Genomic DNA, 230,686 nt, shown 5'->3' on the forward strand with positions numbered 1-230,686 from the left:
GGTATCAACTGGGAAGTTTTTCAAATAACTTAATGAACTGAAACCTGTACCAAAATCATCAATACTTACACGGACACCAATCTTTTTAAGTTGTTGTAACATTAAAATTGTACGGTCAATATCGGCTGTCATAGTTTCAGTGATCTCAATTTCTAAAAAGAGTGGTTCTAATCCTGTTTTTTGAAGAATGGATTCAATGGTATCAATTATATTAGTCTGATTAAATTGAATAGCTGATAAATTGACGGAAACAACTGTTGAAAAACCTTGTTGCTGCCAAGTTTTATTTTGTTTACAGGCAGCATTCAAAGCCCATTCTCCAATAGGTAAAATTAATCCTGTCTCTTCAGCAATAGGTATAAATGTTCCTGGTGATACCATTCCCCATTCTGGATGGTCCCAACGAAGTAATGCTTCAACACCCACAATTTTCCCCGTATTTAAATTGATTTTAGGTTGATAGTGAAGTAATAACTGATTATTTTCTATGGCCTTATGGAGCTCTATCTCTAATTTTAAAGCGTCTACTCTTCCTTCATTTTCATCAAAGGCGTAGAACTTATATTTATTTCTACCCTCTTTTTTTGCATGATACATTGCATTTTCTGAATGTTTTATTAATAATTCTTCACTTTGTCCATCCTTAGGAAACTGGCTAACTCCAACACAGATTGAAATTTTTATGTCAAACCCATTTATACAAAATGGACTTGAAAATGATTCAATTATTCGTTCAATCACAGATGAAATTTCATTATCATCAAGGTTTTCCAGTGTTAGAAGAAATTCATCTCCAGAGTATCGAGCTATGAAACCAAATTGAATTATTTTTTTCTCAATTTGTCTTGATATTTGTTTTAATACCAAATCACCTACTTCATGACCATATGTATCATTAACATTTTTAAAATTATTAATATCTATAAATAAAACAGCAAATGAACCACCAATAGATTGTGATTGTAACTTGCGTTTTAAGTATTTATTAAAGTAAAAACGGTTCGGTATTTCTGTTATAACATCGTAATTAGCTAGAAAATTAATTTTTTGATACTCTTTCTTTTGTTCTGTAATATCTCTAAAAAATACAGACAAGCCTTCCTCAGAAGGAAATGCCCTTATTTCATACCATCTATTATTAAAAAACTCTTCAAATTCTGCAGGTACTTGTTCCGACAATGCCCTTTTATATCGTGATACAAATTTATGCAAGTCACTGTGTGGTAATACATCATAAATATATTGGCCAATCACATTTTCACGTTTAATTTGTAAAAGTTTTTCTGTAACATTATTTATATATTCAAATTTCAATTCATTATTTAACGAATAAAATGCATCGGATACTCGCTCCAAAATATCCTTAGTATTGTTTATAGCACTCAATGGTGATCTCCTTTCATTTGGACTAAAAAAGGAATTGAATTAAATATTAAAATATTCCCTAATATATTATATAGTTATTTTCCATTGCAAGGACATACTTTAATTACCCCGTTGATATTCTTAAAAAACCATTGAGCCTTCATCCATTATTAATCCCTTTTTGAACAGAGTACCTAGCATCATGGCTTTTTTCCTCCTTCAACTGCTAAACCAACCAGTTAGTTCATTAAGAAAAAGGTTGCCGCAACAACCTACTTTATTAGCACCTTGTTAAAGAAAGACATACCTAATGAATGATTCCTGGCCAATGTCAAAGATAGGACTTAGACCTCCATGCTATGCCTATCCAAATTAACAGTTGAATTATCCATCATCTAAAAATTACAGACAAAAAGACTTCTATACACACAGTATGAAGTCTTTTTGGAAAGAGAAGAGTATTACGGTTTTAAAACGACTTTTATACTTTCATCCTCACGATTATTAAAAATTCGATAACCTTGACTTGCTTCTTCAAGGGACATTTTGTGTGTGATAATATCTCTTGGGTCAAATTCGTTATTTGTTATTTTTTTAAACAATTCTGGCATAAAATGAATGACTGGAGCCTGTCCCACTCTAAGATTAATATTTCTAACCCAAAATGCACCTAATGGAAATAGATTATAGTTACCCCCGTAAACACCAGTCATTTGCACTGTCCCATACTTTCGGACAGCTTTAGTAGAAATTTGAATAGGTCCAAGTTTTTGTTCCAGAAACTCTAGGGGTGGTTTCTTTCCGTCCATACCTACACAATCGATGACGACATCTGCCCCACCATGTGTGATCTCTTTTAAATGTTCGCCCATATCAGGGTATTTTGTGAACTCAAATACCTCAACATTGTTCATCTTTTTCGCATGATTGATTCGGTAATCCAAGTAATCAACTGCTATTACACGCTTTGCACCTTCCATCCAGGCAATTTTTTGTACCATCAACCCAACAGGTCCACATCCAAGAACAATAACTGTATCGCCTGATTTTACACCTGCATTTATTACACTCCAATAAGCTGTTGGCAGAACATCCGATAAAAAGAGCAGTGACTCATCCTCCAATTCGCATGACTCCGGGATAACAAAGGGAGTGAAGTTTCCAAAAGGGACTTTTAAATATTCAGCCTGACCACCTGGATGGTTACCGAACTTCTCAGTATAACCAAAGTATCCGCCAGAATCATAATGAGGGTTTGAGTTATCGCATTGGCTTTCCATTTCATGTTGGCAATAAAAGCAATGTCCGCATGAAACATTAAAGGGAACGACAACACGGTCAACCTTTTTTACTTTTGTTACTTCAGGTCCAACTTCTTCTACAATACCCATTGGTTCGTGGCCAATAATATATCCTGGGGGTAATGGCATGTTACTTTGATATAAATGCAAATCAGATTCGCAAATAGCAGTAGAAGTAATCTTAACTATAATATCGTCTTTTCTGATGCTTAATTTGAATAAGGTAAATGTAGCTCTCAAGACAGGGGTGTTCACTTTTCTTAAATCTTCTTCTATGCGTATTTCATCCAGAAGTAAAAATTACCTCCAAAAAGTTAAAAAAAGGGTTTGATCCCTTCCCTTCTTACTCATAGTCCATATCCATAGTTGTACAATCTATTTTTCCAAATGAAAACAACCATCTTTATGGCTTAAGGACCACTTTAATACATCCATCTGTCCTTGTATCAAATACTTCATACCCATGCTTTGCTTGGTCAATTGGAAGTACATGGGTTACAACATCGCCAGGATCTACTTTTCCTTCTGATATTAGTTTATAAAGGTACGGCATATAAGGAATAACAGGAGCCTGTCCGGTTTTAATTTCCACGTTTCTTTGGAAAATATCTCCTAGGGGGAATCCATTATAACGGCCGCCATAAACGCCTGTTATTTGTATGGTTCCCGCCTTACGCACGGCTTGGGACGCAATTACAATCCCTCCCATGGCTCCCCCATGTAATTTAAGACCCGATGCAAGATATTCCATCGGAGTCATTTTGCCACTCATCCCGGAACAGTCAATAACGATATCTGCACCACCTTTAGTGATTTCTTTAAGGTATTCGCCAGTGTTTTCATATTGTGCAAAATTTACGGTTTCGACTTTATTCGTCCTTTTTGCATGCTCTAAACGATAATCGAGATGGTCGACAGCAATCACTCTTTTCGCCCCTTTTAACCAAGCGAATTTTTGAGTAAGTAAACCTACAGGACCACAGCCTAAAACGATAACCGTATCGCCAGATTTAACACCTGCGTGATCTACACTCCAGAATGCCGTGGATGCTGCATCAGCGAGCAACACCAATTTTTCATCTTCTACCTCGCAGTCTTCTGGGATTTTGAAAGGGGTAAAGTTTCCATAAGGAACACGCATATATTCAGCTTGCCCGCCCGCATACCCACCAGTTGTTTCTGAGTATCCAAAAAAACCACCCATTTCCCCATGAGGATTTGAATTATCGCACTGACTTGTAAGGTCGTGGTCGCAATACCAGCAGCTCCCGCAGCTAACGTTAAAGGGGATAATGACCCGGTCTCCCTTCTTTAACTTAGTTACCCCTGGTCCAACTTCCTCAACAACCCCCATCGGCTCATGACCAATGACATAATCTGTAGGCATATTGGGAATTAATTGATGAATTAAGTGCAAATCGGAGCCGCAAATCGCTGAAGTAGTGACTTTTACAATAATATCATCCGAATTTTTGATGTTAGGGTCTTTAACTTCTTTAACCTGTACATTTTTATTGCCCTGGTAAGTTACGGCTTTCATGATGCTTTTCCTCCTTTATTTATTCGGCGTTGCGAACATGCCGAGTCTGTCAGTATCATTCGGGAAAAGATTCATCCCAGCGATACTAACCGCCATATCGGCTGATTTCAAATCTAATTCCACCTGTTTACCTACATCGTTCGGATAAAGCCAGCCCTTACTGATCATTAAATCGGATAACTCACCATGTAAATCAATAGATTGCTCCATTTGCTGGTACAATGCTTTTCTCAATGCGGGATTCGCTGTTTCAGATAATGCAATACCATAAGTATGAATCCCACTTTTGATAGAGAGTAGAAAATCTAACGCGAAAGAGGAATCAGCCATTTCCGGCATATGTTCAGCGCCTTGAGGATCTAAAAAATCCATTTCCATTTAAATTTCACCTCATTTTTCATAGTTTGTTCGGGCTTCTTTATAAAAACCCTTTAGCTCGTTTATAGCAGCTATAGATTGTTGTACGTCTTTTTCCATTAATGCTTTTAAGTCATTGTCAAAGCAAATTCCTTGCATTAATTTAGATCTCATTAAACCTATTGTTTTAAAATTTAAAATTTCATGCGTTTCCATGGTTTCATGAAATGCCAAGCTTTCATTTTCCATACGTTAACCTCCCTAATCTATATAACAAAAATACCTTTCCCAGTTCATCTGTTTGTTATACGGAATATTGACCGATAGGTAGTTTTTTTCGCAAAATATACGTTACCTTTGCAAATGATGATGTATAAAAACTTTTGTATTACGAAAGATATGTAAGTGAATTCTCAAAGAAATGGAGCGAAAAATCATGACCAAAAATTTAGGACTGCATGAAACTTTAGAGGCGCACGAAATTTTAACTTTCAAGAGTCTTTGTCTAACAAAGTCCTCTTCAATGAGCAGTTTAGTGCAGGATACAGAACTACAAAATATTCTATTAAAAGACATGAGCACTGGGACTCAAGATATTCATAAACTGCAGGAAATTCTGACAAATCGAGGGGAACAGTAATGACAAATTTTTTGCAAAATATGGCGGGGATGGGTGGCATGACTGATCAGGTGATTGCAACGGACTTCTTAATATCCGCAAAATCAGGAATTAGAAATATTGCATTTGCCATTACAGAAACAAAAACACCTGAATTGAAAGCAGCCTTAAGAGAACAGCTTCGTGTAGCTGTAGAAAGACACGGAGAGATAAGTAACTATATGATTTCAAAAGGTTACTATCATCCACATGATTTAAGTGAACAATTACAAGTTGATATAAATACAGCAAATACAGCCCTAAACCTTCCTCAACAATAAAGTCAACTCATGGATGTGAAAACAGACAGATTACACAGAGGTACGGGCAAATGGAAAAAGAGCAATGAATTTCTCGAACTTGAGATACATTGCTTTTTTTAGGGGGGGATATTATAGCAAGTTCTTAGCTAAACGGGGGAATAATCGTAATGTAGATGATCCAATCTATAAGACCGGGGTCTTTCACTCCGATTTGTTCAGTAGGGGAATAAACTTTTATTTGAATGGCATTGATAGCAATAATTTGATTAGTGGAAAGATAGATAATATCCAACGTCATACTATCTATCCACCAATCCCTTGAATGCTTCGTCATGTTCTTTAATAACATCTGATAACATTTCCATAAATTCTGCATCTACCCCTTTTGGTAATTTCACATTTTTATTTTTCCTTAAAATGATTTCTTCACCCTTGAACTCAACCTCTAATTCGTCTCCAAAGGCTAAATTTGCAGTTTTCAACATTTCAACCGGAAACGTTATACCCAAGCTATTTCCGACTTTAGTTAATTTCCTAATAGCCATTATTCATTCCTCCTTAAATAGAAGTTATAATTGTTATTACTATTATTACATTAGTCTTTATGGTTTATACTACTTTTAACTTGAATCTGTTATTTTTGATCACAAAAAAAAACTTGCAAATCCAGACCCTAAAAGGGACCTTATTCAACAAGCTGAACATCCTCCATTATCCTACCAATTCTTTAGTATAAAATGGTATAGCAAATATTATCTTATGAGCACGTTAAGGTTCAAGAACACTATGCCATTATCCCGACAAAAACCATTCCTTCTAGTTCCACTCTGCAAGGCTTAACGCTCGAAGAACGGAACATCTATTTTGAGGTGCTTAACACAACCCTTGCTATGTTCCATGAAGATTATGTGTATGAAGAAACGAAAGTCATAACAGATGTAAATCAACTTGATTTTGAGACTACTTGAAAGACCGAAAATAGTAAAGGATGGAAGGAGCTCATTAATATTCCAATGAGCGATGAAAAAGAGTCGAAGAATGACGACACACAAGCCCTCATTCCAATGATGAAAATATGCGGAAAAACCGTTGAAAATGAAGAAGAAAAATATTGAAATCATTAAGAAACAGCAATATATCGAGGTAAAGAAAAATATAGTCAATATCACCGAAAAAGGAAAGATTCTTTGTCAGTCCATCGAAGGAAATTTATTGTCCAGTCCTTCCATGACAGCTAAATGGGAAACATACTTAAAGAAAATATGAAATGGCACCGGTTCACAAGAAGCCTTCCTGGGGAACATTGCAAAATTCATTCATAAATAATTGGCAGAAGTGCCAGAACAATTAAAGACAGAAAGCATTACACAAAGTATTGAAACAGTTCAGCAATCGGATATCATTGCTCCATGCCCTGCCTGTAAAAAAGGGAATATCAGTTTCAAACGTTCCTTCTATGGATGCTCGGAATATGCAAGTGGGTGTAAACAGACATTCCCATCTCAAATGCTTGGAAAGAAAGTGACAGAAAAACAGGATTTATGCACCAAGAAGAAAACAAGTGTGATCAAAGGGATGAAACCGAAGGCAAAAGAAAAGAAGCCTTTTGATGCTTCTCTTGTTTTGAAAGATGATGGATCGATTGGATTTGAATTTGCAAACTCTATCACAATTGATAGGGATTTTACTATGAAAGAGTATATGCCGAATGATTCGCTGAATGAATCTACTTACTGCTATAACCTTTTCTGATTTTGATCTCCGAAGAAAAGAAAGAGTATATGTGATAAATCCAAACGAAAAAAAGTAAAAAATAACAAAAACCCTATAACTAATTTGCCCCTTATAGTTTTTGTAGGTCGTGGGTTTTACTTAATGAAAAAAAAGATAGCTTAGAGCACCAAAAAAAAACGATTTTCCCTTAACGTGGGCAAAATCGTCTTTTCTGGTGCTTAATTTGAATAAGGTAAATGTAGCTCCCAAGACAGGGGTGTTCACTTTTCTTAAATCTTCTTCTATGCGTATTTGATCCAGAAGTAAAAATTACCTCCAAAAAGTTAAATAAAGGGTTTGATACCTTCCCTTCTTACTCATAGTCCATATCCATAGTTGTAAAATCTATTTTTCCAAATGAAAACAACCATCTTTATGGCTTAAGGACCACTTTAATACATCCATCTGTCCTTGTATCAAATACTTCATGCCTATGGTGCTTTATTTATATTTTTAAATCTAAGATGAAGCAGGCTTTTCAATTTGAGTTAAGTCACTTCTTTATTATAGGACAGTTGCGGGAATATCTGACAAAAAAGGCAGCTCCCTGATAGGGGATAGCTACCTTCATTTACGATTACTATGAAAAGGTAGGAGCAGGGAATTCATCAATTCTCATACGAAGTAAACTATATGGTTTTTCCCGCAGGTCTCTTCCATAATGAAATCTCGCCTGCCGATGTAATTGATTCACAATGACATATAAGTATTGATCAGGGCCAATCGAAAAAGTATCCGGCCATAAAATTCTCGGGTCATGTGCGATGGTTTCCATTGCGCCATTCGGCAATATCTTCCGGATACTATTGTTTTCATAGTCTCCCGCATAAACGGTTCCTTTTGCGCCGGTGATCATTCCATCAGACGCACCTTTTTCCCCAAAATACTGCACATATTGGGATAAATTCAGGTCCTGTATCCTTCTGTCTCTTAGGGCTTCTGTTGAGATCGAGAACAACTGACGGCTGGTTAGCGGAGCATAAAATAAAACCTTTCCATCAGGAGAAATCGCTAAACTATCGGAAGCCAATCTAAATGGGAAAGTCGAGCCGTCCGGGTTTCGATTCATCAAAATTTCACCTTCTACTTTCGGTAAAAAATAGGGATCAGGTGAAGTTGATATTGCCCCATTTAACCGTCTAAACGCGTTCCCATTTTCTAAATCTACGACGATAATAGCCCCTTGCCCTCTGGAAGAAGAATCCGTTATATATGCATAGCCTGCTCTTCCAACCCGAAAATCCAAACGGACATCATTCAGATAAGTTGTTGGCAAGACAACATCTTCTGTAAAGATATATACTCTCCTTATTGTATTCGTGCTTAAATCAACAGCAACTAATTTTGCTCCCCCTTGAATAGGTTCAGAAAAATTTGGTGCCCCTGTATCTAGTACCCAAAGTGTTCCTCTTCCATCAGCAACGATACTTTGGACACTGACGAAAGACATCGTAATATTCCCAGTATTAACTAAATTGGTTTCTACACTGGGATAAGGCTGCAATTCACCCTCAACAATTTCCGCCACAGTAAATTGAACGTCGTCTCCCCATTTCGGAAAGCATACAAAAATACGACCGGTTTCGGAAACGCTGACACCTGTGGGCATAGCCCCATAAAAAGCATGCACCAGTTCAAACTGCCCAAAATATTTTTCCATAGGTAACATAGGTTGCATGATATCCTCCTCATCAAATCCGAACGGATATCACCTATATATGATGAAAATTTTTTGTAGTGCCTGGTTCTTGATAAATTTTCTATCGTGATGGATGGGATGCTGTGGGTTTATTAGTCCAGGAGAAACATGGGAGTTTCGATAAAGTGATTCAAACTTCCATGTTTCTCCAAAGACGGGGAATGAGAGCATCTGAATTTACGTTTGCAGTCAATTTTAGAACTAACATAAAAACTATTATGATTTGCTCCCGTCCAGCAGCCTGGTTAGAAAATAAATCTGTCTCCTTTAAAGGGGAGTATTTTTAAGTTTAGTGTAACTTTTTCATCCTGAGCATAAGTAAGAATTTTTAGAAGCCTAAGCAATATTCATTTAATATAGATTATTTAAGAACCTCATTTACTTATGATACGGTTCCCCGTAACGAATCTAAATGAGGTTATAAAACCATGGATATATTTTATTTTTCATTTAAAGATCTACTTTACCACAGTCAAAACTAATACCTGTTTCATTTTATTTGCCATTTTTCAACGTTGAAGTCTTTTACTTTTGAGTAAATAATTTTGGTGTCTAAAAAAGTTTTAAAAATTCTTTTGCTGCTTTTGATAAATAACTATTCTTCCTCCAAATTACTTTGGGTTCAGATATTAAGGTCTGATCCTTTAGCTGAATGACTCTCAATCCTCCCAATGAATGGAGGGATAATAACGAGAGCGGTAAGATCGTTGCACCAAACCCCGATGAAACGAGACCAAGTAACATAATTAAATCCTGACATTCGCACAGTATATTTGGTTCTAAATTTAACCGTTGAAATTCATTGACAATTTGTCCATACGCACCTAAACCATAGTTTGGTCGCAACAGAATCAATGGCAAATCGATGATTTCCTCTAACCTGCATTGTTCTGATCCACTCCACGTCCATTTTTCAGGCAAAACAAGCACATATGGGTCACTTTCCAATGTCATTTGAGAGATACTTTTTTCTGTTATTGGACTATTTGTTATCGCAATCTCAATCTGACGTTTAGATAACATTTTTATGAGATGAATCGTTTCACCTTCCCATACTTTGAAAGTAAGACCAGGATTTTTCTCACGAATATCTACCACCTTGGAAAGAATTAAAGATGCACAATAAAGATTGGATCCAACAGATAAAATCCCACTGGCGTCTTTCCTCAATTCTTGAACTTCTACCATTGTTTCATCAAGTTTATTTAAAAGTTCTTTTGCTCGAAGAAGTAATCTTTCCCCCTCCAAGGTTAAATTAAGACTTTTGTTATCTCGATCAAATAAAATGACGCCTAGCTCTTCTTCCATTTGTTTGAGTTGTCTGCTCAAAGGGGGTTGAGCAATATTTAATTTCTTTGCAGCTGTCGTGATCTTACCTTCTTCTGCTATAGTGACAAAGTATTTTAACTGTCGAATATCCAAGATGAAACCTCCATCATACCTAAAAGATATAGTAAAAAGATAAAACAGATATTTTAAGTATTGATAAATCAAGTATACACTAAGATGTAGTGTAATTCATAAGTTGAAGGGGAGTGACTTTGTTGTTCAAAAAAAATATCATACAATTTCCAAAGCTTTTATCAGTTGGGAATATATCGAATGGATTTGTGGCCTGGCTTTTTGGTTCAGCAGGACCATTATTAATTGTTTTACAAGCTGCTGCAAAAGGTAATTTGTCTGGTAGCATAACCAGCTCATGGATTTTCGCCATTTATGGAATGGGGGGACTCCTAACGCTCATCGTCTCCTTATATTATGGGCAACCCATAGGCTATGCCTTTTCAATACCTGGAGCCATTCTTGTCGGCTCAAGCTTAACCCATTATTCTTTCAACCAAGTGGTTGGTGCCTATATTATAACCGGGATCCTTATTTTTCTTTTAGGATTATCTGGCCTTGTTACAAAATTGATGAAGGTTTTGCCTATGCCAGTTATGATGGGGATGGTGTCAGGCGTCTTACTCCCTTTCGGAACTGAAATGATCGGCTCGGTTGTAAAAAATCCTTTACTCAACGGAATCCCTTTACTTGTCTTTCTTGCTCTTTCTTTTTTCTTACGATTTTCAAAAAAGTTTCCGCCTATATTAGGGGCGATCATTGCAGCAATTCTTTGTCTTAAATTTTTGCCGAACGTTTCTGTACAGCCTATCCATATAACAATGGGCATTCCCCATTTTATCATTCCATCATTTAGTTTTTCCGTTGTAGGGGAACTTGTCATTCCATTACTCTTAACGGTTATTGCCATTCAAAATGCCCAAGGGATTGCTATGTTAGAGACCCATGGCTATCGTCCACCGATCAATGCCATGACCAATTGGAGCGGAATCGGTACCATTATAAATGCTTTTTTTGGGGGTCACCCAGCCTGTATTGCAGGTCCCATGACGGGCTTACTTGTTAATAAAGAATCAGGCAAACTTGAACATAGGTATGTCGCTGCTATTGTATTAGGAGTATTATCCTGTCTATTAGCTCTTTTCTCTCCAATAGCTTCGCAAATTCCATATGTCATTCCTACCTCATTAATTCAATTACTAGGTGGCGTTGCCATGATTAGTGTACTGGTTGACTCTTTGAAAATGAGTTTCTCTGGTCCATTCAAATCAGGCGCCCTCTTTTCCTTTATAATCACAATCTCTGGGATCTCTATTCTCCATATTGGAGCACCATTCTGGGGTCTGGTTGGGGGTACCTTGGCCACCGTATTCTTGGATAAACAAGATTTTTATAAATCCAAATCAAGTGACCAAAACAATGAAACTAACTTGAGTGAAGCTCTTTACAAGGACAAAATTTCCTAACACCGTTTCTTTAGACCTCGGATACATCTCATGACAAAATAAATGACACCTAGACATAGTGCAGTCTAGGTGTCATTTATTTCTTTGTATAGAATAAAAACCTCATATACTTATGATACGATTCACCGCACATATTCAAGCTGTGATTTTTTAAAAACTGTCAGCCTTTTTATTTTACACTCCTACTTTAAATCGACGCTGCTGATGAAGCAGCTGCTTGATCAGCCTTCACACAATCAATTGCAACAACGAGTGCAATAATAATGGTTTCCATCTCTTCATCTATTATTTGAACCTGTAGCTATCGCCCCAAGTGAACCACTCCTTGCCCACTTCACCTCGATTTTACCATGCTGTAAAACTTGAAAATCCATATCCAACCAATTACCATGTACTTCAATGTCTGCCGCATCAATTGTATATCGTGCTTTTAAGAAGAAATTCCTTCTTTATTGTTAATACCTCTCGACCATTCACCTCAACCAAAAACTTTGGTAAAATGCTGAACACCCTTTTCGTAATGAGTGCTACTTCATCTCTTGCTGTATTCATAATGGAGAAAGTCTTTGGAACTTGCATAAAACTTCCCTCCATGTAATATTTAAGTCTTTTACATTACTTACGTTTGAAATGGGCATTGGTTCCAATCTTATGCATTAAATTCCAAATAATAGTTTCACTTAAAAGCGCCTTCTTTTCGGTTCACCACTATTTATCCTTACTAATTTACCTTTTGTAAAGTCAGCAATTCTTCCTTCGCAATCTGGCCCAATTGTTGAATAACTCCTTATGTACTCTTCAACTAGCTGCCCCGATGGTTCCATAAGAAAAAGCTGCCTTAAAGACAGCTCTGATCTTCAGCTAACTAAGATAAGCGTTGTTTACTTCTTGAAAAAGGTTAAATGTTTTTTAATATTTAATAATTGTTCTTCCCAAATGGTGACCATTTTTAATCGCTTCAATCGTTTGAGGTAATTCTTCAAGTGAAATTTCACTTATTAGAGTAGTTTGAGAAATATTCCATTCATTCGCTATTTTCTCCCAAATATAACCACGGTCTTTGATTGGTACATTTACAGAATCAATTCCCAAAAGGTTAATTCCTCTAAGTATAAACGGCAATACTGTTGATGTTAGTTTTATACCACCTGCATTCCCACACATACTCATACTTCCACCATAAGAAATTTGAGGAATTAATACAGAAGCAATTTCCCCACCAACAGTATCTAGGACAAAGTCAAACTTTTGCTTATTTAATGGTTTATTTTGCACTCCTAATTCATTTACAAAAATGACATCGGTAGCTCCTAAAGATATAGCTACCTCTATTTGGTGTTCTTTTCGAACTAAAGCAGCAATATTTTTGTAACCAATTTTAGATAAAATTTGTAAAGCAATACTACCTACTCCACCAGTTGAACCAGTGACTAGAATCCTAGGGTTTTTAATTATATCCATACCTTTCTCCTCTAAAGCTATGATAGAAAGGGCAGCCGTAAACCCTGCTGTTCCAAAAACCATAGCATCTTTTAAGGATAAGTTGACTGGCATAGGAACAATCCAATCTCCAGGGACTCTAGCATATTCTGCAAATCCTCCTGTATGGCTCATCCCCATAGCAAAACCTGTAACAACAACTTTCTGTCCCTCTGTGTAACGATTATCTGTTGTATGAACAATGGTTCCACTTAAATCAATTCCGGGGATCATTGGATAATTCCGAATAACTCCTCCATTTTTTTGAACAGCTAACATATCCTTATAGTTTATTGAAGAATATGACACCTTAATTAAAACCTCGCCGTCCGAAAGACTGTCAAGATTAACATCTTCCAAACCATAAATTACTTGATCATGTTTTTCTTTTACAATAATTGCCTTGAATGTATTCATAGATATCTACCTCCTTTTTGATACAAAACATTTTTGCAGCAAAAATGTTTCATTACAAAAACTAACATGATATTATAGGTAATGTCAATATGGAGGAGATACTATGGAATTAAAAGATTGCATGAACTTTTTACTAAGTGCTAGTCAGAATAAAGTTTTTAAATATTTCAGCAAGCTTTTGGAGGAATATGGAGTAACACCAGCTCAATATGGTGTGTTGAATTGTTTGTGGAGAGAAGGACAATTATCTCCTAAACAAATTGGAGAAATGGTATATTTAGAAGCTCCTACTGTCTCGGGAATATTAGATAAAATGCAAAAAGCTGAATTAATAGAACGTTCGGTAGATCCAAAAAATCGTAGAAATGTTTTAGTGATGGCTACTCAAAAATCTAAAGAAATCAGAGATGAAGTAGAAGCTGCAACAATTAAGTTGAATAATAAGGTTCTTCAAAACTTGTCGGATAATGATAAAGTAGTACTAAAAAAAGCATTAAATACAATAATAAAGTCTGATTTTTAACGATATGTAGCCAATATAATAACACTTATTTTCTTAACCTACGGTTGGAACAGTACTTGGTTGGAGTGTAAATTTGCAGATTAGCTCTACCTAGTTTGTTAATATAAAAAAATTAAATTAGCCCCCCTCATAATGGTTGATGGGGGGGCCTGACTACGTTGTAAAATGTAAGACTTATAAATCCCATTGTTAAACTAACCTGCCCCTTTCGTATTATAAGGTCAGCCAGAAAATATTTCTGGTTGACCATTTTTTATATCGATATATGATAACGGTAGCCGGGGTAGAACGTACCTGCCCGTGGGGCTTAAGATCCCGTCAACTAAACAGTTCGCCCCCTACTTGCTTAAACATGATTTGGCTGGTTGGGACCAAGATCTCGTATAACAAGCGAAGCTATGATACTGCAAGAAGGATTAGGGGTTACCGGCAAATATTATGTTTTTGGAGGAGATAAAAAATGAATCCAGTGGTTGGTCTGGATGTAGCTAAAGGTGAAAGTCAGGTTCAAGCATTCTTGGATAAGAAGAAGCCTTATAAAAGAAGTTTTAAAGTAGCACATACCATTGAAGGGCTAGAGAGCTTACACCAATATCTTAGAGAGATAGAAAACTTAGCAGGAATTCGACCTCCGGTCGTTTTAGAGTCTACTGGGCATTATCATACTCCAGTTGTTCAGTATTTCGAGGAAAGAGGTTATTTACTAATTATCATTAACCCACTTGTCTCCTATCGAGCAAAGAGCTCATCTCTACGAAAAGTAAAAACAGATGTGATTGATGCTTACCATCTCTGCGAGCTGTATTATAAAGAAGATTTGGAACCAAATAAAAAACGAGGAATTCAACTCTTAAACCTTCGTAATCTTACAAGACAACACGAAAATGTAACGGGTATATATGTACAAACGAAACTTCAATTTCAAGCAGTTCTTGATCAGGTTTTCCCTGAGTATCATGGGGTTTTTGGGGACTTATATTCAGTTGTCTCTTTACTAACCTTATTAGAATTTCCTACATCTAAAGATGTTTTGGTAGTCGATGAAGAAGCATTAGGTAATAAAATCGATGAATTATGTACAAGTCGTTCAAGAAAGTGGGCAAATACAAAGGCAAAGAAACTTATAGCTGCAGCAGCTAAAAATCCCTTTCAGACAACACTGTATCAAAGTCACATAATGAGCTTAGAAATGTATATCAAAATGCTTATGGAATACCAAAAGCACCTATCAAAGTTGGATGAAGAGATAGGTGCTTTGGCTAAAGAAATTGAAGAATATAAGATAATCCAATCAATCCCTGGTATCGGTGAAAAAATCGCGGCAACGATTATTTCTGAAATTGGTGAGATTGATCGGTTTAATCACCCTAAAAAACTCGTAGCATTTGCAGGAATTGATCCTAGTATCTTTGAATCTGGTAGATTCAAGGGATCCGTAAACAAAATAACCAAAAGAGGTTCGAGTAGATTACGGCATGCCCTATATATGGCTGTTCGATGTGCCATTCGTGATTGTCGCAAAAAGAAAACGACTGATGAAGTCATCCCTCGTAATAAGAGATTACGTGAGTTCTATGATAAGAAACGGAAAGAAGGAAAGCCCTATAAAGTAGCTGTTATAGCATGTGCTAATAAGCTTCTACAATGGATTTATGCACTATTACAAAACAACTCGACTTTCCAAGATCTAGACTAGTTTGAAAGTGCAACTAAATATCACAAAACTTTCCAAACGCTATTCGTAGGGGGGCTATTTGGTATGCATATTTTTAGTATAGCATGAAATATTTTTAGTTTTTATTGATAAATGTTGACAAACTATTAGCTGGTTTAGTTCATTAAGCAAAAAGGCCACCAAATGGCAGCCCCGGTTCTCAACTAACGCACCCGATAGTTCAACAACATACTCTTTCGTAAAAGAAAAATGAATCGGGCGGCTTTTTGGGGTTCGATTTCCCAAAAGGGTGCCCTAAAGCTTCTGTCCCACTAGCTTTATTCAGCCCTAACTACGCTTTCGAAATTACTTTTGTGGGATCCGTCACAAAAAGGTTTATTATCGGAAAGTCCACATCTGCATAGGGAAAAGGCTTCTTTTGTTTCAATTTTATTCCCTTCACCATCGACTAGCTCTACATTCCCTGATACACGTAGTGAACCATTATCATTAACTTTAATAGTAGCTATAATAAATCACCTCTTTTTTAAAACATTTTTGCCATGGGGGAATAACTTTAAACGATAAATAAGTTCTACTTCCTCAATATTATTTGATTGACATCCTGCAATTACCAAAAGAAGAAGTGTTATACCAATAAAAACACACCACATTTTATCGCCCTCCCCCTTATTTTTAGAGGATATTACTTTAAAAAGTTCCAAAAACCTTATTCTACTAACCTGATCCTTTAGCTGCATAAGAAAAAGCAATCCTTCTTAATGAAGAATCGCACCCGTTAGTTTAAGTATTATTCTTCACATACTTAGTTTTATTTAAGTAATCTGATGCATTGAACTGCAATTGTAATACAAATTTTTTTCACTGCAAAAATCTAAATTAGTCTCTCTTAACTCTTTTGGACTTTCAACGTAGGGATAGTGGATACTATCTAACACACTAACACACGAACTTTTCAGATTTAGTCATATGTTCAATAGTAGACACTTATTTCCAAATAGAATTATCAGCTTTGTTAAATCGTTAGATTTTTTAGCATTTCAATATATGCTTTCAATTCTGAATCCGTTAAACCTGAAATACGTTCGAAAAAAATAGATTCTTTTTCTTTTAAAGCTTTTATTGTTTTGTCATGACCAAGCTCGGTTAAAGATAGCATTATCCCTCGACGATCTTTAGGGTGGGGTTCACTCTTTACATATCCCAGACCTTTCAATTGCCCTATAAGTCTACTGATAGAGCTACGGTCCATTGCTGTTGATTCAGCTAAAGTCGTTGCGTTAGTAGGACCATGTGAAAATAACCAGCGAACAATCAAAAAGGCTGCTGGCTGCAAAGTTGTATCAAATGTAGCTGCAGTTCTGACATTAAGTGCATGTGCCTCACTAATCAACGAATTGAGCTGTTCACCAAGAGCTAACTCCAGTTTTTCTCTCAAATCAGAATTATTAATATCCATAGTTCTCCCTTCTCAACGCAACTAAATATATTTGACATATATCAAACAATTAAATATGATTGATATATGTCAAATATATTTAATTGTTAATACTGTGTCAAGTTTATAAAAGGAGGATGTATAATGCCTGAGTATCCAATAATTGTAATGACTGGTGCTACCAGTGGTATTGGTCAGATTGCTGCAATTGAAATCGCAAAACGTGGTGCCCATTTAGTGCTGACTGCTCGTAACAAAGAACGGGCTAAAGCAACTGAGAAATTAATTAAAGAAGCTTCACCAAATACGGAGGTTGATTTCTATTTTGGTGATTTATCGTTAATGCATGATGTTCGCCGTATAGGACTTGAGATAAAACAAAACTTTTTAAAAATTGATATAATCATCCACAATGCTGGGCTTCATGGGTTCGAGCAACGTGTTACCTCTGAAGGATTTGCCGAGATGATTGTGGTAAACTATCTAACGCCTTGGCTACTAACAAATCTGTTAAAGGACTCTTTGGTAAAAGCAAAAAATGCAAAAATTATTAATGTCGCTTCAGAAGCCTCACGAAATCATGGAGAACTAAAATTACCATATGATTTGACGGACACATCTCCATTTACAGTGAGGGGTTCATCTAAAATTTATGGAAAAACAAAGCTTCTAAATATCATGTTCACTGGTGAGTTAGTGCGTCAGTTTTCAGGTACTTTGGTAACTGCCAACGCTCTAAATCCTGGTTTCAATAATACTGGACTGGGAAGAGACCTTCGTATATCTTCTGTATTGGGAAAAGTCTTAGAATTCCTTAATATCGGAGATCCAAAAAGAGGGGCTGACATCATTGTTCGTTTAGCACTTGATTCCGAATATGAAAGAGTGACAGGAGGATACTTTAATGTTGGAACTGGAGATAAAATTGATCCGATATATCCAGGAAAAGATGTTTCTATGCAGCAACGTTTGTGGAATGATACAAAAGAATTATTGTTAGAGTATATAAAATGATTATCTATAAGTTTATTAAAATGGATTGTCCAATAATTCTTCAATGAAGTTACATTTTCCTAAACGGAAATGTATATTGGAATTGGTTAATTTGATTCCAATTTAGACAAATAATCTATTATTACACATCTAGTGCTGAAACTTTAGTAAATTCAAGTTCAAGTTCAATTTCACTTCCCGTATTTCTCATTTCCAAACTTTTATAATACGTTTGTTATTGAACTAATCTGCCCCTTTAGTTGCATAAAAAAAAGCTGCCTTAAAGACAACTCCTTGTTCAACTAACGCACCCTTTAGTTGAAGAAGAAGTCATCATTTTAATAACTCAATCTTATACCTATATCGTACATTTTCAGGAATTTGGTTAAAAATATGCAAAGGGATTCCTACTTTATCTTTAATTTCTATTTCTTTTCCCGAATCAAAGTATGTAAGGAATCCCCAATAAGAAATGAAAAAGTTATAAGTTGGTTCGTAAATAAACTCCATCCAGCCCTCTGCAATATGTTTATCTCTTTCATTGAATATATTAATTCCTGAGAAGTTTTCCACTACCCCATCTAAATAAATAGCATCATCTCCTTCTATACAACTTTCAGACCAGTCAAACTTAACCTTATTTGCCATTATTCCATAGATTTTTAGGTCATCACATAGTTGTTTTTCTACTAACATTCTTAATTTAGGCCCCATTTTGTCTGAGTATCCTAAGTCAGTGTAATTTGGTTTCAAATTTTCCCACTCCATATATATGTGCTTTGTTCATTATAACACTGCTTACTTTACTTATTAAAACCTTCTTCAACTAATCTGCCCCAGTACCATAAGAAAAAGAGCCGCCAAAGCAACTCTCTTCATAAGTAGACTCCTAAAAAAATATATTGAGCCAATAAATGCCTGAAGATCCATCTTCATTAATTTATCTTCTTTTTGTCTTTGCTTTTTACTATAATTTCATAAGATTCCTCACCTAATATTTTCGATATTTCCTCGGATTTCAGAAATTCAACAATCATTGATTCGATTTCAGTTCCAAGTGCTTTAGCTTCTGAATCAGAACTTGGGATGGAGGTACTTATTATGAAGCTCAACGGTTTTTCTTTATAACCTACACCTGTAACCTTAAACTCTTTTATTGACATAAGCCCTTCAGCAATCGCAGGTGTAATTAATGCTCCTGTATCTGCTTTTGCTATCTTCACAGTAGGTCTATTTACATCAATACTATAATCTTTATAGTTATTCAATTCTGTAACGTCTAGTGCCGTTTTCTCAACATCATCTTTAACGGCATCGTAGTATTTCTTGGATCCGTCTATATCTATATAAATAATTTTTTCCTTAGGATCAGTTTGTACCAAATCAAATTTATAGTCCAATTGTTTTAGTTTTTTTGTAACCTCATTATCAAGTATTGTTTTTTCTTTCAGCTCTTCTTCATTAAGGACATAATCATTTTGTGCTAGTTCTTTACTAACTTTTACGGAATAGGCATCATAGCCTTTTGATTTTAAAATTCCTTTCACGGTCTTTTCTATCTCATCTTTTACTTCATTAAAATAATCATCTGAACCCTCTACTCTTACTTCTAATTCCTTTTTAGGCTTGTAACTGATTCCTGTTCCACTAATTTTGTAACCTTTTTCCTCTAATTCATCAATAATTAAGCTACTTATTGATTCCGATTGAAAAATTGAGCCTAAATATGGAATGTTCGAAATCACTTTTGCCATTGCAGGAGAAACAAAGGCAGAACTTATTAACAATCCAAGTAATAATACAGCAACACTGCTGAAAAACATTATTTTTTTTCTAAGACTCCATCTTTTTCTATCACTCTTGCTTTCAGGTTTAAGTTGATTATGCCTTTCATAATCTTTTTTTGCATTCTCCATCCCTAATATAACCCTAATATTTAATTCCTTTGGGATCTCTATTTTATCCATCTCTTGTCTTATTTTATTGTCCATACATATCTGACCTCCTAGTTTTTTTTCGAAGGTTTTGTAATGCTCGATATAAAACGGATTTCACCGTGCTTAATGGTGTATTTATAATCTCTGAAATCTCACTAAAAGTGTATCCTTGAAAGTATTTTAGTAATAGAACAGTTTTTTCATCTTCATTTAGTTCTTCTAATAAATCTTGTAGGGTTAGTGACAAAGGAATATCATCCGTGCTGTTAGAAATAAATTCAACAACTTCTTTGTTTAAAAGAATCACTTTCTTTTTTTTCCTTAATAAATCAATTGCACAATTTATCGTAATTTTAATGATCCAAGTTTTAAAAAGTTTCAAGTCATTCAAAGTATTAAATTTTAAGAAGGACTGATATGCTGTTTCCTGAACAATGTCTAGTGCATCATCTTTATTTTTTACGTAAACATACGCCATCTTGTAAATATCCTGTTCGTATTGCCGAAAGAGCCCTAAAAAAGCTTTATCGTTATCTTCTGGATTTCTGTAATTAGACTCAATTATGTTGATCACCTTCTTTTGTTTTTTTGTGTATACCTATTAGACGTAAAACTTACAATTTTAGCCGAATGTTTTTAAAAAATCCCTAAAATACTTAGTCATTTTTGATAAAAAATAATTTAAAAGCAGAAAAGTAGTTCTACTATCAGTCAGTACCTTAGCAAAAATAGTGAGCTAGTCTACATTTAAGCGACCTTTTAGGCAATGAAAAAAGAATCTTCGATTGGAAGATCCTTTTATACATCTTATTAAACTAAAGCACCCGTTAGCTCAATAAGAGGTACCTCCGACACTTTATCCTATGAGCAGAGATGGAGACTATTGTGTCATTTTCCTATTTAGAGCATAAGGTGATATAACCCAAAATAAGTTCCTCCTTAATACAATAAGGAGATGTTTCAATATGTCAGATGGCGGTTTTGGATTTGGTGGCGGTGGCGGTTTCGCCTTTATAGTCGTTTTGTTTATACTCTTAATCATTGTTGGAGCCAGCTTTGTTGGTGGCTGCTAAAAATAGTATGAAAAATAGCCGACCTTTATTGGTCGGTTCTTCAACTACTCTGCCCCGTTAGTTGAACAAGAAAAATCAAAAGCATTGTTTAATAGAGTCTATTTTAAAGAAGTAACAATCAAAAAAATTTCGTAAAAGTGTACTTTTACGAACGGGGTATAGTGATAACGTGCAAACAGATTTCACTTTCGTAAATTTAGATTTCCCGAAAACAAAAAGCATTGTCCAATATCTTTATTCGACAATGCTTTAATGCTCTTAAACTCTCGACTTCAAAAACTCTTCTACTTCCTCCGTAGTTGGATATGAAGACTGTGTTCCTCGTTTAATGACACTTAATGCCGCAAAAGCTGTAGCCATTTTTATTGCATGAAGCACGTCGCCATTTTTCACAATGAAATGAGCAAAGCATCCAATAAATGCATCACCTGCCCCCGTAGTATCAATCGCTGCAACTTTATGTGATTCGACAGTTTGAGTTTTTTCCTTCGTTACCCACATGACGCCGCGGCTTCCCATTGTCACAATGACATTTGTAACACCTTTTTCATTTAAAACAGACGCTGCTGCTCTAATTTGCTCATCAGACTCAACAGGCATTCCTGTTAAAATCTCCAGCTCGCTTTCATTCGGAACAAAAAAGTCACTGTTGCACACATAATCAAAATCAAGGTCTTTTGATGCCGGTGCCGGATTCAAAATGACAGGAATGCCATGCTCGTTGCAGAACTCAATCGCGCGGTAAACGGTTGGAAGCGGAATTTCGAGCTGAAGAACAATTAACGAGCATGCCTTAAGCTTCTCGGCAGCTCGGTCTACATCTTCTGGCATCAGGTGCTGGTTCGCTCCCTTAATAATCAGGATGCGGTTTTTTGACTCTGGGTCCACAAAAATCGGTGCAACACCGCTTGATGTGCCGGAAACTTTACTTGTAAACTCTGTATCGATTCCGAAGCTTTCAAGGTTTTGGATGGTGTTATCTGCAAAGAGGTCATCTCCAACCTTCGTTACCATCATCACCTTTGAGCCCATTTTGGCAGCTGCTACTGCCTGGTTTGCCCCTTTGCCCCCGCAACCAATTTCAAAGTCCGGCGCCTCAAGCGTTTCTCCTTCTTTAGGAATTTTATCAATGTATGAGATAAGATCCACCATGTTCGATCCAATTACTGCTATATCCATGTCTTTTTCCTCCTTATTTCTTTCCGGTTACAATCGTGAATGATCTCTCTTCCCCTACTCCAAGCGTAATCAATGTACCTGCTTTTTCTGCAGCATTGAAGCCTTCTGGGCGGCATGTTGCAGGCAGTACAAATGCTCCTACCCTCTGATCCGTATTATGTAATAACCACCTTGTCGCATAATTCAATTCCGCTGTTGAAAATCTAGTAAAGAAAGTAACTCCATCGGGCGAAGCCATTTCAAACTCGGCTTCTTCCTGATAAAGATTCAGCCCATCTGCAAAAAACACAATCTCCGGATCATACATTTCCGGATTGTTTAATACTGTGAGCATTTCCTCGCCATTTAGTAGCTTCTTATTATTATCCAGCCATTTTTCTGTCGGCTTTACATGACCTGGAATCGATTCCCTTAGCTTGAAAGCACTGTTTGGCATGTTCTGCTTCATTACTGCATTTTCTAAATATGCATAATTTGTGTGGCACATATACTGAAGCGGCATTTCTGCACCCGATCGATTTCTCACATTCATATTCATTTCAATAAAACCTTCTCCATTGAACATTTGAACGCTCGGAGTGGCAAAATAATGGTGACCGAACCCTTTGACATACTCTGTCTGACCACAGACTTTTATGCCCATATCCGTAATTTCAAGCCAAGCCCTGTCCATCTCGGCACATGGCATTTCTCCGTGCAATTCATGGTTATCATTAGGTCCCGGACACCCATTGCGAATTAAGCCTGAATGAAAAGCAAAGCATCCATATGTATCTATAATTTTATCTGCCTTTTTAGGTTGAGAGAACATACTCTTCATTTTAAGATTTACACCGTCAAATTCCAAATCCCAAATCATCTGGCCCATATATGGAAGAACAACCATTCTTCCTCTTGAATTTGTTAGCTCAATCGCTTCAATACCTGATGGGTAGAGGAATAATTTCACAATGAATTCACCGTTTGTAAAAATCACTTTGCTGCTTTCTTTAAAAAACTCCCGTTGCAGTTCAATTGTACCTGTCATACTTGCCATCCCTTTCCTGTTTCATACAAACAGGGCAGCACGTTTAGCGACTGCCCTTGTCAGATAAAATTTTTTATTAAGCCGATGCTATTGGTTTTTCTGCAGGCTTCTCGGATGTTTTTTGTTTTTTCATTTCACCGAAGAAATAGAAACCGACGTAGATAAAGCATGCCATCGATACAAGGAAAGCCGTTTGCATGGAACCGAAGAGGTCAGATGCAAACCCTTGTACTGCAGGGACAAATGCTCCGCCGACAATAGCCATAACGAGGATTGCTCCTGCCGTTTCTGTATATTTCTTATCTTTTACAACTTCAAGTGTTTCTGCATAAATCGTCGGCCAGCACGGTCCAAACAGCATGCTTACAGCAACCGCTGCGTACACAGCTGTCATGTTCGGCACGAATGACACATATGCAAGAAGGGCTGAACCGATGACTGAGTAGCTAACCAATACCTTAGAAGGTGAGAAGCGAGTCATCAAGAAATTCGCAATGAACTTCCCAACAAAGAAAGCAATAAAGCTATATACCATAAAGTTTGAAGCTGTACGCTCATTGATGTCAGGATTAAGGTCGAGCGCAAGACGAATGGTAAATGACCAAACTGTTACCTGCATACCCACATATAAAAATTGGGCAGCGATTCCTTTGCGGAAACGTTTGTTTCCACCTAAGTATTTCAGAGTTTGAATAATTCCAGGTGATTTCTCTGAAGCGTTGCTGCTTTTTACTTCCGGTTTACATGATGGGAACTTAGTAAGCACAAACAGAACCAGTACACCAACAAGGACGAAAATAATATATTTATAAGGTTCTAGAGTATGTTCGAGCATATTCAATCCAAAAGCCTGTGCCTCCGCCGGAGACATAGTCGCCATCTGCGCCTCAAGGCTTGCTCCTTTCTGGAACACCAGGTATTTTCCAAGCAAAATCCCTGAAATCGCACCAATAGGATAAAATGTTTGGCTGATATTCAATCGAAGGATGGCATACTTGCTCGGGCCAATCATTGAACTATATGTATTCGCAGCCGTTTCAAGAAATCCTAAGCCAATCGCAATGGAAAAGATCGCAAATAAAAACATTGTGTAGGTAGCCATATGTGAAGCTGGGTAAAATAACGAGCAGCCTACAATATAGAAAAGCAATCCTGTAATAATAGCAAACTTATAATTTGTTTTCTTAATCACCATTGAAGCAGGTATAGCTATCAGAAAATATCCGCCATAAAATGCGCTCTGTACTAAAGCGCTTGCAAAATCACTTAGTTCAAACACATGCTTGAACTGTGTAATCAGAATATCATTCAAACTGGCCGCTACCGCCCATAATGGGAACAGCAGAGACAACAGAATAAACTGAAAAATAGGTGTACGATTCAAATAACCATCTGGCAGCTGAATTATGTTTTGTGTTTTCATTTCTAACATCCCCTTGTGTCCATTAGTTTTTCAAACCTCTTAAACTATTTAATCAGTATCCATCCTCAACTGCTTCACCGTTCATAATCTTCACGCCGGAGCTTGCACCAACTCGGTTCCCACCAGCCTCAGCCATCGCCTTCAAATCCTTCAGATCATGAATTCCTCCCGATGCCTTTACGCCAGCATTGTCCCCAACAACATTGCGTATTAATGCCACATCCTCAACCGTTGCTCCCCCTGTTGAAAAACCAGTAGACGTTTTCACAAAATCAGCACCGGCGCGAAGTGAAAGTTCGCAAGCACGCACCTTTTCTTCCTCAGTAAGCAGAGATGTTTCGATAATCACTTTAACAAGCGCCTTTGTTTTAGCAGCATCAACAACCGCACGAATGTCATCTTCAACCGCCTCATCTGCGCCTGATTTTAATAGACCAATCGCTAAGACCATGTCCACTTCTTCGGCGCCATTCTGAATTGCATCCTCTGATTCAATCGCTTTAACAGCAGCCGTTGAAGCCCCAAGCGGAAAGCCGATGACTGTACAAACCTTCACATCGCTTCCTTTAAGCTCCTCTGCCGCCGTTTTCACCCAAACTGGGTTTACACACACAGAAGCAAAACCGTATTCTCTTGCTTCTTCACAAAGCTTCACTATCTGTTCTTTTGTTGCCTCTGCCTTTAACAACGTATGGTCAATCATTTTTGCTGTGTTCATTTCGATATCTCCTCTTTCTTAAGTTAAAATAAAGCGCTTTCAATATATGGAAAGGTAGCGGGCGCCTAGACGAATATGATCTCCTAGTGCCCTTTTCATATAATCAGAATGTATGATTTAGTAACCGGCAAGACTCCCTGATTTTCAGCTCTGGAGACAATAAATACTCCCTCTTCGGAAGGGCTCCTTTAAAAGAAATCCGCTCATGCAAGAGCTGAAAAGCAATCTCTCCTATAGCATTCATTGGCCTTGCAACTACACTTAGCTTCGGATTCAAAAATGTCGCAATATCCACTTCATCAAAACCAATAAACGACACCTCACTGCCAAGCCTCCAGTTCAAATCCTCCAGCGCTTTCATACAGCCGATAGTCATCAAGTTGTTGGAAGAAAAAATAGCAGTTGGCTTATCATCCAGCTCATAAATCTTCTCTGTACTCTGATAACCGCTTTGCTCCCCGAAATCTCCATGAATTACATAACGCTCATCTAATTCAATGTTGTAATCCTCAAGTGCCTTTTTATACCCCAAGAACCTCTCTAGTCCAGGGGTCGTGTTCTGTGGACCGCAAATAATAGCAATCTTTTCATGACCTTGAAGAATTAAGTGCTGAACCGCTTGGTAAGACCCCTTCTTGTTATCAACAAGAACCGTATCAACTTCAAACTTTTTGATGCTGCGGTCAACCGCTACAACAGGTATCCCCTGCTCTTGAAGCAGCTTCAGGTGGTCACCATTTTCATTGGCCGTTGTGATAATCACACCATCCACACCGCGCTCAATAAAATTCTTCACAATCTCTTCTTCGACCTTTGGGGATTCATTTGTACTGCTTAAGATAGTAAAGTATTCTTTTTCACGTGCTTTTTGTTCAATCCCTGCCATTACAAGAGGAAAGAACGGGTTCTTGATATCAGGAACAATCACGCCAATTGTATTCGTTTCTTTTCGCTTCATGGTCCTGGCTGCTGCACTGCGGATATAGCCCAGTTCCTCAATCGCCTTAAGGATCCGCTCCTCTGTTACTCTGCGAACACCACCTTGGTTATTAATGACCCGGGAGACAGTTGCAATAGAAACGTCTGCAAGCTTTGCAACATCCTGAATATTTGGTTTCGACTCCATCTTTCAACACTCTCCAAAAATGTAAACGTTTAGATTTTTTTTAAAAAAAATAGATTAAACAAGGAAAACAGTATTAAATGGCTTATGTAATAAATGTAAACGTTTAGATTTTGTTCTTGGAATTAGATTAGCATGTTTGTGGTATCATAGCAAGATTTTTTTGTATACGGTTACATAAATTAAAATTGTAGCAGTAAATTTAAAAAAGTCCACAAATCATATTGTGAAATTTTTTAAGCCGCAGGTACCAAGAATCTCTAAATCTGCCTTTTCTTCGATACCGCCTTAAAAAAACGTGTCATACATACTCTCAACACCAGTGTTTGAAGCTTCAAATTTATTTGCATTTTCCTTTCTAATTCCAATACTATCCGCCTCTTGAGCAGCATCAATATTCGCACCCATGAAAATAAACTCCCAACTATACTTCTCTTGCTGGTGTTCAATCATTTCTTTCACTTTTTCATAGCTGAACTCTTGGCTAGCATTTTCCATACCATCTGTTGTGATAACAACTATTACAATACAAGGCCTCTGCTCTTCATCCATCTGATAGAAGTGAGTCTATGGCGGGGGTAGAAAGCGTAGTCGGTGTTTAGAACTATACATGGAGGCTTTAACAGAACAGTTTATTTGTTCGACCTCTACACGATTATCCGACTTAAGCTAAAGGGTGCTTCGTATCATAAGGTCGACCAGTAAAAATTACTGGTTGACCTTTTTTTATTAGAATCTATTATATCAGTAGCCAGGGTAGGACGTACGTGTTAGTTTAATAAAGACTATTTTTGTTTGGTTGGATAATAAATTGAATTAACGATTTTAACTAATATTTCAGGAGTAACTTTATACGAAACTCTTTTATCAACACTAAGCATATATTGCCATTATCTCTCAAAAACAAGAATATTAATGATTCAATTCATAAGACCAAAAGAAGATATCAATCTTCTTGCACTTTTTCTATTACTTAACGGGATATTGATTGATTTATACCTTATAATAGAATTAGGCATATAATTGCAGTAAGAGGTGAATTGTAATATGGGAAATATACAAAATACTTTTGGATTAAACAATTTCAAAACGATGAAAGAAACATCAAAAGCTGTTGAATTTAAAAATATTGTAAACGATGAAGTAATTTATTTACTTCCGAATAAAGAGATTACTATTGTTTTAAATCCAAAAACAGTTGAAGAAAATAAAGAACTAGAAGAAAAATCTACGGGGTTAAATCATAATACATCTTTCCTAGAATTCTCCAAGAGAGAGCACACTGGTAATGGACCGATTTGCTATGGGTATGCTTATAAATTTCAATCAGATGATGAATTAGATTTTTTTTTACGTGAGTTATATAATAAATAACACCAGAGTTGTTCCACTAAAAATGAAGAAAAAAGCACTCATTTTATGGTGCTTTTTTCTGTAGCTAAGTAGGGGCATTCACTCTCAAGCAATATACGACCATAACCTTCCTCTTCTTTAAACCATTCCACTATTCCTTCTCGTTTCAAAACCAATACCCCTTTTCATTTTTTCTTCAACTAACCTCCCTCAATCCCTCCAAATCCCTTTTAGAAGGATTTTTCTTTGTTTCACAAACCGTTAATTAAGCTAAATCAAGGAACGTTTCTTTTCTTTTTAATAAAGCATAAATCCACTGAAGTAGTAATGACTTAGGGGATGCTTGGTTTTCATTCCTTTATGATGAGGGATTAGGAGCCTAATGCATATAATAAACTTCAAAAAACAGAGATTGAGGATGACTAAATTAAAATTAATATAGGTCATGTAGAATAAGTTAGCTTTTTATATAAATAGGGATAGCCCAATCACTATCCCTAACATTACATATGATTTCGATTAATTAGTTCTTCCACCTAATTGTTGTTCAGCCATTTGCACTAAACGTTTTGTAATTTCTCCACCAACTGATCCGTTTGCACGAGATGTTGTATCAGCGCCAAGTGTTACACCGAATTCACTAGCGATTTCGTATTTCATTTGTTCTAGAGCTTGCTTTGCACCATTAACTAATAATTGATTACTGTTGTTATTTCTAGCCATGTTGTCAGCTCCTATGAATGTATTGTGTTACTAGTCATAGGTTTTGATATTGTTAAGAGTTATATACATAGAATTTAAAATTTAAAATAAATTAAGGCAGTGATTAAGTGAAATTAACATTCACATGTCCAAGTTAGAGATTACAATCATCTAACTTGGAACGACTTCTTTACTTCTCTTACCATATGTGCTTTTAAATGAGGAATTCAGTATCTTGGAAGTATCAAGATTATCCATTCCCTTTATAATAATATTAGGGATTGTTAACACTGGTATTGGATTTTGGTTATTTTTCTCGGGTATGCAAAAGTTAAAGGGACAGAGTATAGCTATGCTAAGCTATGTAGATCCATTTGTAGCTATACTGATTTCTGCTGTTATCTTGCAAGAGCAAATGACATTTGTTCAAATGCTTGTTGGTACATTGCCAAACACCAGCTAAATAACTTAAAAAACAGAGGGAAGCATTCGTTTCCCTCTGTTTTTTATTTTTAGAGTGTTTTTAGAGTGTTTTTAGATTAAAGGTTTAATTTTTATGGAATTTACAATATTATTTTCTAAATCCCTTTTCCCCCCTAAAAAACTTCCTTGTTCAACTCCCTCAGTTAATATGAAAGATTCCATTTGTATCATTTGCAAAGGAATCCCGCAATGTTGTTTTTAATATTTTCCCGAACGGGTTGCGTGGGAGTTCATGGACAAATTCTACCGATTTTGGTTTCTTATATCCGGCTAATTTTCCTTCGAAGTAACCAATGATATCTTCTACTATTAGATTAGCCCCTTCTCTTTGTACAACACTGGCTTTAACCGATTCCCCCCACACGGCATCCGGTACACCGATCACCGCAATATCGAGAATCCCGGGATGTGAATAAAGGACTTCCTCAATTTCACGCGGATAAATATTAACGCCGCCGCTAATTAGCATGTATTTTTTTCGGTCTACAATATAGTAAAATCCATCTTCATCCTGCAGCGCCATATCTCCCACTGTAAAAAAAACCATGATAAAACGAAGCGGCGTCAGCATCCGGATTGTTATAATAGCCGTCTATGTTGTACGATTATTTAAAATACAGCTCCCCTACTTCACCGTTAGAAATCGGGTTCTTCTCGTCATCCAAAATTACACATTCCACAAGCGGGAAAGGATGTCCCACTGAACGTTCCTTCCGGCGAATGTCACCAGGTTTAATGTTCAGTGTAATCGCACTTTCTGTCGAGCCGTAAAATTCGTTCAAATCGGCCTTTTTGAAAAAGTCCAGAATATCCAGTTTAGTTTGTGTCGGCAGCGGCGAGTCTGCTGAAATCAACACAGGCATAGAAGAGATGTCATGCTTTGCTTTTGTTTCTTCCTTCGTGTTGATCAAGAAATTGTACATCGTTGGTGCAAGGAACGTGTTTGTGATCTGGTATCGCTCAATGTCTTCAAGCACTTTGTTCTGCATTAAATGATTCATGAATGACCAGGGTGCCGCCATTCCTGTCAGTATTCGGGATCGATGGGACCAGGGTGCCCCATACCATACATGGCAATATCATACCCGTCAAAAGAAATGGCATAAAAACACCAAGAAAATCAAGTAAATGAATGCGGTTAAATTCACTTGCAGCAACAATATCTAAAGCTACTCCACTACGCATTTTTCGCCCTAAAAAAATCTCGGTTTTGAATGTGTTTCCAGAATATCTGTAAATTAATTAGATAATTCACTCAACATTGAAAAATCAGTTAATTTAGATTGCAGATCACATTAAGAATAAGATAAGATTCTTGCTTCAATTTTATTGATCGTTTATTAGCAAACTAGCTATTTAGGTAAATTACTTTCTTTTGGTTTTTTCAATGACAAGGGTTAAACCCCATAAATTGTAATAGCTTTTGAATAAGTCAAAGCCAATATATTAAGGGATTTAACCCTTTTCTTCGACAATCATTTCATGCCCAATTGTTTGAATGATTAATTTTTCACGACAGCTTTATTGAAAACGGGTTTATCTTGTAGTCTAAGTTCAAAATCTAAATGAGCTGTATAATAATCATTTTTCAATCCTTTTTCTGCACCCGAATGTTTATCTAACTTCGTAATTAAGCTTCCGCGAACACCTTGTGCAACATCATCTTCTAAATATTCATCGCCTTCAAAATAAATTTGTGTTACTAATCTATCACCATTTTCCGGTTGGAATAACAGGTGCAAATGAGCTGGACGATATGAATGATGATCAATCCACTTTAAGAACTGACCTGAAGGTCCATCTGTTGGAATTGAATAATTACCCGGTACAATTGTTATAATTTCAAAATTACCATTTTCATCTGTGTAAAATACACCACGTAAATTATTATCTGGAATACCTTCAGCGAAGTATGAGTATTCACCATTTGTATCCGCCTGCCACATATCGATTTTTGAATTTGCCAACGGATTTCCATTTACATCTTTCACAGTTCCTGAAAAGTAAAGAGTGTCACCTGGTTCATTTTCACGTTGTGGCAACACTCCTGGATTTTGAACGACTGGCGTATTTTCAATATAATAAGGTCCTAGAATAGTAGGTTCAGTTCCTTTTACACTTTTATACATTTCTTGAAGTGCATGAGTTTCAAAGAAAACATCCATAAACAACGGAATTTCTCCTGCTTTACCTAGTTGATCCATCCAATCAACAAGGGCTTGATAGTCATTATGATCAATTTCGTATTCACTAACTAATTCCTTAAATTTCACTACCAATCCATTATAAACATCGATTACTTTTTGATTCTTCATATATACTTCCTCCAATTTTTATAAGTTTTTATATAAATGTTAGTTTATATCTGAGTATTTTGAATAATTGTTGTGATTCCTAACCCACCTGCGATGCATAAAGTGATTAGCCCATATCTTTTTCCCGTTCGTTCTAGCTCGTGTATCGCTTTCGTTGCTAAAATCGCACCTGTGGCACCAATCGGATGCCCCATCGCAATAGCACCACCGTTAGGATTCACCTTATTCATATCAAGCTTCAATTCTTTGATTACTGCCAAAGCTTGAGCAGAAAAGGCTTCGTTCAATTCGATCAAATCAATATCATCCAATTTCAAGCCTGACATTTGAAGCGCTTTCAAGGTAGAGTTCACTGGTCCTATCCCCATGAAATTCGGTGATACACCTGCTGCTGCTTGTGCTACTACTCTTGCTTTTGGTTCTTTCCCAAGTCTCATGGCTTCTTCTTCCGACATAAGTAAGAGAGCAGATGCACCATCATTTCTTCCACTACTATTTCCAGCGGTTACCGTTCCATTTTTTTTGAAAACCGGTTTTAACTGAGCTAATTTTTCTAGACTGGTTTCCCTTGGGTGCTCATCCACTTTAAACTCTGTTACACCCTTTTTCGTTTTAAGTTGATAGGGAACGATTTCTTGTGAGAATTTCTCAGTAGAAATTGCTCGCTTTGCATTTTCTTGACTTCTTAAGGCAAATTCGTCCTGTTCCGTTCTTGAAATAGAATACTTTTCCGCTAAATTTTCTGCTGTCATTCCCATTGTTAACATTCCGTAGTCTTCAATGGGCTGTGAACCTGGCTGGCTTTCTGTATTTGGGTCTAATAACTGCCCATTGCCTGATTTCAACCCAAAACGAATATTTCTCATATAATACGGAGCTGTACTCATTGATTCTGCTCCACCTGCAATGATTACATTTCCTAAACCACATTGAATTTGTTGACTAGCTGAATTTATTGCTTGAATACCAGATCCACATTGTCGATGAACGGTAAAACCTGGTACTTCCACCGGAAAACCTGCACGGAGTGAAGCAATTCTTGCTAAATTTGATGCGTCAGAACTTTGTTTCGCTTGTCCCATTATTACTTCATCAATAATCTCTTTTGGAATATCCGCTCTCTTTACAACTTCATCAAGGACAGCTGCTGCTAGAAAATCAGCAGGAACATTTTCTAATGATCCCCCTAATTTCCCAATGGCGGTGCGAACCGAGTCAATAATAACGACATTGGTCAATTTTCTTCCCCCCGGGTATTAGCTTTATTTACTTCTAAACTATCTTTATATCTTTGATGTGCTATTTTTAAAGCAACAATCACTGACTGCTGTGATGGCGCTAAAAAGTCGGTTTTAATATTTTCTATTAACGGATCAATATCTTTACTAAAATTAAATCCAACTATCATTCTCTTAAAAAAGTCCTGTGCCAAAGTGGTTAAAAAAGTGAATTCTGCATTAATAATAATGTGACTTTCTTTATGGATTTCAAGTACCATACCAGCGTATTTATAATTTTCGTACATACTCGTATTCTGTGGTGCCTTTGCATACGCCGTAATTAATAATGTTGGTTGTCCCATAAAACTACATCCTCTCAAGATTACTTGCATTAACTAGTCAGGGTTCCATATTCCCACTTCTAGTTTATATTACAAACAAAGCTCTTGAAAAATGTTTTACTTTTTCTTTATCTATCTCCATACCAAATCCTGGTCCATCCGGAATGATTATTTCAAAATTCTCATATTCAATTTGGTTTACCGTTATATTATCTTTGAATAGTAACGGTCCAAATAATTCAGTACCGAATTCAAACTTGGGAATGGTTGAATAAAGTTGTGCACAAATGGCTGTTCCTAATGAGGATTCAATCATCGTTCCGCCATACAAACCAAAACCTACACCTTCAGCAATGGCAGCCACTTTTTTCGTTTGAGTCATTCCACCATGTTTACATACTTTCAAAGCAAATGAATTACCTGCTCTATGTTTAGCTATTTGGAAAGAATCTTGAACCGTATTTAGGGATTCATCAGCCATGATCGGAACCTTAAAACGATTGGTCAACCTTGCCATCCCCTCATTATTCCAAGCGGGCAACGGTTGTTCGATCATTGAAACTCCACCTTCTTGTAAAGCTTCTATGCAATACGTAGCTGTTGTTTCATCCCATGCTTGATTAACATCAACCGTAATACGGGCTTGATCTCCTACTTCTGCTATAATTTTCAATACATGCTCCACATTCTTAAATGGATTACCTTTACCAATTTTTAATTTAAAAATATTATGGCGTTTTTGGTGTAAGAATTCTTTGGCTTCTTCGATATCTTTATTCGTATCTCCACTTGCTAATGTCCAAGCTACCGGTAATGATTTATGAATCTTCCCTCCGAATAATTCATAGGCAGGGATGTTTCTCCTTCTAGCCACTAAATCTACCATTGCTGATTCAACAACAGCCTTTGCGAAGTTATTTCCTCTAACGTGTAAAGAAACTTCATGCATGATTTTGTCAAAATGGACTGGATTTTTCCCAATAATAAGGGGCGTAATATATTTATCAATATTCACTTTTATCGCCTCAGGAGTTCCCTCACCATATGAAGCACCACCTATTGTTGCCACCTCTGCCCATCCTTCCGCACCCTCTTCATCTTTGACACGAGCAAGAATGATTGTTTGTTCAACAATCGTATGCATGGCAAGCTGATGAGGACGAATTGTGGGTAAATCTATAATATATACATCAACTGAACGTATTTTCATTTAATCCACCTTTTTAACATTTAATAGATAAAATTCGCTTCTGTTTTTCCTCTTACTTCTTCGATACTTACACCTGGCATTAATTCAATTAGTTTCAACTGTTTTTCAACAACTTCAAAGACAGCTAACTCCGTGATAATCATGTCAACACTTCTAGTAGATGTGATGGGATAGGTGCATTCTCTTAAAATTTTACTTTTACCTTCCTTATTAGTATGTGTCATTGTAACAATCACTTTTTTGGCACCCACCAACAGGTCCATCGCTCCTCCAACACCCATAATATTTTTTCCAGGTACGGCCCAATTTGCAATTTCCCCTGATTGATCTACCTGCAAAACACCCAGGATAGCAACATCAATGTGCCCTCCACGAATCATTGCAAACGATTCTGCGCTATTAAAGAATGATGCACCAATGGATTCTCCTACTGGTAACTTGCCTGCATTTACTAAATTCGGATCCATTTTATCTTCCTCTACATCAGCAACTCCTAACAATCCATTTTCCGTATGAAAAAAAACTTTTTCATCATCAATGAATTTTGAAACCAAAGTCGGAATGCCTATTCCAAGGTTCACTATACAAGGACCCTTTAATTCTTGAGCCGCGCGTCTTGCTATCAAATTTTGCATTTGTTCTTTGTCACTCATAATCTTTGACACCTTCCTTCGTCAGGATTTTCGTTGCCTTAATAATTCCATCGACGAATAAATGCGGTGTTACAATCTCCTCTGGTGATAGTTCACCGGGTTCAACAATCTCATCTACTTCTACAATAACGACATCTGCTGCTGTTGCCATAACCGGATTAAAGTTACGAGCTGTTTTGTAATAAACCAGATTGCCAAGTGTATCTGCCTTCCAGGCCCTGATCAAAGCAACATTTGCTCTTATTGCCGGTTCAAAAATATATGTCGCCCCATTTATTTCCCTTTCTTCTTTGCCTTTTGCTAAATCGGTCCCGACACTGGTTTTCGTATAATAACCGCCTATGCCAGCACCGCCAGCACGCATAGATTCGGCTAATGTCCCCTGTGGTAATAGCTCTAATTCAATTTCACCTCTTTGATAAAATTCCCCAACTTCGCGATTGCTTGTAAAATACGAACCGATTGCTTTTTTTATTTTCTTTTGGCTTAGGAGAACACCCAATCCTTTCCCTTTTTCGCCTAAGTTGTTACTGATGACTGTTAAACCTGCTACATCCTTTTTGGTCAACCCATCAATTAATGTTAGTGGGGCACCAATCAATCCAAACCCTCCTACCATTAACATATGGTTATTTTTCACACAAGATAAAGCTGCTTCTATATCTTGATGTACTTTCGTCATGTTTTTCTCCACCAATCCTGTTACTTATTTTCAATTAATGAATCACTTGCTTCAAACCAAGCAGGGATTCCAGCAGTTAATAAGCAAATAAATCCCACATCCGCTAATTGTTCTTCTGAAGCTCCATTTTCTCTTGCCGCTTCCATCCATTCTTCTACTTGATTCCCTTTTAATTCAGTTATGAATATTCCTGCCATTAGGATATGTTTTAGCCTTTTTGAAACGACTGAATCACTCAATATATAATCTTTAAGAGAGTTTTGGTCTTCAGATTTAACTAGTTTCAATACATTCGATACATATGCCGTGTCCTCATTGCCTAAAAGCTCAAACATATAAAGAAGGATCTCTTCTGCTGTTTCATAATCCCCTCTTTTTTCCTGAAATTCAATACCTTTAAGTGCAAGGGCATATTCTAAAGATTTTACCCCTGTTTTTAATGCTTGAACTCCGTTATATAAATATGGAACAATTAGGTATTCAACAAGTTCCGGTAAAGTTGCTCCACCATCTATTGCCCCTTTTGTATGGTAGATCATACTGCGTTCATATAACCTCGCAGCATTCATACCTACTAGTAATATATCTTTCTCCTTTTTCGTTAAGGCCCCTTCTTGCATGATGTTACTCCGTAAGCTTGTATAGTGATCAAGTGCATTTGGGCTATAATCGTGCATTTTTTGTACCCATCCTGGTACAACATCATACACTTCTTTAAAATACGATAAACCTTTGCTCATTTGTCTACACCTCTTTAGATTAATTGAGAGTCAAGTATGGATAGTGCTCTTATAGGTGAGGCCGTTGCATTTTTTAGTTTTAAAGGAATCCCGAAAAAAAGAAAGCGAGAATGCTTAGGTAATTTTTCAAGATTCACTAAGTTTTCCACAATATATATTTCATTACTTAGTAATTTCTGATGAATTCTACTTTCTGTATTATGGTTCAAATCAGCATTTGGCAAATCTAACCCAACAATATGTATTTGCTTTTCAATAAACCAATTGGCCGCACTGTCATCTAAAGCCTGTGCTTCAAAAAAACCCTCTTCTCCCCACGTTCTTTCCCACGTTCTAATGAGGACAATATCGTCTTTTTCAACATATACTCCTTGCCTACGTTCAGCTTCTTCAAGTAACTCTTTCGTAACAGGCTCATGCGGTACTTTTAACATACTTACATCTAGAATTAGGGCATCTCCAAACATTTTCTTCAGATTGATGTTTTCAACCGACTCCTCATTTTCCAAGAAATGTGACGGCGCATCAACATGTGTCCCGCTATGATCCGAAAAAGAAATCATCTTAGAATGGAATCCTTTAGGAAGTGGATTAGATGTATCCTTTTGTTCAAAAGAATTATTATTTTTAATGCCTACTTCTGGTAATTCATTACTTGTAACTAGACCATCGTAAAGTTCCAATGTTAAATCAATTATTTTCAACGATAAAACCCCCAAATTAATTTAAGCGTTTACATTATCACGACAAAAATGGCTACCCTAAACATTACTATCAAAAATTGACAGCAATTGTTAAAGGTAGCCAGTTGTTCACTAGTTGTCATTAAAAAAGGTTATTTTTTAAAAGCTAATGAATAGGCAATAATTAATTTTATATTCTAATTTTACACTATTTTCTGTTAATTTCAACATTTTTTAAAAATATTTTCAAAAAAATCAAATTCCTGCTAAAAATATTTTTATTCCTTCGTTAATTTCCTCTCTATTTTCAAACACCATTGTATAGTGATTGCACTTTGAAACAATGGTTTCAATATCCGCAGTATATTTCTTCGTATCTTCATAAGCTTCTTCATAAAATAATGGGGGAAATTCTCCAATTTTACCACTAGCATAGACTAATAAGGTTTTGCAGTTAATTTGTGTACATACTTCTTTAGGGACAAATGAATAAAAACTATTGAAATCTGCAAGAATACTATATTCAGATGACTTATTCTCCCAGCCACCATCTACTTCATGAACCTCATACTCTACCACACTTTGCAGATGGTCCGTCCATTTAACACCCAACCGATTATAGATTTCTTTAATTTCTACGACATAACTTTTTTGGGATTCATATTTTTTGCTTAACCTTCCAAGTGATGGTTGCACTATGTCCCTTTGTTGTTGAGTTGAAGTAGCTGCACCATCCAGTAAAATTAAGCCTTTTACTGGATTATTTAATTTACTAGCTACAACCGCTGCTATGAATGCTCCCATTGAATACCCCATTAAAATTGGATTTTCAATGTCTAATTCTTGGATTAACGCTATAATATCTTCTGCATGTTTGAAAAGAGAAGTCTGCTCATCTGTTTCTGAACTATTCCCCCTTCCTCTCAAGTCAATCGAAATGACTCGGTACTCTCCTTTTAACATTTCTGCATAATAATGCATTTGCTTATGATTTCCCGTTAAGCCATGTATAGCAATGATTGTTCCTTTCGTTCCTGGGTAATCTGCAATTTGGATTCTTCGATTTCCCAGCTCTTTTACATACATTTTCATAGTTACACTCTCCTCATAGTACCTATCATCGTTTGTTTATTTACAAACTTATTTGCTTGTAAGCAACATTTTTCAACTAATTAACCAAATTTTCACAGCTTTCATTTATTTATCTGGAGACAAGGATTTTTCTAACTCTTTCTACAGAGTATTTTCACCCCTTTCATAAATACGCTTACAATTTTAATAAAAAAAGCTACCTTAACTTCACCATCAAGTAACTGATCGTGAAATTAAGATAGCCGGTCACTTCATTAATTTCATTAAAAAAGGGCGTTTTTTAATAGTTAATGAATAGGCAAGATTTATATCATGTAATAATTCCATATTACATGAAATTTTAATAATATCAAATTTTTTTCGTTAATTTGGATTTTTCATTACTCTTTAACAAATTTCCATTCCTTAAGATCGATTCCGTGAAAGTTGCTGAACTTTACCGACGTATATCCTCAATAGTCTGGCCCCATCGTTCAACGACTTCTTTAGAATTTTTCAACTTAATTTTAATGCCAGAGGTGATATCTGCATACTTAGCAACATCCTCACGTGCCGAGACAACTCTAGCTAAAAATCGTTCTCTTTGGTATCGTGCAGTTGGCAACTCTTTTAGTCTCTCAATAGAAAGTCGAATATAATGCGCTTTCCCTCTCCAAAACAGAACCAATGTAGCTTTATTGGTATGAATGATATTGGCTGTAGTCGATGTATCTGGCCATAATCCAATTCGTAGTTCCTTACCGCTTATGGCTACGATTTCTCCAACGCTTATCATCGCTGTATGTGGCCACCCATCTTCACTTACCGTTAACAACATCATGGCTTCATGCTGTTTGTCAGTAAGGTCTTCGCCATTTAACAAGTCGACTACCTCTGTTGACATTTCTATTCTATTCATTTTTTTCACCTTTTTCTTCATTTTGAACCAAGGGCCTATATAAAAAGTAATGAAAAAATATCATATAGGTTAATGATTTCAGAAAATTCACCATCATCCATCTATGTTTTGCTGCTATATTTCATTCCGTCCCACCGTTTCGCACCGAAAACATCTAACTCAAATTGATCTAATGCTCTGTATGCCAGATGGTCAATGACATCGTCAACGTTTTCTGGATGATTATAGAAGGCTGGCATCGGAGGGAATATAATAGTTCCCATTTTTGAGAGTGCTGTCATATTCTCTAAATGAATCGTATTTAGAGGGGTTTCTCTTGTCATCAATAATAATTTTTTTCGTTCTTTTAACATTACGTCAGCAGATCGTGTTATTAAATTATCAGCTAATCCCATTCGAATCGAGGCAAGGGTTTTCATACTGCAAGGAGCTACAATCATCCCATCAACTCGAAAGGATCCACTGGATATTCTAGCAGCTTGATCTTTGTATGAATAGGAATAATCAGCTAACTCTTCCACGTCTTTAACAGAATAAGAGGTTTCGTGTTGAATAGTAGCATGAGCCCAAGGAGACATTACTAAATGAGTCTCCACTTCACTATTTTTAAGCATTTGAAGGATCCTAATCCCAAAAACGGCTCCAGTTGCTCCCGTTATTCCAACAATGATTTTCATCCAATTCTCCCTCCTTTTTCATTTTTTATGTGTTTTATACAGTGGAACTTCCATCAATGATCCCCATCGATGGTCAGTTTCACCATACACGAAGTAAAGTTTAATTATTTATTAAATAATTCTGGAGCAAAACGACTTGGATCTACCTCTTTAAATTCTGATCTTTTAAATTCACCTTTTAAATGATAAGGCACTGTACAGTCAAAAATTGTCTTACAGGAAACCCCTTTTTCCTGAATAGACGGACTGTAAGCCGGATCTTGTGAAGGATCTAACGGATGACAACGTACTCCAGGAATGAAAACTGTATCAACATCCCCTTGAAAACGTGTATTAAGTGCCCATAATACATCATTACTATCAAATGGATCCACATCTTCATCCACTATAAAGACATGCTTAAGCTCAGAAAATGCAGAGAATGCTAACAAGGCAGCTTGTCTTTGACGTCCTTCATCACTTGGCTGACTTTTCTTAAATTGTAAAACAGCCATGTATTTACCGCCGCCTGATGTATGGGCATAAACATTTAATAATTTGCCTGGCATTGCTCTTTCCACCATTTGAAGTATGCTTGCTTCTGTAGGAATACCAGCCATATTCACATGTTCTTCACTTGGACCAATAACTGTTTGCATAATTGGATTGACACGATGCGTAACAGCTTTTACTTTGATTAAAGGCAGTTCCGCAACAGCCGAACCCGTATAACCTGGGAACTCCGGCATTGCTTTTCCGGTATTGGTGTTTTGATCTTCTCGCACACGTACTCCAGGAACCAATTCCCCTTCTATTACATATTCAGCATTTGCGATAGCTTTTTCATCAATGGTCAAGCATTGAACTAGTTCAACAGCTTCATTTCTAATCGCTCCTGCAACACTCAATTCATTAAAGCCTAGCGGTGTCGTTGGTGCTTCAAAACAAGCAGCGACTTCAATAGCAGGGTCAACGCCGATACTAATGGAAATAGGTAATGGTTTTCCGGCTTTTTCTGCCTTTTCACGAAAAACTTCTAAATGGCGGCCTGGAACAAAGTACATAGACATCTCATCTTTACTTTGTAAACATAAACGATGTATCGTAATATCTGATTCACCAGTTTCTGAATCAGAGGCATAGCACATACCTATCGTAATATATGGACCCGCATCTTCCTCTGTATTCGTAGGTGCAGGAATTAGTTTTCTAATATCGAAATCTGGATCTTCTGCATAGTGAACCACTTCTTGAGCTTTCGCTTTATCGTTTGAAATGGTAATGGGATTAATTGGATTTTTAACCGCTTCATTTAACAGGAACCCTAGTCGCTCTGGTTTTGTATCAAGCATGAGGCCAACTCTTTCACGACTAGCTAAAAGCCCGATCAGTACGCTTGCATCTTCATGCCCCAATACATTATTAAAAACCATGGCAGGTCCAATTTTTGTTGGACGCATTACTGTTCCGCCAGCCCCTACATGACGATAAACCCCTGATAATTCAGCATGTGGATTGACTGGTTCATTGGTTTCAATTAATTGTCCTGAAATTGTTTGTAGAAGTTCTAAAGCAGAACGTAAATCAGTTACTTTTTTCTTTTTTGTAGACATTAAAAATTCCCCCTAGCATTCATATAATCAGTGCCCTATGTACTATTCGGTTTCAACGAAACTATATGATAACGGTTACAAGGAATATATTAATGTGTATTTCTACTATACAGTCAATAGATATTTGAAAATTCAAGTAATTTTTTCTACAGGGATTTGTAACTGACAAAAATCTACACTATTATCATTCTCGTAAAAAGTCGTATCTAATAAACAAGCGTCTATAACATCCCCTACAATTCTATAATGGTTTTCACTGATCCATTGAACCAGTTTATTTAAAATCTCTATATTATAGGGCATTCCATATTTATAAACGCATGCATATTGCCCAGCAGGCAAAGTCATCATATTATCCATATCAGGGTCTGTAAAAGGTAATGAAGTATAGATTCCCGCACCCTCGAAAATATCATCCGTTCCTAGCTTATCCTTTAAGATAACAGTGCCAAACCCCTCGGAAGGAAGCATTTCATGTTTACTTAAGACAATCCAAGCTTTCATCAGCGTTAAATGTAATTCTTCTCGGCACAATTCATTTTCAAATGGTATAAACAAGACATTCCTTTCTGGAAATTCTTCTATAATAGGTTTATCCAATTCACATTTAATATTTTTGGCTTCTGAATATTTCATTAATCTCTGTTGAATAAATGTACGTATATTCATCAAGGAGTTAATTTCTTTATCTATGAATTCTTGATGAAATTCCAAAAGTGACATGGCAGTAGATAAATTCCTATTTCCTATATGGTGCTTAATATCATTCAGTTTGATGCCAATAGACTTTAAAAAGCAAATTTCCCTTAGAAATGGAATCTGAACTGCACTGTAATATCGATAACCATGTTCATCAATATGTACAGGTTTAAACAATTCGATCTTATCGTAATAAATGAGTGTTTGCCTTGAGATACTATGAACGGATGCCATTTCACTGATTGATAAGTAATCTCCCACATGTGTTCCTCCTCTGCAAAGCCTTTTATATATTTTTCTTAGTCTTACTTTTACTGTTTCTTCTATCATTCATTTATTAATCCTCCCTATACAAATAGAATCTATTTCCTTATGGCAGAGGGTCAGTTTTATGATAAATCTATTCCTTCCCTAACTTATCTTTTTTCATTTCTATTGAGTGGAATTTCAAAGACTCTGACACTCGAAAAATATGAATCATATCAACCTCTTAATAATAGGCAACAAATGAGAAAATGAAATGAACAAGTGTTAAATTTCAAATAGAGAAAAACATGCCCTCACTGTGAACCAGGGGTTTCCGCCGATAGAGGAAAAATTAGAGCATCTATACTCAAAAAAAGGCAAGCCATCACCTTTGCAACAAATTGTTATCTATCATGTATCTTAAATAAAATCCATCATCAAACGAACCATCGCAGCACAGTGCTATTGAGATCCATGGTGAATAGACCATAATCAATGACTCCATTTCTTTATTCTCAGAAAATCAGACATTAGCTAAACTCAAATATATTGGAAGAATGCCGTATCTTAGAAATTTTAATTCCATCAAGATAAGTTTCGCAAATTCCATTTTTGGATATCGCACTTTAGTGTCCACTTTCTTCATTATAATCCAACCAGACCCAAACTCCTTAACAGGACATATATACTTTCGAACTTCCTCATTGCAGTTATTATAAATGTTGCTTCATTTGCGTTGCCTATTAATCCAACTTCAGTGCAACTTTTAATATATAGCCATTATTAAGATCATAGACGATTCGGTTATAGCCATGCCCATTCATTTTATACTTGAATTCAGTGTATTTTAGCAGTAGCCATTTTTTGTGTTGCCGTTTCAAAAAAATAGTATTTTCCCATTTGAGCTATCCAGGACTCAATGGCTTTAATCTCTTACCGGGACAACATAGAACTATTCTTCGACTGTTGTATCCTTTCATTAATTGGCCACATTCCCTTAACGTCTCCTTTTTTAAAAATTAGTGCCTATAGAGATGACTTTTTCCAGGGATATGAAAAAGAGTGAAGGATACTGGAGGTAATTGAATAGGAAAATAAATAGTAAAGTACGGTTAAAATGCTTATTCTATCTTGTAAAGCTTGATGTACTGAAGTGTATCCAATTTCAAAAAGCGATTTACTAACTGTGCAATGACTCTGGCATCATTCACATTATTTTTAGTCGGTGAATTGTAGTCGAGTTCCTTGCTTTTCTTTACGTGTAACGGATTGACTCGACAAACTTAATCTCATCTTCTTTTAGAATGTGAGCTAAGTTCAGCCAATAATGACCCATAGGCTCCATGCCTACCATCACTTTTTCCATGCTCTGTTCTTGCTTTAATTGATAGATCCATTCCAGGAAATATTGAAATTCTGCGCCCGTACGACAGGCTTGAACTTAGCAATATCGACATCTATAATTAGAGTCTAAGAAGTAATTTGAGCAATCTTTCCATTTTGGTTATAATTCATGGTAATGCCTCATGGTATTTGAGTAATGTCCTTTTCGCTGGCCCGCTTCAGGACTCTCTCATTCTACCAAGAGGTTATTTTTTTGCTCAAATCTCATTTTCAAACATGGATGTTATTTCTTTTGTGCCCATTAAACCTTGTGGACGATAGTTATTACAGGAATGCTGTCCAGATAGTTAGTTCGCTAGTCCTGTCACTAACATAATTGCCCCCATGAACATCATACTATACGGCATCAACTCCAAATTCTCAGTAATTAGCTGATAGGCTGATAGGCTGATAAAGCAAGAACAATTAGCGCTAAGATAATACTAACTATTTTCAAGAATATATTTCCCCCTGAACAAAAGGTGACTGTTTTTCCTTGTGATATTATTCATTCGATAGATAGTCGATACGCCTTCACAATGATTCCGTCATCAGCAGGTTGAAAGTCGAATTGTGGCATTCGTACAAAGCCCATACGTTCATACAATCGCATAGCAGTTTTCATAAAATCTGCGGTATGTAAGCCGATGTGCTGTGAACCTTTTACTTTTGTTCGACGAATACATTCTTTTATTAATGCCTCAGCAACACCTTTGTGTCGTGACTGTGGTGTGACTGCAAGCATTCTTATCTCAGGATAATCTAACATATCAACAAGTCCTTTGTAGGCATCTGATTTCGCAGGAAACAAAGCAACACTCCCTACCACTTCCCCATCTAATTCAGCAACTAGAAGTTCAACATCTCTCTGTTCATCGGCATCTGACGATATAGCTTTCTTCAGAGCATCCCAATGCCCTTCAGGAATGCTTTGTGCATGTTCTTCGTAGGCCTTCACTCTTTGTTCTCGAATCATTTCTACTTCATAACATAACGCCTTACGAATTTTTACCATTTAATCAACCACTCCTCTTATTCCGCTATACTTTTAAATTATAACTCTCTATGTTTATTAATCCATTCATGGAATATGAATGCCAATTAGTTTAATAAGGAAAAATTATGAAATAACAATCGTTATAGAAATTCCTATTTGGTCTATAAGATTTGCATAAAGAAAGGAGTCCTTTTTATACATAAAACATACGTAAAATCATGTCTATAAACAGGTTTTTATTAATAATCATAGGGAATAGAATATTTAACATACTGTGGGAGTGTAATACTTATTTATTAATAAAAACCGCCTTTTAACAACTCTGCCTATCTAGTTATATAATGGTAGTTAAAAACAAAACTAAAAAAGAGAGGTAATACTCATAGCAGTATTACCTCAGGTATAAAACGTTTTATTCCTCACTCAGATACAAATATTGTCCAAGTAAAACCTAACTCACTTTTACCGTTTTACTCTGACTCTTATTGCCTGATTTGTCTTGTGCATATACCTTTAATGACGAACCCTTCTTTTGCACCTTGATTTTCAGTTTATAGTTTCTCCACTATTCCTTGCCAATCTTTTTACTTCCATTGTAAATATAAATAGATTATCTTAATTTACGTTTATTAACAATTATTTATTCAAAACAGCTTTGTTGAAAACGGGTTTATCTTGTAATCTAAGTTCAAAATCTAAATGGGCCGTATAATAATCATTTTTCAATCCTTTTTCTGCACCAGGATGTTTATCTAACTTCGTAATTAAACTTCCACGAACACCTTGTGCAACATCATCTTCTAAATACTCATCGCCTTCAAAATAAATTTGTGTTACTAATCTATCGCCATTTTCCGGTTGGAATAACAGGTGCAAATGTGCTGGACGATATGCATGATGATCAATCCACTTTAAGAACTGACCAGAAGGTCCATCTGTTGGAATTGAATAATTACCTGGTACAACTGTTTTAATTTCAAAATTACCATTCGAATCTGTGTAAAATACACCACGTAAATTATTATCTGGAATACCTTCAGCGAAGTATGAGTATTCACCATTTGTATCCGCCTGCCACATATCGATTTTTGTATTTGCCAACGGATTTCCATTTACATCTTTCACAGATCCTGAAAAGTAAAGTGCGTCACCTGGTTCATTTTCACGTTGTGGCAACACTCCTGGATTTTGGACGACTGGCGTATTTTCAATGTAATAAGGTCCTAGAATAGTAGGTTCCGTTCCTTTTACACTTTTATACATTTCTTGAAGTGCATGAGTTTCAAAGAATACATCCATAAACAACGGAATTTCTCCTGCTTTACCTAGTTGATCCATCCAATCAACTAGAGCTTGATAGTCATTATGATCAATTTCGTATTCACTAACTAATTCCTTAAATTTAACTACCAACCCATTATAAACGTTGATTACTTTTTGATTCTTCATTCCTCTTCCCCCAATTAATGTTCAATTTATATAAGTATTTTCAAAAATAGTTGTAATTCCTAACCCATTGCACTAAGGTAATTATGCTTACCAGCTTAATATATACATTTGTTCATTCGGTTCTGGATTTCACTTCTCTTCTTTAATTTCACGTAATCATTCGATTGCTGCTAGTTAAACGAATGAGCTGGAAACTAAAAGGAGAGGAGAAGATTTTTACTAAAAAATTCCCAGCCAAAGAAAAAAATATCTAACTGATTTTCATTTCTTCTGTAAATGCATGGTCTGATATTTTAATCGAATCTGTTGGGCAACCTTCAAGAGCATCATCTAACTCATCCAACAACTCATCTGGTACTTCACAATTACCTTGATTTTCGTCCAGGATCACGTAAGCTATCCCTTCATCGTTATAATCAAAAATTTCTGGTGCAGCTGCTCCACATGCCCCACACGCGATACAGGTGTTTTGATCTACCCATGTGAACTTCGTCATATTAAAGACCTCCATAAATCCAAATTAGCGTTTAAACTCGTACTTTATCTTTTTTGTTTTCCATTAAGCTCGTGCTATGCAGTGGCTGCACTTTAGCTGAAGGTTCTACATAAACTTTTGCATTGCTAACTGCAGTAGCTGCTTCACCAAATCCAGTCGCAATCAATTTTATTTTCCCCTCATACGTACAAATGTCTCCTGCAGCATAAATTCCTTCAATATTGGTTTCCATTTTCGAATTAACTAATATAGAATTGCTTTCAATTACGAGATCCCAATTTTTAATTGGTCCCAATGATGAAATAAATCCATAATTGACTAAAACATCATCAACTTCGAGCTCTATCTCGCCATTCCCTTTAACTTCTTCAAGCACTACTTTTTCCACTGCGTTATCGCCAACTAGACGAATAGGAACATATGGGGTAACAATATCGACTTTCGATTCCTCAAGCATCGTTACACTATGCTCATGTGCACGGAACTTGTCACGTCGATGAACAAGTGTAACTTTTTCAGCAATCGATTCTAACATTAGCGCCCAATCAACAGCAGAGTCCCCTCCACCAAATACGACCACTCTTTTCCCAGCAAATCGGTTTAAATCATTTACAAAATAGTGAACATTCGAACTTTCCTGTTTTTCCGACGCTTTTATCGGTAACTTTCTTGCTTGAAAAGCCCCATTTCCAGCAGTAATAATAATAGCTTTTGAATAATGGGTTTCATTCTCTGTTTTGATCGTAAAGATTCCATCCTTTTTTTCAATCTGCAGAACAGATTGTCCAAGGCAAATGGTTGTATTATCTTTAAATAGACTCATTTGTTCAATTAAGTTATCCACTAATTCCTGAGCGAGCACTTTTGGAAATCCAGCTATATCGTAAATATACTTCTCGGGATATAAAGCAGAAAGCTGTCCTCCTAAGTGAGGCAAACTCTCGATGACTTTAACAGATGCTTGTCTCATCCCTGCATAAAAAGCTGTAAATAATCCGACCGGGCCTCCGCCAATAATGGTAATATCTAAAATCTTTTCTTCCATCTCATTTCACCTCTGCTCATTTTGAATCCCGTAAAAAATTACCTTTTATTCTCAACTGACTCTTTTTTAACCGGTACCTGATACTCCAAATACAACTCTTTTCTTTCTTTTGAGGATTGAATCGCTTTTATACATACCTCTAAGTTGGCTCTTGCCCACCGACCATCATGAATCGGCTTTACTCCTTTACATACAGCTTCATATAATTCATTTATAACGTTTATCCGTCCGGTCTCTTCCATAGGGATTTGAACCGTATATTTTTCTTCTTCACCATAAACGATTAAACCTTCTGGACTTTGCCGGATATCACCCTTTTCACAGCTCACAATGGTTAAACCAAAAAAAGGATGGTGTTTTTCCGCCTCTTGATAATTTTTGGATCGACTTCCTCCATACCCTGCCGCCACTTTTAAGGCCACCTCATCTTCTGGAGAGTTTGTTTCTTTAATCGTCCTGCGAGCATGTGCATAAACCCCTATGTTTGAAAGAGGTCCGCCCTCCCCGATATCAAACGTTAACTCAGTCGTATGGAAGTGATCGTACCCATTGTATACAGCCGTTGCTGCAATACCATTTTCGAACTCTAAAAAGACGGTATGGGTCCCTTCTGTCGGCCTTTCCTTATCCGAAATGCCTGTGACTGCCCTTATACTTCTTACCTCTCCACCACCTAAAAGCCGAATAATATCAAATTGATGAGACCCTTGACGATATGTCACACCCCCACCAAGCTCTGTCTTTAATTCTTCAGGTGTTCTAGGGCGGTAAATCCAATCGTTGTAATACCAATTGTGAATCATTAAGACTCTTCCAAGTTTCTCGCTGTCGATAATTTCCTTCATTTTTTGAATAGGCGGTTCAAAGCTGTGAGAATGACCTACAATAAGGTGAACACCATTTTTTTCAGCAAGCTCAATCATTCTCTCAGCATCTTCTAAAGAAGTAGCTAAAGGTTTTTCTACAATAATATGTTTTTTTGCCTCTGCGGCAATGCGGACATGTTCCGTGTGCAGCTCTGTCGGCGTGGCAATGTAGACAGCATCTATATCTGGATTCATACATAATTCATTTATTGTATAATAGGTTTCTGCGTGATAATCTTTTGCAAACTTATCAAGACGTTCTTGATTCCTCGTGGCTACTGCAGCTAAGTTCACATGGGGATGTGCCAGGATTGCCGGTATCATCGATGCTCCCGCAATCCCTAAACCAACAATTCCAATATTTATACTTTGTTTTTTAAAAGGCATATGTCTCCTCCTTTTCTTTATTTATTTATTTTTCTTGCTCTTTTAATTTTTTTACATAATATTGCCAGACCCATTTAGCATTAAACTTTGTCCCCAAATCAGGTAATTCCGCAATATCTTCTTCGGAAATAGATGGGACTTCTCTTCCTGTTTTCCCTACTTCCAATGTCACTTTTGCCAGTGTGTTAAAATTCAACGCATTAACTGTTGCTTCTTCAACCGTTGCGCCCGTAGCTGTAATACCATGCCCTTTCATTAAACAAATATCTTTGTCTCCCATTGTTTCAATCATAGGGGCTGCCAGTTCTGGTCGTGTTACTAAATAAGATCTAGGGAAAACAGGAACACCTTCCAGGGCCATTCGCATTGCTGGTATGTTAAATGCACCAAAAATTGGCCGGAATTCCAGGTCGGTAATACCACAAATTAAAGTCGCTGGCGGATGGGCATGAATAACACAGCCAACTTCAGAACGCGATTTCATAATTTCACCATGTATAGAAAGTTCTTTCGGGACATGATACACGCCCTGCAAATCATCTCCATGACCATCAAAATCCACTTGCCTAATTGTTTCAAACGTCGTATATCTAAGCCCTTTTTCCGATTCACCACGGCAGCGTATAAACATTTCATCAGTTCCCGGAATACGGGCGCTTACGTGACCTAATGTTTCATCCACTAATCCTTCCATGGCTAAAATTCTACAAGATAGGGCTACTTTTTCTCTAAGCTCTTCCAATGAGTCATTCATCCTACCACCCCTTCTTTTATGATGTAACTAATTCTGGGCCGGTTACACGTGTTACCTCGATAATTTCGCCTCTCCATGAACACTCTCCACACCAGCAAAAGTAAGCTGTATCTTCAGAGATCCAATATTCATTCAGAAGACTGCCAGCTTTTAATAATGACTCCCCGCAATTCGGACAGTATTTCAATTTTATGTTGAACTTTGTATTCTCCGCCATTTTAAAAACCTCCTAAAGGGACAATCAGCCCCTCCCTCTTAATAGAAGGGCTGTTATATAAATTAACTATTAGAAGAAATCGGTTCACCTTTACAGATTTCAATAATCTCATGTAGGTTTGGCGCATAGCGTGTATTCCAATGAATAGCTACCCCTGACAATAACCCACCCTCACTAAATTTGTCTTCTTCCTGCGGCAATTCAATGTACTGATTTTGTTGTGGATCCCGAATTGTACACTTTGGATCTTCCCCATTTTTCATCTTCTTCAACTCTCGTTTCAGCATTTGGCGATACATAATAATCCCTTTATCAGATGTTCCAAGTCGTTCCACAGTTCGATCAGCGACAGGACCTTGCGTAATCCACGCCATCATATCCTGTCCATCGATGTAGTCCGTTACAAATTTCCCGTTTTCATCATAAATTGGACATTCATAGGATGATATAGGATAGTTTTCAGGTACTTTGACACCTTCAGCTGGAACAAAACATGTATACCAAAAATGTAATGTATGTGTATCATCTATTGGTACCCGGATTTGGAAAGAGTGTGCTCCACTATCTCCGACTCTCAAGTAATTTGGAAAAACAATGGGGTGGCCGACTGCCCAATCTTCATTTTCTTCTGTTTGCCCTTCTAAAACTCGACGTTTAATAATTCCATAATCAAATTCATCAAATCCAATTTTTAGGTGTCGCTTTGTTATAGGCCATTCATTCTGCGGGCGACCTTGTTGCTCAAATACATGCTCAAAATAATGTCCATGTAACCACTCTAAATGTGTTGGGTCAAGTGAATTTTCCATAATTTGCACCCAATTACATGGTATCTCTGCATATCCAACGGTTCGAATAACATTTTCCTGAACAAATAAGTCCCAATTTGGCAATTCAGGAGCAGGTTTAGGACCCATGTAACCAAATACTAAACCGCCTAACTCTCTTACTTCATAACCTGAGATCTTGATTCGTTTTTTAAATGTGCTATCTTCTGGCTCATTCGGCTGTTCGACACATTGTCCTGTTTGATCGTATAACCAGCCATGGTATTGACAGCGTAATCCACACTCATCCGGTATGGCATACTCAAGTGATACCCCACGGTGAGCACAACGATCAGCTACTAAACCAAGATTATTAGATTTATCACGGTATAAAACAAGTTCTTCATCAAGAATTTTTAATTTCTTAATGGTACCGATTTTTTCCACATCTGTACTAATAGCAATGGGGTGCCAATATCTTCTTAAAAGCTCCCCCATCGACTTTCCAGCTCCAACTTGAATCAAGTCTTCGTTTTGTTCTTTGCTTAACATTGTCATCTCTCCTTTAATAGAAAATAAGTTTATTGAAAATTTTTTATGATAACTAATTACTAATTAACAAATGTATGTGTTTCCATTTTTTTAATTTTAATAATTATCAGATATTAATCCCTGATGAATCACCTCTGTTTTAGTTTTTGTAGTTCCCATTCTAAGGATTAAGTGTTTTCTATACAACTACCATGTTCTGCTATAAACAACACTTCATTTTTTTTTTCTTATCAGTATTAAGTTGAAACTATTTTTATCCCTAATCTTATAAAATAAGGTAATAGGAACCTATCGTTGCACTTGAATCAGGCGGACATATGCTAAAATCAAATGAAAATCTGCACCAAAACGAAAATTCCAAGCGGAAATTTATTTTTATAGAAAAAGTCATCACTGGCGAGAGTCGCCGTCGCCATTATTCGTCTGACTGCACTTTTTTATTGATTCCAGTAATTTTGTCCAATAATGGCTGGATACGGAACAGAGATGTGGAAAAATGAGCGATGAAAAACATCTTTCATTTGTTAAGAAGACCCTTCGAAGTTTTTCTATCAGCTTCATTACCTTTTTTATCAGGTTCTTCAGGTTATTTGAGAAAATATACGAGATTGTACGAATGCTACATTTAGTTTCTTTTAAAGGTTAATTAATAAATACAAACTATACAACAGCGTTGTTCTTTTATGTGCAGCAAAAAATAAATATGTGGTTGGCACTGTAGCAGAGGGCGGAAAAGAAGACGTGGATCTTGCTCAAGCACGGCAAACACTGAACGGTCCGTGGAAAAAAAATGACGTTAGCAGAGCGTTCAAAAATTTTTGCGCCCATGTCTTACAGAAGGTAATGAAACGGCTACAGTGTTAATTCTGCAAGAAGCAGATGATTCAAGGACGATGTTGTCAATCTTGTTGACGGATTTTTGGTCCAAATTCAGCGAACGTTATCTCGCGATACTGCTAAGTGTATTTGATCATCAAAAAAAACCTACTATAGGTGTAGCAGGACAGTTATCTGGAAGCTGGAACACTGTATTACGTTTCAATAAACAACAAGTCAAACAAATTAGATAACAGAAAATCAAAAAAGCATTACCACCCTTATTTGGGGATAGTAATGCTTTTTATTTTCTATTGGTTTTGTTCAAATCTCCTCGATGCTCCGCCTCTAGCGCACCTTAAAAAAAGAGTAACCACCTAAAAATTGGTCTTCTCTCCTAACTTTAATTATAGCGTATTCTCTTTTAAGTAATATCTATAATATACCTAATATTTCCAACAACCCAGATTCTCGGATATATCTTTCGCTGCCTTTATTACTTTATTTACTAGTGCCGGGTTCTGTGGATTCATACGATGTTCGGGACCTGTAACAGAAACTGAGTAAACCACTTTTCCGGTATAGTCACGTATAGGTGCCGCTACAGATACTACACCATCAAGAAGTTCCTCCGAACTTGTTGCGAATCCCTGTTTTTTGACGAGGTTTAAACAATCACGTAACTGTTCAGGATTAGTAATGGTATTATTCTGGTATCCATACAATCCATTATCTATTAAATTAAGAATAACATCTTCCGCCCGATGAGCTATTAGAACTTTCCCGGAACTGGTAGCATGAACCGGATTTCTTTTTCCAATATGAGTTAAAATTTGCACAGGTTGCTTACAATCAACTTTATATAGATAAACCACATCCGTTCCTTCTAAGACAGCGATATGTGCAGTTTCTTTGACTTCATTTACAAGTTCTCTCAAAATAGGCTCAGAGTCTCGATTAATTTCGATATTGTTTGTCACGATGGTATTCAGATTTAAGATAGATAAGCCTAAGCGATACTTGTTTGTTTCAGGATTTTTTACAACAAAGCCTTCACTTGCTAGAGTAGATAATAAGCGACTGACAGTACTTTTTCCTAAATTTAGCGAAAGTGCTAAGTCTGTTACTTTTTTTTCCGGCTCATCTATTGTGAAACTCCGCATAATTAGCAGTGCATTCTTCACAGAAGAAAGTAAATAGTTTTTATTTAATTCGTTACCCATGATACCCCTCCCTCCCCTTATTTTTTAAGAACGATTTAGCTTCATCATATCATACACAGAATAGTCTGTATTTTTATAAGACAATAAAAACTAAACCACTTAAAACTAAGCCTATGCCTATTAAAGTCTGATAAGTAATACCCTCTTGATTTTTAAATAGGAAATAGCTCACTGGAGTTACCAAAATTGGTGTTGAGAGCGTAATAAGATTAGCTACAGAAATGGGTATATATCGCATCGATGCAATTACAGAAATTTGAGCAGATATGGTAATAATTCCGCTGATAACATAGAGCCAAACACCGGTGATATCAGCCTCTTTAAATTGTCGCCAAAAGTTACGTTTACTTTTACTCGTAGCTACATGCAACACAAATCCAAGTAATGCACCCAGTGCTCCCCCTAAAATAGGTTGATCCCAGTTTAAAATGGCAGCTCCCCTTATAACATTACCAATGGCATAGGCTAATGAACTAAGTAAAGCCACAAGGATTCCTGATTGTACTAATCCCTTGAAGGACAACTCAGGGAACGGTTGAAAGTTTATCACTTTTCTTTTTTTAGCTATTTCATTTTTTGATCGTTGCGGGATATAAGATACTAGTAATAAGCCAAACAGTATTAATAGGATAGAAGATAGGTCCCTTGAACTTAATTGCTCCTTCAAAAAAAGCCATGCAATGATTGTTGTAAATATTGGATTTGTCACTTGGAAAGCACTTGCGCGTGTTGGTCCCAATTTAGCTATCGTTTCAAAGAAAAACCATCTACCCAAATATGTACCAAAGAATCCTGCTATCAAAAAAAGAAAAAAACCTTTTGTATGCCAAGCTAGATCACCTGCATCAAAAAAGATAATTTGAATAAAAAAAAGAAAAAACGCAAATAACACATTAACCGCTACCGATATCAGAAACCCGAGATTTAAATTCAGTCGGGCAATCGCCAACTTTGTAAGTATGATATTCGCTGAAAACAATATCATGGACAGCAGAGCGAGCATTTCTCCCATCTTTCATCCCCCTTTCTTCTATATATATATTGCTCTTTTCTGAATTCATTTGACCTTAAAAATTGTACGTTTTGGGTGCATCCTCTTTTTTCTATACGGATGAAAGACAACATGAATATTATGCAAAGGGCTGATAACTATTAAGCAAACTACTGTTGATTGCTAATGTATTATTCACCACCAATAATAAATAAGTTATAGCTATCCACCCGTAATTGCTAAAATAAATAATAATTTTATATTCTTACGTACTACTGTTGCTTCCCTTTTTATTAATAAAGAGAATACGATTGGCAAGTTAATGTGTATATCTTTTAATTTTCTGTACCTGGTTTTGGGGTGGAAATGGGTCGCAGAAAAATATTTAGCAGGTTCCATCCCTCCTATTAATATCTTGTCTCATGTAAAGCGCTTACACGAAGTCTAAAATTCTTCTACAAATATCAAACAAAATATATACATATTAGAATAATTTTCTACTATTCAAAATTCATGATAAGGGAAACTTGTTCATGATACAACTACCTCGTTCTTCTATAAGCAACAAATATATTTATTATTTTTCTTACCTCCCACACCAACATATAAATAATCTTATTACTTCTAGTAGAGCAATAAGTTTTATTTGATTTTAACACTATAAAAATTCTGGTATATACAAGATAAAAGAAGCAACAAGAATTTGTGAGCTTATTTATAAAAAATATCGCGATCAAACTAATAATTTCAAAAATTTATAATTATATCATTCGTTGCATATATCAGAATACTAGTGTTGTATGAAAGACAAATATCAATTAACTTATAAATAATCCTAGTTATGAAAGAAATTCCTAGTCTTTGAAATCTATATTCAAATAATACAGGAGGTGTTAGTCAACATCTTTGCATCACTCACGGGAGAGTGTACAATCAATAAATGTAAGCGCCATTATACTGAATGCTTAAATTGTAGTATTCTTCTTTTCACATTTTTTATTTGGAGGAGATTTAATGAGTATTGAAATAATTGCAATCGGTGTACTTTTAATTATATTTGTTTTGGGCGCTTGCTTACCGATTAATATAGGTGTTTGGGGCTTTTTGGCTGTTTTTATAGTCGGTTCCCTAGTAAGTGACCTTAGCATGGATGAAATTTATGGCGCATTTCCAGTAGAACTGTTTATCATTATTGTAGGGATCACATATTTGTTCACGATAATCCAAAAAAGTGGGGTCGTAGATCTAATCGCTGACTACGGTCTCCGCTCAGTCAATGGCAATCTTGGTCTGGTACCTTGGCTAATGTTCCTGTTGGCATTGGTACTTGCAGGCGTTGGTACGTATGGAATTGCGGTTGTTTCTCTTCTTGCTCCAATCGCATTAAAAATAGCACACAAAAATAAAATCAGTCCGTTAATGATGGGTATAATGATTATTATGGGGATGCAAGCAGGTTCCTTCTCACCACTAAATGTCTTTGGAGTTATTATAAACGGCGGTATGCAATCTAGGGATCTTGAATATTCCCCAGCATTGCTATTAATTAATTGCTTAATATATTTCGGACTCGTCGCAATGATTGTATACCTCATGTTTGGCGGCCATCGTTACTTTAGTAATAGACCGGCTACTCTAGGTATTACAGGATTCCCAGTAGAGGCCATCAAACCAGCTGGCAATTCGGCAATAGGGCGTGAAGGCGGATTAGATTTATATAAAGCAGCCTGTCTTGCGGCGATTGTCGTCTTAGGTATCTTAACTCTTAAGTTTGATATAAATATTGGTTTTGCGGCGATTATAGTCGGATCAGCATTAGCATTGTTAGCCCCAAGAAAACAAGAAGGCGTATTGAAAGAAATGCCATGGGGTGTTATTTTCCTCGTAACGGGGATCGTGACATACGTAAATGTGATGGAAACAGTAGGTGTAATGACCTATGTGACTGGGCTTATATCCGGGATGGATAACCCACTCTTAGCATCTCTGGCGGTTTCATACGTTGGTGGATTTGTGTCTGCCTTTGCCTCGACAACTGGTTTCTTAGCATCTATTATCCCAATTGCAACACCACTTTTGCAGGATCCAGATATTTCATCTATCAATATTATTTCATCGATTGCTGCATCCTCCAGCATTGTTGATTTAAGTCCTCTTTCATCTGCTGGAGCACTTTTACTGGCTAATGTACAGGGAATGAAAGAAAGAGTATTCTTCAGACAACTCTTGATTACTACTGGTATCTTCATCACACTTGGCCCCGGACTCGCATGGCTGCTTTTTGTAGTAATTGGCGGTATGTTTTGATAGATAAAAAACAATAATTTAGTAGAAAAAACGATAACTATATGTACACCACAAGAAAACCTCATCGGCATCTAGCCGGTGAGGTTTTTTTTTGTTATTTAAAGTAGATTTACTAGTCAAAACTATGAAAAAAAAAGAAAAAAAATAAATAAATAATCCCTATCTATTCGAGAGGGATTTTGAGTATTATTGAAGCTTATTGCATGTCAGGCGATTGATTTACAGTGGATGTTCTTCCGGGATATGCGTAGGCAAATTTTATAAATATACCTTCACTATACTCAGTTTCTAGTAATTCAATACCTTTGGTAAAATCTCTTTGGATTTGAGTATATGTTTGATAGCAATACTGCTAAGTTCCTTTTTCTGTTATACCAGCCTACTATTTCACCATTTCAGTTTTAGAAAAAAATTATCCTCCAGCCATGTGGATCTATATAGATTATCATTATAGCTTGCTGTAATGATAATCCCATATTTTTTGAATGTTATTCGGCTGCCAAATCACATTTTTTGTTAGTTGTATATCTTCGTCCTCGAGGGAATGTGCGTACCCCAATTGACTTGCCATGTACTGACGATAAGCATTCTCTTCTAAAAATACACTGCGCACGAACGTTTCTACTATTGTTGTGCCAGTAATGACCGCTCCGTGGGACTTCAATAGTATAATGTGATGCCCTGCCAATTTTTCAGCCAGATCATTCGCAATTTCTTGTTCGCTGATTGACTGTGATTTGGGGAATACCGGAATATCTCCTAATACTGCACCTTGTATAACGACCGGCCGCAATGGGATCTTAGCAATTGTAAACATTGTGGACCACCGGGGATGAGTATGAGTAATGGCTTGAATATCTTTTCTTCGCTTATAAATTTGCGTATGAAGCGGAAATTCATTTGGTGGTCTCCCATCCCCTTCAATGACATTTCCCTGCAAATCAATCATTATTACATCGTCAGCAGTTAATGTGCTTCTACTCGCTCCAGCGGAGTTTATCAAAATAAAGTCAGTTTCAGGAACACGGGCACTCATATGACCGTTAAAGTCGATATGGTTTGCTTGTTCCATCATACGGATTGATATGGCCAGCTGTTCCTTTAAGGTTTGATTTTGCATACTACTCACCCACCACAGTTTTCTTTAACCTAAGGCTATTAACCCCGCTCCCACCATTGCCGTAATCGAAGCGTAGATGACCGTTTTTGTAATCCCCTCATGAGTTTTAAAAACCAAGGAAGACAAAAATAACGTGAAGATCACGTCTGTTGAAGCTATAACAGCTACTTGAGAAACTCCGCTTTGTGATAATGCGGCGAAATACAAGATTTGACCCATTGATGTAGCGATTCCTGCGCCAAACAACCATGGCTAAAAACTTGAGAAAGTGGACTGAATGGACTGTCTGTATCGTTTCTGAAATAAGGAAAGGATTAAAAAGACCAGAATGCCAACAAGTGCGCCAACCATTGTCCCCACATACGGATCAGGCATTTCGTCTAATCCTTCTTTTCTCACCACGTACCCAATCGCATAAGCGAAAGCAGAAATGACTCCATAAACATAACTGAAACTAGCAATCGTTTTCAATCGGATGAACCAACCGTCACCAGCTTTCGCCTGTTTGGAAGCGTGTACATTCTTATTATTCTTTTTTTCAACGATGAACGATTCATACAAAGGGTTTAAACGCTTAATGGCGGAAGCTCTGACAGAACCTAAATGCTGAATGGATTTAAATAAAAGAATTCGCCCGATAAATGCCGTCAGTATTCCAGCTATGACAAACCACCCAATGCCTTCAGTAGTAAAAATAACCCACCCTTTTACCATTCCTCTTCCAATAGCTATGACCCCCGCAAGAAAAAAGGTGATTAAAAAAGATAAAAACGTTCCGTTATCGATTGAATTTGGTTTAGTCCCTTTCTTTACCATTACATTTGCACATCCAAATGAAAATGCAGCCAAAAACGCAAATGATTCTCCCATGATACCTTTCTACCACACTTGAATAATACTGGCTGACTCTACCGCATCCCACAGGGTTTTCACATCAAACCCATCACGTTCAGCGTCAGCCCATACATCATCAACAGGCCTCAATCCAATAACCACCGGAATTTGATGCTCCCGCAGCAACTGTGCATATTCCTTTCCTTCATTGCTGTAGCCTAAAATTGCGATTGTTTTCCCATATAAATACTCTGGAATGTGTAATTGATCTGTTTGATACATATTAAATGACCTCCTATTATATTTGTTTTTCTGTAATACTTAGTAGGGTTATTTTATATTGAAAAGTAATCTAGCAGTGAAAGCGGTTCTTATATACGGAACAATTTCTATTTTTTCATATCAAAAATAAAAAACCATTGCATCTCCACTTACGCAATGGTTTTTGCTAAGACTATTTCACGCTAAACCATTATTATTCAGCATGAAATCTTTCGTCTTCCAACAGATCTAACTCGACATTTTTCAAATACTTCTCCATTCCCACAGTTCATCTCACTTAAAAAATTGTAGACATAACCGCCTCTTAAGCCACACCTGTCTTAGGGATGAGATAAAATGGAAGTCTTTCGTTTGTAATCCTCTTCGTTCAATAACCCTCCTTGTACATACCTGATTTTAACATTCAAATTATTTTCCAGATAGATAGTACCCCTTATTTGCTCCAATAAAAAGGCGGAGTCGTTCAGGAGGTAATCCTACGATTCCGTCTCCTCATAAGAAGAAATTCCTGCCTCCATTTCTAAAGGAATAAATTTCTTATATTGTAAGAATTTCCAATCTAGCCTTTACAACTTATCATTCTTTTTAATATTTCGCGTACATATCTTCTTTTAGACCTTCTCGCCAGTCCACCCCTTTTGGGAGGAATTGGTCACAAGCTCGTGCATGGCGATATGATACTGGATCAACACCTTTTGGTTGTCGCCCCGCTTCTATATCTCTCGTAGCCTCCAGTAACATTTGCCGGGCAGCTATAATCGCCAAGTCAGCTGTTCCTAAACGCTCCTTTGTACGGTCCGGAAATGGTTTTTCCATCGTTTCTTGAAGTGCATAATCCTGCGTGTTAATGCCTGCAATCCCTGTAAACGTTTTGGTGCGCTGAAGTTCCCGGTCGATCAAGAAGTCATTGGATGGATTTCGTAATAAGCGGTAGCCATCCAACATATCATCCGGTCCCCGCCCAAAAAGAATTTCTTGTTGCTGGGAAAACTCAGGATCTAATGGGATTGTTGGCTCACTCGTGTATTTAAAGTTCCATACCCACACGCTTTCATCGTCAATCGGCACCCATATATGACCTCTAATCGTTGGGTATTCTTCACGACTTCCATCATGCCATTTCATCATTTGCCCGCGCATTTGCTGGGCAGGCATGATAAATTGATAGGCACGAATGTAATTTCCGTCTTCTTTTAAATCTCGGATTCCCACATACTTGAATCCGTAATCCGTTTTATCCATTTCCAGCTTTGGATTGGTTGCACGGCTTCTCATTGAGCTTTTGTCTTGAATATTATTGTTGTGGGCAAATGATGAATGAGAGGTATCAATTCCTCCTTCAAGTCCTTGAAGCCAGTTGCAGCCCTCGTAAGTTTTGGATACCTGAAAATGAGTCAAAGGTGCACGCAACCATTCGTAATCCGGCGTTTCCGGATGTTTTTCTTTTGGACCCATATACGTCCAGACAATACCTGATTTCTCCCATGTCGGGTAGGCCGACAATTGAACTTTATGCTTAAATCTGCTTTCCTCCGGCTCATTTGGCATATCTACGCATTTTCCGTCCTTATCAAATTTCCATCCGTGGTAAACACATCTAAGTCCGCACTCCTCGTTACGCCCCCAAAACAAATGGGCCCGTCGGTGAGGACAGTATGCATCTAAAATGGCTACTTTTCCATCTGAATCACGGAAAGCCACAAGCTCTTCACCCAGCAATTTTACTTTTACAGGCGGACAGTCTTTTTCTGGGACTTCTTCTGTTAACAACGCCGGAATCCAGTATCGCCTGAAAACCTCTCCCATTGGTGTTCCTGAACCCGTTTGGCAAAGCTTTTCATTATCTTCTTTCTTTAACATAACTCCCACCCCTTCTTTCATTTCTAAACAGTTATTTGCATAACTTTATTATAAAACGCCAGTTTAACTGTCTACATAAACGGTTCTTTTATGTGGAACATTATGAAAGGTTTTTTTAATAAAAAAGAGACAGTGCTCTGCACTGCCTCAACAACTTAACGATCCCGCCAAGGTGCCAATTTCTTTTCAAAGATCTTTAATAATTCCGTCAATAAAACAGATAGTATCATCAGAACAACCACATAAGCTAAATATTCAGCCGTTTGGAAAAGCTCAGAAGCATGTCTAATTGCATAACCAATCCCGATATTTCCAGCCAGCATCTCAGCAACGACAACAGCAATTAAGGCTCGGCCTATTCCTAATCGAATACCCGTTATAATAAATGGAATCGCAGAAGGGAAAATAACTTCTTTAAACATTTGACGCTCGCTCGCTCCATAGGAACGGGCAGCTTTTATTAATGATACATCGGTCATTTTGACGCCCGCCATCGTATTAATCAAGATAGGGAATATGGATAAAGCAAACACCATCATTACTTTTGATAACGTTTCCAAACCAAACCATAGTACAAACAATGGTGTTAATGCGATCATCGGTGTTGTGTAAAGGGCTGTGACATATGGATCAAAGGCTAATTCTAGTTTTTTCCAGTAACCCATCATTAAACCGATTGGAATGCCGATCAACGACATCGCAAATCCAAATCCAACTTCCATTCCGCTAACCGCCAGATGTTTAAATATCTCTCCAGTAGAGAAAAAATCCTGAGCTTCAACGAAAATTTTGCTTGGCCAGCTAAACATAAATGGGTCAATCAAGTTCAAACGCCCACACAGCTCCCAAACAAATAATAGGATGGCCAATATTCCGACAGGGTAAGAAACACTTTGAGGAATTTTTTTTGTCTTTTTCAGAGAAGTTGAAGGAACATTGATCGTTGCATCTACCCTTTCCATTACGCTTCCCCCTTCCGGTATTGTCGTCTAACTTCTCCTTTAAGGTGGTCCCAAATAATCTTCTTGTATTCTTGGTATTCAGGTAATGATTTTGTTTCCAATGTTCTCGGATATGGTATATCAATCTTTACTTCTTCCACAATTTGCCCCGGCCTGACTGACATTAAGAAAATGCGGCTAGATAAAAAGACCGCTTCATCAATTGAGTGAGTAATAAAAATCACGGTCTTCTTTTCATGAAGCATGATCTTTAAAACTTCTTCCTGCATAATCTCTCGTGTTTGTTCATCTATAGCTGAAAATGGTTCATCCATTAGCAATACTTTTGGTTCTACTGCAAAACCACGGGCAATTCCAACCCTCTGCTTCATCCCGCCTGAAAGCTGATGCGGATATTTTTGTTCAAATCCATCCAGACCGACAAGCTTAATATAGTGCATAACCTGGTCACGGGTTTCATGACATTTCTTCCCGGCTAACCTTAATCCGAATGCGACATTTTGATAAACAGTTTGCCATGGCATTAAGGCGAAATCTTGAAAGACCATCGCCCGGTCACCGTCCGGACCATGCACTGGAGAACCGTTCACAAATATCGTTCCTGATGTTGGTTTGAGCAAGCCATCCAGCGTATGAAGCAAAGTACTTTTCCCACAGCCACTAGGACCGATGATTGAAATAAACTCACCCTCATGGATTTCTCCAGAAACATCTTTCACTGCATGAACTTGATTTGGCTCCCCTTCGTTATAAATGACGCTCAGGGATTGAAATTGCAGAATGGGTGTTTTGGTTTTGACTATTATATTCTTCATGAAAAAATCACCTCGATCATCTAAAATGTTATTCAAGAATTACTTGGGAGAAGCGTCATAAATTAATTGATCCGTTGATATATCTTCTTTTAACATGCCGGTTTCCTTTGTTGTGTCGATGGCCCATTGAACACCCTCACGGTTGATTTTTGCTTTATCTGCTAATGCTGGGAGTACAAAATCAAACGATTTTTCTGCATCTTGTTTTTCCATTTGAAGTTCATCTATTATCAGCTGAACCATTTCTTCACGATTATCGGGGTTTTTCGCGTACTCCGTTCCTTCTCCTATTGCTTCAACAAACGCTTTTGCCACTTCTGGTTGCTTTTTCAAGAAATCCCCATTCGCCATCAGCATATTATGATTATACGTTTTCAATTCATCACGCATCACAGCCAACTTTTTCATTCCTGAAGTTTCCGCTTTTAAATCCGTTGGCTGACTTAAAATAGTTAGTTTCGCCTGACCTGTTATTAATGATTGAAGGCGTGTTGAATTTTCTCCTGCTTCAATAATGCGAACATCTTTGTCAGGATCCAAGCCATTTTTTTTAAGCCACCAGCGTAGTTGAATATCCGTTCCATTTCCTGTTCGGTTTGTTGCGACTACTTCACCTCGTAAATCCTCAGGGCTGTTAATATCTTGTGTAGTGTATATACTGTACATCGACTGATCATCCAGCGTTCCAATCATTTTAACGTCAGCACCTTGCGCAACGCCGGTAATCACTGATTCAGGCAAACTTGAGATGACTTGAAAATCATTCGTCTGCAAGCCGCGAATCGCTGTCACCCCGCCCTGTACTTTTGTAAATTTAACTTTCAAATTGCGATCCTGAAAAAATCCTTTTTTATCAGCCACAAATAACGGAAGATAACTGGCATTTGAAGAAGGAAGACCCATTTGGATCGTTGCTCCTTTGTTCTCGACGGAAACTTCTTTTGCTTCGTTTTGAGATTCAGCATTGTTGGGATTGTTGCACCCGCTTAAAACTGTAACAACCAGAAGAAAAAAAGCCACTAGACTCATACACGCTCTATTTGAAAATCTATTCATAACATAATTCCCCTCTCTGTACCTATGGATGACAGATTCAATTGAACAAGTAAACGGTTACAGTTTTTTGTTATTTAATCATTGCAACATTCAATTTTAAAATCCCTTCAATTAAACTGGAAAATCGTATTGGTAAAATTTACTTTATCACAAATCGTTAAAATGTGAACAACTACATTCTTTTATACGCAACACCAAGAAAAAATGAATATTTCAATTGAATAACTAGGTGTATACGGGTGCTTCAAAATCTTTCTAAACGCCTAATATCATCATTACACACTCCTTTTTGGTATTTTCAAATTTATATATTGATTTTCTCACAAACGTTTTCAACAACAATAATCTCGTTCTTATATACAGAACAGATTTTTATGTTTTTTTCCATTCTTCACATGGATCTAACGAAATTATCAAAAATAAAAATGAGTGGCATCAGCCACCCATTAGGAAATGAGCATATACTTTTTTGACGGTAAAATGTTAATAACCCATCCCTAACCTTTCTGTGATCAAACGGCTGCAAGTTCCCATTTCTTTTACGTATTGCTCAACTTGGTCAGGTTCAAAATAATATTTCGGCCCTGTTACACTGATCGATGCAATCATTTTTCCAAAATCATTGTAGACCGGTACCGCAACAGAAGAAATACCTTCTCGCAGCTCTTCTCTTGTTATGGCATATCCTTTATGTTTGCTTTCAATAATTTCTTGTTTTAATTGTATGGGAGAGGTGATGGTTTTGCTTGTATGCACACTTAAATCCCTCTTTAATACACTATCAATCTCTTGTTCGTTTTGATAGGCTAATAACATTTTTCCTATCGCCGTGCAATGACTTGGAGCCCTATCTCCAATTTTTGAAATTGTTCCATTATCCTCGCTGTGTACACGCTTACATATATAGACAACGCCGCCATTATCGTATACCGCAAGCCTGACGACTTTTCGCAGTGAAATCGAAAGCTTATCCAAAATCGGGAGTGCAATTCTTCTAAGTTCCATCGAATGATAAACCGTGAATCCAAGTTCAAAAGCCGCAATACCTAGATAGTATTTTTGTGTCTCTTTATTTTGAGCAACCAATTTAGATTCGTTTAACGTGTTCATCAATCGATAGACTGTGCTTTTCGCCAATCCGAGGCGTACACTCAACTCGCTTATGCCCAACTCAGGTTCTAATAATGAAAATGTTTGCAAAATACGAATAGCATTATGAACGGAAGATAGCCGTTCTGTTTTTACTGACATAAAAACCCCTCCAAAATCGGAATATAGTTGCTCTGAAAAAAATATATTATAATTAAGAACAATTCAAATTTAACAGAAATTCCCTAAGGGCACAACAGACCTCAAAACTAGTTCCTTTTAATATATTTGATTATTCAAATTATTTATCAGTAAGTAATAGATAGGGGAACATTTTGTACGGGGATTCTTCAATGGCTAATAGAAGGACGTGTGGTAGGAGAGAAGTTAACTCCAATATGGTAACGATTAATATGGAAGGCATTTAAGCCGTGGGAGACATTTGCACGTATGAAGGAAAAATAAAATTGATTACGACTGGATTTGGCGAAGCAGCGCGGCTCCTGCAGTAAGCATGCAAAAGAAGTTTATAACTGAACTATCAGCTAAAGTGCGAACACTTAATAGCACAAGCTTAATGGAAAACCAAAAAGACAAAGTACAAGTTTTAAAAGAAGTTATTACAGATTTAAGGAGATCTTTAATCTGACAAAGTTCACAGGGTGATCAAGACACCTGTATCGTTTTTGTTGCATGCGGAGCGGCTGCACCGGATTTTTTCTTTTACTGTGTTTGAGGGCATCGCTTATATGATTTTGGATGAAAATGATGGTACAGCGGAAGTATCGAAGAATTTTACTTGATGACTTGGACGAAGCTTTTGAAGGATGCCAACAGAGTCGATTAGAATAGCAGATTCATAGTTTACGGAAGACATGAAAATCAGTTAACGAAGAAAACGGCCAGTGCCCAGTTCATCCAGAACAGGTCGATTTTTTTTGTACATTTTAAGTTGTTTTTTTCGTTAGTTCATCTTCTTTTTCACTAGAGGGAAGAGGAAAATCGCTGAAACCCCTGCCAACCTGCCCACTGCCCCAAAGAATAAGGGAAGTCGATTAAAAACACCCTTATTAACTTAGTTTTACTAAGTTAATAAAGGGTGCTTTTTCACTATGATTCTCTAATCTTTATTAAGACCAAGGGGATACGGTAACCAAAAGCGGAGATGGTTCACCTTCTCCTCCTGCCGTTTTCAATGCCTCATCAACTTGATGCAATCCATAATTATGCGAGTGCATCTTATTTAGCGGAAACGTTTGGGATGCGATAAACTCTGTCGCCATTTTTACCGATTGGTAACTGTGCCCCCGGACGCCTTTTACAGTGAGCGTTTTTTGTATAATTAAATCCGTATTAAAGTTTGGAATTTCCTGATATTTATAAGCTCCCAAAATAACCATGCCGCCTTTATTTACTATCTCTAAAGAAGACGTTATGGGAGTCATTCCGCCGGAAGTCACATCTAAAACGATATCCGCCATTTTGCCATTCGTAATTTCATGTATACGGGTTTGGAAATCTTCAGTCTGAATATTGATAATATAATCGACACCCAGTTCTTTTGCCAATTCTAAGCGACGCAGACTTGTCGTTCGGCCAGTGACAATGACTTCTGCTCCGGCTGCTTTGGCTGCCAGAGCACATGCTAAGCCCTGCTGCCCAGGACCCTGTATTACGATAACTTTACCTGGCTGTGCTTTTCCTTCGATGATCATCCATTCAAAACCATTTGCTAACGGAAGCGTTAAAGCCGCTTCCTCCGCAGGGACATGATCAGCCATTCGATGCACGACCGAATTGGGATGGAGGTACATATATTGGCTAAATCCTCCCCATAAAGAAGGCTTCAACGAGTCCGGCGTTGCACCATAGCGGATTCCGCCTGCACGTGGATCAGTAAATAAACAGGCACGGTATTTCCCCGTCCGGCAATGTTCACATTGCCCGCAAGGAATGTACTCTTCAAGAGCGACTCGATCTCCCTCTTTCACTCCCCACTTCTTTGCCGCATTTTCACCAATTTTTTCAACATGACCTACAATATGGTGACCTAAAATTCTAGGCTCTTGGCTTTTCCGGTAATACGAAACATCCGTCCCGCAGACGCCAACAATTTCCACCCGCAAAATGCCTTCTTCAGGAGATAACTCGGGCATTTCAAACATCTGCAGCTCCGTTTTACTTTCACCAACTGCGACTGCTGACAAAACTTTTTGGCCCAATTCAACCCCTCCTCTTGTTTTAAAGTGTGTATGCTTCCAACGTTGATTGGGCAAACAATTCCTCCACGTTTAAACGATTTTTAATCATTCCTTGCTCATACGAATACGTTACAGCCGCCTCCAATGTTTTTCGATTATTCTCCAGCCCATACGGCCAGAAATCTTCTCCCATTAATTGACGGGTATTTTCCCATTCCGAAACAAACCATGGCAAAGTGACCTTTAAGGCCGCCGTTTGGTTAAAACCGTCATATACTTTTTGCTTGGCTTCAACAAAAGCCTGATAAAGATTGGCTGCGACCCATGGATGCTCTTCCAAAATTTCATCTTTAATTGCAACGACATGCATGATCGGAAAAATGCCTGTTCGTTCGTAGTAATCTTTTTCGACAGATCCATAGTCTGGAAACAATCGCTGTACATGAGGCGAACCATTTAAAAAACAAGAAGGTGCCCTTGGAGCGATCAGTGCATCGATCTCTCCAGATTCAAGCATTTGATTTAAGGTTTGTTCGTCATTTATTGGTTGTATGTTAATATCTGGTGGCAACATGAGTTTGATTTTTTCAACACGCCCCGGCGCTTCCTGTCCTCCTGTATACCATTTCATTTCAGATGGATGCACACCATAATCATGATGTAAAATACCGCGAATCCAAAGGCAGGCCGTCAGCTGGTATTCAGGAATTCCAACATGTTTCCCACTTAAATCGGCTGCTTCTTCAATACCAGAATGCTTATTAATATAAATACCGGAATGGCGAAAAAAACGAGACATAAATACAGGGATAGCGGTGAAGTTAGGATAACCTCGGTCTTTTGCAATTAAATAAGAGGATAGCGATAATTCGGATATATCAAATTCCTGGTGACGCATCATTCTCCAAAACGTTTCTTCAACCGGCATATTCAGCCAGTTTAAATCAATACCTTTTGCCTGGACAGTTCCATTAGTTAACGGTTGAATTCGGTCATAATCCCAACACGCAAAACTTAAATTTAATTTCGACATATATTTCATCCTTTCTCTTCCCTGTTTATAGCATTATTATGACCCGGATTCTTTCTAATCGAAACAATGAATTCTTCTATGCGGCACAGTTTTGATTTTTTTTAAGAGAATATCTATTTTGTCTTCCTCTACTTTGTGCTAACTAAGCATTTTTCAGCAAGAAATCCATATCCTGCATGAATAGCATCAACAGATGACATTGAGAGATTTAGTTTCAATAGTCATAAATACATATATCTGCTAATCTAGTAACCTGTACATCATCCAAGTAACCAAGCCTTTTAGATATGCTTTTCTTTTTCAACTTTTTGTTGTCTTAAGTTTCAGCTAGGCTTTCCATTCTCTTTTAAATACGATTCTTGTTACTAATTTTGGATTACTCGGGATTCCGAATTGATACTTTGTAACTTGTCGCGGAGATGGCTGAAACCGCTCATATCTAAGTTCTAGAAGATAGTATGCTTTCTATCTCAACCTACTCCCAGTTCGCCTAATTCGATGAATTATACCCTCTCTGTCATTGGACCGATTCACCATACGAACCCTGACACTCAATTACTAAGTAAAACAACAAGCTGTCGATATTTCTGAGAGCCTTAGTTATTGGAAAAGATAATACACAGAATAGAGGAGAAAAATACAGTCCATGTAAAGTGGGAGCAGGAAGCACCCAATAAGGGTGAATTTTTAACCTTTAACAACAAATGGAGATTTGAGCTGATATAACCCTTTACCAGTCTCAACTTCTACCTCGATGAGCAAGCAAAAGCAGGCGTCTCACAATCATTGCTATCACCTGTGCTGCAACTGTTACTCTATAATTTTGAATCTGGTATTACTCGGGATCTTGCCACATTCTATAATTGGGCCGGCCTTGCTAGACTGACAAAAAGAACACCCTGATAGGCTTTTGGGAAGAAGCAAACGCACAAAATGTAATTCTATTCATTCACCCGCTATTTTCCGAAGACCCACGCCTAAAACGGGGAATGCTGCCAAACTTAATTGGTGTACCATGGGAAACAACCGTCTGTGCTGCTGATATCTTGTTAAGCGACCTGCTTGATATGTAGATGTAAAAATCCTGATCGGACATGGTGGCGGATTTCTGCCGTATCAAATTGGCCGCCTCACCAAAGGGTATAAAAGATGGACACAAGTTTCCTCTGCCCTGAGTGCTCCGCCAACTGAATATCGAAAAAATTTTGGTATGACAATGTACTATGGAACGAGACAAACCAAGCTTATCTACCGAAACGTCGGAGCAAAATGAATCCTGCCCTGCTCTTACTTCCCTTTTAATCTATGTACCTGTCCACCAGCTAATTAACATGAAAAAGCTGTAAACAGTTTGATCAACTTAGAAAATGCACATAAATAATAATAAAAAGGCGCCATCCCTTTTTATTTGGTGGATGACGCCTTTTTTCATGGAAATATTTATAATTTAATGGTACATATGAAAATTATTCACTTACACTTTTAAAGCAATCTATATTAAGTAGGACATATCGTCTTTGTGTAAAAGAATAATAGAAGACCCGCACTTTCGAAGAACCCTCAAGAACTTTAAAATATCTATAACTGATTTTCTTTTTCGACATATAGCTTAATGAATTCCTAATCTCTGAGGACGTTTTGAAGCATCTGCGCTATTTCTGCTAGAAACCTAACAGACTCTTTAATGGACTCTTTTGTCGGATGAAATTTTGATTGCAATGACCTGTTGTTTCAAAATATCAATTACCGCTTGATTGGGTACAGGTTTAAAGAATACGACGGAGATGCACAAACCCAAAAGAGTCTACGTGTTCTCTCGGAAAATCGACATAAGGTTAGATCCAATGAATAGTAATTTACTGTTCTGGCTTTTATTATCTACTTTCATATCACTTTTTTGCTAAGTATTGGAAACAACTATAGAATCCGAGGAAATTTACAAGGTTACTTGAATAAATGATAAAAGTGTCACAATAGATAATGAAGAATAAGTTTTTCTTTTAAGAAGTTTTCACTCAGAACCAAACATGAGCCTCCCAGCCCATCCGGCTCTCATTATCAAGCCCAGGCAATCGCTTCGTTTCTCCTTCGCAACCCAACCCAATATATTTGGCACACCATATGTCACTATTTCCACATTGGATTTGTTTTTTGAACAGTCTCCTCAATATAAGTCCGATAGGGATATGGTCAAAAATTGAATATTAATAGTACTAATGAAACACTTTATTTAAAATTGTGTTTTTTTTCAGACAATTGTATTTGTTTTCGTTTTAACTTAAGAAATCAGATTTCGTAAAGGTTTTTATAGCTGCGAAAAAATTCCTTTAGAGGTTTGTATAATTGCTTTTTTAATATTTTGAGGTAATTCAGAATGTAAGAATAAGTATATTGGGGTTGGTGGGAGAGATTTACTAAGAGGAACTTTATAAAGTTTTCCATTCTTTATTTCTTCTTTTACAATAATCTCTTGTAAAAAGGCAACTCCCAATCCTTTACGAACCATCATTTTTAACCATCCCACATTATTAATTTCTACTTCTTTATAATCTTTCAAACGATTTTTCTCTAGAAATTCACCTATGATCTTAGTGGTAACAAACTCACGATTGTACACAATAATACGTTCGTTCTCCAAATCTGACGGTACAATTTTATCTAGCTTTGTAAGAGAATGGTCAGGTGCACAAACAAGAATATTTTGTTCATTAGCTATCTTAATTACCGAAAGATCTGGATGGTTCTCTTTCGTATGATGGTAAGCAAATCCAATATCAATTTTACCAGCGCTAATATCTTCAGCGAGTTGCTCCGTCGATCTAATTTCTATTGGAAATTCTAAGCTAGGAAAGCAGTCATATAAAATTTTCAATATTTCTGGCATTATTTCTACACCCATATGATCTGTACAAGATATTTTAATTTTTTGATGATGTAGAGGTTCCTCTTTAACGATATTTTGTGATTTCTCAATGAGGTGAAGGACCTCATGAAAATAGGGATAAACCTTTTTACCGGAATGGGTCAATGTTGTTTTCTTGCCATTTACTCTTTCAAATAACGTACTATTGAGCTCCTTCTCAAGTTGTTGAATACGAACACTGATAGTAGGTTGACTAATATATAGAGCATCTGCTGCAGCTGAAAAACTACCTTTTTCTACTACCATTAGGAATGCTTCAATGTTCTTTAATTCCATAGTTGTTTTTTCTCTCCTTATTTGCTAATAACACTAACCTATTAATAATCTTAATACATAACACATAAAACTACTAATTTAAATTTTCTTTAAATTGAGAATAATTCAAAAACAAAAGGTTAAAGGTACTAAAAAATAAATGATAGAGTTAATAAAGGTTTAAATTGTGTGAGAAAGGCATGGTGAAAAATATAAAAAATAGGAGGATAAGTATGATAAAAAATTTTTACTTAGTGGTATTTGTAATCGTTATCCATTTGTCTTCCTGTAGTCAGAATACAGGACAAGCACAAAATGAAGATTCAGGAGAACATTTTGTTTAACCTATTAGCAGAAGTTTCTAGGTGTAGCTATAATTATTATATTTCTCTTAACTTTCCCGAAATCGTCTTGGGGCACCCTCGTTTATTTTCTTGATTCTAGAAGCCAATAGTTATATCCTTGTATACCTGTTATTACTATTCTCTGTGTTGTCACTGGCTTGTTTAAAAGTAATAAGGGTAAACTAATAAGTAAGACCTTCCCTTCTTTTATGAAATATATATAAGGAAATCGCTCTTATGTTAGAAGGTAAATACCTCCAAACACCTACAAAAGGATCAATTTTTATGTTTATTGATTATTATAAGGACCAACTATTTCTACCATCGGATTTAGAAGAGTTGGTTCCAGAAAATCATATTCTTCATGGAAAACCGATGGTAGAGATGGAGTTATGATTATTTGTATCCTTGTTCCTTCAACACTAGTCAAGAGGATTGTCACTCACATAATATTTCTACTAAGATACCCTTAGTGAATGACCCTCCCTACTGTTTGGCTACGTCCCTTCACACGCTTTAGAAAGGGAACTTCTTTCCAAGGATCGTTAAAATTTTATTGTAAAGAGAGAATTTCCTTGTCTAATAAACAACTAATTTCTAATACTTCTGAAAAAGATATTCCTTAAATTTCAGCAATATAATACATTTTTACTCTAGCTATGGGTACTATTAGTCAATTCCAGAGCCTTGTTCAACATCATATAAAATCTCCCCTTACATTTTATAAATTAATTTACTAATTAGAATGTGCGAAATTAAATTCCATTCATACCAGAGACTATAGAATTTAACATAATAGAACTATATAACCATATAAATCAGCCACTTAACCATTTCCCATGCCTGTATAGATCCCTCAGTTCCATTAAATAAACTAGAATATTGAGAAGTAGGGTTCTCGTAAAAAAATCAAATAACACATCTAAACGGACGTAACCTAATAAACGCGTCCGTTTTCCCTTTATTTGTAATTGAACATTTTATAATAATCTTTCATGATAAAAACGGTTCTGCCGCGAAACTACTTTCAGATTTATATGATTCTACAGGTCCAAGTTTGATAGTTTTTTATTGCATCGGAACCGACCAGGCAAATCCTGTTTCATCATCCAGAGTAAAAGTGAAGTACATTTTTTTCTCTGCAGATGATTTTTCTTGACTGGAGGTTGTATTAGCAAGTTAATTACCTTCACTGGTGATTAACCTAAAATACACACATTAAACTTAAACTATCCAGCCGTTTAAACGTCATCTTTCTCATTTTCCATACCCCTTAAGTAATGTGCTTCGCGATTGTAAGACTAAATTAAAAAAACAGAAATAGTTAAAATAAGTGAAAAGGCAGCCGCATACAACAGACTCCATCCGGCGATGCGCATCGGCCGCACATTAATGATGGATGACATAAGGCCGAGCGTCCCACTAAACGGTCCCAAGTAAAATGTCAAAACAGCACCGCCCAAAAAAGCCACCGCTATCTGTTCCGGTGTTATGCCAAGAACATCTGGTTTTAATGATTGGGCCAACAAATTTACAACAACAATTGGATGCATCCCTATAAACGAGAAAAGCAATGTAAGAAACGGGAGAGTGATCAAAAATAGATGAACACCCACCATTTTATCGTATTGAACAAACAGCTGGTTCACCAAAATGTCATTTCCTGAGTAGTGAAGAGCCTGCACAAAAAAACCAGCACTTAGAAAGATTGAAAACGATTCACTCATATCCACTATTTTGTGAGTAAAGTGGTGTTTTACACCCGGCCAATAATCGGTACTTTTTCTTAGTAAAAGGCACCATATCCATGCGAAAGGCAAGGTTAAAAGGGTAACGCTCACCACTAAGCCAAATGAAAAAATAGCATCCACGCTAACAATTAAAAATAAAAGTAAGACAATCGCAAGGACAATTTGACACATCTTACGGTAGAAAAGAGGAGAGGCTTCAACCGCTGCAACCTCTTTTTGATCAACACCGGATTGTTTGACACGTTCCACCAAAGTGAAAATAAGCCAATTAAACCCGAGTGTAACTAAGCTGATGCATAATAGTGCAGGAAAAATATTCAGCCACTCCACCTTCGTTACATAAAGTACCACGCCCAAAATGCCGGATAAAGGTGTCCACATAATAGGCAAAGAAAATCCCTGAATAATACTGCTGGCCAGAAAGCGTTCAGGCTTTTTAATAGGCCATGAATCCACCGTACTTTTCACACTGGCGTGTGTGATCGGAACAGCCGCCATATTTAAAAAACAGCCTAGAAAGTATGATAAACCCGTTATCGTTCGGTATAAGTGAGAAGATGAATGGATCCTCCCCTGAAATAACTGTTTAAAAACCTCTCTGTACCCGCCTGCTTGTATCGGTATAGACAATAAAGGAACGATTGCAAAGAGGGAGAGTAAATAAAGCATGTCTCCATAAAGCTTCACGTAGGATAAAAAACTAATTCCTTTACTTCCAACCATTAACGTCCCAAAAGTCAAAAATATAATAGACATCACTCGGGTAAAAAAATTACATGATAGGAGAGAGAATACAATAGCAAATATAGAAACAATTGACAATATAAAACCTAATCCTTTAAACGGAACCAGTTGAAAGACAAGAAATAGAACTACAGCAAGTGTTAAAATAATACGTTTTCCATAAATCGAGAAGCCTTGTATTTTCATCCAGTCATCCTACAAAGGGAAATCACCGACTTCCCTAGTAACCTTTCTATTAAATTTTCCAGTCTTTTATTTCTTTGGGCTGAGTGTTCGACAAGGTCAGAATCATTAAACCGCCCTTTTTCCTTGAACTTAGGCAAGCCATCCATTGATTCTGGTGCAAAACTCAGATAGCAAAATCTAAATAAACATTAACTAATACATGCATCTGTTTAGGGTATACTTTCATTGTAAAACATATCTAAAACGTCTGGAATTTAAGCTATATTTTCGTTCATATTTTTAAACATTCGAGATTTACATCAGAGCCAGCGTACGTATTTCCATATATATTAAAAAATCTATTAATTTTTATACGCTAACGATTCCCCTTACTTAATTGAACAATGTAATTACTAGAAAAGCTCCTTTGTCAAAAGGAGCTTTTCCGGTTGTTTATTATTTACATCCATGGAGAGACGGTCACTAATAACCGAGAAGAGTCTATCTCTCCTGCAGCGGTTCTTAAAGCCAGGTCAGTTTCGATTAATTTATAATTATGGGAGTTCATGATAGCAAGAGGGAATTTTCCGGAAGAGATGAATTCTACCGCCATCTGTACCGACTTATAACTATGTCCGCGAACCCCTTTAATAGTTAAAGTTTTGTTGTAAATTATATCCAGATCGAATTCGTTGAAACGTTGGTTTTTCAAAGCTCCTAATAGAACCGTGCCTCCCGTTTTAGCAACTTCTAATGAAGAGACAACAGGATCAGTTCCTCCGCTAGTTACATCAATAACTAAGTCAGCCATTTTCCCATTAGTAATTCCAGAAACCTTTTCAATTAGGTCCTCTGAACTAACATTAACCGAATAGTCAGCGCCTAATTCTAATGCCAACTTCAAGCGTTCAGCACTACTATTTCTTCCAGTAATAATTACCGTTTCAGCTCCAGCTGCTTTTGCCGCTAAAGCACATGCAAGCCCTTGTTGACCTGGACCTTGAATAACAACTACATCACCAGGACCTACTCCTCCTACAATCCTCATCCATTCAAATCCGTTAGATAAAGGCAATGTTAATGCTGCCTCAATAGCCGGAACATGTGAAGGAATTTTGTGGATTACTGCATTAGGATGTAGGTACATATATTGACTGAAACCACCATAAAGCGATGGTTCAATAGCAATTGGAGTAGCACCATATCTTATTCCATTAACTCTTGGATTCGTGTTGGAACATAAGCGATATAAACCTGTCCGACATAGCTCACACTGACCACAAGGGATATACTCTTCCATGACAATACGATCGCCTTCTTTAACTCCCCAGCGTTTAGAGGCCAAATCACCAATTCTGTGTATATGACCCACTACATGATGACCTAAAATCATTGGTTCTTTTAAATTATTGTAATAAGAAACATCGGTTCCACAGACACCAACAATCTCCACCTTTAAAATACCTGTATCTATCTCGATATCCGGTAAAAGAATTTCTTGGATTTCTGTATGTTTTGTATCGGTTGCTACCGCTGCTAATACTTTTTTTTCCATAAAGTCCACCTCAATAAAAGTAATGGTTTCCACTTATTACTTCACTCTACAGAGATGTAGAGTTCTATACTTGATTCCATCGTTAATAAACAAATATTACCAACCTCAATTACCCTACCAATATTTACATATTTCGATAATCAAGGCTAAATCAGGACACCAGAACCCAATAACAGGGCCAGATCGTTTATCCTTATTAGACAAAAACTAACCTAAACTTCAGAAAATAGAAAAACTTATTCATTGGGTCTATATTAATAACACTCTTAGGTCTTAAACCTATTTTTTTATTTAAATTAATAGGTTCAGCGAACATTCATCATTTGAACTTCTTCTACACTATTTTGCTTAATCTTAGATTCCTTTTTCTCCAGTTTAATAAACAAGAATATCAATGCTCCTAAAAATGGCCCAATAGCCATTGTAGCAAAACAATAAAAGTAATTACCCGTCGCATCAATTACAGCACCTACAGCTAATGGCGAGAGCATAGCACCTAATTGCCACATTGCATTTACTACGCCCGATGCTGTTCCCAATAGTCTTTTTTCTACCGAATGACCAATTACAGTATTCAAAACAGGGTAAAATGCATAGCCTAAAATACCCATCACTGGAATTAGCAGATATAACAACGAAAGATTTTTATTTAGACCAAACCATAATAACACCGGGCCTAATAATATAAGGATCCAAAATGTAAGAGCTTTACGATCATAATAGTCTGATAAAATTCCTGTAACTGGTTTAGAAAATAATGCTGCAAATCCAAAGATAGACATAAATAGACCAGCTTGGACAAGAGAAAGATGCAGAGATTTATTTAAATACGAATTAGCCCACGTTGCCGTTGCCATAGTAGCCCACTGCCCACCAAAACCTGCTATGCCTGTTAACATTAGATTCTTATTTTTAAATAGTGACAAAATATCACGACTAGATACTTTATTCCTATTACCTCCTTTTAAATTTTGAGAAATAGGAGTGAGTTCCTTAAGAAAAAAGAATGCGATAACTAGTCCTATCAAAGGAAGGATACCTGAAACATAAAATGCAGATCTCCAACCAAATCCATTTGCCATTGTAGGAACATACAAGTTTACCAATGAAACAGCTAAAGAAGTAGCTGTCATAAATATTCCATTAGCAAGTCCACGTCTATTTTCAGGAAACCAATCATTTATTACTACAAGACCAGCAGAAAAAATAGCCCCGGAACCAATTCCTGCAACAACCCTGGTTGCAATTCCTATTTCGAAACTAGGTGCAACTCCTGTTAGAAATGTAAACAAACCAATTATAGAAAAACAACCTAGTAAAACTTTTCGATAACCATATCGATCAATTAAAAAACCACCAGGAATTTGTGTAACAACATAGCCAATATAGAAAGCTGTCATGTAGCTTCCAGCTTGAGCAGCGTTTATACCCAAGTCACCTGAAGCTATCGGAATAATTGGAGACCACGACATTCTACTTACATATGAAAGTAAATATGCCAACCACGCAATCGATAGAGCGACAAAAGCTGATTTCACCTTCGTATTCATCTTTTCTTATTCCCCCTATCAGTTTTTATATATAAAAAAATAATTAATAAAAATCTACACTTTATGAAATTTTTATTTTCCATAAAATCAAATTTCATTTTAATAATTATTATTGTAAGAGATTGCGCTTACATTTTTCGTTACTAATTTTTTGATAGAATAAGATTTCCTTATACAAAAGTTTCTCAAAACAATTTCATTTTATGAGGACACCCGGGGTGGATCCGTTACAAGCATTCCAAATTCAATAGTCATTTGCATTCTTCTCTCTTCATCTCTAGACCCTTTTAGAGCTCTCTGTTTAAATACGACGCAATTTCCCTCTAATACCCCAATGTGTTTTAGGTATCTTTAAAGAGTGGTTCTTGACACCAAAATCATCCCCTGTGTCGTAGGCGTAATTTGAATGCCTTAACATTCATATGTACTACAGGGGTGTTTAAAAGTTTTAAAATCAATTAGAAATGTAATTATAGATTGTTTACTTCATCTATTAAACAGCCTCGAAGTCCTTTTCACTTAGTTCTAAAGCCTCTTTTGCTCCTTCTTGAAAGGGAACGCCCTTTGGAAGTAAGACAGAAGCAGAACGAATTCTATGACTACTAGGATCCAAAGCCGGTAACTTTTCTCCGTTTTCTAGAGCCCTTACTGCTTTTAACAAACATTGTCGAGCCTTTATAATAGCTGTATCACTTGTTCCTAACTTTTCTTGTGATCGGTCAACAATTGGCCCCGCACTTACTTGAACTGCATGATCCTCCATACCTACACCAAATATACCAGCAAAAGATTCGCCTCTTTTTTGCATTTCTCGATCGATAAGGAAATCATTTTCTTTATTTCCTTTTGTACGGAATGTACCTGGTATCAGTGTTGGATGAATTCCGGCCCCAGACTTCATCTGTTTAATTTCCTCTTCTGTCAGATCACGATCTGGTGTCCAACTCCAGCTCCATACCCAACAGTTTTCATCATCAATAGGTACCCAAGCATGCCCTCCTCGTGGAGCCCCTGCAAACGGAGGTATCATGGAATAAAAAGGCATAAGAAACTGTGTAATCCTCCAATAAAAGTTGTCCTCATCAGCCTCTCTTCTTGCACCGATTAATAATCCATAATCGGTATCTGCAACTTCAAAGCGGGGCGCAGTATCTTTCGCTAAGAGTGATGTGCTGTTACTGTTTTTAGAAACTCCTAAACCTCCAACTGAACCGGAGTGAAGAATTGAAACGTGACTTGAATCAATTCCACCTTCTAAAGCTTGAAAAAAATTACTTTCTTGTATTTTTCTAGATAGATGGCGTTGACTATCAGAAACTAGCATCCATTCTTGTTCTGGTAATTCCGGTTTAGATTCAGTTGGTCCCATATATGCCCAAATAACTCCACCACGTTCCTCACAAGGATATGACTTAATTTTAACTTTATCCTTAAACTTACTTTCTGGCGGTTCAGAAGGTAAATCTACACAATTGCCTTCAGTGTCGAATTTCCACCCATGGTATGCGCATCTAACGCCACAGTCTTCATTCCGACCGAAAAAGAGAGACACTTTACGGTGTGGGCAGAATTCATCAACTATTCCAAGTTTTCCATTTGTATCACGAAATGCGATTAATTCCTCACCTAAAAGCTTAACTCGTACCGGTGGACAATCCGGATGAGGAAGTTCCTCTGCTAAAAGTGCTGGGATCCAGTATTGTCTAAGCATATCCCCCATACGTGTTTCAGGACCAGTTCTTGTCAATAAATAATTATCATTACTAGATAACAAATTAATTCCCCTCCTAGGTTTCATTTATGTTCTATTTTCATTTTCGGATATAACTAAAGCGTTTTCAAATTGATTCTTTTTATCTGTCTCATAGAAAATATTAATAGCTTTATTAGCATGGCTGGCCATATTAGTTTTTTTTATAGGCTCAATTAAAATCATCAATTTGTCGGGTGTTAATTACACGTATATAATAATAAGAAAATTGGGAATATTAATTTACTAGTTTATATTTATAGTTTTTAGGAAAGAAGGTTAAAATTATGAATGATAAAGAATTTGAACAATTAATTTTAAAATGTTATAGCAATAAAACAGTTGCAATTCTTGGATATCAAGATAATGGAGGACAGCAACGAGCGAATTTTCTTAGAAGTCACGGAATTGATGTAGTCATTGGTCTCCGAATTGGTGATGAAAATTGGGAGTTGGCTAAACAAGATGGCTTCACCGTATTACCGGTTTGGGAGGCAGCTGAATTGGCTCAAATAGCTCAAGTATGGTAATAAATTTAAAATAACTGTTTAAAAGTATGGAAGATAAATAACACTAACAACAATATTGGAAAAGAATACAAAATTAAAAATCTGTAAAAATAAAAGAAGTGGATTTGTTATCCACTTCTCAGCTTGTAGACAAAGTCCCTTTTTAGGGGCAAGTCTATAAGCTTATTTTGTATAATAAAGATAACATTACTTTTGTGGGGGATTCGTTCGACTTGGAAACCTTGGGATTTCGGAAACAATGATTCCGCCAGTCGTCCGACTTATATTTCGAAAGCAAGTTTCCGTCTTTTCTTCGTCCATGTACGGTGCTTTTAATTCCGTCAGCTCATCGAGATTAAGCAGAAACCCCGGCTCATCCTTACTTATCTTTTCGCTGCCTGGCGTTTCCCCTATCAAAGCATTGCGAAGGTCTACCGTCTTAAAACCCATTCCGGACGGACAAGACGCCCCTCAAAAGGGAGCCTTTTAGGCACCCTTTTGTATGTTCAGTAATGACGAGAATCGTGCTTCCTTAATGACCGATCACGCCATAAGGTAGATCAAGAAATTGGAGGAAGTTGGACGCAATCAGAATCATGATTACGGTAATAGAGAAAATAACGTATTGTTTGATGATCCTGTTCATTTTCTGTATAACCAGCTGAGAAAAACCTTTTTATAATCACATAAATGTAATATACAGTTAATACTATAACTATTTACCTAAAAAGGAGTGTTACTCTTGAACGAAATAATTATTCCTTTTTATAATGAACTTGGTCAATTAATAGAAGATTATTACAGAGGCGATGATTTAATAGTTAAAGGACAAATACAATTTGATATAGTACTGTTAACTGATGCTATTTTGGCTTGTTTTCAATCAGGATAATGATGATTCGTTGTGATTAAACTCAATTCTAAAACCAATTAACAGGAGAAAATAATGAGCTCAGAAGAATCACTATCCCATAAAATAATGAAAAGTAAGATTGATTGCTTGCGGGCTCAATTGATTGTAATCGGAGTTTTAAAAGGACTTTCTCATCCCGATACGATTAAAATTAGTCAAGAGTTAGATGAGTGGTTGTACAAATATCAAAAAGTTAATTAAACTGAGCTTTTTAAAAATCTCTCTAAGAAGGCAAACTATAATATATATCGTTTTTCTTAAATGGTAGTAGAGTTATCAAAAGATGAACAAAATTACCGAAGATTCCTGCTCCACTTACTACTTCACTCTGCTCTTTGTCTTGCTCTTTAGTATATCGAATGGACAATTTTCCCCTCCTATTTTTAATGGCAATCGTTACTTTACATGCATTTTTCACCATAACTTTTGATAAGCTTCTGGAGTAGGTCTAATATATCTCCTTCTTCAACTCCCTCAGTATGATCACTATATCTCTCGAATACTCACTTATTCGCAGGATTAAAAAATACAGACTTCCAGATATGTTTAATAATATAAAAAATTTATTAAGTAAAGTGAATAACGTCTTATACAGCTTTCTATGACCAAAGGAAGTGCTACCTATTGTTATAGGTAGCACCTTATCATATTTCACTGGAATTTCTTGAATAAATCGAGAATTGCTAGTTCAATTATGACGGGTTTATTAAACTTCTGTTTGTCTGCGAACCTAAAAAAAGATGATGTTTAATGTTGTTACATCTAATTCATGTATGTTTACTTAGCCTCTTCTTTTAATAAAGAATTCCAAAGCCCAGCATGAATTTGCAGCTTATCATCATCTTTATATTTTTCCAATGTTATAAAACCAACCTTCGGTAAAGACCAAATTGGCTTAAATGCTACAGGAATCTCGAACCCTTTTATAAAGCCTTTATGTTCTCTTGGATGATTCTTGAGATAGCTTTAAAATCATACTTATGGTTGACGACATCTACAACAAAGTCCTGTTCTTCTTCTATTCCCATTATCCATTGATAATGATTGATCTTCAGAAACATAATAAGGGAAGCGAGTGCTGTCCTCTTGTTTGCATTGTGGAACGCATGATTTTTTGAAATGGATTCAAATAATGCTGCAGCCTTTTCATGAATAGATGGGTAAGCATCATTCTCGAAAACAGTTTGTCTGGGTCTGTTCACTGCAGAATCAAGGAGACCAGGATCTTTCACTCCGATTTGTTCAGTAGGAGAATAAACTTTTATTTGAATGGCATTGATAGCAATAATTTGATTCGTGGAAAGATAGATAATATCCAACGTCATATTATCTATCCACCAATCCCTTGAATGCTTCGTCATGTTCTTTAATAACATCTGATAACATTTCCATAAATTCTGCATCTACACCTTTAGGTAATTTCACATTTTTATTTTTCCTTAAAATAATTTCTTCACCCTTGAACTCAACCTCTAATTCGTCTCCAAAAGCTAAATTTGCAGTTTTCAAGAGTTCAACTGGAAAAGTAATACCCAAGCTATTGCCAACTTTAGTTAATTTCCTAATTGCCATTATTCATTCCTCCTTCAAAAGAAAGTTATAATTATTATTACTATTATAACATTTGTCTTTATTGTTTATACTACTTTTATCTGGAATCTGTTATTTTTGATTAAACAAAAAAAGCTTGCAGATATAGACCCTAAAAGGGACCTTATTCTACAAGCTGAATCCGAAGGTTTTTCTGTTAAACTATTGATTAAAATGATATACATCCCAAATGTCAGGGGTTTCTGATCCAATGTACCACGCTGATACACCGCCTAAGTGATTTTGTTTTACCAGGTTAAGTCGAAGCCCGATCGATTTTTTATCTACTATCCATATTTGATGCTTTATCTAACTGGAAGTATATTACACATATTTTTGTAAGGACTTTTCATTCCACACCTTTTGAAGTCCATGAGATGTAATAATTCGGTCGACCTCAGCCATATTACGGTCATGACTTTTCACTATATTAGTCCATAAATTGGTTACCCATTCTCTAGTATAAAATGGTACAGCTAATATTATCTTATGGGCAGGTACTTCTTTCATTAAAAGATTAATTCCTTCATTGGTCCAAGGTATCGAGGAAAAGGGCATGGAATAATTACCACATCCTAAAAGGAAATCTTTATTTATCCGTAGGAACCATAAATGACTTCGCTTATAAACTTGTTTACGACAAATACAAATTTACAGGGTACAAACATGAAAATTTATTGCAATGAAAGTAACTTTCTTCATAACTATCGTTAATCCAAAATTACCTCATTATTTAGTTCATATTTCAGCTTTTTTCGCCTGGATCATTTCTTTGATTTTATCTCTAAACTTCTCATTCGTGAGAATATCCTGTGTGGTTGTTATGTGTCGCTTGGCATGTCTGGAGAAGTTAGTCGCTGCCAACCATTGACCACAATAAGGACATGGAAGCTGTGCGTCTACTTGCCATTGTGTCGTTACGAATCTATTTGCATTTGAATGACTTCTTTTCGCAACCTTATTGACTACCTTTGTATTCGTATCGACCACATCATCATTCATTTTGTATTCGTCTGTGATTGCTAGTTTACCGGATACACTTTCATTCCCTGTCATTTCACGTTCTACCAGCAGAAACCGCCTCACTTATAAGATAAACCCAGTTCGTCCAGTAACCTTTGAAATCCCCGTATAAGCCCTCTGGAATGCGTGCGTCCCTGTAACTCCATCTTGATTGCTCTTTTATCAGAAAGCTATAAATTTATTAAAATGATGTATCTGAAAAACTGCAAAGCCAAATTAAATAATGAATTCCTTCTTTTGTTGAATAAGCATCTGCTTAGGGTTATTTGCCGTGTTTATTTAATATTTCTTATCATGATATGTATTCGATGTCGAAGTCAGAAGAAATTAAGTCCATACTTTCTAAATCCCACTAAACTAAGTATTGCTGATTGTTTTGATTTATGTGTTAGTATTCGTACACCATTTTTTATATTCATACTTTCGGCATCCCAAAAGCTAACCGTTTCGTCTTCACCAATACGGTTACAGACTATTAAGGGTAGCCCTGTTTCTAAGGACCTTTGCTCCCATTCTCCCTCTGGACCATGTAATCCAGGTCCCCATGAAGATGGTGCTATTAACATGTCTGCACCTTTTACTAATAAATTTCCAGCTATTTCTTTGGTATATGCGTCTGCACAAATCACAATACCAACATTAATATCATCGATTTTTATTGGTTCTATTACATTCCCTGAACTTGACCAATCATCAATAAAACTATTAACTTTTCTTTGTTTACCTAAATAACCTTTATTATCTATAACAAATACCGAATTATAAAACTCTCCGTTATCCCCTTTTTCTGGAGTACCCAAAAAAACAGTGCTATTTGTAGTCTTTACAAAGCTACTCAAATCGTGCATCCAAGTGTAAGGTTGCCTGTTAATCCAACTAGTGCCAATTTTACGACTAAATTGAAGTCCACTAACACAAAGTTCAGGTGTTATTACCAAATTAGCATTCTTTTTAGATGCTAAATAAATGGCTTTTTCAATAAGCACGTTGTTGTGCTTCACATCGCCAGCAACAAGTAATAGGTGTAATAAAGCAATCTTTATTTTTCTCATAACAAATCCCCTTTACTTTAAATGTATTATTGATATGCTTTATAGTTAATAGTATTATAGACCTGAAATTCCTTAAATTGCCATGGAAAATAAAATCAACAACAAACTTTAACAGAGGCAAATTAAAAAAACTGGATAATCAAAAAGACTATCCAGACTTCACTTTACAGTAAAATGGTCGATCTTCTATTTACTAATCTTCAATTAACTCTGTTTTTATATTTTCAACAAGGCTAGATAAATGAAGCTAAATTCCTGTAATCAGTATTATGTAAACTAAATTTTTAGTCCGAAATAGGAGAAAGAAAATGGAGAAGATTCAATTGAAGTAGAAACGTGCGAAAGCTGGATAGTGCCGGATTATAACAAATGTTGAGGACTATAGGAATGTCCTGACTTCTTATTTCCTGTCGTTTAGATCCCCTGTATAGACGACCATTTATTTTATCTAAAAGGTAATGCCCTGTAGAGCCATTTTAAAATGACTCTTTTTCTATGAATGATTAAGTCCATAAGTGGGTGTATTCGTTGAAAATACTTTCTATCCTACTTAGTTATCTTATGCTTAATATGAATGTAAAAAAAGAGAAAAGGGATGTATAAATACACAAAATAGAAAGCAATGTTTGAATATATTTCATTCAATCGCTCTATTTGAATCTTCTCTTTGAGCACATTAGCTATAATAAAGAATAGGACCAGGACAATGAACAGACTTATACGTTGTTTCACATTTACTAATTTCTTAATACCACGGCATCCTGCCCATATTTTCACGCTGATATTGGGTAATACGAGAAGTAACCAAATCGAAACAACAATAAATTCTACTCTTTCTATTAGAGGGAATTTCGCAATTTTCATTTGAGTTATTGTGGGCCATATCGTATGGTTTAAATGCCCTTCACTAAAGAAGACAAATGTAATGAGTGCTATTATAAGATATAGTAAGCTTGAGAACAAAAGTCCAAAATGGGCCCATTTTTGTGATCTTTCTGGATTTTTTATGAATGGATAGAACATGAATAACGTCTCAAAGCCAACATACTGAAACAACATATTTTTAGATGATGATACGATTTCCTTAACAGAGTGATTAAAAATGGGTAATAAATGATTAAAATTGGCAAATTCTAATGAAAAAAAGTTAAGGGGAAACAGTATAATAAAAGGTATGATCGTTCCCCAGAAACACATTCCAGTAATCACGCGGAATCCACCGGATACAATGTAATAAATGAGGACTAGAAGAATGAGGCTTATTTGCCATGTCTTCATTAAGGGAAACAGCCAAACTTGAACAACCACAATATAAACACGGAAAACAATTAACGCTAATACAAGAAAGTAAAAAATCACAAAAATGTTGAATAGTCCGCCAATCCATTTTCCAAAGCAAAATTCGTGAACATGTATGACATCATTTTTAGTAATTCCAAGAATACGATAGATCATCCAAACTACTATATGAATGCTTAGACTTGATAAAATGATGGAAATCCATGCATCATAACCAGCGTCCTTCGTTATATCTCGTTGAAAACTCATGATTCCTATGCCAATAATATTCGAGTAGATCAGAAAAAAAACGTAAAAAGAAGGTACTAAATATCGTTCGTTGAGTATAGTGCTCACATGGTTCACCTCTAAAATTCGACTTATTCTTCAATACCCGTATTTAGGATTTTAACATTTGTATGTACAGTGGTTTTTAAATCAGGGTATACGTCCTTAAAATGTTGATAATCCCAATTTCTGGATGCAGCTCTAACCTTGTCCCCCAACCCAAGTGGATCTACTTTGTATCCTTGTAACAACGATATTAAACGTTGGACTTCTTCATTGAAGTTTTCATTTAAAATTTGTTCAAGTTTTAAGAGGTTTTTATTTGTGTCTAAATCATACCAAGATGGCGATTTTGCAATTTCTGCATTGATGGTTAAATCGATGAATATGCTTGGAATACTTTCGCTTTTACCAACCCTATATTTAGCTTTTGCATCCAGATTTTTCAATAAAATAAAACCTTTCTTTTGATTTTGTGTTATTTCGGTTTTGTATTGTCCATTTTGAAACCCATCAATTAAAGCTTTTACAATAAAGGACTGGCTTAAATTAATATGATTGATGTACTTATCCTTCTTTAATAAGGCTAACCCGTCAATTTTGATTTGACCTTCCTCCAGAATTAAGTAAGGTAAAAATGGATCCTTCCCTTCGTCATAAAGATTTGTCGTAAATACGTGTAAATTCATTTTTGGCAAATTACCACTTTCAATGTTGTGATTGATTTTATTACTTAAATGGAATGAAAGATTCGCATTTTTACTTGATAGAAGTATTTTTGCAGCTGTGAATTCAGCTATGCCCATCTGCATTCGACTCCCAGTAAACGGGTCTCTGCTAAAATTAGTTATAACACCATCGATCCCTTGTTTGGCAAATTCCTTGCCGAACAATACGAAATCTAATTTTCCAATTTCAATGGGATAGGGAGACTTTGCATTCATTCTCGGAAGAATATCTTCATATGAATCAGACATCGTAGTATAATCCTTTAAACTGGCTTTTCCTTTCTCCTCGAATGTAGGATAGATAACCGTTCCTTTAACTTCTTTGTTTTCTTCCATATCATATCCAAGGCTTTCAATAATTTGAACTTCATCAATGATCCTCTCATTTTCACACCCTGATAAGAAGAAAGTTAAGCTAAAAGTTAACAGAAATAATGATTTCATACTTCACCTCTACTATCCTTTTCTGATCATTCATCAAAATCACTTTTCTTTTTTTTGTGATTATGTGGATGGTACCTCCAAATTGATTTAGGTCGTAAATAACTTAGCCTTTTGGAAGTTTTGCTATAAGGGGAACGGATAAGGCTGTCCTTCATATCTTGAGGCCTAAAAGGATAGAATGGAACGATATAGGGTGTTCCTAATGATTCTAATCGTGTAAGGTGAACGATTAAAAAGGCTATTCCTATAACGATACCTAGTCCGCCCCAAATAGAAGCAAAGATTATTAAAGGAAAACGTAAAAAACGTATCGTGTTCGACATTTTATAAATAGGGGTAGTAAAGGAAGCTAGGGCTGATAAGGCTACTATAATGAGTAAGACATTGCTTGTAAGGGACGCCTCAACGGACGCTTGGCCGATAACAATACCGCCCACTATTCCCAATGTTTGTCCTACCTTTGTAGGTAACCGAACTCCAGCTTCACGTAATAGTTCAATCGTGAATTCCAGAAAAATCACCTCTAATACCGGCGGAAACGGGACATTATAACGAGAAAAACTAAGTGAACCGAATAAATCGTTTGGAATCATCTCGTAATGGTAAGTTATAACGGCTATATAAATAGATGTTGCAAAAATGGAAAAAAGGACACTGAATATCCGTATTAAACGGAAAAAAGATGCAATAATCCATGGTAGAAAGTAATCTTCAGGTGTAATAAAAAAATCTATTAACGTAGAAGGACCTGTAATGGCATAAGGCGACCCATTACTAAAAACAGCTACCTGTCCCATAATTAGAGCATGAACCGCCCTATCCACTCTTTCAGTTGAAAGAAGCAAAGGAAACGGTGTCAGGGAATTACCAGTTATTAATTGATGAAGCTGAGAAGTATCAAAAACGACATCAAAATCAATATCCTGAAGTCGTTGGGTCATGGTATTAACATGCTGCTCATTCGTAATTCCTTCAATATAAGCAATGATAATTCTAGTATGTGACGTAGAGCCAATGCTAATTTCCTTCGTGATCAAATCAAATGTATTAATTTGCTGCCTTAGTAAATGTATATTTACATCAATATTTTCAACAAATCCAATTTGCGGCCCGACAACACTATACTCATTTTCAACATTATTTTGTTCACGCAAGCCAGTTTTATCATTAGATAAGAGAATTAAAGCAAACCTTTGATCATTTTCCTTCATTTGAAGTATCGCATAACCTTTAAGTAACTTTGATTCGGCTTCGTTCATATTATCCGTAATCACAATGTCTTCTATTGCGATGATTTTCTTTATGTCATCAATTTTCTCTAGCCTGTTTAGTTCAAAAGGAGTCTCTCGGAAAACCAATAAAATTTTTAGTTGAAGTTGTTGTTGATCGATCAGTGTATTGTAGTAAGAAATGATTAAATGTCCCGATTCACCCGTAAGGGGAAATTGTTTGAAATCACTAGATCTTTTAGCTTTAGCAAACAGCTGGCCAATATCTTGTGAATTCACAGTTACAGCTTGTTTTTCTTTTTTATCTCTAAGCTTTCTTTTTTTGAAGAACATCTAATCACCTCCGTATTTTAAAGGAAATCATATCCTTCTTTATTATGTAAAATCATCCTCAAATTTATGTTAATCTGTGTTAAAATTTAATATTTAAGTCGAAAACTTTTATCCTCTCCAGTTTACATAATATAAATATAGCTTAGAGGAAGCAAAGGACCCTGATCCTAATTGATATGCCCCCCTTTGAGTAGGGGTAGCACAGCAAAACGCGAATTTACCACGTTAAAATTTTTTCAAAATAAAAAAGAGCCATCTCTTAGACCGTCGTTTGACAGTCAAAACACTAATGCTCCTCTCAATTTAACACCTAATTCAAGATACGCCTTTAAACAGGTCAATACATAAACCCAACCTTCTTTTTGTTCTAACAATTTGCTTATTAATGCATCATCATTTTCTTTCAAACCTTTTTCGTTAACTTCACTTCAATAATTGTGCCCTCATTATCCAACTCTTTCAGTATAATCTTAACAACCGTTTCTTCACCATATGGCGACCACAAGTACACGATTTTCTTATTTACTTCGCATTCCATTACTTTTATATCCGTTGTGAATTTCGCGCATAGCCCCATTCTACACAAAACCCTCGACAATTCTTATTTGCACCATCAAGGGTTTATCTATACATCATACGTAACTACGTCAGACTTAAACTGTACCGCCGTATACCGAACGGTACGTACTGTGGTGTGTGGGGCCGGAGGCTATTCGCCTCCTCCTACACGATTGCCTTTAAGGACGCTAGCTTGCTATGTTCTTCAACTAAAGGTGCAAATTAGTAGAACGAGGGCTTGAAGCTTTGTTTAATGTATGATTTTAGTAATTTCCGTATATAAAAAAGGCAGTAAAATCACCGCCTTCACGTTAATGAGAAAAAAGAAATTTTAAAAGACCTGTTCTATTTTATAGGCTAAGAAATGAATTTCTACATCTTTGGATGAATCATTTCGAAGAAACTTTGGCTTGAACTTCAATTTTAACATCTGCTTTTTTCAATATATTTCCGACATCGCACCCTTTATCTGCTGCTTCTGTCGCTCTTTGTGCAGATTGAATCTGTTCTTCTGTTGCATCAGCAGCTAAAACGATGTGAGGATAATGGGTAATTTTAAACTCATTATCAGATATATTTGCCTCAGAGTTCACTGTAAGTTCCGCCACAAGCAGTTTTCTGCTTTCGAGCACAAACGTAAGAGTTGCTGCATAACAAGTCGTTACAGAAGCAACGAGAATCTCTTTTGGATTTGCTCCGTTACCACTACCTTCTAAGGATGTAGGAATAGCGATTTTTGTATCAAGGTACTCTGCTTTAAGTGTTCCATTTCCTGTTACCCCACCATTCCAAACAGCATTCACATTTATTTTCATATCAGCCATATTTAACACTCCTTCAAATAAATAAATAATTTGTTTGCGTACATATCATGCCTATTCACGTATGTTTTGATTCTCTTTTTCATGTAGCTTTTTATTTCTGATCAGTCCGTAGTGCTACCGCCCGATATATAGACTTTTCTGTAGAATAGAACCTAGCCTTAAGTGAAAATTACGAAGATATTTGAAATGTTAATTTTGATTTTAAGGCTTCTAACTTGCAAATTATTTTTAAATACTAATAAAGATGGAATTCCCATTACCTTTGTTCCTCAGAAATTTCAGGGAACTCATCACGATCTATTTTAAACCACTGTTTATCTTGATGCTCTTCTGTAACTTCTTCAATGAACATCCCTAAACGTTTGCAATCCGGGCACCAAGTGGTCGTGAAAATTCCAACAGTTAGTTCATCCTTAGTAATTTGTTCACGAAATTCTTGCTCTGTTTTAAATCGCGAAGAATTAATGCATGCATTGCGTGCTGATGACAAATTTGGGTCTGCAAATTTGTTCGTTTAGCCAGGTATACAAACAGAACCAACATATATTGCAGATGCTTGGCATGAAATGTATAACAAAGCAAAAGAGGTTCTGGTGCAAAAACTTCAAGACAATTGCAATTAATCTTTAAATCTTGGACATACTGATACTACTAATCTAAAAAAGGTGCGTGATCAGTATGGAAAAGCAAAATTTATTCAAGTGGAAACATTATAAACCCGATATTATTCTTCTTACCGTCAGATGGTACCTACAGTACAACTTGAGCTTTCGTAATCTTGTGGAAATGATGGAGGAACGAGGATTATCGATGGCTCACACGACAATTATGCGTTGGGTTCATCAGTATAGTCCTGAATTAGACAAGCGACTTCGTCGTCATCTAAAACGTACAAATGATTCATGGAGAGTGGACGAAACGTATATCAAAGTAAAAGGTCAATGGATGTATCTGTATCGTGCAGTAGATTCCGAAGGAAACACCATTGACTTTTACCTAAGCAAAACAAGAGACCAAAAGGCTGCAAAGTACTTCTTCAAGAAAGCTTTGCGGTCTTTTCATGTTTCTAAGCCTCGTGTCATAACTGTAGATAAAAATCCAGCGTATCCTGTAGCCATTCAACAGCTAAAAGACGAGCAAAAGATGCCTGAAGGCATCCAAATGAGACAAGTGAAATATCTCAATAATATCGTAGAACAAGATCATCGTTTCATTAAGAAAAGAGTACGCTCCATGCTGGGATTCAAAACGTATGAAACTGCTACTTCAATAGTACGTGGCATTGAAGCCATGCATATGATGAAAAAAGGGCAAGTTCACCAAGGGGTGAAGTCTGCCCAAAATCGAAAAGAATTCATTGATAAACTGTTTGGCATCGCATCATAATCCGTAAGTTAGCAGGAAATTCATGTCCTATGTTTTTTTGAAATCATCTTTGCACCAGAACCAAGAAAAATCAAAAGCATTGTTTAACAGAGGCTATTTTAAATAAGTAACAATCAAAAAAGTTCGTAAAAGTGTACTTTTACGAACTAAAACCTCCCCTCCTTAATATTCAGAACAATAAGGGGAAATATCGAAAATTCTTTTTCGGAAGCGGTTTCAGACATTCAGGACGAATCTACCTTAATTGTCGGAGGATTTGGATTGTGTGGGATTCCAGAACAATCCATTCAAGCTTAAGAGAACAAGGAACAAAAAATTTGACCGTTGTCAGTAACAATTGCGGTGTAGATGATTGGGGTTTAGGCTTATTGCTTGCAAATAAACAAATCAAAAAAATGGTGTCTTCTTATGTCGGAGAAAATAAAATCTTTAAAACAGCGGTTTCTCAGTGGTGAGCTGGAAGTGGTGCTAACTCCGCAGGGGCACTGGCGGAACGGTTTAAGCTGGCGGTTCTGGTATTCCGAGCTTTTACACTGTTAGAACTCCCATCGCTGACGGAAAAGAAATTAAAGAATTTGAGGGGAAACCTTATCTGCTTGAACACGGAATTGTGGGGGATTTTGCGCTTGAGAAAGCTTGGAAAGCAGATACTCTCGGCAACCCTTGTCTATCGTAAAACGTCCCGTAACTTTAATCCGCTAGCCGCGATGACAGGGAAAATCACGATTGCTGAAGTGGAAGAAATCGTAGAAGCCGGAGAGCTGGATCCTGATGAAATTCATACGCCAAGCATTTACATGCAGCGGATTTTGGCTGGAGCTGACTATCAAAAACGAATTGAACGTCGGACTGTGATAGAGGCATAAAACGATAAAAGGAGCGGATTAAAATGAAGAACACACGATTAACGATTGTAAAAAGAGCCGTGCAGGAAATTAAAGAAAGATGAACGTTAACCTTAATCGGAATACCCACACTGGTTGCAAATGAGATCCCAGAGGACATCTGCGTGCTGCTGCAGTCAGAAAACGGCCTGCTTGGCATCGGCCCTTATCCAGTTGAAGGCCAGGAAGATCCAGATTTGATCAATGCGGGAAAAGAAACGATTACTACCGTTCCCGGCTCCTCCTTTTTAACAGCGCTGAATCCTTTGCGATGATTCGCGGTGGCCACATAGATCTGGCAATACTTGGCGGTATGGAGGTTTCCGAAAATGGCGACCTTGCCAACTGGATGATTCCCGAAAGATAAAAGGAATGGGTGGCGCAATGGACCTAGTCAATGGTGCCAAACGAGTCGTTGTAATTATGGAGCATGTAAACAGGCACGGTGAACCGAAAATTAAATTATTCAGAGGAAATCAAGATACAGGTTGTACAAAGTTATTTAAATAATGAGGGTAGCCAATCAGCCATAGCGAAGAAATATGGGCTTAAAAAACCCCTTGAAAGGTCGTCCTCGTACGAAATGCGATAGTGTGGAAGATGAATTGGAATACTATAAGGCCCAGGTGTGGCTTACTTAAAAAAGCAGTATCGAAATATATAGGAGGTGTCCTTGCTCAAATGGCTAAGTACGAGATTATTGAGAACTACGTTCTCAATACAAAGTAATCAGGCTTATTGTCATTACTCAGTTAAATCGTTCTAGCTACTATAAATGGCGTTCAGTACGTACTCAAGACAATTACGCCTTTCAAAGGACGCAGTATAATCGCTGCTCGGTGGAAGATGGGTATCCAATATTATTATGAGGAAATCTCTAAAATGATGATAACAGCATTGAGGATATTGAAAAAAGCAGCATAATGAAAAGAATCATATAAGGCCTCCCAAAGGAGACCTAAAAAATATATAAATTTTGCTGATCTATCAGTAAGCTCCTGTTTTATTAAAGATGGTTTTCTAAAAAGTTCTCAAATTTCCGATCATTTCTGCAATTTTCGCAAAGATGAAGCATTCTAGTAGGTACCGATTCATCTTTGTTTACGTTTTCCAATTCTTCTTCTAAACCACAGAGTTCACAGACTCTCATTTTTGTCCCTCCTTATAATGAAAAAATAAAAATATTTGCTTACCAAGATTGAAAATTACTGATTTGATGTCTCGATAGTGAAGCCCGTATCTTTAATAGCTTGAAGAAAATCCTCATAAGAAGCTGCATCTTCATTAAAACTTAAAGTTGCCAGCTGTTTTTGCAGGCTCACATGAACTTGGCGAACACCCCAAACATCATTAAGAGCGCTTTGGATTTTAACGGCATCTTGTTCATTTGTCATACCCTCTAACTTAACTACTCTCTTTTCCAGTTTAATTCTCCTCCTTGTTAATATCGCTCTCTCTTTTTTGTATAAAGACCTCCCCCATCCCTTCTAAAAAGTGGATCATCGTAGAGAGTGATTGCCTGACTTCAGGTGTTCGAATACTATTCCCAAGTTTCCACAAACTTGACTTCTCATTTTCATTAATGCTCGATGATGATTTTTCTAGACCGCCGCTCACTCCTTCCATGAAAGTCTGGAGTTGATCTGGGGGTATGGATCCAATGAATTTAAATGCATTCATTCCATTCTTGATTGTATTATGCATGGAGGGCTGATTAATTTGCTGGATGGCAATTTCCCCTACATCAATGCGATTCTCCAACAAACCATTCAACGCTTTCAACACCCCTATTTCATGAAGCTGATTAACTATTTTAATCAACGTGATAATTGCTTCACTGTTATCCGCAAGCGAGGTCAGTATTTCTGTAACCGTCTGTGATTGGAGCTCTTCTTTAGAAGGAAACTCTCTCTTAATTTGCTTGATTGCCTTCGCCAAATTCATCTCCTCCTATTTCAAATAAATCCTTAATCGATATATAGTCATCACGTTTCCACTTTTCTTCAACTCTGACGCTAATTTGCGGCATACGGTTTCCGAAACGATGATTTTCCTTCGGCAATGGCGATTCCCCTTTATCCTCCAAAATCTCCATTTTGACACCCATTTCTTTGTAGCTAGGCGTATGGGTAATCTTGTCATGATAACTACTGGTCAAGCGATTGACCATTTCATGGTCTTCACGAGAATTCATGGTCAAATACAATTCGTTACCACATACTCGATCCGTGACGATGGCTTTTACCTTGACTTGACCATAAGGAGAAGTTAAACGGACTAATGCACCATCCTCAATTTTCCTTTCCTTCGCTACCTCTAGTGAGACTTCCAGCCAAGGATGTGGAACTTTGTGGGAGATCCCTTCTGATCGATAAGTTAAATTCCCCTCATGAAAATGTTCAAGCAAACGGCCATTATTTAAATGTAAATCATATTCGACTCCGGCCATGAATGGTTCGGTCCAGTCGACTGGAGTTAACCTTGCTTTTCCATCTGGGAAAGCGAACTTTTCTGTATAAAGAAGCGGCGTATCTGTACCATCCTTTGCAACCGGCCATACTTGGCTATTAAAGCCTTCTAGTTTGTCATAATTGACTCCAGCAAAAAATGGAGCCAGGCTTGCTGCTTCTTTCATGATTTCACTTGGATGTTCGTAATGCCAATCTGCTCCAAGGAGATTAGCAAGTTCTTGGAATATGAGCCAATCTGGTTTGGCATCTCCCATTGGTTCAAAGACTTGGTAAAATCTTTGGATACGGCGCTCTGTATTTGTAAATGTCCCCTCTTTTTCGAGGCTTGGGGCCGCAGGTAAAACAACATCAGCAAACTGTGCTGTTTTACTAAAAAACACATCTTGGACTACAAAAAAATCAAGCTTTTCTAATGCCGAATCTACAAAATTAATGTTTGAATCTACTATCGCCATATCTTCACCAAATAAATAGAGCGCTTTCAGTTTTCCTTTATCAATCCCCTCCACCATTTGGTGATTATCCATCCCGGGTTCGCTCGCTAATGTCACTCCCCATGCCTTTTCATAACGTGCTCTCACCTGATCATCCTGAATCGGTTCATACCCAGGAAGCCAAGCAGGCATCGTCCCGAAATCACAGGCTCCTTGTACATTATTGTGCCCCCTAAGCGGATAGGCTCCTGTCCCAGGGCGACCATAATTTCCAGTAACAAGCAGTAAATTGGATATGGCGGTACTGGTATCGGTCGCTCCCGTATGCTGCGTAATCCCCATTGCCCAAAGTGCGCAGACAGAATTTGCTTCATGAATCATGTTTGCCAACTTGATTAATTCATCTGTTGAAATGCCTGTTTTGTCTTCAGCATAGTCCATCGTAAACTTCTCCAGGGATTTCCTGAATTCGTCCAATCCGTTCACTCTGTTATTCAAAAACTCTTTATCCTCCCAGCCTTGGTCAAGGATATACTTCGTAACTGCAGATATCCAAATAAGATCCGTGCTTGGCTTTGGATGGAGAAAAAGATCAGCACGCTCGGCAAGTTCATTTCCTCTTAAATCAACGACGATCAACTTCTGTCCATGAAGCTTATGGGACCGTTTAACCCGAGTTGCCAATACCGGGTGAGACTCAGCAGGATTGGCACCTATTGAAATAACCAAATCCGAAGCTTCAATATCTCGAATGGTTCCGGAGTCTCCACCAATCCCAACTGTCCTCAATAGACCTGCTGTGGCCGGAGACTGGCAGTATCGGGAGCAATTATCCACGTTATTTGTTCCCATAACAGCACGGGCAAGTTTTTGAAATAAGTAATTTTCCTCATTAGTACACTTCGATGAAGCGATATAGCCAATTGAATCAGAACCATGTTCCTCCTTTATTTCTGTCAGCTTTGAAGCGATTAATTGGAGCGCTTCCTCCCATGTAGCTTCAACAAATTCTTCTCCTTTACGGATTAGTGGTTTGGTCAATCGATCTTCACTATTAACGAAATCCCATCCCCATTTTCCTTTGACACAAGTGGATATGCCGTTAGCCGGAGCATGCTCCTGGGGTTCAACCTTTAAGATATGACGATCCTTGGTCCAAATCTCAAAACTGCAACCCACACCACAATATGTACATACGGTTTTTGTTCGCTTAATCCGTGATTTCCTCATAGCCGCTTCCACTTCTGAAATGGCGAATATCTCTTTGTAGCCTGGCTCTATTTCTTTCGTCAAATCAATCATCGGCTCTAATAGTTTGGGCGGAATGGAGGTAATGTAACCCGCCTCCCCCAACATGGACTTCTCCATCAAGGCATTACATGGACAAACGGTGACACAATGGCCGCATGAAACACAGGATGATTCATCAATAGGTACATCATTATCCCAAATGACACGTGGTGCATCACGTTTCCAATCGATGGTTAAGGTTTCGTTCACTTGAAGATCCTGACAGGCTTCTACACATCTACCACATAAGATACATTGATCCGGTTCATATCGATAAAAGGGATGCGAATGATCGGGTGGATAAGGTTTAGCTTCAAATGCATATTCTTGGTGTTCAATTTCAAGATATTCTGCCGTATTATGGACAACACAATTCCCATTATTGTTATCACAGACCGTACAATAAAGCTCATGATTTTTTAAAATCCGAGACATTGCTTCATATTGTGCATCTCTCACGGGTTTGGAAAGCGTGTCTATTTTCATTCCAGGTTCTGCTTTTGTCGCACAAGCTCGGACCATTTGACCATCTGCTGTCACGAAGCAGGTATCACATGTTTGAATGGATCCAAGATTCGGGTGATAACAAATACTTGGAATGTAAGAATCATAGGTCTGTGCCACTTCCAAAATAGTTTGTCCGGGAGCCACAGTATATTCTTTTCCATTTATTTGTACAGAAAAGGTAGTATCTTTCATTATATTACCTCCGTTTAGATTGTTTCGATTGGTGTGATCCAGTTTGCATATAGCCGTAATAGGATAACCAATAGGCTGCACTTACAAACACACTCCCCCCTACTGCATTCCAAAGAAACACAGGAATAAAGTTTGTGAGAAAGTCATTCCAGGTAAAATAATCTGCAAATATCGCTGCCGGAATAACAAACATATTTGCGACAACATGTTGAAATCCACTTTCAACAAATCCTATAATTGGAAACCAAATGGCCATTGCCGGAATTTTCCCTCCAACATCTTCTGAACCATATGCCAGCCAAACAGCTAAACCCACCAACCAGTTACAACCAATTGCAGAGAAAAAGGATTCCCAAAAGCGTAAGCTACAAAAAGTGCACCTATAAAGTTACTGATTGTAATCCAAAACCAGTTCATTAAAAGATTTGCCGCCGTAACCTTTCCAGAAAAAAAGGACATGGATACGGCCATCATATTTCCGGTCAACAGTTCCCCACCAGCGATGATAATTAAGATTAGTCCTAAAGGAAAAACCGCAGCCCCAAGAAATGTGCCGAAGGTCCCCCACTCTTTCGGTAGATCCGCTATCACTCTAATATCCAATAGATATCCAATTGATATGTATGCCCTCCCAAAAAACCAAAGATGAGCATACTGTGAAGGGGCAATGTGGCTTTGCGAGTACCTGCCTCTACCGTTAATTGTGCAATCCGTAGCGGACTATGAAATCCCATGATATCCCTCCTTTTTCCGTTTAGATTTACCTTATCTGAAAATAATATTATTCATTATCGAGATTTTACAGTTTGAGATGGAAAAAGGATGCATATGAACATCTATGATTGGTTACCCTTTTAGGGAATTAGTTAAGTTTCTATATATTCATATATGGACAGAGAAGGAGGGTGAGACAAATGGAAAAGGACACTTTGTTTCATCGAGTACAAACGATGATCATTTCTTCTACAAAAAAGCCGAAATACATCTCCATTTCCACAGTGAAAATCGCAGATCTTTTTCATATAAATAGAGAGGAAGTTGAAAGAACCCTACAGGAATTAGTAAACGAAGGACGGTTACAAAAAAAGAATCTATCCGATCCGCCTCATTATGAAATTTACTTGCTGCCCTGAATAAGAATTTCTTCCATTCCTTGATCGACTCGTTCACACAATGTGGGCGTTAAGCAACGAAAAAATTATTAAGATTAAGGATTATTTACTATCATTCCTTTAGATTAAAGGCTTTCCTAAAAGCTAAATTACTTTAATTTGAAAGTTAAGATAATTAAATATCTTTTTGATTCTATAATTGAAAAGGCTGATCTAGTAAGATCAGCCTTCCATCTATGAACATTAGTTCATAGGCCATATATTGCTTAATTGAACTTCATCATAATCAGGAGGCCAATCATGAATTATAACCAACACAAGAAAATCGCTCAAATTACTTCTGAAACACTTATTATCGGTGTCGATACCGCAAAATTCAAACATCAGCCAGAGCTCAAGACTTTAGAGGATTAGAGTTTGGTTCACCCTGTTACTTCGAAAATACGAAAGAAGGATTTCGGCATTTTCTGGACTGGATCTCGCAAATAAAAAGTGATCATGAAATGGACCAAAGCCATTGTTGGCATGGAGCCAGTACCGAATTGACCAGCGTTTGTAAAATTACCTGCTTGATTTTTCTTTTCCATCTGAAATCACGGTAGTATCCGGATAAAAAAACTTTGAATTTTTACCAATAAAGTTAACAAAGCAAGGAATACCACCGTCATAATAATCGTTTGACCACGAATCATTTTCGCTCCTTCTGACAGTAAAAACATACTTGTCGGAATCACTTATTTCAACCATTCTTCTTGCAGGCGTTTGTACAGTCGCTTCTAAAGTATTTCCTGCTAATTAAACATAATTCCCAGTTGAAAGACAAAAATTATCTCTCTTTCAAACAAAATTTTCTCCCTTTTAACATTACTTTTCCAAAAGCTTGCCTAAGGGCTTAAAAATCACATCCATCAAGTGTGTAGGTCCTGGCATATCCGGAAAGAAAACGAGAAGGACGGCTAGCAGCCATCCTGCCATTGTCAATGTCACAAAGGCCCGTTTTTCCTTCTTCTGATTCTTATTCATTTTTTGCCATTCATATAGCGTCATGAGAATAGCAACGACGGTTATACCGAACACTGAAGCCAACCTCAATTTCCTATCACCTCTTTTTCCGGTACTCCTTGCGGTGAAGTAGACATTCCTGGTCTCCTTATATACGCTTTACTTTTGATTTCAACCTCTATTTCTGGGAATTTCTCACCCCACTGATCCTTTACTTTGGACCACTGATCTGGATATTGACGGTGAAACGCCTCGGCAAAACCCAAAATGTCTGCTTCCATCTCTTTTTGAAGTTGTTCAAGCATTATGCGAATTCTTTGTTCAATTTCTAGTTCTAATTGCCTTTCAAGCTTTTTCACAATCCTTGGATTCATAAGATTTAATTTTGTCTCGTTTTCCACTACATCATCTTCCGTCACAATTTTAACCGTCATTATCCAGTTCCCGTTCTCAATTTTCGGGATCAGCTCCGTACGGGAACGAAGGAGATTGAATGAAATATGGTCTTCAGCACCTTTTTTTGGCTTAACGGTTACGGCAGATAATTCGATTTCATTTCTTACCCATAATAATCCCCTTGTTATTTTATCGTCGATTCTCCCTACCATTTTATCTTTTTTAAAAACTGCCGTTCCGTTCACACTTAAACGACCTTCCTGTTCTACCTCTATCCAAGGAAGTGCAGCTGCTTCCGACTCGCCACTTAACATCTGCAACAAGTCTTTCACCGTTACACTCATTCCCACTTTTAAGTTTGCTAGGTCTCTTGCAAACTCTGCTGAACTTCTCTCTAAATCAGGAATAGCTTTCAAAACATCTATGGCTTCTCCGTCAGTGACAAATGTATTTGCTCTGATTGGTGAATCTGGGTAACGTGCGAAAAAATCAATGTGCTTCTGAATCCCTTCTTTAGCCAGTTTTTCGCCAATGATGATTACCTGGTTATGTCCCCAGAAAATACGGCGGGAAAACTTTTCCTGAAGTAGTGACATGGCATCGAAAATTGTAGTACCCGTTGCTTTTTCAACGATCACCATCTTACCTCCTCCGCCTTCCCCCCCACCCATTCCTTGTCCTCCTCCCATCGCTTCAGGGATAGCCATTTGTACAGAAATCTCAAACTTATCGTCAGCGGTTTTATCAAGTCCTGCTGCCAAAACAATTCCTAAGTTATTGATTTCTACTCGATCCCAGCAGCCTGCAAGCAAGAGGGTAAATGAACAAATTGAAAAAATGAGCATTAGTTTTACTGCTTTCGTTAAAGAAATAGTATTCATCATTTTCCCTCTTTTTCCCCTTTCAGGCACGTGATTAGTTGGACTTTTTAGAAGTTTTTTTACACAGAACAGCAAGCAACAACAATACAAGGGGTACAATCGTTTGAATGAAAATGGCATAAAAAGGCCAAGTAGTGCCCAATGAATGAGTGAGTTCCTGTAAATTCGGGGACGACCAAATGCTGACTACCACTAATAAGAACCCAAGCGGAAAAACAATCGGCCGGTGATCAGATAAATTTAACCATTGAGCAGTACCAATTACAATGGCATAATAGAAGACCGAAATTTTGATAAACGTACCAGAGACCCAAATCGCCATCACTATAGATTCAAGGTGTTGGAGAAAATCCGCTATGTTTATATACCGGGCAGCATTCATGACCGGATAAGTAAAAGTAGCTGTGATGCCCCCAAATAAAAAAATAGAAAACAAATTGGTTACCACCATAGTAAGCATCACAGCAAACACCGAGATCATGCCCCATTTCAATCCTTTTTCTTTTTTACCTAAAAATGGGAGTAAGAAAGAGATGAGAAAGAATTCGGTAAACCAGCTCGATGGAACAACCGCTCCCCTCACAGAAGGCATAATACCTTTCTCCATGACAGGATATAAATTCTTAGGTTCTAGATCCGGGATAAGTAATATAACGATGACTAGAAGCAATATAATAACCACTGGAACAAGAAATTCTGCACTTCTCGCTATTACTTCAAGTCCGCCGTGTATGGAAAAGGCACAGACTAGTACCATGCTTCCAATTACTACGACCATTGGGGTTTTTGTCATAAAATTCCCAACGATAAATTCCCCGTACTCCCTTAATACAATTCCATTTGTATGTAAATAAAAGAATAGGAAAACAAACCCGATAATTTTTCCTGGAATCCATCCTAAAATTTTCTCGCTATATTGGATGACTGTTTGCCCTGGATAGCGCCTATTCAATTGTTGTGCAATATAGACAGAAAGAAAACCCGCGAAAGAGGCCCAAATTGGCGATAACCACATGTCTTGTTTTGCGAATTTACCCGTAATGGCCGGCACTAAGAGAATAGCCGTTGCCATAATCGTCGGATAGATCATGATGGCCATCTGCAAAGCGCTAATCCTTCCTTTTTCAATCATTCCGTATCACCTCAATACATAAAAGATTTGCTACTCTTTACCCCTACTAGTCGGATCAGGCATCTGCCCATTGGATTGTCGATATTTATTGTATTCCCCTGTTGATTGAGTCCTTGGATTCAGCTTCCACCATGGGGTACGTGTAAGCACATCTTCTAACTCACTACTTTTTAACGGAGCTACTGGTCTAAGATACGGTACACCAAAGGAATGAAGCGTGCATAAGTGGATAATTATTGTGATGGTCCCAAGCATAATTCCAAGCATCCCTAGTGTCCCGGCAAGCAGAATCATTGGAAAACGAAGCATACGAATCGCGATTGCTGCCGGATACCGTGGAATCGTAAAAGAGGCGACGCCTGTAATCGCAACGACTATAACCATTGGTGCAGAGACAATTCCCGCGGAAACAGCAGCTTCACCTATGACAAGAGCCCCGACAATGCTTACTGCACCCCCGATTTGTTTCGGAAGTCGTAACCCTGCTTCACGCAACGCTTCAAACATGACTTCCATGATTAAAACTTCAACGAGAGCAGGAAATGGAACATGCTCTCGCGAGGCAGCCATACTAATCAAAAGGTTCGTCGGAATCATTTCATGGTGAAAGGTGATTAACGCCACATACAGGGCAGGGAGGAACAGTGAAATCACAAGGAAAAGGTAACGAAGCCATCGAATAGCCGTCCCAATCAAGAATCGTTCATAATAATCCTCACTTGATTGCAGTAGAGAATAAAAAGTCGAAGGCACAACGATAGAAAAAGGAGTTCCATCTACTAAGATGGCCACACGTCCTTCAAGAAGGTTTGAGGTAACTACATCAGGGCGTTCCGTCGCTAAAACCTGTGGGAAAGGGGATTTTGGGTTGTCTTCAATAAGCTCCTGTATCATTCCACTTTCCAATATTCCGTCAATTTCAATTCGGCTTAGCCGGTTTTGGGTTTCTTCTATTAAAGTCCTATCTGCAATTCCTTCCATATACGTGATAACAACCTTTGTTTTGGTGTAACGACCTATCTCAATTGATTGCATTTTTAGTTCGGGACTTCTTATTTTTCTTCGAAGTAAGGAAGTGTTTACCCGTAAGGTTTCCACAAATGCTTCACGTGGTCCCCTGACAACCATTTCAGCTGAGGGTTCCTCAACTGAACGTTTCTCCCATTTTGAGAGGCCTAACGAAAACCCCGTTTTTCTCTTATCTACCAGTATCACTGGATTTCCCGAGGAGATTTCCTGTATACACTCAGAAAATGTTTTGATTTCTTTCACATTGGAAACAGATATTTTCTTTTCGATCAGACTATTAACGTTGTAGAATTCCTCCTCAGTGTTCTGCATAAGTGGAGAAAGTACGTTGTCATCTATTTCTTCAATGTTTGACAAACCTTCAATGTAAAGTAGAATGGATTTATCTTTTCCACCTATGAAAAAAGGACGAAAGATAACATCAGAGCAATCTTTATATATAGAGCGGAACTTGTTTTCGTTATTAGTCAAGTTATCAAATAGCGGATCTGGTTCTTGCTTGAATTGTCCCACTGTTGGAGTTATTTTCGCCATTTTAGATTTCAACAATTTCCGCCACAAATGCTTCATCATGGTCATCCTTTCCCATCCCAATAAAAAACACCATTTATTATAGTTTTGTTTTATGTGTGTATATTTGGTGAAAAAAGAAGTAATCCGCTAAAGAAAGTCGATATCTATTTTAGTAAGAACAAGAAAAACAGAATTTATAACAATGGTGAAAGTAGACGAGCACCTTTTTCGAGAATGCACTCTGTAAGGGATCGTTGTAGTAAATCTTCCTGATGCAGCGGGACAGAATCAATAAGATCGCGCTCGAATTGCTGTGTGAGTTCCTTAGCTACATCAGCACTATACAAGACTTCACACACCTCATAATTAAGACGAAAACTTCTCATATCGTAGTTTGCTGCTCCTACTTCTGCGATCTCCTCATCTATGATCATCAGCTTCGCATGTAACATTCCTTTGTCGTACTGGTAAATTTGGACTCCTGCTTCTATAAGTTCCCCGTAATAGGTACGGCTTGCAAAGCCCACAATTTTTTGATCAATATGACGAGGAACCAGCAATCTTACGCGTACACCACGAGCCACAGCTGTCTTTAATGCCATGATAATATCTGTATTTGGTACAAAGTAGGGTGTCGTTATATCAATCGTCTTGGTCGCCTGTGATATGCATATAAAGTAAGCCTGCCGAATGACCGGAGTAGGAACTCCAGGATTTCCTTCCAACGTATGAATGTACGCTTTTGGCAATGTCCCTGATTTGTTTACCTCTTTTTCCTCTACGATGCTCAATTCAGATCCCCATTCGGCTGACCATCTGGAAAGATCTATGCTGCCAGTTCGATCGACTTCCTTTGATTTATGTTTTGGAAATTTAGTGGGTTTTTTCGTTATCTTAGATTTTGTTTTCGACTTTATCTGTTCCGGCAAAGCGATATTCCAATGAACGTCGAAAATCGTCTGCAAATCTTCTTTTGCTTCCCCTATGATTTGCAAATGAGTATCCCGCCAGTAACCTATCTCAGGCTTTAATCCTGTATATTCATACCCCACGTTGATACCACCGGTAAAAGCTTCCTTTCCATCGATTGTGACAATCTTAGAATGATCCCGATAATTCCAATTGGACAGAATCCAGGGAAAGCGTAAGGGGAATATTGTCCGGCATTCAATCCCTGCATCCATCATCCGAAGGATCTCATTACGCGGAAATTTTTTGCTTCCCCAACCATCTCTCACAAAACGAACCCGAACTCCGTTTTCTGCTTTATCAATTAGCAGTTCTGTGATTCGATTCCCAATTTGGTCATTCCGGTAGATGTAATATTCCAGATCAATGGTTTTTTGGGCTGTTTGTAGGGATTTGATTAGTTGTTCATACTTTGCTATTCCATTGTTAAGTACTTGGACTTGGCCGACTCGAAGCCCATGCACGGTGAAATGCCGTAAAGCATCAGCGATTATCGAGGCAGAATCACCATATGTATCAGGTAATTTGTCAAACTCATTATGAGAAGAGGTTAATCTTTTCCGATGAATACGCTTGGGATTTGATGTGCTGAGATATAGCAAGAAACCAAGGACAGGCAAAATAAGGCCGATTGTTATCCAATTTAAAGCCTTGGCAGGCCTACGAACTTCCCAAATTGCTATGAATAACATAAAGAACGTATTTAACAGGTATAGATAAAAAATCCACTCCAACTGAAATCCCTCCCTTGTTTTTCTCTTAACATGTACAAACTATTTAGCGAGTATACGCTTTGAATACGAAGGAATTGTTTAGATAAACATTTAGGATTCACCTTGGGGAACGATAATTATCAGCTAGAAGAGCGAAAAAACTAAGAATTCTGGAATGGTAAACGCCACGAAACATATAAGGGCTATATAGGGAATAAAATGAATGGACTATTTATGAAGGAAAGTGGGGCATTGCACGTGAAAATCCATGTGGTGAATAGGGGGGATTCTTTATGGAGGATTTCCCAACAATATGGTGTCAGCACCAACCGAATTGTTAGGATCAATGGCCTTGAAAATCCCTATAAGTTAGTTATTGGCCTAGCGCTTTTGATTCCTGAACCTTATTCTTCAGTACAGGGTACAACAAGGGGATACTCTCGAAAAAATCGCGAATCAGTTTGGAACAACCGTACAGGAAATCATGCAAACGAATCGCATAACAAATCCTTCTACGATCTATCCAGGGCAAAGACTTACCATTTAGGTCATTTATTATACAGTAAGGGAACGTGATACCCTTTATGACATAGCAAGACGTTATGGAACGACAGTTCAAGCCATTATGAAGACGAATCGAATTACAGACCCTTCTAGTATTTATCCCAGACAGATAGTAAAGATTCCCCAGAAACCGAAACCCACCATTGATGTGAATGGTTTTACAAACGTTTATGGGCAGGCCGGTGCGGAGCAGGTACGTGAAGTAGCCTACGATTTGACCTACGTAAGTCCGTTTGGTTATAGAATGAGGCAAGATGGAAGTTTAGAAGTCATTGATGACAACCCGACCATACAAGCAGCGCAGTCAACTAGGGTCGTACCCATGATGTGCATAACGAATTTTTCCGCCACAGAAGCGGGTACACAGCTTGCACATACGATACTTTCTGATTTAAGTTTAGTGCTTTTACTGCCACTGCCACTAATAGCTCCTTACCCTTCACATCCCTAAATTTCTTCTTCGATTATCCTTACCTTCGTTTTCATCCTAGCTGAGGACAAAATACCTTTGGACCCAGAACATTGTCCTTTTCGCTGGCGAGCTTTGGGACACTTTAATCATATCAAGAGGTCTTTTTGTGCTAAAATCTCAGTTTCATTCATTACAGGAATGCTGCCCCGTTAGCCAACCATGCAGCGCACGACCAGCGCTGCACCACAGAGAATGAAAATGGTGGAAAACCGTCCATACTGATTCTATGGTTGGGTGAGGAAGGTCGATGAACTATGGTGCCATTAGAGCCCATCCGTTAGTCTGACTCCAACGACCTCGGTGCATCACAGACTGTCGCTCCCTTACGGGAAGCACTCATGGTAGATTAATCCTATTCTGGTTTTTGCACCAGCCTCTAATTTTTTCGCCATAGGAAGGATGGTTTCAATGGAAGTTATCATTGAACGAGTATGCGGAATGGATGTACATAAAGATAACATTACCACCTGCATTATGACCCCCGAAGGAAAGGAGATTCAAACATTTTCTACAAAAACGGTGTTTTTAATTCAACTGATGGATTGGATTAAATCACATGGTTGCACTCATGTCGCTATGGAGAGCACAGGTGTGTTTTGGAAGCCTATCGTGAACTTAATTGAGGCTGAAGAAATGGAATTTTTAGTTGTTAACGCACAACATATGAAAGCAGTCCCTGGTCGAAAAACAGATGTCAAGGATGCTGAGTGGATCGCTCAACTTCTTCGTCATGGTTTATTGAAGGCAAGCTTTATCCCTGATCGAAATCAACGAGAATTGCGTGAGCTTGTTCGGTATCGTAGAAGTATTATTGAAGAACGAGCCAGACAGCATAATCGAATTCAAAAGGTGCTTGAAGGTGCAAATATCAAATTAGGCTCTGTCGTATCGGATATCATGGGTGTTTCATCAAAGGACATGCTTCATGCGATCGCAATTGGTGAGGATGATCCTGAGAAACTAGCAAACTTTGCGCGACGTTCGATGAAGAAGAAAAAAGATGATTTAATCCTTGCCCTGAATGGGTATGTGAATCCTCATCAACGCATGATGCTCAAAACGATTCTAACTCATATTGATTTTCTGACTGAACAGATTGAAAAACTCGATCAAGAGGTTGCCCAAAGAGTCAGTGTGTATCAAGAAAGCATAGAACGACTGGATTCAATACCTGGTATTGCCACTCGAATGGCAGAACAAATTCTAGCTGAAATCGGAACGGACGTTGAAAAACAGTTCGAAAGTGCAGCCAGATTATGTTCATGGGCCGCCCTCGTACCAGGACACAATGAAAGTGCAGGAAAAAGGAAATCAACCAGAGGCAAAAAGGGAAATAAATATTTAAAATCTGCTTTAATCGAAGCTGCTCATTCAGTTGGAGCCTCCAAAAACTATCTTGGTGCTCTATACAGACGGACAGCTGCGCGAAAAGGAAGAAAACGAGCTGGAATTGCCGTTGCCCACGCCATGTTAAGAATTTCTTATTATCTTTTAACAAGGAAAGAAATGTATGTAGACTTAGGCGAAGAGTATTTTGATAAACAAAAGCAAGCTTCCATTGTAAGAAATTCGGTCCGAAGGTTAGAAAACTTAGGATATACCGTAAATATATCAGAAGCATCCTAACCACCGATTAATTCTAGGAGATCTTTAATAGGGCGCTACTCTTTTTTAAAAAAATTGAAGCTTGCGTTTTATTTAATATGGTCTTTTTTCTTATTATTAGTGTTTAATTTTCATGGTAGTTTAAGTGTATTAAATCACAAACTTAGCTGGTTTTGTTTAATAAGAAAGATGTGCTCAAAACTCATTTTCATTCATTGCAGGAATGCTACTCCTTTAACAGCATAAGAAAAGGAGCTACGTTCAGCTCCTTAATGTACTATTATACCTCTAAGCTTCAAAATCCTTATTTTAAGAAAAGCATTAATAATTTAGCCTCTACCGTGTAACTCTTCCCACTCTCGCCAAGCCATAATATCTAATTCAGGTTTTGGTGGATTATCTAGTATGGATATAATCCAGGAACTCCAATGTTTGGCATTTTATCAATTCCTCTCTGTTATATTTTTTATGCAAAGAGCTTTTGCCATGTTGAAGGACCAGGAATGCCATCTGCATCACTTCCAGACCAACCTTGAGCACGTTGGAAAGCAGCGCAAGCTTGACGGTCTGCCTCACTCCACTTTGGACCTGCTCCGACAGAATAATACTTACTATACCCTTTGTTAATTAATCGTTTACCAAGGGTTGTAACATATTCGTTATTTGCACCAGGGCCAAAGAAATGGCTTCCGGGAAATGTCGAAACATTTGGGGTGCTACCAACTATATCAAACAATCTTTGCCATGTCGTAGGACCCGGATATCCATCTGCATCGCTGCCTGTCCAACCTTGTGCTCTTTGGAACTCTTGACAGTTTAGGCGATCTGCTTCACTCCACGCAGGACCCGGTCCAACGGTATAGTGTCGACCAAATCCAGCCTTTACTAACTGAACACCCAATAATTTTACGTATTGGTTTGAGGCTCCAACCTTAAAATATTGTGCACCTGGAAATGCTGGCGGCCAGTCGCTTCCACCACTTCCGCCACCACCATAATAGATGGCACTAAGCCGCTCCCATGTAGATGTTCCAGGAATACCATCTGCGCCACTTCCACTCCAGCCTTGTGCTCTTTGAAAGGCTGCGCATGCTTGCCGGTCTGTTTCCGTAAAGCGAGGACCTGCTCCTACTTGATAAAAATTACCATATCCTGCTTTTATTAGCATTTTCCCTAATAGCGTGACATAGTTATTGTAGGCACCAATATAGAAATACCTTGCTCCTGGGAATGATGTGGGGTTATCCACAGTTCCACTGTTACCGTAAGGAGGTGGTACCGGCTTTACGCTCCCAGGGGATCCGCTGCTATAAAATTCATAGTAAGGAAGAGCAAATCCCACTATTTTCGAATCAGAAAGACGGCGATAACGACGAAACACGCCTTGAATTTCCTCTCCTTTAGAGGGGGTGTAAGTATTCCCTTCTACTGTAAGAACTGCTTGTTCCCCAGGATAATATTGCTCAACGATGCCTATATGAGAGTCTCCACTAAAAAAAATAAGGCTTCCTGTCGCCCTGGCAACTTTCTTGGAGTCATTCCCAATATAATTGATGAATCCTGATTTAGTAAAATATTCACCAAAAGTATCATGAAACCATCGATGATCTCTTACTGCAGCACTGCGAGCAAAAAGTGGACGGTGTTCCCCATTGAATTCCATATTTCCTGATTGAGCAGCACACCAGCTCACAAAAATGGCACACCATGGCTGATTGTTTAGACCAAACCATCTCCCATACTTATTGTCATTATTATTTCCTTCTAATGTGCCAATCTGAGATATGGCTGTGTTGACCATATTAATTCGTAAAGACATAAAAACTCCCCCCTGATTTATTATTCAATTTCATTGATTTAAATTATAAATGGTCTCTACATCCATCAGGAGAACATTTGGGTCTTGAGGTAGTTCAATTTCCATTTCTAAAATTGTATCGCCCCATGTACCAGGTTCTTTAGGTAAATCTTCTGAATTAACTTCAGATGTAGCTTTCGTTTCGTTTAATCCTGCTAAAGCCTTAATAGGTAAATTAGCTGCTGTCACAGTTACTAAACCAGCTCCTAGATAACCTAAAAACTTACGTCTACTTAACTTTTTCTTAGCCACTATTTCCATCCTCCCCTAATTAAACTCTATTTATATAGGTCATAGTAAATAGAATATGAATTTTATTTAGAATATTCAGATGATTATTTCCCTCTTCCAAAATTATACTTTATCTTAAAAATAATGTAATGAGAATTTTAGAACTCTTCTAAATATAGTAAATATTACATAGGTAAGTAGGGTAAGGAAAAACTAGTTATTGAGGATTAATTGATAGTGACAGGTCACCTTGAATTGTAGATTTAGAATAAAGTTTGATTAATAACACCTTAAAAACAAATAAAATACTATAACTAAAATGAATCCATTTTGAAAAAAGATTGATGGTTCTGGTGCAAAAACTTCAAAACAATTGCAAACAATCTCTAAATCTTGGACATACTGATACTATTACTCTAAAAAAAGGAGAATGATCAGTATGACGAATGAACATTTATTTAAGTGGAAGAACTATCAGCCGGAAATGATTATGTTAACGGTGAGATGGTACCTGCGGTACAGTTTGAGTTTTCGTGATTTGGTAGAAATGATGGATGAACGAGGTTTATCTATCGCTCACACAACCATTATGCGTTGGGTTCATCAATATGGACCTGAATTAAATGAAAGAGTACGGCGTCATCTCAAGCCAACAAATGACTCTTGGAGAGTCGATGAAACGTATGTGAAAGTAAAAGGTCAATGGATGTATTTGTATCGTGCAGTCGATTCAGAAGGGAATACGATTGACTTTTATCTAAGTGAATCAAGAGATAAACAAGCAGCCAAGCGCTTTTTCAAGAAAGCCTTGGCTGCTTCTCATGTTTGTAAACCTCGTGTCATAACAGTGGACAAAAACCCAGCCTATCCCGTAGCGATTCAAGAGTTAAAAGAAGAGAAACGTATGCCTGAAGGCATACAAATAAGGCAAGTTAAATATCTCAATAATATGGTGGAACAGGATCATCGTTTTATAAAGAAGCGAGTTCGTTCGATGTTAGGATTGAAATCATTTCGTACAGCTACTTACATACTGAGTGGCATAGAAGCGATGCATATGCTTAAAAAGAAGCAGGTTTACCAAGGGGTGAAGTCTGCCCAAAACCAAAAAGAATTCATCCATAAACTGCTTGGGTCAGCTTCATAAATTAGCAATTTAAAGGAAACTGACATTCTATGTTTCTAGCGAGTAATTTTTGCACCAGAACCAACAAAAGAATAGTATCCATTCTTGACCATATCCGCAATCACGAGAGCGTCTTTTTTATCACTTTTGGACTGAGTGTTCTCTCGATTCTCTTTATTTCTTTTTACAAGGTGAGGATTGACTATTACGACATCAATCTTTTCGTTAGATAACCATTTCGATAGATTAATCCAGTAATGACCTGTAGGTTCCATCCCGACAATAGTTGTGTCTAAGCTGTTTTTACCTTTTAGTTTATTAATCCATTCTAGAAATCTGTTAAAGCCTTCTTCGTTATTTTCAAAAGTAAGAGGATCACCTACCACGATTCCTCGATAATTTACAGCTCGAGCAACGTGAAATTGTTGGGCGATATCCACGCCAACAACGAGATGTCGATCAGAAATTCGTTCAATGAGTTGATTTTGTTTGTCCTGCATTTTAAAATTCATATTAGGGTTCCTCCTAAGGTTTTGAGTTAGAGTGATGTCTTACTCATATCTTACTGAGGAGCCCTATTTTTTTCAAAGTTAATAATTAACGCTCTACAGGAATGCTATCTTGCCCCGATAATTCCATAACAAAAAGAGCTGCAATTGTTATCAAGACCTAATTTAAAAAAAGATAGATAAATTAATGACCATTACATAATTTATATGATTAATATGTAATGGCCTTTCTTCTTCAACAATCGAGCCCGATTCTGGAATATTGAAAAAAAGAGGCCATCCTTTTTGGACAGCCCCCTTTCCGCTAATTATAAAATTTCTAGTAGAGCTCGATATCATTATATTGGTCACTTCAGAATGTTACCATCTATACTTCAGAGAAGGTATCTCCAAAATGAATTGGCTTTCAATCTTTGAAAACTATGAGAATACTGCAATTTTACGTGCGATAGATTCTGTTAAACGCGATGCTACTTTTGGAACAGCCCATTTAATAATTGGTGTTAACACCGCACCAGATAATCCGCCTGCATGGATTTCCACCGTACAAGTCATTATTGTTTTACCATTAACATCTTCTGCAGTAAAGTGACCGCTTCCTGTAAAATTATCTGATAAACCTTTTAGTTCAAACTTAATATTTGAAGGTTCATTCCATTCGGTAATATCTACCTGCGATTGTATTGTTTTTTTAATACCTTTCACACTACCTTCAAATGTCCAAATAGATTGCTTGTCATTTATGATTTCATGTTCTTTATAGGCTGGTACTGTCGTTGCCCATTTTTCGAGATCACTGACATAATCCCAAACTGCTTGTACATCTACTGGAACTACTACAGTATGCGTTCCCGTTGCCATTATGATCCCCACCTCCACTATGTATGAATTGTAACTTTACATTACTACAAAATAATTATTACATAAAAAGCATAAACTTACATCACTAATTATACATAGCTTTCCTTCTTCCAATCCCCCAATTATTTGTAGAATCAAAATTTTCCAATCCTCCACAATCCGGCCCTTTAATGGAATAACAGGACTGACGTTTTTAAACGACTTTAATGTCACTTAACAGTATTCCTTATGGAACTATCCTGCCCCTATCGTATTATAAGGTCAGCCAGTTATTTCTGGTTGAACAATTTTTATATCGATATATGATAACGGTAGCCGGGGTAGAACGTTCCTGCCCGTGGGGCTTGGACCCCGTCAACTAAACAGTTCGCCCCCTACTTGCTTAAACATGATTTGGCTGGTTGGGACCAAGATCTCGTATAACAAGCGAAGCTATGATACTACAAGAAGGATTAGGGGTTACCGGCAATATTATGTTTTTGGAGGAGATAAAAAATGAATCCAGTGGTTGGTCTGGATGTAGCTAAAGGTGAAAGTCAGGTTCAAGCGTTCTTGGATAAAAAGAAGCCTTATAAAAGAAGTTTTAAAGTAGCACATACCATTGAAGGACTAGAGAGCTTACACCAATATCTTAGAGAGATAGAAGACGTAACAGGAATTCGACCTCCGGTCGTTTTAGAGTCTACTGGGCATTATCATACGCCCGTTGTACAGTATTTTGAGGAGAGAGGTTACTTATTAATTATCGTTAACCCACTCATTTCTTATCGTGCGAAGAGCTCTAGTTTACGGAAAGTAAAGACAGATTTAATCGATGCACGTCACCTCTGCGAGCTGTACTATAAAGAGGATTTAGAGCCTTATAAAAAACGAGGGATACAACTCTTAAATCTTCGTAATCTTTCAAGACAACATGCAAATATAACAGGTATCTATGTACAAACAAAACTACAGTTTCAGGCTGTTCTTGATCAAGTATTTCCTGAATATAGAGGGGTTTTTGGAGATTTGTATTCGGTTGTTTCTTTGCTTACTCTATTAGAATTCCCTACTTCTGAAAACATATCAGCAGTCGATGAAGAAACTGTAGCAAATAGGATTAATGAACTTTGTCCAAGTCGTTCTAGAAAGTGGGCGAATACACAGGCAGAGAAACTTATGGCTGCCTCAGCTCGAAATCCTTTTCAGAGAACTTTATATCAGAGTCACATTTTAAGCCTAGAGATGTATATAAAAATGCTTCTAGAATACCAAAAGCACCTATCCAAATTGGAAGAAGAGATAAATGCTTTGGCAAAAGAAATTGAAGAATATAAGATTATCCAATCCATCCCTGGTATCGGTGAAAAAATCGCTACAACGATTATTTCTGAAATTGGAGAGATTGATCGGTTTAATCACCCTAAAAAACTAGTGGCATTTGCCGGAATTGATCCAAGTATCTTTGAATCAGGTAAATTTAAAGGCACAGTAAATCGGATTACCAAAAGAGGTTCTGGCAGACTACGACATGCCTTATATATGGCAGTTCGTTGTGCCATTCGTGATTGTCGCAAGAAGAAAACGACAGATGAAATCATCCCTCGGAACAAGAGATTACGAGAGTTCTATGATAAGAAACGTGAAGAAGGAAAGCCCTTTAAAGTAGCGGTGATAGCATGTGCCAATAAGCTTCTACAATGGATTTATGCACTATTACAAAATAACTCGACTTTCCAAGATCTAACCTAGTTTAAAAGTATAACTAAATAGCACAAAACTTTCCAAATAAAGTTCATTGGAAGGTTATTTGGCATGCACAAATTTAGTATAGCATGAAATATTTTAAGTTTTCATTGAAAAATGTTGACTAACTATTAGCTGGTTTAGTTCCATAAATCGAGTAGGAGGAGGCGCCTAGCCTCCGACCTCTCACACCACCGTACGTACCGTTCGGTATACGGCGGTTCAGTTTAAGTCTGACGTAGTTTTGTATATCGTTCATATAGATTTACTAACCCTTGGTGGTGCCAATAAACATTATTAAGGGTTTTGTCTAGAATAGGACTATGCGCTATGCGCCAATAACCCTTTCTGCTATTTCCCCATTCATATGCTTTTTCAAATGGGACGCCTAATCCTTTGAGTTTCCTCACTCTCGTTCTTGGCAATTTCCATTGTTTCCATAGGCACATCCTGAGTCTTCTTCGAATCCATGAATCTAAATTCTTCAATACGTTCGGAGTATCAATGAGGGCGAAATACCCCATCCAACCTCTAAGGTATTGCTTTAACTTATTTATTCGGAGTTTCATGGGTATCGGTAATTTTCTCGAGGTCATTTCCCTGATTCGTTTCTTTACTCTCTTCACCGTTTGTTTAGCCAGTAGAACCTTCGGGTTCTTCTTTGACTTCGTGAAACTAAAACCGAGAAACGTTCTGTTCCAAGGGCGATCATACTTCGACTTCTCGTAGTTGACCTTTAGCTTCAGTTTATTTTCAATGAAGCTTGAGATATTTCCCATTGCACGTTTGGCGGCTTTTCGTGTCTTCACAAAGATAGTACGGCAAGTAGACCACTGGAACCTCCCCAGTAGTCTCTCTCAGAACCGGACGTGAACCTCTCAGCTCATCCGGCTCCCATTATTCAGCCGTAGGCTTGATACCTAGATCCCAGTGTTTAAAAAGTTTGGGATTCTGTTTCGCAATTCTACCCACAAAATGCTCTGCTTTCTTCTTGTGACGCGCGAGCCTTTTGTACTTCCTTCTCACCCACATAATTAAGGCTTTATTTATATGCCTTAAAGAAGGGTACATTTCAGACTTGTAGAACTTGCCATAGTAATTAATCCAACCTTGAATTACTGGGTTAAACATATTTGATAGGTCTATCAGCTCTTTCTCTGCCTTCAGTTGTAGTTTCCACTCTCTCACTTTTTGCCGGATTGATTTCTTCGATTTATTACTGATGGCAGGTGTGAAATTCACAAAATGTTTTCCCCACCTGTTCTTTGACAGTCTTGGTCTGAATGTATAGCCTAGAAAATCAAATGAGATATTTTCATGCTCTTCTTTTCTAGCTGCATCCTTACAATACACAATTTTCGTTTTATCTGAATGTAGTTCAAGCTTACATTCCCTCATTCTCTTATCTAGAGATTCAAGTATTTTCTTTGCTTCTTCCTCTGTCTTGCAGTGGATGACTGCGTCATCGGCATATCTAGCGAACGGGTTGTTTGGGTGATGAATAGCCATCCATTTATCAAACGTATAATGGAGAAATAAATTAGCTAATACTGGACTAATGACTCCACCTTGCGGCGTACCCGATGTGCGCTCTCTTATTCCTTCTTTCGTTTGAAAAGGTGCTTTTAGCCATCTCTTGATATATAACTTTACCCAGTCGGTTTGCGTATGCTTTTCTACTGCTCTCATCAATAAATCATGATCGATATTATCAAATAGACCTTTGATATCGAATTCAAGTACCCAATTGTATTGCCAGCATCGTTTTCGAGTGATCTCTATCGCTTGAATGGCACTTTTCTTAGGTCTGTATCCATAGGAATCAGCATGAAAGATTGGTTCGACCGAAGGTTCAAAATATAATTTCACTGTCATTTGTGCAATTCTATCCGCAACCGTTGGAATTCCAAGTATTCTTGTACCTCCGGCTTTCTTCGGTATTTCCACAGCTTTAACAGCTGGAGGAAAGTAACTTCCAGATGACATTCGATTCCATACTTTATACAGATTATCTTTGAGATTCCCTTCGAATTCTTCGAGGGATTGATCATCAATTCCGGCTGACCCTTTGTTTGCTTTCACCCTCAGGAAGGCTTCATATACTATGTTTTTAGCTATCACATACGGCTTTGTTTTATGCATAAGTTCCTCCCACTTTTATGGTTGACTTGTTTATAAAACTGAATAATATAACCCCTTTGCTCCTTCTCCGTTAGGAGGTTTCATTGCTACTACGAGTTATTCCGCCCCTATACATGGCATTGGTACTCTGATTCTCGTGGGGCTTCCACTTGAAATCTCTCCCTTGGCATCCATGTCGTAGGTTCTCACGTTCCACACTCAAGCCTGTATTAAGTTCACGCCGCCTTTATACCGGTCACCGAACGGACAGTAAACAGGTTTCCTCCGAACCCATCCTGAGTTAACGACACCCCCTCAGTTTTGATGACAATTCTACGCTTTCGATACTTCTTCAGCGGTTCAATGGTTTTCGTCTCCTTAATACTTACCTGACAATGTCAAGCACTGCCTTTTCCCTAACGCTCAATACCATAGCTTTTGACTACAGCACCTTAGGGTGGTTTTCAATCTCTACCTGTATAGCGATTGCGAGAGGCCTTCTCTCATCTTAAGTGTAGCATTGCGTGTAAGAGTGCTTTTCAAGCACACTTTGTTTGCATTCGTGACACACTGTCATCCGCATACCTTACGAATCGAAGATTGCGTTTCTCTAGTTCTTTATCTAAATCGTCTAACATGATATTAGATAATAAAGGACTTAACGGACCTCCTTGCGGAGTTCCCTCCTCACTTTTATGAAAAAGTCCGCCTATCATAATGCCTGCTTGAAGGAATTTACGAATCAGTTTGAGAACTCGTTTATCTTCAATTTTCCGCTCTAACATTCCCATGAGCTTGTCATGATTCACTTTATCGAAGAACTTCTCCAAGTCCATATCCACTACCCATGTATAACCTTCGGTTATATAGGACTTTGCCTTTCGAACCGCCTGGTGCCCTTGTTTGTTAGGGCGAAATCCATAGCTATTCTCCGAAAAGGTTGAGTCATATATCTTAGTCAATATTTGGGCAATGGCTTGTTGAATGAAACGGTCTAGAACCGTTGGAATACCCAATAGCCGAACTCCGCCGTTTGGTTTCGGGATATCGATACGACGGACGGGCTGCGGTTGATAGGTACCCTGTAAAAGGGCAGTTTTCATGTTGTACCATTCGGTTACGAGGTGCGGTCTCAGGCTTTGAACCGGCATTCCATCTACACCATGGCTTCCCTTATTTCTTTCTACACGCTTCAATGCCTGTATTAAGTTTTCCCTCTCTAGTATCTGTTCCATTAACATCGTTGATATCCTTTCCCTGCGTGGACGAGATGGTCTATTTGTGCCTTTATCTGCTACGCCCTTTTGAAGTTCCCCGTGTATTCACCACTTCTTCCTTCAAATAAGTTCCGTTAGGAATTGTTTGCTTCTTCGCAAAATAACGAACGCCTAGTATCCGTCCTCCTCAATCTGTTCGGTCCTTCCTTATCTTCTCGAGTAGACAAGTACTATGACCTCTGCTGACTTCTGATGATTCAGCTGCCCATCACTGGACAGGTTACCAAGTGTACTTGGCTGTCATCAGACCTCCCCGGGTAAGAGTGCAATCTTTCCCTCCATCTATCTGCTTCATTTACTCTGTACCACCTTCGGCAGTAAGGACTTTGTTTTGTTTCGCAAACTCATCCAATGATACCTAGCCTTATATGAAGTTCGTGTTCCTCAGACCGGAGGTTTGCCGCTTGCTTCCTTCAGATTCCACGTCACCGTGGACACCCTTGCATTAAGCTAACCACTACTACTGCCTTCATGGTTCGGGACTTTCACCCTATAGATTGCACCCATGCCGGGCGCACGAAGAAAACATTTGAAATTGACAATTCCAAATGCTTTTTCATTTCATATATTCCTTACTTTTACGAACAATATGTAACTAAGTACGCATGCTAAAAACCATTAGGCCTCAAGGTAATGTCTTCCGTTTTTATTGTTTAAGCATGTTTATATACATCGATGGATGAAGTCTTTCTGTGTATGAAGTCTTTGAGTTAGAAGGTTAGCGAGAACTTGTTGAAGAAATTGTACTACGGAACCATTAAATCTTTGATTAAGGGGACTATGAGGACACCTGTAGATGATAATACTTTTGCAAATACACTGTATAAAATCTGTCCGTTTATAAGTGACAAACTTATGGAATCTTCTAGTGCAATGAGATGAAGATGATTGCTAAAATAATAGTATGAAAACGGATTCATATCAGAATCCTTCACTATTTATTTCTAAATTGTTTTGAAAGATAATAGGAGGAGAGAAAATGAGAGCACTAGTGATTGAAGAACCCTATAAAGCAGTCGTAAAAGAAGTTCCTTATCCTGCACCGCAGTCAGGAGAAGTAACAATCAAAGTAAAACATACCGGTATATGTGGCACCGATATACATATTTACAAAGGAGAATTTTTGTCTCCCTATCCCATTATTCCAGGACATGAGTTTTCCGGTGTTATTCATGAGATCGGAGAAAACGTAAGAGGATTTAATATAGGAGACAGAGTAACAGCTGACCCATCTTTGTTTTGCGGCGAATGTGAATATTGTTTAACACACCGCGGTAACCAATGTGAAAATTGGGGGGCTCTTGGAAATACAACTGATGGTAGCATGGCGGAATATGTAAAAGTCCTAGCACGAAATGTAGTAAAAATTCCCGATTCCCTTTCTTTTGAAGAAGCTGCATTCATTGAGCCAATGGCCTGTGTCGTGCATGCTATGAACCGTCTTGATTTACAAGTAGGAGACCGCGTTCTATTATTTGGAGCAGGCGCAATGGGACAACAGTTGATTCAATCTTTAAAAATGGCCGGTGCTTCTGAACTTGTTGTTGTCGATCTTGATCAGGCAAAATTAGATATGGCGTTGGAGTGGGGAGCTACAAAAGGTGTACTCAGCCAAGAAATTGAAAAGAACCTTAGCAATGAAATATACCCGCATGGATTTGATGTTGTTGTAGACGCTACTGGAATTCCCTCTGTTATAGAAAGTGCATTTAACTACATCGGAAAAACAGGTAAGTATCTTCAGTTTGGTGTGACAGCACAAAATGCAAAAGTAACTCTTGATCCATTTAAACTATACAATAATGACTGGACTGTATTAGGTTCTATGGCCATTAACTATACATTCATTCCTGCTTTCAATTGGGTGAAAGAAGGACGTATTCTATTAAAACCACTCATTTCTGATCAGCTGTCTCTTGAAGAAACAGTTGATTACTTACAAGGACCGCGCAACAGCAGTCAATTTAAAGTACAAGTGAAAATCGATAAATAGCATCTACCCAGGACCCAGCCATCCAATTCAAGCAGTTTATTTCACTCTGCTGAAAGGTACTTGCCGGGTTCTCTCTTTTTACTAGAAAGCAGAAAGGATAAAAAAAGATGAACCCTTCATTATTATTAGGAATTGATATTGGAACGCAAGGAACAAAGGCTTTGGTGATCGATCATAATGGACACGTTGTTTCTACCGCTCAAGTATCTTATACATTTGATAGTCCACAGCCAGGGTGGGCTGAACAATCACCCTCTCTTTGGTGGGAGTCCGTTATTTCCTGCTTAAACATGTTATGGGAAAAAGGAATTGATTCAACATTAATTCGAGCAGTTGGTACCACCGGCCAAATGCACAGCCTGGTTATTTTAGATGAACAAAATCAACCGATTCGACCGTCCATTTTATGGAATGATGGGCGAACATTAAAAGAGTGTAGTGAAATGGAGGAAATCATCGGGGCTGATTGTTTATTTAAAACTGTCCAAAATCCAATTTTACCTGGTTTTACTGCGCCTAAACTTTTATGGCTAAAAAGAAATGAACCTCATCATTTTTCACAAATTAAGAAGATCTTAATGCCAAAAGATTATATTGTATACGAGTTAACTGGAGAATATTCAGCAGATGTAACCGATGCAAGCGGAACATGTTTGCTAAATGTCCAAAAAAGAGAATGGGCTTGGGATATTATCAAAGATCTTGGATTTCTTGAAGAATGGTTCCCTCCAGTTTCGGAAAGTAAGGAAGTCATCGGAACCATTTCTGAAAAAGCGGCTCAGTTAACAGGACTGCCAATCGGAATTCCAGTTATTGCTGGAGCAGGAGACAATGCAGCAGCAGCCCTAGGAAATGGTATTATAAAGGAAATGAAGGGGAGTATCAGCATCGGAACATCAGGAACCGTTTTTGTTCCACTGAATGAACTTCCTGATGTAGCAAGAGATGAAGCAAGCACACTGCACTTGTTTTGTCATTGTCTGCCTGGAATGTGGCATGCGATGGGTACAACATTATCTGCTGGAATGTCATTAAGATGGCTGCGTGACACGTTTGAAAAAGAAACATTTGATGAATTGCTGAAAGGTGTTGATCAAGTAGAACCTGGCGCTGAAGGATTATTGTTCTTCCCCTATTTAAATGGCGAACGGACACCATTAAATAATCCCAAAGCAAAAGGCGTCTTTTTTGGATTAACGTATAGACATCATCGACAAAACATGGCTCGCGCTGTGATAGAAGGAGTTTGTTATAGTTTAAGAGATGTATTTGATATGATGAAAAAAGCAGGGATTGAGGTAGAAGATTGGACTGTAACAGGTGGCGCTATTAAAAATCCATTATGGACAGAAGTGCTAGCTGACGTATATCAGCAGTCTCTTCATGTTCATGAAGAACGTGAAGGCCCAGCTTATGGTGCATCTATTCTAGCGGGTTTTGGCAACGGAGAGTGGACGGCAGTTTCTGATTTAGCTATGCTTGATCAGCAATCTAAAATGATTGCCTGCAATCCAAAAAACAAAAACGTGTATGACGAACAATTTGCCCGCTATCAAACCATTGCTCAAACTATAAACCCTTTGTTTTAATACATAAAAAATGATGAGAAATGCTTGAGAAATGAAGGTGAAAAAGTTGGCAGAGAAAGCAAAAATATTTATTAGCAGCCGCCAAAAGATGATAATTGACCGTCTACTTGAAAGCGACTTTCCGATTATGCCAAAAGATATTGCTGAGGAGCTGGACATTAGTTTAAGAACATGCCAGCGAGAAATAGCACAGTTAAAACCTATAGTACGGACTTATGGTCTGAAAATCATGAAACAATTTCGAAGTGGCATATGCTTAGTTGGTGAACAAGAAAATAAAGATGTTCTGACGGAAGAACTAGAGAAAGCCCGCCAGCAAACCTCTTTTTCACCAAAAGACAGGCAAATAGGAATCGTTTGCGACTTATTAAGGGATCAGACACCAACTAAAATGTTTGTGTTCAGTAAAAAATACTATGTAACGGAAGCGACGATCAGCCATGATTTAAATGAACTTGAAGAATGGTTGAACCATTTTCATTTAACATTGGTTCGAAAACCTGGTCTTGGTATTTATATTGTAGGAGAAGACAAAGATTTACGAGCTGCCATTACTACGGTTGTAAATAATTCAACACTGCCAGAGAATTGGCTGGCAGTGTTTGATTTATTGAAACTAGGAAAAAAAGAAGATTGGCGGATAGAAAAGTATATCCCATCCATGTATTTAGACCTGCTAGATTTGGATATTCTTTATGCAGTCGAGAAAGTGCTAACTGAGGCAGCTGAACAAAATCCTTCGCTGTTTTTAAACGAGCGTGATCGGATCAGCGTTTCTCTTCATTTAGCTCTTGCTGCTGAGCGCCACAAAGATAAAAAACATGGACATCTAAACCTGGACTCGAAACTAATGAAATTGTACCCTTCCGCTTTTTATATAGCAGCAAGATTAAGAGAATTACTGGATATTGAACTTCCGGAAGAGGAAATAAACTATTTGATTCTTCACTTATATGGGGTACAACCTGATTTGCCTATAGAACAGCTTCAAGAAGAAGAAACTACCCATTTGGTTAGGATTTTTATCGAAGGCGTGAAAAAAGAACTGAATCAACCATTGACAGATCCCATGCTGAGTGAAGGATTACTTAAGCATTTTTATCCTGCATTAAATAGAATACGCAATGGACTGCCTATCCATAACCCGCTATTTTCTCAAATTCAAAGAGATTATCCCGATGTCTATGAAGCGAGCCGGAAAAGTGCTGAATCATTGTCAGATTATCTTGGTGTTACCATACCTCCTTCTGAAATTGCCTATATGGCAATACATGTGGGAGCAGCATTAGTAAATCAACAAAATATAAAAGGACGCGTAGTTATAGTTTGTGCCAGTGGATTTGGCACATCCCGATTAATTGCGTCCCGGTTAAAGCAAGAAATTCCAGGAATTTACGTTTCAGGAGTGATATCCATTAATGAACTGCCTAAATGGCTCGAAAACAACTGGCAAGTGGATGCAATTGTATCTACGATTCAGATATCTGCCATTACAGAAGAGCGTCTTATCGTCGTATCCCCCATTTTAACAGAAAATGATTTGCAAAAAATAAAAAGCATATTAAAAAAACAACAAAGCACCGATCAGATACTATTCGCATCCGATCATTTTTCAGAAGATTCAGCGCTTATAGAGGTCGCTTATTATGGGGAAGCGTTTGCTCAACTGATGAGAAGCCTCGATTGGATGGAAGCCATTCCTACAAAAGAGAAGTTTACATGGCTTAATGCGATTGTATCACAATCCCATGCTGTCATTTCATCCGAAGAGCTGATTGAAGCATTTAAAGAAAGAGAGCGGAAAGGCAGTTTTGTAATTGGCTCCATTGGTATTTTACATAGCCGTACATCTGCTGTTCGGACTCTTTTTGCTAACATTATATCGCTGAAAGAAACAATACCGTGGCATTCTGAAAATGGACAAAAGCAATCCGTCAATACAGTATTACTACTGGCGGGACCTCCTGATGCACCGCGTGAGCATTTTCCACTTTTAGGGGAATTGATAAGCGGGCTTCTTGATAATGTGCTGGCAGAAGCCATTTCTTCCGGCAACAAAGAACAGGCACTTTTCGCCGTGCGTGACCATTTGCAGCAAGCTTATCAAGAAAAAATTCTTAATTATGCAAGAGGAAAACTTAGATGAATCGCATAGGACGCATATATAGCTCCATTGTTTTTCAAAATATCTCAATTATGATAGCTGTAGGCATTTTAAATATTTTATTTGGACCAAATGGATGGAAACCTGACACTGTAATCAGTCAATTTATCGATCCTATTTATCGATATGTATTACCACTTATGCTTGCTTACACTGGAGGAAAGTTGTTTGGCGGCCATAGCGGAGGTATTGTCGCGAATGTTGCCATGATTGGTTTGATTATGACATCGGATATGCCGATGACTATTGGAGCTATTTTATTCAGTCCGCTAATCGGCTGGCTATCAGCATGGATAGAACAGCGGACACAGGACTATATTCCGATTGGTAGTGAACTTCTGATTTCCAATCTTATAGATGCAGTGCTTGGGATTAGTTTACTGTTAGCTGGCTATTTCATGATAGGCCCTCTAATGAACGATATACTCAAACAAATAAATAATGGGTTAATTATGTTAGTCGAATCAGTATGGCTACCTTTTTTATCGTTTATCATTGAGCCTGCCAAAGTCATGTTTTTAAATAATCTCATTAACCATGGAATCGTCGCGCCATTTGGTATTCAACAAACACGCGAACTCGGGAAAAGTGTCATCTTTCTTGTAGAAGCCAATCCTGGACCAGGCTTTGGTGTTCTGTTGGCCTATTTGGTGACGGCAAGAAAGGAAGAAGAACCGGCACTCCGTGGGACAGCTGGGATTCAGATTTTTGGAGGAATTCACGAAGTATATTTTCCATATATTTTAATGAAGCCTACATTATTTTTAGCAGTAATTGCTGGCGGATTTACAGGCATTACCTTATTCCAACTTTTTAATGTTGGACTTGTTTCCACGGCTTCTCCTGCGAGCATATTATTGATCTTGTTTCTTGCTCCGCAGGAAGATGCTTTATTTATTTTATTGGGAATTGGGTTATCGGCGTTTGTATCCTATATTGTTGCTCATTTTATTCTTGTTCGATCTGATGCCCAACGTTCTGAAACATCAATGGAACCTTTCCCTCTTCCACTCTCTGAAAAAAATGAACGGCCAAGTATCGTATTTCGGGACGAACAACCCTCTTCTCTTTCTCCCATTCATCACGTTACTATTTCCTGTGACGGAGGAATGGCTTCGAGTGCGATGGGAGCTGCTATTCTACGACGGAAAGTGAAGGAAGCTGGATTAACCAATATTCAAATTGATCACCGATCTATCGATGATATTCCGTCCTATACAGATTTAGTTGTTATTCAGGAGCAACTAAAAAACAGAATGAATCACAAGCATCAATCTGTACCTACAGTTGGATTGAACTCCTTATCTAATTTACTAGAATACGATGATATTGTTCTATTAATTAAAAACAGAAACCAATCTGAATAAACCCTCACATAGAGAAAGCTGTCCGAATAAGAATTCAGACAGCTTTTTCTATGAATTCACGCTATCTTTTGTGTTTCTTCTTTTGCTTTTGCTTCTGTGGGCAATTTGATAAAGACTGTCAATATAGCACTAATAAAATATAGAATCGCAAGCATCCAGATTAAACCGCTTGCGCCAATCGGCTCGTAAAACAATCCTACAAGAGCAGGGCCGATAAATACGGGGAGTCCTGCCCCTAAGTTCAATACAGAAACAGCTGCTCCCTTGTCTTCTTTTACAAGAGATGGTACCAAAGCAGATAATGGTACATACCCTGCAAGCGAAGCACCCCAGAACATTCCTGCAAGAAAAACGAGTATAAGGTTTCCATTGGTCCATATTGGTATATAAAATAACAGTAGTGTAGAGATTCCGGCAGTAACTCCTCCAAACCAAATGACTGTATTACGCCATCCTAATTTATCACCGACTATTCCAAATATCACATTAAATATGATATTACTGGCAAAAATAACGCCCCACATAGTCAGCCATGTATTGATCGAAATCCCGTAATTCGCCATATGAATAGGCAAAAAGATTGGGAAAGCAAATTGAGAAGTAGTATTAATGGTTCGAACAATCCCGCCTAACGCAACTTTTGGTTCCCTTTTTAAAATCGTAAAACCTTTTGTTAATTCTTTTAATTTCGCACCGGTATTCATATTGCTGCTTTTAAGCTCTAGCTTGTCTCGGTTCATAATAATGGCAAAAAAAACTCCGACACATACCCAGAGAATCGATGTCCAAAGAGTACCGATGTGGCCGAAATGTTCAATGGCCCATATAGAGTAATAGGCTCCCAGCACATTTAAACCACCTGTAAAAACAAACCAAAACCACCCAACTGCTGCTCCCAGCTTATTTTTAGGACTCCGATAATTGATCCATACCATGAAGCTGTATGCGAATAGTGGATAACCGAATCCTCGGAGTGCATAAGTCAGTAACATCGTGCCATAATTAAGCTCGTTAACGCCAAAAGCAATAAACGAACTAGTCCCGATTATATAAGTAATCATTCCCGTAAACATTATTCTTCTCGGACCAAACGCTTCAGCGAGCACCCCTGATAAAAAGGAAGCAATTGTAACTGTGACTCCATAGGCCGTATAAAGAGAAGCAGTTTGTTCAACGCTCATTCCTCGTTCTTGCAAATATGTACTCAGCCAAGCTATTTCCAATCCATCTCCCATCATGAAAATTAGAATTCCAAAATACCCCCAAACGAGCGTCTTCGGAATACCAATTTTGTCTAAAAATGAAAGTTTTATTCCATTAGAGGTATTCATAAACATCCCCTTTTCCATTTGAATTAGATGATTGCGCTTACATCGTTAAGTTTAGCACCGTTTGAAGAGAAGAAGAGACGTCACTTCTTCAAACTTTGGCGCATTTTCCGTGACAAAAATTCTTGAACAAAATAAAACATAGAAATTCCTATTAACCGGACTTTCACTTGGATTGGCTGTCTGGGGTCCTGCAACAAAACGCGGATATTATACGCTAAGAAGAAAAATCAGGGTTATTTTTACGTCCGCAGTGGACGTAGGGAATGAATGGAATTCGGATTCTAGAATTGAACGAATATTCTCCGAGAAAATTTATGTGTTCCCTCCTAACGGGGATATATGAGAAGCAATTCTTCTTGATATTTCCTGTAATTTCATGTGTTCAACTGCCTGTGTGATAGTTACACGGTATTCCAAATGCTGATTGCATTAATAGTAAGATTTAATACGCTGACACGTTGTAATTGATCTTGTAATGCTCTTTCTCTAAGTTCCCCATGTTTAAATTGCTCGTTCTAAGGCGTTCATGGCTTCAACATTATTTAACCCACGCTGGATTCGACGACGTAAGTGTGGAATAAGGCTACTGATGAGTTTCAATCGAAAGGAAGGATAAAAATGAATCATGTAATTGGACTAGTCATTGTGAAAGGAGAAAGTGAAGGAAAGACATTAAGAAAAGTTATAGTGTTCACAATACACGTGAAGGACTAGATTCGTTCCATATATTCTTAAAAGAACTGGAGGATATGACAGGAGTTAAACCTTCGGTCATTATGGAATCAACGAGACATATCATGCCCCAGTCGTTCAGTTTATAGAGGAGAAGGACTATCTTACATGGACGGTAAATGGAAAAGGGTATGAAATGATTGCCACACCCTAAAAGAAAATCCATATTTATTCGTAGGAAACCATAAATGACTTTCCTTATAAACTTTTTTCTACAGATTACATATTTACAGGTACAACCATGAAAACAATTTATAGCAATGAACGTAACCTTCTTCTTAACTATGTCCAAAATCACCTTTTCATTTAGTTCATATTTCAGCTTTTTTCGCCTGGATCATTTCTTTGATTTTATCTCTAAACTTCTCATTCGTGAAAATATCCTGTGTTGTTGTTATGTGTCGCTTGGCATGTCTAGAGAAGTTAGTTGCTGCCAACCACTGACCACAATAAGGACATGGAAGCTGTGCGTCTACTTGCCATTGTGTCGTTACGAATCTACTTGTATTTGAGTTACTTCTTTTCGGAACCTTATTGACTACCTTTGTATTCGTATCGACTACATCATCATTCATTTTGTATTCGTCTGTGATTGCTAGACGTTCTATCAGCAGACAAACCGCTTCACTGATAGATAAATTCAGTTCGTCACAGTAACCTTTGAAATCCCCGTACAAGCTTTCTGGAATGCGTGCGGTTAATACCTCGGTCTTTTCTCTTCTTCTCCGATTACGTGCGAATTGTTCCAAGTATGTCATCCAATTCCCTCCTAAATCCTCTTATTGATTTATTCGGTACACATCACCCTACCTCCTTCAACTCATTCTGTATACAATTCGAATCACAATCAAATCATTTTGAAACATTTATATTGGGTCACCTTGTATACTGGTATATTAGATTAATATATATATTCTAACGAGGTTATTCCTGAAATAACTAAGATGTAAACCTCACTATAGTAACTGATAAATTTGTCTCCTGGAATCTATGATGATTGTTCTTTATGACGCTCATACCGAGTAGTTTTTTTGTTCAAATTACTTATGTATTTCAGAACTAGAACGATGTCACGTTGGATAGGAGAATATGTAACGTGACATCGTTCTAGTTCTGAGTGCAAAATAAAAACGACAATTAAGTCGCCTTTTCTCTACCTTTCTAATAAAAAATCTTCTAGCGGCTAGTTTTGCTGTCCCACCCCTAGCCCCCATCATTCATCTGCCCGACCCAGATGAATACCACATGTTTCTAAGGACAGAAGGACTCTTAATCAAGAGAATACAGCATCCCATGAGTAATAGAAAATTAAGAAATGTAAGATTTTCATTGTTTAATATGCCTAAAGTTATTACGAATAAAAAGATTATAGAAAGGATCGCAAAAATCTGACTTTTCGTTTGCTTTTTTTATGGATTATTAGAAGGGAAAATCCATCGCTTCTAATAAAAAAAGTACCTGATAATGTGACTAAATTATATTAATCTAATCTAGTTTAGTTTATTCTTATTTTTCAAAACCAGACCAGACTAAACTAGTTTAGTCATTGCCAGGATCAAACCAATTTTCTTGTACATAACGATATTTGACCAAATGGCATTTTAACCAGCAGACGTCCATATACTTTTTTAAAAGGAGGAAGGAAAATGGTGTATAGACCTACCGTAAGATACCCGGACGTTTATAAAAATTATATAGAGAATGTGTATAAAGCGACCGATCTAGATCGTAATCAAATTATCCGTTTGGCCTTATTTGTCGCCGCACATTCAAAAGAGTATAAAAGTATCCTCCAAAAACATAAAATTGCTGACGTCCCTCTCCCCTGCCCAGATTGGGGGCTGGATGAAGAAGGGTACTGGACAGATCAAAACTATATTAAAGAACAGAATCTAGCCTCATTCAAAATTACTGATCAGGGTGGTATTAAGATTATTTTGGGCTAATTACTTCTTTTTCGATTCATTTGTGCTCTTTACGTAATGTAGCGTGGATGCCTTATTAGCAAGCTTTTCAGCCAGTTCTTTTGAAATATCTTTACTCATTTCGTATCACCTCACTTAAAAAAAGCCTTGCCACAATCCCTAGCAAATATACCTCCCTCCACTCTTGGCATAGCGTAACGATGTAACCAACTGACCAACCAACCCAAAGAAAAAGACGATTTTGAAAGGGGAAAAGCAAATGGGAAAGGTTAACCATTTGAATCCGGTTCTCTCTTCTTCTAATAAAAAAATGATTGAACCACAAAAAAGAAAAGTTCGTTTGGATAAGCTTCATGACATAAAAATCCCCGTGGACGAACCCATGGACATGATATTAAGACGGGAATCCCGACGATACTGGAATGGCTCTAAAACAGCCTTGGGCACAGAAATACTGTTGTTTGGACTTGAACAAGTGCTCGTATACCCTGACGTCACCTATACAGACCAGCCTTACACGGTTCATTGCAAAGTAGATCATGAAACGTATCAAAAGATAGGCGATTATGCGGCCGTTTGGAAATGTAGCGTTCGAAAAGCAGCTCATCGAATATTTGTAGAAGCATACAAAAAAAGACAACTAGGGGGCGTAACCGATGGGGAAATATAGCCAAGCCAATCTTATAGATGAAGAACTATCTTTTATTGGATCATCAAACTTTATCGGAAAGCTTCTCCATAAAGCAAATAAATCTTCAACCATCTTACTGAGTATAGACGTCCCCTTGAATTTATTTCTAAGAGCAGAAGTTTTCTGTGAAGATATTCAAGACCTATCAGACCTGCATTTCGAACAAAACGACTTGATGAATCTGTTATATAATGACTTCTTACTTTTTGCGAAAAAGAATCCAGACTCAAAGGCCATATTCCGATTGCTCACATCATTGGATCAGTATGCTGGTAAAGATTCCAGACTTGAAAAGTATGGGGAATCTGCTTTTAAATTAATCCATAAAGAAAAGAACCAAGAAATAAAAACTTTGAATTTACGCATGAGAAGGAAATTCGCCTTACGTGGAGAGGTGTTGCTTGCCGATATGGAGGAAGTTCAGCCTGAACATGGCTACACACTAGAAAAAGTATTTGAGCTTCTTTATATAGACTTTATTGATAAATTTCGAAAAGGTAATCATGCGGGAGTCGTAGAAAATATCCTGCGCCTGCTTGATGATGAAATCGAGTAGAAAATACACGAAAAGTTAATCTTTTAATGAACACATTTGAAAGGGAAAGTTCATTAATCTCAGGCTGAATCTCAAAATATGAACCTATGTATTCACAATACAATTTGCATAAATAATGAGCTTGTAGAAGTTTCTCCAAGCTCATTACCTATAACTTTCGTTGTTCAACTATTGCTACCCTTCGTTAACCAACAACTTCTCTTCTATTGCATACCATAACGGACTGTTCATCAAATATTTTCACCTTTCAAATGTTGTTACATATACAAAAAATAGTAGGACTTGTCCCTCTGTTAGTTTAGTAAGTCAATTCGATATCCGATTATTTTGGAGTAATTATTCCTGGCCTGGGGGTAGTTACTTTTTTTCGGACTGTAACAATCACAGTTTTTGTCTGATGTGTAACATAAGCCCCTTGAGGGAATATTATATTTGGGAGCAAGGAAACTTAGTCACCAATAGCATTCCACCAGCGATCCTTGCTCTCAGCTTCATTTTAATTACAAAAAATTTTATGTCCTCAATCTTTTTTGCTATAAACGTTCTTTTGCTTCTCGAAATAACTGATCATTCATACACCCTTCAATATTTATGTCTGTTCAACTAGGATGCCTTTTTCTTTAAATAATGAGATAATGCCCCGCAAGATATGTTAGGAATATCTTCAAAAAAAATAAGCACCGTTTAGATGCTTATTTTTTATTTAACCACTCTTTCATTTTTTCTAAGCTGACTGTATACGGGCGTTTAATTAGATTCCTTTCATACCTGGACAAGGTACTATGGGAGATTCCCATTTCCTTAGCTGCCTCTAAAATGCTTAATCCCCGATCCGTTCTCTCTTTATTAATCGTTTCAGGAGAAACCTGCTTTTCTTCAACCATCTCCCTGGTTGCAACAGTCTCCCTATCCGTCATACCCATCAACATAGTTAGAAAATTCTCTGTGTCATAGTCCTGATCCTCAATCAATAATAAGTCCTGGTCATCTCCCATTCCCGTGATTTCAGTAGGTGGGATGATTTGGACACGTGCCTTCAACCAAGTGTTTGCGAACCAATTTCTCTCCTGCTCTATTTGCTTCTCAAGGTTTTTTTCCTTATAGCTCCACCCTTTAATGATTCCATCCTGCTGCAGGGTATCCAATATTTCTTCAAATTGTTCTCTAATCCTTGAACCATATCGCGGATTCACGTCCAAATCCATGACTTTTAAAAGCCCTTTGTCTCCCCCGATATGATAAGCCCTGAGATAGTCCGCACTCTTCTGGCGAATCCTCCACTGCCAGGACAAGTACCTGGACAACCGTTTATGGTACTTTTGCTTAATCGGATGGTATTCGAGTGTCTTCAATGCAAGCAGCCCACTGCTCCTTTGGGAACCGTACAAGAAGTTGGCAAGCAATTCCCCTGGACGAATGCTGCATTCATAAATACCAATCGGGTTATCCCCCCGGTAGGCTACCGTCACGCTATCCACCAAAAACAAGGGATTAAACTGCACTTGTCCAATTTCTTCAAAATCTCCCTGATCCTCATTGATGAACCTCAAATTCTCTTTTTCAATTCTGATCCATATAGTTGTGAGAGCGGCCAACCTTTTCATGATATCATCGCGTTCTTTTTTCCGATAAGACATTTGATAGCCGTCTAAATCTTCCTTCCGTCCTTGCAATCTCCTTAGATTCAAAGCATCATCCGTATGGAAATGAATCATTTGGTCCTTATGAGTAGCCTGTTGCATCCAAAGAATCGATACGATATCAAAAATGTCTGCGGTTAAGTCATCCATCGACGTGATGGCTTGAGAGGTGAGGTTTTTCCATTGTTCGATGGCTACATTGGATTTCATCATCAGATAATCATTTTCTGCCCTCACTTGAGCCGTCGCCTCTATCGCCCTTTCCGCAATCCTTGCAGTAGGAATCTCAGTCGCAATGTCGAATTCATTTTTACTGATGGTCTCCCTTAATTTATGAAATAATAAGGCCGAACCGGACTCGGCAAAATTTTGATTCAACAAGGCATTTATCACTTCCCTGTTGTTAGACTTTGGGGAATAGGATGAATTCTCTTCCCCTACCGTCTGTATGTATGGAAGGACAAAATTTCTAATTTCTTCTATGTAATCATCAACCCATTGTTCCATATCCTCGAATTTCAATCCATAATCTTTCACCAAGCTATCCAAAATCACAAAAAATGCTTTTAATGTTTGGCTAGGCTGGTAATCATCTTGACCTGACATAAGATGGTTGATATCCATATTCCATTCGACAAAGAGTTGAGGATAATCTGGAAAAATCGTTTTCATGACATTCAAAAATTTCGTTTGCAGGGGTTGTAACATTATTCTTTAACCCGCCCTTCTTTTGTCGACTCTATGTCTTCAAATGAGTACTGTTGGATGTAATCTTGAAAAACAACGGTTTCCAATATACCCAAATCGTGCAGAAAGCTAACGGACTCAAAAGAAAGGAACTGAACGATCGGATTTTTTTCTAGGATGGCATTTTTCAACTGTTGGATGTCTTTTTCCTGATAAAGTATGTAATTTCCCATTTGTTCTTTGATGTCGTTAGGGGAATAGATGGTATCTTTGAATGGTTGATTATGCGTACATTCATAGACCATCTCACCTTTTATATAATAAGTCCTGACACCAAAATCTTTCCCAGCCTTATAAAATTCGATTTGTTTTCGAAACCATATGGGACCACTGTATAATTGGACCACTGGTTTAGGAAGCACGCCACGCAGCTGATAGGTGGAAACCTTTCTCCGATCCCATCCGAGAATTTCCCCCACCTCTTTAACTCCTACTAAAAAATCCATATGTGTTCCCCTTCTAATCTAGTAATATGGTAATTATGAGTGAGCATTGTTGCTTTTGTCAACACACGGTTTAAACGTGCAACTTTTTTTATTTTGACGTTTGCTTTCACAATGTGCACATAACACTGCTTCTCTGTTCACTTGCGATATATTCTCCTTTTTTCTTTAATTTTTTTATTTACTCATCTTCGGATACTTCGTTTTCGTCTCAATATGACTTGTGCTATAGATGTAGGTAAAACCTAGGGTGCATTTTCATAAGAAATGATTTTCTCGAAAAATCATTCAATTGTAAGGAAGCATCAGCAACCACCAAGAAGGTTTGAAACCTGTGCTCTTTAAACATCCAAGTAGACTCATTCTTCAGATTTAGATTCCAGAAGATCTTGACAGCTAATTATTTTTACAATGTGACGTTAAAGAAGTTTGACGCTTTCTTTCACTATACTAATCAATAAAATTGCAACTTATCTTTTATTTGACGTTTGCTCTCACAATATGCACAAGCCTCTTCGTATAAAACTCCTTTTAAAATGTAGGTTCTTTACCAAAAGACTTGCATACAATAATCTCCTTCTGTTCAAATAAGAAGGAAAATGACGTTTCCTTGCACACGTTTTTGTGCAAGTTTTACGATTTTTGTACGATTATAAATGGATTTTTCATTAGAATGTTGATATATCAATGATTCTCACACCCTCTTAATGATTAAAGAATGACGTTTCCTTTCACAATGTGCACACCATTATATGGGATTGCAACTTTTCCTTCATTGGACGTTTGCTCTCACAATGTGCACAATGATAAGGGTATGCAGGTTTATCTCGCGTTAACAACATCCCATAAGCTCCACGCCTTCTTGAATATCTCACTCTTCCAAAATAAGCTGTGCAACTTTTTCTTGTTTGACGTTTCCTTTCACAATGTGCACAATCCCCTATTTTTGATCTGAGATTTTTTAAAACATTTTGATCAACCAACCTTTTACACCCCTAAATCTCCAACAAAATTTCAGTAAAAATTAGGAACCCACACAAAATAGTGCCTAAATTTATCTCTTTTTGTTCTAAAATGAAGAAAAATGACGTTTGCTCTCACACAAACTTGCACACATTTCTGTGCAAGTTTTTTTATTCTTGCCCATTTATGCATGGACTATTTTATGAAAACATTGATATATCAACGTTTGTCCTACTTTGCTTATCTATCAATTCATGACGTTTCCTTTCACAATATGCACAAATCGTGTGAAAAATTGACGTTTCCTTTCACACAAAAATATTTAGAGTTTTTTTCAATCCCTTGCCCCCCAAGGGATGAGCACATGTTGTGCAACTTTGAAAATCCCTTAATAAAGGACACCATTTCCTGTTTTTCCATTCTGCTATAATTCAAACTAGAAAAATAGACGAGAGGAGGGCCTAAAATGAAAGAATCCAGAATAAGAATCGATGGTTTTAGAATGCATCACGCCATCTTAAAAGAATTCCATTTTCTTCGTGATCAATCATTTGAGCGCCCTCCTGCCTCTGCCTATGTCGTATATATGACCATGTTAAACCAATTACAAGTAGAACAAAACCAACGAGGCATGCTTAAGGAATATAATCTTTCTTACTGGGCAAAGAAACTTGGAATCTCTTATTCTACCCTTTGGGGAGGAAAAAAGTTCTTAGAAGATCATCATTTTGTGAAAGAGGAAATCCACGAAGGGTTACCTGTTATCGTGTTAAAAGATGTTGATAAGTATAATACACCTGAACTAAGTGGTGTATCTCTCAACTACCTAATCATACCGCATGCCCTTTTTGAAACGAATATTTTAGCAGAATTCGTACGTACCTCGAACCCGGAAGGAATCGAACTCCTCTTATCCTTACTTAACCAGTTCCGGACTGGTCTGTCTTTCAGCAAGACAGGTGAAATGGAGAAGATAAAACAAGAACGGACAATGAAGATACTTAAACTTCAACTAAACAAAAATGCAAAAGGGGTTCGTAAAACTTTAAGCGTTTTAGAAGCTCTTTTTTCCATCGAATTCACAGGGATAGAGATTCGTGGCAAGCAAATATGGATTAAAAAAGCCTCCTTTTCCTTGAAGCCGGAATGTGTGGAAGAAAACACGGATGAATTCAATGTCAACTCACTCATGGCGAAACTATCAAAAGAGCTCACCTACTTCTTTGATGGACATCAAATTAAATTTAAACCAAGAGACCAAATCGATGTCATGATTTCCTTTAAGCAGGAAGTAATGAATAAACTGAACTATCTTATGGATGAGGACTATGAAAGCTTCACCATACGTGATCAATTCATGAAAAACTTCTTTTTACAAACAATGGATCAGATAGGAATTCATATACATACAGAAAAACAACGAAAAGGTTCTTTCCATTTCTACTCGATTGGCGCCTTTTTCAGAATGGCCTTTAGAAAGTATCTTCCTGGGGCCTTAAAAAAGATTCCTTATGAATTAATCCATGAAGCCAAAATCAGAGAATACACCAAAACCGGCCAAGCACCAGAGCTACACGGTGTAATTTAATAGCTTAACCCAGCCTTGTGAAAAAATAAGACATTCACAGGGCTATTCGAATATACTCAAAAAAAATATTGAAGTATTCCCTTCTAACAAAAGTCTTTCCTTCACTCTTCTGTCACGGTTTCTGGCAGATTTTCTGAGAAGGATTTTTTTTTACGTCTAATAGTTTCCGAATGTAGCCTTGTGTAATAGTGGATATTAAAAATACCATCCTGTGAATATGTAAATAGTTAAAAAAAAGCCCTGTGTATATGTGACTTCTTTTACATTCTATATGTGGGAAAGTGGAAACTCTGTTAAAACGACTCTTATAAATGGCTAGAACACTTGTCCCTCAAGGGATAAACCTAACAATTGAAAAATGCCTATTACTTCTGTTTCTTTTATTAAATCTGTTTTCTCTTATTAAATATGCTTTTTTATTAAATTTGTTTATTTACGAAATAAGTCACTTCAAACAGAATTTAAAATATTAGATTATTAAGAAAATGCACTCGCTATAAAACAATGTGACTTTCAAAAATTACATATTGAAAACTAATGAAAAGATTAATCAACCATATTAGTTAGATTAAGGTTCATTTATTATAAATTTTATACAATCACCAGAGGAAACCTCCAATTAGTTGGGGCGAACTTAAAACGGCAACTATAAAAATTCAGCACAAGTGAAATGAGCAGCATTCTATAAAACCTTTCACTAAATCGCTTTTCATCCAAAATTCTGCAAGTAATACCTCAAAAAAGAGAATGCTTTGTAAAAAAATTAGACCACCCAAGACGGTGGCCTAAACTTATCCTTTTACTACATTCAACGTATTTAATTTAGGGGCAAGGCACCTTTACCCTTTTACTTGCTATAAAGCCCTAGAGAACTCATAGAGAAGCTATAGACTATCTTTAATCATCATAATGCAAAAGGACACTCATATTCCTAATTTGAATCTGGAAAACGAAATGTCCATCTTCCAGAAAGCGCACTACATAATAGTTTGGGAGAATCCAATTTTTCTTCTTACTCCCTAAACCAAAAACAAATGAATAGAACTATTAATCTTCCATAGTTTGTTCTAATGCTTCCCTTTCATTTGTTAAAAGTGCTGTTTCAGATTTTAACCTTTTTTCTAAAGCAAGTGATTCTTCTTCAAATTGACTAATCTTCTGCCTTATTATATTAATTTCATCAATGAGCTCCACTTCTATATGGTCAGCTTTGATATCCCTTTCATCCACTAGTATTTCAGATTCTAAATTCAGAGTATCTTCTGTATTTTTTTTTGCAAAGAAAGAGAAAAAGCCTGTATTTTTCTTTTGCTCCAAACTTTTTCGTAACACATTCGCTGCTTGTCGATCCATTTTTCGATTTAATCGATGATTTTTAATCTTTTCTTCGATAACTTCAATTTGTCTTTGTTTATCAGCTATTCCAGTTCTCCTTCTCAGCAACTCCACTTCAATTAGATTGATTGTGTTTTGTAGTGTGAAGGTTCTCATCATTACATTCTGCCTTCTATCAAATTCCGAGAATAATTGATCTAAGGTATCCTCATTATATTTACTCCCTTTTGCTTTTCCGCCATTTTGTTGAGGAATCGATTTTAGCGATAACTTAACTTGAATATCGGAAATCGTTTCTCCCCTCTCAATTGCCAGTAAAGTCATATGGATTTTAAAAACAGTGAGAAATGGCAATCGCTTCTTTCTACCTTCTACATAAATCTCTAAGTATCCCTCTAGCATCCTAACGTAATACCTTAACGTCGAATTAGCGATATTAAAGATCTTATCGGAACAATCGGTGGTTGAATACATGGCATTCGGATCCAACTCTAGTATATCTTCTTTAAATAGTTTGGCACTGTATTCCTTATCAAGTACCAACGAAGTGAATAAAGCATCGTCACGAAGTGCTTCTGTAATGAAATCCTTATTGGCCTGGACTCTGTTAGTCACGATAACCCTCCTCTTAACGCTAGTTTAACTATAGCTTATTTTTATCTACCTATCGCTAAGCGTCAATTTATCTGTATCTATAGTTTACCTACTAGATAAAGACTAATCAACTAGGTTTGTTTGCTTTAATAGAAATAATGAACGAATTCGATCTATTTTAATCTAGACTAGATTAATCTGAAAGCACAATAATAACCAATCTAGTCTAATCTAGTTTAGATTTTTAGTGAGTTTCTGCTACAATTCTTGTGATAAATAACCGATAACGTTAATCTAGCGGTAGATAGCAACAATATGAAATTATTAACGGTAATTTACGGATAATCATTTCAACACTAAACTAGTCTAATCTAGTTTAGTGTTGTTCATATGAAGTGATTTCTCCTTATACCTTCAACGTTAAATAAGCGATAACGTTAATTTGGCGATAAGTAGCAATAACGCAGAACGGTTTAGCGGTAACTTACGGATAATTATCTTGTAATAAAAGAAGTCAAAAAAACGATAACGTCAAATTACCGTCAAATATATAGTTAAAATAAAACAACTGTTTATAAAGGTGTGAGTTAAGCGTTGAGATATCGCTAATTTAACGATATTATGTTAGCGGTGGAATATCGATAACGTCAATTTAGCGCTAGTTTTTCATTGACTTTAACAGGTATTCTCTATATATTGGATAGTAAGTAGACTAAACTAGATTAGTCCGAAGGAGGAAGACCATGACAAAACTTGATTTTTTATTTAAAGAGGATTATTTAATTGCAGGAGTGGATAGTGGGAACATTTCTAATAAAATTACGTATATCGACCAAAAAGGAAATGTTGTTTCATTAAATATCGCGAGTATTATCGGAGAAAACGCGGAAACGACTGCTGAAGATATGCCAGATGAAAGCGCAGATAAATCTTTTCCTGATGATATGATTCTTCATTTACATATTAAAAGTAAAGCCTTACCAAAGAATCGAACAAATGCTTATTATACAGTAGGGGAATATGCTCAAATTTCAACAAATGACAAAAATAATTTAAGAGAAACCAGCAGTGATGCAAGAGATAAATTAGGGAATGAAATCCATGTTGTAACAACTTTAGCGGGATTAGCCTTAGCTGCTTGGAAATCGGGTAAGACCAATAAGGTAGACGTTCCATTGAGTTTTGGGCTTCCAATAGAAGAGGCCAAACAGGCGTCTTCCGAAAAAATCAACTTATATATGGGTGAGCATGAAATTACTGCAATAAAAGGGCCTTATAAAGGCAAAACCATAACCATTAATATTACGGATGTTCAGCTTAATGTGGAAGGCGTAACGAGCTACTTAGCATTGGCATTTGATTTAGTGGATGGGGAAGTGGTGGAAACTGAATTTTCATCACAAATTCATGATGAGTTTGCCATAGCTGATTTAGGAGCTGGAACATTGGATCTAGCTCTTTATGATGAAAATGGTTTAAATTCAACTAAATCTACAAACCATCTGATAGGTACAAATAAATATATTGATTTAATCATGAAAGAAGCAGCGGAACTAAAGGAATTCGACAGCATACGGGCCCGTTTTGAAAGGGTGAATAAAACTCCTAAGATTTCGTTTACACGTGAAGAATTCATGAGGAAGTTCATCAAGCCGGAAATCAATAAAATGGTTTTAAATTCTAAATATTCTCCTGTCTTTAAAGCGACCTGGCAGTCCAAAACAGCGGATATCACAAAAATTGTAGATAAATATACGAAAGAATATGCCGAAGAAGTGAAAGATAAAGTCATCCGGTATTTTGTTGATACCAACGTTGGGCAAATGATTATCGTAGGGGGAGGGCTTCTCTTCGCCTATCAACACCTAGAAGAACTCAAAGATGAGGATTGCCTATTTCCTCCTAGTATCGATCAAGCCAGTTTCTTTACTAGTAAGGCATATCTCCTGAAAAATATTATTGCTGAAATTGAAAAGCAATCAATTGAAGCATAAAAATTCAAGAGTAGGAGCAGCATCTTCTTTTAGTTGTGATACAAGGTGGTGGTAACGTGTCCAATAGAAAAATCACTCCAGGTCGGGGAATTCAATATACCCCAAAAACCTCGATAAAATGGGCTAATGAATTTAATGAGTTGGTAGACAGCTTTAAAAGCAGAAATGAACTTATTAGCGGACTTATTGAAGATGGATTAAAGGTTCGGAATGGATCTTATAAGGAACAAGGTATTTACCTTCCACTAGACTCCTTTACGAATGATCAATTAGCACTTTTGAAAACGGAGGAAGGGCAAAGGATTCTTTATAATATCGTTTCTTTAATTGTAGGGAATCCCGAAGGGACGGCGTTTGCCCAGCAAATAGTGCAGCCGATATCCCAGAAAAGTAATCCATCTTCCTCACCAATCGTTCCATCTGAAGCGCCATTGAATCATGAAGAAGATACTAAGGAAGGTAAGGGTCAATCAAACGAAGCCCTTTCTAAACTATTGAAGTTGGGGAAGATGACCAATTTAAAGGGATAAAACATTTTTAAAAATAGAGCTCAGATATATGTAAGAGGCTGATTCAAAAGGTGTTTTGAATTAGTCTCTTTTTTTGTTATTCTTACTCCCATTTAAATTGGAAAGTTTATGTATTGGTGGTTCCAGAGAGTGGTTGCACTTATATGAAGAGCCGAATTCATATATAAATTGTCGAAACTTGTATTATAGTATTCGCATACACGTTAGTTGAGATCCGGGGCTGCCATTTGGTGGTCTTTTTGCTTAATGAACTAAACCAGCTAATAGTTAGTCAACATTTTTCAATGAAAACTTAAAATATTTCATGCTATACTAAATTTGTGCATGCTAAATAACCTTCCAATGAACTATATTTGGAAAGTTTTGTGCTATTTAGTTATACTTTTAAACTAGGTTAGATCTTGGAAAGTCGAGTTATTTTGTAATAGTGCATAAATCCATTGTAGAAGCTTATTGGCACATGCTATCACAGCTACTTTAAAGGGCTTTCCTTCTTCACGTTTCTTATCATAGAACTCTCGTAATCTTTTGTTCCGAGGGATGATTTCATCTGTCGTTTTCTTCTTGCGACAATCACGAATGGCACAACGAACTGCCATATATAAGGCATGGCGTAGTCTACCAGAACCTCTTTTGGTAATCCGATTTACTGAGCCTTTAAATTTACCTGATTCAAAGATACTTGGATCAATTCCGGCAAATGCCACTAGTTTTTTAGGGTGATTAAACCGATCAATCTCTCCAATTTCAGAAATAATCGTTGTAGCGATTTTTTCACCGATACCAGGGATGGATTGGATAATCTTATATTCTTCAATTTCTTTTGCCAAAGCATTTATCTCTTCTTCCAATTTGGATAGGTGCTTTTGGTATTCTAGAAGCATTTTTATATACATCTCTAGGCTTAAAATGTGACTCTGATATAAAGTTCTCTGAAAAGGATTTCGAGCTGAGGCAGCCATAAGTTTCTCTGCCTGTGTATTCGCCCACTTTCTAGAACGACTTGGACAAAGTTCATTAATCCTATTTGCTACAGTTTCTTCATCGACTGCTGATATGTCTTCAGAAGTAGGGAATTCTAATAGAGTAAGCAAAGAAACAACCGAATACAAATCTCCAAAAACCCCTCTATATTCAGGAAATACTTGATCAAGAACAGCCTGAAACTGTAGTTTTGTTTGTACATAGATACCTGTTATATTTGCATGTTGTCTTGAAAGATTACGAAGATTTAAGAGTTGTATCCCTCGTTTTTTATAAGGCTCTAAATCCTCTTTATAGTACAGCTCGCAGAGGTGACGTGCATCGATTAAATCTGTCTTTACTTTCCGTAAACTAGAGCTCTTCGCACGATAAGAAATGAGTGGGTTAACGATAATTAATAAGTAACCTCTCTCCTCAAAATACTGTACAACGGGCGTATGATAATGCCCAGTAGACTCTAAAACGACCGGAGGTCGAATTCCTGTTACGTTTTCTATCTCTCTAAGATATTGGTGTAAGCTCTCTAGTCCTTCAATGGTATGTGCTACTTTAAAACTTCTTTTATAAGGCTTCTTTTTATCCAAGAACGCTTGAACCTGACTTTCACCTTTAGCTACATCCAGACCAACCACTGGATTCATTTTTTATCTCCTCCAAAAACATAATATTGCCGGTAACCCCTAATCCTTCTTGCAGTATCATAGCTTCGCTTGTTATACGAGATCTTGGTCCCAACCAGCCAAATCATGTTTAAGCAAGTAGGGGGCGAACTGTTTAGTTGACGGGGTCCAAGCCCCACGGGCAGGAACGTTCTACCCCGGCTACCGTTATCATATATCGATATAAAAATTGTTCAACCAGAAATAACTGGCTGACCTTTATAATACGATCGGGGCAGGATAGTTGAAGAGTGCTGTTTGACCTTTGTTCAACAATTGGGCCAAATTGTGGAGGAAACACGAATACGGTAAATGATGTCAAAGTAGTTATTATAATAAATAAGAAAAAAGAATAGGAATCATTAATATAAGAATTACACCTACAACAGTCACGGATATAACTTTAATTAAATCCTTTTTCACTTCTTTTTTCAAAAAAACACCACCCATAACATTTGTCGTTACTTTCAAAATGTCTAAAAATCTATTATAACAATACTATCACCGTTTTTATAATATTCCTATTAGGAGTGGTCGTTGTTCCATAATCGGGCGCGATTCTTTAATAAGAATCGCTTTTCTTAATGAACTAACAGGTGCGTTAGTTCTATAAGAAGAAGTAAAAAAAGTCGATTCCTTAAAGTGAACTGCACCCCAATAGTTAGACACAGCTAACAATTGGAGGTGCATTTTTTCTAAGAAATTTCAAACATCGTAACAAACTTCCTTTCCTATTGAATTAAGATAAGAAAAACCAGACTAAATGAATGAAATAACTAAGGAATGAGGGAGGAATCCCTCTCTTTTTTTTTCTGTATATTTTAAATAATAATATAGTCGTGCATGGTGCGATAACCGACCAATGAGCTTAATTATTTTAGGGGAATTTAGAAAAAGAATAATCCTTCACAATCTCATCTATATTTGAGCATATCCAGTTTTCTTTTAAGGTGTTGTTCATGACGAATAGGCAAGGATTTGAAGTTATCGCTCCCTTTTGTTGGGTAGGAGGGCGACCTCTAAGTCACCGACCTCCCTAAGAACTACACAAATTATTTGAAGTAGCATCATAATTCATAGATGAAAAGGATATTCAGGTACTATGTTTCTAACAAATCATATTTGCACCAGAACCCGATTTTTAGATTGCCAATCTCGGTGCAAAGGTCGCATAATCATCTCGTAATCGCTACATCAGATGGTTCTTCAATTAAGCTGAGGTTGCGTCAACTAGTTTTTAGAGGGAAGAGACCCGGTGTTCGGAAGGCCCAACTCTTTATTTTTCAACAAACGTTTTACAAAAAAAGTGAACATCAACAAGGAAAACACGACCGACACGGCACTGATCGTGAACAACATCTGATAGCTCGTGTTCTGAGAAACCCAGCCTAACAGGATCGAACCTAGCCCGATACCAAGGTCAGTAGCAGTCGAAAAAGAAGCATTGGCTACGCCTGCACGGTCAGGGCGGACAATACGGATGGTTGCTGCTTGAAGAGCCGGCTGCGCGGAACCGAAACCGATACCGTACAGAACCGCCGAAGCGAGCACGCCGAACAATCCGGTCGAGAAGCTCAAGACAATCAAAGCCAATATCGTAGTCACAAGGGACGGGATAATGACAAACGCCTCGCCGTACCGGTCCGAAAGTTTTCCCGCAATGGGACGGATCAGGACAAGCGTTGCGGCATAGACCAGAAAGAACGTGCCGGAATTGACCTGGATCGAGTCAGCGAACAGCGAAACAAAGCTGATAATGCCGCCATAAGCGAGAAATAGAAAAAAGATGGATGCCGTGACGGGTAAGACCGATTTTTCGAAAAATTCAATTCTCCTTGTGCCTAATTGCGGCTGGAAAGGCATTTTTGCACCCAACATCAAGAATAGCGCTGCGGCAGAGAGACCGACGGCGAATAGAAAGAGAGCGTCGTACGACAGGTTCTGTGTAACCCAAAGACCGAACAGCGGGCCGATTGCCATGGCCAGGGTCATGGACATGCTAAACCAACCCATGCCTTCTCCACGTCGGGCGGACGGGATCATATCCGTAACCGCCGTGAGAATGGCGGTTGTGGAAAAGGCCCAGCTCACCCCGTGCAATATTCTGAGCGCCATCAAAATGACGATTCCGCCGATCCAGCTATACATATACATCGCCACGGCAAAGAGAAGCAGCCCCCAGAGGATAAACGGACGCCTGCCGAACCGGTCCAGCAGCCCGCCGACGAACGGGCGAAAAATAACCGCAGTCAGCATAAACGCGCCCATCGCCAGACCGACCTGCGTTTCGTTGCCGCCCATCTGTTTGATAAACAGCGGCAGCGTTGGGAACAGCATATAAAATGCGGTAAATAGAAAAAACATCCCTACTGTCATGAGAATAAACGACTTGGTCCATAGGCGTTCCACATTTCATTCCTCCTCGGTTGAAAGATTCAGTATTATTTCTTATTTTCCACTTGAATAAATATTGTTTTCCATAGTGATCACGCACCTTGTTTAGAGTAATAGTATGAGTATAATTTAGTGTATCTTGGAGTTTTTGTACCTGAGCCGTATGTCACCCTTATTTTGTGAAGGGGCTGTCAACGGCTAATAGGGATATCCCAAATGTAAGATACTATGTAAAAGACCGATGATTCCTCTGGAGGAATCATCGGCTTTAGTCATCCAGAAATGTGTGTTTTGTGCTTTCATGGGTGAAAATTGAGAATATATCTATATTAAACAGGGGACTCGGATGCTTAACAACTTCGAGGATTATACCTCAACAGAGTTGAAAAATTGAGGTAAATATTCTTTATGTGCTTCCAACATTTCATTCAATATTTTTTTGGCAATAGTATCAGACGGGACAAGTGGATTAATTGTCATGGCGACGAGTGCTGTATTATAGTCTCCTGTCACAGCAGCTTCTGCAGCTACGCGTTCAAATGATTTAATTTGCTGCACAAGACCTCTTACTGTAACTGGAAGATCTCCTACTGAAATCGGTTTTGGACCGTCTTTTGTAATAACACAGTTTACCTCAACTGCGGAATCATCTGCAATACTCGCAATGGCGCCGTTATTCAATGTATTAACAGTTTGAATATCACGTTTGTCATTGTAGATAGAAGAAATTAAGCTACAAGCAGCATCACTGTAATAAGCTCCCCCACGTTTTTCAAGTTGAGGTGGTTTAATCGTTAAATTTGGATCTTTGTACAATTTAAATAAATCCTTTTCAAGCGACCGCACCACTTCTGCACGAGTTCCCTCGGTTTCAGCAGCCCGTAATTCTTCCTCTAGCATATCACTAGTTTTGTAGTAATAACGATGATAAGGGCAAGGAATGGCCCCTAAACCACGAAGGAAATCAGGATCCCAAGCAATGGCTTTAATATTGCTCATTGACATAGATGAATCAGGATTTGCCATGTCTTCAATCACTTTATCTAGTATACTTACTCCATCCAAGAATACATCGAGACCAAATACCATATGATTTAATCCAGCAAAGTTCACTTGAACCCGACTAGCGTCAACACCTAGACCATCTGCGATTCTCATTTTAATTCCAATTGGTACATTACATAAACCAACTACTTTTTTATGGTTGCTATAACGTAAGATAGCTTCTGTCACCATGCCAGCGGGGTTCGTGAAGTTTACAAGCCACGCATTAGGACATAGCTCCTCGATGTCTTTTACAATATCCAAAATGACTGGTATCGTACGTAAACCTTTGAACAATCCACCAGGACCATTTGTTTCTTGGCCAATCACTCCATACTTCAATGGAATTCTTTCATCTTTCATACGTGCATCCAGTAAACCTACACGGAATTGAGTGGTTACAAAGTCTGCACCCTCTAACGCCTTTCTTCTATCTAATGTTAGATGAATTTCTATAGGTAATCCTGCTTTTTCAACCATACGTTTGGCGAGACTCCCCACAATTTCTAACTTCTCTTTTCCTTCATTCACATCAACTAACCATAATTCTCTTACTGGAAGTTCATCATATCTTTTAATAAATCCTTCTATAAGTTCAGGTGTATAGCTAGATCCTCCGCCAATTGTAACAATTTTAATTCCTTTTTTCATAATTTTATCCCTCCAGTAATTTTGATCGCTTCATACAACTCTACAAATTCAGTAGATAAGTCTTTCACTGTTATAGCATTCATTAAATGGTCTTGAGCATGAATCATTAAAAGAGAAATTTCATTGTTTTCTCCTCTTGTCTCTCCTTGAATTAAAGAAGTTTGAATATGATGGGCCTGATTTAATTCTTCCCCAGCCTGTTTCAGCTTTTCTTTCGCCTCTAAGAAATTCCCCTCTTTCGCTGCTGTGATTGCTTCCATAGCTGAGCTTCTTCCATTCCCGCCATGCAAAATAAGTTTAAATATGTGAGATTGTAATTCCTCCATTGTCCAATCCTCCTTAGATAACGCTTTGTTGATCTTCCATTTTACTAGTGATATCTATAGTATTTTCTTCTTTTAATTTTTGGTTATCCCATATTTTAAAGAATGGAAAGTAAATGAAGAAAGATACCGCAATAATGACCAATTGAAGAATTGAACCAGAGATGCTTCCAGTGATTAGATATCCACCAATGATTGGAGGCATTGTAAAGGGTGTAACAATACCAATAGGTTTAGCAACTAGCCCCATATCCATTGATAGATAGGTAATAATAACTGATATAGCAGGAGTAAGGATAAATGGAATGATCATAATTGGGTTCAATACAATCGGCATACCGAATATGATAGGTTCATTAATATTAAAAACACCAGGACCAATACTTAAGCGTCCTAGTTGTTTCAGCTGCTGACTCCTTGCAAGTAATACCATAGTTAGTACCAATGCTAATGTCGTTCCAGAACCACCAATCAGAATAATATCATTGAATTCATTTGTCACTATATGTTTCACAGGTTCCCCTGCAGCCAACGATGCAGCATTTTCGTTGCTTAAAGTTAACCAAACAGGAGTCATAACTGAACCAACGATCGTAGCTCCATGTAACCCTGTACTCCACATTAAAGTAATGATAAGGAAGGTAATAAGCGTACCAACTAAACTAGTGCCGATTTGTGTCAGAGGCTGTTGCAAAAGTAGGGTAACAACATTGTGTAAATTCCCGAAATCCCCAATATTCTCAACTAATAATCGCAGAATCCAAACAGCCATAATGGCCGCAAATCCAGGAATCAAAGCTGAAAACGAGCGTGCAACTGCTGGTGGAACTGTCTCAGGTAGTTTGATAACAATATCCTTTTGAATGATAATCCGATAGATTTCGGTAGCGAGAATGGCAATCACCATTCCTACGAATAACCCTTTACTTGTAAACATCCCAGTTTGATAGGCGGTTTCGATAATATTCGTTCCATCTGGATTTTGTCCTATTGTATAAGAAACAAAGGGTGTTCCTACAAAAAAGGCAGCGAGTGAAACGGCTCCTGAGGCAAGTGGGTCTACTTTATAAGATTCAGCTAAGCGATAAGCGATTCCAAATGTAGCGACCAAGGCCATGATCTCGAACGTTCCCCTATAAGGATAAAGAATACTAGCCCTCAATTGTGGATGGTCTGCTAAAAAATCTGTATAAGCCTGAAAAGGCAAATTAGCTAAAATTAAAAAAAGTGAACCAATTATAATTAGTGGCATTGTAAGAACCATACCATCCCTTAAAGCTTGAAGATGGCGTTGTTCTGCAACCCTACCAGCAAATGGCATGATATATCTTTCGAGTACACTATTAATTTTGCTCAACCCGTTCACGCTCCTCCTATTTAGAAACTAATTGTTCAGCAAATTTCACGACCTCTCTTCCATTACAGGTTCCATAATGAACGGAATTAATCACATCAACCGGAATTCCTTTTTCTTGCCCTAACTTTTTCAATTTAGGCAGTAAATACCTAACTTGAGGACCTAGTAATAAAATATCTGCCTGATCAATATGATTTTGTACTGCATCTCCTGCCACAGCCCATATTTTATGATTTGTTCCTTGTTCTTGGACACTTTTATCCATTTTTGTTACCAATAAACTCGTAGACATGCCTGCTGCACAACATAGTAAAATATTCATAAAGCATTCCCCCAATATAAGTGATTTTAATTAAGTTGAAGCGCTTACATTTATACCTTCTGATGTATTAACCTGCTTTGTGTTTTTATCATAAAACAGAATCCCTTACATTTATATACAATGTTTTGCCGCAGCTAATGGAAAAAGATTATGTGCGCTTCATATTATGGTGAAATCAATAGTTTATTCTTTGTCAACGGGAAGTAAACTATTGAATTTACCTTATCTAAAAATTTAACAACAAAACCCTTTATGGCATCTTCATTCGATTGCCAAAAAGGGTTGTCTTTTTATTATTTATGTCTAAGAAATACACCGATAAATTCTTGATAGGTTCTACATTTCAATAAACGTTGAACTATATGTGTATTATCTATTACCTTACCTAATAAGTTATACATTTTTTGTAAATCCTCACTGCTATTTTTTTGCACACTTAATAGGCAAACAAATTGAACACGTTTATCTTCCCAAGTTATTGGCTTTTGCAAAGTACATACCGTCCAAAATGTAGTGTCAGTCTGTGGCATGATTGGATGGGGCACGGCTACAAGGTTACCAAAACAAGTTGGCGATATAGCTTCCCTTTCAAAAACGGATGCAATGAACTCTTCATTAACAAGACCTAATTTTTGTAATTTATCTCCCAAAAAATGAATGACCTTTTCTTTTGTTTCAAGATTTTGCTGAAGGAAGACTAATTCTTCCCTTGTATACTTTATTGTCTTGTGTTTTTTTTCCAACATTATATTTTCAATTTTTTCAAAGTCATTTGTGCCCAGAATTGTATTTACTTCAATAACCGGGATGGGTAAGTTATCTGGAATGGGAATGGTACTAACAATAAAATCCAGTCCATCCATAGAAATTTGACTTAATTTATAATATTCGGTAGTTCCTATTATATTTAAGTCAAAACCAAATTTTGATTGGAGCTTATAATATAGTAGTCTGGCGCTTCCAACACCGGAAGCGCATACAATAATACAGCGTTTTGGCTGATTAATCATTTTTCTTCGTTCAATAGCTCCGCCTATGTGAAGGGCAATGTATCCAATTTCATTTTCATGCATATCATTTCCTAATTTTTGTTTGAGCATTCTACCTGCAACAATAGCTGCTTCAAAGGCTAAGGGGTAATTTGATTTAATTTCATGAAGCATGGGATTTCTCAAATTCATTCCATACCGATATCGGTTGATTGCTGGCTTTAAGTGCAAGCTCATTCCAATGAAAAGTTCTTTATCATCTTTTACGCCTAGTCTTAATTCATTTTCAATCGATTCTAAAATACTTGCTGTAAGATCATAAATTTCTTTATCAATGAAATTTTGGACTTCTTTTGCACTTGTACTTATGTCGCTATTCATTTTAAGTCCTAGAAGGTGGATGGCAACATAAGCCGTTTCTGTTTCCGGGAATACTATTTGGAAAGTTTCTTCAATTCCCTTAACAATTTCTATCGCTACTTCATATTCCATTTGCTCAATAATGTCCTTCAAATCTTCTGGATACAGGGAAACATGATTCTCACTATAGATACGCTTACAAGCAATAGCAATGTGAATAATAAGGTTATTTAGACCGATATCAGAAAGATTAATCTTATATTCCTGTATTATTTTGAGAATTTGAGATCGGATAGCCAATATCTCTTCTCGAGGAAGTATCGAAACACGGTCATTTAGCAAATCCAATTCAATCTCTCTTCTATTAAAGATATATTCAGACATGCAAAAACGCAGTTTCATTTCATCTCCCATTACTTTCAATCCATAATTAGGACGTTTATCCAAGATGATTTCATACTTATTTAAGATCTTCTTCACATCTCGTAAGTCATTTTGAATGGTTGACGTACTAATGTATAATTCATCTGCTAAGTTTTCGAGTTTCATATATTCATCTGTGAGAAGAAGGCGTTTAATTAAATACTGAACACGATCTTCTGGCAAAGTTGGAATAACCCCTTGTTGTAGATCCTTGGAAATACCTTGTAAGAAGTTGTGAAAAGATCGTTCATCGTTAATTTTTAGTTCATATCCTGTTCCTCGTACAGATCTAACAGTAGCACCATGTTCAGAAAGTAGGTTGTCTAATTCCTTTATTTCATTTCTAATTGTTCTAGATGATACTCGATTTAAATTTGCCAAATGGTCACTTGTAACCGTTGATATTGATTGCATTGAAATTAATTCATGTAAAATAATGCTCATTCGAGGAGTGAACATCATTGAGCACCTCCATTCTAGTATAACCTGACTGTATTAATCTATTATAATTGAGATTTATTGGTTAGCGTTTTTTGTTTCAGATTCTTTTTTTCTTTTAGGGAGTTCATTAAGAACCTATGAACATAATCCAACTTGTTAAATTACTAAACAAAATAATAAGTTCAGAAACCATTTTGTTCAATCATTGTTTTAAAAATGGTTTCTTTTTATTTACCTTAAAATAATGAGCTCACATAGTATCTTTTTATTGGCCTCTACAGCAAAATTAAGTGGATGATAACCCACAATAACCATGCTAAATGCAACACAAAGATTCCTAGCAACAAGCACTTATAAATTTAACGGATGATCAAAATAAAATAAGGTATTTTTAAAATGAAAGGGGAGCCATATTTTATTTGGCTCCTTTTTAAAATTTGGTTTCACTTTTTATGTAAACCAAAGGAATATAATGTTAATTTATGTTACTATTTACCTAAAAAGAGGTGGTTCCTTGGACACGACAATTCCTTTATATAATGCACTTGGGCAATTAATAGATGATTATTACAACTGTAATGATTTAACGGTTAAAGAAAAAATACAGTGTGAGATCATACTCTTAATAGATGTTATTATTATTTGTGATTAATCATCAGAAACTCATTACAGCTGCACACCATTTTTCTTCTATCCCTTTTAGTATTTATTCATGAACCATTATATCTAAGATATCGGAAAATTTAATATTAAGAAATGTTTGATCTTCAAGCTCAAATTTAATTTTTTTATTTATAGGGTCCAGGTAAACAAAGAACCCTTTTATATCTTTTGGAAAACCATCATTATACAAAGTTATGGTAACAGGCAAAATATATTCCATAGAATAAGTAATCTGTTCTTCTATTTCTTGTATTAGATACTCATCCAGAATGGGTTTGGATACTCTAAAGTAGTCTTGGGTAACTTGCTCATGTAATTTTTTCAGTTCAGGAAGCATTAGTGCTGGCTGCCACTTTAACATTCCTCTATCCTTATTCATCGAATCACACTCCTAAGTACATTATATACGAACAAATGTTCTTATAGAAGGCTTCAAATGCGAATGGGTAAATATAACTAATCAATTTAATTGTTCAATAACTAATAATAGTCACTATATTTTCCTTAAAATGCTTTTATATGAGCTTATTTACATTGTTGAAAAGGAATGTAAATAGTGCTATCGTTATGAATGTTTAAAAAAAGTGTTCAATAATATTAATAATAAAATATTAGGTATTATAAACTACATAAGGGAGTAGGGGAAATTTTGAAAACTGTCATTCTTGCAGAAAAGCCAACACAAGCGACAAAATATGCGAGTGCCCTTGGCACAGTAAAAAGAGGAAAAGGTTACTTGGATATAGATTCAAACATAATAAACGGAGACGTTAGTATTACCTGGGGGGTAGGTCATTTAGTAGGATTATCAAATATGGATAAGTATGGAGAACAATATAAGAAGTGGAATATGAATAATCTCCCTTTCCAACCCTCCACGATGTTATATGAAGTTAGTGAAAAAACAAAGGATCAGTTTCTTTATGCTAAGAAGCAATTAGAAGAAGCTGACTTAATCATTGTAGCAACAGATCCGGATAGAGAAGGGGAAAACATAGCATATTCAATATTCTCTAAATGCTCTCAGAAAGTAAGAAATACACCTAAAAAAAGATTATGGATAAACTCAATGGTAGATAAAGAGGTTCAGAGAGGATTTGAAAATTTAAAAGACAGCAAGGAAACCTATAATTATTATGTGGAAGCACAAACAAGACAAATTAGCGATTATTTAGTTGGTATGAACTTCACGCAATATTTCACACTTTTTGCACAATCAAAAGGCTTAAACGGAGTATATTCATTAGGTAGAGTTCAGACACCATGTAATAGTTTAATCGTACAAAATGACCTGGCTATAAAGAATTTTAAAGAAGAGATTTTTTATAAAATTATTGGAATGGCTGATAAAAACAATGACAAAGTTAAATTTACTAGTGATAAAAAGTATGAAAGTAAAGATGAACTATCTAAAGTATTAAAACCATTCCAACTAGAAGAAAAAATAAAAGCGAATATTCTATCCGTAAAAAAGGAAATTAAATCAAAAAAAGCTCCCAAATTATTTAATTTAGGAGGGATACAAAGCTATACAAATAAAAAGTGGAAATATAGTTTAGACAAATCCCTTACAGTAATTCAATCCTTATATCAAGATGGTTACCTTTCATATCCGCGGACAGACTGTGATTTAATTACTACTAATGAGTTTGAATACTTAAAAAGTAATCTGGAAAAGTATAAAGAAGTAATTGGTGTTAGTTTTGAAAGTAAAAACCTAAATCCAAGAAAAGAATATGTAAATAATGATAAAGTACTCGAGCATTATGCGATAATTCCAACTGAAAAAATACCTATTTTATCTTCCTTAGATGAAGAGCAGCGCAACGTTTATGAGGCTGTTGTTAGAAATACAGTTTTAATGTTTGCTGAAGATTATTCTTATGAATCTACAGTAGTAAAAGTAAATATAAATGGAATAGACTTTATTACAAAAGGAAATGTTCCTAGAATTATAGGTTGGATTAATATAGAAAAGTTAGATGACGATAATGAAAAAGAAGATAAAGTAATATTGCCAGAGTTCATTGAAGGTGAAGAAATCATATTTACACCTATCTTGGAAGAGGATAAAACAAAACCACTTTCAAGACTAACTGAAGCTACTCTTGGTGGTAAAGGTGGCCTAATGGATAAGTTAGGGCTTGGAACCCCAGCCACTAGATCAACTATCATCAAAACATTAATTGATAGAGAATATGTAAAAGTAGAAAAAACAAAGTTATACCCGACTGAAAAGGGTATTTTACTTTATGAACTTACACAGAACATACTTTTAGGCAGCCCCGAAATGACAGCTAAATGGGAAGAGTATTTGAAGAAAATTGGTACAGGAGAAGGATCACAAAAAACTTTTCTTAGTAATATTAATTCCTTCATTAGTAAAACATTAACTGAATTAAAAGGAAAAGAATTAACTACGGACAAAATTAAAAAAATACAAGATAGTAATAAGGTTGAAATTGGTGATTATCTTATCAAAGAGGAAAACAAAGTTTATAAATGTAAAAATAAAAGCCAAGATCCAGCACAGGAATTTATTATCTTCAAGAAAATCTCAGGGAAGAATCTAACCATTTCTCAAATAAAACAGTTACTTTTAAAAAATAAAACAAATTTAATTAAGGGATTTACTTCACAAAAAAGTGGTAAGAAATTTGATGCCTATCTTGTTCTAAAAGGTGATAAGGTTGAATTTGAATTTCACAAAAAATAATAGCTCAATTAAATTAACCAATACACTTTTATTCAATCAAAATAAACTTATTACTGTGATTCTGGGGACTATCCTTATATTAGCTATAAGCTTATTATTAGCTTATTTAAGAAGTTTCTTCCCTTTTGAGACTAGTACCAATACTAAGGGTATAAATGAGCGTATAGATGCCAATATTTTAAGGATTTTATCACCTTTATTATTATCACCTATAATTGAGGAATTTATTTTCAGAAAATGGATACCTAATGCTTTTCAAGAAGTACTAGGTAGAAAAAAGACTATAGTTCTATCGAATATGATATTTGCTATATTCCATTTAGATTTGTATTTTCTCCCTTATTTAGCTAATGGATTGATATATGCTTTATATTATGAAAAGACTAATGATTTAAAAGTGCCAATTATCATGCACGTTTTATATAATGTAACGGTTTTTCTAGCCACTTTTTATTAAAAAGAAGGGTAATTCACTATTTAATGGTGGATTGCCTTTTTTTTCCAAATAAAATTATAATAAAAGAGCAAATAAATAATTATTATCGTAATATATGACTAACATTCATTAATTAGCCTACATTATTCTTAAAACATCATTTATTGTATAATTATTGGACATTCTTTTATTATTTAGCAGTTAAAGTGCAATTAGAAAGGTGGTGGAATTTCATTGAAAATTGGATATATGAAAAATATGGAGAATGATACGTCATCTACTGCAAAGTTTGAAAGAATGAAACAAGAAGGCGTTGAAAAGATAATTGTAGAGCTTAGTACTAATAAAGACAACTATCAAAAAATGCTTCTAGAGAGTATTGAAACAATGTCTGAAAAAGATATTTTAGTTATTAATTCTCTAGATGATTTAGGTGAAAATATAGATGATATTATAAATGTTGTTAAGAAGTTAGAGGAAAAAGACATTGGTATAAGTGTTTTTAATGCTCATTTGGATCGTCTTTCTGATGAAAACGATTGGGATTTACAAAGATTATTAAGAAAGCAATTACTTTTAGTGTTAGTATGGGTTGAAGTTAAGGAAAAGAATGAAATAAGAAGAAGACAAGCTAAAGGAATGGAGACTATAAAGGCTTTAAAGGATCAAAAGGGTTCAGGAAGGCCCAAAAAATATAGTAAAAATGCTAAAGATCCAGAAGACCGAAATGTCTATTACAATGTAATACAGATGCTTAAAAATGATGTTCCTATTAAAAGAATATCAGACACTTTAAATATTTCTAGAAATACTATTTATACTATAAGAGAAGAATTTTTACATAATGACAATGAATGATATAAGTGAATAAGAGACTTAATTATATAGTGTGTCTTTGAAATAAAGTTGTGATGTTTATAAATAATGACGTTTTGAAGATTGAGGAAAGATCCTGTGTATGCTTACAGGATCTTTTTTATTGGCTATGATAATCATTATTGTTGTTTTACAAAGAGATAAAAGACCTTCAATTGAGAAGGTCATTCTTTAAAAAAGTAGTTAATAAATGTAATCAATTACTTTTTGATAACCGAAGGGTAAAACGGAAGCAACTATTAAACCTATTACAATCGAAGAAGTTGTAAAAATAATGAATTTCCGAAGTGATATTTCATTCCTCTTATAGGCAATAAGGCATACCTTCATCATTGAATAAACAGTTATTACTATTATTATTGCTGAAAAGACACTTGCTAAAATTACTTCCATTTTAAACCTCCTTTCCTAATAATCTCCTAACTAAATTTTACCACCTAATTAATAGGGTAGATAGAATATTTTTCATCACTTTGTTAGTTGAATTTTATCTTTCTTATGCTTTTATTAGTATGAAAAGTTGTAAATATAGAACTTTCCAAAATCATCCTTTTAACTGGTTCATTATCGCTTCGATGTTTCACTACATCTAAGAATTGAAACCAACTCAAATAATTGTCGAGGTATTTTGTTGCCACACCATTAAATCTTTGCATCCAGCCTTAAACGGTTGTGATATTTAATTAACATAGCCTTTTAATTAAGGTTAGTGTAGTTTTATGGAAATCATTTCTCAACAGATAATTAGATGGTTCTCTAGACAACATGAAGATACAAGCATTATTTAAAATGCTATATTAGGTTGTTATTGAAATAGAAAAGCCATATACAACAGCTTTTTGTCCATGGCTATCTAATGAATTTAGCAGTTACAGACTATATCATAAATACTGATTTTGAAAGTATTCAAAGCCTTTAGAAGGAGGTTTTTATATGAATGCAGGAGAAAAGATGGTCACTCCAGATAAATCATACAAGAAATATCGTCCAGTGTTATATTTATTTGTTTTATTTGGAATTTTAGTGTTTTTTAGACATGTAATACTACAGTTATTCCTTACCGTTTTTTTAATTGCTTGTCTTGGTTTTATTTTATATAAAACAATACCTTTTATTTTAAATTTTGGATTTTTCCTCTTATATTTGGCGTTATCTACCGTAGCTTTAGTATTTGCTATTGGTGGAGGGGTGTGGGTGCTTAACTTAATGGGTTAACATACATAATATTCCTTTTTTATAGGAAAAAGGAATTATGTAAAAGTAGTGCTTTGTTCACAAAAATAATAACTTATGACATAATTGGTAGAATTAGAAAAGATAAAAAAAAACCCCTCGATAGTTTGGCGACATCTGGGGTCCTAGCAGGAAGGATAATATACCCTTTTAATATTATAATAATCTAAATATATCACAGGTATACATCCTCCTTCCACTATATAAAGTGAAAAGGAGACTTAATAAATGTTTATTAAAGCTAAGAAAAAAAGAGAAGAATTACTACTTCCAATACTACATTATGTGGTTGCTGATGACTGGATAGATAAACTTGGACCGAAGGCCTTTACTTCATGGCTAAAATTTCATACATGGGTAAATAGAGCAGATGAAAAAATTAATGATATTAGCCAGGCTAAAATCCCAATGTCTATTGAGAAGGTAGCAGAGAAATTAGAAATGAATAAATCCACACTATATAGAACAATTATACCTGTTCTATGGGAATATGGATTAATTGATCTAGTTGAATATGAAGATAGTAAACGTAAAACCCAAAAACCAATAAATATAATTCCTTATGATTATCCACAAAATAATAAGGAATTAGAGACTAGCCCCTTGGAAAAGTGCCGAGATTGGAAAATGAACTATAATACTACAGCTTCATTTTTTGCTAGACAAGGTGGAAGAAAATTAGAGAAAAGCATTAAAATAGACGGTTGCAAAAATACAACGGTAGACGGTTGTGAAAATGCAACGGTGGACGGTTGCGAAAATGCAACGGTGACGGTTGCAAAAATGCAACCCATTAATGTTTTAAATAACTTTAATAATGTTTCAAATAACTATATAAATCATGAATCAAATACTTTATTAATGGATGAAGAAGAAGGATTAGATTATACAGATAGAATATTATATAAATCGCTTATTTATAAAGATATAGATGCCTTTATAGCGAAAACAATAGTTATTTTATCAGAAGAAAACGAACTCTTTTTATACGAATATGAAGTGGTAGAGCAATATAAACAAATGTACTTAGAAATGCAATTAGAAGGAAAAGAAATAATAGATTACCCTAAATACTTTCTAAACGGAATTATAATGCAGCGACAACAACGTAAAACTAAAAAACATCAAAGGGATCTTAAACGAATACTTGAAGAGAAAAATAAAAGACAAAATAAAAAAACTGAACCTAGTAAACCAGTTCCCTTTTACAATTGGTTAGAGGATAATTAAAAATTTCTTGGTACATATTAAATTTAAAGATAATATATGGGTATGTTGTTCAATAAATAATGTTCAAAATATAAAGGAGGTTTTTTTGTTGTTTACTAGGAATAAAGTCTTAAAGATTACTTTCTTATTTGCTGTATTTTTTAGCTTATCTGCATGTAAATCTGATTCGGAGTCTTCAAATGGATTAGAGAAAGGCGCGACGTATATTGGAAAGAATGCAACATTTGAATTGATAGAAGTTAATTCAAATGACTCTTGGACAATTAAAAGTCAAAGTGAAGATGATACTAATTATTCCGTAGTTTCAGTTGATAAAACTGGCGATACTATAGATGAATATCCGATAATTGAATTAACAGTAACGGAAGTAATGGGGGATATTGATAGTCGTTTTGCCAAAAGAGAAGGACGACAATTCATTATGATACAAGATGGTAATGATTTATATTTTAAATCCATTTCCGATGAGATCGTTCAAGAAATGGAAGAAAAACTAAAAAAAACAGATGAAAAAGATGATTTAATTAAGAAATTATCGAACTTCAATTTCGTTAGGTAATAGTACCTATTTAAATTAGATTAAATAGAAAATATTTCATTGACTGTTCAATAATAGTGTGTGATAATTTAAAAAAAGAGTAAACCTATGAATAATTTGTGTTTTACATAGGTTTGTAACAATAACAATTAACCTTGTTACTGCTACTATTATTCTTTCTTTAGTTGCAAAGCAACCGCCATTATTATTAAAGAAGTCGTATTTTAAAAAGAATATAAATAATCACATTTATATTTTTTTGAGGGAAAGAAACAAAGTTTCCTAATCGATCTTCTGGCAGTTCCTTTTCAATTAGAGAAAGGTAGTAGTCCTTAATCAGGCTGCTGCCTTTTCTTTTTTTATAAAAATTTGAAAGGAGGAAAACAAATGACCCAAGCAATTTTAGAAAAAATTTCAGACAAAACTTATGCAGGATGGACAGAATATGATGTGAAAGAGAAATGTTGGCAGGTGTTTACACTTGGCGGTGAGATTTACATTAAAACTGACTTTCGTGGCAACTTTATTAATTCTAATACTAATAAAGCAGTTTCTATTTCTGATATTTTTCATTTGATAAGAAATTGTACTGATAGTGAAGGCTATATCCTAGCTAAAAGAAAAAAAATTGGTGCTGCATTATGGCCACAAAAGAACAAGAAAAAATTAAGAATGCCTATTTATTAAATAATTGTATAAGTTTTTAATATGCAAATAATACTTAAATATCCATTAATTGTTTGCAGCTGATCTTTGAAAACTGAATATAGTTGACGTACTGCACTTGTACCCTTCGCAAGTGTTACCTGGATGGTAACCAGGAGTATAAGATATAAAAGATACTAGAAGGTGTCTTTAGTTTTCATAACATAAGTTATGGGTTGCTGATAATCCAGAAATCAGTATCATTTAAGTTACTTTGCCATGACCATAGAGTAGAAAGCCAACTACTTGATAATTGACGAAGCAAAGGGTGAATTTGCCACGATCCATTTCTGGGGAGCAAATTTCTTAATAAGGTGGCAACTCAATGCCTGAATGTTGCATAAATAAAGACATATTATTTATTTGTATATTAAAGAGGTATACGTTTTAAATAGGCGCACTATATGTAATTTTAGTTTAAAAGGTGAGATTAAATATGTGGTACTGTACAATCCATTTTGTGTCGGGAAAGACTAATAATGTAGTATTTCCTGATGAAGAAAAAGCAAATAAGTTTATAAAGGATATTCAAAATTGTAATGGGAAATTTGATACTCTAATTTATAACAATAACAACAGTGCAGGGATTTATATAAACGCAAGAAATATTGAAATGATAACTGAACCAATGGAATATAAAGAGGATAATATTAGTCACTAAGAGCAGCCAATAATTATTGGCTGCTCTTTTTTTGTTTTCCAACGCTCTTTTCTTTTGTTCAAACTGTTCAGTGTGAGAGAAAAGTGAGAAGTGTAGAACGATAATAAAGTTGGTTAGAACAAAAAAATTCTAATAAAAAGGGGATAGGAATAATGTGTGATCGTGAACAAGAAATGCAATATGCCTTAATGAATATAGCAGAAAATCGAATGGTGCTAATTGATGCCTTTGAATATGAACTAATGGAGAATTTACGTAAAAGTAATGATATTCAAAAAGCATCATTAAAAATTGATAAGGACAAGTTTAATTATAATGAAGAAGCCCCATTAAAAGTTGTTTCAGGTGTAATTAAAATTAACCCTGATTTTCAGGATAATATTAAAGAACACATTATTAAAAACTACCAAAAAGCTCTTTTTACAACTTATTTAGAGGACCGTTTTTTTCATGATTTTGGTCTAGTTGATATAGAAATATTGGATTCTACTGACAAAAAAGAGGGTGTTTCATTTTATGCTCTAATCTGTTCAGAATTTAACCTTAATCCTGAAAGTGGACGAGCAATTACTGCATTTGTTTCTTATGGTAATTTATCAACTTTTGAAAGTATGTTAAATCGTGACTTTATATTATCCATTAATGAACAAAAACATTTTAATGAAATTCTAAGTGAAGAAAACTGGAAAGTGTTGCTTTGACGAAAGATTGAACTTTAAAAAAAGATGAGCCTATTAAAAGTAAATTAAAAAGCATGATTTATCATTTAAGGTGGTGATGCCAATGCTAATAAGAAGTCCAACAATCATAATTTCTTTCAAATTTAATTTAGAAAGGAATTGTGTGTATGACTCAAAAGTTGCTAAGTCCTAAACTTTTAATTGCTTCAATATTGTTGGTCGTACTACTTCTTAGCTTTGAATCCGGTACTTATGCAATGGACATTACAAAAGGCGATAAGGTTGTTGTTGTAGATGAAAATACAACTGTTCCCTCTAAATATAAATTCATTGCACAATTTAACAAGAATAAAACAACAATTACTCCATTTGGTCTAACAGGTAAAAATACAAAGTCTTCTTCTGGAACACCTTATTTATCTTTTAACCCTGAAAGTGATACTTCCCTTAAAGGGAAATTTGGGGTGATCTATAGTAATATTGGTCGTTATGGTGATAAAGAAATTGACTTGAAAATAACAGTTTTAGATTGGAAAAGATATATCAATAACAATAGTGGGAAAATATCTTTTCAGTTAAATAATATCGGTGAAAATAATCAGGGGTATTATTATGTTGACCAAAAATGGGAGTTTTACGAGAGTGGTACTAACAAAAAAGTTAAGATAAATGGTTATATGACTATAAACGACTTAGATTCAAGGCAAGGTATTAGGTTTGATAATTTAACTACTCGTGCTGTTGGCAGTATACTTGTTGATTCTTCGACTAAAGGTTTTTTGTCCTATTCTAATACAAATGGTGAACTATCAATTTTCGAGGGAAATGGTATCCTATCGGAATCTAATGATTTACACGCAATGGTTACTGTTTTATATGATGAATTAGATACAATTAGATTTAAGTGGGAAAGAGATTTTGATAAAACATCAATTAATGTAAATAAAGTATATGATGCTTATGTACCAGATGGGGAGTATTTTGGATATATAGCTAAAAAACCAGCTAGATCAGAAATGCTTGATCCTTCAAAAAAAATAGAATCTAATGGTACTGAATCGGAAACCATGAATATTTCATCAAATAAAACGTTCAACTTTAATTTATATCATTCAGTTCCAGATGAATGGTCAGAATTTTATTATGATAACTATTCAATAACAGATACCATTGATAATCGCTTGGCCATTCAATCTATAAAAGTAGTAAATGAAGAAGATAAGGATGTCACTAGTTATTTTGACAATAAAACTAATGGTAATTCAATTAACTTGGTTGCTAAACCATCCAATATTAAGAGTAGTTCCTTTTACAATAATACCTACAAGGTAGTCGTTACTGTAAAAGTGAAAAATTCTTCAGATTTAGCAAACGCTGTTAAGAATGGGAGGGTTTCTTTTAATAACGTCTTTACCATAACAACAAACAGCAAATCCAAAAAATCCAATCAAGTAACAGCTAATCTAAATCAGAGGAAAATTGATGTTTGGCATTTGGATAAAATTGATCAATCCACTTTAGAACATATTTCAGGAAATTTATTCGATGGAGATAGTTATGCTTATTCGACTAAAGAAAATTTTAAAAAAGGTGATTATGGTTATACAGCAGTCCCTAAAGAAACTAAAAAGGGAACAATTGATGGAGAAAATGTAGAATTAAAATTCTATTACCTATTACCATTAATAGATGTTAATATGAAGCATTTTCAAATTTACACAGGGGATGCAAATGAAGGGTTACCAGTTAAAGTCAATTTAACTAGGGTATTCCCTTATGGAACAAGCATTTCAGAATTAGCTAACAAGAAATTAAAAATAGCATTATACGAACAAAATTCAAATAATGCACTAATTTCAAAGGAATATCCCTTAAAAGATGTTCCGACTAGTATTGATGATTGGATCATTCCTAAAAATAATTTAGTGAAGGATACTCATAAAAACTATGTAGTGAAAATTTCAGAGGTAGATAATAAAGACATTGTTTCTAGTAATCCAGATATTAATACAGATGGTTATACTTCTTCTGAGAAATCATTTAAGGTTGATGCAGCGAATAACAGTAAAATTTTTTATAAAGGCGTTGTAATGACCGAGAGAGAAATAAAAGAAGATATGGAAGTTCATTATGAGACACTAACTATTCCTTTGGAAAAGCTATCTAAACAAAAGACTGGTTATGGATTCGAGCTGAAAACTGAAGTAACTTATGAAAATGATTTGGCGGCAATCTTTAATATTAAAGTAGAATCTTTAGTTGATAAAAGATTAATAGATTCTTATTTATCATATCAGCAGCAGGATAATTATAATATTGTTCCATTAGAACAAACTAATAAAACAATTAGTACAGATAAGAAAAGTACTAATTATATCTTTGAACTACCTCATGTTAATGTAGAACAAAAAACAGGATATTTATTTTCTGATAACCAAGTGGCAGCCAAGGATTCACATATAACGTATAAATTAAAAGATGGAATGAGAAAGCTTTATACACCTATTTGGTCAGATTTAGGTAACTATAATGTTTCCCTACAATCAATAGAACCGATTGGGGTAAATAAAGTAACATTCCAAGTAAATGACAAATTAAATTTATATGCTTATATGTTTGGAACGATTGGTTCTGAGACATTGGAAGATGATGAAATTTTGATTGAACCAGTAGATCCAAAAGATCCATTTCCTGAGGGCTTACCAAATGGATGGACAAAAAATGATCTAGAATGGTTTAAAAAATAAATTCAGGAGAAGGAAAGTGAGGATCTATATTTATCTTGTTTATTGTCGGTTAGGTATTCCCTAAAGAATCTTAACTAAACTAACAGAAAGGTGGCTAATGATATGGTTGTGCTGTCTTATGATTCTGCAAAGCGTTCACTTATAATGCTTGCAGTTTATCTAGTTTGCGCTTCTTTAATTATCAAAGGTATGGGCCATTTGTTAGAGTATAATTTTATTTCCAGCTTTGAGTCATTAATAGGAGAGGGGAAATTAAGCTTTGAGTTACCTAAGTTTAATTTTGACAACTTAAGTTTTGATTTTATAGCAACTACCCTAAAAGAAAAGATTCAAGGAATTATCAATATTCTTGCTGGGTCAGCATTAGGAATTGTAAATTATGCTCATTCTAGCAGTACGGTTGCAGCTAATAAAACAGTAGTAACCAAAATTGCATTAAACGTGTAAGAAAATAGTTTTACTTTAAAGGAATACAATATTTTATTGTATTCTTTTTTATTTTGAATAATTGAAAGGAAGATGATTAATGTTAGATCAAAATACAGATAGATCCTGGTGGATGATAGGTGCTGTAATTGTTGGTTCTTTATTAATTGGGTTAGCAAAAGTAGCATTCCCTGAAGTGTTTAATATTGTAATAGCCTTCTTTAAATCCATGATTCCAAACGGTCTAGGCTCTATTGTCGGGTCATATTGGGTATTTTAGTTAAAGCAAATTATTGATTTTTTTAAAAAATATCGATAGGAAGGAATGATATATAGTGTTAGATCAAAATACGGATAGATCCTGGTGGATGATAGGTGCTGTAATTGTCGGAGCTTTATTAATTGGATTAGCAAAAGTGGCATTTCCTGAAGTGTTTAATATTGTAATAACCTTCTTTAAATCTATGATTCCAAGTAATTTAGGCTCAATCTTGGGCATTTTCAGTTTTTTGGGATAGTGATTATTTAAGGAATGCATTAGTAGTAACTTGCATTCCTTTTTTCTTGAATTAGATGAAAGGAGTACTTTAATGCTGAGAGACTTCCCTTATATTATAGGGTTAATGTTTTTAGGAATCTTTCTAGTGATCATTACAGGTATTTACTATCAAAAAACTTATAAACAAGATTCTGTCGTATTAGGACTAACGGAAACAGTTAGGACCAGTGCCATTAATAATGCGGATAATAGTAGTAGATTAAGAGAAGGAGAACTTTTTATTGAAAAAGAAAAATTCGAGAAAGATTTCAAGCAGAAAATCACTTCAAATAAAAATGTGAAGCTAAGTAATGAAGTTACTTTTGAATTTGAATATCTAGACAATGAAAACGGAGCAACAAAGGCGATTAGAGTATTAATAAAAGATAATGGTGTTACTTATCAGGCCACAGCAAAGGTCAGTATAGCTTAATCAGAGTGAAATGTAGGAGGGAATTTGATGGAGATAAGAAGGTTGGGCGATTCAATCTCACCTATAATCAAGCCCCAATTATTAAAGAATATACAAGAAACCTTAATACAATCACACGCGGAATTAATTGTAAGAGGGCTATTGGATAGTGAAGCAAGAGAAGACCTTAAATATGTAGTAATTAAGGAACATTCACATATTGTTAAAGGAAATAAAGAATTAGCAGATTATATTGTTCAAGAAACAGTGGGTACAGGAATCATAGAAGAAATTATTAGAGACGAAACGGTTACTGATATTGGATATAACGGTTCCGATTTAATTATTGAAGGTAATGATAAAAAGAAAAAGTACACAGGAAGCACGAAAATTACAGAAGAATATATCGTTAGGATTATACAAAAATTTGCTAATGCAAACGGGAAAGATTTTACCCCTAAAAATTCTATTTTAGATGGTAAGTTTGGCAATATCCGTATTAATGCTGTTCATAAGAAAAATAGTACGGAAGGCACGACAATGAGTTTGCGTGTTGTCCGCCCTAAATTGGCACTTAGAAAAGAGAATTTCACAGATTTTGCACCAGATTATATGTATAGTTTCTTTGAAAAATTTGTTCAATTAAGAACAAATATCGCGATTAGTGGTGAGACAGGAACAGGGAAAACTGAATTTCAAAAATTATTAGCTTCCTTTATTCCTTTCAAACATAAGATAGTTTTAATAGAAGATACAGCAGAAACATTCTTAAAAGAAATGTTTCCTGATAAAGATATACTTTCTTGGGTCACTAGTTCAGACGTTACTATAACGGATCTCGTTAAAGCTGCTTTACGGAATAACCCTAGATGGATGCTAGTTTCAGAAACAAGGTCTATGGAAGCCTACGAGATGATTCAAGCTGTTTTATCTGGCCACCATATCATTACTACATTACATGCTGTAAATGCTAAAGCAATTCCTAGAAGATTCGTGAATATGGCCAAAATGGGATATTCCGTATCAGAAAAAGATCTTGAACAAGATATAAGACGGTATTTTGATTTTGGTGTCCATATTAATCGTGTAGATTATAAGGGGGAAATTATTAGATATTTGTCTGAAGTTGTGGAATTTAATGAAAATAAAGATGAAACCATTTTCAAACAAAGATTTTTAGATGGGAATTTTTCTTGTGAGACAGGAAAAATATCTGAAAGCCTAAAAGATCGTTTAGCAGAAGCAAATATTGAAATAGATATTCCTGAAGAACATAAACATACTCGATATGCCAAAGCTGAAACAAAGCCATATGAAGAACGAAAAGTAATTAAATTTATTTAATTACACTTTATTAGAGAGGGGGGATGATACTTGAAAGTAGTCTCAAATAAAAAGATAAAGCGTTTAAAAACTCAAAAGAAAAGCGTTTTAAACGTAGATGAATTAAATGCTTATAAAGTCGCCTATGGAAAACCTCTAAAAACAAAAGATTATGTTTATTATGTAGGAATGCCTGCTCTAATATTTATAGGATTTTCATTTATATTGCTTTATTATTGGTGGTTATCACTAATTATGAGTGTTTTTGGTGCTATATATGGCATTAAAGTGTTTTTACCAAAAAGTATTGAAAAAGTTTATAAAGCTCAGTCATTCGCACAGAGAAACAAGTTTGTTAATAATATGACTCAAATTCTTACAGATGAAGGTAAAACTGTCACTAGAGCATTAGCAATTGCAAATTCGAGAACAGATGGAGAATTTCAAGAAGATATAACCAGGCTACAAGCGCGATTAATGGGATCAGATAATAACCAAATTAAGAATGCTTTTAAAAGTTTATCTGAAAAGTATAAAGATGATGTCATATTTAATCAATATATAGAACAACTTGAAACTGCCATGTTGGAGGGTAGAGCCAATATAGATACGTTAAAAGATATTAAGTCTTACCATAATGATATGAAGAAGAAACAGACAGAATACGAAGTCAAAAAGAAAGGGCATTTAAAGGATATGAAAATGCTTTGTGGAGTGGTTGTCGTATTTATTTTAGCTGTTTCTTTTTCTTTTGGTTTTGATACTTATGTTAATGATTTTGCACATCATCCCACTGGATGGGTATCATGCGGTATTTATACGGCATTAATGCTACAGTTCTTCAGGAATTTTTCCAATTATCTCTTTGATGATTCGGTATTGGAGGTAAAAATGTGAAAATATCAAGTAAGACAAAAAAAAGTAAGAAGTTTTACCGTCTAATTGCTGAAAAAGACTTGTATCCAATGCTTCAAGAAATGGGAAATACACTAAAAAGTGTAGATCAATTTCAGAAAAAAAGGCTACTGCAATCTTTGTTGGTATTAGTTGTTTTCATGATTTGTGGGTTAATCCTTTCAAAATGGTTTTATCTGGGTTCTTTGATTGGTTCTGTTTTGTTCTTTAAGATGAAACATAATAAAATTAGCTCCAAATATTCAACCTGGAAATTCCAAAGACATTTACAATTTTCTAAATTCACAAGATTATTAATACCTTATTTAAAGCAGAGTAAAGGACAGGTTTCTTTATATTCTATTTTTAATAAAATTCTACAACGTCTAGAAGATGAGCAAGATAGAAATTCCTTATATAAATTAATGAGTGAAATGAGTAGTAAACCTAGTGATATTCAACCTTTCATAGATTTTGCGAACAGATCAAGTGGAACAGATATGTCTGTATTATTTATGAGTACTATATTTGATTTTCAACAAAGCACCTTTGACACCTCAGTTATTGATGAATTAGGGAAAATTGCTAGTGAAGAACTAATTTCTAGCATTGATGAAATCATTAATTTCAAACTAAGACGATTTGTATTTTTCCCTACAAAAATTGTAATGTCCTCATTTGTGATTGTCCTAGGATTTGCTATTGCTGTATTAATAGCTAACCTTTCAAATATGCAGTTTTAGAAAGGAGAGAATCATGCAGGAACTATCAATAATGGAGTTTGTTAAGTGGTTTATTGCATTATTGGTAATAATGATGTTAATTTCTCTATCCATGTTTTTTATAGAGTTAAGCAATATAAATTCCTTTAAACAACAAGTAAATTATCAAATTGAAAGGCAAGGAGGGTTAACTAATACAGCTATTTCAAATATAAATCAGACTTCAAATGATTATTATAATGGGACTTTTACTGTTACTAGCAATCGTTTAAATACAAAAGTAGCATATGGCGAACCAGTAGATTATGTAGTTAAAGGCACTTTTGATATAAAAATTCTACCCATACCAGATGTAGAATTGGAGTTTAATGGAACTGGAGTTTCCCAGGTTCGTTAGGTAGGAGGGGGGAAGATTGCTAGAAAGTAATGTTTTTAGACTTATCATGTTTATTGGGGCAGTAATAGTAGTTGGAATTATAATTTCATCAATAATAGAAAACATTGATGAAATTAATACACTATATGATAATTTTTTTTCTTATAGATTAAAAAAATATTAATGTAAAGTGAGGATTTGGAAAATGGCTGGAAGAAAAAAAGAAAGTTCATTTCAAAAAGCAGCAAGGGAAATATTAAAACAGGAAGACATTGATTTTAACGAGTGGAAAAAGGACATTATTAATAAAAGGAAATTGGCTGTGATGTCAGATGAAGATAAAGAATGGACTGAAAGAACAATTGATGAAGAAGCAATGAAATTAGTTTTGGATAAAATTAGTTCAGTTCCGTCAAGTACTAATAATAAATATGGAGCACAAAACTAATTTATATATTTAATATTTGTAGAGAGTAGGGTAATAAAATGAATTTACTTCAACGTGTAGCTGTTCAATTATCATATAATGATTTTTTCTCTAATGTTTCATCTTCGGTTAAAACATTTACAGGAAAGCTTCAAGGTATAGCATTAGTAGTAATTATTTGTTGTATCGTGATCACAGGTTTTATGTTTATTTTTGGTGAAGGACCAAGTCGTACAGCTAAGAAATGGCTCGTCTATATTGTTATTGGTGCGGTTCTAATATTTGGGGCTGCAACATTAGGTAGCACAATCCAAGATGTTTCAGGATTCTAAGAAATAGAATCAGTTAAAAAGGAGATACTATGTATCTCCTTTCAGACTGTAGACAAACTCGATGAAAATCGAGTTTGTCTACAGTTTTTTTAAGGGTTTTAAAAATTCGAACGTTGATTTCCACTCCAGGCACTCGCTTTCCGCGGGCGGTCCGGGAGCCTCCTCGGCGCCTTTGCGCCTGTGGGGTCTCCCTTGGACGCGCTTTTCCCGCAGGAGTCTCGCACCTTCCGTTCCAATCAACTTTGTTTTAACAATTAGATACAACCGCTTTTGCCTACAGTCTTTTTTGTTTTAAAATAGGAGTATTAAAACTTGAGGTGATGACGATGCTTTCGAAACATAATTCTATTCAGCGAGATCAACTTGAAATGATTACTTTGGATCAACTGGTGCCAGCGAACCATTTGGTTCGTAAAATTGAGACGACCATTGACTTCACTTTCATTTATGACTTGGTGAAAGATATGTATTCAGGGATAGGGCGCCCAAGTATTGATCCAGTTATTTTAGTTAAATTGACATTCATTCAATATACCTTCGGTATTCGTTCGATGCGTAAAACAATTGAAGAAGTTGAAACGAATATGGCTTACCGTTGGTTTTTAGGTTACGGTTTCCATGATAAAGTACCTCACTTCTCAACGTTCGGGAAAAATTATGAGCGTCGCTTTAAAGATACAGACCTGTTTGAACAGATTTTTTATCGTATCTTAATGACAGCTTCAGAAAGAAAGTTAATAAGTGCAGAGCACGTATTCGTTGATTCAACACATGTGAAAGCCAGTGCGAATAAGCGAAAATTCGAAAAGAAAATCGTTCGTAAGGAAACACGAGCATATCAAGGACGCCTTCAAGAAGAAATAAATCAAGATCGTGAAAACAATGGAAAGAAGCCTTTTCCACCGGATAAATTTGATAAAGAAGAAACCAAAGAAAATAAAGAAAGTACAACTGACCCTGAGAGTGGCTACTATGTAAAAGATGAACGAACAAAACAGTTTGCCTATTCATTTCATGCGGCTGCGGACCGCAACGGTTTTGTGCTGGGGACGATTGTAACACCGGGAAATACGCATGATAGTCATATCTTAGAGCCTCTTGTTGAACAAGTGATTGAGAAAGTTGGAAAACCTGAAGCTGTTGCCGCAGATGCAGCTTACAAAACACCAGCCATTACAAGCTACCTTTTTGGGAAAGAAATCACACCAGCTTTACCCTATACACGTCCACGAACAAAAGAAGGGTTCTTTCGCAAGCATGACTATGTTTACGATGAACATTTTGATTGTTATCTCTGCCCATCGGGCGAGATTTTAAAGTACTCAACAACAAATAAAGAGGGCTATCGCGAGTACAAATCACCCAAACACACTTGTGCGACATGCTCATTTTTATCACAGTGTACAGTAAGCAAAGACCATCAAAAAGTGGTGACACGCCATATCTGGCAAAATTATATGGAAGAAGCAGATCATCTGCGTCATCACAAGGATGTAAAACCTATATATGCGAAACGTAAAGAAACAATAGAGCGTGTATTCGCAGATGCAAAAGAAAAGCATGGTATGCGTTGGACTACTTTAAGGGGACTTAAAAAATTGTCGATGCAGGCGATGCTTACTTTCGCTGCCATGAATTTAAAGAAGATAGCCAATTGGACATGGAAAGGTCCAAGAATGGCTTAATAAGTGGGCTCGTAGAGGCCCAATCTCTTAATCTTGAGCAAAATTCAAAGAGAATTTCAAAAGGGGTCCGGAATTAAAACATTCCGAACCCCTTTTGTCTACAAACTGAAACGTTCATTCTGAACGTTTTTTTATTTTCTGAGAGAACTTTTTTTTAAGTTCAAAGGAGAATTGTATATGAACCATAGAGAGGAAGAGGCTACTAAATATATATTTGTAGCTTTTTTCTATTCAAAGGGAGAGAACTGAATGCAGTATAGAACACACTTTACAACCTCATTAGTGGTGGCATTACCAATAATGGCAGCTACAAATACATTGACCATAGGAAGTGTTTTAGCAGTGGGCCTTGGAGCTGTATTTCCAGATATTGATGAACCTCATTCTTGGATAGGATGCAGAACAAGAGGAATTTCAGATGTATTAAACAAAGTTTTTGGGCATAGGGGTATAACGCATTCTTTGGCAGGAATCTTTGTCGTTTTTTTAACAGTAGCCTTAATGATAGGATTAACCGATTTTAAGGCCATAATAGGCCTTTATTTCATTCTGGGATATATATTACACATTGTTGAGGACAGTTTCAGTAAGTCGGGGGTTAAATGGTTAATTCCATTATCAGAACACAGCTTTCAGTCAGGGATGGGTGTTGTTTGGTATCGAACTGGAAGTATTGTTGAAAATTTTATCTTTCTCGGAAGCATATTAATTTTGATACTACAAATAAAAACATTAGATTTTAATATCGCTTCATTTACAGGGATCAATCTAACCGGAAATTTAGAAAATTTAATAAATCAAACTAAATCGTTTATAGGTCGGTGAGAAATAGGAGGGGATTTTATGTTTACAAAAGAAGATATAAAAAAAGCTGTAGCGATAGATATTATTGATTTTTGTGATCAAAATAACATTGATGTACAAAGTGATAATGAAAGATATTACCGATTAGTAGAGCATGATAGCTGTGTTATAGACAGAAGAAAGAATGTTTTTTATTGGAATAGTAAGGGCAAAGGTGGAAATGTCATCAATTTTGTTCAAGAAGTTGAAGATACTAATTTTATGGGAGCTATGAATAAGCTGCTTGATGAAAATTACGATTATCAAAACAATAAAACAGTAAATTTTGTAGTTGTTCCTTATGAATATTCGCCTGAAAAAGAAGTTGATAAATTTGAAAAAGCTAGAGATTACTTAATAAACGAAAGGAAAATTGATGCTGAAATAGTAGATGGCCTACATGAAAAAGGGGTAATAAAACAAGACAAATATAATAACGTACTTTTTCTTTGGAAAGATTACGAAAATATAATGGGTTGCAGCGAACAAGGGACCATTAATTCGGGAAAATTCAAAAGAGGAACCTGGAAGTCTGTTCAAAAAAATTCAACAGCCAATTATGGGTTCAATGTGAAATATGGAGAACCAAAACACTTAAAATTTTATGAATCATCTATTGATCTACTTAGTCATGCTACCTTAAATAAAAAAGAACTAAAAGATACATGGTTAATCAGCATGGAAGGTTTGAAGCATAATACTGTTTATAATTATGTTTTAAAAGCAAAAGAACAATTAAAGGATACACCAGAGAGTGTTTCACTTTGTGTTGATAATGACAAGGGTGGAAAAGCCTTTGTCGAAAAGTTAAGTATGTTGGAAGTTAAAAGAAAGGATGATACCTCGTATTCGATGCAACAAGAATTGCCGACAAAAGGCAAGGATTGGAACGAACAATTAAAATTAACAGTAAAGAATCGAGAAGAAGCAAAAAAGCGAACGCTTCAACATAAGCAATTAGAACGGTAATTTTGTTGACCTTTTTTGAATTGAATTGTATTGTATAATATTAGGTATATTAAATACGTAAGTTTGTCGCTATTCCTTAAGCGACTAATAAAAATGAATCGCAAACCCCTTCTGCGATTCATTAAAATAGGGGCCTGTAGAGTATTTTGAGTTATAGAAGAAGCTAGAGAATTTATTAATTCTCTAGCTTCTTTTTTATTCTAGGAAATATGGTGAAAAATATTAATCTATACAAACATTATATATACATAATAAAAGATGAATACTTTGAAGATTTTCCAGATCCTAATTTACAAAATAATAAAGGGGAGTCTCGTCCTAATTATTTTGTATTTGAAGATGATAATAAAAAAATTTTATGGTTCATTCCCCGTTCTTCCAGGATAGAGAGGTTTGAAAGAATAATTAACAATAGAGAATCACAGGGAAGACCTTGTGATATTGCTCATATATGTGATGTAGATTCTAGAAAACAAGCTTTGGTTACAAAAGATTATATACAAAAAGAATACACTGTAAATAGAAATCCCTATAGATTAGTAAATGAAAAGGAAATAAAAACTATCGAAAATAAGGCTTCAAGAATTAAAAATCTAATAGATCGTGGTATAAAGTATATGCCAACACAACCTAATGTTAAGGATATAGAAACTCAACTCTTGGATAAGTTAAATAAAGATCAAATAATTGAAAAAGGGCTAACAAATGAAGATGTTAAAGAAAATATAGATAACGAAAGAGAAAATACAGGGAGAAACAAGGAAATGAGACGAAAAGAATTTTTAAGAAGACAAATGAATAAAGAAAGATAAAATATATTGTTTATATCTATATCACCCTTCCATAGAGGAAGGGTGATATTCATTTTTAGGTGCAAAAATCTGAACGTTAGATGACTATCGTAGAAAACAAGAAGAAGAGAATAATTAACAATATTTATTGCTTAGGTCTTGGCTTTGATGGTGAACCTGGGTCGTTAAAGGTAAAAGATGGTTTATCTAGAGATGATTGCTCATGTTTTTGGTCAGAAAAGCTTGGTTTCTCATAGCTAGGTTTGGGAGTTTTATTATTTTTAGTCATCAATCATGTTAAAGCAGAGAAGGACTATGTCAAAGGCCATGCCTGGTCAGTTCTTGTTTATGAAAAATGCTATTTTTCCGAATCTTCAATTCTATTAAAAGAACATCTACTTAATAAAGGACCTATATCACTTAGATTAAATCTAAATTTATCATTTCGGCCGGATCATATTGTGGAATACCTATAAAATGTTTTTAACAGTCTGTGTAACAAGTATAAAAGTAATAAAGTAAATATATATTTAAAAATAGACCTCGATAGAATATATAAGGCTAAGATAAAAACACCTTATTTAAAGGCAGGTTAGTTTATAGGAGAATATGTTATGTTTATTTATGAAAACTTGTCTAAGGAATGGCTGGAATTAGTGACATTGGTATGGAGTTCAGGATCATCTTGTTTAACTCCTAAAGATATGTTTATAACTTCAACTTTCTCCTGGTTAGGACCTCGCCAATCAATTGAGTAATGAATCGCTTCAATTTAAGGATTTAACATTTCCAATGCCATTCATATCTAAAACTTTTAAGGCTAGTATTTTTGCTTCTAAAAACCACGCGTTATTTGTCCCTTTAAATGGGTTTCATATTTTCGCTGACATCATTGCTAAAGTCAGGGGAATGTGACGGTATATCAATAGTTTACCGTATCAAAAAATAGTCTTTCTTTCTATATCTATAAAAGGGCTTTTCTCCAATCAAGGTTCGAGTAGTATTTTTCGGAAAGAGCACCGAAAAATCTCCACCCTTTCCCCCTTGCTTTCCAAAATTTTGGCGGTGCTGGACTGTCGCCAAGGCGACGTACCTAAAAAGAGGAATTTAGGAATCGGCTTGTTCGAGCCATTGTATCGCCAAAACCGCCAGAGCTTTCGTTCATAGATTTGTTCTTTTACTTTATAAATCTACGCTATGTGGGGGAAAAACTAAATAACCTACCATTTTTTAAAATAAAAATATTCAGAATCTAATTTTTTCCTTCTTTTTGAATTATAATCTTTTATGTAAAAAAAACACAATTTAGGAGTTGAACATTTTGAAAAGGTATTCTCAAAGGTTTTTATTAGCATTCTGTAGTTTAGTTTTATTTACTACATTATTTGTACCATTTTCAAATGCTAAGGCATCTGAAAACCAAGTTAAATCGGTTAATGAAAATGAACAAGTAGATTCAGGAGAAGTATTAGACGAAGATGAAGAAGCAGTGGAAGTTTTAATCTTGGATCCAGAAGAACAAGCAGAAGTAGATAAACTTTCAGCTCTTTTAGCTCAATCATTCGTTAAAAATGAAATGGGTTTATATTCATTTGATGTTAACAAAGCAAAAGAATTAGGCTTAACTCCAGAAGAAATTGAATTAGCTAATCATTTATTTACAGATGTATTGAGTCAAAAAGATATTAAAAAGATAGTAGGGGATAACGCACCTGACATTGTTACATATTCTAAAGCAAAAATAGCTGCAAAAACACTTGCTGCTACTTTAAAGAAATATGGTTCAAAAGTAGATAGTGCTATTGATAAGGGTATTGATTTATTGCCTATTAAAGAAGAAAATAAGAAAAAGTATAAAACGGTTATTACAACTGTTGCTCTTGTAAAAGTACTAAATAATTTTATTGGAGTTACAGATACAGTTGAAAACTTAGTTGTACGTGGTATTCAAAACATTAGTGCCTGGTATGCCTGATTGGTTAGCAAGTGGAATTGCAAAAACTTTAATGATGGTTCTTCCAATTTAGCTTATAATTAAGAGATAATAATGTTTTGGAAGGATATTCATTTTGGAAAATAAAAAACCTTGGTATTTAAGAAAAAAATTCCTATATTTTATTTGCATTGTAACACCACCAATTGGATATATTGTATTGGTTACTAATTTAAAAAAATTTAAACAAGAAGAAAAAATTAATTTCCTTACTATCTCAACTATTATGACAGCTATATGGGTATTAAAATTTTTACCTAAAAATATAGAATTATATGTTTGGTGTTTGATTTTAGCTATAATAATAGGCAATTTTATCTTAAAACATTTTAAAAGGAAGAAGTAATAATGTTAGAGAATACTAGTGTAGGATACATAGTTGCTTGTATTTCAGTTACATTGTGGGGAGTGTTTTGCTTTTTAGATCCTATACTTCTATTCGCTTATGTTTTAGAGATGAAAATTTAAGACCTAGTTTTTTTCTTAAGGTTTTCTTTAGATGTGTTGTAGGTATTATTTGCCCTATTGTCATATGGATATTATATTTTAAATTTGTTTAATAATTTTTATATTGTTGTAATTAGTTAGCGTAATTGTTCTTTTTTACAACCCCTCAAAAAAACTGTAGACAAACTCGATTTTCATCGAGTTTGTCTACAGTCTGAAAGAGCCATTAATGGCTCTTTTATTTTAATCTAATTTTTATGTTTAACCTTTGTACCAATTTTATAATATTTAATTCATATTTTTGATGAAATAGCGAAATTAGGAAGTAGAGGAGACTACGAAGGAGCATTCAAATTAATATCACAAATGACTAATTTAGCAAATATACAACACCCTTATTATCCTCATTACACATATAAGGCCGTTAATTTTGGTGATAAGACTTTTGTAGAACATGAGCCACGATCCAGAGAAGATGCACAGCTCTTTCCCCTGTCCTATAGAGGACGTTTTAAAATTCCAAAGGGAAATATGGAAGGTTTCACTAATATTGATGACCTTATTCATGATGCTTATATTAAACAAAAAGAAATAGAAATTGATATGGTTTCATTGTACTCATTAATAAAGGGAGAAAAAGTACCAACTCCATTTTTAGACGACGTCATAAAAGATTCGAAATGGGTAATAAAACCGGAGCCATTACCAGACTCTCTAAAACTTAAGTTAAGTGCAATTACTGGAAATCAAGAGTTCTCTATTATTGATTACCTTGAAATGTCGGTAAGTGATTTTAATAAAGAAGAAAATTTTATAACCATTAATAACAGCAGACAACAATACTCCAAATTATTAGTTAGTTTAATGATTCCTTTAATGGATATTGAAAAAGATAATGCGAAGTTATCAAATGCTAAAATTAATATTCGAATAAAAGATAAATATCAAGGTAGTATAGAAGCCAATAAAAACTTTATAAACTTTATGATGTTATCGAAAAAAAATGACATCACTATAACATTTAAGAACCTCGTAAATCAAAAAAACTTTTTGATTGCACATGATTTTAATTTTGATGACGGAGATTTTACAAACTTAGAATCTGATTACGAATCTGTGCAGATATTGGAAAGCGTGATTTCTCAAGAACCTATAAAGCACAAAGTAAAAAAGCAAACTTTAAATTTGTCAGATAAACAAGGTATTAAAAATATCATCGAAAATTTTGATCAGAATGGAAATAAAGGAAAGAGCTTAAGGGTGGAAACTTCTGTTGAAGATCCAAGAATTGAACTATTTGACGCTACCGTTCCACTTGAAAAGTTACAAACTGTATATAGCAGTCTTATGGTTGAAAACATAAATAAATTAAAAAGAAAATGCGAAGATATGGAGGAAGGCGAAGTGATTAAAGTTAATTTAGTTCCTGGTACTTCTAATGAAGTAGAACAACACTATTTCGCACGATTTGAATAACCTGTTTTCGCTCCCCAAAAAAAAGTTCGTAAAAGTACACTTTTACGAACTTTTTTGATTGTTACTTCTTTAAAATAGACTCTGTTAAACAATGCTTTTGATTTTTCTTCTTCAACTAACGGGGCAGTATAGTTGAATAAATACATCCTTCATGGTTAATGGCTCCTTTCGTGTGTAGCTCTACACTTGTTTTTTAGTTTATGATTAACGGGCGTAGTATTTACAGAGAAGAAAGCGATTCTTTTTAATATTATTACTTTTTAGGTTTCTTATTTAAAATAAAGCGTAGTTCATTGATATCATCATCAGATAGGGTATCTTCCTGAATGAAATGGACAAGCATGGATTTCAGGGTACCTCCATAGATACGGTTGATAAGTGATTTGGTCTCGGCACGCTGGCATTCTTCCTGTGTATAGAGCGGGTAAAAGGTGTAAACTCTTAGATTTTTATTGACACCTACTACATCTTTTTGAACCAATCGATCGAGAAGAGTGCGTATGGTTTTCGGCTTCCAATCGGTACTCTCCTGTAAGGAAAAGATGATGTCATTCGCTGTTTGAGGGGCTTTATCCCAAAGCACGTTCATGATTTCCCATTCTGATTCTGATATACTAGGAATGTTTTTTTTCATATTTTTCCTCTCCATTTTCTTTATAGATTCCTAAATCTTTTAAAATTGATAAAGTAATTTCTCCCGCCTTGCTTCCAGATGCATCATCTTCATTTTGTATATTGGTAGCAAAGAAATAAGTATTGTTCTTCGTCTCTACATACCCGATAAACCAACCATTGATGTTTTTTCCATTCACTGCTCCTGTACCTGTTTTTCCTGATAGGCGAGCTTCTTCATTCTTTTCTAAGAGTAGTGCTTCCTTCACAGCTTGGATATGCATTTCCTTATATCCCAATTGATTGTAATATAAGGCTTGCAGCAGTTGGACTTGCTCGACTGGAGAAATTTTTAATGAGTATTCGAGCCAGAATTCACCAAATTCCCCAGATACATCGGAATTTCCATAGTTTATCTCTTGTAGATTGGATTGTATTGTTTCAAATCCTGTTCTACGATCTAATTCTTGGAAATACCAGGTTACAGATTTTTGTAAAGCAGATGAGACATCCTGATCCATATTCCAAGCGTCATAGGGTTGCTCCGTCCCATCCCATGAAAGGGTGGATTCTTCGGGTGATATCACATTTGATTCTAGTGCAAATAAGGCACTATAGATTTTGTATGTGGAATCAGGTGATACCCGCAACGTACTTTTCTCTTCATTATAAATGCGATATTGCTGTGCGTTATGATCATATAAAACAAAGCTTCCTTCATACCCTTTAAAGAATTGATGTAAATCCTCATAAACTGCTCCGTCATTATTAAAATAGTATCGGTCGTTTTCCGTCGCAAATGCGGAAATGAAAGGTAATTGGATTGTCAAAATGATACTGGCCAACACATAAATAAAGACGCTTTTTCTTATTGATTTTTTTGAGGAATGCTTATAGGCAGAAATTTGTTCAATTCGTTTTTTGATTTGAAGCTTCGAACCGTTTAATTGTGTCGCTAACTGTAGCTTACTTGACCGTTTTGAAAGATCCAAAAAATTAATGATTGTATTTCCATATTCACTATATGAATTATCATCTAGTAACTGTAAAACAGATGTATCACATGCGATTTCCCGATCCAATCTCATTTCTCTAAAAGCAAGCCAGACAAGGGGATTAAACCAATATATGATTTGATAGAACAATATCACGTAATTTGTCAACAAATCCTTGTTTTTATAGTGATTCAGTTCATGAAGAAAGATATACTCGTAATTTTTCAAACTAAGCCAGTTTTCATGCTGAGAAGGTAAGACGATATATGTTTGAAAAAGTCCGAATATCATTGGAGATTGGACTCTTTTCGAAATAACAATCTTTATTGATTTTTTAATCTGTAGTCTTTTCTTGCATTCTTCGAAAAGCACGAGAACTTCTTGATTGGAAAACGCAGAAGAATAATTCTTTATCCTTCTAATTGTGAGCCATCCACGAATCATATTAAAGGTAAATAAAAGCATCCCTGACAGCCATAAACCCATCACTCCCATATTAAGTAAGGACAGGTTCGGCCGATTGACCGATACAGAAAAGTCTTGTATCAGGTTTAGGCCCTGCATCATATCAGTTCTAGTTATTTCCACATTAGAGCTGGTTGCATTAGTCTGATATGTTTCCCCACCGCTAAAGAGAGAACTAAAATTATATAAATCAGTAGGTATGAATGGAAGTGTTAAAGCCATAAAAAGAAACATCCACAAATGATAGTACCATTTTGCTGTTAATTGTCTTCCAAACCATTTTCGTATAAGTAGAATAACAGTAACGGAAAATGAAGACACCAATAGACCTATTATAAAATGAGTTAAAAACATGTCCTTCAATACCACCTCTTTTGATTTTTAAATTTTAAAAAACAGGTATATAGCATATTTATAGTGTCTTGATGGTAAAAAAACAAGGAATTGACTTTACTTGATTACATATGTAATACTATACTACAGATTAATAAGACTACAAATGTAATCCGTTAAAACCCCTTGCATGAGGTTGTTTTTTCAATTCGTACATAAGAGTCTAATCAAATCATTAGGAGGTCTACATCATGAACAAAAGATAGGGTGCAAGAGTTAAAGATCTGGCTGCTATCCCAGGAGAATAAATAATAAATATTTTTTAGAAAGAGGTTGAATTTTAATGAAATCATTGAGCAACATTTTTAGTACTTCCACATTCAGAAAAATTGTGCCTGTACTATTTCTTTCATGTGCAACGCTTGTAGGTTGTTCCAACAATACCGATACTGAATTAACTAAACCCAAAAAACAAGAAACTGCCAATAATCATAATTTTGCTAAGCTTGAAGAGAAATTTGATGCTAAACTTGGTGTCTTTGCGTTGGATACTGGTACAAACCAAACAGTAACCTATCATCCAAATGAGCGTTTTGCTTATGCATCTACTCATAAGGCTCTAGCTGTAGGAGCACTTTTACAACAGAAATCAATAGAAGACCTTAATCAAAGAATTACCTATACACGTGAGGATCTTGTTAATTATAATCCGATTACAGAAAAGCATGTTGATACGGGGATGACTCTTAAGGAGCTTTCTGATGCTTCTATTCGATACAGTGACAATACTGCTGGAAACCTTATCCTTAAACAACTGGGGGGACCGACTGGATTTAAAAAAGCACTGGAGGAAATTGGAGATAATGTTACAAACCCTGAGCGAATTGAGCCAGATTTAAATGAAGTTAATCCTGGTGAAACTCATGATACGAGTACACCAAGAGCACTTGCTACTAGCCTTCAGGCTCTTACATTGGGAGATACACTTCCAACTGAGAAACGTGAACTTTTAATAGATATGATGAAGAGAAATACTACTGGAGAAGCGTTAATTCGTGCTGGAGTGCCGAAAGGTTGGGTAGTGGCTGATAAGACTGGAGCAGGATCATATGGTACGCGAAATGACATTGCGATCATTTGGCCATCAAAAGGAGACCCTATTGTTCTTGCTGTACTTTCAAGTCGTGATAAAAAAGATGCTGATTATAACGACGAGCTTATTGCTGAGGCAACAGAAGAAGTAATTAAGGCCCTTAAAGTCAAGAATAAATAGAAAATGATTGTACTAAAAAAGGTTACGTTAAGTAGCCTTTTTTAATGTTGATTCCTATAATATCCCACCCTTATCTTTCCCTTTTAAATATTGTCGAAAAAAGTCATATTTTTCAGAATTTCCCCTGATATCCTCTTGTAACCTCATTAATTTAATGCTAAAATCCGAATAGTTAAACAATAAATGGTAATAAAAGAATTTTTTTACACAAAAAAAGGAGATGGGAAATGCTACGTGTCAGTATTTAAAAGGTTATATATCATAGCTTAAAAAGGAGGAAGAAAACTATGAAAATGAAATGTAAAATAATAACGGCAACCGCTCTTGCAGCAACGTTAGCTACAGGTGCTTTACCATCTACATCAGTGCTTGCTGCAGAAAAAGAAGCTCCTATTCAGCAAGTAGAATCACAGATTAATATTCAACCGCTGGCACAGAATAATTTGGAGACAGCTATTAGTGCTGCGTTGTATGGTCCTGAAGTTAAAAAAATAAAGGTATTTGAACATGAATTTAATGTAAAAGAAATAGAAGTGGTAGATCGAGGTACAGAGGGGAAAGATGTATATGGACAAATTTCTCATCATTTAAGCCTTCGTCCAGACGATCAATTTTATTATAAATTTACAAAGAAAGATGGAAAGGTAACAGGTTTTGAATTTCATATTGATAGGGGGGGGTGGACACCAGTTATGGCTCCGCTTTTATCGATTGTTGCTGCGTATAATGGGATTCCCGTTAATCCAAATGATTTAAACAAACTTGGTCAAGAGCTTGGAGCACTTGTTGATGGAAGATGGGAATATGCAGCACAATCTATTGCCTCTGCAGTTGGCTTAAGTTTTAATGAGAAGTAGGTGTGCGTAAACAATATACTCTATATTAGGAGTTAAGTGTTTCAAAAAAAGGTTTTGTTAAGTCTTGCGGTGAGACATTGTTCATAAGTAGCCTTGTTATGGAAAATTATGAAGCGAATATATATAAATCTTTAGCACATCAGCCACATCCTTCGTATTTTTTAGCATCCTTACAATTCGATTGAACAAATTGGTTTGATTCCGGAGAGAAAAATTTCCCGCATGCTTTTCAATTTCAAATATATGATTACATAACCTTTAATTGTAATTAACTTAATTTTTTATCTGCTAAGAAACTTTGCAACAGAAAATTCTTAGTAGTTGCTGTAATTCATTGTACGTCGAAAAACAGAGGTCTGGTTTAAGACTTCTGTTTTTTTTGTATAAAGCATGAATAGTTTCGATTCCTTTTAAGGTATGTGAAGCATGACAAAGACTTTGAAACCCTGTGGATTTGAGAAAAATGTGGCTTTATATGTCTATGGTCCTGTCTATGAGATTTGTATATGTTTATTTTTCCTTCTCCACATTTGGTAGAGAAAATTTTCATATTCATGAACCTAGCGCATTATGGTTGTTGGGTGAACTGCAACACCACGTACTTTCAAAATTTCAGAGACGTCACGATAGCTTAAAGAAAAAAGAGAATAGTAGCTGACGGCTACCAAAATAATATCTTGCTGGATTTTTTTTCTTTAAATTTATAAACCTTTTTAAACTATTCGAAAACCTTGCAGTAATAATTAAAATATATTAAAAATTAATCTTTTTAAGCAGAAAAGTCCACTTTTTCTGGAATAGAAGCGATGTATATGGTGAAAAAACAGCAACTTATTTTACGGGACCAATCTGTATAAAATCAGGAGAGATATAATGAAGAAAATAAAAATGAAAAACATCTTAAAAGGTGGAATCCTTACTTGTTTTACACTAGCAAGTTTATGTACGACTTCTACAGTATTTGCTGATAGCCATCCAGGCTATTCCTATGAGTCCGATATAGGCTATCAAAATCCAACATGGATGTCAAAATTAGAAGATACAAAAAAAATAAGCGAAGTATCTATTCCAGGGACTCATGGTTCAATGGCTTTACATGGAGCAAGTTTAATTGATGAAAATTTGACAAGAAATCAAACAATGAACCTATCTCAGCAATTGAATGCGGGAATTCGTTATGTAGACATGCGCGTTAGACGTGTGAAGGATTCTTTTGTGATGCACCATGGAATTGTAAACCAAAAAGCAATGTTTGAGGATGTATTAAAAGAGACAATTCAATTTTTAAGAGATAATCCTAAAGAAACTATTTTAATGCGCTTAAAAGAAGAACATGATGCTGAAAGTGGTTCACTATCATTCGAGGAAATATTTAAAAGATATAAAGACAGTAATACTTCCTATTTCTGGGATCCGGATTCTGTACCATTTTCAGAAAGAAATAACCCAAAGATAGGAGATATCCGAGGGAAAATTGTAATATTACAAAACTTTACAGCATCTCAACAGTACGGTATTAATTACGAATATTTGAATACCCAAGATAAGTTTGAAGTTGGCAGTGGGCCAAACGGTATGTATGAAAAATGGAATGCGGTGAAAACCCACCTTCTAGATGCAAATAATAACTTTAAAAATGGTGTGATCTATCTCAATCATTTTAGTGGCACTGGTGGTGTGGCAGCATTAATTAATAATTCTTACCCTTGGTTTGTTGCAAGCGGAAAAGATGGTAGGGATACTGATAGTAATCCAAAGCTGATTCAAAAAAATGCAACAAATGATTGGGAGGATTTCCCCCGTGGCATTAATGGACAAGTATTTTATGGAGGAATGAATACACTGGGGACTGAGATAATAAAACAAGGTGGCATTAAGCATTCTGGTATCATTACAGCTGATTTTCCTGGACCAGGATTAATAGATAGTATTATTAGATTAAATGGTACATACTCGAGTGAAAAAGAAATATTAATTTCCCAAATTTCTTCTGAATCTAAGCCATTATCTGGACAAAAAAATCGATCAAGTCAAAACTTTAAGATTAATGATTTACCCATAGGAACAAAGGGCTTAAAATGGATTATCGAACCTACAGAAGAAGATAATTCTTCTAATATTTCCTTCAATGTTATGGTCGATGTTTCCCTAGGAAACGATCCTGTTCGTTGGGAAAATATTTCGAATGAATCTAGGACTGAAGCATATACAAATTCTAAATATTATATTGCAAACCCAAGTGGTGCAACTAACAAATTTACAGTAAAAATATACGCTATTACAAATTAAGGTTTTATTGTAAAATTTCTTACCTGGAACTGACTTATTAGTTGAAGATGACATTGAAACAGCAAAAAAACAAAGAGAAAAAAAGCGATGCAAGACATGGAAGAACACCCGAATTGGTACAATATAGAACATGTTTTGCCAAAGAAAAGCAAGGTATGCAATAGACGCACTTTCGGGGATTATAAAAATTTTTCTTGCAGGCGATGCTTACTTTTAGGACATGGAAGAAACCATGTTCATCGTAACAATTTGTGAAAATCAATTATATTAAAAAAACCCAGGTCCCAATCTAAGATTGAGACCTGGGTTTATCGATGGTAAGCAAATGCTTTTTTCATATTCAAGTATCTTAGGGCATACAGAGAACTTTCTAGCCGACAAAGGCCGACTTTTCTACTTTTCAAGTTAGGGGAAAGATAAAAACTTTGTCTCAGCTACCGGTGAGGATACACTGCTTTTTTGATCAAAGGCTCCATTTCTCTTGCTGTTTTTACTGAATGTCCTCTAGGGTATCTAGCCAAACAGTTATGTAGTTGTTTGTTAATCGATATCTTTCGATGGAGGCACTAATGGGATACGGCAAGCCCAAGACGTTTGTTGACTGGAATTTGAAGGAGACATCCTTGAATCCCTCGTTTTTTAAATATTCGATTATGGCTTCTTCTACCTCTTTGCTATCTAACTGAATAACGGGGCAGTTTAGCATTCCTGTATAGCGTTAATTATTAACTTTGAAAAAAATAGGGCTCCTCAGTAAGATATGAGTAAGACATCACTCTAATTCAAAACCTTAGGAGGAACCCTAATATGAATTTTAAAATGCAGGACAAACAAAATCAACTCATTGAACGAATTTCTGATCGACATCTCGTTGTTGGCGTGGATATCGCCCAACAATTTCACGTTGCTCGAGCTGTAAATTATCGAGGAATCGTGGTAGGTGATCCTCTTACTTTTGAAAATAACGAAGAAGGCTTTAACAGATTTCTAGAATGGATTAATAAACTAAAAGGTAAAAATAGCTTAGACACAACTATTGTCGGTATGGAACCTACAGGTCATTACTGGATTAATCTATCGAAATGGTTATCTAACGAAAAGATGGTTCTGGTGCAAAAATAATGATATAGAAACAAAGAATGGTAATATCCTGTTAACTTTGGGATTAAGCAGCTACTCCGAGCAACTTATGAATGAATTCAACCTCATTTTGGGCAGACTTTTCCCGTTGATGAGGTTGATCTTTTTTAACCATATGCATAGCTTCGATACCACTCAAAATATAGGTGGCTGTTCGAAACGATTTCAATCCCAACATGGAACGGACTCGCTTTTTTATAAAACGATGATCTTGTTCCACAATGTTGTTCAGATACCGTATTTGTCGTACTCGTATGCCTTCGGGCATACTTTTTTCTTCTTTTAACTCTTGAATCGCTACAGGATAAACGGGGTTCTTATCAACCGTAATCACACGTGGAGTTGTAGAATGGCAAGTAGCCAAGGCTTTCTTAAAAAAGTGCTTGGCTGCTTGTTTATCTCTTAATTCACTTAGATAAAAATCAATCGTATTCCCTTCTGAATCGACTGCACGATACAAATACATCCATTGTCCTTTTACTTTTATGTATGTTTCATCTACTCTCCACGAGTCATTGGTTTGCTTGAGATGGCGACGAATTCTCTTATCTAAATCAGGGCCATATTGATGTACCCAACGCATAATCGTTGTATGAGCCATTGATAGGCCACTTTCCTCCATCATTTCTACAAGATTACGAAAACTAAGGTTGTACCGTAGGTACCATCTGACAGTGAGAAGAATAATTTCTGGTTGATAATGTTTCCATTTAAATAAATTAACCTTAGACATACTAATCACACACCTTTTTTAGAGTAAAAGTATCAGTATGTCCAAGATTTTAGAGATCAATTTCAATTGCCTTGAAGTTTTTGCACCAGAACCAAGAAAAACACGTTTTATAAAATAATGAAGGAATATGAAGAGACAAAATAGCATCTTTCCTACATAGAATACTACTTTATCCCCAGTTGTAGGAACGCTGGCACTATCCCCCTACAATAAAATTGAATAATCATCGAATATTAATTATTCACTATAATCAACATTTTTGATAAGGTGGAACAACCATCAAAATAATATCTTGTATACATTGTATTTTCTATAATTATTATATAAAATTGGGTCTGCACCAAAAGAGTATTAATAAACATAAAATTTGTAAACCTTATTCATCATAAGGATTATCGTTTTATAAAAGGAGTGTATGATGAAAAAGTTTTTAAGGGGAATTCTAATCTTATTAGTAATATTTATAGGAATTATGTTGGGAAGCATAATTTTAAATAAAACATATCATACAGAGTTTAAGTCTTTAAATGAAACGGATCAAAACATGTTAAAAGAATTATCTACTATTTATAAGAGCTTCGAAGAATCGAGTGATAAACTTTGGGATGAAGATTATCATTTCGAAAAAAAGCCATTAGTTCTGATACGTAGTAATAAAGATCGGGGATTCTTTAGACAAGAAGCTTATGCAGTTAATGTAACGGGATTAGAAAATAGTATTTTTGCAAAAGAAATAAAAGTCCCAAATTCTTTGCATTTACCTAAAGTCTATCGCTTAACTCGTTTTGATTTTAGAACAATTTCTACCTGGATGCCTTGGAACTTTGGGACAATAAATATTAACGATATGGATGTATTTTATTTGAAATATTATCCTGAAATGTTTAGTAATCCAGATTTATATTTTGATTTTTCGTCTTTCTTATTACATGAGGCTTTTCATGCTTATAAACAAAAAGATTGGACATATGATGCAAATGGTGGAGAGTCTATTCACGAATATCCGATAAATAAAGAAAATTACGCGTTAATGGGATTAGAATTTAGGCTATTAGATAAAGCAATGATTGATACGAACCCAGAAAGTATCAATCAGGCATTATATGATTGGACAATTGTACGTAATTATCGCTATAAAAAATGGACTCAATTAATAGGAGAAACAAAAACTGAAGCAATAGAAGGTTCAGCACGATACTTAGAGTATCGTTATAGTAAGTTAACTGGTGGAAATCTTATGGTACTTGCAAAGAAACAGAAGCCATATCATGTTACTTTTATGGAGGCGTTCAACTTCATTGCTAATGGACAGGCAGAATCTCCAAGGTTTTTAGAGCGGAATATGAGATATGAGACTGGTTCAGCTCTTGAATTAAGCATGGATAAAGCAAATATTCCATGGAAAGAAGCTATTGAAGATAGTGCAACTAAACAAGGAAAGACACCATATGAAGTATTAAATACGTACTTTAATATAAATGAAACGTCCACAATTGAAAATAAAATAAAAGAAATTAAAGAGAACAATGACTATGAAACACTTTTAGAACAAGGAGAAAAACTGGTAAAAATAAGTAACAAGTAAAGAAAATATAAAATGAAAAAAGAATCTCCTTTAAAGAACTTATTGAAGGGGATTCTTTTTTCATTTTATAGGTTATATACACTACCAGAAAACTTGGTTTTGATAATTAATTTTGAACCTAACGTACAGGTAACTAATTAATTTGTGTCCAAAATGTGTCTAAACGTACAATTTTCTTTTTTTGATATGGTGACCCCCAGTAGGTCGGTATGTCATTTTGAATTACCCCCTTAATAAAAGGTATGACGTCAGTTAGTTAAAATGCTTATAGATTAGCTATATAGAAGTTTTTTACACACAAAAAACCAGTATCATTCATTTGTTCGTATGTTTTTAAATTAAAAAATGGTCAGTAACAGAAATACGCTCTGTTACTGGCCATTTACAAAAACTCTGTTAGCTTTTAAAATAATTCATTTATTTTTTCTAGGGTTAAATGCTCGATTAGAAATTTCAGGAACACCCTAAAACCATCGTCTTCCACCAACTCAATACAAAATGCACATTAAGTAATTTAAAAAACACCCAATTTAATGGATGCAAAGATACAGACAGTTAAGGACCTTAACTTCATTTATTGAATTGATACCTCGTCATAGAAAAGCTCAAATGCATTACTACTCATTTTCATTTGAAAAACTCGTAACCCTTTGCTTCTGGCAATATCTATTACAGTTTTTCTATTTTCTTCACTAATTTTCGCCCCTAAATATATCGCTGTAGGCTTTACCGCATCTAAATTAAAACTTTAAGACATGCAAAAAAGTAGTAAAATTATTTGTTTATTTATTCTTGTTTCCTGTCTAAAAGTTAGTCTATAATTTAATGTATAAAAGATTTAAGACTTATAGACAAAGGATGATACATATTGTTAATTGGTTATGCGAGGGTTTCAACTACTGGCCAAGATTTAGAAACACAAAAGGAAATTTTGGAAAATGAAGGGTGTAAAAAGCTTTTTGTTGAAAAAGTAACCGGAACAAGTACAAAACAAAGAGCCCAACTTTATGAAGCTATTGAATTTGCACGAGAAGGAGATACATTAGTAGTAACTAAAATAGATCGTTTAGCTCGTTCTATTATGGACTTAAATAAGATCGTTCATGAATTAGCTGAAAAAGGGGTTAATGTAAGATTTGTAAAAGAAGATATGAAGTTTGATGGTTCAAACGAAGGAAACAGCTTACAAACACTTCTTTTTAATATTTTAGGTTCATTCGCACAATTTGAACGTGATCTTATTGTAGAAAGAACAACAGAAGGCCGGGAGAGAGCAAAAAAGCAGGGGAAACATATGGGAAGACCAGGGCAAGATGAAAAGACTTTAAAACGGGCTATCAAGTTATATAATGAACGTGAAACTAACGGAATGAGTGTAAATGACATAGTAAAAGCTACAGGAGTTCCACGTTCCACGTTATATGCAAAAATTAGGGAATAGGTTTGCTATGGCAGCCCTTTTCTTATGGAACTAAAGGGGCAGTTTACTTAAATAAAGTATAAAATCAATGTGTTACTATTACTTATGGTTTTAATTTTTCAAGAAGAAAGGATAGTTATATATGGATAATGCAATAATTACTTTTATTTTTACATTTTTAGTTGTCTTAATTATTAACTTTATAGGACAAAGGTTAATAGTTAATAAAGAAAAAGTCCTTGATGGGAGAACTTTAGTAACTTTGTTAGCCCAAGGTTTGATAATAACAATTATTTTAAGTGTTATGGATTTGAGTCAATATTTTGGACACAAAAAAGTTAAATCTTAAGCTGTATTTGTAATTTGATCTTCAATGGATTGTGGAGTTTTATATCCTAAGCTACTGTGAATTCTTTTTCGGTTATACCAACCTTCAATAAATTGGAATATCGCTAATTTAGCTGTTTGGTAGTCTAGATACTGTACGTGGTTGACTTCTTCCTTCTTTAATATCGCATGAAAAGATTCAATACAGGCATTATCGTACGGGCAACCCTTCTGGCTAAAGGATTGCTTAATATGATGATTCTGGGTATGTTGAGTAAACTCACTACTTGTATATTGTGAGCCAAGATCCGTATGAAGAACTAAGCCCTCCGAGGGCTTTTGTGAAGAGTGAGCGTTATCGAAAGCTTTTATGACCAGTTCTGTCGTCATAGAACGTGAAAAGGAATACCCTACTATTTTCTTAGAATGAAGATCCAATACAGAAGCTAAATAACACCATCCGTCTTTTAACGTGTGGATATACGTAATATCAGCTACCCATTTCTCATTAATGGTCTGGGTAGTAAAGTCTCGTTTAAGCAAATTATCTAACTGAATAACCTTTTCTTTTGATGGATAAGGACGGTATTTTTTCTTCGTGATAGAACGAATACTCGCCTTGCTCATTAGGCGTTGAACACGCTTTAGACTTAGGGAAAATCCTTTGGTTAATAAGATTTTATGTATCTTGGGAGCACCATAACGTCCCTTGCTCTCTAGGTAGATGAGATAAATTTTCTTCGTTAGCTCTTTGTTTTCCTGTTCGCGATTGGATACGACAAGTTGAAGAGACTGATAATGGCTGCTTCTTGGGATTTCTAGTATTTCACACATCTTCTGTACGGGATATTGTTTCTTGTGTTCCTCAATAAATTCGGTAAGATCTGTCTCAGTTACTTTTTCGCGAATATGGCCATAGCCTTTTTTAAGATTTCAACTTCTTGCTTTAACCGAAGGTTTTCCTTCTGTATGGCAGCTAATTCCTTTGGAGTCATAGACTCTTCCCCTAAACCGATAGGGGTAAATTCTTTAACCCATTTATAAATGGTAACTTCTGATACGCCATATTCGCTGCTTAATTCTTTGACCGAATTACCCGAGTGATAAAGATCTACAATAGTCTTCTTGAATTCATTATTATATTTTTTCCCTGTATTCTTACGTTCCAAGACGGACACATCCTCTCAAAAATCATTGTAAGGACTTAACTAAAATGTGTCCATGAAACTATACTAACTCCAGTTATTTAAGGCTATTCAGCTAACGGGTGCGTTAGCTGAATATCAGAGTTGTCTTTTAAGGCAGCTTTTTCTTTATGGAACTAAACCAGCTAATAGTTAGTCAACATTTTTCAATGAAAACTTAAAATATTTCATGCTATACTAAATTTGTGCATGCTAAATAACCTTCCAATGAACTATATTTGGAAAGTTTTGTGCTATTTAGTTATACTTTTAAACTAGGTTAGATCTTGGAAAGTCGAGTTATTTTGTAATAGTGCATAAATCCATTGTAGAAGCTTATTGGCACATGCTATCACAGCTACTTTAAAGGGCTTTCCTTCTTCACGTTTCTTATCATAGAACTCTCGTAATCTTTTGTTCCGAGGGATGATTTCATCTGTCGTTTTCTTCTTGCGACAATCACGAATGGCACAACGAACTGCCATATATAAGGCATGGCGTAGTCTACCAGAACCTCTTTTGGTAATCCGATTTACTGAGCCTTTAAATTTACCTGATTCAAAGATACTTGGATCAATTCCGGCAAATGCCACTAGTTTTTTAGGGTGATTAAACCGATCAATCTCTCCAATTTCAGAAATAATCGTTGTAGCGATTTTTTCACCGATACCAGGGATGGATTGGATAATCTTATATTCTTCAATTTCTTTTGCCAAAGCATTTATCTCTTCTTCCAATTTGGATAGGTGCTTTTGGTATTCTAGAAGCATTTTTATATACATCTCTAGGCTTAAAATGTGACTCTGATATAAAGTTCTCTGAAAAGGATTTCGAGCTGAGGCAGCCATAAGTTTCTCTGCCTGTGTATTCGCCCACTTTCTAGAACGACTTGGACAAAGTTCATTAATCCTATTTGCTACAGTTTCTTCATCGACTGCTGATATGTCTTCAGAAGTAGGGAATTCTAATAGAGTAAGCAAAGAAACAACCGAATACAAATCTCCAAAAACCCCTCTATATTCAGGAAATACTTGATCAAGAACAGCCTGAAACTGTAGTTTTGTTTGTACATAGATACCTGTTATATTTGCATGTTGTCTTGAAAGATTACGAAGATTTAAGAGTTGTATCCCTCGTTTTTTATAAGGCTCTAAATCCTCTTTATAGTACAGCTCGCAGAGGTGACGTGCATCGATTAAATCTGTCTTTACTTTCCGTAAACTAGAGCTCTTCGCACGATAAGAAATGAGTGGGTTAACGATAATTAATAAGTAACCTCTCTCCTCAAAATACTGTACAACGGGCGTATGATAATGCCCAGTAGACTCTAAAACGACCGGAGGTCGAATTCCTGTTACGTTTTCTATCTCTCTAAGATATTGGTGTAAGCTCTCTAGTCCTTCAATGGTATGTGCTACTTTAAAACTTCTTTTATAAGGCTTCTTCTTCTCCAAGAATGCTTGAACCTGACTTTCACCTTTCGCTACATCCAGACCAACTACTGGATTCATTTATTATCTCCTCCTAAAGAATATTGCCGGTACCCCTAAATCCTTCTTGTAGTATCATAGCTTCGCTTGTTATACGAGATCTAGTCCCAACCAGCCAAATCATGTTTCTACAAGTAGGGGGCGAACTGTTTAGTTGACGGGGTCCAAGCCCCACGGGCAGGAACGTTCTACCCCGGCTACCGTTATCATATATCGATAAAAAAATTGTTCAACCAGAAATAACTGGCTGACCTTTATAATACGAAGGGGCAGGATAGTTCAAGAGTGCTGTTTGATTTTTGTTCAACAATTGGGCAGATTTTGAGGAAGCTCTTTGCGGGAATTTTATATTTACATATTATGTTAACGTCATGTAATATAGATATAATAATAAATGCGATGAAGAGAAGAGTAGATAAGATCAATTCTTTCTAGAGAGCTCCGTTTGGTGGAAAGGAGTAAGGATGATTTATTGAATCAAGCCTCTGAGTATCATATTGGAACCTTTTTGGTGATGGTGTGACGGGAGCTCCCGTTATAGAGCTAAGGTATAGAATTTTTGTACCTGATAAGATTAATATGGCGACATATTAATAAACTGGGGTGGCACCACGATTATAAAATCTCGTCCCCAAGACATTGGTCTTGGGGGTGGGATTTTTTTGTTTTGTACCTGGGTTATTTAAATACACGAATAAAGCAAATATTTGTTTCTTGCAGGTAGGATCTTTACTTGATAAGAAAGGAGAGTGGTAAGAATGGTTTTGAAGAAAAAACTTGCGTCCTGGAAATATCCATCAATCTTATTACTTGGAATTGGAGTCTCAAATGTGGGTGAATGGATTTATTTTATATCTCTTAATTTAATCGTTTTGGATATGACAGGCTCACCTCTTGCAGTATCAGGACTTTATATCGTCAAACCCTTGGCTACTTTATTTACGAATTTTTGGGCTGGGAGTATTATTGACCGATTAAACAAGCGAAAACTAATGGTTTTTCTTGATATATTCCGAGCTATATTTATAGCTTTATTACCTTTTATGTCATCCATTGCCCTAATTTATTTAGTTGTATTTATTATAAATATGGCGAGTTCCATGTTTGGTCCAACTTCAATGACTTATATTACAAAATTAATTCCTCAAGAACAAAGAAAAAAATTTAATTCCCTTCATAGTCTAGTTACTTCAGGAGCATTTTTAATAGGGCCAGCAGTTTCAGGGTTATTGTTTTTTATTGGAACTCCAATACTTGCAATTTTTACAAATGCAATAGCATTATTTATTTCAGGAATGGTTACGTTACTAATGCCTGATATAGAAAAACAAACAGTGGTATCATCAACAAATAATATGCTATCAATGGAAACAATAAAAAAGGATTGGTATGCTGTAGTTGAATTTAGTCGCCGATCTAGTTACATTATGATGATTTACTTTTTGTTTAGTTGTGTAATGGTAATTATGACGAGTGCCGTAGATTCGCTTGAAGCAGCTTTTGCCAAAGAGGTACTATTTTTGTCAGACAGTGAGTATGGTTTTTTGGTCACCATTGCTGGGGCAGGTATTGTAGTTGGAGCTTTAATTAACTCCTTAATAATTAAAAAACTACAAACCTCATTATTAATTGGTGTGGGATCAGTACTAGTCTCAACTGGGTATATTATTTATGCCTTTTCAAGTTCGTTTATCCTTGCAGCAGTCGGGTTTTTTATCCTTGCCTTTTTTATCGCTTATGCTAATACAGGCTTTCTTACATTTTATCAAAACAATATACCAGTTGAAGTTATGGGGCGTATTGGGAGTGCTTATAGCTTAATTCAAGCGATTTTAGTTATAACGGCAACTAGCATTATGGGAGTTGTAGCTCAAATTACTTCGATTCAGACAGTTGTGGTTTTAGGTGTTTTAGTAATGATGATATTATCCATAACGTTGTGTATATTTACCTTATTACCTTCAAAAAGACAATTATACGAAACTGAATCTGCTGGAACAATGGGTTTTTAACCAAAAATCATTGAAGTGCTTTTCTTCAATAAGACTATGCAAAGATCTTCCACAATCGGGCGCGATTCTTGAGAATCGCTTTTCTTAATGAACTAACGGGTGCGTTAGCGCCATAAGAAGGCCGCCAATTGGCGGCCTTTTGAACGTATGATTCTTAGCATTATCATACATTCAAATTCAAGTGGAAAAGTATGATACAATCAAGGCTTTTGAATGTTATGATTAAGAAAATCTGGTGGCAGATGTTATGGCATAGAAGGAATTAATTGCAGAGTCTATGAAAAAAAAATGAGGTGAAGAAAAATGGTTGCAAAAACAGAAGAAGATATTAATGGTTTGAAGGAAATTGGCAAAATTGTTGCCTCCATTAGAGATGAATTGGTACAAAGAACAATTCCTGGCATAACGACCAAAGAACTTGACGATATAGCCGGAGAGCTTTTAGTGAAAGCAGGTGCAGTTTCAGCCCCAAAAGGTGAATATGATTTTCCTGGCTATACTTGCATTAGTGTTAATGAAGAAGTGGCACATGGCATTCCGGGTCCTCGGGTTATTCATGAAGGAGATTTAGTAAATATAGATGTTTCTGGTTCCAAAAACGGTTATTTCGCAGATACAGGAATCTCGTTTGTAGTAGGCGAAGGAGAAGCAGTATTAACCAAAATATGCGACGTTGCTAAAAAGGCATTTGAAGCAGGTCTTAAGAAAGCAAAACCCGGTTCCAAAAAAAGTAGAATCGGAAAAGCAGTATTCGAAACAGCGAGACAGCATGGATTCACTGTTATCAAAAACCTTACAGGACATGGTGTTGGACGTAGAATACACGAAGCACCTGACCATATTTGTAATTATTATGATCCATGGGATAATGAAATATTAAAGGAAGGGATGGTTATCGCATTCGAACCATTTATCTCAACCTTTGAAGAAGAAGCATTACAAAAAGAAGACGGTTGGACCTATGCCACAGAAAAAAGCTATGTAGCACAATTGGAACATACGATTATCCTTACTAAAAATGGTCCAATTATTGTCACACTTTAATTCAAACATACGCGAAAAAGAAAAATATATGGAGTTCGCTTACTAACGGATGCGTTAGCGCCATAAGAAGGCCGCCAATTGGCGGCCTTTTGAATGTGCGATTCTTTATATTATCGTACATTCAAGTTAAATAAAAAATACTCAACTCTTTATCGAAAAATATAGTCCTTTCTAGTTGATAACTGTGCTAATTTCACTATAATTCCACAGATGTACAAGCATTCTCTAAAAAAAAGAATTAAATATAGAGTGAACAAGCTCAAACACCTTTGTAAAGAAAGGAGGAATCCTTTGTGGGAAAAGAGAAGAACAAGAAATGTAATTGTGAAAAAAAAGAAGAAAAGAAGCCGAAACCCCCAAAACCACCCTGTCCACCTGAATATAAATGCTTTCCTAAGCCATTTTGCGATATTGAAATCGTTTGTACAAAAACTTGTGGAAATATACATTTAAATCATGATGTTCGCGATTTGAACATTTGGAAAAAAGGATTGGATGAAAAAACGATTGTCACTGCATCCTTTTTCAATAGCTCCTCTAGTTCAGTTTCCCTTCGAGTTGTTGTGATTCGTATGGGGAAAATTCCTGTTGTACTTAATATCCCAAAAGGAAACTCACTTTCGGCAACTGTAGAAGATGCTGTTTCTATAATTGTATCTCATGAAGGAGAAGGAACAGTTGATGGGACATACTGTTTGGAAATATGTTTTCCTTTTCGCGACAAAAAATTCTTCTTCAACTAACGGTGTGTTAGCGCCATAAAAAGCCGCCAATTGGCGGCCTTTTAAATGTAAGATCATTTTAATAATCATACGTTCTAACGAAAGTGAAAAAATACAAAGTTTCCTATCCTAAAAAGAAGAATACCTTATAAAAAGGGTTTGTACTTTTTATTAACAAAGGAGAGACCAAAAGTTGACGAACAACCTTAATTTTTGTGGGCCACTGGGAAAATGTTGTTCAGGAGAAATTCAAGGGCCAAGTGTAACTGCTAATTCTATGTTTGCCTCTAATACAGTAGGTACTGTGATTTCGGTAGCTCTCGGAGGAGCTACCAGTATTCCCCTTCCCAATAATCAAAACTTAGATAGTTTTGTAACTAATGGTGCAAACACCATTTTCACTGTCCCAGTAACCGGCCGTTACTACATTACCTATCAAATTAATACAACAGCTGCACTCGGACTAGGAGCTGGTTCAAGAATTTTACTAAATGGTACTACTCCAATTCCAGGTTCTATATTAAGACCAGTTATAAGCGTTTCAACCTTTAATAATGATGTCATTGTAAACCTAACTGCTGGTGACACAATTTCATTGCAATTATCTAGCAGTATACTCTTAGTAGCTACTCTCTTATCAGCAGGAGGATCAACAGGTGCATCCCTAACAATTATTAGAGTAGAGTAAAGGGATAATATTTGAAGTACTAATACACTTTTGAACTCTTAAATAACAAAAAACAGGTATTATCAACATTATATGGCACTGAATTTATTCTAAATATAAATTAGGAGGGAGATTAATATTGATGCAATTCGGGAATTGTTGTAATGGTCTATTAGGGAGTGTAAATGATGCAGTGTGTTTTACTGTTGATTTAAGTAATACAGCTGGGGTAGCTTTAGAGCTTTGGAATGATGCTACCCCTTTTATTATAAATGGAACAATTGTAGTAGAAAACAACGGAATTATCGGAGCTTCACCAACGGCTGCTCTCTCTGTAAATGGAACTCCAGTTGGTGGATTTATAGTCACAGCAGGTCAAGTCAAATCTATTACTATGAACAATATAAATTCGATTGGACTCATCGGATCAGGTACAGGAACAGCAAGTATCAGAGTTTCATTTTCCTTAAATTATAAATTTTAATTGGAATTTAGAAAAAATTATAAAAAGTGTCATACCATTGTTGAAAAAAGAAGGTGTTTCTGGAAGAAAGGACCTTGAAAAACAGTTCTATATTTTAGGGTAAAAAGAAGCTAGAGTGCCTGAATTTAAAGGTCAGATTCAAGCACAAGAAAAAGGACTCGACTTATGGAGGGCCTTTCGTTTTTATGGATGGAAGGTGGATCTCAGTATACAAGCAGCCAGATGTGATCGATTTATGTAAACTATAGGTTTAAAGTGAAATATCACTTTTCTATCCCATTAATACGGGCCTTCATAATCAATGAAGGCCCGTATTAAATACTATATCCTATTTGGAATTCTGAAAATTAATTCTTTAAATAACCCATGTTAATAATATTGAAATTACTAAACTTTGAATCATAATCATACATTCAAAGTTGAAGTGAAAAAGTACCCTTAATGAACTAAACCAGCTAATAGTTAGTCAACATTTTTCAATGAAAACTTAAAATATTTCATGCTATACTAAATTTGTGCATGCTAAATAACCTTCCAATGAACTATATTTGGAAAGTTTTGTGCTATTTAGTTATACTTTTAAACTAGGTTAGATCTTGGAAAGTCGAGTTATTTTGTAATAGTGCATAAATCCATTGTAGAAGCTTATTGGCACATGCTATCACAGCTACTTTAAAGGGCTTTCCTTCTTCACGTTTCTTATCATAGAACTCTCGTAATCTTTTGTTCCGAGGGATGATTTCATCTGTCGTTTTCTTCTTGCGACAATCACGAATGGCACAACGAACTGCCATATATAAGGCATGGCGTAGTCTACCAGAACCTCTTTTGGTAATCCGATTTACTGAGCCTTTAAATTTACCTGATTCAAAGATACTTGGATCAATTCCGGCAAATGCCACTAGTTTTTTAGGGTGATTAAACCGATCAATCTCTCCAATTTCAGAAATAATCGTTGTAGCGATTTTTTCACCGATACCAGGGATGGATTGGATAATCTTATATTCTTCAATTTCTTTTGCCAAAGCATTTATCTCTTCTTCCAATTTGGATAGGTGCTTTTGGTATTCTAGAAGCATTTTTATATACATCTCTAGGCTTAAAATGTGACTCTGATATAAAGTTCTCTGAAAAGGATTTCGAGCTGAGGCAGCCATAAGTTTCTCTGCCTGTGTATTCGCCCACTTTCTAGAACGACTTGGACAAAGTTCATTAATCCTATTTGCTACAGTTTCTTCATCGACTGCTGATATGTCTTCAGAAGTAGGGAATTCTAATAGAGTAAGCAAAGAAACAACCGAATACAAATCTCCAAAAACCCCTCTATATTCAGGAAATACTTGATCAAGAACAGCCTGAAACTGTAGTTTTGTTTGTACATAGATACCTGTTATATTTGCATGTTGTCTTGAAAGATTACGAAGATTTAAGAGTTGTATCCCTCGTTTTTTATAAGGCTCTAAATCCTCTTTATAGTACAGCTCGCAGAGGTGACGTGCATCGATTAAATCTGTCTTTACTTTCCGTAAACTAGAGCTCTTCGCACGATAAGAAATGAGTGGGTTAACGATAATTAATAAGTAACCTCTCTCCTCAAAATACTGTACAACGGGCGTATGATAATGCCCAGTAGACTCTAAAACGACCGGAGGTCGAATTCCTGTTACGTTTTCTATCTCTCTAAGATATTGGTGTAAGCTCTCTAGTCCTTCAATGGTATGTGCTACTTTAAAACTTCTTTTATAAGGCTTCTTCTTCTCCAAGAATGCTTGAACCTGACTTTCACCTTTCGCTACATCCAGACCAACTACTGGATTCATTTATTATCTCCTCCTAAAGAATATTGCCGGTACCCCTAAATCCTTCTTGTAGTATCATAGCTTCGCTTGTTATACGAGATCTAGTCCCAACCAGCCTAATCATGTTTCTACAAGTAGGGGGCGAACTGTTTAGTTGACGGGGTCCAAGCCCCACGGGCAGGAACGTTCTACCCCGGCTACCGTTATCATATATCGATAAAAAAATTGTTCAACCAGAAATAACTGGCTGACCTTTATAATACGAAGGGGCAGGATAGTTGCATAAGCGTAGTGTATTCGAACTGTGACGTATTGCAGGATAATTTCATGTCTATTTCCCTATTTATTAACAAGTTCAAGAGAAAACATTTTAATAATTACACAATTGTAATATAATCCTAAAATAGAAATTAGTTACCTAAAAAGGAGTATTCAAAATGTGCGAAATAAAAATGTATAGGGAGTTAGAATTAAATATAAAGAACCTAAGAAAATTACTTATAGAAACTGGTGTTAAGAAAGGTCTAAATCATCAGGAAACACTTAAATATAGTGAAAAGCTAGACAAGTTGATTCTTAAGCAATCCCTAATAAGTAATTATTAAATACTTAAAGATTTACCAAACCCAGCAATCAATGATCTTTATCGAACGAATTAACATTTTCATTTCCCCTTTATGTCGCAGTTTGTATCTGATGTGTAACATAATCCCTTTAAGGTCAATATATTATTACGAGCAAGGCAAATTAGTCACCACATGCATCTCCACCAGCCGGCCTTGCTCTTTACTTCATTTCATATTCGAACTGTGAAATAAGAATGTTGTGTTTTTTTTTAGTTTTTAGGAAAACTAATTAAAATTGATTTAATACAACAACAGGAGGTAACAATATTGAAAAAATTAATAACTACATTAATCATCTTTAGCTTTATAGCCACTGTAGTATCTTCAAATGCAGCAGCAGCGTCAGACGAGCTATTTAAAACTCCTATCATAAAGCAAACTGATCAATGGAAAATCGAAATAAAAAAGGGTAAAGAGACGAAAAAAACTAATAAGAATGTGTTTAAATCATATAACGTTGTTATCACCAATATTGGTAAAGAGCTAGATAAAGTTGAATTTAATACTTACAGGAATGAACCAAATACTGAAACAAAATACGGATTAAGTATAAACGACCATCAATATGAGAAATTTAAAAAGGGACAAGCCTTTGAATTTTCAAATTTCCCTATATCGGTTAAATCCAATGAACTTCAATTTGAAATAAGTTGGCACGGAAAACCACACAGCAAAGAAGTTCAGGGCAGAAAATACAAGGAGACGTTTACTTTCACGCCTACTAAATAAGAGAAATGAAGGGCCGGGATACTTGGGTGCCCTTTTTTACCGCACAGTTTGTGTCAACTCTACAATAAGTCTTTATAGAACTAACAGGTGCGTTAGTTCATTAAGAAGAATAAGTAAAAAAAGTCGATTCCTTAACGTAGAGGAGATCGACTTTTTAGGTTAATTGTCACACAGATTATGTACGCCAAATAAGCGCGTGATGTCCGAGAAAATGGAATGGAAATAAACAAGAGTTGCAGCTTGTTTTACCGAAGCAGCAACTCTTTGTTTTATAAGATGGGATATAGGAAATCCCATACATTTTAACTCATTATTTTAATGGTTGTCCTTCAAATGCGTTAACATTTAAAGGTGAAGAAAGGAATTCTTTAGCTTTACCAACAAACGAGGTGAAGTGCTCACTTGAATTATGGCTTGCAACCGCCAGATGATCTTGCCAAACTTCAACCATTGTAAATTCATTGTCTTTTTCTGTAGCTTTGTGAAGAGTGTAAGAAACATTTCCACTTTCCGCTCTTGAAGCTACGATTAGCGGTTGAATCTCCTCTAGAAATGCATCTTGTTTTGCTGGATTAATATTGAATACGGCATGAATGATAATCATTAAACGTCATCCTCTCTTTTGTTAAGCATAATAAACTTAATATATAATTAAAGTAAAAATAACATACTCGATTGAAATTTAATGAATGGATTCTTTATTACATTACTTCCATTGTGCGACTTTATCAATTGGAAGACGAACTGATTGATGGCCATTATCTGCTGCTTTACCGATTGAAATTAGCATAACTGGTACGTATCGATCTTTATCTAATCCAAAAGCTTCTGCAATCTGGTCTTTTTCATAGCCCCCGATTGGATTTGTATCATAGCCATAAGCACGAGCCGCAAGCATTAGTTGCATGGATACAAGACCACCATCAACTAGAACGACCTCTTTCATCTCTTCACTAGTGATTTTTTCGAAATATCCAGCAAATGAGGCTAATATGTTTTCTTTTACTTCTAAAGGCATAAGCCCTAAATCTACAGCTTTACCGTAGATTTCTTCGCCGTTATCAAAATTGTTCATATCACCAAATACGGCAATTACTGCGGAAGATGTTTCGACTTGATTTTGGTTAAAGCGAGCAAGAGGTGCAAGTGTTGCTTTTCCCTCAGGACTATCAATTACAAGGAAACGCCATGGTTGCATATTAACTGAAGAAGGAGCAAGTGTCGCTAAGGTAAGTATTTCCTCCATTTCTTCCCTACTGATTTTTACGGATTTGTCGTAATTTTTTATGGAGCGGCGTCCAGTGACAATTTCTTTGAAATCATTTGTTAATTGTGCTGTAGTAGTCATAGTTGATAGTCTCCTCTTTTTAACTTTAGTAGTTTAATTTATAGTTATTCTCATTTCAAATTGTAACGAATCAAGTGTTAGACTTGGCTTATATTTTTTTGAATGCGTGTCAGCATATCTGTTAACTCTTGACGTTCTTCTTCTTTGAAATCTTTAAGCATCAAAGTGACAAAACGAGCCTTTTCAGCTTGGTAGAGAATAATCTGTTTGCGACCATGATCTGAAAGACAGACAAGAGTAAATCGATTATCCTCCGGATCTTTGCGTCTTAAAATCATTCCAGTCGCTTCAAGTTGTTTTAAATGCCGGGTAATCGCTGCACTGTCAATGTTAACCTCTTTTTGAAGTGCTGTTTGACTAATTTCATCAACTTTATAAAGCTGACATAAGATATCATGTCTTGATTGACTAATGCCCGTACAACTTTCAAATTTTGAACTTATCTGTTTGTTAAGGCAGTTCATTATATATAAAATAAAAGATTCATTAGAACATGAATTCGTCAAGAAACACCCTCTTTTCATACGTTAGACAAAATAATTGATAGCTCAATAGTTGATGTGTCAATTAATATACTATACCCTAAATAATAAAGCAAGTATTTTAGTACTGCAACTTTTGCTTAACCAGAAGCTGCTCATCAATTATTGGAAGAAGATGGTTATAGATGGTGGTAAAAGAAAGATTATGATTATACTTTGAATCCATTACGCTATAGGTGAAATACTCAAGGAGGATTAATGATGAAGGTCGGATTAATTGGATTAGGAAAAATGGGGCTAAACTTAGGAAAGAACTTAATTGACCATAAACATGATGTAGTAGCATTTGATCTAAATACAAATGCTGTTGAAGAAATAAAGAAATACGGGGCTGAAGGTACATCTAGCTTACAAGATCTTGTTCAATCCACAATGGAATTGAATACGGAATGATGGCTTCGATTGGAGAAGGATTTGAAGTATTAGAAAAGATGACCCCTGTACAATGATATGATCCCCTTTTAGTAGACAGAAAAAAGAAAGCACATTAATCTGTCTATATATGGAGGGGATTTTTCTATGGGTAATATTAAAGGAACGTTTGATAAAGCGTTCAAAACACTTCCCACCAATACAATAACCTATTTGAAAAAATATAAAATGCAATCCAGTATGTCAAGAAAGGGAAACTGCTGGGATAACGCTTGTATGGAGAATTTCTTCAGCCACTTTAAATCGGAGTGTTTCTATATGAACTCCTTCGGTACCTCTGAAGAGGTTCGAGGTGCTGTAAGTATGTATATTCGATTCTATAACCATCATCGCTTCCAGAAAAAATTAAACACCCTGAGTCCATATCAATATAGAACTCAGGTTGCTTAATTGGTCTTTTTTATTTCTGTCTATTTGACAGAGGTCACTCCACAACAGAGATCATCTTCTTTAGGCTGCCTAATCCTTTTTTTAAAAATGTCCTTTACAAAGGGTACACTTTACAACTAGGTTCCTACTTCTTATCCAATATAGACAAGAAGAGTCGATCACTTCTCAAATTAAGGATTAGTTGACCATAATCCTGAAGTCTTTACTAGGACTCTTGGATGAAGCTTTAACCCGGCTACAAGCAGCTCTGCTAAATCCTCTGATTGCATAACATTTTCAGGATTTCCACTAATAAGATTGGTTTCAATGGCCAAATCAGTTGCAACTGTACTTGGTGTTAAAGCCGTTACACGGATATTATGCTTTCTTACCTCTAGCATGAGTGATTCCGTTAGTCCTAAAACAGCAAATTTAGAAGCGCTGTAAGCACTTGTAACAGGTGCTCCTTTTTGGCCCGCAGTTGAGGACATATTCACAATATCTCCTGATTTTCTTTCAATCATATCAGGTAAAACGGCTCTTGTTACATTATATACACCCATCAAGTTTACTCGGATGATGTTTTCCCATTCTTCAGGAGTTAAATCAAGAAAACCGCCAAATTTAGCTATACCTGCATTGTTGACTAAAATATCAATAGAACCTAGGTCTGATTTGATGTGTTCAACAGCTTGATGAACTGCTTCAAGATCGGCTACATCTGCTGTTGCTGCTGAAACGTTCACATCATATTGCTCTAGTTCCGCGGTTACCTTTTCAAGATTTGACATCGTTAATCCAATCAATCCTAAATGAACTCCTTCTTTTGCTAAAGCAATCGCAGTAGCACGCCCGATTCCTCTGCCTGCCCCAGTAATTAAAGCAGTTTTTCCTTTTAATGAAATCATGCTATCATTCCTTATTAAAAAATTTTAGAATAATTGTTAATAATAACAAAATAATGTTTTAAAGACTAACCAAAAGACCGCAAAGTTTCTTTAGTATGTTTGCGGTCTTTTGGTTATTACATTCTTAGGACTATGTTTTATTCAAGATTGGCATGTCTGCCATACATCTTATTGGTATCTAATCCCTTTTTCTCCATGAATCTCAAGATGACGGCATCATAAAAAAGTAAAAGGGTCTGCTCAAATAATGAGCCCATTGGTTGGATGGTTTTATAATCGCCCTCTGATTGGTCTTTCGGGGATCCAGGCAATTTAATGGTGATATCTGCTAACTGTCCAATAGTGGAATTAGGGAAAATCGTGACAGTTGCAATTTTACCACCAATGCTTTTTGCTTTTTCAGCCATGGAGACTAAGCTTTTTGTTTCCCCGGATCCGGATCCGATGATTAAGATATCCTCTTTTTCAAAGTTGGGAGTTACAGTTTCACCGATTACATAAGAATCAATTCCCATATGCATCATCCGCATGGCGAAGGATTTGGCCATGAATCCTGATCTGCCTGCACCGGCGACAAAAACCTTTTTCGATTCAAGTATCCCGTTGACGAGTTTTTCAGCTTCTTCATCTGCGATTAAGTCAGCTGAATGATTAAGCTCTTTTAAGATTTCTGCTAAATATTGAGTCGTCTGCATCTTAGGATTAACCTGCTGTAACCGTTTGTTCTTTGATCATTTGTTGCATTTTGGCAGCAGCAGCTTTTTTATCAGCTTGTCCAGTAATCCCGCCGCCTACAATGACAAGGTCTGGATTTACTTTAATGACTTCTGGAAGTGTTTCTAATTTAATGCCGCCTGCGATGGCCGTTTTAGCATTTTTAACCACACTTTTGATGGTTTGTAGATCTTCAAAAGAATTTTTTCCGACTGCTTGAAGATCGTAGCCCGTGTGAACACAAATATAATCCACGCCCATAGTATCCACTTCTTTAGCACGTCCAGCAAGGTCTTTTACCGCAATCATATCGACAAGGACTTTTTTACCCTGTTTTTTCGCTTCTTCTACAGCACCTTTAATCGACATATCTTCAGCCGTTCCAAGAATAGTGATGATATCAGCACCTGCTTCGGAAGCTTTCATCACTTCATATCCAGCAGCATCCATAATTTTCAGGTCTGCTAATACTTTTAAGTTAGGGAATGCTTCTTTTACTGCCTTTACAGCATGGAGACCTTCGTTGATCACAACCGGTGTTCCGATTTCTACGATATCAATATGCTCCTCTACTTCTTTTACCAATTCGATTGCTTCTGGAATGTTGACTAAATCTAATGCTAATTGTAATTCCATCTATGTTTCACTCCTCATAATTTATTAAGTTTGTTGCACAGTAGTAATAATGCCCATTGTTCACTTTCGTTGCTCCTGGCAACTGTAACCAATGCTCTTGCTAACAATGGTACAGTGTTAGTATAATGTGTATATTAAAAGTATGAAAGTACGCACTTTATTTTTACATAGTGTTAAAAAGTATACTATGTGTTATTCTATATAGAAATGGAGGTGAAACAAATGTCACGTATGCAGGACAAAATGTTTAACTGTGAAAAAGAATTAACGCTTTATGTTATTGGCGGTAAATGGAAAATGCTGATTTTGTGGCATTTAGGAAAAGAGGGAACGAAGCGATTTGGTGAGCTGAAGGCTCTTATGCCGGGCATTACTCAACGAATGCTTGTTAACCAATTACGCGAGCTAGAAGAAGACCTCATTGTTGAACGAAAAGTCTATCCTGTTGTTCCTCCAAAAGTAGAATATTCATTGACCGAACAAGGAAAAAGCTTAATGCCAATACTCGATTCCATGTATGAATGGGGTAAAAACTATATGGAGAATGTGATGGATACTCCTGCCAATAAAAGTGCGTCTATTAAATAGCAATCATTCTAAAAAGAGGGGATTAAAAACCACAAGTAGACTTTTAATAAGTCAAGACTTGTGGTCTTTTTATTTGCAATGATCCAGTTCATAAAGGAAATAAAGGAGTACATTCTGGAAAAAGGTAAATAATATTCCTGTGTTGTAAAGGATTTTAGCTGAACTGTTTTATAGTAAGGAATCAAGAATAATACATATTTTCAGGTGAGATGATGAAAAAAATTGTTGAGTATGTTTTTTTAACTTTGGGGGCGTCAATCGTTGCTATGTTATTAGAAACGATGTTAGCACCAAACGGGCTAGTAGATGGTGGTGTAACAGCGTTATCGATTATGGCCAATGCTTTATGGGGAATCCCGATTTATGTTGTATTTTTGGGCTTAAATATTCCTATCTTAATTTTTACAGCTAAAGAAGTGGGTAAAACCTTTGTCATTAGAACTCTATATGCAAATATTATTACTACCGTTGGTTTAGTACTATTTAAATCGATTCCTCCTATTACTAAATCTGAAGTATTAATTGTTTTATACGGTGGGGTAATCTTAGGAGTTGGGATAGGAATCGTTGTAAAATTTGGCGGTGCAATAGATGGCACTGAAATGCTGTCGATTTGGTTTAACCAACACTATCGATTTCAGATTGCCTCATTTTTATTAGTCGTAAATGCTTTCATATTTACGATTGCGGCGGTTGTCTATACATTGGAACAGGCCATGCTTTCTCTGGCTGTTTTTTATATAGTGACGAAAATAATGATTAATTATGTTTTAGATGGATTAAATCATGGGAAATCTGTCATGATCATTTCAGAAAAACCTGATGAAGTTGGAGATAGCATTATCAGTCATTTAAATATCAGCATCACATTTTTATATGGAGAAGGCGGTTTTTTTAAGGGAAAGAAGGTTATTTATTGTATTACGAACAGGTTTCTTTTTTCCAAATTAAAAAGTGTCGTTTTAGCAGCAGATCCATCAGCTATTATGGAGGCGTCCTATGTTTGTGAAACATCTGGTATAGATAGGTCGCTTATACTACCGAAAGCAAATCCTTCTAAATAATAAAGCTTAATATTTGCTTATATTAATTAGCCTCATGTTGATACATGTGTATATCGCCCGTTATAAACCAATTCGCAAAGCTTTGATAAATGACTGTGCAAACGACAAGGGCAAAGAGTCAGCAGTAAGCAAAACATTACAAAGAGTCGTGAACCCAAGGATATTCCATTATTTATCATGAGTCGATAAAACTATTATTTAAATAATGACTCCAAGGCAATTTTGAAAGATCTTCGTAAATAACGAAGATCTTTTTATTTTAAATCCTCTAATTGAAAATCTCACAACCCCATATGGTATATAAAAGTATACTAAGTATATTTTTAAACATTATATAATAAAAAAGTGCGTACTTTTAATTATTTGTTGTAGATATTATACTAACATCAATGCAGCAACCAATCTTTTTTAAGCGGCAATTGTTAAGATGAAAAGGGACTTATACCATTAGGCCTTTTAACAGGGGAATGAAGAATTCTCCTTTATATTTTGAAAATAAGATCGGACTTAAGATAAATCTAATCTTTCTCAACTGTAACAACATCCAATACAGTTGTTAGGTGGAAGTTATACGCATTATTCAAGATAGATCGTCTATTAATGAATGCAGAAAGGAATGAAACGAAGAGGGTAAGGAAAAAAGCAAAACATCGAAAAGTTTGCGAAAGATGTTTAACGATCACTACAAATGATTAATAATGTCCTCAATGTGGCTATGACCATTTCCGGAAATTCATTTTCATGGTGCAAGTTGGGTGAAATAATCAAGTGTATAAAGCGGATGCAGGGTAGCGAAAGTCTGCAATCATTTAGATCGTAAAAAATTTGATGTGCCTTATATGGTTACCATAACCAACAATTATCAAGTATTAGAGTAGGTACCTACCTTTTCTATTGCAAAGTGTTTTGAAAAATGGAGGAATGAAAAGTGGATTCTATGACCTTTGTTTTGTTTGGAGCAACGGGTGATTTGGCCAAAAGAAAAATTTATCCGGCTCTTTTTAATTTGTTTTTAGATAAAAAGATGCCCCAGTCATTTTCAATTATTGGGTTAGGCAGGAGAGAACTATCGGATGGTACATTTCAAACAAATGTAGAACATTCATTAAGAACATTTTCTAGACGCTTTATCGAAGATAAAGCTAAATTAAAAGAATTTATCGACGCGTTTCGTTACAGCCAATTAGATGTAACGGATGTGAAAGGGTATCAAGAACTGCTTAATTTGGTTCAGAGGCGTGAACGGGAGTTAAATATTCCTGAAAATCGATTATTCTATCTGTCTGTTGCACCCGAGTTTTTCGATGTAATCGCCTCTAATATTAAAGAAAGCGGATTGGGAACGACCAATGGATGGAAACGCCTGATTATTGAAAAGCCGTTTGGGCATGATATGGTTTCCGCCCAAGATTTAAATCAAAGGCTACGCAAATCTTTTAGCGAAGAGGAAATTTACCGGATAGACCATTATCTTGGCAAAACAATGGTTCAAAACCTCGAAGCATTGGCATTTACCAATCCTGTGCTTCAATCCTTATGGAATAATCAGCACATAGCCAATATACAAATAACGGCTAGTGAAACGGTTGGAGTAGAAGATAGAGCGGGCTACTATGATCAAGCCGGAGCCATCCGGGATATGTTCCAGAATCATATGCTGCAAATGTTGATGATGATGGCCATGCATTTACCAAAAACGACAAGTGCGGCAGATATCCGGAATGAAAAGAGAAAGGTGATGGAATCATTGCGGCCTTTGCAGAAAGAGGATGTCGGTTCTCAAGTTGTCCGTGGCCAATATAGTGCCGGAGAAATGAATCATGAGCCAGTGGTTGGATACAGGGAGGAACCTGGGGTTGATTCTTCCTCTGTCAATGATACTTTTGTTGCCGCCCGTTTATGGATTGATAATGATTTTTGGGGAGGAGTTCCTTTCTATATCCGTACAGGAAAGAGAATGAAGGAAAAGTCGACTCGTATCGTCATAGAGTTTAAAAATCCAGTGAAGGAATTGTATGGATCCGATCAACAAACGGAACCAAATCTATTAATTGTCAATATCAATCCCAATGAAGGGATATCGTTACAATTGAATAGTAAGAATCCGCTAAAAAACGGGAAAATTGAGCCTATTTCAATTGACTTCTCAACAGGAGCAAAAGACATACCCGAAGCTTATGAACTCTTAATCTTTGATGCATTACGCGGTGACTCGACATTCTTTGCCCACTGGAATGAAGTGGAATTATCGTGGAATTGGGTGCAGCCAGTTTTAGAAGCGTTTGAGGAAAACACAGTCCCCTTACATTTGTATCGTTCAGGTTCGATGGGGCCGGGTGCTTCGGATGAACTTTTAAAAGAGGACGGGTTTTATTGGTGGGAATACCAAGGGTCTAAGTATGAGATGATTTCAAAAGATCAATCAGTAAAAGTATTAAAAATACGTTAACAACACGAATAGTACAGGAGGACAAGAGGATGCAAGTTGGATTAATCGGGTTAGGGAAAATGGGGATAAACTTAGGGAAAAATCTAATTGACCACAACTACGAAGTAGCCGCCTTCGATTTAAATGTTAATGCTGTAGAAGAAATCAGTAAGTACGGTGCTATAGAAACATCGAGTTTTAAGGAACTTATTAAAATCCTGGACGGCCCTAGAATTATCTGGATCATGGTTCCGCACGCTGTTGTCGATTCAGTTATAAATGAGATCACTCCATACTTGAGTAAAGGCGATATCATAATCGAAGCTGGTAATTCTCATTATAAGGACTCCATTCGCCGCTACGGCCAGCTAAAGCAAGTTGGTGTAAGCTTTATGGATGTTGGTACATCCGGGGGAATGGAAGGAGCGCGTAACGGAGCTTGTTACATGGTCGGCGGGGATTCAGAAGTTTGGAGTATGGTTGAACCCATATTTCGAGACACAACGGTTGAAAAAGGATATTTATATGCTGGTCCAGCAGGCAGCGGCCATTTCTTAAAAATGGTCCACAACGGAATCGAGTATGGGATGATGGCTGCGATTGGCGAAGGATTTGAAGTACTGGAGAAAAGTGAGTTTGATTTTGACTATGAAAAAGTGGCAAGAGTATGGAATAACGGTTCAGTCATTCGTTCATGGCTAATCGACTTAACAGAACGTGCATTTTCTAAAGATGCAAACTTAGAACAAATCAAAGGAACCATGCATTCTTCAGGAGAAGGAAAGTGGACAGTGGAAACGGCCTTGGATCTGCAGGCAGCCACTCCAGTGATTGCCATGTCTCTTTTGATGCGCTACCGTTCTTTAGATCATGACACCTTTACAGGGAAAGTGGTTGCTGCCCTTCGGAACGAGTTTGGTGGACATGCAGTTGAAAAAAGCGATTAGGTTAATGTGGGATGGATTTTAGTAAAAAAGATTATTATATATTAAAACAATCCGCAAGGTGAAAAAGGGAGTGAAGTCATGAACGTAATGGATGCAAAAATCATTAGTACCCAATATGGTTTGGAGACGTATTTAGACGTTGTAAAAAGTGTTGATGTAAGAGAACTACATTATCCTACAGAGACAGAACCCTTTTTTGAAATCACAGTAGGGATAGAGTATTTTCTTTTAAAAGAAGAAAGATATTATGACAGTAGAAAGAATTATTTTCGCATCCGTATGGATTCCGATTTTGGTTCCGTAACGCTCGTAGAAACAAAAACGGAAAGTTTATTTGCAGTGAAAAATACAGGCGAGAAAGACGCAACAAAGAAACTTGTTGGAGAATGGCTTATAAAGACCCGGGCTTTCAAACAAGTTATAAATGAACTGATTGTTCAAAAGAAAATGGAAGACGTTCAAACAGAGGGGGATATTCAAGCAGTATTAGGAACCATAAGGTTCTTGGAGAAATTACTCGAAATCGAAGCAGAAGATATAGTAAGGACCATTGTTGAGGGAGAACCTGAATTTGTTCATTAGTAACATTTAAGATGATGGGAAACACTTATGACGTACTCAATTTTAAAAAAATGGATAAGGGAACCTTAAAGTTGCTAATTTCACCACAGAAAAGGAGAATTTACACATATGAATCGATTTACTTTTCCGAGAGATGTTTATTTTGGAGAAGGATCCTTAGAAGTTTTAAAAACCCTTGAAGGGAAAAAAGCGACGGTTGTTATTGGCGGTCAATCGATAAAAAAATCCGGTTATCTCGATAAAATCCAAACTTATTTACGAGAGGCAGGCATTGAGACGCAACTAATCGAAGGTGTTGAAAACGATCCATCTATTACAACCGCTCAAAACGGCGGCAAGAAGATGGAAGAATTCCAGCCGGATTGGATCATTGCTGCCGGCGGCGGATCTCCGCTTGATGCGGCTAAGTTGATGTGGATTTTTTATGAAAACCCCGAACTGCCATTTGACCAAATCAAGGCTCCAAATGTACTGCCAACATTGCGTGAAAAAGCTCGCTTTATTGCCATTTCAACTACTAGCGGAACAGGCAGTGATGTATCTCCATTCTCCGTTATTACGGACTATGATAAGGGAGTGAAGTATCCGGTTTTTGGATATGAAATTACGCCTGACATTGCAATCGTTGATCCTGAACTGACGTATTCCATGCCTGCTTCGATTGTAGCCTATACGGGGATGGATGCATTGACACATGGCATTGAGGCATATGTATCCATCCTGCACAACTCTTTTACTGATCCGCTGGCCATGCAGTCGATTAGGCAAGTGGTAGAAAATATTGAAAAATCCGCAGTAGGTGACAAACAGGCAAGGGCAGAAATGCATTATGCCTAGGCCATAGCCGGCATGGCCTTTTCCAATGGATTTTTAGGAATTGTCCACAGCTTAGCCCATAAGAGCGGAGCCATTTTTGAAATTCCGCACGGTACAGCAAATGCACTCTACTTGCCATATGTGATTGATTATAATAGAAAGGTGGAAAGCTCAAGATATGCGGATATTGCAAGGATGCTTGGTTTAACCGGAAATACGGATGACGAATTGATTGACTCGTTAACAGACCTCATCCGTCGTTTAAACAAATCTTTGAATCTGCCATTAACACTAAAGGAATTTGGTGTGGGAGAAGCAGAATTTGAAAAACACCTGAACCAGATGGCAGCAGGAGCTGTTGAGGATCCTTGTACTCCATCCAATCCACGAGAAGTATCGGTGGAGGATATGAAAAAAATCTATATTGCGGCTTACAACGGAGATAAAATCAACTTCTAATGAAGATAATCAGAACATGGTACGGAAATGAATATTTTTACTTCTGTTCTATGATTTTAAGGAGGTTAATGAACATGAGTAAAAAAATCGCTACGCTTATAACAAACCTATTTGAAGATGTGGAGTACACTGAACCAGTACAAGCCTTTAAAGAAGCTGGTCATGAAGTTATCACGATTGACAAACAATCAGGGAACGAAGTAACTGGTAAAAAAGGCACAACCGTAAAAATTGATAAATCCATTGATGATGTTCATCCTGCAGACTTTGATGCGTTGCTTATCCCTGGTGGATTCTCTCCCGATTTATTGCGTGAAGACGATCGTTTTGGGGAATTTGCAAAAGTATTTATCCAAGACGAAAAACCCGTTTTTGCCATTTGTCATGGACCACAAGTGTTAATCGATACAGACCTTTTAAAAGGTGTCGACATCACTGGCTATAAATCCATTCGCAACGATTTGAAAAATGCTGGTGCAAATTATAAAGACGAAGAAGTTGTCATCAGCAAAAATATTGTAACAAGTCGAGAACCAAAAGATATTCCAGCATTCAATCGTGAATCACTAAAACTTTTAGCTAAATAACAATGGTGATGTAAAAACTTAAATATATCTAACTTGCGGATTCTTTAATCAGAATCCGCAAGCTGGTTAAACAAACGTATGAATAAAGGAGGAATTACGTTGTCATTAAAAGGAAAAAGAGTGGTTGTTTTAGGAGGTACATCTGGTATTGGTTTAGCCGCTGCTAAGGCGTTTATCGATGAATCCGCTCAAGTCATTATTGCTAGCCGTTCTGCTTCAAAATTATCTGACGCAAAAGTGAAGCTTGGTGGTAACGTAGAGGGCTATGAAATCGACTTTCGCAGCGAGGAAAAGGTTGCTGACTTTTTCAAGAAGGTTGGAAAATTTGATCACCTAGTGGTTACTGCAGGTGAAGGCGCAATGGGTCACTTTAGCGAACTGCCTGTTGCAACAGTAAGAGAGGCTTTTGATAGTAAGTTCTGGGGGCAGTATATTTCGGTTCGTGCTGCTCTTCCATACTTGAATAATGAAAGTTCTATTACATTAACTTCTGGTGTATATGGTGTGCGTCCTCCTCAAGGTGCAACGACTCTAGCTTCCATTAATTCAGCAATCGGTGGATTAGTACGAGGACTTTCAGTAGACCTGGCACCTATCAGAGTAAACGTGGTATCCCCTGGTATCGTTGACACTCCTCTTTACGGCGGAATTCAAGAAGATGAAAGACAAATTATGTACCATGGGATTGCTAAGCAATTACCTGTTGGACGTGTTGCTCAACCTAAAGATATAGCTGAAACCTATGTTTACCTAGCGAAAAATGGGTTTACAACTGGCACATCGGTTCTTATCGATGGAGGAGCTCATCTGATCTAATCCATTGATATCAAAGTCGATTGATAAATTGATTTAGAATAGAAGTGGTGAGGTTGACTCAAAGTGTCAGACACTTACAGACCATCCTCACTTTCTTTGTTTTTTTGCACAGACGGAAGCAGTAATGGCCATATCATGCAATAAAGAATGGCTTTGTTGGTTACGGAAATTCTAAATATATGCTTAGTTTTTCGAAGAGACGTTAACATTCTACTTCTATGATACCCAAATACATAAAAGAAAGGGTCGAGCCTAATGGATGAAAAGAAAAGAGCGGAAATTAAAAATGCATTAGCCAAACACGTGGTAACCCTACCTGACGGCACTTCTTTACCTAGTTTAGGACAAGGAACATGGTACATGGGGGAAAATCCCCAAGTGAGAGACAAAGAAATAAAAGCCTTGCAGCTCGGCGTAGAATTGGGCATGACACTTATTGACACTGCTGAAATGTACGGAAATGGCGATTCTGAACGCTTAGTTGGCGAAGCCATTAAAGGACGCAGAAATGAAGTCTTTTTAGTCTCAAAAGTGTATCCCCATCATGCAGGTTTAGATATGATTTCAAAAGCATGTGAAAACAGCTTAAAACGACTCGGAACAGACCACTTGGACTTATATCTTCTCCACTGGAGAGGACATGTTCCTTTAGAGGAAACAATTGAAGGAATGGAAAAACTACGTGAAGAAGGGAAAATTTTAAGATGGGGCGTCTCTAATTTTGACACGGTTGATATGGAAGAGCTATGGAACACCACAAATGGAAAAAATTGTGTAACAAACCAAGTGCTATACCATTTAGGTTCAAGAGGAATCGACTTCGATCTCTTACCATGGCAGCGTGAACATAACATGCCAATCATGGCCTACAGTCCCCTTGCTCAAGGAGGCTCTTTAATAAGACAGCTTTTAAACGATCCAGCTATTCATGATATTGCTGTCAAATACAATGTCCAACCATTACGAATCGCTCTTGCTTGGACCATCCGTTCGAATAACGTCATCTCTATTCCAAAAGCGGTTCAAGATGAACATGTTTTAGCAAATGCTGAAGCAGCAACAATTGAGTTTACTGAAGAAGATCTCAGTAGAATTGATCAAGTATTTCCTAAACCTACTAGGAAAATGCCATTGGATATTATTTGAAAATTCACTTTAAAGAGGGAATATTGTTGGAGTTGCTGACAATCTAATAAGAATTTCAAAAAAACTGTGTAGAATTTATTCCATACAGTTTTTTTTATCGGGGAAATTTAATATCCTTATCGAATTATTCTCGCATCAAAACCCTTTTTAGTTAGTTTTTGTTTAATGTTAATCGTTAAAAAGAGAAAAGGGACATACAAATATATAAAATAGAAGCCGACAGATGAGTATAAATCAGCTAATCGTTCTATCTGTTTATGGCTCTCTAATACATTAGAGAACAAAAAGAATAAAAAGAGGCAAATGAATAAGCTGATACGTTGTTTGATATTTACTAAATTTTTGAGTCCGCCGCAGACTGCCCATAGATGCCCGCTAATATGAGGCAATACGACAAGGAACCATAAGGAAACGACAATATATTCGACTCTTTCTATGAAAGGCATTTCCGCAATTTTAAGTAAAGTTAAGGTCGGCCAAATCGTATGTTTGAGATGCTCTTCATTAAAGAAAACAAAAGTAATGATTGTTATGGAAGGGTATAGAAGATTGTAAACAAAACCCCGAAACGGGCCCATTTTTTTGATTTTTCAGGGTTCTTGATAAATGGATAGAACATGAGTAGAGTCTCAAAGCCAAGAAACTGAAACACCATCGTATTATTTTAGATGATCCTAATATTTCCTTAACCGAGTGATTAAAAAGAGGCAGTAAATGATTGAATTGGGCAAATTTTAAGGAAAAGAATAAAAGGGGAAACAGAAAAACAAAAGGTATAACTGTTCTCCAGAAACACACCACGGTAATCACACGAAACCCAATGGAAGCAATGTAATAAAGAAGGAATAGAAAAATCACGCTTTTATTTACCATGTCTTCATTAAAGGAAACATCCAAACTTGAACAACCTCAATATAAACACGTAAAACAATCAATGCCACTACAAGAAAATAGATGATGATAAAAACGTTTAATAACCCGCCAATCCATTTCCCAAAGCAAAATTGATGGATATAAATGATATCGTTATTAGCAATTGTAAGAAGCGATATGTCATCCAAACTAAAACATGAATGCTTATACTTGATAATAGGACGGAAATCCATGCATCGTAACCGGCACTCTTTATAATATCTCTTTGAAAACCCATGATTCCCACACCAATAATATTAGAGTAAATCAGAAATAAAACGAAAAAAGGAGATACTAAAAATCGTTCATCTGTTAAAGTGTGCACCTTATTCCTCTCCTCTTCAAAAATGAAATCCATACTCCCCGACACCTGTTTGTATAATATTCACCTTTGTATTGACTGTAGTTTTGAGATGGGGATACATATCCTGAAACCGGCTATAATTCCACTTTCTTGATTTTGCTCTAACCATGTCTCCAAACCCGATTGGATCTACTTGGTATTCTTGAAACAACTTCATTAAAATGTTTATTCTAAAGATTTTCCATTTTTAGGATATCTTTATTTGCGGTTACATTAAGCCAAGGCGGGACATCTTTTATCTGAGTATTCATCGTTAAATCGATAGATATTTTCGGAACTTGAGCGGTTTGACTAATTGTATAATGAGCTTTTGCATCCAGATTCATCATAATCATATGCCCTTTCATTCCTTCGTCATGCATAGCCGGTTTTGCTAAAGGAACGGGTCATGGCCCTTTTGTCAATAAATCCAGTACTTCGTGCTTTCTTTGAAATCTTACGAATAAGCTAACTTTCGTAAATAACCATGTCAATCTATTAAATTTACGCCGCTAGTTGTTCAAGAGGGAAGAAGATCACCATACCAATAAAAGCTCGTAGCAGAAATTAAAAAAGTAAATGAAAATACCTCTATCATAGAGTAAAAATATACGTGAATAGGCAAGATATTTATGCAGTTAATTTATTTGAGGGAGTGTTAATTATGGCTGATATGAAAATAAATGTGAATGCTATTTGGGATGGTGGGGTAACAGGGAATGGAACCCTTAAAGCGGAGTATCTTGATACAAAAATCGCTATTCCAACATCATTAGGAGGTAGTGGTAACGGAGCAAATCCAAAAGAGGTTCTCGTTGCTTCTGTAACAACTTGTTATGCAGCAACACTAACATTTGTGCTTGAAAGCAGAAAACTTCCTGTGGCGAAACTTATAGTGAACTCTGAGGCAAGTATATCTGATAATGAGTTTAAAATTATCCATTATCCTCACATCGTTTTATCTGCTGGCGCGACAGAAGAACAAATTCAATCTGCACAAAGAGCGACAGAAGCAGCAGATAAAGGGTGCGATGTCGGAAATATATTGAAAAAAGCAGATGTTAAAATTGAAGTTCAAGGTAAAGTTTCTGTGAAATGATATGATTCACTCAAAGATGTAGCAGTTAATTTTTAGAATTTTCAAATATAACGGTTCTTTTAAAATTAAGGCGGCGGTTCTGCTGACTTTCTTATGTGAGGAAATAGCTAAAATTGAGCATGAAGAATTAGTAGTAAACATTCAACTTTTAATACTATTACTACCCTCATGATAAAAACTGGAAAATTAAAGGTGCGGGAGAATCAATGATGCAGGAAAACAATATGTTCCAAAGCAAAGGTCCTCAAAAACAGATTGATCTGCATCAGGAGCTGACTTTTACGAGTCATTTAAACCATATCTCGAAGACGACAAAACAATCATCACAAGCCCACATAAAATCTTTGGTCCAGAATCGAATGATTTAGTTTTACAACTTCGTAAACGTGGCATTAACACGGTTATTATTGGAGGAATGAATACAAACCTATGTGTTGACTCCCATATGCGTGAATTAGTAGAACAAGAATTCAAAGTTTATATCGTGAGTGATGCAACAGCTGCTCCTGGTAAAGATGCATTCAATGCATGAATTGTAAACTTTGGATTCGTTCAAGTGGTGTTTGGACAACTCAAGAAGCCATCGAGAAATTAAACTCTTAATTCGGTTACGGTAAACGCTCCAAATAGTTGAAGTCGGATATCATCCTGTTTAAGTTGATATCCGACTTTTTGTTATTCGAAGAATAACACATTAAATAAAGTACACTATATAACAAAATTAGATAAATATTGAGGGTATTAGGTATGCCAATTGAAAGGGAAAATTCAATTACATTTGGTGGGAAACCTGTAACTCTTATCATTCAAGAATTAAAAGTTGGAGACATAGATCCTGATTTCATTGCACTTTCAGAAAATTTACAGCCATATTCATTGAATGACGACAAAGGAAGTGTTCATTTGATTAGTGTGATCGCTTCTATAGATGCAGCTGCAGGTATTTGCGATATGCAAACTCGGAGCTTTAATGAGGAAGTTGCAAAAATGGATAACGTAGAATTTCTCTCTGTAAGCGTAGATTTACCATTTGCTTTATCTCGCTGGCGTAAAGCAGCCGGTCTTGAGAAAGTGAAGATGCTGTCTGACCACCGTGAACTTTCCTTTGGTGAAGCCCTTGGCGTAGCGATGAAAGAACTTCGTTTGTTAGCGCGTGCAATCATTGTTCTTGATAAAGACAATAAAGTAACATATGTGGAATACGTAACTGAAGCGACAAACCATCCGGATTATGCCAAAGCAGTCGTAGCAGTGAAAAATGCGGCAGATCAATAATCACTTTTTTGTTCAAATTTATTGATCTTCCACAATCGAGGCATTATCTACAGTATGGAAAAAAGCCCAATTTCTCAATTTAATGATGAGAAATTGGGCTTTTTAATATTGGTATTTCCTTAACGTTGTAAATTCGCGTTTTGCTGGTGGTACCCCATCGCCATCAAGCTAAGGTGAATTTGTATCATCATAATGAAAAAAACGCTATTCTTTTTGTAGAAATATACAGGAAGGATGGCGTTTTCTATGAGTTTTTCTGTTTCAGACGAAATGAATCTCTTTTCTCAAGAACTTCAATTAGCTAAAGAAGTTGGTTTTGTTCAACGTACAAGTAAATATCAAGCACAAGAATTATTTGCTTTTCACCCAGGTTTACGATCATAAGGCCCGCCTCCATTCCTATGAAATATTGGCAGAAATTACTCAGCTAAAATAGGTCAAAACTGGCCGATCCTTATGGCAAGCTTTTAATGTATCTCTATAAATTTTTTTGTATAGAATATAAAAATGTGCCTGTCAAAGAAATTTTTGTAGTCTATGTTATCCATTTGTTAAATAGCAAAATCCTTTAACAAACTTGATGTAAACAAAAGGAGAAAAAGAGATGAATCCAAAATATGAAGCTGCTTTTAAACCATTTATCTTCCGTTCTGGAGTTGAAATAAAGAACCGTATTACAATGGCACCCATATCTACACAAGAGCTCATGAAAATGGTGAAGTATCAGACGAAGAAGTTGCGTATTATCAAGAACGTGCCGGTGGTGTAGGAGCGGTAATCACCGCATGCACATACGTCACCAGGAATGGAAAAGGATTCCCGGGTGTATTTGGTGCAGATTCCGATTACCTTATCCCTAGTTTAAGACGTGTGGCGACAGTTATACAGGAAAAAGGTTCAAAGGCGATTTTACAAATTTTATGGGGTGGCAGAATGTGCCCGCCTGAAGAATTGCTCGATCGTCAACCAATTGCTCCGAGTGCGGTAGCAGCGGAACGGGACGATACCCTGGTACCTCGGGAAATGACAGCAGACGAAATCGATGAAATTATTAAAGCATTTGGTGAAGCAACCAGAAGAGCAATCGAAGCTGGGTATGATGGAGTTGAAATCCATGGTGCCAATACGTATTTGATTCAGCAGTTCTTTTCTCCACACTCAAATCGCAGAACTGACAAGTTGGGTGGAACGCTGGAAAAACGTATGTCCTTCCCGCTTGCTGTAGTTGACGCTGTTAAAAAAGCAGTTTTAGACCATGCAACAAAACCTTTTATCATCGGCTATCGGTTATGGCCTGAAGAAAGAGAGAATCCTGGCATCACCATGGAAGAAACGTTGGAATTGGTGGACAAGTTAGCGGACCAGGACCTGGATTATCTCCATAATTCTGTCGGCGGCTTTTGGAACGGATCAATCCGTGATGATAACAATCAGACATCCCGAGTTGTTATGATCCATGAGCGTGTGCCGCCCATAGAAAGGATTGGATCTAAAGTGAACCTGGGATTAAAAGATAAAACGGCACTCGTGACAGGCGGCAGTAGAGGTATTGGAAAAGCAATTGCCGTCGCGTTTGCCAAGGAAGGCACCAATGTTGTAATTTGTGGCTGTGGTAAAGAAGCATTAAAAGAAGCAGCAGCGGAAAATGAAAAGCTGGGAGGCAATAGGTTTTAATTTTTGAAGAAAATAATTATATAAACAGCTCCATGTATGAAGTGAACCCAAAAAGTTAGACACTTTATTTACTTAGGCTGCCTTGAGGGCATGAACCCGGTAATCTACTGGGCTCATGCCTTTTAATTTTACCTTGATTCGTTGATGATTGTAGTAATAGATTATTCTAGTTCTTGTTTGAAATTCTCCATGCTTTCAAATTCTTGAAGATAGAGTAATTCGGATTTTAATAAGCCAAAGAAGTTTTCAATGACCGCATTATCGAGACAATTTCCTTTGCGGGACATGCTTTGTGTAGGGGATAAACCTACATTTCTTTCTTGAGCAATGGATTTATAGGATTTTTTCCCTTCTAAGTACTCTAAAACTACATTTGATTTTTCGTCTATCGTATATTTAGTCAAAAAACTGCACCTCCAATTGTTAGATGTTGTCTAACAATTGGGGTGCAGTTCAGTATCATGGTGCTCTTTGAAGTGGAAACTCTACAGTTCATCATTTACTTCAGAAAATATACAATTTTCAGATCCTTTGTGAAATAAGGAATTAAAAACGGCAGAACTTATAATTTGCCCAATAACCACTGAAATCAAGAAAGGATATCCAGGCTTTTCATTATCCATTTTTATTAGATAAACCTTCATTTTTAGTATTCCGCCCGAGCTTTCTATAAATTGTGCTTCTATGAATGCCAAGTTTTTTAGCAGCCGCTGTAACATTGCCATTTGCCTCATTAAGTACCATAAGAATCATATGCAATTCTTGCTGCTTTAAAGAGGTTGGATATTTCACTGATTCTTCGTGGGATGAGGAAGGATTAGTAAGTATTAATGGCTGTTCTATATTATTCAATTTTTGATGTGAATGATCTGTCGATGAATAATTTATTAACCTTTTAGATAGTCCGATTTCTTTTGGGAAATCACTGTTTGTGATTACATTGCCATTTGCCTTTATGGCCACTTTGTAGGCAAAATTCCTTAATTCACGTACATTCCCAGGCCATTCATACTGCTCTAAGACAAACAAGTCTTGGTCTCCTATTTTAAGTGGTGGTCTCCTAATTTCTTCACAGGTTGTTGTCAAAAAATGATTTAATAGTAAGGGGACATCCCCTGTTCTTTCGCGCAGTGGGGGGACTTGCAAGGAGAGGATATTAAGCCTGTAGTAAAGGTCTGTACGAAAAGTGCCTTCCTCGCAGGCTTTTTTTAAATTACAATTTGTTGCGGCAATTACCCGTACATTTAATTTTATCGGTTCTCTTCCACCCATTCGCACAATTTCTCCTTCTTCAAGCACGCGCAAAAACATGGTCTGTATATCTAGTGGCATCTCGCCAACTTCATCTAAAAAAATTGTTCCTCCTTCAGCCTGTTGGAATTTTCCGGCACGGCCACCTTTTATACTTCCTGTAAAAGTGCCTTCCTCATAACCGAATAATTCGCTTGCTGCGAGTTCTTTTGGAATTGCCCCGCAATTAACAGCTACAAAAGCAGCTTCAGATCGATGACTATAAGCGTGTATTGATTGGGCGAATAACTCTTTACCAGTACCGCTCTCTCCCTCAATTAAAACGGGTAAATCCAGATTGGCCATTGTATGCGCCTCATCGATAACAGATTGGAATTCCGGAGATTTCCCAATCATATTTATGAAGGAGTACTTTGTACTAAATCTCGTTTTATTTAAAGGTTTGACTTTTGAAATCGCATGTATCATAAAACCAATAGGGAATCCTTGATGATAGAAAGGGACTGACTCAAAAATCCAGCCGTCTTTCATGCCTTCTGTGCCACTGCAATCTGATAACGAATTTATTAATCGGTTATTATAATCAATCCAACCTTTGTCATACCATTGGGTGGAGGCTTTAATGACTTGATGTCCACGATCGAGCACAGCCACTATTTTACTGGGGTTTTTACGAGTTGTTTCAATATAATGTTCAAGTAGCAAAAAGTGCTCAAATTTGAGCCGGCTTAGGAGCTTTTCTTCGATTGTTTGAGTGATAGAAACAACAGCGGATAGAGAGAGGGGATGTACCACGTCCCAAATACCCGTTAAGTTGACCGCTCCAAGAACCTTTTGTGTTGCAGGATCTTTAATCGGCGAGGCTGAGCATACCCAATTGTGAACAGGTTGGCAAAAATGTTCTCCCGCGAAGACTTGCATTGGGACTCCTGTAGCCAAAGAAGTGCCCATAGCATTTGTCCCTACATAGCTCTCTGACCATGAAGTCCCTGCTGTAAAATTCATATTTTCGGCTTTCTTTTTGAGAGAGGCATTTCCATCTAGATATAATAATTCTCCTTTATGATTACAAATCACAATTAAGTGACCTGAATCTATTGCTGATTCTTTAAGTTTTGGTAGAAGGGATTCTGAAATAGAAAAGAACGTGTGGGTTGTTTGATATTCTTGTATTTCATCTTGTGACAGAACCAGTGGGGCTCTCCCTTTGGTGGGGTGTACTCCATGACGAATAGAGCGCTCCCAAGATTGATAAGTTAAGGATCTCACTTCAGATACTAAATTTTGGCCGGATATAAAATTCTCCCAGGCTCTTTCGATTCTATCTTTTTCAGTCTTCGGTGAAGAGGAAATATCCAACGAAATATATGGGTTCTTCATACCGGTACCTTCCTTTTAATGTAAGTACGTGCCATGTTCCTGAAATCACCCTGACCTTTCAGTAAACGCTTACAATAGTTTTAAGTGATTGATAATAAAAAGTTCTCTATCACGTTGGAAATATAGTTACACATATTATATACCAATTATCTAAATTATCAATATCGTTAATCTCCTCTATGCTGTCCCACTCTCAAAATATAATCTACTATTCTATATTTAATCAAACTTATAAGTTTGGTGTGTCGCACTTTGCTTAATTACGATCGTCACTTTTAGATACAGTGTCGCTTTATGCACCATATGTCATTAGAATAAAAATACAGAACTTTCAATATTTTTATTTAAATCTATAGTTATCATTCAAAATTTCCAATTATTTAGAGCCTGATAAATATCGGAATAGAGGCACTCTTGCTTGTATTAAAGAAACCTTTAATAATTTTTGATAGTAAAGAAGGAAGTTTTGGCACAGTATTTGCAATAAAGTAAATAGAAAGGCGAAAATTGAAGGGGTGATAATGTTGTATAAAACGAAAAGCGGGGAAGAAATTTTTGTTATTGATTCTCATGTGGCAATTTGGGATGGAAGCAAGGAAAACCAGCTAAACATACATGGTGAACAGTTTATTAGTTGTTTCTATGATTATCATAAGAACTTGAGTCCTGAAGAATATTTTTGGCCAAGGGAAAAATTCGAGAAATATGGCTCGGAAACGTTGGTACAGGATGTCATTGTAAAAGGATATGCTGATATGGCTATTTTTCAACCGGTATATCTTAAGGAGTTTTACAAAAACGGGTTTGGAGATTTTGATGTAAATGATGCCCTTTCAAAAAAATATCCAAATCGTTTTATATGTAATGGGACGCTTGATCCTCGACATGGTGAGCGCGGGTTAGAAAATCTAGAAGCGATGAAATTGAAATACGGTTGGCAAGGTATTAAACTTTATACAGCTGATTGGTATGGCGATTCTAAAGGGTATAAGCTGTCTGATCCGTGGTCTCAGCGTTATCTGCAAAAATGCCTTGATCTAGGAATAAAAAATATTCATATCCATAAAGGTCCAACGGTCACACCGCTTAATCGCGACGCTTTTGATGTAGCTGACGTTGATGATGCTGCAAGTACTTTTCCAGAACTGAATTTTATCGTAGAGCATGTTGGGTTGCCTAGACTGGAAGATTTTTGTTGGATTGCTACACAAGAGAAAAATGTATACGGAGGATTAGCTGTAGCCATATCACTTATCCATCAACGTCCTCGCTATTTTGCAGAAATCATAAGTGAGTTATTGTACTGGCTGGATGAGGATCGCATCCTTTTCGGGAGTGATTATGGAATATGGGAACCAAAATGGCTTATCGAAAAATTCGTAGATTTTGAGCTTCCTGAAGATATCCAACAGGAAACAGGCGTAACTTTTGATTTGAATGTTAAAAAGAAAATTTTAGGCGGTAATGCAGCCAGACTCTATAATATTGATATCGAGGCTCAAAAAGCGAAGTTGCAAAAATGTGAATTAGCTTCACATATAATGGTTTAATCTCAATCAATAGACCAGTTGAGTCATGTTAAAGTTTTGCCTCAATCATTGAAAAAGAGAGGTGCATCGACCTTTATGAACAAAGAAAAACAGGTTTATAGCATGCTTGATAAAGTTTATGATCCAGAATTGGATCGGCCTTTAACTGAATTAGGATTTATCGATCACACGGTAATAAAAGAAAACGATGTCGAAGTAGTTTTTCGATTACCAACTTACTGGTGTTCACCTAACTTCGCATATATCATGGCCGAAGATATACTGAAGTATGTGGCTGAATTAGACTGGGTAAATGAAGTTAAAGTAACTTTATTAGATCACTGTGCTTCGGATGAAATCAACCAAGGAGCAACTTCAGGTAAATCCTTTAGCGAATCCTTTAGTAGTTTATCTGATGGAGATCTTGATGAATTACGTAAGACTTTCCAGATAAAAGCTTTCTATGCAAGGCAAGAGAAACTTATAAGATATTTACTTCAAAATGGCATGTCAAAGAAAGAAATCATCAATTTATCTATCCAAGAGCTATATGAACTGCCTTTATCTGTAGAAGGGAAGTTACTTAGAGAAAAATACCTGGAAAAGAAAAAAACGTCGAATTACTTAAATCTCTTAGCCATAACCACTCCTGAAGATAAAGAGATAACTGAAGAAGGGTTTGCTGATTATCTGCGAGGTGCCAAAGGATCACGAATGAATATGGAGTTTAATGCTCATTATTGTCGCGGTTTATTAGAGGCTCGATATAATTTGCCTTCCGCTGATGAAAGTACATTGACGAAAATATAATTTTAAGGATGCTTATGAATTTTAAAAAAATTTCAGAAAAGGAATGTGATGAAAAATGAGTAAGAACGTTCTTATTATTACTGGTGACGCTGTAGAGGCATTGGAAGTATTTTATCCATATTATAGATGTATCGAAGAAAATATTAATTGCACAATTGCCTCACCTGTGAAAAAAAGTCTCCAGACAGTTGTTCATGATTTTTTGCCTGAAATGGAAACGTTTACAGAAAAATGGGGATATAAAATTGAATCTCATGCCTCGGTTGATGAGATTGAACCTACTGATTATGACGCACTTATTATTCCTGGGGGCCGTGCTCCTGAATATATTCGTATGAATAAAAAAGTACAAGATATAACCGCCCATTTTTTAAAAGAAAATAAACCACTTGGAGTTATCTGTCACGGACAACTGGTATTAACAACGATAAGAGAATATATAAAGGGCAGGGAGATGACAGCTTATACGGCATGTAGACCCGAAATAGAAGCTGCAGGAGCTACATACGTGGAAGAAATGCTTCATGTTGATGGCAATATCGTGTCAGGGCATGCTTGGCCAGATCTCCCAGGTTTTATGAAAGAATTCTTTAAATTACTAAATGTTAAAAAAGAAGCTTCTGTTTAATTAAGTCAAAAGGACTGAAACATTTCCTCCATTATTTTCAAGCTAATATGAGTGAGAATACTAATATTTAGAAAAAAGGGTTGCCACTGGCAATCCTTTTTAAATTGGACAATATTTATGGCTGAATTTATTAAAACGGCTTCCACTTTATTGAACATAATCCCTCATTCAAATGACAGGCATGTTCGTTGATCTATATCAAAGAGTAATTAACCAGAATGGCTGCTGTTGGCTTATGTATGGGTAGGAAATATCACATATCCAGAAATGGTCCTGAAAATGGATTGGGTTGCACGACTTATTTATATAACGATTTAACTATGTCGTATTAATTCTATAAAGTGAGATAGGTTGCGAAAAATAAAGGGATTGGCATTTCGCAGAGGTCTGCGACCTAAGAGACTATCAACACCCTCTCCAAATCGTAAAAAGCAGGTTTAAATTTAAAAGAAACCATCTGGAAAGCACAAGGGGCAGACCAAGATTACCAACAGGGTACAGCTAATGGAAAACGTGTTCAAGCTCTGGCGGGTGCCAAGAACCATGCTGTTGTGCAATCCGATTGCCATCTTGAAAAATCGGTTCAATGCATTATCGGCGCAGCGTTTGGCAGCAGCTGAATGCTCGAGCAGATGAAATCTATCAATCTGTCTGTTGACATGGCGGATAAAGGAGTCACCCCATTAGTATTTAGCGCGACAAAAATTAAAGAAATCTCCACTCTAATTACTGATATTTCAGGTCAGACGAATTTACTTGCATTAAACGCTGCAATTGAGGCTGCTAGAGCCGGGGAGCATGGAAAAGGATTCTCAGTTGTTGCAGAAGAGGTTAGAAAATTAGCCGATCAAACCAAACAATCTGCAAATAATATCCATAAGCTTGTTTCAATCATCCAAATTGAATCAAACGAGACCGTTAATAATATTCAAATTGTAAGAGAAAACGTAGACTCTGGAAAAAAGCATTCTGAAGAAACAGTAACAAACTTTGAAGAAATTTTAATTTTAATTGAGCAGGTAACATTCAGATTCAAGAAGTGGCAGCCTCTACCCAGTTTATAAAGAATGGTTTTGAAGAACTACAGCAAACCATAGAAATAATTGCTGCAGGGTCACAGGAAACGCTATCTGGTACTGAAACAGCAGCTGCTGCTAGGAAGCAGCAATTGGCCTCAATTGAGGAGGTTTCAAATGCAACAATTTCCTTGTCCAGATTGTCGGAGGAATTGCAGGAGATGATTTCTCGTTTCAAAGCTTAAATAAAAAAATGCCCCGAAGCGTTACCCCTCCTTTTCTGAATGAACTATCTCTAAAGCAATGTGCACATGCGAATATGTGGTTGTGGCTTTAAAAAACATATCTCAGACGTCATATTTTACCTAGCTTGGTATTTGTATAAATGACAAGCAAAGGGGGAAAATGAAATAAGAAATAATGGAAGAATTTGAAAGGGAAGATGAGAAGTCATGAACTCAATAATAGTAGAAATAAATGAGGCTTTTAAAGATGCAGAAGACTTTTTCATAGAACCGTTTATTTTGGATGGTGAAGCAGTCCTTTTACTTGGTTTACATTCAATAGTTAACCTTATAAAAACAAAAGAAATATTAAAAAAAGATATGGATACCAGTGAAGTGATTCATTCAATAAAAGTAAAAAGAACTTTTTTCAACAAAAAAGGTGTTGAAATAAATAGTGAAGAAGCAATAGAGTCCATTCTTCAGGGTAAACTCATTGTTTACTCAAAAGAAAAAAATATAATGTTGCAATTTGAACCACTTCCCAAAGAATTGACTCGGTCAATTGAACCGCCGGCTAATGAAAACGTATTACAAGGTCCTTTAGATTCTTTTATTGAAGATATGTCAACAAATATAGGAATAGTGAGAAAAAAAGTTTGCTCTGCTCAGCTCTCAGTTAAAACCTATACGGTAGGAAGTGATCAAAAAAAGAATTTATCAATAGTTTATTTGAATGACCGAGCAGATAAAGGTGTGATCAAAAAGATCATTTCACATATTGAAATGAATCAACACACAAATATTCTCTACCTTCAGCATCTTTATCGTTTTATGGGTGTGCGGAAATGGGAGGTTATCCCTCAGTTTAATAACACAGAAATGCCATTGGAAGCAGTAGATGGTTTAAACAAAGGAAAGGTCATTATTTTCGTTGACGGTTATCCCTTTGCGCTTATCTTGCCACATTTATTATGGGATATGTTCGCCCAGGCGAATGACCGTAACTATGCTTACCCAATTATGAGCGCCATCCGATTTTTACGTGTTCTTGGCGCTTTGGTTACCCTTATATTTCCAGCTCTCTATGTGGCCCTTGTTGCTGTAAATCCTGAGATATTAAAAATTGAATTGGCTCTATCGATTGCTCAGAGCAGGGCGGGAATACCCTATCCCCCTTTTGTTGAAATTACAATTATGCTCCTTATTTTAGAGTTAATTATTGAAGCGAGTATTAGGCTTCCGCTCAGTATCGGTCCAACGGTAACAATGGTAGGGGGAATTGTCATCGGACAAGCAGTAGTAGACGCAAAGCTGGTAAGCAACCTTTTAATTATCATTGTAGCAGCAACCTCGATTGCGAATTCAAGCGTTGTAGGGTTTCAAAATGCCTTAATCCTGCGCTTACTTAAATATGTAGTTGTTATTTTTGCTTCAATCTATGGCGTGTTGGGCATATTATCCGGTCTGGTATTCATAAGCGCTTACTTTGCAAGTCGAGAGATATTTGGAATTCCATACACTAGTTTAGCTAAGAGGAGAGGGGAAATTGGATAAAAGCCTTCAGGTTATATGCATGGGGTTAATGTCTCATTTTGGTCTTGTTTTTTTCATTTATCCGGAAAGAATTATTGCCAGCACACAAAAAGGTCACTGGGAACCGATTTTAATTCAATGTGTCATATTTATTCTATTTTTATGGCTTTACCTAAAGGGCCTATCTTATTTTCCCCAACAGAATATTATTAGTATTTTAGAGATCTTTGGTAAAGCTTTTTCTTTCACATTACTTTTTCCTGTTCTTCTTTACTTAGTCATAACTACTATTGAACTTGTTAGCGCCTATGCAGAAGTGACCAGCATTATCTTTTTAGCGAATACTCCTACATGGGCAATTATTACATTAATGATTCTTATTTCAACTTATATCGCCGTAAAAGGAATCGAAACCATCTTACGTACAGCCTTATTAATATTCTGTATCTTTTTTCCGTTAATCTTACTTATGCTTTCGATTTGCTTTCAAGACATTGATTGGCATAATGCCTTTCCGATTATGGATACCGACTTTACTTTTTTTCGACAACCTCCCTATTATACAAGTTTTTTTTCTTTCGCCATTGTTTTTTCATTTTTAGGTTTTCTTCCTAAAAAAATATCGTATAACTCTAAAAAAATTATGATTGCAGTCTTTTTGCTTATCCCATTTTTTTTCTTATCCGTTTATTTACCTCTTTTAACCTTTGGAAATGAAACGGCTAGTACGCTGCTTTTTCCCTTTATAACCACATTGGATAAAGTTCAGCTTCAATGGCTTATATTTGACAGGGCTACCTTGTTTTTTGCGTTAAGCCTAGTTACCTTTATCATGTTGCTTACTTCCTTACTTTTATGGCAGTCCTCTATAATAATGAGTCAATATTTCCCGGGATTAAAGCAAAAATATCATATTGTAGCCCTATCTGTTAGCATTTTTATCATTTGCTTATGTATTCCTAGTTGGCAAGAGACTGAGAAGTTGCTATGGTGGAATACTGCTTTCCGATTTTATATTTTAATCGTACTCCCTTTAATTATATTCCTAATCGGTGTAAGGAGAAAAAGACTATCATGAGAAGTATTATGATTTGTTTTAAACTAGTGCTTATTCTATGTATATTGATGCCATTAAGTGGTTGCTGGGATATTAAAGACATTAATCATCGAGCCTTTCCGATTGCAATGGGAATTACTAAAGAGGGAGAAAAATTCAGAGTCTTACTTCAAATTCCTATTTCTTCAGAGGGTGTTCAGAAACAGACAATTGTCAAAGGAACAGGATTAACCATTTTAAAGGCAGTAGAGGACATTAGAACTAATATGGAAAGCAGTGTAGACTTATTGCACATAAGGATAATCATATTTGATAGAAAATTAGTAGAAGAAGGAGGGATGGAAGAACCGATTAACACGTTTATGAGAATTCGTGAAATATCTTCAAAAACATTAATCGCAATATGTGATGATAATATAGATGCTTTTTTCTTAACACTCAAAAAAAATCTAGAAAAAGGGATAAATCTTTATGACTTTTTTGAGAAATATGCAGGTTGGACCCCACAAATATCTTTAACACGTCTATGGCATGTTTATCGAGCTCTTAATTCCTATACTCAAAATGTAGCAATTCCTATGGTCAAATCAGGGGAAAACACCCCAGTTACATATGTAGGTTCTGCAGTGATGAAAAGAGGAAAAATCGTTTCTAAAATGGATCCTAAAGAAACCCTCCTTTTTAATGCCTTTCATGGGAACAGTATGAAGGGAAGGGTAGAAGTAATGGAACATGCAACCATCATGATTGTTGGAAATACAGGTTTTCATAAAGGAGAACTAAGAAATCATATTCCATATATGTTCTCAACGATTCGTTTAAATGTAGTTATTCAAGAGAGAAGAGGAAAAGTTTCCAATGCAATAATTAAAAAAGAGCTGGAAAAGGTAATGGCAAATCGTTTTGATGGAATGCTGAAACGATTTCAAAAGCAAGAAACAGATGTCTTCGGTTTGGGACAATACTACAGAAATAAAATTCCTTATGAGGAATTGAAGGACTGGCGAAAGAAATATTATCCCAATCTAGAAATGAAGCTTACCATTCATACTACTATACAAAACGAGGGAAATATCAAGACTATAATTGACAAATAGATTTTGGATATCATACAAAAAATGGATAGGCTTTAATTTTAAAATGATCATTATCAAGAGCCCCATGCATCATGGTGTACTTTGAAGTGGAAATACTACAGTTTACGCTCTACTTCAGACAGTATATATACTTATAATCTTTTAAGAAATAGTGAATACTTTAGTACTTGTTGATTATTAGGCACTTTGAGAAAATAAGGAATTATTCAAAAACGGTAGAAATTATAAACTTCCCAATAAACACATGAAATCAAGAAAGGACATCCAGACTTTTTATCACCTACTCATTTTACAGTTTTATTAGTTAAACCTTGATTGTAAGTATTCTGCCCGAGCTTTCTATAAATTGTGCTTCTATGAATGAGAATACTAATATTGAGAAAAGGGGCTGTCTAATAAGTCCCTAAAATAAAACAGGTGAAGAAAAACGATTCGTTTTTCTTCACCTGTTTTTCTAGTTTTATAATTATTCATTGTAAGTAACTGGCGAAAGCCAGCTACCTTCAGTAGATTCTGAGCCATGGCCTACGATGTCAAACTCGGGTTGGACTTTCCCCGAAGCGAAAATCGACGGAACGACCTATTGCCCTTGATGTGACCAAAAACACTCTCAACCTCGATTTTTTCGTCGAGTGTAGATTTGTGCATTTGATTAAAACCAAAGGTTCACTTTTGCTTTCGTTTTTAGTTCTTCATAAATCGGGTTATAATGCACCTGACGATTTCCTGCTGCCTTTGAGCAACGCGATTTCAATGGGCAATCTGAACAGTCCTCGCATTCATAAATTTTAAATTCACGCGTGAAGCCATTTTTATCCGTGCGGGTCGAATAACGTTTAAATAAAACCTTACGGTTATTTGGACAAATGTATTCATCCTTGTGTTCATCATATATCCAGTTACTTGCATGACGAATATCTTTTTTGTAACTCCGTTTTTGTTCCGTTAAAAATGTATTATAGAGAATCAAGGCTTCAAATTCTGTTTCAAAAGAGTTCGTAATCTTCTTTATTTGTGATGACCTGAATCTGTTGGTATGTCTCGTCAATTTTCTCTTGCAGCTTCTCCTCAAATTTCATCGTTGCCTTTTTCCACACAAATATCACGCAGGTTGGAAACAATCGGGTATTGGCGGCGACGATGGAAAACATGGATTTGAAGAATTTTTACAAATCAAAACTGTTTATCTTAAGTTTTAATTTGTGTACGAAGAAGGTGAAGTGTGTTGAACAATATGAGAGTAGAAGAGGATGCAATCGGAAAGGTTGCAATTCCTAAAGAGGCTCTTTATGGAATTAACACAGTACGAACAATTGAAAATTTGTCGTTTTCAAATCGAACGCTTCAGCAATACCCACTTTATGTGAAAGCACTTTTGATTGTAAAAAAATCAGCTGTTGCTGCAAATGTTGAAGCTAAAGTGTTATCAAAAGAAGTGGGTGAACAGATATCTTCTGCTTGTAATCAACTTTTATCTGGAGCAAATGGAGATCAGTTTTTAATTGATGTATTACACGGCGGCGGTGGGATCGGAACAAATATGAACGTCAATGAAGTGATTGCCAATTTTGCTAATGCGGCTTTTAGCGTGGAAAAAGGCGGGTATACACCCATTTATCCAACAGAGCATGTAAATGCATCTCAATCTACTTCAGATGTTTGTCACACAGCGATCCGGATGGCGATAATTTCAAGTTTTCAATTATTAAGACAAGAAATGAATGATCTTATAGAAAAAGTGGCGTTTAAAGCAAGTGAATTTGGTGATATAACAACTATTTCCCGAACATGTTTACAAGATACCATGCGTGTTGGATTAGGTGAAAAATTTAGTGGTTATGCAGCGATGTTGGAGCGCCGTCTCAAGCATATGGAAAAGTCCGTTGAACAACTGCACGCTATCAATCTGGGAGGAACGGTTATTGGCTCTGGTGTTGGTGCATCAGACAGTTATCGAGATGTGATTGTTATGAAGTTAAGTGAAGCATCAGGACTGCTGCTTCATCATCGGGAAAATTTATTTGATGCTGCTCAAAATATGGACGATTTAGCGGATTTGTCAAGTGAACTAAAACAGCTTGCATCTTGTTTGATTAAATTCGCTAAAGATTTACGATTACTGTCATCAGGACCAGAAGCAGGGTTTGGTGAAATTGTACTACCAGCAGTACAAGCAGGTTCATCGTTTTTCCCGGGGAAAGTAAATCAGGTAATACCGGAAACACTCATTCAATGTTGTTTTCAAGTGTTAGGTTGTGATCGTGTCGTCCAGGCTGCATTAGAACATGGTGAATTAGATTTGAATGTATTCGAAGGTGCAGCGGGAGTTAATATCTTAGATGCCATGAACATGTTATCAATCATGCTGCCAAAGTTCACGATGCTTTGTATAAATGGGACTACTGTCAATGGAGGGGTGTTTAGTATAGGCGGATTACTAATGGTAATAGCGTGCATTGCTACTTACTTTTCTCCACTAGGAAAAGTTAAAATTGGC

The 230,686-nt window shown here is 36.2% G+C and carries 224 protein-coding genes, 23 pseudogenes and 1 other annotated feature (2 of these 248 only partly in view); of the genes and pseudogenes, 111 read left to right on the top strand and 136 right to left on the bottom strand.

Annotated features, from left to right (window positions below; genetic code table 11):
* The 5 genes and pseudogenes from RE409_RS27995 to RE409_RS28015 form a co-directional block, all read right to left on the bottom strand.
* Positions 1-1,386: the 5' portion of an EAL domain-containing protein gene (locus tag RE409_RS27995; protein ID WP_309559521.1), read on the bottom strand. It extends 1,728 nt beyond the left edge of the window; 1,386 of the gene's 3,114 nt are visible here — the first part of the coding sequence; the start codon lies at positions 1,384-1,386; its stop codon lies beyond the left edge, outside the window.
* Positions 1,387-1,826: 440 nt separating this feature from the next.
* Positions 1,827-2,870 (bottom strand): annotated as a pseudogene (locus RE409_RS28000) (alcohol dehydrogenase catalytic domain-containing protein); the annotation flags it as partial.
* A gap of 199 nt (positions 2,871-3,069) precedes the next feature.
* On the bottom strand, positions 3,070-4,206 hold the full coding sequence (locus tag RE409_RS28005; protein ID WP_309559522.1) for a zinc-dependent alcohol dehydrogenase: 1,137 nt from the start codon (positions 4,204-4,206) through the stop codon (positions 3,070-3,072).
* Between the two features lie 15 nt (positions 4,207-4,221).
* Entirely contained in the window at positions 4,222-4,584 is a 363-nt protein-coding gene (locus tag RE409_RS28010) for a spore coat protein (RefSeq protein WP_241589722.1), read from the bottom strand.
* 12 nt (positions 4,585-4,596) lie between these two features.
* The gene (locus RE409_RS28015) at positions 4,597-4,812 is read right to left on the bottom strand and encodes a hypothetical protein (protein ID WP_048682438.1); all 216 of its coding nucleotides are present in this window, start codon (positions 4,810-4,812) and stop codon (positions 4,597-4,599) included.
* A 187-nt stretch (positions 4,813-4,999) separates the two neighbouring features.
* On the opposite strand from RE409_RS28015, the gene RE409_RS28020 reads away from it, so the two are divergent.
* The gene (locus tag RE409_RS28020) at positions 5,000-5,203 is read left to right on the top strand and encodes a hypothetical protein (RefSeq protein ID WP_201183733.1); all 204 of its coding nucleotides are present in this window, start codon (positions 5,000-5,002) and stop codon (positions 5,201-5,203) included.
* A complete protein-coding gene (locus RE409_RS28025; RefSeq protein ID WP_144553643.1) occupies positions 5,203-5,502 on the top strand; it encodes a spore coat protein in 300 nt (99 codons plus the stop codon). The genes RE409_RS28020 and RE409_RS28025 overlap by 1 nt, the downstream gene beginning before the upstream one ends.
* A 124-nt stretch (positions 5,503-5,626) precedes the next feature.
* On the opposite strand, the gene RE409_RS28030 is transcribed toward RE409_RS28025, so the two are convergent.
* Together RE409_RS28030 and RE409_RS28035 are read right to left on the bottom strand one after the other, a co-directional pair.
* A complete protein-coding gene (locus RE409_RS28030; protein WP_309559524.1) occupies positions 5,627-5,782 on the bottom strand; it encodes a hypothetical protein in 156 nt (51 codons plus the stop codon).
* Position 5,783: 1 nt separating this feature from the next.
* Positions 5,784-6,029, bottom strand: a complete 246-nt coding sequence (locus tag RE409_RS28035) for an AbrB/MazE/SpoVT family DNA-binding domain-containing protein (protein WP_048689328.1) — start codon at positions 6,027-6,029, stop codon at positions 5,784-5,786.
* A 204-nt stretch (positions 6,030-6,233) separates the two neighbouring features.
* Between RE409_RS28035 and RE409_RS28040 the strand changes: the two genes are divergently transcribed.
* From RE409_RS28040 to RE409_RS28050, 3 genes are all read left to right on the top strand, one after another.
* On the top strand, positions 6,234-6,452 hold the full coding sequence (locus RE409_RS28040; protein ID WP_309559635.1) for a DNA topoisomerase: 219 nt from the start codon (positions 6,234-6,236) through the stop codon (positions 6,450-6,452).
* A gap of 127 nt (positions 6,453-6,579) precedes the next feature.
* Positions 6,580-6,750 carry a hypothetical protein gene (locus RE409_RS28045; protein ID WP_309559525.1) on the top strand — a complete coding sequence of 57 codons (171 nt, stop codon included), beginning with the start codon at positions 6,580-6,582 and terminating at the stop codon, positions 6,748-6,750.
* Positions 6,751-6,819: 69 nt separating this feature from the next.
* Positions 6,820-7,236: a topoisomerase C-terminal repeat-containing protein gene (locus tag RE409_RS28050; RefSeq protein ID WP_255263990.1), complete on the top strand. Its 417-nt coding sequence runs from the start codon at positions 6,820-6,822 to the stop codon at positions 7,234-7,236.
* A 601-nt stretch (positions 7,237-7,837) separates the two neighbouring features.
* On the opposite strand, the gene RE409_RS28055 is transcribed toward RE409_RS28050, so the two are convergent.
* Positions 7,838-8,935 carry an L-dopachrome tautomerase-related protein gene (locus RE409_RS28055; RefSeq protein ID WP_309559526.1) on the bottom strand — a complete coding sequence of 366 codons (1,098 nt, stop codon included), beginning with the start codon at positions 8,933-8,935 and terminating at the stop codon, positions 7,838-7,840.
* A 573-nt stretch (positions 8,936-9,508) separates the two neighbouring features.
* Positions 9,509-10,378, bottom strand: a complete 870-nt coding sequence (locus RE409_RS28060) for a LysR family transcriptional regulator (protein ID WP_144529279.1) — start codon at positions 10,376-10,378, stop codon at positions 9,509-9,511.
* Positions 10,379-10,500: 122 nt separating this feature from the next.
* Between RE409_RS28060 and RE409_RS28065 the strand changes: the two genes are divergently transcribed.
* On the top strand, positions 10,501-11,763 hold the full coding sequence (locus RE409_RS28065; protein WP_309559528.1) for a benzoate/H(+) symporter BenE family transporter: 1,263 nt from the start codon (positions 10,501-10,503) through the stop codon (positions 11,761-11,763).
* 187 nt (positions 11,764-11,950) lie between these two features.
* On the opposite strand, the pseudogene RE409_RS28070 reads toward RE409_RS28065, so the two are convergent.
* Together RE409_RS28070 and RE409_RS28075 are read right to left on the bottom strand one after the other, a co-directional pair.
* Positions 11,951-12,363, bottom strand: a pseudogene (locus RE409_RS28070) (LURP-one-related/scramblase family protein); the annotation flags it as partial.
* Between the two features lie 309 nt (positions 12,364-12,672).
* Positions 12,673-13,659: a YhdH/YhfP family quinone oxidoreductase gene (locus RE409_RS28075; protein WP_056519667.1), complete on the bottom strand. Its 987-nt coding sequence runs from the start codon at positions 13,657-13,659 to the stop codon at positions 12,673-12,675.
* A 103-nt stretch (positions 13,660-13,762) separates the two neighbouring features.
* Between RE409_RS28075 and RE409_RS28080 the strand changes: the two genes are divergently transcribed.
* Positions 13,763-14,182, top strand: a complete 420-nt coding sequence (locus RE409_RS28080) for a MarR family winged helix-turn-helix transcriptional regulator (RefSeq protein ID WP_309559529.1) — start codon at positions 13,763-13,765, stop codon at positions 14,180-14,182.
* 460 nt (positions 14,183-14,642) lie between these two features.
* Entirely contained in the window at positions 14,643-15,878 is a 1,236-nt protein-coding gene (locus RE409_RS28085) for an IS110 family RNA-guided transposase (protein WP_309557836.1), read from the top strand.
* 296 nt (positions 15,879-16,174) lie between these two features.
* Here RE409_RS28085 and RE409_RS28090 read toward each other — a convergent pair whose 3' ends face one another.
* The 3 genes from RE409_RS28090 to RE409_RS28100 all read right to left on the bottom strand — a co-directional run bounded on the left by RE409_RS28090 (position 16,175) and on the right by RE409_RS28100 (position 17,316).
* Positions 16,175-16,369 carry a CDGSH iron-sulfur domain-containing protein gene (locus tag RE409_RS28090; RefSeq protein WP_081109037.1) on the bottom strand — a complete coding sequence of 65 codons (195 nt, stop codon included), beginning with the start codon at positions 16,367-16,369 and terminating at the stop codon, positions 16,175-16,177.
* Positions 16,370-16,372: 3 nt separating this feature from the next.
* Entirely contained in the window at positions 16,373-16,597 is a 225-nt protein-coding gene (locus RE409_RS28095; RefSeq protein WP_056529687.1) for a hypothetical protein, read from the bottom strand.
* A gap of 275 nt (positions 16,598-16,872) precedes the next feature.
* Positions 16,873-17,316: a MarR family winged helix-turn-helix transcriptional regulator gene (locus tag RE409_RS28100; RefSeq protein WP_309559530.1), complete on the bottom strand. Its 444-nt coding sequence runs from the start codon at positions 17,314-17,316 to the stop codon at positions 16,873-16,875.
* A 123-nt stretch (positions 17,317-17,439) separates the two neighbouring features.
* Here RE409_RS28100 and RE409_RS28105 point away from each other — a divergent pair, with 123 nt between their 5' ends.
* Complete coding sequence (locus RE409_RS28105; protein ID WP_309559531.1) at positions 17,440-18,309, top strand: SDR family NAD(P)-dependent oxidoreductase; 870 nt, start codon at positions 17,440-17,442, stop codon at positions 18,307-18,309.
* A gap of 312 nt (positions 18,310-18,621) precedes the next feature.
* Here the strand turns inward: RE409_RS28105 and RE409_RS28110 are convergent, their stop codons facing one another.
* From RE409_RS28110 to RE409_RS28120, 3 genes are all read right to left on the bottom strand, one after another.
* Entirely contained in the window at positions 18,622-19,041 is a 420-nt protein-coding gene (locus RE409_RS28110; protein ID WP_309559532.1) for a hypothetical protein, read from the bottom strand.
* A gap of 182 nt (positions 19,042-19,223) precedes the next feature.
* Positions 19,224-20,279 (bottom strand): DUF4179 domain-containing protein, encoded by a 1,056-nt coding sequence (locus RE409_RS28115; RefSeq protein ID WP_309559534.1) that lies wholly within the window; start codon positions 20,277-20,279, stop codon positions 19,224-19,226.
* Positions 20,269-20,799 (bottom strand): sigma-70 family RNA polymerase sigma factor, encoded by a 531-nt coding sequence (locus RE409_RS28120; protein WP_309559535.1) that lies wholly within the window; start codon positions 20,797-20,799, stop codon positions 20,269-20,271. Before RE409_RS28120 ends, RE409_RS28115 begins: the two co-directional genes overlap by 11 nt.
* 391 nt (positions 20,800-21,190) lie before the next feature.
* On the opposite strand from RE409_RS28120, the gene RE409_RS28125 reads away from it, so the two are divergent.
* Positions 21,191-21,298 (top strand): YjcZ family sporulation protein, encoded by a 108-nt coding sequence (locus RE409_RS28125; RefSeq protein ID WP_309559537.1) that lies wholly within the window; start codon positions 21,191-21,193, stop codon positions 21,296-21,298.
* A gap of 258 nt (positions 21,299-21,556) precedes the next feature.
* Here RE409_RS28125 and rbsK read toward each other — a convergent pair whose 3' ends face one another.
* From rbsK to RE409_RS28155, 6 genes are all read right to left on the bottom strand, one after another.
* Positions 21,557-22,477, bottom strand: coding sequence for a ribokinase (gene rbsK / locus RE409_RS28130; RefSeq protein WP_309559538.1), 921 nt, complete (start codon positions 22,475-22,477; stop codon positions 21,557-21,559).
* Positions 22,478-22,490: 13 nt separating this feature from the next.
* Positions 22,491-23,504 carry an aldose 1-epimerase family protein gene (locus RE409_RS28135; RefSeq protein ID WP_309559539.1) on the bottom strand — a complete coding sequence of 338 codons (1,014 nt, stop codon included), beginning with the start codon at positions 23,502-23,504 and terminating at the stop codon, positions 22,491-22,493.
* 76 nt (positions 23,505-23,580) lie between these two features.
* Positions 23,581-24,927, bottom strand: coding sequence for an L-fucose:H+ symporter permease (gene fucP, locus RE409_RS28140; protein ID WP_309559540.1), 1,347 nt, complete (start codon positions 24,925-24,927; stop codon positions 23,581-23,583).
* A 52-nt stretch (positions 24,928-24,979) separates the two neighbouring features.
* Complete coding sequence (deoC, locus tag RE409_RS28145) at positions 24,980-25,651, bottom strand: deoxyribose-phosphate aldolase (RefSeq protein ID WP_309559636.1); 672 nt, start codon at positions 25,649-25,651, stop codon at positions 24,980-24,982.
* A 97-nt stretch (positions 25,652-25,748) separates the two neighbouring features.
* Complete coding sequence (locus RE409_RS28150; RefSeq protein ID WP_309559541.1) at positions 25,749-26,771, bottom strand: LacI family DNA-binding transcriptional regulator; 1,023 nt, start codon at positions 26,769-26,771, stop codon at positions 25,749-25,751.
* Between the two features lie 285 nt (positions 26,772-27,056).
* On the bottom strand, positions 27,057-27,320 hold the full coding sequence (locus RE409_RS28155) for a hypothetical protein (RefSeq protein ID WP_309559543.1): 264 nt from the start codon (positions 27,318-27,320) through the stop codon (positions 27,057-27,059).
* A 495-nt stretch (positions 27,321-27,815) separates the two neighbouring features.
* Between RE409_RS28155 and RE409_RS28160 the strand changes: the two genes are divergently transcribed.
* A complete protein-coding gene (locus tag RE409_RS28160) occupies positions 27,816-28,142 on the top strand; it encodes a hypothetical protein (protein ID WP_309559544.1) in 327 nt (108 codons plus the stop codon).
* Between the two features lie 498 nt (positions 28,143-28,640).
* Here the strand turns inward: RE409_RS28160 and RE409_RS28165 are convergent, their stop codons facing one another.
* Complete coding sequence (locus RE409_RS28165; RefSeq protein ID WP_309559545.1) at positions 28,641-28,844, bottom strand: alpha/beta-type small acid-soluble spore protein; 204 nt, start codon at positions 28,842-28,844, stop codon at positions 28,641-28,643.
* 124 nt (positions 28,845-28,968) lie between these two features.
* Between RE409_RS28165 and RE409_RS28170 the strand changes: the two are divergent.
* A pseudogene (locus RE409_RS28170) lies at positions 28,969-29,286 on the top strand (EamA family transporter); the annotation flags it as partial.
* A 159-nt stretch (positions 29,287-29,445) separates the two neighbouring features.
* On the opposite strand, the gene RE409_RS28175 reads toward RE409_RS28170, so the two are convergent.
* From RE409_RS28175 to RE409_RS28295, 25 genes and pseudogenes are all read right to left on the bottom strand, one after another.
* On the bottom strand, positions 29,446-29,853 hold the full coding sequence (locus RE409_RS28175) for a class I adenylate-forming enzyme family protein (RefSeq protein WP_309559546.1): 408 nt from the start codon (positions 29,851-29,853) through the stop codon (positions 29,446-29,448).
* Positions 29,854-29,911: 58 nt separating this feature from the next.
* Positions 29,912-30,295, bottom strand: coding sequence for an AMP-binding protein (locus RE409_RS28180; RefSeq protein ID WP_309559547.1), 384 nt, complete (start codon positions 30,293-30,295; stop codon positions 29,912-29,914).
* The gene (locus tag RE409_RS28185; protein ID WP_309559548.1) at positions 30,276-30,491 is read right to left on the bottom strand and encodes a hypothetical protein; all 216 of its coding nucleotides are present in this window, start codon (positions 30,489-30,491) and stop codon (positions 30,276-30,278) included. Before RE409_RS28185 ends, RE409_RS28180 begins: the two co-directional genes overlap by 20 nt.
* A gap of 317 nt (positions 30,492-30,808) precedes the next feature.
* Positions 30,809-31,621 (bottom strand): dioxygenase family protein, encoded by an 813-nt coding sequence (locus RE409_RS28190; protein ID WP_309559550.1) that lies wholly within the window; start codon positions 31,619-31,621, stop codon positions 30,809-30,811.
* Positions 31,622-31,665: 44 nt separating this feature from the next.
* Positions 31,666-32,859 (bottom strand): thiolase family protein, encoded by a 1,194-nt coding sequence (locus RE409_RS28195; protein ID WP_201184098.1) that lies wholly within the window; start codon positions 32,857-32,859, stop codon positions 31,666-31,668.
* The gene (locus tag RE409_RS28200) at positions 32,856-33,203 is read right to left on the bottom strand and encodes a DUF3870 domain-containing protein (protein WP_201184101.1); all 348 of its coding nucleotides are present in this window, start codon (positions 33,201-33,203) and stop codon (positions 32,856-32,858) included. The genes RE409_RS28195 and RE409_RS28200 overlap by 4 nt, the downstream gene beginning before the upstream one ends.
* Before the next feature lie 64 nt (positions 33,204-33,267).
* On the bottom strand, positions 33,268-34,392 hold the full coding sequence (locus RE409_RS28205) for a muconate cycloisomerase family protein (RefSeq protein WP_309559552.1): 1,125 nt from the start codon (positions 34,390-34,392) through the stop codon (positions 33,268-33,270).
* Between the two features lie 20 nt (positions 34,393-34,412).
* Positions 34,413-35,045, bottom strand: coding sequence for a 3-oxoacid CoA-transferase subunit B (locus RE409_RS28210; protein WP_309559553.1), 633 nt, complete (start codon positions 35,043-35,045; stop codon positions 34,413-34,415).
* Positions 35,038-35,727, bottom strand: a complete 690-nt coding sequence (locus tag RE409_RS28215) for a CoA transferase subunit A (protein ID WP_309559555.1) — start codon at positions 35,725-35,727, stop codon at positions 35,038-35,040. Before RE409_RS28215 ends, RE409_RS28210 begins: the two co-directional genes overlap by 8 nt.
* A 20-nt stretch (positions 35,728-35,747) precedes the next feature.
* Positions 35,748-36,467, bottom strand: coding sequence for a carboxymuconolactone decarboxylase family protein (locus RE409_RS28220; RefSeq protein WP_309559557.1), 720 nt, complete (start codon positions 36,465-36,467; stop codon positions 35,748-35,750).
* 14 nt (positions 36,468-36,481) lie between these two features.
* Positions 36,482-37,171: a cyclase family protein gene (locus RE409_RS28225; protein ID WP_201184114.1), complete on the bottom strand. Its 690-nt coding sequence runs from the start codon at positions 37,169-37,171 to the stop codon at positions 36,482-36,484.
* A gap of 234 nt (positions 37,172-37,405) precedes the next feature.
* Complete coding sequence (locus RE409_RS28230) at positions 37,406-38,242, bottom strand: alpha/beta hydrolase (RefSeq protein WP_309559558.1); 837 nt, start codon at positions 38,240-38,242, stop codon at positions 37,406-37,408.
* Between the two features lie 436 nt (positions 38,243-38,678).
* Complete coding sequence (locus RE409_RS28235) at positions 38,679-39,140, bottom strand: pyridoxamine 5'-phosphate oxidase family protein (protein ID WP_309559559.1); 462 nt, start codon at positions 39,138-39,140, stop codon at positions 38,679-38,681.
* Positions 39,141-39,241: 101 nt separating this feature from the next.
* Positions 39,242-39,817 carry a non-oxidative hydroxyarylic acid decarboxylases subunit B gene (locus tag RE409_RS28240; protein WP_309559560.1) on the bottom strand — a complete coding sequence of 192 codons (576 nt, stop codon included), beginning with the start codon at positions 39,815-39,817 and terminating at the stop codon, positions 39,242-39,244.
* A gap of 104 nt (positions 39,818-39,921) precedes the next feature.
* The gene (locus RE409_RS28245) at positions 39,922-41,409 is read right to left on the bottom strand and encodes a UbiD family decarboxylase domain-containing protein (RefSeq protein WP_309559562.1); all 1,488 of its coding nucleotides are present in this window, start codon (positions 41,407-41,409) and stop codon (positions 39,922-39,924) included.
* A 132-nt stretch (positions 41,410-41,541) separates the two neighbouring features.
* Entirely contained in the window at positions 41,542-42,369 is an 828-nt protein-coding gene (locus RE409_RS28250) for a MerR family transcriptional regulator (RefSeq protein ID WP_309559564.1), read from the bottom strand.
* 1,163 nt (positions 42,370-43,532) lie between these two features.
* A pseudogene (locus RE409_RS28255) lies at positions 43,533-43,815 on the bottom strand (transposase); the annotation flags it as partial.
* A 430-nt stretch (positions 43,816-44,245) separates the two neighbouring features.
* The gene (locus tag RE409_RS28260) at positions 44,246-44,752 is read right to left on the bottom strand and encodes a GNAT family N-acetyltransferase (protein WP_201184131.1); all 507 of its coding nucleotides are present in this window, start codon (positions 44,750-44,752) and stop codon (positions 44,246-44,248) included.
* Between the two features lie 618 nt (positions 44,753-45,370).
* Positions 45,371-46,183, bottom strand: coding sequence for a dioxygenase family protein (locus tag RE409_RS28265; RefSeq protein WP_309559566.1), 813 nt, complete (start codon positions 46,181-46,183; stop codon positions 45,371-45,373).
* 250 nt (positions 46,184-46,433) lie between these two features.
* A complete protein-coding gene (locus tag RE409_RS28270; RefSeq protein WP_309559568.1) occupies positions 46,434-46,679 on the bottom strand; it encodes a ferredoxin in 246 nt (81 codons plus the stop codon).
* 31 nt (positions 46,680-46,710) lie between these two features.
* The gene (locus RE409_RS28275) at positions 46,711-47,724 is read right to left on the bottom strand and encodes an NAD(P)/FAD-dependent oxidoreductase (protein ID WP_309559569.1); all 1,014 of its coding nucleotides are present in this window, start codon (positions 47,722-47,724) and stop codon (positions 46,711-46,713) included.
* Positions 47,725-47,762: 38 nt separating this feature from the next.
* Positions 47,763-48,977, bottom strand: a complete 1,215-nt coding sequence (locus tag RE409_RS28280; protein WP_309559571.1) for a Gfo/Idh/MocA family protein — start codon at positions 48,975-48,977, stop codon at positions 47,763-47,765.
* A gap of 25 nt (positions 48,978-49,002) precedes the next feature.
* The gene (locus tag RE409_RS28285; protein ID WP_309559572.1) at positions 49,003-49,731 is read right to left on the bottom strand and encodes a 3,4-dihydroxyphthalate decarboxylase; all 729 of its coding nucleotides are present in this window, start codon (positions 49,729-49,731) and stop codon (positions 49,003-49,005) included.
* A 16-nt stretch (positions 49,732-49,747) separates the two neighbouring features.
* The gene (locus tag RE409_RS28290) at positions 49,748-49,948 is read right to left on the bottom strand and encodes a hypothetical protein (RefSeq protein ID WP_309559574.1); all 201 of its coding nucleotides are present in this window, start codon (positions 49,946-49,948) and stop codon (positions 49,748-49,750) included.
* Positions 49,949-50,010: 62 nt separating this feature from the next.
* Positions 50,011-51,267: an aromatic ring-hydroxylating dioxygenase subunit alpha gene (locus RE409_RS28295; protein WP_161922938.1), complete on the bottom strand. Its 1,257-nt coding sequence runs from the start codon at positions 51,265-51,267 to the stop codon at positions 50,011-50,013.
* Positions 51,268-52,085: 818 nt separating this feature from the next.
* Here RE409_RS28295 and RE409_RS28300 point away from each other — a divergent pair.
* The gene (locus tag RE409_RS28300) at positions 52,086-52,337 is read left to right on the top strand and encodes a hypothetical protein (RefSeq protein WP_309559575.1); all 252 of its coding nucleotides are present in this window, start codon (positions 52,086-52,088) and stop codon (positions 52,335-52,337) included.
* A gap of 192 nt (positions 52,338-52,529) precedes the next feature.
* On the opposite strand, the gene RE409_RS28305 is transcribed toward RE409_RS28300, so the two are convergent.
* Together RE409_RS28305 and RE409_RS28310 are read right to left on the bottom strand one after the other, a co-directional pair.
* Entirely contained in the window at positions 52,530-53,306 is a 777-nt protein-coding gene (locus tag RE409_RS28305) for an IclR family transcriptional regulator (protein ID WP_201184160.1), read from the bottom strand.
* Positions 53,307-53,379: 73 nt separating this feature from the next.
* Positions 53,380-54,318 (bottom strand): DMT family transporter, encoded by a 939-nt coding sequence (locus RE409_RS28310; RefSeq protein ID WP_309559576.1) that lies wholly within the window; start codon positions 54,316-54,318, stop codon positions 53,380-53,382.
* A 993-nt stretch (positions 54,319-55,311) separates the two neighbouring features.
* Between RE409_RS28310 and RE409_RS28315 the strand changes: the two genes are divergently transcribed.
* Positions 55,312-56,604 (top strand): SLC13 family permease, encoded by a 1,293-nt coding sequence (locus tag RE409_RS28315; RefSeq protein WP_309559577.1) that lies wholly within the window; start codon positions 55,312-55,314, stop codon positions 56,602-56,604.
* Positions 56,605-57,052: 448 nt separating this feature from the next.
* Here RE409_RS28315 and RE409_RS28320 read toward each other — a convergent pair whose 3' ends face one another.
* From RE409_RS28320 to RE409_RS28360, 9 genes are all read right to left on the bottom strand, one after another.
* Positions 57,053-57,724, bottom strand: a complete 672-nt coding sequence (locus RE409_RS28320; RefSeq protein WP_309559578.1) for a class II aldolase/adducin family protein — start codon at positions 57,722-57,724, stop codon at positions 57,053-57,055.
* Between the two features lie 24 nt (positions 57,725-57,748).
* Positions 57,749-57,970 carry an EamA family transporter gene (locus RE409_RS28325; RefSeq protein WP_309559579.1) on the bottom strand — a complete coding sequence of 74 codons (222 nt, stop codon included), beginning with the start codon at positions 57,968-57,970 and terminating at the stop codon, positions 57,749-57,751.
* A gap of 6 nt (positions 57,971-57,976) precedes the next feature.
* Positions 57,977-58,594 carry an EamA family transporter gene (locus RE409_RS28330; protein WP_309559580.1) on the bottom strand — a complete coding sequence of 206 codons (618 nt, stop codon included), beginning with the start codon at positions 58,592-58,594 and terminating at the stop codon, positions 57,977-57,979.
* 9 nt (positions 58,595-58,603) lie between these two features.
* Positions 58,604-58,840: a ketol-acid reductoisomerase gene (locus RE409_RS28335; RefSeq protein WP_202187262.1), complete on the bottom strand. Its 237-nt coding sequence runs from the start codon at positions 58,838-58,840 to the stop codon at positions 58,604-58,606.
* Positions 58,841-59,425: 585 nt separating this feature from the next.
* On the bottom strand, positions 59,426-60,700 hold the full coding sequence (locus RE409_RS28340; RefSeq protein ID WP_309559581.1) for a Rieske 2Fe-2S domain-containing protein: 1,275 nt from the start codon (positions 60,698-60,700) through the stop codon (positions 59,426-59,428).
* Between the two features lie 155 nt (positions 60,701-60,855).
* Positions 60,856-61,662 carry an ABC transporter permease gene (locus RE409_RS28345; RefSeq protein ID WP_309559582.1) on the bottom strand — a complete coding sequence of 269 codons (807 nt, stop codon included), beginning with the start codon at positions 61,660-61,662 and terminating at the stop codon, positions 60,856-60,858.
* Entirely contained in the window at positions 61,662-62,477 is an 816-nt protein-coding gene (locus tag RE409_RS28350; protein ID WP_309559583.1) for an ABC transporter ATP-binding protein, read from the bottom strand. The genes RE409_RS28345 and RE409_RS28350 overlap by 1 nt, the downstream gene beginning before the upstream one ends.
* A gap of 39 nt (positions 62,478-62,516) precedes the next feature.
* Complete coding sequence (locus RE409_RS28355) at positions 62,517-63,533, bottom strand: ABC transporter substrate-binding protein (RefSeq protein WP_309559584.1); 1,017 nt, start codon at positions 63,531-63,533, stop codon at positions 62,517-62,519.
* Between the two features lie 483 nt (positions 63,534-64,016).
* Positions 64,017-64,784 (bottom strand): IclR family transcriptional regulator, encoded by a 768-nt coding sequence (locus RE409_RS28360; protein ID WP_309559585.1) that lies wholly within the window; start codon positions 64,782-64,784, stop codon positions 64,017-64,019.
* Positions 64,785-65,005: 221 nt separating this feature from the next.
* On the opposite strand from RE409_RS28360, the pseudogene RE409_RS30805 reads away from it, so the two are divergent.
* Positions 65,006-65,116: pseudogene (locus tag RE409_RS30805) on the top strand (ferredoxin--NADP(+) reductase); the annotation flags it as partial.
* 636 nt (positions 65,117-65,752) lie between these two features.
* Here RE409_RS30805 and RE409_RS28370 read toward each other — a convergent pair.
* The 3 genes from RE409_RS28370 to RE409_RS28380 form a co-directional block, all read right to left on the bottom strand.
* Positions 65,753-66,844 carry a zinc-dependent alcohol dehydrogenase gene (locus RE409_RS28370; protein ID WP_309559586.1) on the bottom strand — a complete coding sequence of 364 codons (1,092 nt, stop codon included), beginning with the start codon at positions 66,842-66,844 and terminating at the stop codon, positions 65,753-65,755.
* A 19-nt stretch (positions 66,845-66,863) separates the two neighbouring features.
* The gene (locus tag RE409_RS28375) at positions 66,864-67,856 is read right to left on the bottom strand and encodes a substrate-binding domain-containing protein (RefSeq protein WP_201184191.1); all 993 of its coding nucleotides are present in this window, start codon (positions 67,854-67,856) and stop codon (positions 66,864-66,866) included.
* A gap of 2,305 nt (positions 67,857-70,161) precedes the next feature.
* Positions 70,162-71,055 (bottom strand): LysR family transcriptional regulator, encoded by an 894-nt coding sequence (locus tag RE409_RS28380; RefSeq protein WP_201184195.1) that lies wholly within the window; start codon positions 71,053-71,055, stop codon positions 70,162-70,164.
* Positions 71,056-71,615: 560 nt separating this feature from the next.
* On the opposite strand from RE409_RS28380, the gene RE409_RS28385 reads away from it, so the two are divergent.
* Positions 71,616-71,774 carry a hypothetical protein gene (locus RE409_RS28385; RefSeq protein WP_201184200.1) on the top strand — a complete coding sequence of 53 codons (159 nt, stop codon included), beginning with the start codon at positions 71,616-71,618 and terminating at the stop codon, positions 71,772-71,774.
* A gap of 905 nt (positions 71,775-72,679) precedes the next feature.
* Here RE409_RS28385 and RE409_RS28390 read toward each other — a convergent pair.
* The 5 genes from RE409_RS28390 to RE409_RS28410 all read right to left on the bottom strand — a co-directional run bounded on the left by RE409_RS28390 (position 72,680) and on the right by RE409_RS28410 (position 79,079).
* Positions 72,680-74,059, bottom strand: a complete 1,380-nt coding sequence (locus tag RE409_RS28390) for a hypothetical protein (RefSeq protein WP_309559587.1) — start codon at positions 74,057-74,059, stop codon at positions 72,680-72,682.
* Positions 74,060-74,498: 439 nt separating this feature from the next.
* Positions 74,499-75,593 carry a zinc-dependent alcohol dehydrogenase gene (locus RE409_RS28395; RefSeq protein WP_309559588.1) on the bottom strand — a complete coding sequence of 365 codons (1,095 nt, stop codon included), beginning with the start codon at positions 75,591-75,593 and terminating at the stop codon, positions 74,499-74,501.
* 305 nt (positions 75,594-75,898) lie between these two features.
* Positions 75,899-77,143: an MFS transporter gene (locus RE409_RS28400; protein ID WP_309559589.1), complete on the bottom strand. Its 1,245-nt coding sequence runs from the start codon at positions 77,141-77,143 to the stop codon at positions 75,899-75,901.
* Between the two features lie 493 nt (positions 77,144-77,636).
* Positions 77,637-78,917, bottom strand: a complete 1,281-nt coding sequence (locus RE409_RS28405) for a Rieske 2Fe-2S domain-containing protein (protein WP_309559590.1) — start codon at positions 78,915-78,917, stop codon at positions 77,637-77,639.
* Between the two features lie 24 nt (positions 78,918-78,941).
* On the bottom strand, positions 78,942-79,079 hold the full coding sequence (locus tag RE409_RS28410) for a hypothetical protein (RefSeq protein WP_309559591.1): 138 nt from the start codon (positions 79,077-79,079) through the stop codon (positions 78,942-78,944).
* Between the two features lie 101 nt (positions 79,080-79,180).
* Here RE409_RS28410 and RE409_RS28415 point away from each other — a divergent pair, with 101 nt between their 5' ends.
* Positions 79,181-79,423, top strand: coding sequence for a Rossmann-fold NAD(P)-binding domain-containing protein (locus RE409_RS28415; RefSeq protein ID WP_201184214.1), 243 nt, complete (start codon positions 79,181-79,183; stop codon positions 79,421-79,423).
* A gap of 186 nt (positions 79,424-79,609) precedes the next feature.
* Here RE409_RS28415 and RE409_RS28420 read toward each other — a convergent pair whose 3' ends face one another.
* Positions 79,610-79,852 carry a hypothetical protein gene (locus RE409_RS28420; protein ID WP_309559592.1) on the bottom strand — a complete coding sequence of 81 codons (243 nt, stop codon included), beginning with the start codon at positions 79,850-79,852 and terminating at the stop codon, positions 79,610-79,612.
* A 292-nt stretch (positions 79,853-80,144) separates the two neighbouring features.
* Between RE409_RS28420 and RE409_RS28425 the strand changes: the two genes are divergently transcribed.
* Together RE409_RS28425 and RE409_RS28430 are read left to right on the top strand one after the other, a co-directional pair.
* Positions 80,145-80,294, top strand: coding sequence for a PLC family EF-hand domain-containing protein (locus tag RE409_RS28425; RefSeq protein ID WP_309559593.1), 150 nt, complete (start codon positions 80,145-80,147; stop codon positions 80,292-80,294).
* 54 nt (positions 80,295-80,348) lie between these two features.
* Positions 80,349-80,516 (top strand): aspartyl-phosphate phosphatase Spo0E family protein, encoded by a 168-nt coding sequence (locus tag RE409_RS28430; RefSeq protein ID WP_309559594.1) that lies wholly within the window; start codon positions 80,349-80,351, stop codon positions 80,514-80,516.
* A 722-nt stretch (positions 80,517-81,238) separates the two neighbouring features.
* On the opposite strand, the gene RE409_RS28435 is transcribed toward RE409_RS28430, so the two are convergent.
* The 11 genes from RE409_RS28435 to RE409_RS28485 all read right to left on the bottom strand — a co-directional run bounded on the left by RE409_RS28435 (position 81,239) and on the right by RE409_RS28485 (position 90,152).
* Positions 81,239-81,640 carry a type II toxin-antitoxin system death-on-curing family toxin gene (locus RE409_RS28435; RefSeq protein ID WP_309559595.1) on the bottom strand — a complete coding sequence of 134 codons (402 nt, stop codon included), beginning with the start codon at positions 81,638-81,640 and terminating at the stop codon, positions 81,239-81,241.
* A gap of 1 nt (position 81,641) precedes the next feature.
* Positions 81,642-81,887 carry an AbrB/MazE/SpoVT family DNA-binding domain-containing protein gene (locus tag RE409_RS28440; RefSeq protein WP_309559596.1) on the bottom strand — a complete coding sequence of 82 codons (246 nt, stop codon included), beginning with the start codon at positions 81,885-81,887 and terminating at the stop codon, positions 81,642-81,644.
* Positions 81,888-82,229: 342 nt separating this feature from the next.
* Complete coding sequence (locus RE409_RS28445; RefSeq protein WP_309559597.1) at positions 82,230-82,463, bottom strand: glycoside hydrolase family 18 protein; 234 nt, start codon at positions 82,461-82,463, stop codon at positions 82,230-82,232.
* A gap of 180 nt (positions 82,464-82,643) precedes the next feature.
* A complete protein-coding gene (locus RE409_RS28450; protein WP_309559598.1) occupies positions 82,644-82,961 on the bottom strand; it encodes a hypothetical protein in 318 nt (105 codons plus the stop codon).
* Positions 82,962-83,245: 284 nt separating this feature from the next.
* Entirely contained in the window at positions 83,246-83,980 is a 735-nt protein-coding gene (locus tag RE409_RS28455) for a carbon-nitrogen hydrolase family protein (RefSeq protein ID WP_309559600.1), read from the bottom strand.
* 546 nt (positions 83,981-84,526) lie between these two features.
* Entirely contained in the window at positions 84,527-85,624 is a 1,098-nt protein-coding gene (locus tag RE409_RS28460; protein ID WP_309559601.1) for a GerAB/ArcD/ProY family transporter, read from the bottom strand.
* A gap of 14 nt (positions 85,625-85,638) precedes the next feature.
* On the bottom strand, positions 85,639-86,718 hold the full coding sequence (locus RE409_RS28465; RefSeq protein ID WP_309559602.1) for a Ger(x)C family spore germination protein: 1,080 nt from the start codon (positions 86,716-86,718) through the stop codon (positions 85,639-85,641).
* 26 nt (positions 86,719-86,744) lie between these two features.
* A complete protein-coding gene (locus RE409_RS28470; RefSeq protein WP_309559603.1) occupies positions 86,745-88,280 on the bottom strand; it encodes a spore germination protein in 1,536 nt (511 codons plus the stop codon).
* A gap of 403 nt (positions 88,281-88,683) precedes the next feature.
* Positions 88,684-88,857 (bottom strand): SRPBCC family protein, encoded by a 174-nt coding sequence (locus tag RE409_RS28475; protein WP_309559604.1) that lies wholly within the window; start codon positions 88,855-88,857, stop codon positions 88,684-88,686.
* A gap of 370 nt (positions 88,858-89,227) precedes the next feature.
* Positions 89,228-89,662: an OsmC family protein gene (locus tag RE409_RS28480; RefSeq protein ID WP_309559605.1), complete on the bottom strand. Its 435-nt coding sequence runs from the start codon at positions 89,660-89,662 to the stop codon at positions 89,228-89,230.
* A 256-nt stretch (positions 89,663-89,918) separates the two neighbouring features.
* Positions 89,919-90,152, bottom strand: coding sequence for a thioredoxin family protein (locus RE409_RS28485; protein WP_309559606.1), 234 nt, complete (start codon positions 90,150-90,152; stop codon positions 89,919-89,921).
* A gap of 188 nt (positions 90,153-90,340) precedes the next feature.
* On the opposite strand from RE409_RS28485, the gene RE409_RS28490 reads away from it, so the two are divergent.
* The 3 genes and pseudogenes from RE409_RS28490 to RE409_RS28500 all read left to right on the top strand — a co-directional run.
* Positions 90,341-91,048 carry an IS6 family transposase gene (locus tag RE409_RS28490; protein WP_309559607.1) on the top strand — a complete coding sequence of 236 codons (708 nt, stop codon included), beginning with the start codon at positions 90,341-90,343 and terminating at the stop codon, positions 91,046-91,048.
* 177 nt (positions 91,049-91,225) lie between these two features.
* Positions 91,226-91,914, top strand: a pseudogene (locus tag RE409_RS28495) (CoA transferase subunit A).
* 23 nt (positions 91,915-91,937) lie between these two features.
* A pseudogene (locus RE409_RS28500) lies at positions 91,938-92,394 on the top strand (CoA-transferase); the annotation flags it as partial.
* Positions 92,395-92,938: 544 nt separating this feature from the next.
* Here RE409_RS28500 and RE409_RS28505 read toward each other — a convergent pair.
* From RE409_RS28505 to RE409_RS28525, 5 genes and pseudogenes are all read right to left on the bottom strand, one after another.
* Positions 92,939-93,082 (bottom strand): hypothetical protein, encoded by a 144-nt coding sequence (locus tag RE409_RS28505; protein WP_309559608.1) that lies wholly within the window; start codon positions 93,080-93,082, stop codon positions 92,939-92,941.
* Positions 93,083-93,137: 55 nt separating this feature from the next.
* Positions 93,138-93,380 (bottom strand): heavy-metal-associated domain-containing protein, encoded by a 243-nt coding sequence (locus RE409_RS28510; protein ID WP_309559637.1) that lies wholly within the window; start codon positions 93,378-93,380, stop codon positions 93,138-93,140.
* On the bottom strand, positions 93,358-93,870 hold the full coding sequence (locus RE409_RS28515; RefSeq protein WP_309559609.1) for a helical membrane plugin domain-containing protein: 513 nt from the start codon (positions 93,868-93,870) through the stop codon (positions 93,358-93,360). The genes RE409_RS28510 and RE409_RS28515 overlap by 23 nt, the downstream gene beginning before the upstream one ends.
* Positions 93,845-96,826 carry a formate dehydrogenase subunit alpha gene (gene fdhF / locus RE409_RS28520; RefSeq protein WP_309559610.1) on the bottom strand — a complete coding sequence of 994 codons (2,982 nt, stop codon included), beginning with the start codon at positions 96,824-96,826 and terminating at the stop codon, positions 93,845-93,847. The genes RE409_RS28515 and fdhF overlap by 26 nt, the downstream gene beginning before the upstream one ends.
* 4 nt (positions 96,827-96,830) lie before the next feature.
* Positions 96,831-97,560 (bottom strand): annotated as a pseudogene (locus tag RE409_RS28525) (formate/nitrite transporter family protein).
* A 180-nt stretch (positions 97,561-97,740) separates the two neighbouring features.
* On the opposite strand from RE409_RS28525, the gene RE409_RS28530 reads away from it, so the two are divergent.
* Both RE409_RS28530 and RE409_RS30810 read left to right on the top strand, forming a co-directional pair.
* Positions 97,741-97,959, top strand: a complete 219-nt coding sequence (locus tag RE409_RS28530) for a PCI domain-containing protein (RefSeq protein ID WP_309559611.1) — start codon at positions 97,741-97,743, stop codon at positions 97,957-97,959.
* A 279-nt stretch (positions 97,960-98,238) separates the two neighbouring features.
* Positions 98,239-98,397: pseudogene (locus tag RE409_RS30810) on the top strand (IS110 family transposase); the annotation flags it as partial.
* On the opposite strand, the gene RE409_RS28535 reads toward RE409_RS30810, so the two are convergent.
* The 6 genes from RE409_RS28535 to RE409_RS28560 form a co-directional block, all read right to left on the bottom strand.
* Positions 98,361-98,525, bottom strand: a complete 165-nt coding sequence (locus tag RE409_RS28535) for a hypothetical protein (RefSeq protein ID WP_309559641.1) — start codon at positions 98,523-98,525, stop codon at positions 98,361-98,363. The pseudogene RE409_RS30810 and the gene RE409_RS28535 sit on opposite strands and share 37 nt — an antisense overlap.
* 277 nt (positions 98,526-98,802) lie before the next feature.
* Positions 98,803-99,030 (bottom strand): hypothetical protein, encoded by a 228-nt coding sequence (locus RE409_RS28540; RefSeq protein WP_309559612.1) that lies wholly within the window; start codon positions 99,028-99,030, stop codon positions 98,803-98,805.
* The gene (locus RE409_RS28545) at positions 99,027-100,217 is read right to left on the bottom strand and encodes a Ger(x)C family spore germination protein (protein WP_309559613.1); all 1,191 of its coding nucleotides are present in this window, start codon (positions 100,215-100,217) and stop codon (positions 99,027-99,029) included. The genes RE409_RS28540 and RE409_RS28545 overlap by 4 nt, the downstream gene beginning before the upstream one ends.
* A gap of 34 nt (positions 100,218-100,251) precedes the next feature.
* Entirely contained in the window at positions 100,252-101,349 is a 1,098-nt protein-coding gene (locus RE409_RS28550) for a GerAB/ArcD/ProY family transporter (protein WP_309559614.1), read from the bottom strand.
* A gap of 30 nt (positions 101,350-101,379) precedes the next feature.
* Positions 101,380-102,951, bottom strand: a complete 1,572-nt coding sequence (locus RE409_RS28555) for a spore germination protein (protein ID WP_397444208.1) — start codon at positions 102,949-102,951, stop codon at positions 101,380-101,382.
* A 134-nt stretch (positions 102,952-103,085) separates the two neighbouring features.
* Complete coding sequence (locus RE409_RS28560) at positions 103,086-104,594, bottom strand: phospholipase D-like domain-containing protein (protein WP_309559616.1); 1,509 nt, start codon at positions 104,592-104,594, stop codon at positions 103,086-103,088.
* Positions 104,595-104,807: 213 nt separating this feature from the next.
* Between RE409_RS28560 and RE409_RS30815 the strand changes: the two are divergent.
* The 4 genes and pseudogenes from RE409_RS30815 to RE409_RS28575 form a co-directional block, all read left to right on the top strand.
* A pseudogene (locus RE409_RS30815) lies at positions 104,808-104,912 on the top strand (LysM peptidoglycan-binding domain-containing protein); the annotation flags it as partial.
* A gap of 109 nt (positions 104,913-105,021) precedes the next feature.
* The gene (locus RE409_RS30820) at positions 105,022-105,120 is read left to right on the top strand and encodes a LysM peptidoglycan-binding domain-containing protein (protein ID WP_397444209.1); all 99 of its coding nucleotides are present in this window, start codon (positions 105,022-105,024) and stop codon (positions 105,118-105,120) included.
* Positions 105,121-105,162: 42 nt separating this feature from the next.
* On the top strand, positions 105,163-105,588 hold the full coding sequence (locus RE409_RS28570; RefSeq protein ID WP_309559638.1) for a LysM peptidoglycan-binding domain-containing protein: 426 nt from the start codon (positions 105,163-105,165) through the stop codon (positions 105,586-105,588).
* 429 nt (positions 105,589-106,017) lie between these two features.
* Positions 106,018-107,235 carry an IS110 family RNA-guided transposase gene (locus RE409_RS28575; protein ID WP_309559618.1) on the top strand — a complete coding sequence of 406 codons (1,218 nt, stop codon included), beginning with the start codon at positions 106,018-106,020 and terminating at the stop codon, positions 107,233-107,235.
* 445 nt (positions 107,236-107,680) lie between these two features.
* Here RE409_RS28575 and RE409_RS28580 read toward each other — a convergent pair whose 3' ends face one another.
* Positions 107,681-109,033, bottom strand: coding sequence for a peptidoglycan-binding protein (locus RE409_RS28580; protein WP_309559619.1), 1,353 nt, complete (start codon positions 109,031-109,033; stop codon positions 107,681-107,683).
* 30 nt (positions 109,034-109,063) lie between these two features.
* Complete coding sequence (locus tag RE409_RS28585; RefSeq protein WP_309559620.1) at positions 109,064-109,324, bottom strand: twin-arginine translocation signal domain-containing protein; 261 nt, start codon at positions 109,322-109,324, stop codon at positions 109,064-109,066.
* 418 nt (positions 109,325-109,742) lie between these two features.
* On the opposite strand from RE409_RS28585, the gene RE409_RS28590 reads away from it, so the two are divergent.
* The gene (locus RE409_RS28590) at positions 109,743-110,450 is read left to right on the top strand and encodes an IS6 family transposase (protein WP_309559621.1); all 708 of its coding nucleotides are present in this window, start codon (positions 109,743-109,745) and stop codon (positions 110,448-110,450) included.
* Between the two features lie 62 nt (positions 110,451-110,512).
* On the opposite strand, the pseudogene RE409_RS28595 reads toward RE409_RS28590, so the two are convergent.
* Together RE409_RS28595 and RE409_RS28600 are read right to left on the bottom strand one after the other, a co-directional pair.
* Positions 110,513-110,941 (bottom strand): annotated as a pseudogene (locus RE409_RS28595) (transposase); the annotation flags it as partial.
* 417 nt (positions 110,942-111,358) lie between these two features.
* Positions 111,359-111,799, bottom strand: coding sequence for an SRPBCC family protein (locus tag RE409_RS28600; protein ID WP_309559622.1), 441 nt, complete (start codon positions 111,797-111,799; stop codon positions 111,359-111,361).
* A 495-nt stretch (positions 111,800-112,294) separates the two neighbouring features.
* Here RE409_RS28600 and RE409_RS28605 point away from each other — a divergent pair, with 495 nt between their 5' ends.
* On the top strand, positions 112,295-113,530 hold the full coding sequence (locus RE409_RS28605) for an IS110 family RNA-guided transposase (protein ID WP_309559623.1): 1,236 nt from the start codon (positions 112,295-112,297) through the stop codon (positions 113,528-113,530).
* Positions 113,531-113,751: 221 nt separating this feature from the next.
* Here RE409_RS28605 and RE409_RS28610 read toward each other — a convergent pair.
* The 3 genes and pseudogenes from RE409_RS28610 to ltrA (RE409_RS28620) form a co-directional block, all read right to left on the bottom strand.
* Positions 113,752-114,339, bottom strand: a pseudogene (locus RE409_RS28610) (group II intron maturase-specific domain-containing protein); the annotation flags it as partial.
* A gap of 82 nt (positions 114,340-114,421) precedes the next feature.
* Positions 114,422-115,666, bottom strand: coding sequence for a group II intron reverse transcriptase/maturase (gene ltrA / locus RE409_RS28615; protein ID WP_309559624.1), 1,245 nt, complete (start codon positions 115,664-115,666; stop codon positions 114,422-114,424).
* Positions 115,667-116,187: 521 nt separating this feature from the next.
* Positions 116,188-116,886, bottom strand: a pseudogene (gene ltrA / locus RE409_RS28620) (group II intron reverse transcriptase/maturase); the annotation flags it as partial.
* 1,015 nt (positions 116,887-117,901) lie between these two features.
* On the opposite strand from ltrA (RE409_RS28620), the gene RE409_RS28625 reads away from it, so the two are divergent.
* The 4 genes from RE409_RS28625 to RE409_RS28640 all read left to right on the top strand — a co-directional run bounded on the left by RE409_RS28625 (position 117,902) and on the right by RE409_RS28640 (position 124,035).
* A complete protein-coding gene (locus RE409_RS28625) occupies positions 117,902-118,915 on the top strand; it encodes a zinc-dependent alcohol dehydrogenase family protein (protein WP_201183670.1) in 1,014 nt (337 codons plus the stop codon).
* Positions 118,916-119,022: 107 nt separating this feature from the next.
* Entirely contained in the window at positions 119,023-120,504 is a 1,482-nt protein-coding gene (xylB, locus tag RE409_RS28630) for a xylulokinase (RefSeq protein ID WP_201183668.1), read from the top strand.
* Between the two features lie 31 nt (positions 120,505-120,535).
* Positions 120,536-122,650 carry a BglG family transcription antiterminator gene (locus tag RE409_RS28635; RefSeq protein ID WP_201225276.1) on the top strand — a complete coding sequence of 705 codons (2,115 nt, stop codon included), beginning with the start codon at positions 120,536-120,538 and terminating at the stop codon, positions 122,648-122,650.
* Complete coding sequence (locus RE409_RS28640; RefSeq protein ID WP_309559625.1) at positions 122,647-124,035, top strand: PTS transporter subunit EIIC; 1,389 nt, start codon at positions 122,647-122,649, stop codon at positions 124,033-124,035. The genes RE409_RS28635 and RE409_RS28640 overlap by 4 nt, the downstream gene beginning before the upstream one ends.
* A 56-nt stretch (positions 124,036-124,091) precedes the next feature.
* Here RE409_RS28640 and RE409_RS28645 read toward each other — a convergent pair whose 3' ends face one another.
* The 3 genes and pseudogenes from RE409_RS28645 to RE409_RS28650 all read right to left on the bottom strand — a co-directional run bounded on the left by RE409_RS28645 (position 124,092) and on the right by RE409_RS28650 (position 126,856).
* On the bottom strand, positions 124,092-125,366 hold the full coding sequence (locus tag RE409_RS28645) for an MFS transporter (protein ID WP_309559316.1): 1,275 nt from the start codon (positions 125,364-125,366) through the stop codon (positions 124,092-124,094).
* A 239-nt stretch (positions 125,367-125,605) separates the two neighbouring features.
* Positions 125,606-125,936: pseudogene (locus RE409_RS30825) on the bottom strand (Tn3 family transposase); the annotation flags it as partial.
* A 473-nt stretch (positions 125,937-126,409) separates the two neighbouring features.
* Entirely contained in the window at positions 126,410-126,856 is a 447-nt protein-coding gene (locus RE409_RS28650; RefSeq protein WP_309559317.1) for a hypothetical protein, read from the bottom strand.
* A gap of 888 nt (positions 126,857-127,744) precedes the next feature.
* Here RE409_RS28650 and RE409_RS28655 point away from each other — a divergent pair.
* The 3 genes from RE409_RS28655 to RE409_RS28665 all read left to right on the top strand — a co-directional run bounded on the left by RE409_RS28655 (position 127,745) and on the right by RE409_RS28665 (position 129,270).
* Positions 127,745-128,044: a hypothetical protein gene (locus RE409_RS28655; RefSeq protein ID WP_309559318.1), complete on the top strand. Its 300-nt coding sequence runs from the start codon at positions 127,745-127,747 to the stop codon at positions 128,042-128,044.
* A 238-nt stretch (positions 128,045-128,282) separates the two neighbouring features.
* A complete protein-coding gene (locus RE409_RS28660; protein ID WP_309559320.1) occupies positions 128,283-128,693 on the top strand; it encodes a hypothetical protein in 411 nt (136 codons plus the stop codon).
* Positions 128,680-129,270: a hypothetical protein gene (locus RE409_RS28665; protein ID WP_309559321.1), complete on the top strand. Its 591-nt coding sequence runs from the start codon at positions 128,680-128,682 to the stop codon at positions 129,268-129,270. Before RE409_RS28660 ends, RE409_RS28665 begins: the two co-directional genes overlap by 14 nt.
* A 692-nt stretch (positions 129,271-129,962) precedes the next feature.
* On the opposite strand, the gene RE409_RS28670 is transcribed toward RE409_RS28665, so the two are convergent.
* Both RE409_RS28670 and RE409_RS28675 read right to left on the bottom strand, forming a co-directional pair.
* Positions 129,963-131,582: a helix-turn-helix domain-containing protein gene (locus RE409_RS28670; protein ID WP_309559322.1), complete on the bottom strand. Its 1,620-nt coding sequence runs from the start codon at positions 131,580-131,582 to the stop codon at positions 129,963-129,965.
* Positions 131,583-131,617: 35 nt separating this feature from the next.
* The gene (locus RE409_RS28675) at positions 131,618-132,103 is read right to left on the bottom strand and encodes a hypothetical protein (RefSeq protein ID WP_201249333.1); all 486 of its coding nucleotides are present in this window, start codon (positions 132,101-132,103) and stop codon (positions 131,618-131,620) included.
* Between the two features lie 1,426 nt (positions 132,104-133,529).
* On the opposite strand from RE409_RS28675, the gene RE409_RS28680 reads away from it, so the two are divergent.
* On the top strand, positions 133,530-134,651 hold the full coding sequence (locus tag RE409_RS28680; RefSeq protein WP_309559323.1) for a hypothetical protein: 1,122 nt from the start codon (positions 133,530-133,532) through the stop codon (positions 134,649-134,651).
* 1,047 nt (positions 134,652-135,698) lie between these two features.
* On the opposite strand, the gene RE409_RS28685 is transcribed toward RE409_RS28680, so the two are convergent.
* Positions 135,699-136,601 carry a hypothetical protein gene (locus RE409_RS28685; protein ID WP_201183647.1) on the bottom strand — a complete coding sequence of 301 codons (903 nt, stop codon included), beginning with the start codon at positions 136,599-136,601 and terminating at the stop codon, positions 135,699-135,701.
* A gap of 722 nt (positions 136,602-137,323) precedes the next feature.
* On the opposite strand from RE409_RS28685, the gene RE409_RS28690 reads away from it, so the two are divergent.
* Positions 137,324-138,574: a ParM/StbA family protein gene (locus RE409_RS28690; RefSeq protein WP_309559325.1), complete on the top strand. Its 1,251-nt coding sequence runs from the start codon at positions 137,324-137,326 to the stop codon at positions 138,572-138,574.
* 56 nt (positions 138,575-138,630) lie between these two features.
* Positions 138,631-139,104 (top strand): hypothetical protein, encoded by a 474-nt coding sequence (locus tag RE409_RS28695; protein ID WP_309559327.1) that lies wholly within the window; start codon positions 138,631-138,633, stop codon positions 139,102-139,104.
* A 389-nt stretch (positions 139,105-139,493) separates the two neighbouring features.
* Here RE409_RS28695 and RE409_RS28700 read toward each other — a convergent pair whose 3' ends face one another.
* The 7 genes from RE409_RS28700 to RE409_RS28730 form a co-directional block, all read right to left on the bottom strand.
* Entirely contained in the window at positions 139,494-140,729 is a 1,236-nt protein-coding gene (locus tag RE409_RS28700) for an IS110 family RNA-guided transposase (RefSeq protein ID WP_309559329.1), read from the bottom strand.
* Positions 140,730-141,977: 1,248 nt separating this feature from the next.
* Positions 141,978-143,156: an MFS transporter gene (locus RE409_RS28705; protein WP_309559330.1), complete on the bottom strand. Its 1,179-nt coding sequence runs from the start codon at positions 143,154-143,156 to the stop codon at positions 141,978-141,980.
* 351 nt (positions 143,157-143,507) lie between these two features.
* Entirely contained in the window at positions 143,508-144,836 is a 1,329-nt protein-coding gene (locus RE409_RS28710; protein ID WP_309559331.1) for a 6-phospho-beta-glucosidase, read from the bottom strand.
* Positions 144,833-145,162: a PTS sugar transporter subunit IIA gene (locus tag RE409_RS28715; RefSeq protein ID WP_214796078.1), complete on the bottom strand. Its 330-nt coding sequence runs from the start codon at positions 145,160-145,162 to the stop codon at positions 144,833-144,835. Before RE409_RS28715 ends, RE409_RS28710 begins: the two co-directional genes overlap by 4 nt.
* A 13-nt stretch (positions 145,163-145,175) precedes the next feature.
* Positions 145,176-146,516, bottom strand: coding sequence for a PTS cellobiose transporter subunit IIC (celB, locus tag RE409_RS28720; protein ID WP_309559332.1), 1,341 nt, complete (start codon positions 146,514-146,516; stop codon positions 145,176-145,178).
* 16 nt (positions 146,517-146,532) lie between these two features.
* Positions 146,533-146,838, bottom strand: coding sequence for a PTS sugar transporter subunit IIB (locus RE409_RS28725; protein ID WP_309559333.1), 306 nt, complete (start codon positions 146,836-146,838; stop codon positions 146,533-146,535).
* A 293-nt stretch (positions 146,839-147,131) separates the two neighbouring features.
* Positions 147,132-149,069 carry a BglG family transcription antiterminator gene (locus RE409_RS28730; RefSeq protein WP_309559334.1) on the bottom strand — a complete coding sequence of 646 codons (1,938 nt, stop codon included), beginning with the start codon at positions 149,067-149,069 and terminating at the stop codon, positions 147,132-147,134.
* 496 nt (positions 149,070-149,565) lie between these two features.
* Between RE409_RS28730 and RE409_RS28735 the strand changes: the two genes are divergently transcribed.
* On the top strand, positions 149,566-149,703 hold the full coding sequence (locus tag RE409_RS28735) for a hypothetical protein (protein WP_309559335.1): 138 nt from the start codon (positions 149,566-149,568) through the stop codon (positions 149,701-149,703).
* Positions 149,704-149,757: 54 nt separating this feature from the next.
* On the opposite strand, the gene RE409_RS28740 is transcribed toward RE409_RS28735, so the two are convergent.
* On the bottom strand, positions 149,758-150,093 hold the full coding sequence (locus RE409_RS28740) for a YolD-like family protein (protein WP_309559336.1): 336 nt from the start codon (positions 150,091-150,093) through the stop codon (positions 149,758-149,760).
* Positions 150,094-150,363: 270 nt separating this feature from the next.
* On the opposite strand from RE409_RS28740, the gene RE409_RS28745 reads away from it, so the two are divergent.
* From RE409_RS28745 to RE409_RS28755, 3 genes are all read left to right on the top strand, one after another.
* On the top strand, positions 150,364-152,430 hold the full coding sequence (locus RE409_RS28745; protein WP_309559337.1) for a type IA DNA topoisomerase: 2,067 nt from the start codon (positions 150,364-150,366) through the stop codon (positions 152,428-152,430).
* Positions 152,411-152,887: a CPBP family intramembrane glutamic endopeptidase gene (locus RE409_RS28750; RefSeq protein WP_309559338.1), complete on the top strand. Its 477-nt coding sequence runs from the start codon at positions 152,411-152,413 to the stop codon at positions 152,885-152,887. Before RE409_RS28745 ends, RE409_RS28750 begins: the two co-directional genes overlap by 20 nt.
* A gap of 213 nt (positions 152,888-153,100) precedes the next feature.
* A complete protein-coding gene (locus tag RE409_RS28755; RefSeq protein WP_309559339.1) occupies positions 153,101-153,724 on the top strand; it encodes a helix-turn-helix domain-containing protein in 624 nt (207 codons plus the stop codon).
* 201 nt (positions 153,725-153,925) lie between these two features.
* Here RE409_RS28755 and RE409_RS28760 read toward each other — a convergent pair whose 3' ends face one another.
* On the bottom strand, positions 153,926-154,135 hold the full coding sequence (locus RE409_RS28760) for a hypothetical protein (RefSeq protein WP_309559340.1): 210 nt from the start codon (positions 154,133-154,135) through the stop codon (positions 153,926-153,928).
* An 83-nt stretch (positions 154,136-154,218) separates the two neighbouring features.
* Positions 154,219-154,420 (bottom strand): annotated as a pseudogene (locus RE409_RS28765) (IS1595 family transposase); the annotation flags it as partial.
* A 255-nt stretch (positions 154,421-154,675) separates the two neighbouring features.
* On the opposite strand from RE409_RS28765, the gene RE409_RS28770 reads away from it, so the two are divergent.
* The 26 genes from RE409_RS28770 to RE409_RS28895 all read left to right on the top strand — a co-directional run bounded on the left by RE409_RS28770 (position 154,676) and on the right by RE409_RS28895 (position 175,190).
* Positions 154,676-154,957 carry a hypothetical protein gene (locus RE409_RS28770; RefSeq protein WP_309559341.1) on the top strand — a complete coding sequence of 94 codons (282 nt, stop codon included), beginning with the start codon at positions 154,676-154,678 and terminating at the stop codon, positions 154,955-154,957.
* A gap of 246 nt (positions 154,958-155,203) precedes the next feature.
* Entirely contained in the window at positions 155,204-156,205 is a 1,002-nt protein-coding gene (locus RE409_RS28775; protein ID WP_309559342.1) for a hypothetical protein, read from the top strand.
* Between the two features lie 88 nt (positions 156,206-156,293).
* Positions 156,294-156,764: a hypothetical protein gene (locus tag RE409_RS28780; RefSeq protein WP_309559343.1), complete on the top strand. Its 471-nt coding sequence runs from the start codon at positions 156,294-156,296 to the stop codon at positions 156,762-156,764.
* 366 nt (positions 156,765-157,130) lie between these two features.
* Entirely contained in the window at positions 157,131-157,430 is a 300-nt protein-coding gene (locus RE409_RS28785) for a hypothetical protein (RefSeq protein ID WP_309559344.1), read from the top strand.
* A gap of 454 nt (positions 157,431-157,884) precedes the next feature.
* Positions 157,885-158,109: a hypothetical protein gene (locus tag RE409_RS28790; RefSeq protein ID WP_309559345.1), complete on the top strand. Its 225-nt coding sequence runs from the start codon at positions 157,885-157,887 to the stop codon at positions 158,107-158,109.
* A 152-nt stretch (positions 158,110-158,261) separates the two neighbouring features.
* Positions 158,262-158,810: a hypothetical protein gene (locus RE409_RS28795; RefSeq protein ID WP_309559346.1), complete on the top strand. Its 549-nt coding sequence runs from the start codon at positions 158,262-158,264 to the stop codon at positions 158,808-158,810.
* A 146-nt stretch (positions 158,811-158,956) separates the two neighbouring features.
* Entirely contained in the window at positions 158,957-161,536 is a 2,580-nt protein-coding gene (locus RE409_RS28800) for an isopeptide-forming domain-containing fimbrial protein (protein WP_309559348.1), read from the top strand.
* Positions 161,537-161,626: 90 nt separating this feature from the next.
* Positions 161,627-161,983, top strand: a complete 357-nt coding sequence (locus tag RE409_RS28805) for a hypothetical protein (RefSeq protein WP_309559350.1) — start codon at positions 161,627-161,629, stop codon at positions 161,981-161,983.
* Between the two features lie 79 nt (positions 161,984-162,062).
* Positions 162,063-162,242 (top strand): hypothetical protein, encoded by a 180-nt coding sequence (locus RE409_RS28810; protein WP_309559352.1) that lies wholly within the window; start codon positions 162,063-162,065, stop codon positions 162,240-162,242.
* 55 nt (positions 162,243-162,297) lie between these two features.
* Positions 162,298-162,480, top strand: a complete 183-nt coding sequence (locus RE409_RS28815) for a hypothetical protein (RefSeq protein ID WP_309559354.1) — start codon at positions 162,298-162,300, stop codon at positions 162,478-162,480.
* 75 nt (positions 162,481-162,555) lie between these two features.
* Positions 162,556-162,933: a hypothetical protein gene (locus RE409_RS28820; protein WP_309559639.1), complete on the top strand. Its 378-nt coding sequence runs from the start codon at positions 162,556-162,558 to the stop codon at positions 162,931-162,933.
* A gap of 27 nt (positions 162,934-162,960) precedes the next feature.
* The gene (locus tag RE409_RS28825) at positions 162,961-164,256 is read left to right on the top strand and encodes a CpaF/VirB11 family protein (protein WP_309559356.1); all 1,296 of its coding nucleotides are present in this window, start codon (positions 162,961-162,963) and stop codon (positions 164,254-164,256) included.
* Positions 164,257-164,286: 30 nt separating this feature from the next.
* Positions 164,287-165,132, top strand: coding sequence for a hypothetical protein (locus tag RE409_RS28830; RefSeq protein ID WP_309559357.1), 846 nt, complete (start codon positions 164,287-164,289; stop codon positions 165,130-165,132).
* A complete protein-coding gene (locus RE409_RS28835; RefSeq protein WP_309559359.1) occupies positions 165,129-165,872 on the top strand; it encodes a hypothetical protein in 744 nt (247 codons plus the stop codon). Before RE409_RS28830 ends, RE409_RS28835 begins: the two co-directional genes overlap by 4 nt.
* 13 nt (positions 165,873-165,885) lie before the next feature.
* Positions 165,886-166,248: a hypothetical protein gene (locus tag RE409_RS28840; protein WP_309559360.1), complete on the top strand. Its 363-nt coding sequence runs from the start codon at positions 165,886-165,888 to the stop codon at positions 166,246-166,248.
* A gap of 16 nt (positions 166,249-166,264) precedes the next feature.
* Complete coding sequence (locus RE409_RS28845) at positions 166,265-166,411, top strand: hypothetical protein (protein ID WP_309559362.1); 147 nt, start codon at positions 166,265-166,267, stop codon at positions 166,409-166,411.
* A 21-nt stretch (positions 166,412-166,432) separates the two neighbouring features.
* Positions 166,433-166,675 carry a DUF5415 family protein gene (locus RE409_RS28850; protein WP_309559364.1) on the top strand — a complete coding sequence of 81 codons (243 nt, stop codon included), beginning with the start codon at positions 166,433-166,435 and terminating at the stop codon, positions 166,673-166,675.
* A gap of 38 nt (positions 166,676-166,713) precedes the next feature.
* Complete coding sequence (locus RE409_RS28855) at positions 166,714-166,986, top strand: TrbC/VirB2 family protein (protein WP_309559365.1); 273 nt, start codon at positions 166,714-166,716, stop codon at positions 166,984-166,986.
* Between the two features lie 326 nt (positions 166,987-167,312).
* Positions 167,313-168,671, top strand: a complete 1,359-nt coding sequence (locus RE409_RS28860) for an IS1182 family transposase (RefSeq protein WP_309559367.1) — start codon at positions 167,313-167,315, stop codon at positions 168,669-168,671.
* Between the two features lie 249 nt (positions 168,672-168,920).
* Positions 168,921-169,496, top strand: a complete 576-nt coding sequence (locus tag RE409_RS28865) for a metal-dependent hydrolase (RefSeq protein ID WP_309559369.1) — start codon at positions 168,921-168,923, stop codon at positions 169,494-169,496.
* A gap of 18 nt (positions 169,497-169,514) precedes the next feature.
* Positions 169,515-170,483, top strand: a complete 969-nt coding sequence (locus RE409_RS28870; protein ID WP_309559371.1) for a DUF3991 domain-containing protein — start codon at positions 169,515-169,517, stop codon at positions 170,481-170,483.
* 209 nt (positions 170,484-170,692) lie between these two features.
* On the top strand, positions 170,693-171,295 hold the full coding sequence (gene cptIN / locus RE409_RS28875) for a type III toxin-antitoxin system CptIN family toxin (RefSeq protein WP_309559373.1): 603 nt from the start codon (positions 170,693-170,695) through the stop codon (positions 171,293-171,295).
* Positions 171,296-171,375: 80 nt separating this feature from the next.
* Positions 171,376-171,531: a hypothetical protein gene (locus tag RE409_RS28880; protein WP_309559375.1), complete on the top strand. Its 156-nt coding sequence runs from the start codon at positions 171,376-171,378 to the stop codon at positions 171,529-171,531.
* A 1,064-nt stretch (positions 171,532-172,595) separates the two neighbouring features.
* Complete coding sequence (locus RE409_RS28885) at positions 172,596-173,249, top strand: hypothetical protein (RefSeq protein WP_309559376.1); 654 nt, start codon at positions 172,596-172,598, stop codon at positions 173,247-173,249.
* A 94-nt stretch (positions 173,250-173,343) separates the two neighbouring features.
* Entirely contained in the window at positions 173,344-173,613 is a 270-nt protein-coding gene (locus RE409_RS28890) for a hypothetical protein (protein WP_056530477.1), read from the top strand.
* 467 nt (positions 173,614-174,080) lie between these two features.
* A complete protein-coding gene (locus RE409_RS28895; RefSeq protein ID WP_309559377.1) occupies positions 174,081-175,190 on the top strand; it encodes a hypothetical protein in 1,110 nt (369 codons plus the stop codon).
* 253 nt (positions 175,191-175,443) lie between these two features.
* Here the strand turns inward: RE409_RS28895 and blaI are convergent, their stop codons facing one another.
* The gene (gene blaI, locus RE409_RS28900; RefSeq protein WP_309559378.1) at positions 175,444-175,824 is read right to left on the bottom strand and encodes a penicillinase repressor BlaI; all 381 of its coding nucleotides are present in this window, start codon (positions 175,822-175,824) and stop codon (positions 175,444-175,446) included.
* Positions 175,805-177,616, bottom strand: a complete 1,812-nt coding sequence (locus tag RE409_RS28905) for a BlaR1 family beta-lactam sensor/signal transducer (protein ID WP_309559380.1) — start codon at positions 177,614-177,616, stop codon at positions 175,805-175,807. Before RE409_RS28905 ends, blaI begins: the two co-directional genes overlap by 20 nt.
* 322 nt (positions 177,617-177,938) lie before the next feature.
* Here RE409_RS28905 and bla point away from each other — a divergent pair, with 322 nt between their 5' ends.
* Together bla and RE409_RS28915 are read left to right on the top strand one after the other, a co-directional pair.
* Complete coding sequence (gene bla / locus RE409_RS28910; protein WP_309559381.1) at positions 177,939-178,868, top strand: class A beta-lactamase; 930 nt, start codon at positions 177,939-177,941, stop codon at positions 178,866-178,868.
* 287 nt (positions 178,869-179,155) lie between these two features.
* Positions 179,156-179,725, top strand: a complete 570-nt coding sequence (locus RE409_RS28915; protein ID WP_309559382.1) for a methyltransferase — start codon at positions 179,156-179,158, stop codon at positions 179,723-179,725.
* Positions 179,726-180,013: 288 nt separating this feature from the next.
* Here the strand turns inward: RE409_RS28915 and RE409_RS28920 are convergent.
* Positions 180,014-180,411: pseudogene (locus RE409_RS28920) on the bottom strand (hypothetical protein).
* Positions 180,412-180,598: 187 nt separating this feature from the next.
* Here RE409_RS28920 and RE409_RS28925 point away from each other — a divergent pair.
* A complete protein-coding gene (locus RE409_RS28925; protein ID WP_309559383.1) occupies positions 180,599-182,014 on the top strand; it encodes a phosphatidylinositol-specific phospholipase C in 1,416 nt (471 codons plus the stop codon).
* Between the two features lie 490 nt (positions 182,015-182,504).
* On the opposite strand, the gene RE409_RS28930 is transcribed toward RE409_RS28925, so the two are convergent.
* The gene (locus RE409_RS28930; RefSeq protein WP_309559384.1) at positions 182,505-182,720 is read right to left on the bottom strand and encodes a hypothetical protein; all 216 of its coding nucleotides are present in this window, start codon (positions 182,718-182,720) and stop codon (positions 182,505-182,507) included.
* 101 nt (positions 182,721-182,821) lie between these two features.
* On the opposite strand from RE409_RS28930, the pseudogene RE409_RS28935 reads away from it, so the two are divergent.
* Positions 182,822-183,127, top strand: a pseudogene (locus tag RE409_RS28935) (transposase); the annotation flags it as partial.
* Positions 183,128-183,179: 52 nt separating this feature from the next.
* Here RE409_RS28935 and RE409_RS28940 read toward each other — a convergent pair.
* On the bottom strand, positions 183,180-183,887 hold the full coding sequence (locus tag RE409_RS28940; RefSeq protein WP_309559385.1) for an IS6 family transposase: 708 nt from the start codon (positions 183,885-183,887) through the stop codon (positions 183,180-183,182).
* A gap of 418 nt (positions 183,888-184,305) precedes the next feature.
* Between RE409_RS28940 and RE409_RS28945 the strand changes: the two genes are divergently transcribed.
* The 3 genes from RE409_RS28945 to RE409_RS28955 all read left to right on the top strand — a co-directional run bounded on the left by RE409_RS28945 (position 184,306) and on the right by RE409_RS28955 (position 187,241).
* The gene (locus tag RE409_RS28945) at positions 184,306-185,472 is read left to right on the top strand and encodes a hypothetical protein (protein ID WP_309559386.1); all 1,167 of its coding nucleotides are present in this window, start codon (positions 184,306-184,308) and stop codon (positions 185,470-185,472) included.
* Between the two features lie 865 nt (positions 185,473-186,337).
* Positions 186,338-186,913 carry a recombinase family protein gene (locus tag RE409_RS28950; RefSeq protein WP_309559640.1) on the top strand — a complete coding sequence of 192 codons (576 nt, stop codon included), beginning with the start codon at positions 186,338-186,340 and terminating at the stop codon, positions 186,911-186,913.
* Positions 186,914-187,034: 121 nt separating this feature from the next.
* Positions 187,035-187,241, top strand: coding sequence for a hypothetical protein (locus RE409_RS28955; RefSeq protein WP_309559387.1), 207 nt, complete (start codon positions 187,035-187,037; stop codon positions 187,239-187,241).
* Here RE409_RS28955 and RE409_RS28960 read toward each other — a convergent pair.
* Together RE409_RS28960 and RE409_RS28965 are read right to left on the bottom strand one after the other, a co-directional pair.
* A protein-coding gene (locus RE409_RS28960; RefSeq protein ID WP_397444197.1) for an IS3 family transposase occupies positions 187,238-188,388 on the bottom strand; the annotation gives its coding sequence in 2 pieces (ribosomal slippage) (positions 187,238-188,139 and positions 188,139-188,388; 1,152 coding nt in all). The genes RE409_RS28955 and RE409_RS28960 overlap by 4 nt on opposite strands.
* 290 nt (positions 188,389-188,678) lie before the next feature.
* Entirely contained in the window at positions 188,679-189,914 is a 1,236-nt protein-coding gene (locus RE409_RS28965; protein ID WP_309557757.1) for an IS110 family RNA-guided transposase, read from the bottom strand.
* A gap of 369 nt (positions 189,915-190,283) precedes the next feature.
* Positions 190,284-190,529, top strand: a binding site (T-box leader).
* Between the two features lie 128 nt (positions 190,530-190,657).
* Here RE409_RS28965 and RE409_RS28970 point away from each other — a divergent pair.
* The 5 genes from RE409_RS28970 (at position 190,658) to RE409_RS28990 (ending at position 194,822) form a co-directional block, all read left to right on the top strand.
* On the top strand, positions 190,658-191,905 hold the full coding sequence (locus RE409_RS28970; RefSeq protein ID WP_309559626.1) for an MFS transporter: 1,248 nt from the start codon (positions 190,658-190,660) through the stop codon (positions 191,903-191,905).
* A gap of 303 nt (positions 191,906-192,208) precedes the next feature.
* Entirely contained in the window at positions 192,209-192,949 is a 741-nt protein-coding gene (gene map, locus RE409_RS28975) for a type I methionyl aminopeptidase (RefSeq protein WP_309559389.1), read from the top strand.
* A 293-nt stretch (positions 192,950-193,242) separates the two neighbouring features.
* The gene (locus RE409_RS28980) at positions 193,243-193,692 is read left to right on the top strand and encodes an S-Ena type endospore appendage (RefSeq protein WP_309559390.1); all 450 of its coding nucleotides are present in this window, start codon (positions 193,243-193,245) and stop codon (positions 193,690-193,692) included.
* A 172-nt stretch (positions 193,693-193,864) separates the two neighbouring features.
* A complete protein-coding gene (locus RE409_RS28985; protein ID WP_242489173.1) occupies positions 193,865-194,359 on the top strand; it encodes a BclA C-terminal domain-containing protein in 495 nt (164 codons plus the stop codon).
* 118 nt (positions 194,360-194,477) lie between these two features.
* Positions 194,478-194,822, top strand: coding sequence for a DUF3992 domain-containing protein (locus tag RE409_RS28990; RefSeq protein WP_397443461.1), 345 nt, complete (start codon positions 194,478-194,480; stop codon positions 194,820-194,822).
* 584 nt (positions 194,823-195,406) lie between these two features.
* Here RE409_RS28990 and RE409_RS28995 read toward each other — a convergent pair.
* Positions 195,407-196,642: an IS110 family RNA-guided transposase gene (locus tag RE409_RS28995; protein WP_309557757.1), complete on the bottom strand. Its 1,236-nt coding sequence runs from the start codon at positions 196,640-196,642 to the stop codon at positions 195,407-195,409.
* Between the two features lie 431 nt (positions 196,643-197,073).
* Between RE409_RS28995 and RE409_RS29000 the strand changes: the two genes are divergently transcribed.
* Both RE409_RS29000 and RE409_RS29005 read left to right on the top strand, forming a co-directional pair.
* Positions 197,074-197,226 (top strand): aspartyl-phosphate phosphatase Spo0E family protein, encoded by a 153-nt coding sequence (locus tag RE409_RS29000; protein WP_309559627.1) that lies wholly within the window; start codon positions 197,074-197,076, stop codon positions 197,224-197,226.
* 288 nt (positions 197,227-197,514) lie between these two features.
* Positions 197,515-197,976 carry a hypothetical protein gene (locus RE409_RS29005; protein ID WP_201183632.1) on the top strand — a complete coding sequence of 154 codons (462 nt, stop codon included), beginning with the start codon at positions 197,515-197,517 and terminating at the stop codon, positions 197,974-197,976.
* A gap of 310 nt (positions 197,977-198,286) precedes the next feature.
* On the opposite strand, the gene RE409_RS29010 is transcribed toward RE409_RS29005, so the two are convergent.
* From RE409_RS29010 to RE409_RS29020, 3 genes are all read right to left on the bottom strand, one after another.
* Positions 198,287-198,580 carry a putative quinol monooxygenase gene (locus tag RE409_RS29010; RefSeq protein ID WP_056529674.1) on the bottom strand — a complete coding sequence of 98 codons (294 nt, stop codon included), beginning with the start codon at positions 198,578-198,580 and terminating at the stop codon, positions 198,287-198,289.
* 102 nt (positions 198,581-198,682) lie between these two features.
* Positions 198,683-199,324, bottom strand: coding sequence for a nitroreductase family protein (locus tag RE409_RS29015; RefSeq protein ID WP_056529677.1), 642 nt, complete (start codon positions 199,322-199,324; stop codon positions 198,683-198,685).
* 77 nt (positions 199,325-199,401) lie between these two features.
* Positions 199,402-199,830 (bottom strand): MarR family winged helix-turn-helix transcriptional regulator, encoded by a 429-nt coding sequence (locus tag RE409_RS29020; protein ID WP_309559391.1) that lies wholly within the window; start codon positions 199,828-199,830, stop codon positions 199,402-199,404.
* A gap of 237 nt (positions 199,831-200,067) precedes the next feature.
* Between RE409_RS29020 and RE409_RS29025 the strand changes: the two are divergent.
* Together RE409_RS29025 and RE409_RS29030 are read left to right on the top strand one after the other, a co-directional pair.
* Positions 200,068-200,235, top strand: a pseudogene (locus RE409_RS29025) (NAD(P)-binding domain-containing protein); the annotation flags it as partial.
* Positions 200,236-200,385: 150 nt separating this feature from the next.
* Entirely contained in the window at positions 200,386-200,688 is a 303-nt protein-coding gene (locus RE409_RS29030; RefSeq protein ID WP_397444198.1) for an IS3 family transposase, read from the top strand.
* A gap of 170 nt (positions 200,689-200,858) precedes the next feature.
* Here the strand turns inward: RE409_RS29030 and RE409_RS29035 are convergent, their stop codons facing one another.
* The 3 genes from RE409_RS29035 to hxlA form a co-directional block, all read right to left on the bottom strand.
* Complete coding sequence (locus RE409_RS29035) at positions 200,859-201,575, bottom strand: 3-ketoacyl-ACP reductase (RefSeq protein WP_201183564.1); 717 nt, start codon at positions 201,573-201,575, stop codon at positions 200,859-200,861.
* 137 nt (positions 201,576-201,712) lie between these two features.
* Positions 201,713-202,270 (bottom strand): 6-phospho-3-hexuloisomerase, encoded by a 558-nt coding sequence (hxlB, locus tag RE409_RS29040; protein ID WP_309559392.1) that lies wholly within the window; start codon positions 202,268-202,270, stop codon positions 201,713-201,715.
* Positions 202,271-202,277: 7 nt separating this feature from the next.
* Positions 202,278-202,925 (bottom strand): 3-hexulose-6-phosphate synthase, encoded by a 648-nt coding sequence (gene hxlA, locus RE409_RS29045; RefSeq protein WP_048883203.1) that lies wholly within the window; start codon positions 202,923-202,925, stop codon positions 202,278-202,280.
* A gap of 222 nt (positions 202,926-203,147) precedes the next feature.
* Here hxlA and RE409_RS29050 point away from each other — a divergent pair, with 222 nt between their 5' ends.
* The 9 genes and pseudogenes from RE409_RS29050 (at position 203,148) to RE409_RS29090 (ending at position 212,358) form a co-directional block, all read left to right on the top strand.
* Positions 203,148-203,513, top strand: coding sequence for a winged helix-turn-helix transcriptional regulator (locus RE409_RS29050; protein WP_056519732.1), 366 nt, complete (start codon positions 203,148-203,150; stop codon positions 203,511-203,513).
* A 212-nt stretch (positions 203,514-203,725) separates the two neighbouring features.
* Complete coding sequence (locus tag RE409_RS29055; RefSeq protein ID WP_309559393.1) at positions 203,726-204,577, top strand: YitT family protein; 852 nt, start codon at positions 203,726-203,728, stop codon at positions 204,575-204,577.
* Between the two features lie 928 nt (positions 204,578-205,505).
* Positions 205,506-207,026 carry a glucose-6-phosphate dehydrogenase gene (zwf, locus tag RE409_RS29060; protein ID WP_201183556.1) on the top strand — a complete coding sequence of 507 codons (1,521 nt, stop codon included), beginning with the start codon at positions 205,506-205,508 and terminating at the stop codon, positions 207,024-207,026.
* Between the two features lie 29 nt (positions 207,027-207,055).
* Complete coding sequence (gene gnd, locus RE409_RS29065) at positions 207,056-207,952, top strand: phosphogluconate dehydrogenase (NAD(+)-dependent, decarboxylating) (RefSeq protein WP_309559395.1); 897 nt, start codon at positions 207,056-207,058, stop codon at positions 207,950-207,952.
* A 78-nt stretch (positions 207,953-208,030) separates the two neighbouring features.
* Entirely contained in the window at positions 208,031-208,534 is a 504-nt protein-coding gene (locus tag RE409_RS29070) for a hypothetical protein (RefSeq protein ID WP_201183552.1), read from the top strand.
* Positions 208,535-208,642: 108 nt separating this feature from the next.
* Positions 208,643-209,809 (top strand): annotated as a pseudogene (locus RE409_RS29075) (iron-containing alcohol dehydrogenase).
* A gap of 74 nt (positions 209,810-209,883) precedes the next feature.
* Positions 209,884-210,396 carry a type 1 glutamine amidotransferase domain-containing protein gene (locus RE409_RS29080; RefSeq protein WP_309559396.1) on the top strand — a complete coding sequence of 171 codons (513 nt, stop codon included), beginning with the start codon at positions 209,884-209,886 and terminating at the stop codon, positions 210,394-210,396.
* Between the two features lie 99 nt (positions 210,397-210,495).
* Positions 210,496-211,212 (top strand): SDR family oxidoreductase, encoded by a 717-nt coding sequence (locus tag RE409_RS29085; protein WP_309559397.1) that lies wholly within the window; start codon positions 210,496-210,498, stop codon positions 211,210-211,212.
* A gap of 255 nt (positions 211,213-211,467) precedes the next feature.
* Entirely contained in the window at positions 211,468-212,358 is an 891-nt protein-coding gene (locus RE409_RS29090) for an aldo/keto reductase (RefSeq protein ID WP_309559398.1), read from the top strand.
* Between the two features lie 116 nt (positions 212,359-212,474).
* On the opposite strand, the gene RE409_RS29095 is transcribed toward RE409_RS29090, so the two are convergent.
* The 5 genes and pseudogenes from RE409_RS29095 to RE409_RS29120 all read right to left on the bottom strand — a co-directional run bounded on the left by RE409_RS29095 (position 212,475) and on the right by RE409_RS29120 (position 213,996).
* The gene (locus RE409_RS29095) at positions 212,475-212,936 is read right to left on the bottom strand and encodes a GerAB/ArcD/ProY family transporter (protein WP_242489193.1); all 462 of its coding nucleotides are present in this window, start codon (positions 212,934-212,936) and stop codon (positions 212,475-212,477) included.
* Positions 212,863-213,231, bottom strand: a complete 369-nt coding sequence (locus RE409_RS30830; RefSeq protein ID WP_397444206.1) for a GerAB/ArcD/ProY family transporter — start codon at positions 213,229-213,231, stop codon at positions 212,863-212,865. Before RE409_RS30830 ends, RE409_RS29095 begins: the two co-directional genes overlap by 74 nt.
* Positions 213,225-213,628 (bottom strand): annotated as a pseudogene (locus RE409_RS30835) (GerAB/ArcD/ProY family transporter). The gene RE409_RS30830 and the pseudogene RE409_RS30835 overlap by 7 nt, the downstream one beginning before the upstream one ends.
* Positions 213,612-213,791 (bottom strand): Ger(x)C family spore germination C-terminal domain-containing protein, encoded by a 180-nt coding sequence (locus tag RE409_RS29115; RefSeq protein WP_201225407.1) that lies wholly within the window; start codon positions 213,789-213,791, stop codon positions 213,612-213,614. The pseudogene RE409_RS30835 and the gene RE409_RS29115 overlap by 17 nt, the downstream one beginning before the upstream one ends.
* Before the next feature lie 13 nt (positions 213,792-213,804).
* Positions 213,805-213,996, bottom strand: a complete 192-nt coding sequence (locus tag RE409_RS29120; RefSeq protein ID WP_201225408.1) for a hypothetical protein — start codon at positions 213,994-213,996, stop codon at positions 213,805-213,807.
* Positions 213,997-214,277: 281 nt separating this feature from the next.
* Here RE409_RS29120 and RE409_RS29125 point away from each other — a divergent pair, with 281 nt between their 5' ends.
* The 7 genes from RE409_RS29125 (at position 214,278) to RE409_RS29150 (ending at position 217,661) form a co-directional block, all read left to right on the top strand.
* Complete coding sequence (locus tag RE409_RS29125) at positions 214,278-214,712, top strand: OsmC family protein (RefSeq protein ID WP_309559400.1); 435 nt, start codon at positions 214,278-214,280, stop codon at positions 214,710-214,712.
* 209 nt (positions 214,713-214,921) lie between these two features.
* Positions 214,922-215,080 (top strand): hypothetical protein, encoded by a 159-nt coding sequence (locus RE409_RS29130; RefSeq protein WP_309559402.1) that lies wholly within the window; start codon positions 214,922-214,924, stop codon positions 215,078-215,080.
* Entirely contained in the window at positions 215,035-215,244 is a 210-nt protein-coding gene (locus RE409_RS29135; RefSeq protein WP_309559629.1) for a cysteine hydrolase family protein, read from the top strand. The genes RE409_RS29130 and RE409_RS29135 overlap by 46 nt, the downstream gene beginning before the upstream one ends.
* 215 nt (positions 215,245-215,459) lie before the next feature.
* On the top strand, positions 215,460-215,987 hold the full coding sequence (tpx, locus tag RE409_RS29140; protein WP_201183540.1) for a thiol peroxidase: 528 nt from the start codon (positions 215,460-215,462) through the stop codon (positions 215,985-215,987).
* Positions 215,988-216,221: 234 nt separating this feature from the next.
* Complete coding sequence (locus RE409_RS29145; RefSeq protein WP_207198915.1) at positions 216,222-216,371, top strand: hypothetical protein; 150 nt, start codon at positions 216,222-216,224, stop codon at positions 216,369-216,371.
* A 220-nt stretch (positions 216,372-216,591) separates the two neighbouring features.
* Entirely contained in the window at positions 216,592-216,756 is a 165-nt protein-coding gene (locus RE409_RS30840; RefSeq protein WP_397444201.1) for a hypothetical protein, read from the top strand.
* On the top strand, positions 216,678-217,661 hold the full coding sequence (locus RE409_RS29150; protein WP_397444207.1) for an SDR family NAD(P)-dependent oxidoreductase: 984 nt from the start codon (positions 216,678-216,680) through the stop codon (positions 217,659-217,661). The genes RE409_RS30840 and RE409_RS29150 overlap by 79 nt, the downstream gene beginning before the upstream one ends.
* A 72-nt stretch (positions 217,662-217,733) precedes the next feature.
* Here RE409_RS29150 and RE409_RS29160 read toward each other — a convergent pair.
* Positions 217,734-217,957 (bottom strand): annotated as a pseudogene (locus RE409_RS29160) (transposase); the annotation flags it as partial.
* 319 nt (positions 217,958-218,276) lie between these two features.
* On the bottom strand, positions 218,277-220,292 hold the full coding sequence (locus tag RE409_RS29165; RefSeq protein ID WP_309559403.1) for a sigma-54-dependent Fis family transcriptional regulator: 2,016 nt from the start codon (positions 220,290-220,292) through the stop codon (positions 218,277-218,279).
* Positions 220,293-220,816: 524 nt separating this feature from the next.
* Here RE409_RS29165 and RE409_RS29170 point away from each other — a divergent pair.
* The 7 genes and pseudogenes from RE409_RS29170 (at position 220,817) to RE409_RS29200 (ending at position 228,189) form a co-directional block, all read left to right on the top strand.
* Complete coding sequence (locus RE409_RS29170; RefSeq protein ID WP_048689574.1) at positions 220,817-221,842, top strand: amidohydrolase family protein; 1,026 nt, start codon at positions 220,817-220,819, stop codon at positions 221,840-221,842.
* 75 nt (positions 221,843-221,917) lie between these two features.
* Positions 221,918-222,631 (top strand): iron-sulfur cluster assembly protein, encoded by a 714-nt coding sequence (locus tag RE409_RS29175; RefSeq protein WP_201225417.1) that lies wholly within the window; start codon positions 221,918-221,920, stop codon positions 222,629-222,631.
* 55 nt (positions 222,632-222,686) lie between these two features.
* Positions 222,687-223,259: a DJ-1/PfpI family protein gene (locus tag RE409_RS29180; protein WP_056519773.1), complete on the top strand. Its 573-nt coding sequence runs from the start codon at positions 222,687-222,689 to the stop codon at positions 223,257-223,259.
* A gap of 620 nt (positions 223,260-223,879) precedes the next feature.
* Positions 223,880-224,520, top strand: a pseudogene (locus RE409_RS29185) (methyl-accepting chemotaxis protein); the annotation flags it as partial.
* Positions 224,521-224,727: 207 nt separating this feature from the next.
* Positions 224,728-226,056 (top strand): spore germination protein, encoded by a 1,329-nt coding sequence (locus tag RE409_RS29190; protein ID WP_309559404.1) that lies wholly within the window; start codon positions 224,728-224,730, stop codon positions 226,054-226,056.
* Positions 226,049-227,113 carry a GerAB/ArcD/ProY family transporter gene (locus RE409_RS29195; protein ID WP_309559405.1) on the top strand — a complete coding sequence of 355 codons (1,065 nt, stop codon included), beginning with the start codon at positions 226,049-226,051 and terminating at the stop codon, positions 227,111-227,113. The genes RE409_RS29190 and RE409_RS29195 overlap by 8 nt, the downstream gene beginning before the upstream one ends.
* A complete protein-coding gene (locus tag RE409_RS29200; RefSeq protein ID WP_201183838.1) occupies positions 227,110-228,189 on the top strand; it encodes a Ger(x)C family spore germination protein in 1,080 nt (359 codons plus the stop codon). Before RE409_RS29195 ends, RE409_RS29200 begins: the two co-directional genes overlap by 4 nt.
* 652 nt (positions 228,190-228,841) lie before the next feature.
* On the opposite strand, the gene RE409_RS29205 is transcribed toward RE409_RS29200, so the two are convergent.
* Positions 228,842-229,159, bottom strand: a complete 318-nt coding sequence (locus RE409_RS29205; protein ID WP_309559406.1) for a transposase — start codon at positions 229,157-229,159, stop codon at positions 228,842-228,844.
* A 130-nt stretch (positions 229,160-229,289) separates the two neighbouring features.
* Here RE409_RS29205 and RE409_RS29210 point away from each other — a divergent pair.
* Both RE409_RS29210 and RE409_RS29215 read left to right on the top strand, forming a co-directional pair.
* Positions 229,290-229,388: pseudogene (locus tag RE409_RS29210) on the top strand (aldehyde dehydrogenase); the annotation flags it as partial.
* Positions 229,389-229,423: 35 nt separating this feature from the next.
* Positions 229,424-230,686, top strand: partial view of a BCCT family transporter gene (locus tag RE409_RS29215; RefSeq protein ID WP_309559631.1) — the beginning only. The gene runs 1,296 nt beyond the window's last position; 1,263 of the gene's 2,559 nt are visible here — the first part of the coding sequence; it begins with the start codon at positions 229,424-229,426; its stop codon lies beyond the right edge, outside the window.

The organism is Peribacillus sp. R9-11 (assembly GCF_031345095.1).
Lineage (GTDB): Bacteria > Bacillota > Bacilli > Bacillales > DSM-1321 > Peribacillus > Peribacillus butanolivorans.

Coding starts and splice junctions, on each gene's coding strand:
- RE409_RS28115 (WP_309559534.1), bottom strand. CDS start 20,279: ATGGACAATAAAATAAGACAAGAGATGGATAAAATAGAGATCCCAAAG.
- RE409_RS28395 (WP_309559588.1), bottom strand. CDS start 75,593: ATGGAAAAAAAAGTATTAGCAGCGGTAGCAACCGATACAAAACATACA.
- RE409_RS28160 (WP_309559544.1), top strand. CDS start 27,816: ATGGGAAATATACAAAATACTTTTGGATTAAACAATTTCAAAACGATG.
- RE409_RS28915 (WP_309559382.1), top strand. CDS start 179,156: ATGAAAATGAAATGTAAAATAATAACGGCAACCGCTCTTGCAGCAACG.
- RE409_RS28715 (WP_214796078.1), bottom strand. CDS start 145,162: ATGGAGGAATTACAATCTCACATATTTAAACTTATTTTGCATGGCGGG.
- RE409_RS28380 (WP_201184195.1), bottom strand. CDS start 71,055: ATGGAATTAAAGAACATTGAAGCATTCCTAATGGTAGTAGAAAAAGGT.
- rbsK (WP_309559538.1), bottom strand. CDS start 22,477: ATGGATATAGCAGTAATTGGATCGAACATGGTGGATCTTATCTCATAC.
- RE409_RS28330 (WP_309559580.1), bottom strand. CDS start 58,594: ATGGGAGAATCATTTGCGTTTTTGGCTGCATTTTCATTTGGATGTGCA.
- RE409_RS28655 (WP_309559318.1), top strand. CDS start 127,745: ATGGTGTATAGACCTACCGTAAGATACCCGGACGTTTATAAAAATTAT.
- hxlB (WP_309559392.1), bottom strand. CDS start 202,270: ATGCAGACGACTCAATATTTAGCAGAAATCTTAAAAGAGCTTAATCAT.
- RE409_RS28345 (WP_309559582.1), bottom strand. CDS start 61,662: ATGGAAAGGGTAGATGCAACGATCAATGTTCCTTCAACTTCTCTGAAA.
- RE409_RS28080 (WP_309559529.1), top strand. CDS start 13,763: ATGGAATTAAAAGATTGCATGAACTTTTTACTAAGTGCTAGTCAGAAT.
- tpx (WP_201183540.1), top strand. CDS start 215,460: ATGCCAATTGAAAGGGAAAATTCAATTACATTTGGTGGGAAACCTGTA.
- RE409_RS29030 (WP_397444198.1), top strand. CDS start 200,386: ATGGGTAATATTAAAGGAACGTTTGATAAAGCGTTCAAAACACTTCCC.
- RE409_RS28440 (WP_309559596.1), bottom strand. CDS start 81,887: ATGGCAATTAGGAAATTAACTAAAGTTGGCAATAGCTTGGGTATTACT.
- RE409_RS28420 (WP_309559592.1), bottom strand. CDS start 79,852: ATGGGTTTTAAGACGGTAGACCTTCGCAATGCTTTGATAGGGGAAACG.
- RE409_RS28360 (WP_309559585.1), bottom strand. CDS start 64,784: ATGTCAGTAAAAACAGAACGGCTATCTTCCGTTCATAATGCTATTCGT.
- RE409_RS28265 (WP_309559566.1), bottom strand. CDS start 46,183: ATGAAGAATCAAAAAGTAATCAACGTTTATAATGGGTTGGTAGTTAAA.
- RE409_RS29115 (WP_201225407.1), bottom strand. CDS start 213,791: ATGAAGTTGTTTCAAGAATACCAAGTAGATCCAATCGGGTTTGGAGAC.
- RE409_RS28580 (WP_309559619.1), bottom strand. CDS start 109,033: ATGTCTTTACGAATTAATATGGTCAACACAGCCATATCTCAGATTGGC.
- RE409_RS28635 (WP_201225276.1), top strand. CDS start 120,536: ATGAAGGTGAAAAAGTTGGCAGAGAAAGCAAAAATATTTATTAGCAGC.
- RE409_RS28710 (WP_309559331.1), bottom strand. CDS start 144,836: ATGAAAAAAGGAATTAAAATTGTTACAATTGGCGGAGGATCTAGCTAT.
- RE409_RS28690 (WP_309559325.1), top strand. CDS start 137,324: ATGACAAAACTTGATTTTTTATTTAAAGAGGATTATTTAATTGCAGGA.
- RE409_RS28880 (WP_309559375.1), top strand. CDS start 171,376: ATGACTATCGTAGAAAACAAGAAGAAGAGAATAATTAACAATATTTAT.
- RE409_RS28030 (WP_309559524.1), bottom strand. CDS start 5,782: ATGACGTTGGATATTATCTATCTTTCCACTAATCAAATTATTGCTATC.
- gnd (WP_309559395.1), top strand. CDS start 207,056: ATGCAAGTTGGATTAATCGGGTTAGGGAAAATGGGGATAAACTTAGGG.
- RE409_RS29035 (WP_201183564.1), bottom strand. CDS start 201,575: ATGATTTCATTAAAAGGAAAAACTGCTTTAATTACTGGGGCAGGCAGA.
- RE409_RS28205 (WP_309559552.1), bottom strand. CDS start 34,392: ATGAAAATACGTTCAGTTGATGTATATATTATAGATTTACCCACAATT.
- RE409_RS28445 (WP_309559597.1), bottom strand. CDS start 82,463: ATGCCCTTTTCCTCGATACCTTGGACCAATGAAGGAATTAATCTTTTA.
- RE409_RS29180 (WP_056519773.1), top strand. CDS start 222,687: ATGAGTAAGAACGTTCTTATTATTACTGGTGACGCTGTAGAGGCATTG.
- RE409_RS28650 (WP_309559317.1), bottom strand. CDS start 126,856: ATGACATACTTGGAACAATTCGCACGTAATCGGAGAAGAAGAGAAAAG.
- RE409_RS28240 (WP_309559560.1), bottom strand. CDS start 39,817: ATGAAAATCATTGTTGGAATAACGGGAGCAACTGGAGCCGTTTTTGGG.
- RE409_RS29080 (WP_309559396.1), top strand. CDS start 209,884: ATGAGTAAAAAAATCGCTACGCTTATAACAAACCTATTTGAAGATGTG.
- RE409_RS28550 (WP_309559614.1), bottom strand. CDS start 101,349: ATGATTGAAAAAGGAAGGATTAGCGCTTTGCAGATGGCCATCATGATC.
- RE409_RS28435 (WP_309559595.1), bottom strand. CDS start 81,640: ATGACGTTGGATATTATCTATCTTTCCACGAATCAAATTATTGCTATC.
- RE409_RS28740 (WP_309559336.1), bottom strand. CDS start 150,093: ATGAATAAGGATAGAGGAATGTTAAAGTGGCAGCCAGCACTAATGCTT.
- RE409_RS28430 (WP_309559594.1), top strand. CDS start 80,349: ATGAGCTCAGAAGAATCACTATCCCATAAAATAATGAAAAGTAAGATT.
- RE409_RS29000 (WP_309559627.1), top strand. CDS start 197,074: ATGTATAGGGAGTTAGAATTAAATATAAAGAACCTAAGAAAATTACTT.
- RE409_RS28555 (WP_397444208.1), bottom strand. CDS start 102,951: ATGATGAAGCATTTGTGGCGGAAATTGTTGAAATCTAAAATGGCGAAA.
- RE409_RS28925 (WP_309559383.1), top strand. CDS start 180,599: ATGAAGAAAATAAAAATGAAAAACATCTTAAAAGGTGGAATCCTTACT.
- RE409_RS28680 (WP_309559323.1), top strand. CDS start 133,530: ATGAAAGAATCCAGAATAAGAATCGATGGTTTTAGAATGCATCACGCC.
- RE409_RS28105 (WP_309559531.1), top strand. CDS start 17,440: ATGCCTGAGTATCCAATAATTGTAATGACTGGTGCTACCAGTGGTATT.
- xylB (WP_201183668.1), top strand. CDS start 119,023: ATGAACCCTTCATTATTATTAGGAATTGATATTGGAACGCAAGGAACA.
- RE409_RS28165 (WP_309559545.1), bottom strand. CDS start 28,844: ATGGCTAGAAATAACAACAGTAATCAATTATTAGTTAATGGTGCAAAG.
- RE409_RS28860 (WP_309559367.1), top strand. CDS start 167,313: ATGCTTTCGAAACATAATTCTATTCAGCGAGATCAACTTGAAATGATT.
- cptIN (WP_309559373.1), top strand. CDS start 170,693: ATGGTGAAAAATATTAATCTATACAAACATTATATATACATAATAAAA.
- RE409_RS28245 (WP_309559562.1), bottom strand. CDS start 41,409: ATGTCTACAAAAAAGAAAAAAGTAACTGATTTACGTTCTGCTTTAGAA.
- RE409_RS28275 (WP_309559569.1), bottom strand. CDS start 47,724: ATGGAAGAAAAGATTTTAGATATTACCATTATTGGCGGAGGCCCGGTC.
- RE409_RS28865 (WP_309559369.1), top strand. CDS start 168,921: ATGCAGTATAGAACACACTTTACAACCTCATTAGTGGTGGCATTACCA.
- RE409_RS28210 (WP_309559553.1), bottom strand. CDS start 35,045: ATGAGTGACAAAGAACAAATGCAAAATTTGATAGCAAGACGCGCGGCT.
- RE409_RS28725 (WP_309559333.1), bottom strand. CDS start 146,838: ATGAATATTTTACTATGTTGTGCAGCAGGCATGTCTACGAGTTTATTG.
- RE409_RS28400 (WP_309559589.1), bottom strand. CDS start 77,143: ATGAATACGAAGGTGAAATCAGCTTTTGTCGCTCTATCGATTGCGTGG.
- RE409_RS28180 (WP_309559547.1), bottom strand. CDS start 30,295: ATGCAGAACAAAGTGCTTGAAGACATTGAGCGATACCAGATCACAAAC.
- RE409_RS28260 (WP_201184131.1), bottom strand. CDS start 44,752: ATGGTAAAAATTCGTAAGGCGTTATGTTATGAAGTAGAAATGATTCGA.
- RE409_RS28125 (WP_309559537.1), top strand. CDS start 21,191: ATGTCAGATGGCGGTTTTGGATTTGGTGGCGGTGGCGGTTTCGCCTTT.
- RE409_RS28645 (WP_309559316.1), bottom strand. CDS start 125,366: ATGAATACCTCTAATGGAATAAAACTTTCATTTTTAGACAAAATTGGT.
- RE409_RS28905 (WP_309559380.1), bottom strand. CDS start 177,616: ATGTTTTTAACTCATTTTATAATAGGTCTATTGGTGTCTTCATTTTCC.
- RE409_RS28470 (WP_309559603.1), bottom strand. CDS start 88,280: ATGTTCTTCAAAAAAAGAAAGCTTAGAGATAAAAAAGAAAAACAAGCT.
- RE409_RS28320 (WP_309559578.1), bottom strand. CDS start 57,724: ATGCAAAATCAAACCTTAAAGGAACAGCTGGCCATATCAATCCGTATG.
- RE409_RS28930 (WP_309559384.1), bottom strand. CDS start 182,720: ATGCTAAACTGCCCCGTTATTCAGTTAGATAGCAAAGAGGTAGAAGAA.
- RE409_RS28455 (WP_309559600.1), bottom strand. CDS start 83,980: ATGAGAAAAATAAAGATTGCTTTATTACACCTATTACTTGTTGCTGGC.
- RE409_RS29015 (WP_056529677.1), bottom strand. CDS start 199,324: ATGACTACTACAGCACAATTAACAAATGATTTCAAAGAAATTGTCACT.
- RE409_RS28215 (WP_309559555.1), bottom strand. CDS start 35,727: ATGACGAAAGTACATCAAGATATAGAAGCAGCTTTATCTTGTGTGAAA.
- RE409_RS29165 (WP_309559403.1), bottom strand. CDS start 220,292: ATGAAGAACCCATATATTTCGTTGGATATTTCCTCTTCACCGAAGACT.
- RE409_RS28850 (WP_309559364.1), top strand. CDS start 166,433: ATGGCTGGAAGAAAAAAAGAAAGTTCATTTCAAAAAGCAGCAAGGGAA.
- RE409_RS28150 (WP_309559541.1), bottom strand. CDS start 26,771: ATGGAGTCGAAACCAAATATTCAGGATGTTGCAAAGCTTGCAGACGTT.
- RE409_RS28020 (WP_201183733.1), top strand. CDS start 5,000: ATGACCAAAAATTTAGGACTGCATGAAACTTTAGAGGCGCACGAAATT.
- RE409_RS28870 (WP_309559371.1), top strand. CDS start 169,515: ATGTTTACAAAAGAAGATATAAAAAAAGCTGTAGCGATAGATATTATT.
- RE409_RS28190 (WP_309559550.1), bottom strand. CDS start 31,621: ATGAAGAATCAAAAAGTAATCGATGTTTATAATGGATTGGTAGTGAAA.
- RE409_RS28270 (WP_309559568.1), bottom strand. CDS start 46,679: ATGACGAAGTTCACATGGGTAGATCAAAACACCTGTATCGCGTGTGGG.
- RE409_RS28005 (WP_309559522.1), bottom strand. CDS start 4,206: ATGAAAGCCGTAACTTACCAGGGCAATAAAAATGTACAGGTTAAAGAA.
- RE409_RS28605 (WP_309559623.1), top strand. CDS start 112,295: ATGAATCCAGTGGTTGGTCTGGATGTAGCTAAAGGTGAAAGTCAGGTT.
- RE409_RS28085 (WP_309557836.1), top strand. CDS start 14,643: ATGAATCCAGTGGTTGGTCTGGATGTAGCTAAAGGTGAAAGTCAGGTT.
- RE409_RS28600 (WP_309559622.1), bottom strand. CDS start 111,799: ATGGCAACGGGAACGCATACTGTAGTAGTTCCAGTAGATGTACAAGCA.
- RE409_RS28315 (WP_309559577.1), top strand. CDS start 55,312: ATGAGTATTGAAATAATTGCAATCGGTGTACTTTTAATTATATTTGTT.
- map (WP_309559389.1), top strand. CDS start 192,209: ATGGTTGCAAAAACAGAAGAAGATATTAATGGTTTGAAGGAAATTGGC.
- RE409_RS28220 (WP_309559557.1), bottom strand. CDS start 36,467: ATGAGCAAAGGTTTATCGTATTTTAAAGAAGTGTATGATGTTGTACCA.
- RE409_RS28410 (WP_309559591.1), bottom strand. CDS start 79,079: ATGATTTTAATTGAGCCTATAAAAAAAACTAATATGGCCAGCCATGCT.
- RE409_RS29130 (WP_309559402.1), top strand. CDS start 214,922: ATGCAGGAAAACAATATGTTCCAAAGCAAAGGTCCTCAAAAACAGATT.
- RE409_RS29145 (WP_207198915.1), top strand. CDS start 216,222: ATGGCGTTTTCTATGAGTTTTTCTGTTTCAGACGAAATGAATCTCTTT.
- hxlA (WP_048883203.1), bottom strand. CDS start 202,925: ATGGAATTACAATTAGCATTAGATTTAGTCAACATTCCAGAAGCAATC.
- RE409_RS28200 (WP_201184101.1), bottom strand. CDS start 33,203: ATGGGACAACCAACATTATTAATTACGGCGTATGCAAAGGCACCACAG.
- ltrA (WP_309559624.1), bottom strand. CDS start 115,666: ATGCATAAAACAAAGCCGTATGTGATAGCTAAAAACATAGTATATGAA.
- RE409_RS28760 (WP_309559340.1), bottom strand. CDS start 154,135: ATGGAAGTAATTTTAGCAAGTGTCTTTTCAGCAATAATAATAGTAATA.
- RE409_RS28945 (WP_309559386.1), top strand. CDS start 184,306: ATGAAAAAGTTTTTAAGGGGAATTCTAATCTTATTAGTAATATTTATA.
- RE409_RS28590 (WP_309559621.1), top strand. CDS start 109,743: ATGACGAATGAACATTTATTTAAGTGGAAGAACTATCAGCCGGAAATG.
- RE409_RS28385 (WP_201184200.1), top strand. CDS start 71,616: ATGTTAGAAGGTAAATACCTCCAAACACCTACAAAAGGATCAATTTTT.
- RE409_RS28785 (WP_309559344.1), top strand. CDS start 157,131: ATGACCCAAGCAATTTTAGAAAAAATTTCAGACAAAACTTATGCAGGA.
- RE409_RS28505 (WP_309559608.1), bottom strand. CDS start 93,082: ATGAGAGTCTGTGAACTCTGTGGTTTAGAAGAAGAATTGGAAAACGTA.
- RE409_RS29010 (WP_056529674.1), bottom strand. CDS start 198,580: ATGATTATCATTCATGCCGTATTCAATATTAATCCAGCAAAACAAGAT.
- RE409_RS28770 (WP_309559341.1), top strand. CDS start 154,676: ATGAATGCAGGAGAAAAGATGGTCACTCCAGATAAATCATACAAGAAA.
- RE409_RS29200 (WP_201183838.1), top strand. CDS start 227,110: ATGAGAAGTATTATGATTTGTTTTAAACTAGTGCTTATTCTATGTATA.
- RE409_RS28295 (WP_161922938.1), bottom strand. CDS start 51,267: ATGTTAAGCAAAGAACAAAACGAAGACTTGATTCAAGTTGGAGCTGGA.
- RE409_RS28075 (WP_056519667.1), bottom strand. CDS start 13,659: ATGAATACATTCAAGGCAATTATTGTAAAAGAAAAACATGATCAAGTA.
- RE409_RS28490 (WP_309559607.1), top strand. CDS start 90,341: ATGGAAAAGCAAAATTTATTCAAGTGGAAACATTATAAACCCGATATT.
- RE409_RS28310 (WP_309559576.1), bottom strand. CDS start 54,318: ATGGGAGAAATGCTCGCTCTGCTGTCCATGATATTGTTTTCAGCGAAT.
- blaI (WP_309559378.1), bottom strand. CDS start 175,824: ATGAAAAAAAACATTCCTAGTATATCAGAATCAGAATGGGAAATCATG.
- RE409_RS28350 (WP_309559583.1), bottom strand. CDS start 62,477: ATGAAGAATATAATAGTCAAAACCAAAACACCCATTCTGCAATTTCAA.
- RE409_RS30840 (WP_397444201.1), top strand. CDS start 216,592: ATGAATCCAAAATATGAAGCTGCTTTTAAACCATTTATCTTCCGTTCT.
- RE409_RS28665 (WP_309559321.1), top strand. CDS start 128,680: ATGGGGAAATATAGCCAAGCCAATCTTATAGATGAAGAACTATCTTTT.
- RE409_RS28810 (WP_309559352.1), top strand. CDS start 162,063: ATGTTAGATCAAAATACAGATAGATCCTGGTGGATGATAGGTGCTGTA.
- RE409_RS28955 (WP_309559387.1), top strand. CDS start 187,035: ATGGATAATGCAATAATTACTTTTATTTTTACATTTTTAGTTGTCTTA.
- RE409_RS28035 (WP_048689328.1), bottom strand. CDS start 6,029: ATGGCTATTAGGAAATTAACTAAAGTCGGAAATAGCTTGGGTATAACG.
- RE409_RS28825 (WP_309559356.1), top strand. CDS start 162,961: ATGGAGATAAGAAGGTTGGGCGATTCAATCTCACCTATAATCAAGCCC.
- RE409_RS30830 (WP_397444206.1), bottom strand. CDS start 213,231: ATGGTAAATAAAAGCGTGATTTTTCTATTCCTTCTTTATTACATTGCT.
- RE409_RS28670 (WP_309559322.1), bottom strand. CDS start 131,582: ATGAAAACGATTTTTCCAGATTATCCTCAACTCTTTGTCGAATGGAAT.
- RE409_RS28285 (WP_309559572.1), bottom strand. CDS start 49,731: ATGAATGACTCATTGGAAGAGCTTAGAGAAAAAGTAGCCCTATCTTGT.
- RE409_RS28095 (WP_056529687.1), bottom strand. CDS start 16,597: ATGCAGCTAAAGGATCAGGTTAGTAGAATAAGGTTTTTGGAACTTTTT.
- RE409_RS28280 (WP_309559571.1), bottom strand. CDS start 48,977: ATGCCTTTTAAAAAACAAAGTATAAATATTGGAATTGTTGGTTTAGGG.
- RE409_RS29125 (WP_309559400.1), top strand. CDS start 214,278: ATGGCTGATATGAAAATAAATGTGAATGCTATTTGGGATGGTGGGGTA.
- RE409_RS28965 (WP_309557757.1), bottom strand. CDS start 189,914: ATGAATCCAGTAGTTGGTCTGGATGTAGCGAAAGGTGAAAGTCAGGTT.
- RE409_RS29120 (WP_201225408.1), bottom strand. CDS start 213,996: ATGCATGACGAAGGAATGAAAGGGCATATGATTATGATGAATCTGGAT.
- RE409_RS28335 (WP_202187262.1), bottom strand. CDS start 58,840: ATGTATCAAACAGATCAATTACACATTCCAGAGTATTTATATGGGAAA.
- RE409_RS29050 (WP_056519732.1), top strand. CDS start 203,148: ATGTCACGTATGCAGGACAAAATGTTTAACTGTGAAAAAGAATTAACG.
- RE409_RS28465 (WP_309559602.1), bottom strand. CDS start 86,718: ATGAAATCATTATTTCTGTTAACTTTTAGCTTAACTTTCTTCTTATCA.
- RE409_RS29095 (WP_242489193.1), bottom strand. CDS start 212,936: ATGGGCCCGTTTCGGGGTTTTGTTTACAATCTTCTATACCCTTCCATA.
- RE409_RS28775 (WP_309559342.1), top strand. CDS start 155,204: ATGTTTATTAAAGCTAAGAAAAAAAGAGAAGAATTACTACTTCCAATA.
- RE409_RS28390 (WP_309559587.1), bottom strand. CDS start 74,059: ATGAAAATACAAGGCTTCTCGATTTATGGAAAACGTATTATTTTAACA.
- RE409_RS28545 (WP_309559613.1), bottom strand. CDS start 100,217: ATGAATACTATTTCTTTAACGAAAGCAGTAAAACTAATGCTCATTTTT.
- RE409_RS28155 (WP_309559543.1), bottom strand. CDS start 27,320: ATGGATGAAGAGCAGAGGCCTTGTATTGTAATAGTTGTTATCACAACA.
- RE409_RS28010 (WP_241589722.1), bottom strand. CDS start 4,584: ATGGAAATGGATTTTTTAGATCCTCAAGGCGCTGAACATATGCCGGAA.
- RE409_RS28055 (WP_309559526.1), bottom strand. CDS start 8,935: ATGCAACCTATGTTACCTATGGAAAAATATTTTGGGCAGTTTGAACTG.
- fdhF (WP_309559610.1), bottom strand. CDS start 96,826: ATGAAAGATACTACCTTTTCTGTACAAATAAATGGAAAAGAATATACT.
- RE409_RS29090 (WP_309559398.1), top strand. CDS start 211,468: ATGGATGAAAAGAAAAGAGCGGAAATTAAAAATGCATTAGCCAAACAC.
- RE409_RS28045 (WP_309559525.1), top strand. CDS start 6,580: ATGAAGAAGAAAAATATTGAAATCATTAAGAAACAGCAATATATCGAG.
- RE409_RS28535 (WP_309559641.1), bottom strand. CDS start 98,525: ATGGAAAAGAAAAATCAAGCAGGTAATTTTACAAACGCTGGTCAATTC.
- RE409_RS28355 (WP_309559584.1), bottom strand. CDS start 63,533: ATGAATAGATTTTCAAATAGAGCGTGTATGAGTCTAGTGGCTTTTTTT.
- RE409_RS28530 (WP_309559611.1), top strand. CDS start 97,741: ATGGAAAAGGACACTTTGTTTCATCGAGTACAAACGATGATCATTTCT.
- RE409_RS29190 (WP_309559404.1), top strand. CDS start 224,728: ATGAACTCAATAATAGTAGAAATAAATGAGGCTTTTAAAGATGCAGAA.
- RE409_RS29070 (WP_201183552.1), top strand. CDS start 208,031: ATGAACGTAATGGATGCAAAAATCATTAGTACCCAATATGGTTTGGAG.
- RE409_RS28855 (WP_309559365.1), top strand. CDS start 166,714: ATGAATTTACTTCAACGTGTAGCTGTTCAATTATCATATAATGATTTT.
- RE409_RS28625 (WP_201183670.1), top strand. CDS start 117,902: ATGAGAGCACTAGTGATTGAAGAACCCTATAAAGCAGTCGTAAAAGAA.
- RE409_RS28025 (WP_144553643.1), top strand. CDS start 5,203: ATGACAAATTTTTTGCAAAATATGGCGGGGATGGGTGGCATGACTGAT.
- RE409_RS28475 (WP_309559604.1), bottom strand. CDS start 88,857: ATGGGGCTATGCGCGAAATTCACAACGGATATAAAAGTAATGGAATGC.
- RE409_RS28185 (WP_309559548.1), bottom strand. CDS start 30,491: ATGCGTAGTGGAGTAGCTTTAGATATTGTTGCTGCAAGTGAATTTAAC.
- RE409_RS28940 (WP_309559385.1), bottom strand. CDS start 183,887: ATGTCTAAGGTTAATTTATTTAAATGGAAACATTATCAACCAGAAATT.
- RE409_RS28135 (WP_309559539.1), bottom strand. CDS start 23,504: ATGACAGGTACAATTGAACTGCAACGGGAGTTTTTTAAAGAAAGCAGC.
- RE409_RS28015 (WP_048682438.1), bottom strand. CDS start 4,812: ATGGAAAATGAAAGCTTGGCATTTCATGAAACCATGGAAACGCATGAA.
- RE409_RS28795 (WP_309559346.1), top strand. CDS start 158,262: ATGTGTGATCGTGAACAAGAAATGCAATATGCCTTAATGAATATAGCA.
- RE409_RS29055 (WP_309559393.1), top strand. CDS start 203,726: ATGAAAAAAATTGTTGAGTATGTTTTTTTAACTTTGGGGGCGTCAATC.
- RE409_RS28480 (WP_309559605.1), bottom strand. CDS start 89,662: ATGGCTGATATGAAAATAAATGTGAATGCTGTTTGGAATGGTGGGGTA.
- RE409_RS28840 (WP_309559360.1), top strand. CDS start 165,886: ATGCAGGAACTATCAATAATGGAGTTTGTTAAGTGGTTTATTGCATTA.
- RE409_RS28235 (WP_309559559.1), bottom strand. CDS start 39,140: ATGAATAGAATAGAAATGTCAACAGAGGTAGTCGACTTGTTAAATGGC.
- RE409_RS28895 (WP_309559377.1), top strand. CDS start 174,081: ATGACTAATTTAGCAAATATACAACACCCTTATTATCCTCATTACACA.
- RE409_RS28340 (WP_309559581.1), bottom strand. CDS start 60,700: ATGTTAAAGAAAGAAGATAATGAAAAGCTTTGCCAAACGGGTTCAGGA.
- RE409_RS28100 (WP_309559530.1), bottom strand. CDS start 17,316: ATGGATATTAATAATTCTGATTTGAGAGAAAAACTGGAGTTAGCTCTT.
- RE409_RS28290 (WP_309559574.1), bottom strand. CDS start 49,948: ATGGCGGAGAATACAAAGTTCAACATAAAATTGAAATACTGTCCGAAT.
- RE409_RS28575 (WP_309559618.1), top strand. CDS start 106,018: ATGGAAGTTATCATTGAACGAGTATGCGGAATGGATGTACATAAAGAT.
- RE409_RS28415 (WP_201184214.1), top strand. CDS start 79,181: ATGAATGATAAAGAATTTGAACAATTAATTTTAAAATGTTATAGCAAT.
- RE409_RS28640 (WP_309559625.1), top strand. CDS start 122,647: ATGAATCGCATAGGACGCATATATAGCTCCATTGTTTTTCAAAATATC.
- RE409_RS29175 (WP_201225417.1), top strand. CDS start 221,918: ATGAACAAAGAAAAACAGGTTTATAGCATGCTTGATAAAGTTTATGAT.
- RE409_RS28730 (WP_309559334.1), bottom strand. CDS start 149,069: ATGTTCACTCCTCGAATGAGCATTATTTTACATGAATTAATTTCAATG.
- RE409_RS28450 (WP_309559598.1), bottom strand. CDS start 82,961: ATGACAGGGAATGAAAGTGTATCCGGTAAACTAGCAATCACAGACGAA.
- RE409_RS28375 (WP_201184191.1), bottom strand. CDS start 67,856: ATGTCGAAATTAAATTTAAGTTTTGCGTGTTGGGATTATGACCGAATT.
- RE409_RS28175 (WP_309559546.1), bottom strand. CDS start 29,853: ATGGTTTTTTTTACAGTGGGAGATATGGCGCTGCAGGATGAAGATGGA.
- RE409_RS28700 (WP_309559329.1), bottom strand. CDS start 140,729: ATGAATCCAGTGGTTGGTCTGGATGTAGCTAAAGGTGAAAGTCAGGTT.
- RE409_RS28230 (WP_309559558.1), bottom strand. CDS start 38,242: ATGAAAATGTATGTAAAAGAGCTGGGAAATCGAAGAATCCAAATTGCA.
- RE409_RS28660 (WP_309559320.1), top strand. CDS start 128,283: ATGGGAAAGGTTAACCATTTGAATCCGGTTCTCTCTTCTTCTAATAAA.
- fucP (WP_309559540.1), bottom strand. CDS start 24,927: ATGAAAACACAAAACATAATTCAGCTGCCAGATGGTTATTTGAATCGT.
- RE409_RS28675 (WP_201249333.1), bottom strand. CDS start 132,103: ATGGATTTTTTAGTAGGAGTTAAAGAGGTGGGGGAAATTCTCGGATGG.
- RE409_RS28995 (WP_309557757.1), bottom strand. CDS start 196,642: ATGAATCCAGTAGTTGGTCTGGATGTAGCGAAAGGTGAAAGTCAGGTT.
- RE409_RS28800 (WP_309559348.1), top strand. CDS start 158,957: ATGACTCAAAAGTTGCTAAGTCCTAAACTTTTAATTGCTTCAATATTG.
- bla (WP_309559381.1), top strand. CDS start 177,939: ATGAAATCATTGAGCAACATTTTTAGTACTTCCACATTCAGAAAAATT.
- RE409_RS28305 (WP_201184160.1), bottom strand. CDS start 53,306: ATGGGTAACGAATTAAATAAAAACTATTTACTTTCTTCTGTGAAGAAT.
- RE409_RS28790 (WP_309559345.1), top strand. CDS start 157,885: ATGTGGTACTGTACAATCCATTTTGTGTCGGGAAAGACTAATAATGTA.